This window comes from Agromyces capsici (assembly GCF_058349965.1).
Genome location: NZ_JBYRET010000002.1, coordinates 1 through 226,518, shown reverse-complemented (window position 1 = coordinate 226,518; position 226,518 = coordinate 1). Strand labels below are relative to the sequence as shown.

Annotated in this window: 206 protein-coding genes, 4 tRNA genes, 1 rRNA gene, 3 pseudogenes and 3 riboswitches (1 of these 217 only partly in view); of the genes and pseudogenes, 83 read left to right on the top strand and 131 right to left on the bottom strand. The window is 71.8% G+C overall.

Annotation, left to right across the window (positions count from 1 at the left end):
* Positions 1-767: the 3' portion of a pyridoxal phosphate-dependent aminotransferase gene (locus tag AC3RKB_RS14915; protein ID WP_491437043.1), read on the top strand. 469 nt of this gene lie to the left of the window's left edge; 767 of the gene's 1,236 nt are visible here — the last part of the coding sequence; its start codon lies beyond the left edge, outside the window; its stop codon occupies positions 765-767.
* Here AC3RKB_RS14915 and AC3RKB_RS14910 read toward each other — a convergent pair.
* Entirely contained in the window at positions 733-1,569 is an 837-nt protein-coding gene (locus AC3RKB_RS14910) for a carbon-nitrogen hydrolase family protein (protein WP_491437042.1), read from the bottom strand. The genes AC3RKB_RS14915 and AC3RKB_RS14910 overlap by 35 nt on opposite strands.
* Positions 1,570-1,650: 81 nt before the next feature.
* Between AC3RKB_RS14910 and AC3RKB_RS14905 the strand changes: the two genes are divergently transcribed.
* Positions 1,651-2,799 (top strand): DUF2652 domain-containing protein, encoded by a 1,149-nt coding sequence (locus AC3RKB_RS14905; protein WP_491437041.1) that lies wholly within the window; start codon positions 1,651-1,653, stop codon positions 2,797-2,799.
* Between the two features lie 12 nt (positions 2,800-2,811).
* Here the strand turns inward: AC3RKB_RS14905 and AC3RKB_RS14900 are convergent, their stop codons facing one another.
* The gene (locus AC3RKB_RS14900; protein WP_491437040.1) at positions 2,812-3,300 is read right to left on the bottom strand and encodes a hypothetical protein; all 489 of its coding nucleotides are present in this window, start codon (positions 3,298-3,300) and stop codon (positions 2,812-2,814) included.
* A 185-nt stretch (positions 3,301-3,485) separates the two neighbouring features.
* On the opposite strand from AC3RKB_RS14900, the gene AC3RKB_RS14895 reads away from it, so the two are divergent.
* Positions 3,486-4,058: a cupin domain-containing protein gene (locus AC3RKB_RS14895; protein ID WP_491437039.1), complete on the top strand. Its 573-nt coding sequence runs from the start codon at positions 3,486-3,488 to the stop codon at positions 4,056-4,058.
* Positions 4,059-4,417: 359 nt separating this feature from the next.
* Here the strand turns inward: AC3RKB_RS14895 and AC3RKB_RS14890 are convergent, their stop codons facing one another.
* From AC3RKB_RS14890 to AC3RKB_RS14870, 5 genes are all read right to left on the bottom strand, one after another.
* Positions 4,418-4,672 (bottom strand): hypothetical protein, encoded by a 255-nt coding sequence (locus tag AC3RKB_RS14890; protein ID WP_491437038.1) that lies wholly within the window; start codon positions 4,670-4,672, stop codon positions 4,418-4,420.
* A 245-nt stretch (positions 4,673-4,917) separates the two neighbouring features.
* Positions 4,918-5,097, bottom strand: coding sequence for a hypothetical protein (locus AC3RKB_RS14885; protein ID WP_491437037.1), 180 nt, complete (start codon positions 5,095-5,097; stop codon positions 4,918-4,920).
* On the bottom strand, positions 5,094-5,624 hold the full coding sequence (locus AC3RKB_RS14880; RefSeq protein WP_491437036.1) for a TetR/AcrR family transcriptional regulator: 531 nt from the start codon (positions 5,622-5,624) through the stop codon (positions 5,094-5,096). Before AC3RKB_RS14880 ends, AC3RKB_RS14885 begins: the two co-directional genes overlap by 4 nt.
* Entirely contained in the window at positions 5,552-5,818 is a 267-nt protein-coding gene (locus tag AC3RKB_RS14875) for a LacI family DNA-binding transcriptional regulator (protein WP_491437035.1), read from the bottom strand. The genes AC3RKB_RS14880 and AC3RKB_RS14875 overlap by 73 nt, the downstream gene beginning before the upstream one ends.
* A gap of 270 nt (positions 5,819-6,088) precedes the next feature.
* Positions 6,089-6,165 (bottom strand) — tRNA-Met (locus AC3RKB_RS14870).
* Positions 6,166-7,952: 1,787 nt separating this feature from the next.
* Here AC3RKB_RS14870 and AC3RKB_RS14865 point away from each other — a divergent pair.
* Positions 7,953-8,147, top strand: a complete 195-nt coding sequence (locus AC3RKB_RS14865) for a hypothetical protein (protein WP_491437034.1) — start codon at positions 7,953-7,955, stop codon at positions 8,145-8,147.
* 2,705 nt (positions 8,148-10,852) lie between these two features.
* Here the strand turns inward: AC3RKB_RS14865 and AC3RKB_RS14860 are convergent.
* The 6 genes and pseudogenes from AC3RKB_RS14860 to AC3RKB_RS14835 all read right to left on the bottom strand — a co-directional run.
* Positions 10,853-11,116, bottom strand: a pseudogene (locus AC3RKB_RS14860) (hypothetical protein); the annotation flags it as partial.
* A 180-nt stretch (positions 11,117-11,296) separates the two neighbouring features.
* Complete coding sequence (locus AC3RKB_RS14855; RefSeq protein ID WP_491437033.1) at positions 11,297-15,313, bottom strand: SAV_2336 N-terminal domain-related protein; 4,017 nt, start codon at positions 15,311-15,313, stop codon at positions 11,297-11,299.
* Positions 15,303-16,280, bottom strand: coding sequence for an AAA family ATPase (locus tag AC3RKB_RS14850; RefSeq protein ID WP_491437032.1), 978 nt, complete (start codon positions 16,278-16,280; stop codon positions 15,303-15,305). Before AC3RKB_RS14850 ends, AC3RKB_RS14855 begins: the two co-directional genes overlap by 11 nt.
* Positions 16,273-17,940 (bottom strand): VMAP-C domain-containing protein, encoded by a 1,668-nt coding sequence (locus tag AC3RKB_RS14845; protein ID WP_491437031.1) that lies wholly within the window; start codon positions 17,938-17,940, stop codon positions 16,273-16,275. Before AC3RKB_RS14845 ends, AC3RKB_RS14850 begins: the two co-directional genes overlap by 8 nt.
* A gap of 54 nt (positions 17,941-17,994) precedes the next feature.
* On the bottom strand, positions 17,995-19,620 hold the full coding sequence (locus AC3RKB_RS14840) for a trypsin-like serine peptidase (protein ID WP_491437030.1): 1,626 nt from the start codon (positions 19,618-19,620) through the stop codon (positions 17,995-17,997).
* 573 nt (positions 19,621-20,193) lie between these two features.
* Positions 20,194-21,356: pseudogene (locus AC3RKB_RS14835) on the bottom strand (IS256 family transposase).
* Between the two features lie 236 nt (positions 21,357-21,592).
* Between AC3RKB_RS14835 and AC3RKB_RS14830 the strand changes: the two are divergent.
* A complete protein-coding gene (locus tag AC3RKB_RS14830; RefSeq protein WP_491437029.1) occupies positions 21,593-22,621 on the top strand; it encodes a trypsin-like serine peptidase in 1,029 nt (342 codons plus the stop codon).
* Positions 22,622-22,778: 157 nt separating this feature from the next.
* Here the strand turns inward: AC3RKB_RS14830 and AC3RKB_RS14825 are convergent, their stop codons facing one another.
* From AC3RKB_RS14825 to AC3RKB_RS14805, 5 genes are all read right to left on the bottom strand, one after another.
* Positions 22,779-23,987: a tyrosine-type recombinase/integrase gene (locus AC3RKB_RS14825; RefSeq protein ID WP_491437028.1), complete on the bottom strand. Its 1,209-nt coding sequence runs from the start codon at positions 23,985-23,987 to the stop codon at positions 22,779-22,781.
* A gap of 237 nt (positions 23,988-24,224) precedes the next feature.
* Positions 24,225-24,301: transfer RNA gene (locus AC3RKB_RS14820), tRNA-Met, on the bottom strand.
* Positions 24,302-24,431: 130 nt separating this feature from the next.
* Positions 24,432-25,229, bottom strand: a complete 798-nt coding sequence (locus AC3RKB_RS14815) for a class I SAM-dependent methyltransferase (RefSeq protein WP_491437027.1) — start codon at positions 25,227-25,229, stop codon at positions 24,432-24,434.
* 62 nt (positions 25,230-25,291) lie between these two features.
* Positions 25,292-28,204: a UPF0182 family membrane protein gene (locus AC3RKB_RS14810; RefSeq protein ID WP_491437026.1), complete on the bottom strand. Its 2,913-nt coding sequence runs from the start codon at positions 28,202-28,204 to the stop codon at positions 25,292-25,294.
* A 130-nt stretch (positions 28,205-28,334) separates the two neighbouring features.
* Positions 28,335-29,438, bottom strand: coding sequence for a YlbL family protein (locus AC3RKB_RS14805; RefSeq protein ID WP_491437025.1), 1,104 nt, complete (start codon positions 29,436-29,438; stop codon positions 28,335-28,337).
* Positions 29,439-29,650: 212 nt separating this feature from the next.
* Between AC3RKB_RS14805 and AC3RKB_RS14800 the strand changes: the two genes are divergently transcribed.
* Positions 29,651-31,042, top strand: a complete 1,392-nt coding sequence (locus AC3RKB_RS14800; protein ID WP_491437854.1) for a zinc-dependent metalloprotease — start codon at positions 29,651-29,653, stop codon at positions 31,040-31,042.
* Between the two features lie 790 nt (positions 31,043-31,832).
* Here the strand turns inward: AC3RKB_RS14800 and AC3RKB_RS14795 are convergent.
* Both AC3RKB_RS14795 and nudC read right to left on the bottom strand, forming a co-directional pair.
* Complete coding sequence (locus AC3RKB_RS14795; protein ID WP_491437024.1) at positions 31,833-33,656, bottom strand: ATP-dependent helicase; 1,824 nt, start codon at positions 33,654-33,656, stop codon at positions 31,833-31,835.
* Positions 33,641-34,651, bottom strand: a complete 1,011-nt coding sequence (nudC, locus tag AC3RKB_RS14790; protein WP_491437023.1) for an NAD(+) diphosphatase — start codon at positions 34,649-34,651, stop codon at positions 33,641-33,643. Before nudC ends, AC3RKB_RS14795 begins: the two co-directional genes overlap by 16 nt.
* 85 nt (positions 34,652-34,736) lie before the next feature.
* On the opposite strand from nudC, the gene AC3RKB_RS14785 reads away from it, so the two are divergent.
* Positions 34,737-35,993, top strand: coding sequence for a phosphotransferase (locus AC3RKB_RS14785; protein ID WP_491437022.1), 1,257 nt, complete (start codon positions 34,737-34,739; stop codon positions 35,991-35,993).
* On the opposite strand, the gene AC3RKB_RS14780 is transcribed toward AC3RKB_RS14785, so the two are convergent.
* Together AC3RKB_RS14780 and AC3RKB_RS14775 are read right to left on the bottom strand one after the other, a co-directional pair.
* Positions 35,990-39,340, bottom strand: coding sequence for an ATP-dependent helicase (locus AC3RKB_RS14780; protein ID WP_491437021.1), 3,351 nt, complete (start codon positions 39,338-39,340; stop codon positions 35,990-35,992). The two genes, AC3RKB_RS14785 and AC3RKB_RS14780, sit on opposite strands and share 4 nt — an antisense overlap.
* The gene (locus AC3RKB_RS14775; protein WP_491437020.1) at positions 39,337-42,429 is read right to left on the bottom strand and encodes a PD-(D/E)XK nuclease family protein; all 3,093 of its coding nucleotides are present in this window, start codon (positions 42,427-42,429) and stop codon (positions 39,337-39,339) included. Before AC3RKB_RS14775 ends, AC3RKB_RS14780 begins: the two co-directional genes overlap by 4 nt.
* A gap of 93 nt (positions 42,430-42,522) precedes the next feature.
* Between AC3RKB_RS14775 and AC3RKB_RS14770 the strand changes: the two genes are divergently transcribed.
* Positions 42,523-42,747 (top strand): DUF3107 domain-containing protein, encoded by a 225-nt coding sequence (locus AC3RKB_RS14770; protein ID WP_491437019.1) that lies wholly within the window; start codon positions 42,523-42,525, stop codon positions 42,745-42,747.
* Positions 42,747-43,052, top strand: coding sequence for a hypothetical protein (locus tag AC3RKB_RS14765; protein WP_491437018.1), 306 nt, complete (start codon positions 42,747-42,749; stop codon positions 43,050-43,052). Before AC3RKB_RS14770 ends, AC3RKB_RS14765 begins: the two co-directional genes overlap by 1 nt.
* Positions 43,053-43,108: 56 nt before the next feature.
* Here the strand turns inward: AC3RKB_RS14765 and AC3RKB_RS14760 are convergent, their stop codons facing one another.
* Positions 43,109-43,825, bottom strand: coding sequence for a ferritin-like fold-containing protein (locus AC3RKB_RS14760; protein ID WP_491437017.1), 717 nt, complete (start codon positions 43,823-43,825; stop codon positions 43,109-43,111).
* 159 nt (positions 43,826-43,984) lie between these two features.
* Here AC3RKB_RS14760 and AC3RKB_RS14755 point away from each other — a divergent pair, with 159 nt between their 5' ends.
* A complete protein-coding gene (locus AC3RKB_RS14755) occupies positions 43,985-45,475 on the top strand; it encodes a DEAD/DEAH box helicase (RefSeq protein ID WP_491437016.1) in 1,491 nt (496 codons plus the stop codon).
* A 21-nt stretch (positions 45,476-45,496) separates the two neighbouring features.
* Here the strand turns inward: AC3RKB_RS14755 and AC3RKB_RS14750 are convergent, their stop codons facing one another.
* Positions 45,497-46,387 carry a PHP domain-containing protein gene (locus tag AC3RKB_RS14750; protein WP_491437015.1) on the bottom strand — a complete coding sequence of 297 codons (891 nt, stop codon included), beginning with the start codon at positions 46,385-46,387 and terminating at the stop codon, positions 45,497-45,499.
* A 54-nt stretch (positions 46,388-46,441) separates the two neighbouring features.
* Here AC3RKB_RS14750 and AC3RKB_RS14745 point away from each other — a divergent pair, with 54 nt between their 5' ends.
* Both AC3RKB_RS14745 and AC3RKB_RS14740 read left to right on the top strand, forming a co-directional pair.
* Positions 46,442-47,464 (top strand): endonuclease/exonuclease/phosphatase family protein, encoded by a 1,023-nt coding sequence (locus AC3RKB_RS14745; RefSeq protein ID WP_491437014.1) that lies wholly within the window; start codon positions 46,442-46,444, stop codon positions 47,462-47,464.
* Positions 47,465-47,505: 41 nt separating this feature from the next.
* Entirely contained in the window at positions 47,506-49,089 is a 1,584-nt protein-coding gene (locus AC3RKB_RS14740; RefSeq protein ID WP_491437013.1) for an aminopeptidase P family protein, read from the top strand.
* Between the two features lie 96 nt (positions 49,090-49,185).
* On the opposite strand, the gene AC3RKB_RS14735 is transcribed toward AC3RKB_RS14740, so the two are convergent.
* Positions 49,186-49,899 carry a YflT domain-containing protein gene (locus AC3RKB_RS14735; protein WP_491437012.1) on the bottom strand — a complete coding sequence of 238 codons (714 nt, stop codon included), beginning with the start codon at positions 49,897-49,899 and terminating at the stop codon, positions 49,186-49,188.
* 67 nt (positions 49,900-49,966) lie between these two features.
* Between AC3RKB_RS14735 and AC3RKB_RS14730 the strand changes: the two genes are divergently transcribed.
* Genes AC3RKB_RS14730 through AC3RKB_RS14710 form a run of 5 tightly spaced genes read left to right on the top strand, consistent with a single transcriptional unit; the run spans position 49,967 to position 55,484 of the window.
* Positions 49,967-51,301: a magnesium transporter MgtE N-terminal domain-containing protein gene (locus tag AC3RKB_RS14730; protein ID WP_491437011.1), complete on the top strand. Its 1,335-nt coding sequence runs from the start codon at positions 49,967-49,969 to the stop codon at positions 51,299-51,301.
* Positions 51,288-51,812: a DUF1003 domain-containing protein gene (locus AC3RKB_RS14725; RefSeq protein ID WP_491437010.1), complete on the top strand. Its 525-nt coding sequence runs from the start codon at positions 51,288-51,290 to the stop codon at positions 51,810-51,812. The genes AC3RKB_RS14730 and AC3RKB_RS14725 overlap by 14 nt, the downstream gene beginning before the upstream one ends.
* On the top strand, positions 51,799-52,974 hold the full coding sequence (locus AC3RKB_RS14720; protein WP_491437009.1) for an Mrp/NBP35 family ATP-binding protein: 1,176 nt from the start codon (positions 51,799-51,801) through the stop codon (positions 52,972-52,974). The genes AC3RKB_RS14725 and AC3RKB_RS14720 overlap by 14 nt, the downstream gene beginning before the upstream one ends.
* 5 nt (positions 52,975-52,979) lie before the next feature.
* On the top strand, positions 52,980-53,915 hold the full coding sequence (locus AC3RKB_RS14715) for a hypothetical protein (RefSeq protein WP_491437008.1): 936 nt from the start codon (positions 52,980-52,982) through the stop codon (positions 53,913-53,915).
* A gap of 9 nt (positions 53,916-53,924) precedes the next feature.
* Positions 53,925-55,484, top strand: coding sequence for a succinic semialdehyde dehydrogenase (locus tag AC3RKB_RS14710; protein ID WP_491437007.1), 1,560 nt, complete (start codon positions 53,925-53,927; stop codon positions 55,482-55,484).
* A 39-nt stretch (positions 55,485-55,523) separates the two neighbouring features.
* Here the strand turns inward: AC3RKB_RS14710 and AC3RKB_RS14705 are convergent, their stop codons facing one another.
* A complete protein-coding gene (locus AC3RKB_RS14705) occupies positions 55,524-55,913 on the bottom strand; it encodes a twin-arginine translocase TatA/TatE family subunit (protein ID WP_491437006.1) in 390 nt (129 codons plus the stop codon).
* Positions 55,914-56,002: 89 nt separating this feature from the next.
* Between AC3RKB_RS14705 and AC3RKB_RS14700 the strand changes: the two genes are divergently transcribed.
* Positions 56,003-56,635 (top strand): O-methyltransferase, encoded by a 633-nt coding sequence (locus tag AC3RKB_RS14700; protein ID WP_491437005.1) that lies wholly within the window; start codon positions 56,003-56,005, stop codon positions 56,633-56,635.
* 2 nt (positions 56,636-56,637) lie between these two features.
* Here AC3RKB_RS14700 and AC3RKB_RS14695 read toward each other — a convergent pair whose 3' ends face one another.
* From AC3RKB_RS14695 to dapE, 3 genes are all read right to left on the bottom strand, one after another.
* Positions 56,638-56,811 (bottom strand): DUF3117 domain-containing protein, encoded by a 174-nt coding sequence (locus AC3RKB_RS14695; RefSeq protein ID WP_019179788.1) that lies wholly within the window; start codon positions 56,809-56,811, stop codon positions 56,638-56,640.
* A gap of 124 nt (positions 56,812-56,935) precedes the next feature.
* Positions 56,936-58,171, bottom strand: a complete 1,236-nt coding sequence (locus AC3RKB_RS14690; RefSeq protein WP_491437004.1) for a hypothetical protein — start codon at positions 58,169-58,171, stop codon at positions 56,936-56,938.
* A 10-nt stretch (positions 58,172-58,181) separates the two neighbouring features.
* Positions 58,182-59,294, bottom strand: a complete 1,113-nt coding sequence (dapE, locus tag AC3RKB_RS14685; RefSeq protein ID WP_491437003.1) for a succinyl-diaminopimelate desuccinylase — start codon at positions 59,292-59,294, stop codon at positions 58,182-58,184.
* 89 nt (positions 59,295-59,383) lie between these two features.
* Between dapE and dapD the strand changes: the two genes are divergently transcribed.
* Both dapD and AC3RKB_RS14675 read left to right on the top strand, forming a co-directional pair.
* Positions 59,384-60,346 (top strand): 2,3,4,5-tetrahydropyridine-2,6-dicarboxylate N-succinyltransferase, encoded by a 963-nt coding sequence (dapD, locus tag AC3RKB_RS14680; RefSeq protein ID WP_491437002.1) that lies wholly within the window; start codon positions 59,384-59,386, stop codon positions 60,344-60,346.
* A gap of 105 nt (positions 60,347-60,451) precedes the next feature.
* The gene (locus AC3RKB_RS14675) at positions 60,452-63,031 is read left to right on the top strand and encodes a penicillin acylase family protein (protein ID WP_491437001.1); all 2,580 of its coding nucleotides are present in this window, start codon (positions 60,452-60,454) and stop codon (positions 63,029-63,031) included.
* 22 nt (positions 63,032-63,053) lie between these two features.
* Here AC3RKB_RS14675 and AC3RKB_RS14670 read toward each other — a convergent pair whose 3' ends face one another.
* The gene (locus AC3RKB_RS14670) at positions 63,054-63,491 is read right to left on the bottom strand and encodes an Lrp/AsnC family transcriptional regulator (protein WP_491437000.1); all 438 of its coding nucleotides are present in this window, start codon (positions 63,489-63,491) and stop codon (positions 63,054-63,056) included.
* A gap of 117 nt (positions 63,492-63,608) precedes the next feature.
* Here AC3RKB_RS14670 and ocd point away from each other — a divergent pair, with 117 nt between their 5' ends.
* Together ocd and ctlX are read left to right on the top strand one after the other, a co-directional pair.
* The gene (ocd, locus tag AC3RKB_RS14665; protein ID WP_491436999.1) at positions 63,609-64,637 is read left to right on the top strand and encodes an ornithine cyclodeaminase; all 1,029 of its coding nucleotides are present in this window, start codon (positions 63,609-63,611) and stop codon (positions 64,635-64,637) included.
* A gap of 4 nt (positions 64,638-64,641) precedes the next feature.
* Positions 64,642-65,628, top strand: coding sequence for a citrulline utilization hydrolase CtlX (ctlX, locus tag AC3RKB_RS14660; protein WP_491436998.1), 987 nt, complete (start codon positions 64,642-64,644; stop codon positions 65,626-65,628).
* A gap of 77 nt (positions 65,629-65,705) precedes the next feature.
* Here ctlX and AC3RKB_RS14655 read toward each other — a convergent pair whose 3' ends face one another.
* From AC3RKB_RS14655 to AC3RKB_RS14635, 5 genes are all read right to left on the bottom strand, one after another.
* Positions 65,706-67,019, bottom strand: coding sequence for a citrate synthase (locus AC3RKB_RS14655; protein ID WP_491436997.1), 1,314 nt, complete (start codon positions 67,017-67,019; stop codon positions 65,706-65,708).
* Between the two features lie 142 nt (positions 67,020-67,161).
* Positions 67,162-68,277 (bottom strand): succinyldiaminopimelate transaminase, encoded by a 1,116-nt coding sequence (gene dapC, locus AC3RKB_RS14650; protein ID WP_491436996.1) that lies wholly within the window; start codon positions 68,275-68,277, stop codon positions 67,162-67,164.
* A 2-nt stretch (positions 68,278-68,279) separates the two neighbouring features.
* Complete coding sequence (gene fdxA / locus AC3RKB_RS14645; protein ID WP_067949403.1) at positions 68,280-68,600, bottom strand: ferredoxin; 321 nt, start codon at positions 68,598-68,600, stop codon at positions 68,280-68,282.
* 58 nt (positions 68,601-68,658) lie between these two features.
* A complete protein-coding gene (locus AC3RKB_RS14640; protein ID WP_491436995.1) occupies positions 68,659-69,072 on the bottom strand; it encodes a hypothetical protein in 414 nt (137 codons plus the stop codon).
* Positions 69,069-69,524: a hypothetical protein gene (locus AC3RKB_RS14635; RefSeq protein ID WP_491436994.1), complete on the bottom strand. Its 456-nt coding sequence runs from the start codon at positions 69,522-69,524 to the stop codon at positions 69,069-69,071. Before AC3RKB_RS14635 ends, AC3RKB_RS14640 begins: the two co-directional genes overlap by 4 nt.
* A gap of 87 nt (positions 69,525-69,611) precedes the next feature.
* Between AC3RKB_RS14635 and AC3RKB_RS14630 the strand changes: the two genes are divergently transcribed.
* A complete protein-coding gene (locus AC3RKB_RS14630; RefSeq protein ID WP_491436993.1) occupies positions 69,612-70,424 on the top strand; it encodes an enoyl-CoA hydratase/isomerase family protein in 813 nt (270 codons plus the stop codon).
* A 27-nt stretch (positions 70,425-70,451) separates the two neighbouring features.
* On the opposite strand, the gene AC3RKB_RS14625 is transcribed toward AC3RKB_RS14630, so the two are convergent.
* The 6 genes from AC3RKB_RS14625 to AC3RKB_RS14600 all read right to left on the bottom strand — a co-directional run bounded on the left by AC3RKB_RS14625 (position 70,452) and on the right by AC3RKB_RS14600 (position 78,980).
* Entirely contained in the window at positions 70,452-71,141 is a 690-nt protein-coding gene (locus tag AC3RKB_RS14625; RefSeq protein WP_491436992.1) for a M23 family metallopeptidase, read from the bottom strand.
* Positions 71,142-71,486: 345 nt separating this feature from the next.
* A complete protein-coding gene (typA, locus tag AC3RKB_RS14620; protein WP_491436991.1) occupies positions 71,487-73,391 on the bottom strand; it encodes a translational GTPase TypA in 1,905 nt (634 codons plus the stop codon).
* A gap of 199 nt (positions 73,392-73,590) precedes the next feature.
* On the bottom strand, positions 73,591-75,360 hold the full coding sequence (locus AC3RKB_RS14615) for a dipeptide ABC transporter ATP-binding protein (RefSeq protein WP_491436990.1): 1,770 nt from the start codon (positions 75,358-75,360) through the stop codon (positions 73,591-73,593).
* Entirely contained in the window at positions 75,357-76,310 is a 954-nt protein-coding gene (locus AC3RKB_RS14610; protein ID WP_491436989.1) for an ABC transporter permease, read from the bottom strand. The genes AC3RKB_RS14615 and AC3RKB_RS14610 overlap by 4 nt, the downstream gene beginning before the upstream one ends.
* Complete coding sequence (locus tag AC3RKB_RS14605; protein ID WP_491436988.1) at positions 76,300-77,229, bottom strand: ABC transporter permease; 930 nt, start codon at positions 77,227-77,229, stop codon at positions 76,300-76,302. Before AC3RKB_RS14605 ends, AC3RKB_RS14610 begins: the two co-directional genes overlap by 11 nt.
* Before the next feature lie 185 nt (positions 77,230-77,414).
* Positions 77,415-78,980 (bottom strand): peptide ABC transporter substrate-binding protein, encoded by a 1,566-nt coding sequence (locus AC3RKB_RS14600; RefSeq protein WP_491437853.1) that lies wholly within the window; start codon positions 78,978-78,980, stop codon positions 77,415-77,417.
* A 269-nt stretch (positions 78,981-79,249) separates the two neighbouring features.
* Here AC3RKB_RS14600 and AC3RKB_RS14595 point away from each other — a divergent pair, with 269 nt between their 5' ends.
* Positions 79,250-80,014, top strand: coding sequence for a CPBP family intramembrane glutamic endopeptidase (locus tag AC3RKB_RS14595; RefSeq protein WP_491436987.1), 765 nt, complete (start codon positions 79,250-79,252; stop codon positions 80,012-80,014).
* On the opposite strand, the gene AC3RKB_RS14590 is transcribed toward AC3RKB_RS14595, so the two are convergent.
* The gene (locus AC3RKB_RS14590; RefSeq protein WP_491436986.1) at positions 79,960-80,430 is read right to left on the bottom strand and encodes a hypothetical protein; all 471 of its coding nucleotides are present in this window, start codon (positions 80,428-80,430) and stop codon (positions 79,960-79,962) included. The two genes, AC3RKB_RS14595 and AC3RKB_RS14590, sit on opposite strands and share 55 nt — an antisense overlap.
* 141 nt (positions 80,431-80,571) lie before the next feature.
* On the opposite strand from AC3RKB_RS14590, the gene AC3RKB_RS14585 reads away from it, so the two are divergent.
* Positions 80,572-80,769 carry a hypothetical protein gene (locus AC3RKB_RS14585; protein WP_491436985.1) on the top strand — a complete coding sequence of 66 codons (198 nt, stop codon included), beginning with the start codon at positions 80,572-80,574 and terminating at the stop codon, positions 80,767-80,769.
* 60 nt (positions 80,770-80,829) lie between these two features.
* Here the strand turns inward: AC3RKB_RS14585 and gcvP are convergent, their stop codons facing one another.
* From gcvP to AC3RKB_RS14560, 5 genes are all read right to left on the bottom strand, one after another.
* A complete protein-coding gene (gene gcvP, locus AC3RKB_RS14580; protein WP_491436984.1) occupies positions 80,830-83,727 on the bottom strand; it encodes an aminomethyl-transferring glycine dehydrogenase in 2,898 nt (965 codons plus the stop codon).
* Positions 83,728-83,820: 93 nt separating this feature from the next.
* Positions 83,821-84,192, bottom strand: a complete 372-nt coding sequence (gcvH, locus tag AC3RKB_RS14575; protein WP_491436983.1) for a glycine cleavage system protein GcvH — start codon at positions 84,190-84,192, stop codon at positions 83,821-83,823.
* A 62-nt stretch (positions 84,193-84,254) separates the two neighbouring features.
* Positions 84,255-85,433, bottom strand: a complete 1,179-nt coding sequence (gene gcvT, locus AC3RKB_RS14570; RefSeq protein WP_491436982.1) for a glycine cleavage system aminomethyltransferase GcvT — start codon at positions 85,431-85,433, stop codon at positions 84,255-84,257.
* Between the two features lie 46 nt (positions 85,434-85,479).
* Positions 85,480-85,587, bottom strand: a riboswitch (glycine riboswitch).
* Between the two features lies 1 nt (position 85,588).
* Positions 85,589-85,692, bottom strand: a riboswitch (glycine riboswitch).
* Between the two features lie 47 nt (positions 85,693-85,739).
* Entirely contained in the window at positions 85,740-87,653 is a 1,914-nt protein-coding gene (locus AC3RKB_RS14565; protein ID WP_491436981.1) for a multicopper oxidase family protein, read from the bottom strand.
* A gap of 63 nt (positions 87,654-87,716) precedes the next feature.
* Positions 87,717-88,205 carry a DUF6220 domain-containing protein gene (locus AC3RKB_RS14560; RefSeq protein WP_491436980.1) on the bottom strand — a complete coding sequence of 163 codons (489 nt, stop codon included), beginning with the start codon at positions 88,203-88,205 and terminating at the stop codon, positions 87,717-87,719.
* Positions 88,206-88,402: 197 nt separating this feature from the next.
* Between AC3RKB_RS14560 and AC3RKB_RS14555 the strand changes: the two genes are divergently transcribed.
* The 6 genes from AC3RKB_RS14555 to AC3RKB_RS14530 all read left to right on the top strand — a co-directional run bounded on the left by AC3RKB_RS14555 (position 88,403) and on the right by AC3RKB_RS14530 (position 95,955).
* A complete protein-coding gene (locus AC3RKB_RS14555) occupies positions 88,403-89,155 on the top strand; it encodes an NUDIX hydrolase (protein ID WP_491436979.1) in 753 nt (250 codons plus the stop codon).
* Positions 89,152-90,567: a quinolinate synthase NadA gene (nadA, locus tag AC3RKB_RS14550; protein WP_491436978.1), complete on the top strand. Its 1,416-nt coding sequence runs from the start codon at positions 89,152-89,154 to the stop codon at positions 90,565-90,567. Before AC3RKB_RS14555 ends, nadA begins: the two co-directional genes overlap by 4 nt.
* Position 90,568: 1 nt before the next feature.
* Positions 90,569-92,161 (top strand): L-aspartate oxidase, encoded by a 1,593-nt coding sequence (gene nadB / locus AC3RKB_RS14545; RefSeq protein WP_491436977.1) that lies wholly within the window; start codon positions 90,569-90,571, stop codon positions 92,159-92,161.
* On the top strand, positions 92,161-93,054 hold the full coding sequence (gene nadC, locus AC3RKB_RS14540; protein WP_491436976.1) for a carboxylating nicotinate-nucleotide diphosphorylase: 894 nt from the start codon (positions 92,161-92,163) through the stop codon (positions 93,052-93,054). The genes nadB and nadC overlap by 1 nt, the downstream gene beginning before the upstream one ends.
* Positions 93,051-94,193, top strand: a complete 1,143-nt coding sequence (locus AC3RKB_RS14535; protein ID WP_491436975.1) for a cysteine desulfurase family protein — start codon at positions 93,051-93,053, stop codon at positions 94,191-94,193. Before nadC ends, AC3RKB_RS14535 begins: the two co-directional genes overlap by 4 nt.
* 223 nt (positions 94,194-94,416) lie before the next feature.
* Positions 94,417-95,955, top strand: coding sequence for an MDR family MFS transporter (locus AC3RKB_RS14530; protein ID WP_491436974.1), 1,539 nt, complete (start codon positions 94,417-94,419; stop codon positions 95,953-95,955).
* A gap of 78 nt (positions 95,956-96,033) precedes the next feature.
* Here the strand turns inward: AC3RKB_RS14530 and AC3RKB_RS14525 are convergent, their stop codons facing one another.
* Positions 96,034-97,692, bottom strand: coding sequence for a substrate-binding domain-containing protein (locus AC3RKB_RS14525; RefSeq protein WP_491436973.1), 1,659 nt, complete (start codon positions 97,690-97,692; stop codon positions 96,034-96,036).
* Between the two features lie 244 nt (positions 97,693-97,936).
* On the opposite strand from AC3RKB_RS14525, the gene AC3RKB_RS14520 reads away from it, so the two are divergent.
* Positions 97,937-98,569, top strand: a complete 633-nt coding sequence (locus tag AC3RKB_RS14520) for a phosphoribosyltransferase (RefSeq protein ID WP_491436972.1) — start codon at positions 97,937-97,939, stop codon at positions 98,567-98,569.
* Positions 98,570-98,677: 108 nt separating this feature from the next.
* On the top strand, positions 98,678-99,292 hold the full coding sequence (locus AC3RKB_RS14515; RefSeq protein ID WP_491436971.1) for a hypothetical protein: 615 nt from the start codon (positions 98,678-98,680) through the stop codon (positions 99,290-99,292).
* 6 nt (positions 99,293-99,298) lie between these two features.
* Here the strand turns inward: AC3RKB_RS14515 and AC3RKB_RS14510 are convergent, their stop codons facing one another.
* Both AC3RKB_RS14510 and AC3RKB_RS14505 read right to left on the bottom strand, forming a co-directional pair.
* Complete coding sequence (locus AC3RKB_RS14510) at positions 99,299-100,198, bottom strand: Fpg/Nei family DNA glycosylase (RefSeq protein WP_491436970.1); 900 nt, start codon at positions 100,196-100,198, stop codon at positions 99,299-99,301.
* A 44-nt stretch (positions 100,199-100,242) separates the two neighbouring features.
* Positions 100,243-100,587: a DUF7882 family protein gene (locus AC3RKB_RS14505; RefSeq protein ID WP_491436969.1), complete on the bottom strand. Its 345-nt coding sequence runs from the start codon at positions 100,585-100,587 to the stop codon at positions 100,243-100,245.
* Between the two features lie 217 nt (positions 100,588-100,804).
* Between AC3RKB_RS14505 and AC3RKB_RS14500 the strand changes: the two genes are divergently transcribed.
* Positions 100,805-101,569, top strand: coding sequence for a hypothetical protein (locus AC3RKB_RS14500; protein ID WP_491436968.1), 765 nt, complete (start codon positions 100,805-100,807; stop codon positions 101,567-101,569).
* 42 nt (positions 101,570-101,611) lie between these two features.
* Here AC3RKB_RS14500 and AC3RKB_RS14495 read toward each other — a convergent pair whose 3' ends face one another.
* Complete coding sequence (locus tag AC3RKB_RS14495; RefSeq protein WP_491436967.1) at positions 101,612-102,046, bottom strand: MarR family winged helix-turn-helix transcriptional regulator; 435 nt, start codon at positions 102,044-102,046, stop codon at positions 101,612-101,614.
* 31 nt (positions 102,047-102,077) lie between these two features.
* On the opposite strand from AC3RKB_RS14495, the gene AC3RKB_RS14490 reads away from it, so the two are divergent.
* The 4 genes from AC3RKB_RS14490 to AC3RKB_RS14475 are packed head-to-tail and all read left to right on the top strand — an operon-like array spanning position 102,078 to position 104,240.
* Positions 102,078-102,320, top strand: a complete 243-nt coding sequence (locus AC3RKB_RS14490; protein WP_491436966.1) for a hypothetical protein — start codon at positions 102,078-102,080, stop codon at positions 102,318-102,320.
* Positions 102,321-102,354: 34 nt separating this feature from the next.
* Positions 102,355-102,972 (top strand): hypothetical protein, encoded by a 618-nt coding sequence (locus AC3RKB_RS14485; protein ID WP_491436965.1) that lies wholly within the window; start codon positions 102,355-102,357, stop codon positions 102,970-102,972.
* A 50-nt stretch (positions 102,973-103,022) separates the two neighbouring features.
* Positions 103,023-103,610: a 1-acyl-sn-glycerol-3-phosphate acyltransferase gene (locus AC3RKB_RS14480; RefSeq protein ID WP_491436964.1), complete on the top strand. Its 588-nt coding sequence runs from the start codon at positions 103,023-103,025 to the stop codon at positions 103,608-103,610.
* 42 nt (positions 103,611-103,652) lie between these two features.
* On the top strand, positions 103,653-104,240 hold the full coding sequence (locus tag AC3RKB_RS14475; RefSeq protein WP_491436963.1) for a VOC family protein: 588 nt from the start codon (positions 103,653-103,655) through the stop codon (positions 104,238-104,240).
* 14 nt (positions 104,241-104,254) lie between these two features.
* On the opposite strand, the gene AC3RKB_RS14470 is transcribed toward AC3RKB_RS14475, so the two are convergent.
* The 5 genes from AC3RKB_RS14470 to AC3RKB_RS14450 form a co-directional block, all read right to left on the bottom strand.
* Positions 104,255-104,464: a dodecin gene (locus tag AC3RKB_RS14470; RefSeq protein ID WP_491436962.1), complete on the bottom strand. Its 210-nt coding sequence runs from the start codon at positions 104,462-104,464 to the stop codon at positions 104,255-104,257.
* A gap of 84 nt (positions 104,465-104,548) precedes the next feature.
* Positions 104,549-105,850: a hypothetical protein gene (locus AC3RKB_RS14465; RefSeq protein ID WP_491436961.1), complete on the bottom strand. Its 1,302-nt coding sequence runs from the start codon at positions 105,848-105,850 to the stop codon at positions 104,549-104,551.
* A 76-nt stretch (positions 105,851-105,926) separates the two neighbouring features.
* Positions 105,927-106,505, bottom strand: a complete 579-nt coding sequence (locus AC3RKB_RS14460) for an RNA polymerase sigma factor (RefSeq protein ID WP_491436960.1) — start codon at positions 106,503-106,505, stop codon at positions 105,927-105,929.
* Positions 106,506-106,884: 379 nt separating this feature from the next.
* Positions 106,885-107,310, bottom strand: coding sequence for a type II toxin-antitoxin system VapC family toxin (locus tag AC3RKB_RS14455; RefSeq protein WP_491437852.1), 426 nt, complete (start codon positions 107,308-107,310; stop codon positions 106,885-106,887).
* Between the two features lie 2 nt (positions 107,311-107,312).
* Entirely contained in the window at positions 107,313-107,537 is a 225-nt protein-coding gene (locus AC3RKB_RS14450) for a FitA-like ribbon-helix-helix domain-containing protein (protein ID WP_491436959.1), read from the bottom strand.
* Between the two features lie 423 nt (positions 107,538-107,960).
* On the opposite strand from AC3RKB_RS14450, the gene AC3RKB_RS14445 reads away from it, so the two are divergent.
* Positions 107,961-108,104, top strand: a complete 144-nt coding sequence (locus AC3RKB_RS14445; RefSeq protein ID WP_491436958.1) for a hypothetical protein — start codon at positions 107,961-107,963, stop codon at positions 108,102-108,104.
* 35 nt (positions 108,105-108,139) lie between these two features.
* Here AC3RKB_RS14445 and AC3RKB_RS14440 read toward each other — a convergent pair whose 3' ends face one another.
* The 5 genes from AC3RKB_RS14440 to AC3RKB_RS14420 all read right to left on the bottom strand — a co-directional run bounded on the left by AC3RKB_RS14440 (position 108,140) and on the right by AC3RKB_RS14420 (position 111,525).
* Entirely contained in the window at positions 108,140-108,583 is a 444-nt protein-coding gene (locus tag AC3RKB_RS14440) for a hypothetical protein (RefSeq protein WP_491436957.1), read from the bottom strand.
* An 81-nt stretch (positions 108,584-108,664) separates the two neighbouring features.
* Complete coding sequence (locus tag AC3RKB_RS14435) at positions 108,665-108,967, bottom strand: DUF7668 domain-containing protein (protein ID WP_491436956.1); 303 nt, start codon at positions 108,965-108,967, stop codon at positions 108,665-108,667.
* 93 nt (positions 108,968-109,060) lie between these two features.
* Positions 109,061-109,429: a hypothetical protein gene (locus AC3RKB_RS14430; RefSeq protein WP_491436955.1), complete on the bottom strand. Its 369-nt coding sequence runs from the start codon at positions 109,427-109,429 to the stop codon at positions 109,061-109,063.
* 15 nt (positions 109,430-109,444) lie between these two features.
* Complete coding sequence (ychF, locus tag AC3RKB_RS14425) at positions 109,445-110,515, bottom strand: redox-regulated ATPase YchF (RefSeq protein ID WP_491436954.1); 1,071 nt, start codon at positions 110,513-110,515, stop codon at positions 109,445-109,447.
* Between the two features lie 17 nt (positions 110,516-110,532).
* Positions 110,533-111,525 carry a DMT family transporter gene (locus AC3RKB_RS14420; protein WP_491436953.1) on the bottom strand — a complete coding sequence of 331 codons (993 nt, stop codon included), beginning with the start codon at positions 111,523-111,525 and terminating at the stop codon, positions 110,533-110,535.
* Between the two features lie 45 nt (positions 111,526-111,570).
* On the opposite strand from AC3RKB_RS14420, the gene AC3RKB_RS14415 reads away from it, so the two are divergent.
* The gene (locus AC3RKB_RS14415; RefSeq protein WP_491436952.1) at positions 111,571-113,694 is read left to right on the top strand and encodes a DUF7363 domain-containing protein; all 2,124 of its coding nucleotides are present in this window, start codon (positions 111,571-111,573) and stop codon (positions 113,692-113,694) included.
* Between the two features lie 49 nt (positions 113,695-113,743).
* Positions 113,744-115,927, top strand: coding sequence for a caspase family protein (locus tag AC3RKB_RS14410; RefSeq protein ID WP_491436951.1), 2,184 nt, complete (start codon positions 113,744-113,746; stop codon positions 115,925-115,927).
* Positions 115,928-115,961: 34 nt separating this feature from the next.
* Here the strand turns inward: AC3RKB_RS14410 and AC3RKB_RS14405 are convergent, their stop codons facing one another.
* Positions 115,962-116,756, bottom strand: coding sequence for a class I SAM-dependent methyltransferase (locus AC3RKB_RS14405; protein ID WP_491436950.1), 795 nt, complete (start codon positions 116,754-116,756; stop codon positions 115,962-115,964).
* Positions 116,757-116,878: 122 nt separating this feature from the next.
* On the opposite strand from AC3RKB_RS14405, the gene AC3RKB_RS14400 reads away from it, so the two are divergent.
* Positions 116,879-117,496 (top strand): exonuclease domain-containing protein, encoded by a 618-nt coding sequence (locus AC3RKB_RS14400; protein WP_491436949.1) that lies wholly within the window; start codon positions 116,879-116,881, stop codon positions 117,494-117,496.
* 119 nt (positions 117,497-117,615) lie between these two features.
* Entirely contained in the window at positions 117,616-119,103 is a 1,488-nt protein-coding gene (locus AC3RKB_RS14395) for a DNA recombination protein RmuC (RefSeq protein WP_491436948.1), read from the top strand.
* A gap of 72 nt (positions 119,104-119,175) precedes the next feature.
* Here the strand turns inward: AC3RKB_RS14395 and AC3RKB_RS14390 are convergent, their stop codons facing one another.
* The 8 genes from AC3RKB_RS14390 to AC3RKB_RS14355 form a co-directional block, all read right to left on the bottom strand.
* On the bottom strand, positions 119,176-120,549 hold the full coding sequence (locus tag AC3RKB_RS14390) for an MFS transporter (RefSeq protein ID WP_491436947.1): 1,374 nt from the start codon (positions 120,547-120,549) through the stop codon (positions 119,176-119,178).
* Between the two features lie 57 nt (positions 120,550-120,606).
* Positions 120,607-121,608: a class II fructose-bisphosphatase gene (glpX, locus tag AC3RKB_RS14385; protein ID WP_491436946.1), complete on the bottom strand. Its 1,002-nt coding sequence runs from the start codon at positions 121,606-121,608 to the stop codon at positions 120,607-120,609.
* 187 nt (positions 121,609-121,795) lie between these two features.
* A complete protein-coding gene (locus AC3RKB_RS14380) occupies positions 121,796-123,280 on the bottom strand; it encodes a GntP family transporter (RefSeq protein WP_491436945.1) in 1,485 nt (494 codons plus the stop codon).
* 45 nt (positions 123,281-123,325) lie between these two features.
* Positions 123,326-124,246 (bottom strand): NAD(P)-dependent oxidoreductase, encoded by a 921-nt coding sequence (locus tag AC3RKB_RS14375; RefSeq protein ID WP_491436944.1) that lies wholly within the window; start codon positions 124,244-124,246, stop codon positions 123,326-123,328.
* A 65-nt stretch (positions 124,247-124,311) separates the two neighbouring features.
* Positions 124,312-125,787 (bottom strand): four-carbon acid sugar kinase family protein, encoded by a 1,476-nt coding sequence (locus tag AC3RKB_RS14370; protein ID WP_491436943.1) that lies wholly within the window; start codon positions 125,785-125,787, stop codon positions 124,312-124,314.
* A 46-nt stretch (positions 125,788-125,833) separates the two neighbouring features.
* A complete protein-coding gene (locus tag AC3RKB_RS14365) occupies positions 125,834-126,553 on the bottom strand; it encodes a FadR/GntR family transcriptional regulator (protein ID WP_491436942.1) in 720 nt (239 codons plus the stop codon).
* A 79-nt stretch (positions 126,554-126,632) separates the two neighbouring features.
* A complete protein-coding gene (locus tag AC3RKB_RS14360) occupies positions 126,633-127,292 on the bottom strand; it encodes a hypothetical protein (RefSeq protein ID WP_491436941.1) in 660 nt (219 codons plus the stop codon).
* Between the two features lie 84 nt (positions 127,293-127,376).
* A complete protein-coding gene (locus AC3RKB_RS14355) occupies positions 127,377-128,285 on the bottom strand; it encodes a fructose-bisphosphatase class II (protein ID WP_491436940.1) in 909 nt (302 codons plus the stop codon).
* A gap of 106 nt (positions 128,286-128,391) precedes the next feature.
* Between AC3RKB_RS14355 and fbaA the strand changes: the two genes are divergently transcribed.
* Positions 128,392-129,423, top strand: a complete 1,032-nt coding sequence (gene fbaA / locus AC3RKB_RS14350; RefSeq protein ID WP_491436939.1) for a class II fructose-bisphosphate aldolase — start codon at positions 128,392-128,394, stop codon at positions 129,421-129,423.
* An 8-nt stretch (positions 129,424-129,431) separates the two neighbouring features.
* Complete coding sequence (locus AC3RKB_RS14345; RefSeq protein WP_491436938.1) at positions 129,432-130,049, top strand: DUF6264 family protein; 618 nt, start codon at positions 129,432-129,434, stop codon at positions 130,047-130,049.
* A gap of 52 nt (positions 130,050-130,101) precedes the next feature.
* Here AC3RKB_RS14345 and AC3RKB_RS14340 read toward each other — a convergent pair whose 3' ends face one another.
* Positions 130,102-131,148, bottom strand: a complete 1,047-nt coding sequence (locus tag AC3RKB_RS14340; RefSeq protein ID WP_491437850.1) for a 4-hydroxy-3-methylbut-2-enyl diphosphate reductase — start codon at positions 131,146-131,148, stop codon at positions 130,102-130,104.
* An 85-nt stretch (positions 131,149-131,233) separates the two neighbouring features.
* Here AC3RKB_RS14340 and xseA point away from each other — a divergent pair.
* From xseA to AC3RKB_RS14310, 6 genes and pseudogenes are all read left to right on the top strand, one after another.
* Positions 131,234-132,503, top strand: a pseudogene (gene xseA / locus AC3RKB_RS14335) (exodeoxyribonuclease VII large subunit); the annotation flags it as partial.
* Positions 132,504-132,527: 24 nt separating this feature from the next.
* Positions 132,528-132,728, top strand: a complete 201-nt coding sequence (locus AC3RKB_RS14330) for an exodeoxyribonuclease VII small subunit (protein ID WP_491437849.1) — start codon at positions 132,528-132,530, stop codon at positions 132,726-132,728.
* Positions 132,728-133,369: a DUF4245 domain-containing protein gene (locus AC3RKB_RS14325; protein ID WP_491436937.1), complete on the top strand. Its 642-nt coding sequence runs from the start codon at positions 132,728-132,730 to the stop codon at positions 133,367-133,369. Before AC3RKB_RS14330 ends, AC3RKB_RS14325 begins: the two co-directional genes overlap by 1 nt.
* Positions 133,356-134,036: a carbonic anhydrase gene (locus tag AC3RKB_RS14320; RefSeq protein ID WP_491436936.1), complete on the top strand. Its 681-nt coding sequence runs from the start codon at positions 133,356-133,358 to the stop codon at positions 134,034-134,036. Before AC3RKB_RS14325 ends, AC3RKB_RS14320 begins: the two co-directional genes overlap by 14 nt.
* A gap of 73 nt (positions 134,037-134,109) precedes the next feature.
* The gene (locus tag AC3RKB_RS14315) at positions 134,110-135,525 is read left to right on the top strand and encodes a class II fumarate hydratase (protein WP_491436935.1); all 1,416 of its coding nucleotides are present in this window, start codon (positions 134,110-134,112) and stop codon (positions 135,523-135,525) included.
* Positions 135,526-135,750: 225 nt separating this feature from the next.
* Positions 135,751-136,716 (top strand): hypothetical protein, encoded by a 966-nt coding sequence (locus AC3RKB_RS14310; protein ID WP_491436934.1) that lies wholly within the window; start codon positions 135,751-135,753, stop codon positions 136,714-136,716.
* Positions 136,717-136,781: 65 nt separating this feature from the next.
* Here the strand turns inward: AC3RKB_RS14310 and phoH2 are convergent, their stop codons facing one another.
* The 3 genes from phoH2 to AC3RKB_RS14295 form a co-directional block, all read right to left on the bottom strand.
* A complete protein-coding gene (gene phoH2 / locus AC3RKB_RS14305; RefSeq protein ID WP_491436933.1) occupies positions 136,782-138,167 on the bottom strand; it encodes an RNA 5'-3' helicase PhoH2 in 1,386 nt (461 codons plus the stop codon).
* 202 nt (positions 138,168-138,369) lie between these two features.
* Entirely contained in the window at positions 138,370-139,488 is a 1,119-nt protein-coding gene (locus tag AC3RKB_RS14300; protein WP_491436932.1) for an aminotransferase class V-fold PLP-dependent enzyme, read from the bottom strand.
* 58 nt (positions 139,489-139,546) lie between these two features.
* Positions 139,547-140,332 (bottom strand): isoprenyl transferase, encoded by a 786-nt coding sequence (locus AC3RKB_RS14295; RefSeq protein WP_491436931.1) that lies wholly within the window; start codon positions 140,330-140,332, stop codon positions 139,547-139,549.
* A 73-nt stretch (positions 140,333-140,405) separates the two neighbouring features.
* On the opposite strand from AC3RKB_RS14295, the gene trhA reads away from it, so the two are divergent.
* A complete protein-coding gene (gene trhA / locus AC3RKB_RS14290) occupies positions 140,406-141,203 on the top strand; it encodes a PAQR family membrane homeostasis protein TrhA (protein ID WP_491436930.1) in 798 nt (265 codons plus the stop codon).
* Between the two features lie 19 nt (positions 141,204-141,222).
* On the opposite strand, the gene AC3RKB_RS14285 is transcribed toward trhA, so the two are convergent.
* Positions 141,223-141,492: a hypothetical protein gene (locus tag AC3RKB_RS14285; RefSeq protein WP_491436929.1), complete on the bottom strand. Its 270-nt coding sequence runs from the start codon at positions 141,490-141,492 to the stop codon at positions 141,223-141,225.
* A 72-nt stretch (positions 141,493-141,564) separates the two neighbouring features.
* Here AC3RKB_RS14285 and AC3RKB_RS14280 point away from each other — a divergent pair, with 72 nt between their 5' ends.
* Together AC3RKB_RS14280 and greA are read left to right on the top strand one after the other, a co-directional pair.
* Positions 141,565-142,041 carry a DUF4307 domain-containing protein gene (locus AC3RKB_RS14280; RefSeq protein ID WP_491436928.1) on the top strand — a complete coding sequence of 159 codons (477 nt, stop codon included), beginning with the start codon at positions 141,565-141,567 and terminating at the stop codon, positions 142,039-142,041.
* A gap of 60 nt (positions 142,042-142,101) precedes the next feature.
* Positions 142,102-142,599 carry a transcription elongation factor GreA gene (gene greA, locus AC3RKB_RS14275; RefSeq protein ID WP_491436927.1) on the top strand — a complete coding sequence of 166 codons (498 nt, stop codon included), beginning with the start codon at positions 142,102-142,104 and terminating at the stop codon, positions 142,597-142,599.
* 63 nt (positions 142,600-142,662) lie between these two features.
* Here the strand turns inward: greA and ilvA are convergent, their stop codons facing one another.
* A complete protein-coding gene (gene ilvA / locus AC3RKB_RS14270) occupies positions 142,663-143,958 on the bottom strand; it encodes a threonine ammonia-lyase (protein WP_491436926.1) in 1,296 nt (431 codons plus the stop codon).
* A 1-nt stretch (position 143,959) separates the two neighbouring features.
* Positions 143,960-145,186, bottom strand: a complete 1,227-nt coding sequence (locus AC3RKB_RS14265; protein ID WP_491436925.1) for an AI-2E family transporter — start codon at positions 145,184-145,186, stop codon at positions 143,960-143,962.
* Between the two features lie 71 nt (positions 145,187-145,257).
* On the opposite strand from AC3RKB_RS14265, the gene AC3RKB_RS14260 reads away from it, so the two are divergent.
* Complete coding sequence (locus AC3RKB_RS14260) at positions 145,258-146,466, top strand: winged helix-turn-helix domain-containing protein (RefSeq protein WP_491436924.1); 1,209 nt, start codon at positions 145,258-145,260, stop codon at positions 146,464-146,466.
* 6 nt (positions 146,467-146,472) lie between these two features.
* On the opposite strand, the gene AC3RKB_RS14255 is transcribed toward AC3RKB_RS14260, so the two are convergent.
* Together AC3RKB_RS14255 and AC3RKB_RS14250 are read right to left on the bottom strand one after the other, a co-directional pair.
* Positions 146,473-147,345, bottom strand: a complete 873-nt coding sequence (locus AC3RKB_RS14255; protein ID WP_491436923.1) for a M48 family metalloprotease — start codon at positions 147,343-147,345, stop codon at positions 146,473-146,475.
* A 74-nt stretch (positions 147,346-147,419) separates the two neighbouring features.
* Positions 147,420-147,986, bottom strand: a complete 567-nt coding sequence (locus AC3RKB_RS14250; RefSeq protein WP_491436922.1) for a LemA family protein — start codon at positions 147,984-147,986, stop codon at positions 147,420-147,422.
* A 151-nt stretch (positions 147,987-148,137) separates the two neighbouring features.
* On the opposite strand from AC3RKB_RS14250, the gene AC3RKB_RS14245 reads away from it, so the two are divergent.
* Together AC3RKB_RS14245 and AC3RKB_RS14240 are read left to right on the top strand one after the other, a co-directional pair.
* A complete protein-coding gene (locus AC3RKB_RS14245) occupies positions 148,138-148,929 on the top strand; it encodes an ABC transporter ATP-binding protein (protein ID WP_491436921.1) in 792 nt (263 codons plus the stop codon).
* Positions 148,926-149,660, top strand: a complete 735-nt coding sequence (locus tag AC3RKB_RS14240; protein ID WP_491436920.1) for an ABC transporter permease — start codon at positions 148,926-148,928, stop codon at positions 149,658-149,660. The genes AC3RKB_RS14245 and AC3RKB_RS14240 overlap by 4 nt, the downstream gene beginning before the upstream one ends.
* Here the strand turns inward: AC3RKB_RS14240 and AC3RKB_RS14235 are convergent.
* The 3 genes from AC3RKB_RS14235 to AC3RKB_RS14225 are packed head-to-tail and all read right to left on the bottom strand — an operon-like array spanning position 149,635 to position 152,848.
* Positions 149,635-150,990, bottom strand: a complete 1,356-nt coding sequence (locus tag AC3RKB_RS14235) for a D-arabinono-1,4-lactone oxidase (protein WP_491436919.1) — start codon at positions 150,988-150,990, stop codon at positions 149,635-149,637. The two genes, AC3RKB_RS14240 and AC3RKB_RS14235, sit on opposite strands and share 26 nt — an antisense overlap.
* Positions 150,987-152,249, bottom strand: coding sequence for an alanine racemase (locus AC3RKB_RS14230; protein WP_491436918.1), 1,263 nt, complete (start codon positions 152,247-152,249; stop codon positions 150,987-150,989). The genes AC3RKB_RS14235 and AC3RKB_RS14230 overlap by 4 nt, the downstream gene beginning before the upstream one ends.
* A complete protein-coding gene (locus AC3RKB_RS14225; RefSeq protein ID WP_491436917.1) occupies positions 152,246-152,848 on the bottom strand; it encodes a TetR/AcrR family transcriptional regulator in 603 nt (200 codons plus the stop codon). Before AC3RKB_RS14225 ends, AC3RKB_RS14230 begins: the two co-directional genes overlap by 4 nt.
* Before the next feature lie 113 nt (positions 152,849-152,961).
* On the opposite strand from AC3RKB_RS14225, the gene AC3RKB_RS14220 reads away from it, so the two are divergent.
* Complete coding sequence (locus tag AC3RKB_RS14220; protein ID WP_491436916.1) at positions 152,962-153,888, top strand: Ppx/GppA phosphatase family protein; 927 nt, start codon at positions 152,962-152,964, stop codon at positions 153,886-153,888.
* A gap of 103 nt (positions 153,889-153,991) precedes the next feature.
* Here AC3RKB_RS14220 and AC3RKB_RS14215 read toward each other — a convergent pair.
* The 9 genes from AC3RKB_RS14215 to AC3RKB_RS14175 all read right to left on the bottom strand — a co-directional run bounded on the left by AC3RKB_RS14215 (position 153,992) and on the right by AC3RKB_RS14175 (position 162,920).
* Positions 153,992-154,065 (bottom strand) — tRNA-Leu (locus tag AC3RKB_RS14215).
* Positions 154,066-154,111: 46 nt separating this feature from the next.
* Positions 154,112-155,527 (bottom strand): NAD(P)/FAD-dependent oxidoreductase, encoded by a 1,416-nt coding sequence (locus AC3RKB_RS14210; protein WP_491436915.1) that lies wholly within the window; start codon positions 155,525-155,527, stop codon positions 154,112-154,114.
* A gap of 35 nt (positions 155,528-155,562) precedes the next feature.
* Positions 155,563-156,858, bottom strand: coding sequence for a S8 family serine peptidase (locus AC3RKB_RS14205; protein ID WP_491436914.1), 1,296 nt, complete (start codon positions 156,856-156,858; stop codon positions 155,563-155,565).
* A complete protein-coding gene (locus AC3RKB_RS14200) occupies positions 156,855-157,394 on the bottom strand; it encodes a DUF501 domain-containing protein (RefSeq protein WP_491436913.1) in 540 nt (179 codons plus the stop codon). The genes AC3RKB_RS14205 and AC3RKB_RS14200 overlap by 4 nt, the downstream gene beginning before the upstream one ends.
* On the bottom strand, positions 157,391-158,014 hold the full coding sequence (locus AC3RKB_RS14195) for an FtsB family cell division protein (protein WP_491436912.1): 624 nt from the start codon (positions 158,012-158,014) through the stop codon (positions 157,391-157,393). Before AC3RKB_RS14195 ends, AC3RKB_RS14200 begins: the two co-directional genes overlap by 4 nt.
* A 77-nt stretch (positions 158,015-158,091) precedes the next feature.
* Positions 158,092-159,372 (bottom strand): phosphopyruvate hydratase, encoded by a 1,281-nt coding sequence (gene eno / locus AC3RKB_RS14190; protein ID WP_491436911.1) that lies wholly within the window; start codon positions 159,370-159,372, stop codon positions 158,092-158,094.
* 328 nt (positions 159,373-159,700) lie between these two features.
* Positions 159,701-160,618, bottom strand: a complete 918-nt coding sequence (locus tag AC3RKB_RS14185; RefSeq protein WP_491436910.1) for a hypothetical protein — start codon at positions 160,616-160,618, stop codon at positions 159,701-159,703.
* 383 nt (positions 160,619-161,001) lie between these two features.
* Positions 161,002-162,264 (bottom strand): histidine--tRNA ligase, encoded by a 1,263-nt coding sequence (hisS, locus tag AC3RKB_RS14180; protein WP_491436909.1) that lies wholly within the window; start codon positions 162,262-162,264, stop codon positions 161,002-161,004.
* Between the two features lie 215 nt (positions 162,265-162,479).
* Positions 162,480-162,920, bottom strand: coding sequence for a DUF6841 family protein (locus AC3RKB_RS14175; protein ID WP_491436908.1), 441 nt, complete (start codon positions 162,918-162,920; stop codon positions 162,480-162,482).
* 173 nt (positions 162,921-163,093) lie between these two features.
* Between AC3RKB_RS14175 and AC3RKB_RS14170 the strand changes: the two genes are divergently transcribed.
* Together AC3RKB_RS14170 and AC3RKB_RS14165 are read left to right on the top strand one after the other, a co-directional pair.
* Complete coding sequence (locus AC3RKB_RS14170) at positions 163,094-164,017, top strand: ABC transporter ATP-binding protein (protein ID WP_491436907.1); 924 nt, start codon at positions 163,094-163,096, stop codon at positions 164,015-164,017.
* Complete coding sequence (locus AC3RKB_RS14165; RefSeq protein ID WP_491436906.1) at positions 164,014-165,093, top strand: ABC transporter permease; 1,080 nt, start codon at positions 164,014-164,016, stop codon at positions 165,091-165,093. The genes AC3RKB_RS14170 and AC3RKB_RS14165 overlap by 4 nt, the downstream gene beginning before the upstream one ends.
* A 32-nt stretch (positions 165,094-165,125) precedes the next feature.
* On the opposite strand, the gene AC3RKB_RS14160 is transcribed toward AC3RKB_RS14165, so the two are convergent.
* Positions 165,126-165,734: a nucleoside triphosphate pyrophosphohydrolase gene (locus AC3RKB_RS14160; RefSeq protein WP_491437848.1), complete on the bottom strand. Its 609-nt coding sequence runs from the start codon at positions 165,732-165,734 to the stop codon at positions 165,126-165,128.
* Between the two features lie 273 nt (positions 165,735-166,007).
* On the opposite strand from AC3RKB_RS14160, the gene nhaA reads away from it, so the two are divergent.
* Positions 166,008-167,210 (top strand): Na+/H+ antiporter NhaA, encoded by a 1,203-nt coding sequence (gene nhaA / locus AC3RKB_RS14155; protein WP_491436905.1) that lies wholly within the window; start codon positions 166,008-166,010, stop codon positions 167,208-167,210.
* Positions 167,211-167,250: 40 nt separating this feature from the next.
* On the opposite strand, the gene mfd is transcribed toward nhaA, so the two are convergent.
* Positions 167,251-170,931 carry a transcription-repair coupling factor gene (mfd, locus tag AC3RKB_RS14150; RefSeq protein ID WP_491436904.1) on the bottom strand — a complete coding sequence of 1,227 codons (3,681 nt, stop codon included), beginning with the start codon at positions 170,929-170,931 and terminating at the stop codon, positions 167,251-167,253.
* Between the two features lie 137 nt (positions 170,932-171,068).
* On the opposite strand from mfd, the gene AC3RKB_RS14145 reads away from it, so the two are divergent.
* Positions 171,069-171,776, top strand: a complete 708-nt coding sequence (locus AC3RKB_RS14145; RefSeq protein WP_491436903.1) for an RNase H family protein — start codon at positions 171,069-171,071, stop codon at positions 171,774-171,776.
* Here AC3RKB_RS14145 and AC3RKB_RS14140 read toward each other — a convergent pair.
* The 4 genes from AC3RKB_RS14140 to AC3RKB_RS14125 all read right to left on the bottom strand — a co-directional run bounded on the left by AC3RKB_RS14140 (position 171,744) and on the right by AC3RKB_RS14125 (position 174,128).
* On the bottom strand, positions 171,744-172,145 hold the full coding sequence (locus AC3RKB_RS14140; RefSeq protein ID WP_491436902.1) for a MerR family transcriptional regulator: 402 nt from the start codon (positions 172,143-172,145) through the stop codon (positions 171,744-171,746). The genes AC3RKB_RS14145 and AC3RKB_RS14140 overlap by 33 nt on opposite strands.
* Positions 172,145-172,693 carry a hypothetical protein gene (locus AC3RKB_RS14135; protein WP_491436901.1) on the bottom strand — a complete coding sequence of 183 codons (549 nt, stop codon included), beginning with the start codon at positions 172,691-172,693 and terminating at the stop codon, positions 172,145-172,147. Before AC3RKB_RS14135 ends, AC3RKB_RS14140 begins: the two co-directional genes overlap by 1 nt.
* Before the next feature lie 52 nt (positions 172,694-172,745).
* Positions 172,746-173,330 (bottom strand): aminoacyl-tRNA hydrolase, encoded by a 585-nt coding sequence (pth, locus tag AC3RKB_RS14130; RefSeq protein ID WP_491437847.1) that lies wholly within the window; start codon positions 173,328-173,330, stop codon positions 172,746-172,748.
* Positions 173,331-173,483: 153 nt separating this feature from the next.
* Complete coding sequence (locus AC3RKB_RS14125) at positions 173,484-174,128, bottom strand: 50S ribosomal protein L25/general stress protein Ctc (protein WP_491436900.1); 645 nt, start codon at positions 174,126-174,128, stop codon at positions 173,484-173,486.
* 245 nt (positions 174,129-174,373) lie between these two features.
* Between AC3RKB_RS14125 and AC3RKB_RS14120 the strand changes: the two genes are divergently transcribed.
* The 5 genes from AC3RKB_RS14120 (at position 174,374) to AC3RKB_RS14100 (ending at position 177,792) form a co-directional block, all read left to right on the top strand.
* Positions 174,374-175,093 (top strand): FadR/GntR family transcriptional regulator, encoded by a 720-nt coding sequence (locus AC3RKB_RS14120; RefSeq protein WP_491436899.1) that lies wholly within the window; start codon positions 174,374-174,376, stop codon positions 175,091-175,093.
* 141 nt (positions 175,094-175,234) lie between these two features.
* Positions 175,235-176,704, top strand: a complete 1,470-nt coding sequence (gene gnd / locus AC3RKB_RS14115) for an NADP-dependent phosphogluconate dehydrogenase (RefSeq protein ID WP_491436898.1) — start codon at positions 175,235-175,237, stop codon at positions 176,702-176,704.
* Between the two features lie 35 nt (positions 176,705-176,739).
* A complete protein-coding gene (locus AC3RKB_RS14110; protein WP_491436897.1) occupies positions 176,740-177,093 on the top strand; it encodes a YidH family protein in 354 nt (117 codons plus the stop codon).
* 10 nt (positions 177,094-177,103) lie between these two features.
* A complete protein-coding gene (locus AC3RKB_RS14105; protein WP_491436896.1) occupies positions 177,104-177,445 on the top strand; it encodes a DUF202 domain-containing protein in 342 nt (113 codons plus the stop codon).
* Entirely contained in the window at positions 177,442-177,792 is a 351-nt protein-coding gene (locus tag AC3RKB_RS14100; RefSeq protein WP_491436895.1) for a hypothetical protein, read from the top strand. Before AC3RKB_RS14105 ends, AC3RKB_RS14100 begins: the two co-directional genes overlap by 4 nt.
* Positions 177,793-177,822: 30 nt before the next feature.
* Here the strand turns inward: AC3RKB_RS14100 and AC3RKB_RS14095 are convergent, their stop codons facing one another.
* From AC3RKB_RS14095 to glmU, 3 genes are read right to left on the bottom strand one after another with little or no spacing between them, the layout of a single operon-like run.
* Positions 177,823-179,523, bottom strand: coding sequence for a long-chain-fatty-acid--CoA ligase (locus tag AC3RKB_RS14095; RefSeq protein WP_491436894.1), 1,701 nt, complete (start codon positions 179,521-179,523; stop codon positions 177,823-177,825).
* Between the two features lie 2 nt (positions 179,524-179,525).
* Entirely contained in the window at positions 179,526-180,503 is a 978-nt protein-coding gene (locus tag AC3RKB_RS14090) for a ribose-phosphate diphosphokinase (protein WP_491436893.1), read from the bottom strand.
* Positions 180,504-180,533: 30 nt separating this feature from the next.
* A complete protein-coding gene (gene glmU, locus AC3RKB_RS14085; protein ID WP_491436892.1) occupies positions 180,534-182,003 on the bottom strand; it encodes a bifunctional UDP-N-acetylglucosamine diphosphorylase/glucosamine-1-phosphate N-acetyltransferase GlmU in 1,470 nt (489 codons plus the stop codon).
* 193 nt (positions 182,004-182,196) lie between these two features.
* Between glmU and AC3RKB_RS14080 the strand changes: the two genes are divergently transcribed.
* Positions 182,197-183,246 (top strand): acyltransferase family protein, encoded by a 1,050-nt coding sequence (locus tag AC3RKB_RS14080; protein WP_491436891.1) that lies wholly within the window; start codon positions 182,197-182,199, stop codon positions 183,244-183,246.
* Positions 183,247-183,299: 53 nt separating this feature from the next.
* Here AC3RKB_RS14080 and AC3RKB_RS14075 read toward each other — a convergent pair.
* Positions 183,300-183,371: transfer RNA gene (locus tag AC3RKB_RS14075), tRNA-Gln, on the bottom strand.
* A 98-nt stretch (positions 183,372-183,469) separates the two neighbouring features.
* Here AC3RKB_RS14075 and AC3RKB_RS14070 point away from each other — a divergent pair.
* Together AC3RKB_RS14070 and AC3RKB_RS14065 are read left to right on the top strand one after the other, a co-directional pair.
* Positions 183,470-183,964, top strand: coding sequence for a MarR family winged helix-turn-helix transcriptional regulator (locus AC3RKB_RS14070; protein ID WP_491436890.1), 495 nt, complete (start codon positions 183,470-183,472; stop codon positions 183,962-183,964).
* 85 nt (positions 183,965-184,049) lie between these two features.
* The gene (locus tag AC3RKB_RS14065) at positions 184,050-185,297 is read left to right on the top strand and encodes an MFS transporter (protein WP_491436889.1); all 1,248 of its coding nucleotides are present in this window, start codon (positions 184,050-184,052) and stop codon (positions 185,295-185,297) included.
* A gap of 57 nt (positions 185,298-185,354) precedes the next feature.
* On the opposite strand, the gene AC3RKB_RS14060 is transcribed toward AC3RKB_RS14065, so the two are convergent.
* The 13 genes from AC3RKB_RS14060 to rsmI all read right to left on the bottom strand — a co-directional run bounded on the left by AC3RKB_RS14060 (position 185,355) and on the right by rsmI (position 199,764).
* Entirely contained in the window at positions 185,355-186,014 is a 660-nt protein-coding gene (locus AC3RKB_RS14060; RefSeq protein WP_491436888.1) for a methionine ABC transporter permease, read from the bottom strand.
* Positions 186,014-187,042, bottom strand: a complete 1,029-nt coding sequence (locus AC3RKB_RS14055; RefSeq protein WP_491436887.1) for a methionine ABC transporter ATP-binding protein — start codon at positions 187,040-187,042, stop codon at positions 186,014-186,016. The genes AC3RKB_RS14060 and AC3RKB_RS14055 overlap by 1 nt, the downstream gene beginning before the upstream one ends.
* A 91-nt stretch (positions 187,043-187,133) precedes the next feature.
* Positions 187,134-188,021, bottom strand: coding sequence for a MetQ/NlpA family ABC transporter substrate-binding protein (locus AC3RKB_RS14050; protein WP_491436886.1), 888 nt, complete (start codon positions 188,019-188,021; stop codon positions 187,134-187,136).
* Between the two features lie 191 nt (positions 188,022-188,212).
* Positions 188,213-190,087 (bottom strand): ABC-F family ATP-binding cassette domain-containing protein, encoded by a 1,875-nt coding sequence (locus tag AC3RKB_RS14045; protein ID WP_491436885.1) that lies wholly within the window; start codon positions 190,085-190,087, stop codon positions 188,213-188,215.
* A gap of 61 nt (positions 190,088-190,148) precedes the next feature.
* A complete protein-coding gene (locus tag AC3RKB_RS14040) occupies positions 190,149-191,375 on the bottom strand; it encodes a glycosyltransferase (protein ID WP_491436884.1) in 1,227 nt (408 codons plus the stop codon).
* Positions 191,376-191,388: 13 nt separating this feature from the next.
* Complete coding sequence (locus AC3RKB_RS14035; RefSeq protein ID WP_491436883.1) at positions 191,389-192,348, bottom strand: 4-(cytidine 5'-diphospho)-2-C-methyl-D-erythritol kinase; 960 nt, start codon at positions 192,346-192,348, stop codon at positions 191,389-191,391.
* 10 nt (positions 192,349-192,358) lie between these two features.
* A complete protein-coding gene (locus AC3RKB_RS14030; protein ID WP_491436882.1) occupies positions 192,359-192,913 on the bottom strand; it encodes a hypothetical protein in 555 nt (184 codons plus the stop codon).
* A gap of 40 nt (positions 192,914-192,953) precedes the next feature.
* Positions 192,954-193,853 (bottom strand): 16S rRNA (adenine(1518)-N(6)/adenine(1519)-N(6))-dimethyltransferase RsmA, encoded by a 900-nt coding sequence (rsmA, locus tag AC3RKB_RS14025; protein ID WP_491436881.1) that lies wholly within the window; start codon positions 193,851-193,853, stop codon positions 192,954-192,956.
* A gap of 67 nt (positions 193,854-193,920) precedes the next feature.
* A complete protein-coding gene (locus AC3RKB_RS14020) occupies positions 193,921-194,844 on the bottom strand; it encodes a TatD family hydrolase (protein ID WP_491436880.1) in 924 nt (307 codons plus the stop codon).
* Positions 194,841-196,400, bottom strand: coding sequence for a methionine--tRNA ligase (metG, locus tag AC3RKB_RS14015; protein ID WP_491436879.1), 1,560 nt, complete (start codon positions 196,398-196,400; stop codon positions 194,841-194,843). The genes AC3RKB_RS14020 and metG overlap by 4 nt, the downstream gene beginning before the upstream one ends.
* 100 nt (positions 196,401-196,500) lie before the next feature.
* On the bottom strand, positions 196,501-197,601 hold the full coding sequence (locus tag AC3RKB_RS14010) for an NADP-dependent oxidoreductase (protein ID WP_491436878.1): 1,101 nt from the start codon (positions 197,599-197,601) through the stop codon (positions 196,501-196,503).
* 149 nt (positions 197,602-197,750) lie between these two features.
* Positions 197,751-198,866, bottom strand: coding sequence for an NADP-dependent oxidoreductase (locus AC3RKB_RS14005; protein WP_491436877.1), 1,116 nt, complete (start codon positions 198,864-198,866; stop codon positions 197,751-197,753).
* Between the two features lie 73 nt (positions 198,867-198,939).
* Positions 198,940-199,764: a 16S rRNA (cytidine(1402)-2'-O)-methyltransferase gene (gene rsmI / locus AC3RKB_RS14000; RefSeq protein WP_491436876.1), complete on the bottom strand. Its 825-nt coding sequence runs from the start codon at positions 199,762-199,764 to the stop codon at positions 198,940-198,942.
* Positions 199,765-199,841: 77 nt separating this feature from the next.
* Between rsmI and AC3RKB_RS13995 the strand changes: the two genes are divergently transcribed.
* Positions 199,842-201,587: a dolichyl-phosphate-mannose--protein mannosyltransferase gene (locus AC3RKB_RS13995; protein WP_491436875.1), complete on the top strand. Its 1,746-nt coding sequence runs from the start codon at positions 199,842-199,844 to the stop codon at positions 201,585-201,587.
* A gap of 44 nt (positions 201,588-201,631) precedes the next feature.
* The gene (locus AC3RKB_RS13990) at positions 201,632-202,600 is read left to right on the top strand and encodes a YeiH family protein (RefSeq protein WP_491436874.1); all 969 of its coding nucleotides are present in this window, start codon (positions 201,632-201,634) and stop codon (positions 202,598-202,600) included.
* Here the strand turns inward: AC3RKB_RS13990 and AC3RKB_RS13985 are convergent.
* The 7 genes from AC3RKB_RS13985 to AC3RKB_RS13955 all read right to left on the bottom strand — a co-directional run bounded on the left by AC3RKB_RS13985 (position 202,576) and on the right by AC3RKB_RS13955 (position 207,566).
* The gene (locus AC3RKB_RS13985) at positions 202,576-203,640 is read right to left on the bottom strand and encodes an NAD(P)-dependent alcohol dehydrogenase (protein ID WP_491436873.1); all 1,065 of its coding nucleotides are present in this window, start codon (positions 203,638-203,640) and stop codon (positions 202,576-202,578) included. The genes AC3RKB_RS13990 and AC3RKB_RS13985 overlap by 25 nt on opposite strands.
* Positions 203,637-204,629, bottom strand: coding sequence for an NAD(P)-dependent alcohol dehydrogenase (locus AC3RKB_RS13980; protein ID WP_491436872.1), 993 nt, complete (start codon positions 204,627-204,629; stop codon positions 203,637-203,639). The genes AC3RKB_RS13985 and AC3RKB_RS13980 overlap by 4 nt, the downstream gene beginning before the upstream one ends.
* Positions 204,626-204,853, bottom strand: a complete 228-nt coding sequence (locus tag AC3RKB_RS13975) for a helix-turn-helix transcriptional regulator (RefSeq protein WP_491436871.1) — start codon at positions 204,851-204,853, stop codon at positions 204,626-204,628. The genes AC3RKB_RS13980 and AC3RKB_RS13975 overlap by 4 nt, the downstream gene beginning before the upstream one ends.
* Positions 204,847-205,278, bottom strand: a complete 432-nt coding sequence (locus AC3RKB_RS13970) for a hypothetical protein (protein WP_491436870.1) — start codon at positions 205,276-205,278, stop codon at positions 204,847-204,849. The genes AC3RKB_RS13975 and AC3RKB_RS13970 overlap by 7 nt, the downstream gene beginning before the upstream one ends.
* 146 nt (positions 205,279-205,424) lie before the next feature.
* Complete coding sequence (locus AC3RKB_RS13965; RefSeq protein WP_491436869.1) at positions 205,425-205,754, bottom strand: DMT family transporter; 330 nt, start codon at positions 205,752-205,754, stop codon at positions 205,425-205,427.
* 11 nt (positions 205,755-205,765) lie between these two features.
* Positions 205,766-205,832: riboswitch (guanidine-III (ykkC-III) riboswitch) on the bottom strand.
* A 250-nt stretch (positions 205,833-206,082) separates the two neighbouring features.
* Positions 206,083-207,258, bottom strand: coding sequence for an FAD-dependent oxidoreductase (locus AC3RKB_RS13960; protein ID WP_491436868.1), 1,176 nt, complete (start codon positions 207,256-207,258; stop codon positions 206,083-206,085).
* Positions 207,255-207,566: an antibiotic biosynthesis monooxygenase family protein gene (locus AC3RKB_RS13955; RefSeq protein ID WP_491436867.1), complete on the bottom strand. Its 312-nt coding sequence runs from the start codon at positions 207,564-207,566 to the stop codon at positions 207,255-207,257. Before AC3RKB_RS13955 ends, AC3RKB_RS13960 begins: the two co-directional genes overlap by 4 nt.
* Before the next feature lie 191 nt (positions 207,567-207,757).
* On the opposite strand from AC3RKB_RS13955, the gene AC3RKB_RS13950 reads away from it, so the two are divergent.
* The 4 genes from AC3RKB_RS13950 (at position 207,758) to AC3RKB_RS13935 (ending at position 211,093) form a co-directional block, all read left to right on the top strand.
* Positions 207,758-208,318 (top strand): cysteine hydrolase family protein, encoded by a 561-nt coding sequence (locus AC3RKB_RS13950; protein ID WP_491436866.1) that lies wholly within the window; start codon positions 207,758-207,760, stop codon positions 208,316-208,318.
* A gap of 78 nt (positions 208,319-208,396) precedes the next feature.
* The gene (locus tag AC3RKB_RS13945) at positions 208,397-209,722 is read left to right on the top strand and encodes an O-acetylhomoserine aminocarboxypropyltransferase/cysteine synthase family protein (protein WP_491436865.1); all 1,326 of its coding nucleotides are present in this window, start codon (positions 208,397-208,399) and stop codon (positions 209,720-209,722) included.
* Positions 209,719-210,348, top strand: a complete 630-nt coding sequence (locus AC3RKB_RS13940; RefSeq protein WP_491436864.1) for a CoA-binding protein — start codon at positions 209,719-209,721, stop codon at positions 210,346-210,348. The genes AC3RKB_RS13945 and AC3RKB_RS13940 overlap by 4 nt, the downstream gene beginning before the upstream one ends.
* Before the next feature lie 22 nt (positions 210,349-210,370).
* Positions 210,371-211,093 (top strand): hypothetical protein, encoded by a 723-nt coding sequence (locus AC3RKB_RS13935; protein WP_491436863.1) that lies wholly within the window; start codon positions 210,371-210,373, stop codon positions 211,091-211,093.
* Positions 211,094-211,096: 3 nt separating this feature from the next.
* Here AC3RKB_RS13935 and AC3RKB_RS13930 read toward each other — a convergent pair whose 3' ends face one another.
* The gene (locus AC3RKB_RS13930) at positions 211,097-211,690 is read right to left on the bottom strand and encodes a GNAT family N-acetyltransferase (RefSeq protein ID WP_491436862.1); all 594 of its coding nucleotides are present in this window, start codon (positions 211,688-211,690) and stop codon (positions 211,097-211,099) included.
* A gap of 138 nt (positions 211,691-211,828) precedes the next feature.
* Here AC3RKB_RS13930 and AC3RKB_RS13925 point away from each other — a divergent pair, with 138 nt between their 5' ends.
* The 4 genes from AC3RKB_RS13925 (at position 211,829) to AC3RKB_RS13910 (ending at position 215,038) form a co-directional block, all read left to right on the top strand.
* Positions 211,829-212,356, top strand: coding sequence for a histidine kinase (locus AC3RKB_RS13925; RefSeq protein ID WP_491436861.1), 528 nt, complete (start codon positions 211,829-211,831; stop codon positions 212,354-212,356).
* Positions 212,357-212,382: 26 nt separating this feature from the next.
* Positions 212,383-213,249 (top strand): DUF4097 family beta strand repeat-containing protein, encoded by an 867-nt coding sequence (locus AC3RKB_RS13920; RefSeq protein WP_491436860.1) that lies wholly within the window; start codon positions 212,383-212,385, stop codon positions 213,247-213,249.
* Positions 213,250-213,401: 152 nt separating this feature from the next.
* Positions 213,402-214,241, top strand: coding sequence for an ABC transporter ATP-binding protein (locus AC3RKB_RS13915; protein WP_491436859.1), 840 nt, complete (start codon positions 213,402-213,404; stop codon positions 214,239-214,241).
* Positions 214,241-215,038, top strand: a complete 798-nt coding sequence (locus tag AC3RKB_RS13910; RefSeq protein ID WP_491436858.1) for an ABC transporter permease — start codon at positions 214,241-214,243, stop codon at positions 215,036-215,038. The genes AC3RKB_RS13915 and AC3RKB_RS13910 overlap by 1 nt, the downstream gene beginning before the upstream one ends.
* Before the next feature lie 86 nt (positions 215,039-215,124).
* Here the strand turns inward: AC3RKB_RS13910 and AC3RKB_RS13905 are convergent, their stop codons facing one another.
* Complete coding sequence (locus AC3RKB_RS13905; protein WP_491436857.1) at positions 215,125-216,225, bottom strand: ThuA domain-containing protein; 1,101 nt, start codon at positions 216,223-216,225, stop codon at positions 215,125-215,127.
* A 277-nt stretch (positions 216,226-216,502) separates the two neighbouring features.
* On the opposite strand from AC3RKB_RS13905, the gene AC3RKB_RS13900 reads away from it, so the two are divergent.
* Positions 216,503-217,879: an L-serine ammonia-lyase gene (locus AC3RKB_RS13900; protein WP_491436856.1), complete on the top strand. Its 1,377-nt coding sequence runs from the start codon at positions 216,503-216,505 to the stop codon at positions 217,877-217,879.
* A 105-nt stretch (positions 217,880-217,984) separates the two neighbouring features.
* Positions 217,985-218,176 (top strand): hypothetical protein, encoded by a 192-nt coding sequence (locus AC3RKB_RS13895; RefSeq protein ID WP_491436855.1) that lies wholly within the window; start codon positions 217,985-217,987, stop codon positions 218,174-218,176.
* Positions 218,177-218,245: 69 nt separating this feature from the next.
* Here AC3RKB_RS13895 and AC3RKB_RS13890 read toward each other — a convergent pair whose 3' ends face one another.
* From AC3RKB_RS13890 to AC3RKB_RS13875, 4 genes are all read right to left on the bottom strand, one after another.
* Positions 218,246-218,740: a rhodanese-like domain-containing protein gene (locus AC3RKB_RS13890; protein WP_491436854.1), complete on the bottom strand. Its 495-nt coding sequence runs from the start codon at positions 218,738-218,740 to the stop codon at positions 218,246-218,248.
* A 77-nt stretch (positions 218,741-218,817) separates the two neighbouring features.
* Positions 218,818-220,101, bottom strand: a complete 1,284-nt coding sequence (locus AC3RKB_RS13885) for a M18 family aminopeptidase (RefSeq protein ID WP_491436853.1) — start codon at positions 220,099-220,101, stop codon at positions 218,818-218,820.
* A gap of 116 nt (positions 220,102-220,217) precedes the next feature.
* On the bottom strand, positions 220,218-221,153 hold the full coding sequence (locus tag AC3RKB_RS13880) for a DnaJ domain-containing protein (protein WP_491436852.1): 936 nt from the start codon (positions 221,151-221,153) through the stop codon (positions 220,218-220,220).
* 139 nt (positions 221,154-221,292) lie between these two features.
* Entirely contained in the window at positions 221,293-222,879 is a 1,587-nt protein-coding gene (locus tag AC3RKB_RS13875; protein ID WP_491436851.1) for a DUF7059 domain-containing protein, read from the bottom strand.
* 136 nt (positions 222,880-223,015) lie between these two features.
* Between AC3RKB_RS13875 and AC3RKB_RS13870 the strand changes: the two genes are divergently transcribed.
* Positions 223,016-223,348, top strand: coding sequence for a hypothetical protein (locus AC3RKB_RS13870; RefSeq protein WP_491436850.1), 333 nt, complete (start codon positions 223,016-223,018; stop codon positions 223,346-223,348).
* 31 nt (positions 223,349-223,379) lie between these two features.
* Here AC3RKB_RS13870 and pnuC read toward each other — a convergent pair whose 3' ends face one another.
* The 4 genes from pnuC to rrf all read right to left on the bottom strand — a co-directional run.
* A complete protein-coding gene (gene pnuC / locus AC3RKB_RS13865) occupies positions 223,380-224,054 on the bottom strand; it encodes a nicotinamide riboside transporter PnuC (protein ID WP_491436849.1) in 675 nt (224 codons plus the stop codon).
* Positions 224,051-224,467 carry a DUF3054 domain-containing protein gene (locus tag AC3RKB_RS13860; protein ID WP_491436848.1) on the bottom strand — a complete coding sequence of 139 codons (417 nt, stop codon included), beginning with the start codon at positions 224,465-224,467 and terminating at the stop codon, positions 224,051-224,053. Before AC3RKB_RS13860 ends, pnuC begins: the two co-directional genes overlap by 4 nt.
* Entirely contained in the window at positions 224,464-226,362 is a 1,899-nt protein-coding gene (locus tag AC3RKB_RS13855) for a thioredoxin domain-containing protein (protein WP_491436847.1), read from the bottom strand. Before AC3RKB_RS13855 ends, AC3RKB_RS13860 begins: the two co-directional genes overlap by 4 nt.
* A gap of 83 nt (positions 226,363-226,445) precedes the next feature.
* Positions 226,446-226,518, bottom strand: a 5S ribosomal RNA gene (gene rrf, locus AC3RKB_RS13850); the annotation flags it as partial.

The following is a 226,518-nucleotide window of genomic DNA, read 5'->3' as shown; positions in this document are numbered from 1 at the left end:
TCCGGTTCCCGGACTGGCGGCCCGACCTCGACGAGCTGCGCGCCGCCGTGACCGACCGCACTCGCATCATCCTCGTCAACTCGCCCCACAACCCGACGGGCGCCGTCCTCGACCGCGAGGCGCTCGAGCTGGTCGTCGAGCTCGCGCACCGCCACGACGCGCTCATCGTGACCGACGAGGTGTACGAGCACCTCGTCTTCGACGGCGTGCACACCCCGCTCGCGACCGTGCCGGGCGCGTGGGATCGCACCATCTCGATCTCCTCGGGCGGCAAGACGTTCAACACGACCGGATGGAAGATCGGCTGGGTCACGGGCCCCGCCGACCTGGTCACCGCCGTGCTCGCGGTCAAGCAGTACCTCACGTTCGTCAACGGTGCACCGTTCCAGCCCGCGATCGCCGTCGGACTCGACCTGCCCGACTCGTTCTTCGCCGCCGCGGCCGCCGCACTCGCCGCCAAGCGCGACCTCCTCGTCGCCGGCCTCGACGCGGCGGGCTTCGCGACATCCGTGCCATCCGCCGGCTACTTCGTGGTGGCGGATGCCGCGGCCCTCGGCGAGACGGACGCGCAGGCGTTCTGCCGCGACCTGCCCCGGCGCGCGGGCGTGGTGGGCGTGCCGGTCAGCGCGTTCGTGCACCCGGAGCGGCGGGATGCGGTGCGGAGCCTTGTGCGGTTCGCGTTCTGCAAGCGGCGCGAGGTGCTCGAGGAGGCCTCGTCGCGCCTCGCGGCGCTCAGCCCTGCGCCGGGGGCGCCGTCCGCTCGGTGACCGCGAACCGGCGCAGCGCGAGCGCCGGGTTGAGACGGCGCACCGCGGCGATGCGCTCCGTGGAGAGCCACGCGATCGCGACGTCCTCCTGCTCGCCGACGGTGGCGAGCTCGACGCCCATCGGGTCGACGATCATGCTGTTGCCCGCCCCGACCGGCGGCGCGTGGTCGGCCGCGACGACGTAGGCGGTGTTCTCGAGGGCGCGCGCCGTCGTGAGGGTGCGCCAGTGCGCCTCCTTCAGCGGACCGCGCACCCACTCGGCCGGCATGCAGATCACGTCGGCGCCAGCGTCGACGATGCGGCGGGCGACCTCGGGGAACCGCACGTCGTAGCAGGTCTGCAACCCGAAGCGGATGTCGCCGACCGCGAACGTCTCGGGATCGGCGATGTCGCCGGGGGCCACCCACTCCGACTCGCGCTGCCCGAACGCGTCGTACAGGTGCAGCTTGCGGTACCGGGCGACCACGCCGTCGCCGGGCGCGATCGCGACGACCGTGTTCGCCACGCGCCGCTCCCCCTCGAGCCGCTCGATCATGCCCGCGACGAGGTGCACGTCGAGCCGCGCCGCGAGTTCGGCGAGCGCCGCCGTGAACGGTCCGTCGACGGGCTGCGCCGCGGCGAGCCAGTCCTCGCCGGGCGTCGGCGTGAACCAACTCGAGTACTCGGGGAAGACGACGACGCGCGCCCCGCGGGCGGCCGCTCGCTCCGCCAACCGGCCGATCGAGGCGAGGTTCGCGTCGGCGTCGTCGCCGGGGGCGAACTGCGCCGCGGCGACCGCGAGCTCCGTGCCATCCGTCTGCATGCCCTCAGCCTAGGTCTCGGCGTGGACGTGCGGCGTCGATGCGCCCGGAGTAGATTCGGCGGCGAACCGAGCACGATCACCATGGCGACTGAAGCGGCCTGTCTCCTCATCGCCGACATCTCCGGCTACACCGGCTACCTGTCGGGCGTGGAGCTCGACCACGCCCAGGACATCCTGGCCGACCTGATCTCGACGATCGTCGGCGGCCTGCGTCCGACCTTCCGGCTCGCCAAGCTCGAGGGCGACGCGGCCTTCGCCGTCGCGGTCGGCGAGCAGATCGACGGGTCGATCCTCTTCGACACGATCGAGCAGTGCTACTTCCGGTTCCGGCGGCGGCGCCGCGACATCCGCCAGGCGACCTCATGCCCGTGCAATGCCTGCGTGCACATCCCCGACCTCGACCTGAAGTTCGTCGTGCACCACGGCTCGATCCTGCGGCAACGCGTGGAGGGCAGCGACGAGCTCGTCGGGCCCGACGTCATCCTGGTCCACCGGCTGCTGAAGAACCACGTCGTCGCCTCGACCGGGATCGGGGCCTACGCACTGTTCAGCGAGCAGTGCGTCGACGCGATGGACGTCGACGTGGTCGCACTCGGGCTGCAGCCCGCCGACGAGGCGTACGACATCATCGGGACCGTCACGGTGTGGGTCCACGACCTCGAACGACGCTGGCGCGAGGAGGAGGCCCGGACGCACATTGCGGTCGGCGAGGCGGACGAGCGCCGGCACCTCGAGCTGACGACGTCGGCGCCCCCGCAGGTGGCGTGGGAGTACTTCACGATGCCGGGCCGCCGCCTGGCGTGGCAGCAGGGGCTGACCGCGCTCGACGTCGAGGCCGTGGGCAACCGCCGCGGCGTCGGCACGATCACCCACTGCCAGCACGGCACCGGATCGGTCCTCGAGGAAGTACTCGACTGGCGCCCGTACGAGTCCCTGACGGTCCGTTCCACCATGGCGACGCCGCTCGGTCCCATCCGGCTCCTGACCACGACGGAACTCGAGCCGGCTCCCGACGGCGGGACGATCGTCCGCTACCGGATCGGGTCGCCGCGGACCGCCCGGGAACGGATCATCCTGCGGCTGGTCGCGTCCCGCCTCGACGCCTCGCTCCGGGCGGGCGCGGCTCGCCTCGCGGAGCAACTCGAGGCCGAGCCCGCGGAGCCTCCCGGGGCTGCCGAACCCGCGCTCCCGCAGGTGCGACCGGACGGACCCCTCGCCGGCCTGACGTGACGCCGCCCGCGTTCAGCGGCCCGTTCGTCGGCCGCGCCCCCTCGCAGGCGAGCCGATCATGATGCGGATCAGGATCACGGCCTGCACGACGGCGGCGATCACGGTGCCCACGATCGCGACGACGAACAGCACGCGCGTGAGCAACTCCCAGTCGAATCCGGAGTCGGGGAACGCGAACGGGAACACGTCCCAGAAGCGAACCAGCGTGATCACCGCGATCACGGAGGTGAGGAGATCTCCGGCAGCCCGGATCCAGCGACGGTCGAAGACCAGGTCCACGAGGTTCACGCCCGCGCCCACGATCAGCCCGAGGTTCACGAGCGGGAGCACGTCGACCATGTCCTCGGTGAGGAACGGCACCACCCGCCACGTCGGCCACACGTTCACGAGCAGGAACAGGACGACGTTCACCACGACCGCGACGGCGTAGCCGAACCTTCGCCCGGCAGGGCCGGGTGCCGCCCGCCGCGACGGACCGGGCTGCGGCTGATCGGTGGACATGCCACCAATGCTGGCGGCCCGCGGCGTCAGCGGGACGGGACAAGGTCCCGGGGTCTCGACGCGATCTCGATGTCGTCGCGGCGCCGGGACGTGGAGATGTTCGGCCGGACCTGCCTCTTCCGCGATCAGTACGCCGGGTCGACGATAGGGGTTGACTCCAACGAGCAGATTCAAGGGAGGACCGAATGGATCGGATCTTCGAGGCGGGCGAATACTTCACCGTGCCCGACGGGACCGATGTCAGCGCCTTCCTGAATGGCACCGACGTCACACAGAAGGATCTGCCGTGGGAAGCCCTCGGCGACGTGAGCATCGCATCCGGGCGAATACGGGCGGGCGTTCACTCGTGGGTCCATGTCCATCCGGTCGTCACGCAGGTGACCTATGTCGTCGGCGGACAGCTGACGGTCCGGATGAAGGATGTCGGCGAGCCAGACTTCTACGACAACACGATCACCTCCGGTCAGGCCGTCGTCGCACGACCCGGCACGCTCTTCCAGCTGCGCAACAACGCCGATCTCGACGCGTCCGTGCTCTACATCGTTTCGCCGTCGTACGTCTTCCTCATGACGGGCGAGGACGTCGAGTACGACGATGCGATGCTCGTCACGCGGACCTGGGAGGAGTTGCTCGAACAGGACTACCAGCTGCCGCAGTTGAGCATCGATCTGACTGACGTCTGGGCGAGACGTGACGCCGCGCGCCGATCATTGAAGCTGATGAAGGAACGCAGTGGCGGCCAGAACCAAGCGAAATAGCCGCTCGACATGACTGCAGCCGTGCCGTACAGGATCGCACGGCCCGCGCATGGTCGCGACCGCGAATTGGTCGCTCAGCGGTTCACCCCTCCGCGGCGAGGCGACAGAGCGAAGGCCCGGTCAGAAATTGCTTCTGACCGGGCCTCACTTGGTTGCGGGGGCAGGGTTTGAACCTACGACCTCTGGGAGCTTTCCGGGGGCTTCTCGGGGCTCCGGATCTGTGCGGGAATCCTTGGAATCGCTTGGAGAATCAAGGGAACCGGGTGGCTTCCGGCCGTCAGCCTCTCGGAGTGGATCGGGCTATTCGGAGATCGTTTGCGATGGGTAAATGATGGCCGATCGGAATGCCGACGGGGCGATCAATCGGAGCCTGACGCGAGCCAGAATGGCACGGAGGCCACGGCGATCGCCGCGATCCAGAGCTGGATCGCGATTGGCACGGATCGCCGCACGATGCCGCTGCCGAATCGGGTCACGATGCCCTGCAGCCACACGCGTGTGCGGTCCCGGGCGACGAGGCCGACGACCAGCAGGACCAGGCAGGGTAGGCAGTAGACGACGGTGTAGCCCGCGAACACGGCCAGGCCCTGCCAGACGGGGATGCCGGAATCCACGATGCGTTCGATCGCGATGAAGTATACGGGAACGCGTTCGGCAGGTCCGCCGCGGTGATCAGTACCCCGAACGGCAGCGCGGTGGCCGGCCGGAACCACTCGGGCAGGGTGATCGGGCGTCGCGGGCGGTCGTGCAGCCGACGGATGCCGGCGACGGCGAGCCCCACGGCGGCGGCGCCGAACGCGATGAAGCGCAGCACGGTGAGCACCCCGTCGATCGTGCCGGCTGCGGCGCCGGCGCTGAGTTACAGCACCGAGCCGAGGGCGAACACGGTAAGCGCGGCACCGGTGACGGCGGCCATCGCGGTCAGCCCGGGCCGTTTCGGTGCGGCGAGCAGGATGAGCGTGACGGAGAGGATCGTGGCCGGATTGAAGGAGTCGAGCACGGCCAGCCCGGCGATGCCGAGCAGCAGTGCCGGGCTCACGACCGTTCGGTTGTCGGATCGGCGAGCAGGGCGCGTTCGAGGGCGCCGAACGACTCCGCCGTGCCCGGCGGCTCGAGACCGGCGAGGGCGTTCATCGCCAGCCCGTCACCCACCAGCCGGATGATCCGCGCCCGGACCGGGTCGCCGACCTCCTCGGCGATCATCCGCTCCCACCGCTCCGTCGCCTCCGCGGCCGACGCAAGCGTCTCGACGCCGGGAGCATTCAGCGCGCGGTGCGCGACCGCCATGGCACGGAACAGCTCGAGATCCTCACCCGCCGGAACCGACAGCCGCAACCACGCCGAGGCCGGCGAACCGGATGCCGCGGCCGTCCGCATCGCCGCGTCGACCTCCTCGAGCGCCTGCCGAGCCAACCCGTCGACCAAGGCCGCACGGGTCGGGAAGTGATGGATCAGCCCACCCTTCGACACCCCGGCCGCCTCGGCGATCGCGTTCAACGACGGCACCACGCCGCGCTCGAGGGTGAGCCGCCTGGTCTCGGCGATGATCCGTTCGCGCAGGTCCACGAGGCCATTCTCGCACACCGACCGACCACCCGGTCGGTGCACCGTTCGAGGCTTCGTTCCGCTTGGCACGAAGGATGACGCGCGTCGACCCGAGCCCGCCTCTCAGGCGAGATCGAACGCGCCCCGCTCATGACGTACGACACGGTGCTCTGCGAGACACCGGCACGCTTCGCCACGTCGCTCGCCGTCACCATGGGCCACCTCCGCTGCACATTCCAGAGAACATCGATTCGCATCGATTACCGGCTCGCGGATTCGACGAGAATCTGGCACCGCGGCGCCATGGGTGGCTTCGCGGGCCTACCGCGGATGAGCGGATGATCCGAGAGGCGCCGCAAAGGAGATGCTCGACCTGGAGGCTACGGCTTGCATGCTCAGGTGCCCGATTCATGGAGTTTGTGATGACTACATGCCGATGCATAGAGAAAGACCCGGTCAGAAATTTCTTCTGACCGGGCCTTACTTGGTTGCGGGGGCAGGATTTGAACCTACGACCTCTGGGTTATGAGCCCAGCGAGCTACCGAACTGCTCCACCCCGCGGCACCGACTCCCTTGCGGCAGTCACTCCTCGAATTATCCCTAGTCAGATCGTGTTTTCGCGATCCAGCTGCTTGCGATGGTTCTTCCATTCTAGGCCATGACTCGAGCCCGCTCGATCGGCGTCGAGCCGTCTTGAGACCGTATCGCGCCGAGTTTTCGCCGAGTGATCAAATCCCGTCGGCGCTTCACGGTGTTCGGAAGGAGGATACTGCGAGGGCCAGGGACCCTCTCGCTCGCCCGCTGACTTCTCGTGGTCGAAGGATCGCGCTGTCGTGCTCTTTGAGCTGATCAAGCCTTCGAACTCCACCGTTGAGACCGGCCGGTTAGGGTCGACGACAAGCGCCCTCGTGCTGTGCATGGAGAGCACCAGCTAGACCAGCGGGTAGCCCGCGTTCCGGGACAGAGACGATTTCGTCGGCCGACATACGCGATAGTGCGGGCTCTCCCACGGCGAGCCATACATCGTCGGCGGCCTGACGGAACTCCCGACGGGCGTTGGCAAGCACGGGGGCCAACCGGCTCCGGGCTGCAGCTGCTTTCGCGCGCTCCGGGTCAGGTGTGAGCGGGCGCAGCGAGACAGGTGATCTGCACCCGGACCGAGGAAGTCGTTCAGGCGATTCCGGATCGTGTCCAATGGATCGGCGACCTCTTCGCGGAGCGCGTCTCAAGTTCGATGACCTTGTGGCGGGCCGCGCGCAGGCGCTCGCCGGCTTCAGGCGCCGCTTCGGCGGCCTCCCACGTCACCAGCGCGTCAACGTAGGAGCGGCAGTGGCCGGCCTCCGCCAATTCAACCGCGTCCTCGCGTCGGCCGGCCGCTGCTGCCCCGTAGACGGCTACGAGAGCCAAGGCCCTACCTTTGCGCAGCTCGGCGGCGCGGCCCCGCGGGAGCGCGCTGCGCCCGGCCAACGAATCGCTGATCTCGAGCGCGGCAGCGTGGGCTGTTGCGGAGAGCTCTCAGTCCTGGTGCGCGTGGGCCACGGTTCCCTTGGCCACCTGGAGATCGCGATATAGGCGAGGGTTACGCGCCGGGTCGACGACGCTCAACGCGCGATTGAAGAGGGAGAGCGGGCTTCGGGCAGTCCATTGGCGTCGCCGAAGATTCGGTACCGGCAACCGAGCAGGTGCGCCAAGCCGCCGGCCCATGAGGCCCAATCGTCAGGCATTGTGTCGGAGGGGAAGTCGGCCACGGCTCGCCGATGATGCTCGATGGTTCTCCGCGGACGGTGAGCCGGTAAAGGACGTCATCGTCAGCGTGACGAGCGCGCCCGTGCCTACGCCGGACATCGCGGGCATTACCGGCGCGTCTAACGATTTCATACTGACGGCACCCGCGACAGGCCGGTTGTCGTAACCGCATTATACCCAAGTGGCCTTCAGGAGAGCCGAACGGTTGACGTGAGTGGGAGTCTGGGGATATCACGCTCGAAGTGAGGCCGGGCGACCAGTGGAGTCCGTGCCTTGGGATATCGTGCTTCGGATATCCGTTGAGATTCTCTGAGCCGATGACCCCGCGATAACGGCACTGCGGTTCACTGAGGATACGAAGGAAGAAGGTCGAGTTAAAGCGAATTTGCATGGACTAACCGACCCTGCTGCAGCCGCGATGGATGCAAACCGAGTCACGAACACCCATTCGGTCGCGTATCCGCGGCTCCTTGAAGCGTTCGGTCTTGCAGCCGCTCCCAAGACCATGGATACTGACAGCGCGTGACGCGCACAATGTTCGATGGGACGGCGGTTCGTGTGCGCACGGTGCTGGGGGCGCGATGGTGAGCAGGAGCGCGCGTATGCCGCTGCTGACCGACCTCTGGATCGTCGGATGGGCAGTGTTCATTCGCGATTGGCGAGTCGTCGCGTTCCACGAGGCTGGCGGCCCGACGACGGCGCCGGGCGAATTTGACCACCAAAGGGAATCCCGACATACAGCAACGCTGGCGAATTTTGCTCTATGCTGGCGGGTCGGCAAGAGCTGGACGAATTAGGACTGGCGTGATGTCAGATTCGCAGGAGGGCGCCGGCCCGACATTACTGAATGTGTTGAGATTGGTGTTCAGTAGTGATGGGATCGAGGCCGCTGCGTCGATCCGCGCCTTCCTGCAGGCGTCGCCTGGTTGGGACCGGGTCGAGCCGGAACTTCCGGTGGGGCCACAAACATTTCGCGAGCTACTTGAGGCCGTCAGTGCGGCGTTGAGTCGTTTCGGCCTCATCACTGATCTGCTGTTCGATCGGTTGGGCGATCACACCCCGGCGGCACGGGGCGAAATTGAAGCCGCTCGCAGATCGCTTCTCCACCCGGAGCACCTACCGCCATCATGGAGAGCGGTAGGGCCAATCGGCGGCGCCATAGAAGCCCTCGCTGCGGATCCGACGAATGCGAGCCGACTCCTCTGCTCTGATTCTGTGCATTTCAACAGGTCTGAGCCGAGCCGAGGCGGGCTATTCCGGAGTATTGACCGGGGTGCGACGTGGAACGAATTGGGGCGCGCCGGTACCGACGATCGCAGCCGCACTCACTGCATCACGTTCGACCCTCATCACCCCGGCCATATCTGGCTGGGCGCCGACGACGGACTCTGGCACTCCGACAACAACGGAGACTCGTGGCACCGTGACACGGAAACAGAGAACGAGGTGCCGATCTGGCAGGTGAAGTGTCATCCATTGGTGGAGGATGCCCGCGTCGTCGCCACGGGACGCGTTTGGGACGTCATCGCGGGTGCGACCACCGTCGCATCCGGAACATCGGAGGGATCGGACGCCCGGCAGGCGCAGCGCGCGGACGGTCGAGTCCCGGGTTGGTTCCAATTCTTCGAGCCTGAATTGAGCCGATGGCTTTCGGTCGAGCTCGAAGAGCCACAGACGGCTGCGGCGTTCGCGCCACGAGATTGGCGCCGCGTCTGGGTCGCAGCAGGTCATCGGTTGTTCCGTTCCGACGATGCATTCTGGACGTTCAAGACGATGGCCAGTCCCGGCAAGGAGACCGTCCGCGACATTGCTTGTGACGCGGAGGACAGCAATCTCTTGCTGGTGGGCACCGACGATGGACTTTATCGCTCGATCGACGGCGGCGAGACGTTCCAAGCTCGTTGGCTGGGCGGAGCAGTCCGCCATCTGTTCGCGCAGGGACCTGAGTGGATCGCGGCGACGGCTAACGGTCCAATTCGGTCACGGGATCGTGGCGAGACGTGGACAAACCTGGGCTCGGGTTTTCCCTGGCAGAGATGCTGGTCAATAGCACGTGCGAGTGACGGCACTGTGTATGCAGGGGCCGACGGCACTGGCGTCTTTCGCCTGGATCGCGGGTCTGATGTTTGGCTCCCGCGCAGCACGGGACTGGTTCGAATGCCATCTGGCCGGCCAGCCATGCCCGCGGCGCAGGTTTGGGCGACCATAAGTCCCTTTGCTATGCACACCACTCGCGACGGTGGCGAAACGTGGCACATCGCTGGTATCGGCGGACAGGCAATCGCTGCTGGAGACCCGGGGTTGCGTCAGATGGCTGTCGGTGCAGGAGACGGCACGGTACGGCTGACGAAAGACGGCGGGCGAACATGGGATGCAACGCGACCTGAGGAGGCAGGATTCAGGGGAATATTCTGGCTCCGCATTGACCAGGGCGGCGTCTGGGCGCGCACACAGTCGGGTTGGCTCTGCCGCTTGGAGTCCGACCTCTCTTGGACACGCGATGTCCCGGCGGATCTAGCGGTAAGCTCGGCGTGGCCCAATCGGCTTTCAGGTCCCGGTATCACCGACGTCGTCGTGTCGACGGATGGCAGATGGGTGGCAATCGCAGCGGACGGGCGATTGTGGGAGCGCGCCAGCCCGTCTGACGCCTGGAACCGTCAGCAGAGTGACATGTCTCCAGTCGATGCTGTGATTGGCACTTGGCGCCTTGCGTCGACGTCGCTCGGCTGGTTCGCGTGGAAATACGAGGGCGGCCTTTACCACTGCTGGAGACTCGGAGATTCATGGGAACGCGTGCGATTGCCGCAGGGTCACGGCGCGATTGGCGGCCTCTGCGGTGATCCTCGGGGCATCCCTGCGGTCTGGGCAACCGCGCTTGACGGAGCGCTCTTCTCAACCATTTCCGTAGGCTCGGAGACCGTTTGGACGTCCCACGCGGGTGGATGGCCCAAGGGAACGTGCGCGTTCCTCGACCCTCTCCCGGACCCGCCCAGGCTCCTAGGCTCGGGACCAGGTGGGGTCTACTCCTACCCTGGGCGCGGGCACACGCTCGAATGGCCAGTTGGTGCGCCAGAGGGGCCGCCCAGCCACTGAATAGGCCAACGCAAGCCGGTTGAATCGATCCGAACCGGGCGACAAGCGGGCAGGTGCCTGATAGGAGAAGTCCGCCGAGTGAGTCCCCCTGTAAGTCTCGAAGTGACTGGCCTGGGCTGGCTGGCAGAGTTGGTGCTGGCGCTCCTGCCCGATCGTGACTCTTGAGTCGCCTGCCTCCGTAGTCGCGGTGTGCCTTTGCCGGGATTTGTCCGATCGAGCCGGAAGCCGGCGCCGACCCGGCCGATTTCGATGGCTTGATCAGAAGCATGCCCCACCGTTGCCGCGGTCGTGGCCCATTACAGGACTGCCTCGGAGTGACCCTCGCCCGGGCCGACGCCGACTCTTGGCGATGCCATCCAGTGGAAGGATCACTGTCACCATGACCATCGTCGTAAGACGTACGCCTGTGTCATCGTCGTGATTCGGCCTGGGTTTCGTTCCGATCGGTTTCCCTGCCCGGCGGTCGCCGCCAGGCCTGGTTCTTGGTCAGCGTAACAGGCGTGCTCGACCTCCAGCGGGGTGCGCAGGTCGATCTCTCCGTGCAACCGCAGTTGCTCCACCACCAGACGTACTCGAGGTTGGCGAGTTCGACCTGCTCGACGATGCGCCAGGTTCCGCGGCGGCGGATCACCTCGGTCTTGAACAGGCCAATCACGGTCTCGGCGAGGGCGTTGAAGCTCCTATGGTTGTCAACTCCTGATCTCGCCGGTTGTCGGGTTCGCTTTGACGAAGTGGTAGACCTCGCGGATCGCGTAGCGTTTGAGGCAGCGGATGATGTCGCCTTGCTCCTGCCTTCAGAAGTGCGGCGGGCAACGTAGGCGATGGTCGGCTCGTGGAACCGCATCCTGAGGCGTCACCCACTCGCTACGCGGAAGCCGATCGAAGCCTTGGGGCCTGCGTAGATAATGGTCTGATAACAGCACCACAACTCGAGGGGAGCGGAGGCAAGGAAACCCCCTCCACACACCGTGACATTTGGGGTATCTCCCGGTCGGGCTGGGTTCACGGACGAGGTCCACTCTCTCGTGTTGCCCACGGTGTCGGCAACGCCATACGGGCTATCGCCTGCGGGCGAGTGTGCCCATACAGGGGCTGTCTTCCGGCGAGCGTATTGAACGCGGCTGCTATCGAATTCGTCCCCCCAGGGGAACCGGCGGCCGTCGGTACCCCGGGCAGCCTTCTCCCACTCCAGTGCCGACGGCAGCCGGTAGGCGAGGCCCGTCGAGTCGGAAAGCCAGGAGAGGTACCGCTGCACAGCCGCCCAGCTCACCCATACGACGGGATGATCCGCCAACTCGGGGGGCGGAGTCTTCGCTTCCCAGTAGCGCGGCGCGTAGCCACCCCCCTTGGCCACGAATGCTGCCCACTGTTGGTTGGTCACTGGAAACCGACCGATGCTGAACTCTGGGAGGTCAACCGTTCCGGTTGCAAGCGTCGGAATTCGCCGCGCGTCGTAGTCGCCGGACCCGCGCGCTTCCTCCACCTGTTCGGCCGTGGGGCCGCGTAGAAACGGTCCTGCGTCAATCTGGACCATCTCGAAAAAGCTGTCTGACTGGACACCCGAAGTCGAAGAGGCGCCTACGCTCGACTCACCGCCGGGGATGATAATGAGGCGCTGGAGGTCGGACCCCTCGACGGTGACCCCTCCCCATGTGCCTTCGTCCGCTTGCTTTCGTTCGATCTCGGAAGCGAGCTTCTCCTGTGCAACCTGCGCCTCGGCCAGTACCGCAAGCGGGGCTGAGTCCTTCAGTACCTGGGTGAACTCGTCCCAGGTGTCCAGTCCGGCTCGATCCTCGGGGGCGATCATCAGAGCTGCTCGCAACCTGTCGCCGCTCACTGGCGGCGTGCCGCGCAGTTCATCGATCGCCCAGGGGATCGTCGAGAACCGAGGATGACCCGCGGGCCAGCGGACGAGCATCCACGGGGCCGAGTTGGGCCCGGTGGTCGGAATCAGGCCGCCTGAACTCTCGGCAGTGACGCGCCCGGCCGACTTGTCCTGCGCGGCGGCGAACACACCACTTGGATGGATGCTTGCCAGCCACCGGACCATGTCGCGGAGGCTGACAGCCGACGGAGCCGATGCATCGCCCACGCTGAGAAGCGGCTCGCCGCGGGTACTGACTGCCGTTCCGTTGACGAGCAGGAACAGGGGTTTGCCGTTCTCGGCGCGCAGGGAGGCAAATGGTTCGAGAGCAGCGATCGCCAGGGTCGTCCCGGGCGCGCGGATTACTCGGACGTCAGCCCCGTCGACGGCGGCGCCGCTCGAGTCCGTCAACCATTGGATGATGCCGTCCAGCTGCTTCGACGCCTCGGGGTCGGTGCCGAGGTCGACCACGATGGCGCCACCGAACACGGCCGACGGGGAGTCCACGGCCTCGGCGTGCGAAGGCGGTGTGAACGAGATTGTCAGCGACGGGTCCCCAAAATGCTGAAACGCGAGGACGGTTTCCGCGAGCGACGACCTCTCGCTGACAAGCTCAGCCCGCACTCGCGTCAACGCTTCGGATGTCGTCGAGCCGTCAGCGAGATGTCCGTAGAACCGTTCCGCAACCCGACGCGCCTCCCGGGCATTCACGGACCAGATCGGTGCGACCACGGCGCGGGCGCCTCCCTCGAGGAGTCGTGTCACGAAGGCAGCTGTGACGCCCACGCTCAGGAACACCAGCGGCCCTCGGGTGAGATCGAAGCTTTCCATCAAAGCGACCGTGGCGTGGATCACCTGTGGTCCGCTCGCTGTCTCCGGTGCGACCTCCTCCGAGGCGTAGACCGTTCGCACGGCGAACGCCTGGGACAGTTCATGGGCTTCTTCCTCGCGGGCGCCGGCAAGCGTCTTGCTCCGGCGCGGGGGAAGCACGACAACGAAGTCGTCGGCGACAACATTGCCCTTGTGCAGGCTCGCCCATCCCGGTGGGCGCACCGTGACCGGCGACCGCGAGCCGACGTTCGATTGCCATCCGACAGATCTCGGTTCGAGAGGCAGCATGTGCCACGGGACGTCGAGGAGGTCGGTGAGGACGATCAGCGCCCCGTCCGGCGAGCGTGCGACGTCGGAGAGCGCCGGCCTTAATCGCGCCGGCATAGCCCGGTGCAGTGCATGAGCGAGCCCGGTGGCCCGTTCGACGAACTGTCCGGGACCCCGAGCGTCGCCGAGCTGCACCGCCAGACTTCGGATGCCGCGGGTCGGTTCCGTCAGCTCTACGACGAGTTCCCCGTGGTCGCGGTACTCCCAACGCAAGACGTCGTCACCGTCCGAATGCGTCGAGGTGACGGAAACGACCAGCGCGCCCGCTGGTTCGGGCGACGTAGCCTCCACGCCGAACGGCCCATCGACGTCACGGGGGTTCGGCCGCGGCATAGGCGCGCGCTGCGACAGTCTGAGCCGATCCGCAAGGGCCTTGGCGGCCACGACGTCGAACCCCGCTGGTTGACCCGCTGCGAGCGCCGTCTCGACGTCGCCATACACCACGGCTAGGGGCGAGTGCTGGCCGCGCGCTTCGAAGTAGGGAGTCACCGCGAGCCACACCAGGAGTGCGTCTGATGGCGTCAGCTCGTCCCGAAGCAAGGCCTGGGCCATCGAGTGGAACTCCACTCGATCCCCGCTGCTGCGCAGAACGCCCATCGCAAACAGCTCGGCGAGGTCGGACAGCTCGGCCTCCGGCATGAGCTTCTCCATGATGATGCGTGCGACATCCATCGACGCATCGATCGCCGAGAGCAGCACGCCGAGTCGACGCGCCCTGGGCGAGAGACCTGTGTTGAGCAGCTCGCGGACCGTCGCCGAGTCTGGCTCGGATGCATCGGACGTGGATGCCGCACCCGAGGCTTCGACAGGAATCACATCGACGACCGCTCCTGTCTTCGCCACGATCAGACGCGCCCACTCTCCCAAGCCGGCCGCCGACAAGGGAACGACGGGAACGACTTCCTCGATTCGATCACCGGCCGCCCACCACGGCTGATCGAAGCTGAGCTTGGCGCTCGGTGCCGCGGCGGAATGCGCTCGCGCGGGGAACAGTCCGGTACCGACATGCGTGCGGGCAGCGGCGTGGGGAGGGAGCAGTTGAAGGATGGCCGTCGGCGACCACCGCCCCCACCATCGGAGGGCCTTCCAGATAGGCTCCTCGGCCCACATCGCCGCCGCGCCGTCGGTCAGCACCAGCAGAAGCCGGCGCGCGGAGTGGTCGGCGAGCTCATTGACGCCGAGGAGGACCCCAGCCGCACTCCGGATGCGCAGCCGCCCGTTCTCAGAGTCGATCGTCCAGCGTCCGACATGGCGGAAGGCCCCGGAACGTTCGAGCAGATCAGCGAACGCGTCGGCGGTGTCCTTCCACACCGAAACAGTCGGGCTGCCGTCGAACACGACGGCGATGTCGAGCCACGGTTCCTTCTCCCGCCGCAGAATCGGCACGAGAACGCCCGTATCAGAGTACTGCTCGATCGTTGCGATGACGTCGAGCTCTCGGCGCCGACCCGAACGCTGCCGCTTCTTGAGCGGTCGCAGCGCACGTTCGAACTCGCCACGTCGCGGCAGCGCGAAACGATGCGGCGCGACGATCGCAACCCCGGCTGCCGCGTCGGCATTCACATTTGCGGCAGGGACGATGCGCGGGGTGCCCTCGGCAAGTTTCGTCTGCGGCGCGCGCGGCCGTCGCTGAGGATCCGATTTCGGAGCAGCAACGGCAGGCGCTGGAGCGTCGGTTGCCGGTTCCTGCTCGGAGGATGCAGGCAATTCCTCCTCGTGCAACTCTGTGCCGGAGACCCCCAGTCGCTGGGCAAGCCAGACGATGTCGGCGATGTCCTGCCATTCCGTGAGGACGCCCGCCTGCCGTAGGGCCGATGTCAGCCGGTGAATCGATCGCTCATGGTTCATCACTAAGTCCCTCGGCCGTGTCGCTCCTGAGCTCCTTGAGGATGAGTTTGACGATGTGCTCACGATCTTCGGCATCTCGCGCCGCACCTGTGACGAGGTAGACGGCGTTCATGAGCTGATCGGTCGCAAGATGAGCTGGACTCTGTTCTCTGAGTTTCACGTACTCGTCGATCTGCGTGCCGATGACCGTGCTGTACTCATTGAACTTCTTGGGGTCGTTCAGGTGCGCCTGGATGATGGCGGTGAGCTCATCGGGCGTGGGGTCCGGCATCCTCAATCGGATGCAGCGACGCAGGAAGGCAGCGGGAAAGTCGCGCTCGCCGTTGCTCGTGAGCACCACGAACGGGAATTCGGTGCACTGCACCTTGCCGTCGACGATCTCGTAGTCGTCCTCGTCATCGAGGTATCCGCGAACGGCGACCGATACGCGCTTCAGCCGGGCCAATTCAGGGATCTCGAACTCGCCACGCTCGAATGTGTTGAGGAGATCGTTCGGCAGGTCGATGTCGCTCTTGTCGATCTCATCGATGAGCAAGGCCCGCGGACGCCCACGCGCGACGAGGGCCGTTCCGAGCGGGCCGAGGCGCAGGAAGTCCGAGATCGGCGGCGGCTCGGAGCCCTTCTCCTGCAGACCATGCGCATGAAGGCGTCCGATCGCGTCATAACGGTACAGCGCGTCGGCAAGAGTGCTGGAGGAGGTGACATGCCACTCGAGCACGGGCCCTAGCATGAGTTCCCGAGCGACCGAGTCGATGAGCGAAGACTTGCCCGATCCGGCATTGCCCGTCAGCAGCAGTGGCCGTCGCAGATGCAACGCGGCATTGACAGCCTCGACGACTCTGCGGGTCGCTTTGAAAGGTCGGCCGGACAGCGAGCGTTTCGCGGAGAAGTCACGCCACGGGGGCCCGGCCGGGATGTCGATTTCATTCGGGCTCCCTGAACCGCTGTAGACCGTCCAGTTATCCATAGGACTCCTTAGCTTGGGATTGTAGAAGCGTGCGCTCGGTAGGCAGCCTGACCTTGTCGTCCCAGATCACCCGCAGGGAGTACCCCGTTGTCGCCTGCAACTCCGATCGCTCGAGCATGAGGCGTTCGGGAAGGTCTCCAAGACCCCTCTGAATGAACCGCTCGACTCTGCTCATGGCGGTCACTGGGTCGTGCGGCTCATCGTCGGACCAGAAGATGAACGGCACGCCGGCGAGGATCGCGGCATTGAGCGCGTCGCGGGAATCAACGCCCGTGGTGATCGAAAACGCTGGCTCCAGCACAATGCAGGAGTACCTTTTCGCCCCGGAATCGATGGTCAGCGACTGCGGGCCGATCCACTCGATCTTGGGAACTTCGGTGTCGAAGGATGCCCGGATCGACGCCAGCCGTTGCGCCCACCGTTCTCGAGTCGTGGGTCTCCGGGCATAGATGCGATCTGCACTGTGCAGCACGACAGGATATTCCGACTGCAGGGTGAACTCGCCCTCATCCCACGGATCGAACTTCCACTTCTCGGGCTGCCATGCGAAGCGCTCCCGCTGAAGGATGATGCCGATCGAGACATTCGTGCTCTCGAAGCGGGCGAGTACGGGTTCCATGGCGGCTTTAATGCCTTCCGGGCTCGGCGGGCACGGCACATGCTCGCACTGCTCCCACCTTCCGGCCCCGGTTTCGGTGTTCTCCACCCATCGATAAACGATGAGCTTGCATTCCTGCTCCGCAGTGCCTTGCCGCACGAATCGAAGGTCGAACACCAGATATTCCCGCGGCGGTGGAGGTACCACCCGCGCACCCGCTCTCGTCCGCTGGGTTTCATCGTCGTTGAGCTCGCCAGCGAACCAGCTGTCGAGGCTGGCCCCGGTGAGGGACTCAAGACTTGCGACGAAGCGATAGAGCGGTCCGTTCTCCTGACCGCGCTCGGTCTCGAGCGCGAGGCGATCGAGCGTCGGCAGCAGCCCACGCACCACAAAGCTCTCCGCGTCCTTGGCATCCGACGCGCGGTACGCGATCCTCATCTGTGCGAGCAGCGCATCGCGGAAGGCATATCCGGGCTCGGCGATCCTCGATTGATGGTCGAAGCAGGTGCGCACAAGCTGGGCCGCGGCCCTCTGTGTGTCGCTCCGCGCACGAGTTTCCAGGTCAGCCACCAAGGCCTCGCCGGCGCCCGACGCGAAGGCACGCTTGGACTCGCGCGCGCCCGGCACTCCAAAATCAGGCGCAGCAGCCGCCGCCTGGGCGACGGCCGTGATCAGTGCATCGAGCTGCGAACGCTGGAAGTGCTTCTCGTTGCTGGCCCCGCCATCGAGGCTCGTCAGATAGGGACTTTGGGACTCCACCCCGGCCTGGCTGTCGCACGCCGCCATGAGCGCCTGGATCCGGCCTTGTACGAGCGTGAAGTTCTTGTCGTCGCGCGCCGCCTCTGCGAATGCCCTCAGCTTGCCCTGCTTGGCAACGGTCTCCAGCACGTCGGGCCAAACGTCGTCGACGCGTCCCTCCCACTCGATGCCGGTGGTCGAGACGCCGATGCTCTCAACGAAGTGCTCCATCGGCCTCTTCTCGCGGAAGCCGATCGATGCGATCTCCAGCAGCTCCTTGGCGCGTGGGTCGCCCAGCCTGAATGGCTCAGTCCAAAAAGACATGGCTTACCCCAGTCCCACCCAGCGCAGCAGGGCCCCTTTGGCGGGCGTCATCCATCACTCAAGTCCCAGTTCAGCCAGCTCGCTCCGACCCGCCAGCTGCGCACGCAGCTCGGTGACTATACCGGACACCGGGATTCCTTGGTTGAAGCCGCTCGCCTGCTGATCGAACTCGCCGGGTGTCGAGGTTGGGCCGGCGCCGTGGTGCAGGGCGACGACCCGCCAGTCCCGGTTGAAGACCGGCGATCCCGACGAGCCGCCTTCGGTGTTCGTCTCGTACCGCACCCGATTTTCGTGTTTGGTCACTCGGGCGTGCGCCGGGCTCGCGTACGACAGCTGGGCGGGTCTGCCCTGCGGGTGGCCAAGGATCAGGATCGGTTCCGCGTCGGCGAAGTCGTATGCACCGCCATCAAGGGCGTACCAGCCACGTGCCTGCGCGGCATCCACCACGGGGTCAGCCCCGATGGTCTGGGATCCAACCGGCTCGCGGAGTCGGACGATCGCAAAGTCCCAGTATCCGTCTGGCGGCCCGTCTGGACCGAGCTCGACGGAACGTGCGGCGAACTCGCTGTGAGCGACGAGCCAATCCTCGGCGAACGGCACCGCACGCCCCTTCTCGGGTTCAGCGTCGCGCCCGTTCGACTTGTGGTCGAATCTCGCCACGGCCCCGTGTGCGCCCGCCGCGACCACGTGCCAGTTCGTCAGAAGCAATTGCGGACTGATCAGGAAGCCGGTGCCTTTGGCTTTGCCGCCGATCTCGATCCGAGCGGTGCGGGCCTCGGCCTCCACGAGCCGCAACCGGAATACCGCGGGATCTGCAAATCCAGCCGCGGCATTGATGATCTTCTCCAGGCCAGGCGCGGCGAGGGGCTCGGCGGTCTCGGCGTCGGCCCGCCACACTTCGACGCTCGGAGGCAGCAGTGCCATAGTTGCGAGAGAGGGCTTCCGATGAAGGGCGGCGGCCTGGATCGTCGCCTCGTGACCGGCGATGGTCGCGCTGAGTCCTGGATGGATCGCCGCCTGGCCGGGATCCCCGAGTACCTCCGCGAGCAACTGCGGCAGGCGATCCGCCTGTCGCGCCTCTTCGAGGATCTCGCGGATCAGGAATCGGACCTGCGCCATCTGGTTAAGGTGGGCGGGATTGAGCCCTGCGTTCACTGCTAACGAGAGCGCCGCCATATTGAACGGATAGCCGGCGATGAGCAGCTCCTCGACCGAACGTGTGTCCTGACGTGTGAAGTCGAGCGGAAAGTCCTCGAACCACGGTCGTCCGTTCGCTGCGGCGACCGGGCTGTAAGGAACGGGATCTGAGGCAGGCGATGCCTGCGGGTTGCCGCCGCCCTGGATCACTGCCTGCGGATCGGCTCCCTGAGCCTCCGCCGCCGCCTCCGCATCGCATTCCGCGAGCAGCGCCTGGATCCGCCCGTGCGCGAATGTGAAATTCACGTCCTCGAGCGCAGCAAGCATGAACTGCCTCAGCCTCCCCTCTTTGGCGACGGCGTCCAGCGCGTCGGGCCAGACTTCGCTGACGGGTCCTTCCCACTCGATGCTTAGGACAGAGACGCCGATGCGCTCGATGAAGTCCTGCATCGACCGCTTCGCGCCGATTCCGGCGGAAGTGATCGCCAGCAACTCCTTGGCGCGCGGATCACTCAGACGGAACGGCTCGTTGTAGAACGACATCGTTCACCCCGCTTCCCGGATGGTCGGCCGCGTGCCGACGTATTCGATCCGGCGGCCGCGCACGCGCTCTAGTTCGATCCGCACCATAAGCCCCCCTCATGGTGAGGTCCTCCCCAGAATGGCGGGCATCGGATGGCGCGTCAATGCGGCGCTCTTACAAATGAGAGGGACGGGCGCTGCGGGGTCTCGGGATGGGGTAAGGGCGGAGGCCTCTCCAGGATGGGAAATTTCCTGCGCTGGCCATGCGTGATGTGACCTCGGGGTGATTCACGCCACCTTCGCGGCCGCGGATCTGACGAGACTGTGTCAGCTCGACGAGTTCGGCGACGAGGCGCTAGGGGCCCATCCTCCCAACAAGGGCGGCTCTGCAATGCCGGGCTATGTGTAGCGCGACGAGCGGTGGAGGGGGCGCCTCGATCTCAACGGACCAGCGACCAGCCGCTTTGAGGGAGCAGCCAAACGCTCAGTAGTTTGCCCTCGGCCGAACATCCGCACACGGACGATCACATGGCGCCTGTCGTTTCGGTCAAGTCCCTGGTGGTGGTGTAGCGCGGTGTCCTTCGATGTGGGTGGTTAGGCGCTGAGTTCGAGCATGGTGTCGGCGTTCACCTCGCTCCCGGTGTCGGGGAGGAGGGTGAGGCGGCTTCGGGCGAGGATTGCCAGTCCGAGGTAGCGGCGCCCTTCGGCCCATTCGTCGGTCTACTCGGCAAGGACCGCGCCGACGAGTCGGACGATCGCGTCGCGGTTGGGGAAGATGCCGACGCTGTCGGTGCGGCGTCGGACCTCGCGGTTCAGGCGCTCGTTCGGGTTGCTTGACCAGATCTGTGACCAGAGGCCCTCGGGGAACCCGGTGAAGGCGAGGATGTCGGCGCGGGCGGCATCGAGGTGCTCGAACACGGCGGGGAGCTTGCCGTCGACGTAGTCCAGAAGCCGGTCGAACTGGGCGTGCACGGCGTCGGCGTCGGGTTGGTCGTAGACCGAGTGCAGCATCGCCTTGACCGCTGGCCACATGCTCTTCGGCGTCACGGACATCAGGTTGGCCGCGTAATGGGTGCGGCATCGTTGCCAGCTGGCGCCGGGCAGGTTCGCCGCGATCGCGTCCTTCAACCCCTGGTGGGCGTCGCTGGTGACCAGCCGCACGCCGGTCAGGCCGCGGGCGACGAGGTCGGCGAAGAACGTGTTCCACGCCGACCCGGTCTCTGATGTGGCGACCCGCAGGCCGAGGACCTCGCGGCGGCCGTCGGCGTTGACGCCGGTCGCGATGAGCACGACGGCGTTGATCACCCGGCCGTCTTCGCGGACATTCATCGTCAGCGCGTCCGCGGCGACGAACGTGAATGGGCCCGCGTCACCGAGGGGCCGGTGGCGGAACTGGTCGACGTGCTCGTCCAGGTCGGCGGCCATCCGCGACACCTGCGACTTCGACAGGGAGTGGATGCCGAGGGTCTTGACGAGCTTGTCCATCCGGCGGGTGGACACGCCGGCGAGGTAGCAGTCGGCGACAACGGTGATCATGGCGGACTCGGCCCGCTTGCGGGTCTCGAGCAACCACTCCGGGAAGTACGTCCCGGTGCGCAGCTTCGGGATCGCGATGTCGATCGTGCCGACCCATGGTCTGCAGCAGGTGCGCATCAGATCCGGGGACGCATCCGTGAGGGCTTCGCCGAGCAGGCCGGCAGGCCGGCAGGCCGGCAGGCCGGCAGGCCGGCAGGGTCGAGAATATGAGGTGCGGTCATCGTGATTGATTCCGTTCGAGTGGGTTGTAGGAGATTCCTCGAAGGATCACACGGTGGCCGCGCTCACGTCAGTAGCGACGAGCTCGATCACCGGTGCGCTACACCACTATGCGGGACTCAACTGTCGTTTCTCGTAGCGGCGCATGAGAGAATGCCTACTGCCACGATTGCTGAGCCGGGTCGCGATCGACCACTCAGATCGAGCAATCTTGCATGTCCCATGGGACTGGAGCCTCATGACGTCCTTCCTCGATCGACCGCCTCCGCTCGACTTCTCCGATCCAGCAGTGCGTGAACTCTTGGGTCTGCTCACGGCGAGTTACCAGAGCAAGCAACCCGTTCGTTACTTTCTGGCGCTCGCGAACGTCGATGCTTCGGAATTCGACTGGGATCAGCCAATGAAATGGGTGTGGCGTGACATTCTCGGGCGTACTTTCCAGCAAGCGAAGCTGAAAGCCCTCCTGCACTCAATCAAGGATCAAGGCGATTACGCCGTCGCCGAGCGAATCGACGAACTGCTCGCGCCATCTCCCATTGTTGCTCCCCCCGCTCCCCTCGAGCCAACGGAATGGCACGGTTTCGAGGACATAGGCCAGAAGAAGATTCTCGCGGCGGAAGCGACTAACCTCGACATCGGATTCTTGCGCCGTGGACTGGAGCTAAGCACTGGCGTCTGCCGATTGCGCGTCGCGCTGTCGAGCGCAGAATATTACGCAACTGCGTTCCGTATCAATGCGAATAGTGTCCTCACCAACCATCACGTGCTCTTTGACCGCATCGGAGCCAATCCGCGGGCAACAGCGGTCGAGGCGTGGTTCGGCTACGAGCGCTCGTCCGACGGGACCCAGGAGAGCCCGACCATACTGTCCGGCGATCCCGAAAGCATCGTCGGTGACCCAATCCATGACTGGGCGGTGATCAAGCTGGACGGACAGATACCCGAGACAGCAGCCACAATTGGGCTTACCGGCTCGGGCGCAGTCCGACCGGGCGACCGCGTCCATGTCATCCAGCATCCCCACGGAGCGTCGAAGACGATCGGGATGCTCCAGAACGTCCGTTTCGTTGGAGACGATGTCGTGCAGTACCTGACGGGTACGGAGAGCGCAGCGTCTGGCTCACCGGTATTCAATGAACGATGGGAACTCGTCGCACTCCAACATGCGTGGTCCGAGGTGAAGGCGGACGGGTTCTACGAGATTCGCAGCGAGGCACAGCGGATCGAGCGGGTCGTCGAGGGTTTGAAAGCCGCGGGACTGGCGTAGCCCGAAGCTACCGCTGTGCTTCCCAGACCGAACATCGAGCGCGACACGTAGGGCCGCATCGGCCATCCCACCGAACCTCACGGCTCGGGGCCGCGCTTCCCCTGCTGTGGCCGTGACGAATGCAGGCGGGAAAAGCCCGCACGACTTTACCGCGGGGTCATGAGCGGCGTGCAGTGGTGAGCTGCAATCGCGGGGCCAAGTCCTGCAGATAGAGCGCCGGCGATGCGATCGGCTTCGGCGCCTCGGGCTCGATGTAGTGCTTCTTGGCGACCTCGGGACCATTCCCGAGGACATCCGCGACCGTCTCCACATCGGTTGCGCGCGCGATGACCGTTCCCGCGGTGCGCCGGAAGGTGTGTGGGGTGACTTTGAGGTAGGAGAGGCCGGCGACGTCAAGCATCTTTCTCAGCGTGCGCCGCACGTTGTTCGGGGCAAGCGGTGTTCCGACCCGGGTGTGGAAGAGCAGCTGGTCACCGTCGGCATCGTGCAGGTGGGCGAGCCGTCGGCGAAGCACCTCTGCCGTGAAGTCTGGAACCTGCAGCGTGCGGTGCGAAGACGATGTCTTCGCGTGATCCTGCCGATACACACCGCGACCCTTGATCACCACGAGCGTCCCGGCCACGGTGACCTGCATCGGCGAAACGGTGTCGTCGACGTCGCGTTTGCGAAGCGCGAGCGCTTCACCGATTCGATCGCTGGTCCCGAGCATCACCTCGATGACGTCACGCACCTGGCCGTCGGGACGCGGGCCGCTCACCGACAGCCCGCTGCGCCATGACGCGACGGCCTGACGGACCAGCTGCAGCTCGTCCAAGCTCAAGGCGACCGGTTTGCTGACTGGCTGGTTGAGTCGCGCGGTGCCCACGACCGGATTCCGATGCAGCGCCTCGTGTCGGAGTGCGTAGCCGAACATGAGATTGAGCACGACTCGGCTGTGCCGAGGCGCGTACGAGACGAGCAATTGGCGTTTCAGGAACTGGTCCACTCGGCCGCTGGTGACTTCGCGCAGGCGGAAGGTCTTGAACGTCGGCAGGACGAGGCTGTTCAGCTCCCGGCGATAGAGATCCTTCGTTCCTGCCGCGAGGTCTGAGCGAACTCGGACATCCTCCATCCACGCCTCGGCGAGTTCGGCGACAGTGCTCTCCGGCGATAGGGCGACCCCGAATCCGGTCGCGGTATTGCGCCGTCGAAGCTTCAGTCGCAGGCTCTGCTTGGCCTGCTTCGCCGTCACTGCGGTAGCGGTTACCTTCCGGACCATCCCATCGCCGTCGCGGTACAGGGCTTCCGCTCGCACAGTGCCACTGCTCGTGCGCGTCGTGCTGATGTCGCCGTACGTTCCGATCTCGAGGCGGCCGCGGCCGCTCAACGGAGGGCGCCTTCGACCAGATCGGCAGCGTGATCGTGTGCTTCCATCCCTTCGACCCACGCCTGCACCTCCGAGAGCCGGTACCGCAACTCGCGGCCCACACGGAACCCCCGAGGCGCACCTCACGGAGAGAAAGAAAAATCCGGCGCAGCGTGGCGCTGCGCCGGATTTGTGCCGAGTCAGTCATTCTCAATTCCCTTTGTAGGGACCGAGAAACCGAATCTGACCGGGTCTTCTTGGTTGCGGGGGCAGGATTTGAACCTACGACCTCTGGGTTATGAGCCCAGCGAGCTACCGAACTGCTCCACCCCGCGGCACAAGAGATAACACTAGCACGGGGATCAAGGGCCGTCGAATCGAGCGGGGCGCCCGGGCGTGGCGGCGGGTCTCGACACGCCCGCTCCGCGCCTGCTCGAGCGACGGGGAACGCGGCTGCGCCTCTCCTCAACCCGCAGAGGGCCGGGACGCCACGAGCTCGTACGACAGGGGAAGCCACTGCTGCGACGGCCAGCCGTACATCCCGTCGCCCTTCGGCACCGTGACCGGGAAGAGCTGCCACGGCACCTCGAAGTGCTCCCTGAGGTCGTCGAGCGCGAGGCCGGCATCGCGGAGGGCGCCGAGGACCTCGCTGAGCGGATGCATCCACTCGAAGGTCTTCGCGTGCTGCAGCTGCGCCTCGGGGTCGGCGTAGTCGCTCGGGTCGTCGAACTCGATCACCTCGGTCGACGTGTAGGGGTAGGCGAAGGTCGGCAGGCCGCCCGCTCCCCCGTCGCCGTCGAACACGAACGCGGCCGGATGCCCGTCGGCGAAGTAGAGCCGCCCGCCGGGCTTGAGCAACCAGGCGATGATGCGGGCCCACTCCGCGACATCCGGAAGCCAGCCGATCGTGCCCCACGTGGTGAACACGAGGTCGAACGATTCGGGTTCGGGCAACCGGTGCCGCGCGTCGTACACGTTCGCCTCGACGAAGCGTGCACGCTGGGCGAGGCCGAGCTCCTGCGCCATCCGCCGCGCCTCCTCGACCGCCGGCCGCGAGAAGTCGAGCCCCACGGCGGTGGCGCCCGCGATGACGAGCGACAGGGTGTCGGAGCCGAAGTGGCACTGCAGGTGCAGCACCCGCACGCCGTCGAGGCCATCGGGGAAGACGCGCCCGACGCCGGCCGCCGCGATCGGGTCGAGCTGGCTCCCGCCGGCGCGAAGGCGCGCACGGTCGTAGAACGGCGAGGCGACGTGCACCGGCACGCGCTCGTCCCAGTTCGCCCGGTTGCCCTCGAGCCAGTCGCCGCCGGTGAGCTCGACGCCCGTCAGCCCTCGGACGGCGCCTCGGTCGCCGGCGGCTCGGTGGCCGGCGTCTCGGACGCGGCCCCCTGGTCGGCGAGCACGATGAGCTCCGAGATGATCTCGGCGAGCTCGGCGTCGGCCTGGCCGTATGCCGCCCAGTCGCCCTCCTGGAGCGCCTGCTGCTTGTCCTCGAGGACCTGGCGGGCCCGGTTCAGCAGCGCCTGCAGTTCGGTGTCCTCGGTCGCCGGCTGGTCGGTGCCCTCCTCCGGAGTGGTGCCCGGCTCGGTCGGCTGGACCTCCTCGTCGCCCGCCGCCGCGCCCGAGTCGCCGCCGAACAGCACGTTGAGGGCTTCGTCGAGCGTGTCCTGGAACGCGATCTGGTCGCCGAACGCGACGAGCACCTTCTGCAGCACCGGATAGCTCGTCTCACCCGTCGAGCGGACGTACACCGGCTGCACGTAGAGCAGGCCTCCGCCGACGGGCACCGTGAGCAGATTGCCGTTGATCACGTCGGACTGGCCCTGCTTCAGCAGGTTCAGCGACTGCGACACGGTCGGATCGGAGTTGAAGGTGTTCTGCACCTGGCCTGGGCCGGGCACGTTGTCGTCCTCGGGCAGGGCGAGCAACCTGAGCTTGCCGTAGCCCTCGGCACGCTCGCCGTCCTCGGAGCCGGCGTTCGAGTCGACCGCCAGGTAGCCGCGCAGCACGTTGCGACTCGCCGACCCGCGCGCCTCGGGGATGAAGGTCGAGTAGATCGAGTACGTCGGCACCTCTTGCCCGGGCATCTGCATGGTCAGGTAGTACGGCGGCTGGAGCAGCGTGCTCGCCTGGCCCTGCGTCGGGTCGAGCGGCGTGGTCCACGCGTCCTCGCGCGAGTAGAACGCGTCGGCCTCGGTGACGTGGTATCGGCCGAGCACGGCGCGCTGCATCTTGAACAGGTCGGCCGGGTAGCGCACGTGGCTCATCAGCTCGCCCGACATCTCGCTCATCGGCTCGATGGCGGACGGGAAGACCTTCTGCCACGTCTCGAGGATCGGGTCCTCGGTGTCCCACGCGTAGAGCGTCACCGAGCCGTCGTACGCGTCGACGGTCGCCTTCACCGAGTTGCGGATGTAGTTGACCTCGTCGAAGGCGAGCGGCTGCTGCACGCCCTCGCTGTCGGAGATCGCCTCGCTGTAGCTGACCTTGTTCGAGTACGGGTACTGGTCGGAGAGCGTGTAGCCGTCGACGATCCACACGATGCGGCCGTCGACCACCGAGGGGTACGTGTCGCTGTCGAGCGTGAGGAACGGCGCAACCTTCTGCACGCGCTCGATCGGCGACCGGTCGTAGAGGATCTGGGAGTCGTTGCTCACCTGGTCGGAGAGGAAGATCTGCTCGGACTGGAACTTCAGCGCGTACACGAGCTTGGTGAAGATGTTGTCGAGCTGCGGCCCGCCGTCGCCGGCGAACGTGGTCTGCTGCGGCTCGCCCTCGCCTCCGGCGGGGAAGTCGAGCTCGATCGGCTGCTCGCCCTCGGGCGCGCCGACGATGGAGTAGTCGGGCGAGTTCTCGCCGAAGTACACGCGCGGCTCGAACTCGGGCAGCGTGCCGGTCGACGGGATGCCCGACTGGATGAACACCGGCTGGCCGTCGCTCGACCGCTGGTTGCCCGCGGCCGCCACGAGTCCGTAGCCGTGCGTGTAGACGAGGTGGCTGTTGAACCAGGTCTGCGCGTCGCCCAGGCCCTCGAGGTTCAGGTCGCGGATGGCGACGACCGTGTCCTGCGTCGCACCGTCGATCTCGTACCGGTCGACGTCGAGCGTCTCGGGGAACTGGTAGTACTGGCGGAACTGCTCGAGCTGGCGGAAGGCCGGGCTGATCACCGCGGGATCCATCAGGCGGATGCTCGCCGTGGTCGCGGCGTCCTCGCGGAGCGCGCCGGGCTCGGCGTCGGTCTTCGCCTCGTAGGGGGTCTCCTCGATGTCGGCGACGCCGAACGCCTCGCGCGTCAGCTCGATGTTCCGCTCGATGTACGGCGCCTCGAGCGCTCGCGCGCTCGGGTCGACCTGGAAGCGCTGCACGACCCACGGGTAGAGCGAGCCGATGAGCAGGCTCGACACGATGAGCAGCACGGCACCGATGAGGGGCAGGCGCCAACGGCCGAGGATCGCGGTGATGAGGAAGAGCACCGCCACGACCGCCGCGATGACGGCGAGGATCTGCCGACCGGGGATGGTCGCGTTCACGTCGGTGTACGACGCGCCGGTGATCAGCGAACCCGCCTCGGTCACGGTGGCGTACTGGTCGAGCCAGATGCTGACGGCCTGCAGGAGAAGGTACAGGCCCGCGGTGATCGCGATCTGGATGCGCGCGGCCTTCGAGATGACGACCTCGCGACCGCTGACGCGGATGGCGCCGTAGAGGTAGTTGGTGGCGATGACGAGCAGGCCCGACAGCAGCACCACGGCGGAGGCGAAGCCCACGATCGAGCGGTAGAACGGCAGCTCGAACACGTAGAAGCCGACGTCGAGGCCGAACTGCGGGTCGTTCGTGCCGAAGGGCGTGCGGTTCAGCCACACGAGCACCGAATCCCAGCGGCTCGCGGTGGAGACACCCGCGAAGATGCCGAGCACGATCGGGATGCCGTACATCGCCAGCCGGCGCAGCGGCTCGAAGATCTCCTGGTAGCGATCGAGCTGCGAGTTGAGCTTCGCGTAGACGGGGCGCGTGCGGTACGCGACCTGGATCGAGATCCAGACGGGCAGCGCCATCGCGGCGAAGCCGATGAGGAAGAGGACGATCCGGGCGATCCACTCGGTCGCGAGGACCTCGACGAACCCGAGCTGCTGGTACCAGAGCACGTCGGCGTAGATGCCGGCGAACACGAAGAAGGCGACGACGAGCGCGCCGACGATGCCGATCGTGATCGCGATCGGCGCGCGACGGCGCGGCATCCTCGGTTCCTGCGGCTGTGCTGTGGACACTCTCGGCCTCATTCGGGGTCGGGGCGGGGTCGAGTATCCATCCTATGGTCGGCATACGTGCAAAGGCTGCGGGCCCGCTGGGCACCGGATAACGCTCAGGTCACGCCGCGCAGCGGGCGAAGGACGCCATTTCGCCGCCCTCGGCGGCGGTCTCCACGATGGTGCGCGCCTCCTCGAGCGTGGTCACCGCGAACACGTCGAGCCCGTCGGGCACGTTGCCGGCCACCTCGTCGCAGTTCGCCTGCGGCGCCAGGAACAGGTCGGCGCCGTCGTCGTGGGCGGCCCAGAGCTTCTGGCGGATGCCGCCGATGCCGCCGACCGCGCCATCCGAGTCGATCGTGCCGGTGCCGGCCACCTGGTCGCCGCCGGTCATCGCGCCGGGCGTGAGCTTGTCGACGATGCCGAGCGCGAACATCATGCCGGCGCTCGGCCCGCCGACGTCATCGAGCCGGATCTGCACGTCGATCGGGAAGTCGTAGCGCATGCGCACCCCCACCCCGAGCACCGCCTGCCCGCCGACCGCCTCAGGGGTCGCCTCGAGCACGAGCGTCTCGCCGTCGCGGAGCACCTCGAGCTGCGCGGGAGTCTCGGTGCCGTGCTCGCCGAGCGCGGTGCGCAGCTCGTCGACCGAGTGCACCTCGACGCCGTCGACCGCGACGATGACGTCGTCCTCCTCGAGCACCCCCTCGGCGGGCGTGCCCTCGCCGACGCCGAGCACGACGACCTCGCGCGGGAACTCGTAGCCGAGCTCGACGAGCGCCGCGGCGATCGCGTCCTGCTGCGAGTCGACCATCTGCGCCGTGTTCTGGGCGTTCCGGTCGTCCTCGCTGAGCCCCGGTGGGTAGACCGCCTCGAGCGGCACGACGGCGCGGCGCGGATCGAACCACGCGGCCGCGACATCCAGCCAACCCGGCGTCGCACCCGGACGGCCGACCGCGGCGACCGTCAGGAGATCGAGCGACCCCTCGGTGGCGTGCGTCTCCTCGTCGGGGATCTCGATCAGCGGGATCTCCTCGCCGTCGACCTCGGTCGTGCCCAGCGTGTCGTAGATCGGCCCGGGCTGCTGGATCACGTACGGCGACGGGAGCAGGGCGAAGACGAGGCCGATGACGACGGCGATGCAGACCGCGGCCCATCCGATCCGCTCGCGCCGCGATCGCGGGCTCGCAGGCGCCCCACCCGACCCGGGCCCGAACAGCGACATGCGCCGACATCCTTTCCGTGGGCGCCGCATGGCGACCCCACCGGGGCCGGCGCTGTTCGCGACGGGCGGACACCCGGAAGGTCAGCCTAGGCCATTTCCCGGGAAGGAAGCGGGGCGGCGGCGGTAGCGTGGAATGCCGAACGAGGGAGGTGGCCCGAGTGGCCGAAGGCGACGAGGAACGCGACCGGAACCCCGAGGACGAGTTCCGCGACATGCTCCGCGAGCTGCTGTCCGGGTCGGGCGGCATCGACCCGTCGAAGCTCGCCGACGCGGCCGGCCTGCCGAGCGATCCGGCGAGCCTCGCGGCGATCTTCAGCCAGCTGCAGCAGGCCATGCAGCGGTCCGAGGACGAGGGCATCGACTGGTCGCTCGCGCTCAGGCAGGCCGAGCAGCGGGCGTCGGCCGGCCAGCGCCAGGTCGAGCCCGCCGAGGCCGAGCGGCTCGACGCCGCATTCGACCTCGCAGCGCTCTGGCTCGACGAGGTGGTGGATGTCACGGCCCTGCCGGGCACGCCCGAGCTGCTGACGCGGCGCTCGTGGGCCGCGGCCACGCTGCCGATCTGGTCGCAGCTTGCCGAGCCCGTCGCGCTCAGCATCGCCGACTCGCTCACCCGGGTGATGAGCGAGCAGGCGCCCGAGGAGCTGCGCTCCATGATCCAGGGCGCGAGCCGGATGATGCGGGGCATCGGCGGCGCCATGTTCGCCATGCAGCTCGGGCAGGTCGTCGGCCAGCTCTCGACCGAGGTCGTCTCCGGCGGCGACGTCGGCCTGCCGCTCCTGGAGGACGGCCGCGCCGCGCTGCTGCCGCAGAACGTCGCCGAGTTCGGCGAGGGCCTCGACATCCCGAACGACCAGGTCGAGCTGTACCTCGCCGTGCGCGAGCTCGCGCACGCCCGGCTGTTCCGGCACGCCCGGTGGCTGCGGTTGCACCTGATCACCGCGATCACCGCGTTCGCGCGGGGCATCGACGTCGACGTCGAGCGGCTGGAAGAGCTGGCCGAGGGCTTCGACCCGTCGAACACCGACGAACTGCGCGACGCGGTCGCCAACGGCGCACTCCTCCGCCCGAAGAGCCCCGAGCAGGAGGCGGCGCTCGCCCGGCTCGAGACCATGCTCGCGCTCGTCGAGGGCTGGGTCGACGTGGTGACGGCGGATGCCACGGCCCGCCTGCCGAAGTCCGACTCCGTCGCCGAGACCATCCGCCGCCGCCGCGCGACCGGCGGACCGGCCGAGTCCGCACTCGCGACGCTGGTCGGGCTCGAGCTGCGGCCGCGCCGGATGCGGGATGCCGCGGCGATGTGGCGGGCCGTCACCGAGGCCGTGGGCGTCTCCGCACGCGACGCACTGTGGACGCATCCCGACCTGCTGCCGACTGCGACCGACCTCGACGACCCGGCGCCGCTCGCGGCCCGGCTCGCGGCCGGCGGCCAGGCCGGCGGCGAGGCCGACGCCGAGTTCGACGAGGCGCTCGAGGCGCTCCTCCGCGGCGAGCTTTCCGACGAGGGGGGCGCAGCGGGCGATGACGAGGAGAGCGCAGCGCGCGATGACGAGGAGAGCGCAGCGGGCGATGACGAGGAGGGCGCGCCCGGCGACGAGCGGGCCTGACCGCCCGCGCTCCGGGCCCCCTGTGGAGGGAGCCCGACGTGCTCCGCCGGCCTGCGGCATGCTTCCGGCATGACGCCGCGACTGGATCCCGCACTCCCCTTGGTCTGGCGCTCGCCGCGCGAACTGCAGCTCGGCGGGGCACGGCCGACGGCCGTGCTCGTCGACCCCGGGCCGGCCGAACTCGGCCTGCTCCGCGCGCTGTCCTCGGGCGCGTCCGTGTCCACGCTCCGGACGATCGGCACGGGGCTCGGTGCGAGCGAGGCCGAGGTCGACGCGCTGCTCGAGCGGCTCGAACCGGCGTTCCTGCCCTACGCCGGGCACGAGGCCGAGCCTGACCGCCAGGCCGTGGTCGCGATCGGCGGCGACGGCGCGGCGATCGCCCCGCTCGTCCGCCTCGTCGCCCGGATGGGTCACCGCGCCGTCGACGCCGACGCGATCGACCCGCGCGACGCCGACATCGGGGTCCTCATCGGCGCCTGGGTGATCGCCCCGGGGGCGCACCTGCCGTGGCTGGCCGCCGACGTGCCGCACCTGGCGGTGGTCTCCGACGAGCGCGGATGGGAGGTCGGCCCGCTCGTGCGGCCCGGGGCGGGTCCGTGCCTGCGGTGCGTCCACCTCGCGCGGCGCGACGCGGATGCCGCGTGGCCCGCGATCGCGGCCCAGCTCGCCGCGGCTCAGGCCCCACCCCGATCGGCCCGGGCCGAGCACGAGGCGCTCGCGCTCGCGGCATCCGTCGTCGACGACCTCGTGCGGAACGGACGGAGCGAGCTCGACGCCGCGACCGTCGTGTTCAGCGACGCGACGGGCTCGCCGCGACCCCGATCCCACCCGATCGAGGCGCATCCGGAGTGCGGATGTCGAGCTCTCGGAGGAACCGCGACGGCTCCCGTTCGCCTCGATGCGCGGCGGCCCGGCCGGCCCAGCTCAAGGTCAGCCGACGCCGTGCCCGCGTGAGGCCCACGTACAGCAGCCGGCGTTCCTCGTCGACGGCCTCGAGCCCGGTCGCGTAGGCGATCGGCAGCATGCCCTCGGTGAGGCCGACGAGGTGCACCTCGTCCCATTCGAGGCCCTTCGCGGAGTGCAGCGTCGCGAGCGTCACCGCGGCGATCGCCGGCTCGTGCTGCGCCTCGGCGCGGGCCCGGAGGTCGTCGGCGAACGCGCGGAGCGTCGTGCCCGCGGGCAGGTCGTCGACGAGCCGGGCGATCGCGTTGAGCGACTCCCACCTGGCGCGCACGGCGCCCGGACCGGCCGGCGGCTCGATCGACCAGCCGAGCGAGCGGAGCACGTCGCTGACGGTCTTGAAGATCGGCTCGTCGCGCAGCACGAGGGCCTCGGCCCGGATCGCGTGCACGGCCTGCTTCACCTCGGGCTGGTCGAAGAACCGCTGCGCGCCCCGCACCCGCGTCGGCACGCCGACCTCGCCGAGCGCCTGCTCGAGCAGCGCCGACTGCGAGTTCACCCTCAGCAGCACGGCGACCGACTCCGCCGGCACGCCCGCGTCGAGCCGGTCGCGGATCCGGGCGGCGACGCCCCGCGCCTCGGCGAGCTCGTCGGAGTACGCGACCACCTCGGGGACGAGGTCGTGCGGCGCCTGGGCGCCGGCCGGCCGCGCGCGCGGCGCGTCGGCGCCGCCGATCGCGGGGTCGCCGCCGTCGGGCGCCCACGCGACGAGGCGGAGCGCGCCCGGCCGACCGCGCATCAGGCGGTTCGCGACCTCGACGATCTCGGGCGTCGACCGGTAGTTGCGTTCGAGCCGGACCAGCGTGGCATCCGGAAACCGCCGCTCGAAGCCGAGCAGGTACTCGGCCGACGCGCCCGCGAACGAGTAGATGGTCTGGCTCGCGTCACCGACCACGCACAGCTCGTCGCGCCCGCCGAGCCACAGGTCGAGCAGCTGCTGCTGCGCCGGCGAGACGTCCTGGTACTCGTCGACGACGAAGTGCCGGTACCCCTCGCGGACCTGCATCGCGACCGCGGGCTCGGACTCGATCATGCCCGCCGTGGCGAGCAGCACGTCCTCGAAGTCGATCATGCGACGCTCGTCCTTGAGCGTCTCGTACGCCTCGACCAGCGCGAGCAGCTGCTCGGCGTCGAGCGTGCCCGGCGCACCGCGGCTCGCGACGCGCGCACGGAACTCGTCCATCGAGAGGCCCGTGACCTTGCGCACCTCGATCGCGGCCGCGACATCCCGCAGCGTCGCGGTGTCGACCTTCAGCCGGCAGCGTTCGGCAGCCAGCCCCAGCAGCCGGCCCTTGAACTCGAGCACCCGCGGGGCCGGGCCGCCGACCACGATCGGCCAGAAGTGGTTCAGCTGCGCCAGCGCGGCCGCGTGGAACGTGCGCGCCGGCACGGCGCCCGCGCCGAGTGCGCGGAGCCGCGCCCGGAGCTCGGCGGCCGCGCGGTTGGTGAACGTGAGCGCCATGACGCGCGCCGGATCGTACGCGCCCGTCGCGACGCCGTAGGCGATGCGGTGCGTGATCGCGCGGGTCTTGCCCGTGCCCGCGCCTGCGAGCACGCACACGGGTCCGTTCAGCGCCTCCGCCGCGATGCGCTGCTCGTCGTCGAGCGCGGCGAGCAGCGGGTCGGTCGTCGGCGTCGTCACGAGGTCGACCACGGCACGGACGACTCGAGCGGCCCGCCGTACCACCGCTCGAGCATCCAGCGCGCGATCGACGTCTCGCCGGGAAGCGCCATGCGTCCGAGCGCGGCCGTGAGCTCGTCGCGGTCGAACCAGCGCAGCTCGAGGATCTCCTCGCCGTCGGGCACCGCGGTCACCGGGGCGCCGTCGGCCACACGCGCGCGGAACGCGCACATCAGGCTCGCGGGGAACGGCCACGGCTGCGACCCGAGGTACTCGACGCGGTCGACCGCGAGCCCGGCCTCCTCCGCGATCTCGCGCACCACCGCCGCCTCGAGCGACTCCCCCGGCTCGACGAAGCCGGCGAGCACCGAGAAGCGGTCCTGCTGCCACATCGCGTTCGAGCCGAGCAGCACGCGGTCGTCGTCGTCGGTCACGATCACGATCACGGCCGGGTCGGTCCTGGGGAACCGCAGGCGGTCCTCGGCGAGGCACCGCCGCGCCCACCCCGACGTCACGACCTCGGTCGGACTGCCGCAGCTCGCACAGAACGCGTGCGTCGCGTGCCAGTTCGCGAGCGCGACGGCCTCGATCGCGAGCCCGGCGTCGCGGTCGTCGAGCGCGGTGGCGACCGTGCGGAGCCCCGCCCAGCGGTCGTCGGGCGCGAGCGCGGCGGCATCGGCGTCGGCGAGCACCCACGCCTCGATGGGACTTCCCGCCGGCAGTCGATCGCCGGCGTCGCCGGCACCCGGGTCGAGCGTCCGGCCGAGGTAGCAGCGCAGGACCGGCTGGGGCAGGGTCGACGGATGGCGCAGGCCGAGCGCCCGCGAGGTGTCGCCGTCACCGTCGCCGCCGCCTGCGCCGGCGCCGAGCAGCACCCGGCCGTCGCGCACCACGAGCACGCGCGCGTTCGGGTCGGCGTCGAACGCGTCCTGCCGCTCGAGCGAGGCGCGGCTCGCCGCATCGCGGTCGAGGTGCTCGCGTGCGAGCGGCGGCGCGTCGACCGCGAGCGGCGCGTCGGGTTCGAGCACGGTGCACCTCTCGCTTGCGGCCGGAGTCGTCGGGAAGGCGTGGCGGTCGCCGGGCAGGCGGGAACACCTGCTTAGGCTGTGTGCCATGGCCAGACCCCCACTCACTCTAGCCGCGTTGGCCACGGCCGCGGTGGCCGGACTCGAGGTGCGGGCGGCCCGGGCGCACACCCGCGGTGCGGGCGGCGCGTTCGACGCCGTCGAGCTCCATTCGACCGACGGGCGACGCCTGCTGATCCGCGCGCCGCGGTCGCAGAGCGCCGAATCCGAGCAGTCCGCCGACCTGGTCGCGCTGCGCGCGCTCACACCCGGCATCCGCTCGCGGCTGCCGTTCGCGGTGCCCGAGTTCGTCGGACAGGCGCCGATCGGCCCGACCCGCGCGGTCGTGACCGAGTTCATCCCCGGCGCCGTCCGATCGGCCGACGAGCTGACCGCGAATCCGGCCCTCGCGGCCGCGATCGGCCGCGCGATCGCGGCGATCCACTCGCTCCCGCCGGGCTTCGTCGGCGAGGCCGGCCTGCCCCGGCGCACTGCGGCCGAGGCGCGCGAGTCGGTCGTCGCGGTGATCGACCGCGCCGCCGACACCGGTCGGCTTCCCGCCGCGCTCGTGCGCCGGTGGGAGGAGGCCACCGACGACGAGACGCTCTGGCGGTTCGTGCCCACCGTCGTGAACGGGCAGCTCGGCGCCGACTCGTTCCTCGTGGAGGGCGACCACGTGTCGGGGATCGTCGGCTGGTCCGGGCTCGCGCACGACGACCCCGCGCGCGACCTGCACTGGGTGCTCACATCCACGGGCGCCGCCGCCGAGGAGTCGCTGACGGCGTACGTGACCGCGCGATCGGGCGGCGCCGACGCCGAGCTCGCGCGCCGGGCCCTGCTCTACGCCGAGCTCGAGCTCGCGCGCTGGCTGATGCACGGCGTCGACACCCATGACGACGCCGTCATCGACGACGCGGTCGCCCTGCTCGACGGCCTGGTCGCGAGCGTGCACGACCGGTCGTCCGAGTCGCTGACCAGCGACACCGGGCCGATCCTCGCGGTCGCCGACGTGGAGCGGCTGCTCGATGAGACGCCCCGCGACGTCCGCGCCCGCGAGGCCGGGTCGACCATGCTGACCGACAGCTACGACGTCGAGGAACTCCGGCGCCACCTCGACGGCGATGGAACCGACCGCGACGCGGGGACCGGCCCGGGCTCCCGGACCGGCACGGGCTCCGCGCCCCACGTCGCCGATCCGCCCGGCGCCCCGCCGATGGACGCGACCGCGCCGATCCCGCTGGACCTCAGCGACTGGGGCGACGCCGACCCGCCCGCGGCGGGCGACGCGCGCGGCCGCACGGCCTAGGGCTCGGCGATCGCGGTCCGCACCGTGTCGGGCACGGCCGCCGGCGTCGGCGAGGGCGCCGGCTCGATCGGGCGGGCGGCGACGCCGGCCCACGCGCGGCGGATCTCCTCCTCGCCGTAGAGCCGGTCGGGATGCAGCACGCGGTCGTCCTCGACGTAGTAGAAGACGGCGTCGATCGCGGCCGCCGGCACGCCGGCCCAGCGCGCATAGGCGAGCCGGTAGAGGGCGAGCTGGGTCTGCCGCAGCTCCAATTCACGGGCATCACGTGGCGCCGCCCCGGTCTTCCAGTCGACGACCTGGTAGCGGATGCCGCTGCGCCCCGACTCCGACTCGGGCTCCACCTCGTACACCGCGTCGATCTTGCAGACGAAGACGTGCTCGTCGAGCGGCAGGTGCAGCTCGAGCTCGACGGCGACGGGTCGCCGGTCGGCCCACTCCGACGCGGCGAAGATCGCGCGCAGTCGCTCCAGGCGCGCCTCCACAGGATCGTCGGGTCGGCCGGAGCCGTGGTCGACCAGGTCGTCGGCGGGATCGAACGCGAGGTCGAGCGCGTCGAGGTCGGCGGAGGCCGCGTCGACCGCGGGGCCGCCGCCGACGCCCGGCCCGCCGCCCGAGCGCTGCTCGACCCACGCGTGGAAGAGCGTGCCGATGCGCGTCGCGCGGTACGGGCGTTGCGGCATGGGCCGCGCGAGCTCGGCGGCGACCGCGTCGGGGTCGTCGACGTAGTCCTTGAACCGCGACGCCGGCACTCGGGTCGGCACGGCCCCGCCCCGCCGCTCGCCCCGTCGGCGGCGCTCCTCGAGCAGCATCCGGATGTCATCGGCCAACGCCGGCCCGATGCCGACGCCGCTCGGCCCGGCGGCGGCCTCGCGCACCGCATCGGCCGCGCGCACGATCGCCGGCCGGCGCACGCCCAGCGGATCGAGCGGCCACGTCACGCGCGACGACTCGGCCGCGCGCGGGTTCTCGGGCTCCTCGGGCGCGCTCGGCAACGCGGCGGGATCGACGACGCCCGCCATGACCAGCTCGCGCAGGAACGTGCTCGGCGAACGGGGCGACTTCTGCGTCGCCCACCACGATCCGGCCAGCAGCAACTCGGACCGCGCGCGGGTGACACCCACATAGGCGAGTCGGCGTTCCTCCTCGGCGTGGCGCTCACGGTTCTCGGCCGAGTACGCGCGGACGGACTCGTCGAACTCGGCCTGGCTCTGGACGCCGCGCCACACCAGCTCGGGGATCTCGTCGCGGTCGCCCCGGAACTCGTCGGGGAGCATCCCGAACGCGAGCCAGCCCTTGCCGCTCCTGGGCTTGGACGGCAGCTCGTCGTCGACCAGGCGCGGGATCGCGACGACGTCCCACTCGAGCCCCTTCGAGCCGTGGATCGAGAGGACCTGCACGGCACCGGGTTCTGGGTCATCCTGGCGCGGGCTCAGCCGGTCGCGCTGCTCGGCCTCGGTCAGCCAGCCGAGGAACGCCCCCAGCGTCGGGTGCTCGGCGGTGTCGACGAACCCGGCGACGAGGTCGCCGAACGTCTCGAGGCTCGCGGAACCGAGCGGCTGGGCCGGATTCGCGGCGACCTCGATGTCGAGCAGGAGTTCCTGCTCGACGAGCGTGACGAAGTCGACCAGCCCGAGACCGGCCCGGCGACGGAGGGACTGGAGTTGCGCGCCCGCGCGACGGAGCCGAGCGAGCCCCTCGGGCGTGAACCCGCCGAGGGCCCGGTGGTCGTCGGGCGCGGTGAGCAGGAAGTCGAGCGCGTCGACGATCGACGGCGACTCGTCGGGGGCGATCGAGCTGCGGAGGCCCTGCCGCACCTCGTCGGCGAGGCGCCTCGTACCGAGGTCGCGCTCGGCGAGCCAGCGCGCGAGACCTCCGAGCGCGGCGAGGTCGGCCGTGCCGATGCGCCAGCGGGCGCCGCCGAGGAGTCGCAGCAGCTCGGAGCCCGCGGTCGGGTCGTGCACGACGCGAAGGGCGCAGACGAGGTCGGCGATCACGGGCTGGTCGAGCAGGCCGGCCATCCCGAGCACGTGCACGGGCACGCCCCGTTCGCGGAGCGCGGCCGCGAAGAGATCGACGTGGGTGAAGGTGCGGCACAGGAGTGCGCCCGTGCGCCCGCCCGGGCGCATTCGGTCGGCGAACCAGCCGGCGAGGGCCGCGGCCTCGTCGTCGATGGTCTCGTGCCACGACACGTCGATGCGGCCCGGCCCGGCGAAGGGCGACGGCCGGAGCGGCGCCTTCGGGATTCCGGCGTCGAGTGGGGCGATGAGCGCGTTGGCCGCCTCGAGCACGACGACGGGGTTGCGCCAGCTCGTGGACAGGTCGTACGCGGCCGCCGAACCCGACGGGGCGAAGTCGGCCCCGAACCGGGCGAGGTTCGCCGCACTCGCGCCGCGCCATCCGTAGATCGACTGGTCGGGGTCGCCGACCGCCATGACCGGGTGCCCGCCGAAGAGCGTCGCGAGCAGCCGGGTCTGCACGACGCTCGTGTCCTGGTACTCGTCGAGCAGCACGGTCGCGTACCGCTCCCGGTGCGCGTCGACCACCTCGGGGTGGGCGGTGCAGATCTGCAGCGCGAGCGCGACCTGGTCGGAGAACTCGACGACGCCCCGGCGCAGCTTCGCCTCGGCGTAGGCGTCGGCGAGGTCGAGCAGCGGAGGGAGCGCGTCGACGACCCCCAGGGCCGAGACGAAGCTCTCGAACGGCGTGCGCTTGCGCGGCGCCTCGATGGGCAGGTCGGCCATCGCCAGGAACTCGCGCGCGAACGCGCGGACGTCGCGGCTGTCGGTGACGTTCTCGGCGAGCGCGCGGCTGAGGCCGAGGACCGCGCCCGTCACGCGGTCGAGGGACGCGTCGAGCTCGACGAGCCGCTCGTCGGCGGACGCGGCGACGATGCTCCGGGCGAGCTGCCAGGCGGCGGCCTCGCCGAGGATCGCCGCGTCGGGCTCGCGGCCGATGCGGAGGGCGTGCTCGCGGTAGATCGCTCCCGCGAACGCGTTGTACGTGAACACCGCGGCGGACTCGAGGGGATCGAGCCGGAGGTCGGCGATGCCCTCGGCCACGAGTTGCGCGACACGTTCGCGCACCCGCTCGGCGAGCTCGCCCGCGGCCTTGCGCGTGAAGGTGAGGCCGAGGACCTCGGGCACGTCGACGAGCCCGTTGGCGAGCAGCCACACCACGCGGTTGGCCATGGTCTCGGTCTTGCCGCTGCCCGCCCCGGCGACCACGATGCTCTGCCCGCGCGGGTCGGCCTCGATCACGGCGCGCTGCTCGGGCGTCGGTTCGTGCAGCCCGAGGCGCCGCGCGATCTCGTCGGCGCCGATGCGACGCCGCTCGCCGGCCTGGCTCATGCCGACACCGCCGGCACCAGGTGCACGCGGTACTGCCAGTCGCCGAACCGCGAGCCGTGCGGCAGCTCGACGGGCGACTCGAACGTCGCGCCCGCCATGACGCGGCCGACCTCGTCGAGTCGCTCGCGGAAGGCGGCCTCGGCCTCGTCGTCGAAGGGCTGCTGGGCGCGCTCGGTGTAGAGGCGCCCGCCGACCGGCCGGGCGACGTACACGAGCTTCGCTCCCCCGAGCCGGCCCCCGTTCGGCAGCACGCCCGCGCGTGCGGCGAGCTGGTAGGCCGCGAGCTGCGGATGCGCCGCGGTCTGCGCGGCCGTCGGCGGCGTGCGCCCCGTCTTCAGGTCGACGATCACGGTGGTGCCGTCGGGCGAGGCCTCGACGCGGTCGATGGTGCCCGTGATGCGGATGCGCCCGCTCACGAGCGTGAAGCGGCCCTCGGCGCCGAGGACGACCACGCCGTCGTCGGCGGCGTTGCGGAGGTAGTCGGCGGCCCCCTCGGTCATCCGCCGTGCGCCACGACGCTCGCGCTCGGCCACCCAGCCCGCATCGAACCGGAGATCGCGCCAACGGCGTTCGACCGACGCCCACAGCGTCTCGACGTCGAGGTCGCCCTCGCTCGCGGCGGCCTCCTCGACGACGGCGTGCACGATCGTGCCGATCGAAGCGGCGAGGCCCGACGGCGGCTGCGCGACCTGATCGACGAACCAACCGAGCGGCGACTCCTCGACGCGGTCGATCTGCGACGGCGAGACGGCGACGAGCGCCTCGGGGTCGCCCTCGAGGTCGACGAGCGGCGCGGTGGTCGTCGGCTCGGCGAGGCCGTACCACTCGTCGGGGTGCGCCCCCGCGATGCCGTGCTCGGCCAGCAGCGCGAGCGCCGCCGCCGCCTCGCGGTCACCGGTCGCCGCGTCGCGGCGGAGCGCCCCGACGAGGCCGCGGAGGTGCAGCGGCCGCCGCCGCCGCGCCGACGGCCCGTCGGGCGCGAACCCCATGAGCACCGACGGCTGCTCGTCGTCGGTCGCCGTGCACGCGAGCACGACCTGGCGGCACGCGCGCGAGATCGCGAGCGCGAACAGGCGCAGCTCGTCGCCGCGGACGGCCACGCGGACCGCGGCGGCGCTCTCGGGCTCGGGCTGCGGCGCGCCGGCGCGCATCGCCGCGACCGCCGCGGCCAGGCCGCCGGCGTGGAGCAGGGTGCCGCGCGGCCGGAGGTTGGGCCACACGCCGTCCTGCAGGCCCGCGACGACCACGACGTCGAACTCGCGGCCGATGAGCGCCGGCGGCGTTGCGAGCACGACGGCTCCGGCACCGCGCTCGGGTGCGAGCGAGTCCTCGGGCAGCGCGTTCTGGAGCATCTCGTCGACGAACCGCCGCGCCGGCGCACCGGGTTCGCGTTCGACGAAGCGGCGGGCCGCCGCGAACAGCGCGACGACCGCATCGAGCGAGCGATTCGCCTCGTCGGCGAGGACGCCGCTGCCCGCGGCCTGCGCGGCCCACTCGGCCTCGAGGCCGCTGTCGTGCCAGAGCAGCCAGAGCAGTTCCTCGACCGTGGCGCCGCGCGCGGCCGAACGCCGCGCGGCGTCGAGCAGCGCCGCCAGCCGCCCGGCGCGGCGACCGGGCGCGGCATCGATCGTGGCGAACCCGCCGGGCGCCCCGAGCGCCTCGGCGAGCAGCTCGTCGGCGCTGCGGACGCCGCCGCCCGCCAGCTCCTCGTGGCGGAGCGCGAGCCGGAGCCGACGGAGCCCGACGCGGTCGAGCCGACCGAGCGGGCCGGTGAGCAGCGCGGTCGCCGACTCTGCCGAGAGCGGCTCGATGCCGAGCACGCAGGCGGCCGCGGCGAGCAGCGCCGCGGAGCCCGGCGCGTCGCGGAGCGCACTGCGCGCCGCACCGCCCGAGACGGGCACGTCGGCCGCGGCGAGCGCCCGCGCGAACGCGGGGATCTCGGCGCCCGACCGCACGACGACCGCCATCGCCGGCCACGGAACCCCGTCGAGCAGGTGGCGCTCGCGGAGCAGCGCGGCGACCTGGGCCCCCTCGGCGGCGGGCGACGGTGCCTCGATGCCGAGGACGGGCTCGAGCGGGTCGTCGTCGTGCTCGAGCGCGTGGGCCGCGGCGCGATGCGTGCCGCCGAGGGCCGTGCCGATGTGGTTGGCGACCTGGGCGAGCATCGCACGGTGCGCGGGCCGCCCGCGGTGCACGACCGGCAGCTCGACGCGGCGGACCTCCCGACCACCGAGCGCGCGCGAGAGCGACCCGAGGAGGTCGGCCCGGCCCCCGCGGAAGCCGTTGCTCGCCACGTCGGGGTCGCCGAACGCGACGATGTCGACGCCCCGCCCCGCGAACGCGCCGAGCAGCGCCGCGCCCGCCTCGGTCGCCTCCTGCGCGTCGTCGACCACGATGAGCCGCAGGCCGGCGAGCAGTCCGAGCGCGGCGTCGTCGCGAGGGTCGTCGAGGCTGCCGCGCACGATCGCCGCGGCGAACGCGCCGAGCTCGGCCGAGTCGAACTGGGTGGGGCGCAACTGCTCCTTCACCTCGGCGTACTCGGCGAGGAACCGCGCGGCGGCGACCCACTCGGGCCGGCCCGCCCGGACGCCGAGGTCCTCGAGCTCGGCAGGAGCGACGCCCTGCTCGACCGCGCGCATCATGAGGTCGCGCAGTTCGGAGCGGAACCCGCGCAGCGCGCGCACCTCCTCGGGCAGCGCCTCAGGCCACTCGGGCCCGCCACCGTCGAGCGCCTGCGCTTCGAGGAGCTCTCCGATGACCTGGTCGTGCTCGGCGCCGGTGAGCAGCGTCACGGCACGCCCCGTGCGAGCGCGGACGAGGTCGTACGCCACGGCGCTCGCGGTCCGCGCCAGCGCACCTCGCGTGGTGACCCCGAGACGCACCGCGAGGGCGTCGCGCAGGCTCGCCGCGGTGCGTCGCGTGGCGGCGAGCACGAGCACCTCGGACGGGTCGAGGCCCGCGTCGACCCGCTCGGCGACGAGCTCGATCGCGAGCCGGGTCTTGCCCGTGCCGGGTGCCCCGAAGACCGCCGCGTGCCCGTCGCCCACCAGGTCGGAGACGGAGCGGACGGAGGTCGCATCGAGGTGCATGCCGCCCACGGTATCCGTGTCCGCCGACAGTGAACGCGACGGGCCCGGACCCGCGCGTGTCGTAGGGTGGCGTCAACGACAGAAAGGCGTGCAGTGGACCTTCGCATCGGCATCCAGAACTCCCCCCGCGAGCTCGGCTTCGAGACCTCGCAGACGGCGGCGGAGGTCGAGCAGGCCGTCTCCGCAGCCCTGTCCGGCCAGTCGCCGGTGCTGCGCCTCACCGACAGCAAGGGCAACGTCTACGTGGTGCCCGCAGCGGCGCTCGCGTACGTCGAGATCGGCACCGAGGAGGCCCGCCGGATCGGGTTCGTCGGCTGATGGAGCTCCTCTTCGTCACGCTCGGCGGCGCGATCCTCGGCCTCGCGGCGCGCTACGCGATCCCCCGGCGCCGCACGCACGGCGTGGTCCTCGTGCCGGCCGTCGGCGCCGCCGCCGCCGCGGTCGCGTGGGTGGCGCTGACCTGGCTCGGCCTCGCGTGGGACGGCGGGTGGATCTGGGTGATCTCGCTCGTCGCCTCGGGCGCGGCGGCCGCCGGCACGGCCCTCGTCATCGGCCCGCGTCGCGAGCGGCAGGACGCCGAGGCGTTCGCCCGCCTCGCGAAGTTCGGCCTCTCGCACGGCTGACGCGGCCGAGGCCCGCATACGGGCGCGGGCGCGGCCGGACGCCGCCGACGATCGCCTCAGGCCGTGAGGCCGAGCGCGTCCATCCGGCGCGTGTGCGCCGCGATGAGCTCGGTGAACACCGGCTCGACGTCGGCGCCGAGCGCACCGGTCGATTCCGACGCGCGCAGCGCCGAGTGGGCGATCAGCAGTGTGTCGCCGACCAGGCTCCGCCCCCACAGCGCGAGGCGGTCGCCGAGCGTCATGTCGGCGGCGATCGCCTGCTCGAGCTCGCGGACGACGACCTCGTCGGCGCCCTGCTCGCCGAGGATGGCGCGCACGCGTGCGCCGAGCTCGGAGGGGAGCCCCTCCGACAGCCGCGCGAAGTAGTCGTCGAGCATGCCCGACGTGATGTGGATGCCGAGCAGCAGCTCGGTCCAGTCCGCACCCGAGGTCGCCTGCCGGAACCGGTCGGTGGCGGGCGCGAACGGCGCCATGACCTCGGCGGGTTCGGCGTCGAGCCGGCGCAGCTCGGCGATCAGGTCGTGGTGCTTGCGCAGCGCGACGCCCGCAGCGGCGCTCAGGCCCTCCTTCGCGCCGAGGTCGGGCGCGGTGGCGACCGCCTTTGCGAGGCTCTCGAAGAACTCGAGCTGGATGTACGCGGCCTGGCCGAGGAAGGCCACCGGGTCGGGCACGATCTCGGTGAAGTCGATGCGGGTGAGCTCGGTGGGTGCGACGCGAGGGCGCATCCTCGGCGCCTCGGGCCGCGGCAGGCGCGGCTTGGACCAGTTCACCACGCTCGCCAGCATAGAGGTCCCGCCCCGCGGAGGTTCATTTCCGGGCCTTCCCAGCCCGCTCGGATAGGGTGGTGGGGCACGCGGGCGATGGAACCGCGGCCGTGCGCCTGTCGATCGGAACAGGGCGCACCCCTTTCCGCATCACGACAGGTAGAACACGTGACCACTTTCACCGAACTCGGCATCGCGCCCGACATCGTCGAGGCTCTCGCCGGGAAGGGCATCAACGATGCCTTCCCCATCCAGGAGCAGACCATCCCCCTGGCCCTCACCGGCCAGGACATCATCGGCCAGGCCAAGACCGGCACGGGCAAGACCTTCGGGTTCGGCCTTCCGCTGATCCAGCGCCTCGGCGACGACCCCGAGCCGGGCGTGAAGGCGCTCGTCGTGGTGCCGACCCGCGAGCTGTGCGTGCAGGTCACCGAGGACCTCGAGCTCGCGACGTCCAACCGCCCCACCTCGATCGTGTCGATCTACGGCGGCAAAGCGTACGAGGGCCAGATCGAGCAGCTGAAGGCGGGCGCGCAGATCGTCGTCGGCACGCCCGGTCGCCTCCTCGACCTGGCGAGCCAGCGGCTGCTGTCGCTGAAGAACGTGACCGAGATGGTCCTCGACGAGGCCGACAAGATGCTCGACCTCGGCTTCCTCGCCGACATCGAGAAGCTCTTCTCGCAGACCCCGGCGAACCGCCACACCATGCTCTTCTCGGCGACCATGCCCGGCCCGATCGTGGCGCTCGCACGTCGCTTCATGTCGAAGCCCATCCACATCCGCGCGACCGACCCCGACGAGGGCCTGACCCAGGCGAACATCAAGCACCTCGTCTACCGCGCGCACTCCCTCGACAAGGACGAGGTGATCGCCCGCATCCTGCAGTCGGAGGGTCGCGGCAAGACCATCATCTTCACGCGCACCAAGCGTGCCGCCGCGAAGCTCGTCGAGGAGCTCAACGACCGCGGCTTCAACGCCGCGGCCGTGCACGGCGACCTCAACCAGGACCAGCGCGAGCGCGCGATGGCCGCGTTCAAGGCCGGCAAGAAGGACGTCTTGATCGCCACGGATGTCGCGGCGCGCGGCATCGACGTCGACGACGTGACGCACGTCATCAACCACACCATCCCCGACGACGACAAGACGTACCTGCACCGCGCAGGCCGCACCGGCCGTGCCGGCAAGACCGGCATCGCGGTGACCTTCGTCGACTGGGACGACCTGCACAAGTGGGCCCTCATCAACCGGGCGCTCGAGTTCGGGCAGCCCGAGCCGACCGAGACGTACTCGTCGAGCCCGCACCTCTACACCGACCTCGACATCCCGGCGGGCACCAAGGGGCGCCTGACGCCGGCGCCGAGCGCGCCGCCCACGCGGTCGAGCACCGCGGGCCGGCGTGAGGGCGAGGCGGCGACGGATGACGCCTCCCGCCCGCCCCGCTCGCGTTCGCGCCGCCGCACCCGGGCGGGTGAGCCGGTCGCCGAGGGCGCCGCGGCGGCTGAGTCGACCTCGTCCGCCTCGGCCGCCGCCGAGGTGAAGGAGCCGGGCGCCGGCACGCACGACGGCAAGGGCCCCGAGCACCACGACGGCAACGCCGCGCCGCGCCGTCGTCGCCGGCGCCGCGGTCCGCGCACCGGCGGCGCCGCGCCGATCGCGTAGCGATCCGGCGGTCCCCGCGGCTTATCGAGCCGCGGGCTCGCCCGCGCGGGGCACGACGGGCCGCGTGCCCGTCGCCTCGGCGACGATCCGCTCGACCACGTCGGGCTCGGTCAGGTGCTCGCCCAGCCGGTTCGGCTTGCCGAGCCCGTGGTAGTCGCTCGATCCGGTGACGGCGAGGCCGTACCTCGCGGCGAGCGCCCGAAGGCGCGGCCTCGACGCCGCGGTGTTCTCGGGATGGTCGACCTCGAGCCCGAACAGCCCGGCGTCGACGAAGCGACGCAGGCGTTCGTCGGTGATGACCTCCTCCGCGCCGCGCGTTCCGGGGTGCGCGAGCACGGGCACGCCGCCGGCGGCGCGGATGAGCCGGATGCCGCTGAGCGGATCGGGCGCGTAGTGCGGTTGGGCGTAGCCGGTCCGCCAGTGCAGGATGCCCGCGAACGCCTCGGACCGGGTGGCCGCGTGGCCGCGTGCGACGAGCGCGTCGGCGATGTGCGGGCGACCGATCGTGGCGCCGTCGTTGGTCTGGGCGAGCACGTCGTCCCAGGTGAGGTCGTAGTCGGCCGAGATGCGGCGCACGATCTTCTCCGCGCGCGACATCCGCGACTCGCGGATCCGCGCGGTCTCCGCGAGGAGCCCCTCGTCGCGAGGGTCCACCAGGTAGGCCAGCACGTGCACGCTCGCGAACTGCACGCGCGTCGACAGCTCCATGCCGGGGATGAGCACGACCCCGCGGGCCAGGGCCGCCTCGGTGGCCTCGGCCCATCCGGCCGTCGAGTCGTGGTCGGTGATGGCGATCGCCTCGAGCCCCGCGCGGAAGGCAGCCTCGACGAGCTCCGCGGGGGTGTCCGTGCCGTCGGAGACCGTGGAGTGCGTGTGCAGGTCGGCTGCGACGTGGACCGGGGCATCGGCCATGCCCCCATCGTAGGCGCGGCGGACCCGCCCGTCGGCGCGGCTAGGCTGGGCTGAATGCTCCCCCGCATCCTCGGCTGGGCGATCGCGCTCGGCACCGCAGCCGTCCTGGCTGTGCTGCTCTGGCCCCAGGCGTTCGGCCTGCAGAACCAGTGGATCGCCGCGCACGTCGTCGCGCTGCGCGCCGCCGCGGCCGTGTGCGCCGCCGCGACCGCCGCGGTGTTCGGCATCCTCGCGCTGACCGGCGCGTCACGGCGGTTCGGCGCGGCGATGGCGGCGATCCTCGTCGCGTTCGCGGTCGGCAATGCCGGCATCCTCGCCGTGCGCGGGTTCGGCTCCGGCGCGCAGCCCGCGGCTGCGGCATCCGAGTCGGTCACCGTGCTCTCCTGGAACACGCTCGGCGAGGTGCCCGACGCGACGACGATCGCCGAGCTCGCGCTCGCCGAGGAGGCCGACGTGGTCGTGCTCCCCGAGACCACCGCACCGCTCGGCGAAGAGGTCGCGATCGAGATGCGCGAGGGCGGGCGGCCGATGTGGGTGCACACCCAGTTCTTCGACGAGATCGCCAAGGCCCGTTCCACGACGCTGCTCATCTCCCCCGAGCTCGGCGACTACCAGGTGGTCAACGAGCCGTGGCCCGGCCCGCCCGGCAACACGAACACGCTGCCGAGCGTGGTGGCCGAACCCGTCGGCGGCGAGGGCCCGCGCATCGTCGCGGTGCACGCGGTCGCACCCATCCGCTGGGAGCTGCGCAACTGGCGCAGCGACCTCGACTGGCTGGCCGAGCAGTGCTCGGACGCCGACGTCATCCTGGCCGGCGACTTCAACGCCACGCTCGACCACTTCGCCGGGCGCGGCGTCGACGGCGGCGACCTCGGGCGGTGCACGGATGCCGCGGCGCAGGCCGGTTCGGCGGCGGTGGGCACCTGGCCGACCCGCCTTCCCGCCCTGCTCGGCAGCCCTATCGACCACGTCCTCACGACGTCCGGATGGCGCGTCGAGGCGTTCCGCGTGATCGAGGAGCTCGACGGCGCGGGCAGCGACCACCGCCCGATCGTGGCGACGCTCGTGCGCGACTGAGCGCCGAGCCGCGCCATCCGCTCGGTGCCAGAATGGGACACATGACGAACACCGGCGACGCCACCGCGACGGCCCACGAGGCCCGCCCCACCGACGAACTGCCCGCTGAGGAGTCCGACGCCAGGAACGCGAACCGTTCCACGACGCCCGAGTCCGAGGGCTTCAAGGCGTTCATCTTCGGGGGCTGGGCCGAGCGAGACGAGCCGCTGCCGGCTCCGCGCGCGCAGGCCGCGTACGCCGCCGCGCGTCGTGAACGCGTGTCGGCCGCGTTCCCCGGGCAGCGGCTGATCATCCCGGCCGGCGACATGAAGCAGCGCGCGAACGACACCGACTATCCGTTCCGGGCGCACTCGGCGTTCGCGCACCTGACCGGATGGGGTTCCGACTCCGAGCCCGGCGCGGTGCTCGTGATGGAGCCCACCGGCCACTCGGGTCACGAGGCGACCGTGTACTTCCGCGAGCGCGCCGGCCGCGACTCCGAGGAGTTCTACGCCAACGCCGCGATCGGCGAGTTCTGGATCGGCCCGCGCCCCTCGCTCGCGCACGTCGCCGCCGACCTGCAGGTCGCGACGAAGGACCTCGCCGCGTTCGGCCGCGTGACCGACGCGGTCGACACGGCCACGCTCGTGCTGCGCGAGGCCGACGCCGCGATCACCGAGCGCGTCGACCACGGCCGCCTGCGTTACGCGGCGGAGGCCGCGCTGTCGACCAACGCGTCCGACGCGCCGTTCAGCCTCGAGGTGAACGCCGAGCACGAGCCCGACGGCGAGCTCGCGCGCGTCGTCTCCGAGTTGCGGCTCGTGAAGGACGAGTACGAGGTCGCCGAGATGCGCGCCGCGGTCGACGCGACCGAGCGCGGCTTCGCCGAGGTACTCGCCGAGTTGCCGCGCATCACGAGCGAGGTGCGCGGCGAGCGCGTCATCGAGGGCGTCTTCGCCACCCGCGCGCGCCTCGAGGGCAACGACGTCGGCTACGGCTCGATCGCCGCGGCGGGCCCGCACGCGACCATCCTGCACTGGACCCGCAACGACGGCCCGGTCGTGCCGGGCGACCTGGTGCTGCTCGACGCCGGCGTCGAGCGCGATAGCTACTACACGGCCGACATCACGCGCACGTTCCCCGTGAACGGCACGTTCTCGCCGGTGCAGCGCCAGGTGTACGAGGCCGTGCTCGAGGCGGCGGATGCCGCGTTCCGGGTCGTGAAGCCCGGCGCGATCTTCCGCGAGATCCACGCCGCCGCGATGGCCGTCATCGCCCGGAAGACCGCCGAGTGGGGCTTCCTGCCGGTCTCCGCCGAGGAGTCGCTGCAGCCCGAGAACCAGTTCCACCGCCGGTACATGGTGCACGGCACGAGCCACCACCTCGGCCTCGACGTGCACGACTGCGCCCAGGCGCGCCGTGCGATGTACATGGACGGCGTGCTCGAGCCGGGCATGGTGTTCACGATCGAGCCGGGCCTCTACTTCCAGCCCGACGACCTGACCGTGCCCGAGGAGTTCCGCGGCATCGGCGTGCGCATCGAGGACGACATCCTCGTCACCGCCGACGGCGCCGAGAACCTCTCGGCGGGCATCCCGCGCACGGCCGACGAGGTCGAGGCGTGGGTGCGCGGCGCCCGAGGCTGACGCCCTGACGGCCGCTGCGCCACTTCCGCAACCTGCGCGCCGGCCGAACTGGTGCACGGGCCGCGGATGTGGCGCAGCGCAGGCGCGGCGGAGGCGTCAGGCGCCGTCGGCCTCGCGCCGCTCGCGCGCGGCCCGCCGCGCGGCATCCTGCGCCTCGCCGTAGGTGAGCGGACGGGAGTCGTCGACCGGCCGGGGCTCGGCCGGAGGCACGTCGTCGGACGGCGGGGCGGGGGCCGCGGGCTCGGCGGGGCGCTCGGCCGGCCGCTCGGCGGGCGGGGTCGTGACGACGGGGGCCGCGACGGGCGACGGCGGCGCCGCGGCATCCGTCACGCCCAGCACCTCGCGGGCCCGCGCGACGTGCGCGGGCTCGGCGATCACCGCGTAGCGCGTTGCGAGCACCTGCATGACCGACGTGAAGTCGCGGCGGCGGCGGTTGATCGAGTACGAGACGACGCTGAAGATCATGCCGAAGCCGGCGCCGATGAGGATCGCGGCGCCGAGGATGCCGAGCGAGGTGCCCGACGGCGAGAAGATGAACAGCAGCAGGCCGAGGAACGTGCCGAACCAGGCGCCCGACAGCGCGCCGGCGCCCGCCGCTCGGCCCCAGCTGAGGGTGCCCGTGATGCGCTCCACGCTCGTGAGGTCGTGACCGACGATCGAGAGCTCCTTCACCGGGAACTCGGCCTTCGCGAGCCGGTCGACGGCCGCCTGCGCCTCCTGGTAGGTCTCGTAGCTCGCGACCGTCTCCCCCTTGGGCAGTGTCGGGAAGGCGCGGCCGATGCGACCGCCGAACGGGCTCTGCGTGCTCACCGGGCCATTCTCCCATGGTGGTCGGCGCTCCCGCCGGAAGCGCAGGGCTCGGGGGTAAGTTGGAGGCGTGAGCGCCACGAGAGTCTTCGTCGCCCGACTCGCCGGGTGCCCCGTCTTCGACCCCGCGGGCGACCGCGTGGGCCGGGTCCGCGACGTGCTCGTCGTGTATCGCAAGAGCGACCCTCCGCGCGTCGTGGGGCTGATCGTCGAGATCCCCGGCAAGCGCCGCGTGTTCGTCTCGATCGGCCGCGTGACCTCGATCGGCGGCGGCCAGATCATCACGACCGGGTTGATCAACCTGCGCCGCTTCGAGCAGCGCGGCGGCGAGGTGCGCGTGATCGCCGAGATGCTCGGCCGCAAGGTCGCGTTCAACGACGGCTCGGGCACGGCGACGGTCGAGGATGTCGCGATCGAGGAGCGCGAGCCGGGCGAGTGGGAGGTCGACCAGCTCTTCGTGCGCCGGCCCAAGACGAGCGCGTCGCCGTTCGCGAAGGGACCCTCGGCGTACGTGACGTGGCGAGAGGTGCGCGAGACGACCGCCGCGGGCGAGGCGCAGTCGGCCGAGCAGCTCATCGCGACGTACTCCGAGCTCAAGCCGGCCGACCTCGCGAGCACGCTGCTCGACCTGCCGCCGCAGCGCCGCCAGGAGGTGGCCGAGGAGCTGCCCGACGACCGGCTCGCCGACGTGCTCGAGGAGATGTCCGAGTCCGACCAGGTCGAGATCCTCGCCAAGCTCGGCGACGATCGCGCGGCCGACGTGCTCGACCACATGCAGCCCGACGACGCGGCCGACCTCATCGCGCAGCTGCCTGAGGATCGGGGCGAGCACCTCCTCGAGCTCATGGAGCCCGAGGAGGCCGAGGACGTCCGCTTCCTGCTGTCGTACGGTCCCGACACCGCGGGCGGCCTCATGACGACCGAGCCGATCATCGTGTCGGCCGATGCCACGGTGGCCGAGGGCCTCGCCCTCATCCGCCGTCACGACCTGCCGCCCGCGCTCGGCGCCGCGGTGTGCGTGACCCTGCCGCCGTACGAACCGCCGACGGGCCGCTTCCTCGGCATCGTGCACTTCCAGCGGATGCTGCGGTACCCGCCGCACGAGCGCCTCGGCTCGCTCATCGACCAGGGGCTCGAACCGGTGCGCGCCGACACCTCGGCCGCCGAGGTCAGCCGCATCCTCGCCAGCTACGACCTCGTGTCGGTGCCCGTCGTCGACGAGAAGCACCGGCTCGTCGGCGTCGTCACGATCGACGACGTACTCGACTACCTGCTGCCCGATGACTGGCGAAGTCATCCCGACGCCGAGTCGGAGGTGACCAGACGCGCGTCCGCCCGCGCCCAGCTCGCCACCGGCAGCATCCCGATCGCACCCGGAAGGAGGGCAGGAGATGGCACGCGCTGACGCCGACGACCGTCGGTTCGACACCCCGAAGGGGCTTCGCCGATCTCCGTCGCCCATCCGCCTCTCGGGCGACCGCGACCGGTTCGGCCGGTTCACCGAGTGGGTCGCGCGCGCGATGGGCACACCGGGCTTCCTCGTCGGGCTCACGGTGTTCGCGCTCGGATGGATGGCCTGGAACACGTTCGCGCCCGAACCGTGGCGGTTCGATTCCATCGTGATCGGGTTCACCGCGCTGACGCTCGTGCTCTCGCTGCAGGCCTCGTACGCCGCCCCGCTGATCCTGCTCGCGCAGAACCGGCAGGACGACCGCGACCGCGTGCAGATCGAGCAGGACCGCCAGCGCGCCGAGCGCAACCTCGCCGACACCGAGTACCTGGCCCGCGAGGTCGTAGCGCTGCGGCTCGCCGTGCGCGACCTCGCGTCGAAGGAGTTCATCCGCCAGGAGCTGCGCCAGTTGCTCGATGAGCTCGACCGGCGCGACGAGGAGGAGTCGTCGCATGCCGCGCCCTGAGGCGGCCGACGTCGAGCGCGCCGTGCGGGCCGCGCTCGAGGGCGTGATCGATCCCGAGATCCGCAGGCCGATCACCGAGCTCGACATGGTCGAGCGCGTGGTCGCGACCGGGTCGGGCGTCGAGGTCGGCATCCGGCTCACGATCGTGGGGTGCCCGGCGTCCGACCGCATCGAGCGCGACGTGCGCCAGGCGGCCGAGCAGGTCGTCGGCGCCGGCAACGCGGTCGTCGAGCTCGGCGTGATGACGCCCGAGCAGCGGGCCGCGCTCACCGAACGGCTCCGCGGCGGCCGGGCCGCGCGCGGGAACCCGTTCGGGCCGGGCACACTCACACGCGTCATCGCGGTCACCAGCGGCAAAGGCGGCGTCGGCAAGTCGACGCTCACGGCGAACCTCGCGGTCGCGCTCGCCGCCCGCGGCCTCTCGGTCGGGCTCGTCGACGCCGACGTGCACGGCTTCTCCATCCCCGGCCTGCTCGGCCTGGTCGACGAGCACGGCACGGCGGTGCGTCCGACCCGCGTCGACGACATGATCCTCCCGCCCGTCTCGCACGGCGTGAAGGTGATCTCGATCGGCATGTTCGTCGAGCCGGCCGAGCCCGGCGGTCGCGGCTCGTCCGTCGCCGTCGCCTGGCGGGGGCCGATGCTGCACCGCACGCTGCAGCAGTTCCTCACCGACGTCTACTTCGGCGACCTCGACGTGCTGCTCGTCGACCTGCCGCCCGGCACCGGCGACGTCGCGATCTCGCTCGGCCAGCTGCTGCCGAACGCCGAGGTGGTCGTCGTCACGACCCCGCAGCCCGCGGCCGCCGACGTCGCCGAGCGGTCGGGTCGCGTCGCGCGGCAGACCGGGCAGCGCGTGGTCGGCGTGATCGAGAACATGGCGGCGTTCGCCCAGCCCGACGGGTCGCTCGTCGACCTGTTCGGCTCGGGCGGCGGCGACGAGGTCGCCCGCCGGCTGTCGGCGGGTGCCGACGAGCCCGTGCCACTGCTCGCGAGCGTGCCGCTCAGCGTCGCGCTCCGCCGGGGCGGCGACGACGGGCTGCCCGTGGTGCTCGCCGAGCCCGACGACCCCGCCGCCCGCGCGATCGAACAGGCCGCCGCGACGCTGGCCGCCCGACCGCGTTCGCTCTCGGGCCGGCGCCTCGACGTGTCGGTGCGGTGATCCGGATGCCGCGAGCCGACCGGTCACGTCGACGACTCGCGGTCGCATGCGTCGCCGTCGCCGCCACCATCGCCGGGCTCGCGGGGCTCGCCGGGTGCGCGCCGCGCGCCGCCGAGCCCGATCCGGAGGAGGGCCCCGGCCTGCCCGCGGGCCTCGCCGTCTCGGTGCAGCAGGGCCGGCTCGACGTGCCGCAGGGCCGGCTCGTGGTGCACCTCGAGAACACCGGCGAGCCCGTGACGGTCACCGCGCTCGAGGTCCGCTCGCCCGCGCTCGAGCCCGGCATGCGGCGCGACGACGACCCGTTCGAGCTCGCCGCCGACGACGCGATCGACGTGCGCCTCGACCTCACTCCGAGCGTCTGCGACGGCGACCCCGGCGCGATCGAGGTCGCCCTCAGTCTCCGCACCGCCGACGGCGCGCAGCGATCGGGATCGCTCACCCCCGACGACCCGTTCGGCACGATGGCCCGCATCGCCGATGCCGACTGCCTCGCCGAGTCGGTCGCCGCGGTCGCGGCGATCACGATGCCCGAGCGGCTGCGCAGCGAGGGGTCGGGGCCGGCCCGCCGGGCGTGGATCGACGTGCGCGTGGAGCCCGTGACATCCGCTCGACCGGCTCAGGACGGGGCCGGCACGGGAACGCTGCGGATCGACGGCGTCTCGGCGACCACGCTGCTCAGCGCCGAGGACGGCCTCGACTGGCCCCTCGACCTCGAGGTGGCCGCCGGCGACGCGCCGACCACGATCGAGCTCGCCGTGCGACCGGCCCGCTGCGACGCGCACGCGCTCGCCGACGACAAGCGCGGCACGATCCTGCCGTTCGCCGTGGCGACCGACGACGGCCGGGAGGGCCGGCTCGAGCTGCCCGCGGGCGACGCGCTGAAGGCCGACCTGTACGCCTACTACGCCGAGCGGTGCGGTCTCTCGGGGCCCGCCGCCTAGACTGGCCGCGTGTCCAACGCCGCCACCCGAACGTCGGTCCCCTCCTCCTACGACACCCTCCTCGACGACCTCGTCGCCTCGAGCGGGCGCACGGTCCCCATACCGACCCCGTCGACCGGCGAGACCCTGGTCGACCTGCCCCGTTCCACCGCCGACGACGTGCGCGGCGCCGTCTCCCGGGCGCGACTCGCGCAGCTCGCCTGGGCCCGCGCCGGGTTCGCGGCGCGCCGGCGCATCCTCCTCCGCGCACACGACCTCCTGCTCGACCGCCGCGAGCACCTGCAGGACCTCACGCAGCTCGAGAGCGGCAAGATGCGCGGGCAGGCCTTCGAGGAGGTCTACCAGGCGGCGGGCGTGACCAGGTGGCACGCGTTCTCGGCGCAGCGCGTGCTCCGCGGCGGGCGTCGGCGGCCGGGCATCCCCCTGGTGTTCTCGACCCGGGTCCGATACCGGCCGAAGGGCGTCGTCGGCGTCGTCACGCCGTGGAACTACGCCGTCAGCCTCACGGCGATGGACGTCGTGCCGGCCCTCGCCGCGGGGTGCGCCGTGGTGCAGAAGGCCGACGACCAGACCGCGCTGTCGATCCTGGCGGTGCGGCGCGCCTTCGTCGATGCGGGGCTTCCGGAGGCCGTGTGGTCGGTCGTCGCCGGCGAGCCCGACGAGGTGGGCGAGGCGCTCACCGACGAGGTCGACTACATCTGCTTCACCGGGTCGACGCGGACCGGCCGCCGCATCGCCGAGAAGGCGGCGCGCCGCCTGGTCGGCGCCTCGCTGGAGCTGGGCGGCAAGAACGCGCTCATCGTCCTCGACGACGTCGAGCCCGCCGCGGCGGCGAAGGATGCCGCGAACGCGTGCTTCTCGGCGATGGGGCAGCTCTGCGTGTCGGTCGAGCGCATCTACGTCGACCGGCGCATCGCCTCCGAGTTCACCGACGCGCTCGTGGCGCGCCTGTCAGAACCGGCGATCGGCTCGGCGCTCGACTACGAGTCCGACTTCGGCAGCCTCGCGACCGCGTCGCAGCTCGAGCGCGTGAAGGCCCACCTCGACGACGCGCTGGCCAAGGGCGCGAAGGTGCTCGTCGGCGGCCGCCACCGACCCGACCTCGGACCGTGGGCGTTCGAGCCGACCGTCCTGACGGACGTCACGCCCGACATGCAGGTCGTCTCCGAGGAGACCTTCGGCGCGATCGCGAGCCTCACCGTGGTCGACGGCGAGACCGAGGCGGTGCTCGTCGCGAACGAGTCCGAGTACGGCCTGAACGCATCGGTGCTGGCCGGGTCCACGCGACGCGGCCTGCGCATCGCCGAGCTGCTCGATGCCGGCAGCGTCAACGTGAACGAGGGCTACCGCGGCAGCTTCAGCTCGGTCGACGCACCGCAGGGCGGGCTGAAGCAGTCGGGGATCGGCCGCCGCAACGGAAGCGAGGGCCTCATGCGCTTCGTCGATCCGGTGACGGTGTCGGTGAACCGCCGGGTCATCCCGCTCCCGCACACGGGCCGGGAGTGGGAACGACTCGTGCCCCTGCTCCTGCTCGTCGCGCGCACGCTGCGCGCGGTCAGGCGCGCCTGACCGCCGCGCCGCCGCCGCCGCCGCCGCGACCGGCTCCGGCTACGTCGCCTCGGAGTCGAACGGCGCAGCCTCGCCGATCGCGAGCGCGTCGCGCTTGCGCTTGCGCTGCAGGTAGGCCGAGTTCTCGTTCACCGCGGCTCGCGCGACGACGGGCTTGGCCGGCTCGGCGAACGGGTCGACCTCGGTCAGCGCCTCGCGGATGATGCGACGCGGGTCGTACTGACGGGGGTCGAGCTTGCGCCAGTCGACGTCCTCGAAGTCGGGCCCCATCTCTTCACGCACGCGCGACTTCGCACCGTTCGCCATGTCGCGCATCGACCGCACGAACTTGCCCAGTTGCGCGGCGTAGTGCGGCAGCCGCTCCGGCCCCAGCAGGAACACGGCGATCACCCCGATGATGAGGAGTTTGTCGAAGGTGAGGCCGCCCATGCGTCAAGGATAGCGGCGGCGAGGCGTGTCGGGCGCCCGCGGGCGGACCCCTAGGCTTGGGGCTCGACAGAATCCCCGGGAGCCGCCACGTGTCCGAACACGACTTGAACTGGAAGTACGTCGACGAGTGCGTCGTCGAGTCGGAATCGATCGCGAAGGCCCGCCAGCAGTCCCTCGAGCTCGGCGTCGACCCCGTGTCGCCGGCCGTCGGCGCACAGCTGGCGGTGATCGCCGCCGCGAGCGACGCCCGCGCGATCATCGAGGTGGGCACGGGCGTCGGGGTGTCCGGGTTGTGGATGCTGCAGTCGGCGCGTTCGGCGCACCTGACCTCGATCGACACCGAGACCGAGTACCAGCAGCACGCGCGCGAGCACTTCGCCGAGGCCGGCATCGCCCCGGCGCGCGTGCGCCTGATCGCCGGACGCGCGAGCGAGGTGCTGCCCCGCATGAACGAGCGGTCCTACGACGTCGTCTTCGTCGACGCGGACGCCCCGTCGGTCATCGAGTACGTGGAGCACGGCCTGCGCCTGGCCAAGCCGGGCGGCAGCGTGCTCGTGGCTCGCGCCCTGTGGAAGGGGAGGGTGGCCGACCCGGCGCGGCGCGACGAGGCGGCGACGGCGTTCCGCGGGCTCATCTCGGAACTCGCGGCCTCCACTGCCGTCGTCACCGCCATCTCGCCGGCCGGGGACGGCCTGCTTCAGATCGTGAAGCTGGGCGCCTGACCTCAGGCTGCGTTCACGACGCCGCCGAGGACGTCGTAGAGCTCCTTGGCCTCAGCGTCGTTCACCGAGACGACGAGGCGGCCGCCACCCTCGAGGGGCACGCGCACGATGATGAGTCGCCCCTCCTTCACCGCCTCCATAGGTCCGTCTCCAGTGCGTGGCTTCATGGCCGCCATTGAGCTACCCCTTTCGTGGCTGAATCTCCATTATCTCGTATCGGACCGTCGGACGGCTCCGACGCGGCCGCCCTGTGGACGGCTCGGGCAAGCGTTCACCGCCGTGACACCGCCGGTTCGGGCGTCACGGCGGCGTCCAGTCGTAGCCGTCGATCCGCCACGCGATGAGCAACCAGCCGAACTGCAGCGCGAGCGAGGCGACGACCAGGCCGCCGCGCCACCACGGCGACCGTGGCACTGCGAGCGCACCCGCGAGCGGGAACATCGGCGCGAGGATGCGGAACGTGCTCGACTGCGGGAAGAACACCGCGAGCAGGTAGAGCGCGTAGCTGCCGAGCCACAGGCGGATGTCGACGCCCAGCCGCTTCACCCACGGCGAGACGAGCACGAGCGCGAACCCGACGATGAGCGCGATGGGGACGATCGTGCCCATGGGCTGGCCGAGCCACCAGTCGCCCGACTGGAACCACGGCGTGAACGGCACGAGCTCGACGTAGCCGATGTAGGCCGAGCGCCAGGCGAGCTCGGTGTCGGTGTACGCGCTCGGCACGCCCGTGGCCGCCCAGGCGATCGCGGGCCAGGCGAGCCCGGCGACGCCGGCGACGACGGCGACGGATGCCGCGGCCACGCGTTCGCGCGCGGGGAACGGGTCGCGCTCCCGCGTGACCCAGCGCACGATCCAGTGCAGTCCCAGGGTGAGCGCGAAGGCGAGCGCGCCGGGGCGCGTGAACGCCCAGACGACGACGACCGGCACGAGCCATCCGTACCGCCGGTCGACGAGCAGGAGCAGCGCGAGGGCGAGCCACAGGAAGCCGAGCGACTCGGCGTAGCCGAACTGCATGATGGGCGCCACGGGGGCGACGCAGAACAGCACGACCGCGAACATCGCCTGGTCGGGTTCGAGGAACCGCGACATGAGCCGGTGGAAGACGAGGGCCGCGCCGAGTCCGGCGACGAGCGCCACGACGACCGAGGCGAGCTCCCACGACACGCCGACGACCGTGAGCAGCCGCGCGACGCCGGGGAACACGGGCAGGAACGCCCACGCGTTCTCGGCGACGTGCCCGTCCTCGGTCAGCGGGAGCTCGGTCGGATACCCGGCCGCGGCGATGAACCCGTACCAGCGGGCGTCCCAGATGCCCGCGAACTCGAGGTAGCCGGGCTGTGCGCCGGTCCAGCCGTTCGGCCCCTGCTCGCGCGCGAGGTACAGCACGAACGCGGTCGTCACGATCCGCGCCGCCACGTAGACGAGGGTGACGCGTGCCCACCGCGGCAGCAGGCGCCACAGCACGCGCGGCGAGTGGCGGCTGCGGCGGTACGGGTCGGGCTCCCGCTCCTCGGCGGCCTCGTGCACGCTCACGCCGGTGCGCTCAGCTCTGGGCGCCGGTGAGCCAGCTCCGCAGGGCGCGCTCGCACCTGACGATCTCGTCGCAGTCGACCCGTTCGTCGTCGGCGTGCGCGAGCAGCGGGTCGCCCGGGCCGAAGTTGATCGCGGGGATGCCGAGCGCGCTGAAGCGCGCGACATCCGTCCAGCCGTACTTCGGTCGCGCCTCGGCGCCGACCGCCCGCACGAACTGGCGGGCCAGCGGGTCGTCGAGGCCCGGCCTGGCGCCCTCGGCCGAGTCGGTGATCTCGACCTCGTACTCGGGGAACAGGTCGCGCACGTGGGCGGCGGCCTGCTCGACCGACCGGCTCGGCGCGAAGCGGTAGTTCAGCGTCAGCACCGCTTCGTCGGGGATCACGTTGCCCGCGACGCCGCCATGCACGAGCACCGCGCTGAGGCCCTCCCGGTAGTCGAGGCCGTCGACCGTGACGGTCTCGGCCTCGTACGCGGCGAGCCGCTCGAGCGCGCCCGCGAGCTTGTGGATGGCGTTGTCGCCGACCCAGCTGCGCGCGGAGTGCGCGCGGCGCCCGCGCGTGCGCAGCTCGGCGCGCAGCGTGCCGTTGCAGCCGCCCTCGACCTCGGCCCGCGTCGGCTCGCCGAGGATCGCGAAGTCGCCCTCGAACAGCTCGGGGTGCACGCGCAGCACGCGCCCGAGCCCGTTGAGGCCGGCCGCGACCTCCTCGTGGTCGTACCACATCCACGTGACGTCGACCGCGGGGTCGACGAGATCGTGCGCGAGCTTGAGCTGCACCGCGACGCCGCCCTTCATGTCGACCGTGCCGCGCCCCCACAGGATGCGCCGGCCGTCAGCCTCCTCGAGCGTCGTCGGCAGGTTGTCGTTGATCGGCACCGTGTCGAGGTGGCCCGCGATGATCACCCGGCGCTCTCGCCCGAGGTTCGTGCGGGCGATGATCGTGTCGCCGTCGCGGACGATCTCGAGGTGCACCGCCTCGGCGAGCGCGTCGACGATCAGGTCGGCGAGCAGGCCCTCGTCGCCCGAGACGCTCGGGATGTCGCAGATCGCCTGCGTGATCGCGACGACGTCGGCGGACAGGTCGAGTGCTGCGGGTGCGGCAGCGGGCGCGGCGGGTTCGGCCATGCGTCGAGTCTACGGGCGGGCGGATGTAGCGCCCCGGCGCCGCACGTCACGCGCCGACCCCGCACCATCCGGCTCGGTACCCTTGGAGCATGCCCGCAGACTCGCCGAACACGACCGCGCCCACCGCCGCCTGGGGCGACGGACTCGCCACGATCGCCGCCGACGGCACGGTGCTCGACACGTGGTATCCCGCGCCGCAGCTCGGCGAGCTGCCCGATCCCGCGCCGGCCGCATGGGAGCCGCCCGCGGGCACCCTCGGGCCCGACGAGCGGCGCGGCGTGCGCGTGGAGGCGGTGCGCGTCGCCATCCGCCTCGACGATGCCCCCGCCGGCACGTCCGACGCGTACCTGCGCCTGCACCTGCTCTCGCACCTGCTCGTGCGCCCCAACTCGATCAACCTCGACGGCGTCTTCGGCCACCTGCCGAACGTGGCGTGGACCAACGCCGGGCCCGTGCACCCCGACGACCTCGACCGGCTCCGGCCCGTGCTGCAGCGCGCGGGCATCCACGTGACCGGACTCGACAAGTTCCCGCGGCTGCTCGACTACGTGATCCCCGAGCGCGTGCGGATCGCCGACGCGTCGCGCGTGCGCCTCGGCGCGCACCTCGCGCCCGGCACGACGGTCATGCACGAGGGCTTCGTGAACTTCAACGCCGGCACGCTCGGCACCTCGATGGTCGAGGGCCGCATCTCGCAGGGCGTCGTCGTCGGCGACGGCAGCGACATCGGCGGCGGCGCCTCCATCATGGGCACGCTCTCGGGGGGCGGCACGCAGCGCGTCGCCATCGGCGAGCGCGCGCTCCTCGGCGCGAACTCGGGCATCGGCATCTCGATCGGCGACGACTCGGTCGTCGAGGCCGGCCTCTACGTGACGGCCGGCACGAAGGTCGCCGTGATCGGCGCTGCGGGCGAGCGCGACCGCATCGTCAAGGCCGTCGAGCTATCCGGGCAGCCGAACCTGCTGTTCCGCCGCAACTCGCTCGACGGGCGCGTCGAGGTGCTCTCGCGGACCGGCGAGGGCGTCGTGCTGAACACCGCACTGCACGCCTGAGCGGCGCCCCGCCGCGGCATCCGTCGTCGCCCCCCGGGAGAGGTACAGTGATCACCCGAGGTGGCCGACGACGACCGCCCGGCTGCGCCGACACGAAGGAGTGACGTGGGAACCGACGCCCCGAGGACCCGACGCCATCGCTGGGGGAAGTTCCTCGTGGGCCTGCTCGTCACGGTGCTCGTGCTGGGTGTCGCGGCGGCCGGGTTCGGCTGGTGGACGGTGCACCGCTCCTTCCCGACCACGACCGGCCGGATCGAGGTGCCGGGCCTCTCCGGCGCGGTGACGGTCTACCGCGACGAGGTGGGAATCCCGCAGCTGGTCGCCGAGACCGACCACGACCTGTTCTTCGCGCAGGGCTACGTGCACGCGCAGGACCGCTTCTGGGAGATGGACTTCCGCCGGCACGTCACCGCCGGGCGGCTGGCCGAGCTCTTCGGCGAGTCGCAGGTCGCGACCGACGCGTTCGTGCGCACGCTCGACTGGCGCGGCGTCGCCGAGGCCGAGTACGAGCTGCTCGACGAGCGCTCGCGCGCCTACTACGACGCGTACGCCGACGGCGTGAACGCCTACCTCGGCGAGCGCGGCGGCGCCGACCTCTCGCTCGAGTACGCCGTGCTCGCCCTGCAGAACCCCGGGTACGAGCCCGAGCCCTGGAGCCCGGTCGACTCGATCGCCTGGCTCAAGGCGATGGCGTGGGACCTCCGCTCCAACCTCGGCGACGAGATCGACCGTGCGCTGCTGAGCGCCGAGCTGCCGCCCGAGGAGGTCCAGCGGCTGCACCCCGACTTCCCGTTCTCGGCGAAGCCGACCATCGTCGACGGGCTGGCGTCCGCGTCGGCGGCGCCCGCCTCGGCCGGGTCCCCGGCGCCGCTGGCGGCGGAGCCCGCCGCGCTCGAGGAGGGTCACGTCGAGGCGCTCGCGTCGCTCGCCTCGGCCGTCGACGGGCTGCCCGAGCTGCTCGGCCCGGAGGGCGGGGACCTCGGCTCCAACTCGTGGGTGGTCTCGGGTGCGCTCACCGAGTCGGGCAAGCCCCTGCTCGCCAACGATCCGCACCTCGGGCCGGCCATGCCGTCGATCTGGGTGCAGATGGGCCTGCACTGCGCCGAGCCGACCGACGACTGCCGGTACGACGTTGCCGGGTACGGCTTCTCGGGCCTGCCGGGCATCATCATCGGCCACAACCGGACCATCGCGTGGGGCTTCACGAACCTCGGGCCGGATGTCGCCGATCTCTACCTCGAGCGCATCGTCGACGACTCCTACGAGCTCGACGGCACCCTGCGACCGTTGACGCTGCGCGAGGAGGTGATCGACGTCGCCGGCGGCGACCCCGTCACCGTGACCGTGCGCTCGACCGACCGCGGACCGCTCGTGAGCATCGACCCCGACTCGAACTACGGCCGGATCGCCGCGGAGTACGCGCCCAGCGTCGACAGCGGGGGCGACGCGCCCGAGGGCGCGGAACTCGCGGTGTCGCTGCAGTGGACCGCGCTCACGCCGGGGACCACGCCGAGCTCGATCTTCGCCATGAACCGCGCCGCCGACTGGGCCGAGTTCCAGTCCGCGGCCGAGCTCTTCGACGTGCCGGCGCAGAACCTCGTGTACGCCGACGTCAACGGCAACATCGGCTACCAGGCGCCGGGCGCCATCCCGATCCGCAAGGCGGGTGACGGCACCCTGCCGCTGCCCGGCTGGACGAGCGAGAACGGCTGGTCGGGCATGGTGCCCTTCGCCGCGCTGCCCTCCGTGCTCAATCCCGCCCGCGGCTACGTCGTCACGGCGAACAACGCGGTCGACGACCAGGGGCCGACGCTGACGCGCGACTGGGACCTCGGGTACCGCGCCGAGGGCATCGAGCGGCGGATCCTCGAGCTCACGGCCGATGGCGGCAAGCTCACCGCCGACGACATGACCGGTATCCAGCTCGACACGCAGGACGCCAATGCGCAGACGCTGCTGCCGGTGATCGCCGAGCTCGAACTCGACGGCGACGCCGCGCGGGGCGCGCAGCTCCTCGCGGAATGGGATGCGTCGGCCGACGCCGACAGCGCGCAGGCGGCGTACTTCGCGGTGTTCTGGCGCACGCTCCTCGACCGCATGTTCGGCGACCTCCCCGAGTCGACCCGCCCGCAGGGTGGCGACCGCTGGTTCGCCGTCGTCGGCTCGCTCCTCGGGCAGCCCGAGGACGCATGGTGGTCCGACGACGACGCGGGCGCGACCGGTCGCGACGCCGTGATCGCGGCGTCGCTCGCGGCCGCTTGGGACGAGGCATCCGCTCGCATGGGCGACGACCCCGCCGGCTGGCGCTGGGGCCGCCTGCACACGCTGAGCCTGAAGAACCAGAGCTTCGGGAAGTCGGGCATCGGGCCCATCGAGTGGCTGTTCAACCGCGGGCCGTACGAGACGGGCGGCGGCTCGTCGATCGTCAACGCGATCGGCTGGGATGCGAGCATCGGGTACGAGGTCGACTGGGTGCCCTCGATGCGGATGGTCGTCGACCTCGGCGACCTCGACGCGTCGACGTGGGTCAACCTGACGGGCGCCTCGGGCCACGCGTTCCACCCGCACTACGACGACCAGGCGCCGCTGTGGCAGGAGGGCGAGGCGCGCGCCTGGCCGTTCACCCGCGAGGCGGTGCGCGACTCCGCGAAGGACACGCTCGTGCTGCGTCCGGCCGCGGGCTGAGCCGGCCGAGGCCGCCGCCTGCTCAGCGCAGCACGGAACTGAGCAGCAGGCTCGTCTCGCTGTTCACGACGCCCTCGATCGAGCGGATGCGGCCGAGCACCCGGTCGAACTCGCCGAGCGTCTCGGTGCGCAGCTCGGCGACGAGGTCCCAGCCGCCGTTCGTCGTGTGCAGGGCGATGATCTCGGGGAAGCCGCGGAGCCGCCGGATCACGTCGTCGGTGCTCCGCCCCTCGACCTCGATGAACGACACCGCGTGGATCGCCAGCGGGTCGGCCTCGTCGCGCACGCGCACCGAGAACCCGATGATGGTGCCGGATGCCACGAGCCGGTCGATCCGCCCCGTGACGGTGGCACGGGCGACGCCGAGGCGGCGCGCGAGGTCGGCCACCGGCGCCCGGCCGTCCTCGCGCAGGAGCGCGAGGAGGCGTCGGTCGAGGTCGTCGAGCTGGTCCACGTGCATATCGTACAGCCCGGGTGAGCAGAGTGTTCATCTCGGTGGCATTCCGTGCGCACTCAGGCCATTGCCCTTGCAGATCGACGGAATCTACGCTTGAGGGACAACTGGAAAGGAACGTGAATGACGAGCTTCGTCGACGTACGCAACATGGTCGGCTGGGTCGCCAGCACCGGGCCTGAGCGCATCATCGCCGGCATCCTCGAGTACCTCGAGGAGGACTTCGCCCGCTGGGAGAGCTTCGACAAGACCCCGCGGGTCGCCAGCCACACGCCGTTCGGCGTGATCGAGCTCATGCCCACGAGCGATCACGAGTCCTATGCGTTCAAGTACGTCAACGGCCACCCCTCGAACCCGGCGCGGGGCTACCAGACCGTGACCGCGTTCGGCGTGCTCGCCGACGTGCACAACGGGTACCCGACGTTCCTCGCCGAGATGACCGTCCTCACCGCCCTGCGCACCGCCGCGACGAGCGCCTTCGCCGCGAAGCTGCTCGCGCGTCCCGACTCCCGCGTCATGGCCATGATCGGCACCGGCAGCCAGGCTGAGTTCCAGGCGCTCGCCTTCCGGACCGCCCTCGGCATCACCCGGCTCCGCGTCTACGACGTCGACCCCGACGCGATCGCGAAGTTCGTGCGCAACACCCTGCCCCTCGGCTTCGAGATCGAGGTCGCCGGCAGTGCCGCCGAGGCGCTCCACGGCGCCGATGTCGTGACGACCTGCACCGCCGACAAGGCGCGCGCCACCGTCGTCGCCGACGAGTGGGTGCGCCCGGGCATGCACCTCAACGCGATCGGCGGCGACTGCCCCGGCAAGACCGAGCTCGACCCCGCCATCCTCGACCGCGCGGGGGTCTTCGTCGAGTACACGCCGCAGACCCGCATCGAAGGCGAGATCCAGGCCAAGGCCCCCGACTTCCCCGTCACCGAGCTGTGGGAGGTGCTCGCCGGCCGCGCCGCCGGGCGCACCCGCGCCGACCAGGTCACGCTGTTCGACTCGGTCGGGTTCGCGATCGAGGACTTCTCGGCGCTGCGCTACGTGCGCGACCAGGTCGCGGGCACGCGCTACGAGCAGCGCATCGATCTCGTCGCCGACCCCGAGGACCCGAAGGACCTCTTCGGGCTCGTCGGCGCGTTCTCGCCGGTGGGCTGAGCGGATGTCGGTGCAGTCGCCCTCCGCGGTCGTCATGGTACGACCGCACCACTTCGCCCCCAACCCGCACACGCTCGCCGACAACGGCTTCCAGCCCAGCGCCGACGGCCTAGACCCCGATCGGATCGCCGCGGCCGCCTACGACGAGGTGTCGCGCGCCGCGGCCGCGCTCGAGGCGGCCGGCGTGACCGTGCACCTCTTCGAGGACGAGTCGGTGCACCGGCCCGACAGCGTGTTCCCGAACAACTGGATCTCGACGCACTCGGGCGGCCACATCGCGCTGTACCCGATGTACACGCCGAACCGGCGCACCGAGCGGCGCAGCGACATCGTCGAGCTGCTGAAGACGACCTACCGCGTCCAGGACGTGATCGACTACTCGGGCCTCGAGTACGACGACGTGTTCCTCGAGGGCACGGGGGCCATGGTCCTCGACCACGAGCTGCGCATCGCGTATGCGGCCCGGTCGAACCGCGCCGACCCGATCGCGCTCGAGCGGTTCTGCACGAACTTCGGCTACGAGCCCATGGTGTTCGACGCGGTCGACGGGCGCGGCGTCGCGGTGTACCACACCAACGTCGTCCTGACCATCGCGACGGAGTTCGCCCTCGTCGCGGCCGACATGCTCGTCTCCCCGGTGCGTCGCGACGAGGTGCTCGATCGGCTGTCGGCCCGAGGACGGCGCGACGTCATCGCGCTCTCGAACCGGCAGATCGACGAGTTCGCGGGCAACGCGCTCGAGCTGTGGGGCACCGACGGGCGCGTGCTCGCTCTGTCGCAGCGCGCATACGACGCGCTCACCGAAGACCAGCGCGACCGCATCGCGCGGACCGCGCGGCTGCTCCCCCTCGACGTGCCGACGATCGAGCTCGCGGGCGGCTCCGTCCGCTGCATGCTCGCCGGCGTCCACCTCGATCCGCGACCCGGGCTCGTCGAGCGCCGCGGCACGCCGGTCGACGACGCCGCCGCCGGCGAGGTCGCGGCGCTCTGAGCCGACCCGAGCCGACCCGCGCGCCGACACGCGAACGGCCCCGCTCCTCGTGGAGCGGGGCCGTTCGCGACGGGGCCTCAGCGGCTCGGGTAGTGCCGTTCGACCGACCCGGTGTACAGCTGCTGGGGGCGGCCGATCTTGGTCTGCGGGTCGAGATTCATCTCGCGCCAGTGCGCGATCCAGCCGGGAAGCCGGCCGATCGCGAAGAGCACGGTGAACATGCGCGTGGGGAAGCCCATCGCCTTGTAGATGACGCCGGTGTAGAAGTCGACGTTCGGGTAGAGGCGGCGCTGCTTGAAGTACTCGTCCTCGAGGGCGAACTGCTCGAGCTCCTTGGCGATGTCGAGCAGCGGGTCGTTCACGCCGAGGCCCTCGAGCACCGCGTCGGCGCTGGTCTTGACGATCTTCGCGCGCGGGTCGTAGTTCTTGTAGACCCGGTGGCCGAAGCCCATGAGCTTGACGCCGTCCTCCTTGCGCTTGACGCGCTCGACGAACTTCGCGACGCCCTCGCCCGAGTCGCGGATCTGCGCGAGCATCTGGAGCACGGCCTCGTTCGCGCCGCCGTGCAGCGGGCCCGAGAGCGCCTGGATGCCGGCCGAGATCGACGCGTAGAGGTTCGCGCCCGTGGAGCCGACGAGCCGCACGGTCGAGGTCGACGCGTTCTGCTCGTGGTCCTCGTGGAGGATCAGCAGGCGGTCGAGCGCCTTGGCGAGCGTGGGCTCGATCGTGTACGGCTCGGCCATGTTGCCGAAGTTCAGGCGCAGGAAGTTCTCGACGAAGTTCAGCGAGTTGTCGGGGTAGAGGAACGCCTGGCCGATGCTCTTCTTGTGCGCGTACGCCGCGATCACGGGCAGCTTCGCGAGGAGCCGGATGGTGGTGAGCTCCACGTGGTCGAGGTCGTGCGGGTCGGACGAGTCCTCGTAGTACGTCGAGAGCGCGGCGACCGCGCTCGAGAGCACGGCCATGGGGTGCGCGGTGTGCGGCAGCGCCGAGAAGAAGCGCTTGAGGTCTTCGTGGAGGAGCGTGTGGCGACGGATCTTCTCGTCGAACTCGCCGAGCTGGTCGGGCGTCGGCAGCTCGCCGTAGATCAGCAGCCAGGCGACCTCGAGGTAGGTGGAGTGCTCGGCGAGCTGCTCGATCGGGTAGCCGCGGTAGCGGAGGATGCCCTGCTCGCCGTCGATGTAGGTGATCGACGACCGCGTCGACGAGGTGTTCACGAAGCCGTAGTCGAGTGCGGTCAGGCCGGTCTGACGGGTGAGGGTCGACAGGTCGATGCTCGAGTTGCCCTGCGAGGCCCGGTGGATGGGGAACTCGGCGGTGCCGCCCGGGAAGGCCAGCGTCGCGGTGTCGGGGCGGTCGGCCCCGGCCGCTTCGTTCACGACGTTGCTCACGGCGTCTCCTGTGATCGTCACTTTCGCGGTCCCCTGCTCTCCGGCCGGGCGTCGGTCGGCGCGCGCGGCCCGAATACAGCCTAGACGTGCCGACGGCACACTGTCGCATCCGCCAACAGACGCGACCATCGGTTGGCGGATGTCACAACACGGCCGTCGCGCGGAGGCGCGCTGCGGCCGAGGCGATCCGTTCGTCGGGCGCCGTGAGCGACAGCCGCACGTGCTGCGGGAAGTGCGTTCCGTAGAAATGGCCCGGTCCGGCGAGGATTCCGAGGTCGGCGAGGCGCTGGATGGACTCCCACGCGTCGCGCCCCTCGGTGGCCCAGAGATACAGCCCCGCCTCGCTGTGGTCGACGCGGAATCCGGCGTCCTCGAGGGCCGGCTTCAGCAGCGCCCGGCGCGCGCGATAGCGCTCCTTCTGCTCGGCGACGTGGGCGTCGTCGCCGAGCGCGACGGTCATCGCGGCCTGCAGCGGTGCCGGGACCATGAGGCCGGCGTGCTTGCGCGCGGTCGTGAGCCGGGCGATCGACTCACGGCATCCGGCGACGAACGCGGCGCGGTACCCCGCCATGTTGGACTGCTTCGAGAGCGAGTAGATGGCGAGGACGTGCGTCGTGTCGCCGTCGGTCACGCGCGGGTCGAGGATGCTCGGCACCGCGCCGTCTTCCCACGGGGACTCCCAGCCGAGCTCGGCGTAGCACTCGTCGCCCACGATCACCGCGCCGAGCTCGCGCGCCCGCGCGACCGCGCGCCGGAGCTCGTCGATGCCGAGCACGCGCCCGTCGGGGTTGCCCGGCGAGTTGAGCCACACCAGCCGGGTGCGCTCGGGCCAGGCGTCGGGGTCGTCGGATGCCACGGCCGTCGCCCCGGCGAAGACCGCGCCCATCTCATAGGTCGGGTAGGCCGCCCGCGGGTGCACCACCCGGTCGCCCTCCCCCACGCCGAGGAAGAACGGCAGCAGGGCGACGAGCTCCTTCGAGCCGATGGTCGGCAGCACCGAATCGGTGTCGAGCCCCGTGACGCCGCGGCGACGCGCGAACCACTCGACGATCGCGCGGCGCAGCGCGGTCGTGCCGATCGTGGTCGGGTAGCTGTGCGCATCGGTCGCCGCGGTCAGGGCATCACGGACGAGCTTCGGCGTCGGGTCGACGGGCGAGCCGATCGAGAGGTCGACGATGCCGTCGCGGTGCGCGATGGCCCGGTCGCGATACGGGACCATGAGGTCCCAGGGGTACTCGGGCAGCGCGCCGAGCGCCATGCTCAGTGGCCCTGGGGTGGGAGCGCCGCGACGAGCGGGTGGTCCTTGGCGATCACGCCGACCTTCGCCGCGCCGCCGGGCGAGCCGATGTCGTCGAAGAACTCGACGTTGGCCTTGTAGTAGTCGGCCCACTCGTCGGGCAGGTCGTCTTCGTAGTAGATCGCCTCGACCGGGCACACCGGCTCGCAGGCGCCGCAGTCGACGCACTCGTCGGGATGGATGTAAAGCGAGCGCTCACCCTCGTAGATGCAGTCGACGGGGCACTCGTCGATGCAGGCTCGGTCTTTCACATCGACGCACGGCAGGGCGATGACGTAGGTCACGGTGGGTCGCTGTCCCTTCGATGAGGCTCTGGACTGCCAGTCTACGCGCGCGGCACGCTCATGCCGCGCGTGCGGCACTTCGTGACGGCAGCGACGGCCACGCGACGACGAGCACCGCGATGAGCGCAGGCCCGACCGCCCAGATCGTGCCGATGGGGCCGCTCGCCACGAGCACGGATCCGCCCGGCCCGGGAAGGGAGAGCACACCGACCGCCGCGACCACGCCGGCGGCCGCGGCCGCCGAGGCCGCCCGGCCCCCTGCGACCATGCGGATGCCGACGAGCAGTGCCGCAACGCCGACCAGTGCCAGCGCGAGGCCCCACGGGATGCTCACCTCGCCGACCTGGACGGCGTGACGGTGGCCGACCGTGCCCAGGACGCCGTAGACCAGCCCGACGACGAACGCGATGGCGAGCGTGCCGATCCGCGAGCCGAGCGACGGCGCGTCGCCGCGCGCGGCCGCACCGCTCACTGCGGTGCCGGGGTGACCGTGTAGGTCACCGTCGTGCCGTCGCCGGCGAGGATCACGAGGTGCCGGCCGTCGGTGTAGACCGACCCGCCGCCGGCATCGCCCGAGAGCGTGGCATCCTCGCCGAATCCGGCACCGGTCAGCGCCGACTTCGCGTCGGCGAGCGGGTCGGCGGAGTCGGAGGTGAGGACGACGACCCAGCCCTCGGTGCCCTCGCCCGCGCCGCCCGCGAGCTCGATGGTGCCGTCGATGACCGGCACGGAGGCCGGGAAGTCGGCGGGCAGGTCGCCGCCGAGCTCCACGTCGCCGCCGGTGGCCCCCTCGACCGCGTCCTCGACGCCCTGGTTGACCAGGTCTTCGACGGGGTTGCCGACGCAGCCCGTGAGGAGGGCGGTCGCGACGGCGGCGACCGAGAGCAGGGCGACGGCGCGGCCGCGCAGGCGGGGAGCAGGCATGCCCGCGAGTCTAGCGGCGGGACCTGCGGTCGACCATGGCGTAGCGTGGTCGCGAGCGCGGCGCAGCGCCGCGGGGAGGAGAGCCGGATGACCGAGCAGCCCGTGACCGACACCGCCCGGCCGCCCGTCCGCATCGAGCGCGACGGCGTCGTGGCGACGGTCGTGATCGATCGGCCGAGGGCGCTCAACGCACTCTCCCCCGAGGTGCTGCGCGCGGTCGCGGAGGCGTTCGACGCACTCGCTGCCGAGGGCGACGCCGTGCGCGGCGTGATCCTGGTCGGCGCGGGCGGCCGCGCATTCGTCGCGGGCGCCGACATCCGCTCGCTCGCGGAGCTCACCCCGGAGGAGGGCGCCGAGGCCGCCCGGCTGGGCCACCGCGTCGCGGCGACGATCGAGGCGTTCCCGGCACCCGTGATCGCGTGCGTCGACGGCTTCGCCCTCGGGGGCGGGCTCGAGCTGGCGCTCGCGTGCGACCTGATCTACGCGACCGAGGGCTCGGCCTTCGGCCAGCCCGAGGTGCACCTCGGGCTCATCCCAGGTTTCGGGGGCACGGTCCGCCTCCCCCGCGTCGTGGGCCTGCCGCTCGCGAAGGAGCTCATCTTCACCGGACGCCGGATCGACGCGGGCGAAGCGGATGCGGCCGGGCTCGTCGCCCGGCGCTTCCCCGACCGAGACGCGCTGCTCGAGGGCGCGCGCAACACGATCGCCGAGGTCGCGCAGAACGCGTGGACCGCGGTCGCCCTCGCCAAGCGCGTCCTGGTGCAGGCGGCGGGGACCCCCACGGCGACCGCGAGCGAGTTCGAGGTCGTCGGCTTCGAGGACGCCTTCCGGACCGACGACATGCGCGAGGGCGTGGCCGCCTTCATCGAGAAGCGCGAACCGCGCTTCAGCGGCAGCTGAAGCGCGGTTCGCCGCTCAGCTGCCGGCTCAGCCGGTGACGTGCGACTGCAGCCAGCCGAGCCCGTCGAAACGAACCCCGTCGGCGCCGTACATCTCGAGGTGCAGGTGCGGACCGGTCGACTGCCCGGTGGAGCCGACCGCCCCGATGGTCTGTCCGGCGCTGACGCGCTGGCCGACCGAGACCTGGAGCGAGCCGTACTGCTGGTGCGCGTACAGCGACGTGACCAGCTCACCGCCGATGTTGTGCTGGATCTCGACGTAGACGCCGAGCCCGCCACCGGACTCGGTCGCCGTGATCACGACGCCGTCGGCGATGGAGACGATCGGCGCCCCGGCGCCGGGGTTGAAGTCGATGCCGTCGTGCACGCTCGAGCAGCCGGAGCACGGCGCGCTGCGCGGGCCGAAGCCGTCGCTGATCCGCGACGGATCGACGGGCCAGACCACGCGGGGCGTCTCGATGAGGGACACCTCGCCGACGCCGGCGACGCTCGACTCGATGGGCGGCGGTGCCGCCTCGACCGACCACGCTTCGGCGTCGATCGCCGCGAGCGCGACCTCGGAGCCGACGTCGAGGGTCTGCGACCGGACGTTCAGGGTGTCCTCGGCGGGCGCGTACACGGAGGCGCGGACCTCGGTGTCGGTCGCGTTCACCGCGAGCGCCGGGACGCTCGTGGCGAGCAGGATGCCGCCGACGAACGTCATCGCCCCGAGCGACATCGCGGACCGGGCCTTGGCGGGCGTGCGGCGCGAGCGGCGTTCAGCCGCCCTCGCGACTCGGCGGTCGCCCTGGGCGACGGATGCTCGGGCGGCGTCGTCCTGGGCGGTGCGGGAACGGCGGGGGCCCGGTGCGCGCAGCGTGGGGCGTGAGGCCGCGCGGCGGCCATGCGTGGGGAAGGTCATATGTGGGGGAAGTGGGGGTTCGGTGGTAACGGTTTCGTAACAACTGATGGCGTTTCGAATGAACCCGACACACCTTACGCGCCGATTTCTGAGAACTTCATCAATCGGCCACCCCACGACGGATGCCACGGCAGGCCGCCGAGGCCTCCGCCGCCGTCCGCGCTACGCCTGCTTCTTCAGGCGCGACGCCGCCCGGGCCCGCGCCGTGGCGTCGAGCTCGACCTTGCGGATGCGCACCTTCTCGGGCGTCACCTCGACGCACTCGTCCTCGCGCGCGAACTCCAGGCACTCCTCGAGCGTGAGCTGGCGCGACGGGGTCATGGACTCGAAGGTGTCGGCCGTCGACGAACGCATGTTCGTCAGCTTCTTCTCCTTCGTGATGTTCACGTCCATGTCGTCGTTGCGCGAGTTCTCGCCGATCACCATGCCCTCGTAGACCTCCTCGGTGGGGTTCACGAAGAAGGTCATGCGCTCCTGGAGCGCGATGATGGCGAACGGCGTGACCACGCCGGCACGGTCGGCCACGATGGAGCCGTTGTTGCGCGTCGTGATGACCCCGGCCCACTCGTCGTAGCCGTGCGAGATCGCGTTCGCAATGCCGGTGCCGCGCGTGATGGTGAGGAACTCGGTGCGGAATCCGATGAGCCCGCGGCTCGGCACGATGAACTCCATGCGCACCCAGCCCGTGCCGTGGTTGGCCATGTTGTCCATGCGGCCCTTGCGCGCCGCGAGCAGCTGCGTGATCGCGCCGAGGTACTCCTCGGGTGCGTCGATCGTGAGGTGCTCGTAGGGCTCCTGGACCTTGCCGTCGACGGTCTTCGTGACCACCTGCGGCTTGCCGACGGTCAACTCGAAACCCTCGCGGCGCATCTGCTCGACGAGGATCGCGAGGGCGAGCTCGCCGCGGCCCTGCACCTCCCATGCGTCGGGGCGCCCGATGTCGAGCACCTTGAGCGAGACGTTGCCCACGAGCTCGCGGTCGAGGCGGTCCTTGACCATCCGGGCGGTGAGCTTGTGGCCCTTCACCTTGCCGACGATCGGCGAGGTGTTCGTGCCGATCGTCATCGAGATCGCGGGGTCGTCGACGTGGATCGCAGGCAGCGGGCGCACGTCCTCCGGGTCGGCGAGCGTCTCGCCGATCGTGATGTCCTCGATGCCGGCGACCGCGATGATGTCACCGGGGCCCGCCTCCTCGGCGGGGTGGCGCTCGAGCGCCTTCGTCTTCAGCAGCTCGGTGATGCGCACGTTGGAGTGCGACCCGTCGTGTCGCACCCAGGCGACCGTCTGGCCCTTGCGAATGGTGCCGTTGAACACGCGCAGCAGCGCGAGGCGGCCGAGGAACGGCGACGCGTCGAGGTTCGTGACCCACGCCTGCAGGGGGGCCTCGTCGTCGTAGGTCGGCGCCGGCACGTGCTGCAGGATCGCCTCGAACAGGGGCTCGAGGTCCTCGGAGTCGGGCAGCTGGCCGTTCTCGGGCTTCTGGTGCGACGCGCGGCCGGCCTTGCCCGAGGCGTACACGACGGGCACGTCGAGGATGGCGTCGAGGTCGAGGTCGGGCACGTCGTCGGCCATGTCGGACGCGAGTCCGAGCAGGAGGTCCTGGCTCTCGGCGACGACCTCGTCGATGCGCGCGTCGGGCCGGTCGGTCTTGTTGACGAGCAGGATCACGGGCAGCCGGGCCTCGAGCGCCTTGCGGAGCACGAAGCGGGTCTGCGGGAGCGGGCCCTCGGACGCGTCGACGAGCAGCACGACGCCGTCGACCATGGAGAGGCCGCGCTCGACCTCGCCGCCGAAGTCGGCGTGCCCGGGCGTGTCGATCACGTTGATGGTGACGGGGCCGGAGGTCGCGTGCGCACCGTTGTACTCCACCGCGGTGTTCTTCGCGAGGATCGTGATGCCCTTCTCGCGCTCGAGCTCGTTCGAGTCCATCGCGCGCTCGTCGACGTGCGCGTGCTCGGCGAAGGAGTGGGTCTGCTTGAGCATGGCGTCGACGAGCGTCGTCTTGCCGTGGTCGACGTGGGCGACGATCGCGACGTTGCGCAGGTCGTTGCGGGTGGCCTTGGCCATGGTGGGTCCTCGCGGGGCCGCCGGTCGCCGTGGGCACCGGGGCGCGGTTCGGCAGCGCGGGAGGCGCTGGATGGGAGTCGGTGGAGCGCGATGGGCCGTGACGACGGCTCGCGCCCGACAAGCCTACCCTGTCCGGGTGAACGCCGAACGCCCGGCATCCGTCGAGGATGCCGGGCGCCCGGTGTCGGACCGCTCCGCGCTAGGCGCCGAGCTTGAGGTTCGCGCCCGGGATGGCCGCGAGCAGGTCCTTGGTGTACTGCTCCGTGGGGTGGTCGAAGACCTCGTCGGTGGTCGCCGCTTCGACGATCCGCCCCTTCTGCATCACGCACACGTGGTCGGCGATGACGCGCACGACCGCGAGGTCGTGGGTGATGAAGAGGTAGGTGAGGCCGAGCTCGGACTGCAGGTCGGCGAGCAGGCGCAGGATCTGCGCCTGCACGAGCACGTCGAGCGCCGACACGGCCTCGTCGAGCACCACGATCTCGGGCTTGAGGGCGAGCGCGCGTGCGATCGCGATCCGCTGGCGCTGACCGCCCGAGAGCTCGTTCGGGTAGCGGCCGGTCAGGGTCCGCGGGAGCGAGACCTGGTCGAGCAGCTCGAGCACGCGCTGCCGGCGCGACGCCTTGTCGCCGATCTTGTGCGTGAAGAGCGGCTCGGCGATCGTGTTGCCGATGTTGCGGAGCGGGTTCAGCGAGCCGTACGGGTCCTGGAATACCGGCTGCATGCGGCTGCGGAGGTTGAAGAGCTCCTTGCCGGTGAGGCTGGCCAGGTCCTTGCCGCCGACGACGATCTTGCCGCTCGTGGCATCCTCGAGCTTGAGGAGCATCTTCGCCACGGTCGACTTGCCCGAGCCCGACTCGCCGACGAGCGCCATGGTGGTGCCCTTCGGGATCTGGAACGACACGCTGTCGACGGCCTTGAAATCGCCCGACCCTCGGATCTTGAAGACCTTGGTCAGGTCTTCGACGACGATCGCCGGGGGCTGATCCGCCGCCGCCTCGAGCACCTCGTGGCGCGCCTCGGCCGTGGCGATCAGGTCGATCGTGTCGCCCGCCGCATGCTCGGCGTCCTCCGACATCGATGCCTCGGCCGCGGCGACGCTGCCCGATGCCTGGATCCGCCGCGAGGCGAGGCTCGGTGCCGCGGCGACGAGTCGCTGCGTGTACGGGTGCTGCGGGTTCTGGAGGATCTCGAGGGACGGACCCGACTCGACGACCTTGCCCTTGTACATGACGACGAGCTGCTCGGCACGTTCGGCGGCGAGGCCGAGGTCGTGCGTGATGAACAGCAGCGTCGTACCGAGCTCGCGCGTGAGCGACTCGAGGTGGTCGAGGATCACGCGCTGCACGGTCACGTCGAGCGCCGAGGTCGGCTCATCGGCGATCAGCAGCTGCGGGTCGGCCGCGAGTCCCATTCCGATGAGCACGCGCTGGCGCATGCCGCCCGAGAACTGGTGCGGGAACTGCTTCAGCCGTCGGTCGGCGTCGTGCAGGCCCGCCTGCTTCAGCACCTCGATCGCGCGGGCCTTGACCTCCTTGCGGCCGGTGGCGATGCCGTTGGCCTTGATCGCCTCCTCGACCTGGAAGCCGATGGACCACACGGGGTTCAGGTTCGACATCGGGTCCTGCGGCACGAAGCCGATCTTGCGGCCGCGGATGCCCTCCATCTCCTTCTTCGACGCCGAGGAGATCTCCTCGCCGTCGAGGATGATCTTGCCGCCGGCGACGTGGCCGGTGCCCGGGAGCAGGTTGATGATGGCGTGCGCCGTCGTCGACTTGCCCGAGCCCGACTCGCCCACGATCGCCAGGGTCTGACCGCGGTAGAGGGTGATGTTCACGCCGTCGACGGCGGTGACCGTGCCGTCCTGGGTGGTGAAGGCGACCTCGAGGTCCTTGATCTCGAGGAGCGGACGCTCCTCGCCTGCCGGGGTGGTGTGCTGCACGTCGCTTCCGTTCACGGTGCTGGTCATCGCCGGGCCCTCGCCTTCGGGTCGAGCGCGTCGCGGACGACCTCGCCGAGCATGATGAAGCTCAGCACGGTCACCGACAGGGCGATGGAGGGAAGGATCAGCGTCTGCGGGGCCGTCCGGATATCGGTCTGCGCCTGGCTGATGTCATTGCCCCACGACATGGTCGACGACGGCAGTCCGACGCCGAGGAACGAGAGCGTCGCCTCGGCGACGATCGCCGAGGCGAGCGAGATCGTCGTGATGACGATGACGGGCGCGATCGAGTTCGGCAGCACGTGACGGAGCAGGATGCGGAACGGCGAGACGCCGACGGCCGTGGCCGCCATGACGAAGTCGGAGTTCTTCACCCTGAGGATCTCGGCTCTCAGGACTCGGGCGGTCGCAGGCCACGCGAAGATGCCGATGGCCAGCGAGATCACCCACACGTTCGCGTACTGCGAGAGCACCGACATGATGACCACGGCCGCGAGGATGTAGGGGATCGAGAAGAAGATGTCGCCGAGTCGGGAGAGCACCGAGTCGATCCAGCCGCCGTAGAAACCCGCCAGACCGCCGAAGATGATCCCGAGGATGGCGACGAGCGCGGTCACGATGATGCCGACCGAGAGCGAGGTCGACGTGCCGTGGATGATGCGCGAGTAGATGTCGCAGCCCTGCTTGGTGAAGCCGAGCGGGTGGCCGGGCTGCGGGCCGCCGTTGCTGTTGGACAGCTGGCAGTCGTTGTTCGGCGGGACCTGGGTGAACCAGCCCGGGAACAGCGCGACGATCACGACGATCAGGATCAGCACCATCGAGATCCAGAACATCGGGCGCTTGCGCACGTCGTGCCAGGCGTCGGACCAGAGGTTCGAGGGCTTGCCCTCGGCCTTGACGGTGTCGATCGCGACGAGCGGCGTCTCTTCGAGCGGCGCGACGAAGTGCGCCTGCGTGGGTCGGGTGTTACTTGGCATAGCGGATCCTCGGGTCGAGAACGGCGTACAGCAGATCCACCAGCAGGTTCACCACGAGGTAGATCAGCACCATGACGGTCACGAACGAGACGACGGTGGGCCCCTCGCCTCGAATGATCGCCTGGTAGAGGGTGCGGCCGACGCCGGGCACGTTGAAGATGCCCTCCGTGACCGTCGCGCCGACCATCAGCACGCCGAAGTCGACGGCGAGATAGGTGACGACGGGGATGAGCGAGTTGCGCAGGATGTGCACGGGAACGATGCGCTTGCGCGACAGGCCCTTGCTCGCGGCGGTGCGAACGAAGTCCTGCGTGTCCGTCTCGATGACCGACGCCCTCGTCAGTCGGACGATCTGCGCGAAGCTGGCCGTCGCGAGCACCATCGCCGGCAGGATCAGGTCCTCCCATGGAGCCCCGACGCCGACCGTGGCACGGAACCACCCGAGTTGGATGGCGAAGATGTACTGGGCCACGAAGGCGACCACGAAGATGGGCAGCGAGATGAAGATGAGGCTCACGACGAGGGCGCTCGCGTCGAAGATGCCTCCCTTGCGCAGTCCCGAGATGAGGCCGACGAGGATGCCGCCGACCATGAGGAAGAGCGTCGAGAGCAGCGCGAGGCGAAGGGTCACCGGGAAGGTCTGGGCGAGGATCTCGGAGACCGGCTGGCCCGTGAAGGTGACGCCGAGGTCGCCGCGGAAGATGCCGGCGAGGAAGAGCAGGTACTGGACGATGAACGGCTGGTCCAGGTGGTAGCGCTCACGCAACTGCTCGACGACCGCCGGCGGCGGCGTCTTCTCGCCGAAGAGCGCGATGATCGGGTCGCCGGGCATGGCGAAGACCATGAAGTAGATCAGGAAGGTGGTGCCGAGCAGTACAGGGATCGCCTGGAGCAGTCGGCGCACGATATAGCCGGCCATCGATCAGGCCCGCCCGTTCGTGATTGTTGACATGTTGAAGAAACCTCACCGTTTGCGAGTTCGTCCACACGATGCTACGCCGATCGGCCGTGCATCGGGGACACGTGGGAGTGGGGCGGCAGTCGCAAGGACTGCCGCCCCACGGGCGCCTCAGAGTCTAACCCCGAGGCGCCCCGGAACGAGAATTACTCGCTCTTGGTGACCTGGTGCAGGATCGGCCAGGTGTCCCAGCCGAACTCCACGTTGTCGACCTGCTCGCCCCATGCGCCCATGGCGTTGGTGTACCAGAGCGGGATGACGGGGAGGTCCTCGAAGAGGATCTCCTGGGCCTGCTGGAACTTCGCGATGCCCTCCTCGACCTCGGTCGCCGAAGCGCCCTCGTCGAGCAGCGTGTCGAACTCGGGGTTCGAGTAGTCGCCGTCGTTCGAACCCGCGTCGGTGCCGTACAGCGGCCCGAGGCCGTTGAACATCGACGGGTAGTCGAACTGCCAGCCGGTACGGAACGGCGTCTGGATGGTGCGCTCGGTGACCGACGTGCGGAGCTCCGCGAACGTCGGAACCGGAGCACCGGCCGCCTCGATGCCGAGGTTGTTCTTCAGCTGGTTGGCAACCGCGTCGACCCAGCCCTGGTTGGGGCCGTCGGCGTTGTAGGCCAGCTCGAAGGTGCCCGACCACGGGGCGATCGCGTCAGCCTGCGCCCAGAGTTCCTTGGCGAGCTCGGGGTCGAACTCGAGCACCTCGGAGCCCGGGATCTCGTCGGAGTAGCCGTCGATGACCGGCGAGGTGAAGTCCGTGGCCGGGGTGCGCGTGCCGTTGAAGATCACGTCGGTGATCTCGGCGCGGTCGATGGCGTGCGAGACGGCCTTGCGTCGCAGGTTGCCCTCCTCGCCGCTCCAGTGCGTGAGACGCTCCGGAATCGTGATGGTGGCGTTCGCCGCTCCGGGCTGGTTCACCGAACGACCCTCGAACTCGGTCTCGAACGTCTGCAGCGCGCTGTCGGGGATGTCCTGGAGGATGTCGAGGTTGCCGCCCTGCAGGTCGGCGTACGCAGCGTCGGTGCTCGCGTACAGGATCATGTCGATCCCGCCGTTCTGCGCCTCGCGCGGGCCCTCGTAGTCCTCGTTCTTGACGAGGTCGATGCGCTCGTTGTGCGCCCACGCGCCCTCGCCGTCGAGCATGTACGGGCCGTTGCCGATCGGGTTCTCGCCGAACGCCTCGATGTCCTCCCACGCCGACTCGGGCACCGGGAAGTACGCCGTGTAGCCGAGACGCAGCGGGAAGTCGGACTCGGGCTGCTTGAGCTTGACCGTGAAGGTGGTCTCGTCGACGACCTCGAGGCCCGACAGCTCCTCGACGTTCTCGTCGTAGCTGAAGCCCTCGATCGACTCGAAGAAGTAGCTCGAGAGCTGCGCGTTGTCGAGCGCGGCACCGTAGTTCCACGCCGTGACGAAGGACTCGGCGTTGACGGGGTCGCCGTTCGTGAAGGTCAGGCCCTCGCGGATCTTGATCGTGTAGGTCTGCGCGTCCTCGGTCTCGATCGACTCGGCGACGTCGTTGACGACGGAACCGTCGGCCTCGTACGCCACCAGACCGGCGAAGACGTTCTGGATGACCAGACCGCCGCCGACCTCGTTGGTGTTGGTCGGGACCAGCGGGTTCTGGGGCTCGGTGTTGTTCACCGTGATGACGGCGGACGAGGAGCCCTCAGGGGCGGCGGGCTCAGAGCCGGTCGAGCATCCGGCCAGCGTCATGACGCCGGCCGCTGCAAGAGCAACGGCGGCAACGCCGAATCTCTTGATGTTCAATGTTCCTCCTGTGAGATGAGCGCACGCTCGCGCGATTTCGTGGTCGAGCGAGGGGGCGCTGGTAGGTGAATCGAGACTATAAGCGGGTTCGAGCCGAACAAACTTCATCTCGGAACCGTTACCGAGGCGCAACCTACGACCGGGTACGTGCGCATATGAGCAGACGGGGAACGCACGAATCTTGCGTCTTGGCGGCCCCATGCGAGGATTGCCGCATGTCCTCGGTACGACGCCTGCGCATCGAGGTCGCGATCGTACTGGCCCTCTCCCTGGGCGCCTCCGCCGTCTACTCCATCGTCTCGATCATCGGGCGCCTCACCGACGAGCGTCCGCTCGGGCAGCAGAGCGCCGCGCTCAACCAGTCGCGTTCCGCGCGGGAGTGGCTCGACTTCACCTACCAGTTCCTCGACGTGGTCTTCGGCGTGGCCGTCGTCGCGCTCGTGCTGTACCTGTTGTGGCTACCCGGCAGGGACCCGTTCCGGCGGATCGGGCTGGACTTCACGCGACCCGGGCGGGATGCGGCATCCGGCCTGCTGCTCGCCGCCGCGATCGGCGTGCCCGGGCTCGCGCTCTACGCGGCCGGCCGGGCGCTCGGCTTCACGGTCGCGGTGGTGCCGCAGCCGCTCGACGCGCACTGGTGGACGATCCCGATCCTCGTGCTCGCGGCGCTGAAGGCCGCGCTGGTCGAGGAGGTCATCGCGGTCGGCTACCTCTTCACGCGCCTCCGCGAACTCGGCGTCGGCCCGTGGGCGACCATCCTCTCGAGTGCGCTGCTCCGCGGCACGTACCACCTCTACCAGGGCTTCGGCGCGTTCGTCGGCAACGCCGTCATGGGCGTCGTGTTCGGCTGGGCCTACACGCGATGGGGTCGCACGATGCCGCTCGTCATCGCGCACTGGATCCTCGACATCGTGTCGTTCGTCGGCTACCCGCTCGCCGTGGGCCTCTGGCCCGCGCTCTTCGCGCCGCCCGCGAGCTGAGGCCCGACGCGCTCGACGGGCCGGGTCGACGGATGGCGCGGCCGCGGCGCCTCGACGACGTGCCGGCCGTGCGCGAGCGCGACCACGGTCGCGGGCATCGGCGGCAGCGCCTCCTCGGGCGGCTCGACGCGCAGGTCGGAGTCGGCCGCGCGGATGCGCGCGCCGTCGATCCAGCTCCGCCGGCTCGGCGTGCAGACGGGCGAGAACGCCTCGATGCCCGTGAGACCGCCGGACATGCGGAGATCGCTCATCGCGTCGGCGCGGCGGAGCGCCTCGGCCAGGGCGGGATTCCGGCGCTCGACGAGCCCGGCCCGGTGCTGCAGGCCGTGGGAAGCCGATCCGGCGAGCGTGCAGCCCACCATCACGCCGACGAAGGCGACCGTCGCGAACGCGGCGACGAGATCCACCGAGATCATGCGCGCACCCCCTAGTGCGAGAGAACCTCAGTGTACTCCCGGGCCCCTCGGGCGGGGTGGCCCGGATCCGGCCGATCGCACATCTCGCGAGCATGGATCCCGGCCGTCAGGGGGACGGCCGGACACCGGGAGACGACCACCATGGACCTCGCACACGCCATCGCCGCGGGCGGCCTCGCCGCTCGCGCCACCGACCGCCGCCACCGTGCCGACGAGACGGAGATCTCCGAGGCCCGGCAGCGCGCCGTAGCCCGACGCACGGCGGCCGTGGAGGCGACCACGCGCGTCGAGTACCGCGAGCGCGGACGTCACGCGGCGCCGCGACCCGCGCACGCCTGACGCCCGCGAGCCGGCGTCAGGCGTCGCCCGCCCCACGGGCGCCCGCCCGGCGCACGTCCGCTACGCGAACGCCTCGATCGGCGGGCAGGCGCACACGAGGTTGCGATCGCCGTACGCCTGGTCGATGCGGCGCACGGGCGCCCAGTACTTGTTGCGCACGAGCGAGTGCACCGGGTAGACGGCCTGCTCGCGCGTGTACGGGTGCGTCCACTCCCCCGCGATGACCGACTCGGCCGTGTGCGGCGCGTTGCGCAGCGGGTTGTCGTCGGCGGGCCACTCGCCGCGGCCGACGGCGTCGGCCTCGGCCTTGATGGCGATCATCGCCTCGACGAACCGGTCGAGCTCGGCGAGGTCCTCGGACTCGGTCGGCTCGACCATGAGGGTGCCCGCGACGGGGAACGACATGGTCGGCGCGTGGAAGCCGTAGTCGATGAGGCGCTTGGCGACGTCGTCGACGCTCACCCCGGTCTCGGCCGTGAGCGGGCGCAGGTCGAGGATGCACTCGTGCGCGACCAGCCCGTTCTCTCCGGTGTAGAGCACCGGGAAGTGGTCGCGCAGGCGCGCGGCGACGTAGTTGGCCGCGAGCACCGCGGTCGCCGTGGCCTGCTTGAGCCCCTCGGCGCCCATCATGCGCACGTACGCCCACGAGATCGGCAGGATCGACGGGCTGCCGTACGGCGCCGCCGAGACGGGGCCGCCGCCGTGCTCGACGCCGCCCGCGTGGTCGGCGCGCTGCGCCATCGGGTGGCCGGGCAGGTGCGGCGCGAGGTGCGCCTTGGCGGCGACCGGGCCGACGCCGGGGCCGCCGCCGCCGTGCGGGATGCAGAACGTCTTGTGCAGGTTCAGGTGCGACACGTCGCCGCCCACGTCGCCGAAGCGGGCGAAGCCGAGCAGCGCGTTGAGGTTCGCGCCGTCGATGTACACCTGGCCGCCGGCGTCGTGCACGGCCTGCGTGATGTCCTTCACGTCGTGCTCGTACACGCCGTGCGTCGACGGGTAGGTGATCATGAGCGCCGCGATGTGCTCGGCGTGGTCGGCGATCTTCGCACGCAGGTCGCCGAGGTCGACGTTGCCGAGCTCGTCGCACGCGACGACGACGACCCGCATGCCCGCGAGCACCGCGGAGGCCGCGTTCGTGCCGTGCGCGCTCGAGGGGATGAGACAGACGTCGCGCTCCGCGTCGCCGTTGGCGAGGTGGTAGCCCCGGATCGCGAGCAGGCCCGCGAGCTCGCCCTGGCTGCCCGCGTTCGGCTGCAGCGACACGGTGTCGTAGCCGGTGACCTCGGCGAGCCATCCCTCGAGCTGCTCGATCAGGCCGAGCGAGCCGACCACGTCGGCCTCGGGCGCGAAGGGGTGCAGGTTCGCGAACTCGGGCCAGGTCACGGCCTGCATCTCGGTCGCGGCATTGAGCTTCATGGTGCACGAGCCGAGCGGGATCATGCCGCGGTCGAGCGCGTAGTCGCGGTCGGCCAGGGTCTTCAGGTACCGCATCATCTGCGTCTCGGAGTGGTGCGAGTTGAACACCGGGTGCTCGAGGTACGACGACGAGCGGCGCAGCCCCTCGGGCAGGCTCGCGGGCAGCTCGCGCAGCGAGGGCGCCACCTTCGTGCGCTCGGGGAAGCCGAACGCCTCCACCACGAGCGACAGCTCGGCGGCCGTCGTGGTCTCGTCGACCGCGACGTGCACGGTCGCCTCGTCGGCCTCCCAGAGGTTGAGGCCGAGCTCGCGCCCGCGCGCGACGACGTTCGCGGCCAGGCCGGGCACGTGCACGTGGATGGTGTCGAAGTACGCGTCGTGGGCCAGCGTCAGGCCGAATCCGGTGAGCGCGTCGGCGAGGGCCTTCGCCTTCGCGGCCGTCGAGACCGCGATGTGCCGGATGCCGCGCGGCCCGTGGTACACGGCGTACATCGACGCCATCACGGCGAGGAGCACCTGGGCGGTGCAGATGTTCGAGGTCGCCTTCTCGCGCCGGATGTGCTGCTCGCGCGCCTGCAGGCTGAGCCGGTACGCGGGGTGGCCCGCGGCATCCTGCGACACGCCCACGAGGCGCCCCGGAAGCTGCCGCTCGAGGCCCTTGCGCACTGCCATGTAGCCGGCGTGCGGGCCGCCGAAGCCCATCGGCACGCCGAAGCGCTGGGAGGTGCCGACCGCGACGTCGGCCCCCAGCTCGCCGGGGCTGGTGAGCAGCGCCATCGCGAGCAGGTCGGCGGCGACGACCGCGAGCGCGCCCTGCTCCTTCGACGCGGCGATGAGGCGCGACGGGTTCCACACGCGCCCCGACGCGCCGGGATACTGCACGAACATGCCGAAGTGCTCGCCGAGCGCCGCGACATCCGTCGTCTCGTCGAGGTCGGCGACGACCAGCTCGATGCCGACCGCGCTCGCGCGCGACTCCAGCAGCGCGAGCGTCTGCGGCAGCGCGTCGGCGTCGACCACGAACCGGTTCGTGCGGTTCTTCGACGCCCGGCGCGCGAGCAGCATGCCCTCGACGACCGCGGTGCCCTCGTCGAGCATCGACCCGTTGGCGGTGTCGAGCCCGGTGAGGTCGGCGACCATCGTCTGGAAGTTGATGATCGCCTCGAGCCGGCCCTGCGAGATCTCGGGCTGGTACGGCGTGTACGCCGTGTACCAGCTCGGGTTCTCGAGCACGTTCCGCTGGATCACGGCGGGCGTGATCGTGCCCGAGTAGCCGAGCCCGATCATCGACGTGCGCACGATGTTCGCATCGGCGAGCGCGCGCAGCTCGGCGAGCGCGTCGCGTTCGGTCGCGGCGGGCGGGATCACCGAGTCGACGACCTCGTGCATGCGGATCGCGGTCGGCACCGCGGCATCCATGAGCCCGTCGAGCGAGTCGTAGCCGAGCGCTGCGAGCATCCACTCGTGGTCGCGCGGGGTGGTGCCGATGTGACGGCGCCCGAAGGCGTCGACGTCGAAGGCCGGGGAGGTGCTGGCGGTCATCGTCTTCCTAATCGTTTCGCTGGTCGAGGTGCGGGCGCGGCCCGCGTCTCGTCTTCGCTGGTCGAGGAGCGGGCTCAGCCCGCGTCTCGAGACCTACTCGCCCGTGAGGGCGCGGTACTCGTCGTGGCTGAGGAGCGTCGGCAGCGACGCGGTGGTCACCTTGATGAGCCATCCCTCGCCGAACGGGTCGCTGTTGACCAGTTCGGGCGAGTCGACGACGGCCTGGTTCGACTCGACGACCTCGCCGTCGACGGGCGCGAACAGCTCGCCCACCGACTTGGTCGACTCGATCTCGCCGACGACGGTGCCGGCGGTGATCGCCGTGCCCGCGGAGGGCAGGTCGACGTAGACGACGTCACCCAGCTTCTCGGCGGCGTAGTCGGTGATGCCGATGGTGACGGTCTCGCCCTCGACCTTCACCCACTCGTGCTCGGCGGTGTACTGGAGTTCGGCCTGGTCGGTCATGGGGTGCTCCTCTGGTGTCGTGTGGTGGTGCTCGTGCGGTGCGGGTCGGTGCCGGCCGGCGGTCAGGCGCCGCGCTTGTAGAACGGCAGTGCGGTGACGGATGCCGCGACGCAGGTGCCCCGGACGTCGACGAACAGCGGGGTACCGGGTTCGGCCAGCTCGGGCGCGACGAACGCCATCGCCACGGGGTGGCCGAGCGTGGGCGAGAGCGCACCGGAGGTGATCTCGCCGACCTCCCGGGCGTCGTCGCCGTCGCCGTCGAACACCGCGTAGCCGGCGCGCGGCGCGCGACGGCCCTCGCCGGTGAGCCCGACGAGCACGCGCGCGCCCTCGGCGGGACCCTCCTCGATCGCGGCGCGTCCGACGAAGTCGCCCTCCTTGGCGAGCGCGACGACGCGGCCGAGGCCGGCCTGGACCGGCAGGATGTCGCGGCCCAGCTCGTGGCCGTAGAGCGGCATGCCCGCCTCGAGGCGCAGCGTGTCGCGGCTCGCGAGTCCGCACGGCACGACGCGCGGCCCGCCGGTCTCGCGGAGCGCATCCCAGAGGCGCCGCGCGCGGTCGGGCGCGAGGTAGAGCTCGAAGCCGTCCTCGCCGGTGTAGCCGGTGCGCGCGACGAGCACGGGCTCGCCGTCCCAGGTCGCCGGCACGGCGCGGTAGTACTTCAGCGCGGCGACCGCCGCCGCGAAGTCCTCGCCGTCGTTGCCGGGTCCGTCGATGCCGAAGCCCTCGGTCTGCTGGAGCACCTCGAGCGCGTCGGGGCCCTGCAGCGCGATCAGCGCGATGTCGTCGGACTCGTCGAACACCTCGGTCTCGAAGGGCGCGGTGCGGCTGCGCAGCTCCTCCGCGACGACCTCGCGGTTCGAGGCGTTCGCGACGACCATGTAGCGGTCGGCGCCGGTGCGGTAGACGACGAGGTCGTCGATGACGCCGCCGTCGCGCGCGAGCAGCAGCGAGTACTTCGCCTGCCCCTCGGCGATGGCCGACAGCTTGCCGGCGAGCGCGTAGTCGAGGGCGTCGGATGCCTCGGGCCCGACGACCACGATCTCGCCCATGTGCGAGAGGTCGAAGAGTCCGGCATGCTGCCGCACGGCGTGGTGCTCGGCGAGGTCGCTGGAGTAGCGGACCGGCATCTGCCAGCCGGCGAAGTCGGTGAAGGAGGCGCCCGCGGAACGGTGGACCTCGTCGAGGGGACTGCGTCGCTCGGTGGCGTCGGGGTTGGTGGTGCCGGTTGCGTCGGTCACGAGTTCTCCAGGATCGCGCGGATGGCGCGGCGGTGCGCCGCTCGAGAACTCCCCCTCTGTCATGGGCCTGAGAGCTTCGCATCGCGCCCGTGGGGAGCTGTGCTTTCACCTTCGGCGGGATGGCGCGTGCGCGCCATCCGCTTTCCAGAGTCGGCCTCGTCATCGCGGTGATGCGACCTGAGAGATTGGCGGGGAGGCTTGCTCCTTCGGTGCCGGCGCGCCCCGGTGAGGGGACTGCCGGCTCTCCCGCGATGCGTCGATGGCCCGGTGTGCGGTTGTAGGGCCGATCCTAGCCGACGCGGGCGCTCATTCGGGGCGGTTCCCGTGGGCGTCGTGCTCGAACGGGGTCGCGACGCCGCGGTACGCGAGCGTCATCATCATGCCCGCGGCGGCGTGGGACAGGTCGTGGCAGTGGTCCATCCAGATGCCGGGGTTGTCGGCGACGAGCGCGAGCTCCCACACCTCGCCCGGGCGCACGTCGACCGTGTCGAGCCAGAGCGGCGCCCCGGTGGCGGGCGCGCCGTCGCGCGAGAGCACGAGCACGTGGTGCCCGTGCACGTGCATGGGATGCACGTCGAAGCCGCGGTTGGCGACCGTGATCTTCACGACGTCGCCCTCGTCGACCTCGATGGGCGCGATGTGCGGGAACACCTCGCCGTTCACGGTGTAGGCGTACGACGGCGCGCCGCCGACGAAGCGCGGCATGCGGTCGAGCACGAGCTCGCCCTCGGCGGTGAACGCGCCGAGGTCGGGTGCCGCCGCGTCGCCGTAGGCGAGGAGGTCGAGTTCGGGCACGTCGATCACCTCGCGCGGCAGGCCGGGCGCCCCAGCGCCCGGCGGGGCGATGACGACGACGGATGCCGCGGACAGGTCGGTCTCGAAGCGCACCCCGCCGGCCGGCACGGTGAACACGAGGTCGGCGCGGGCCCCGGCGCCGAGCCGCACGGAGCGGCGCTCGACGGGCTCGCCGCCGGCAACGTCGCGCCCGTCGACCGCGGCGATGCGGAACGGCGCCCCGGCGACCGTGACCCGGATCGGCGTCTGCTCGGTGTTCGCGACGCGAAGCCGCACCTGCTCGCCCTCGGCCGCCTCGAACTCCTGCGGCCCGTCGGTTGGGCCCACCACGACCTCGCCGCCGATGCGGTGCACGGGCAGTGCGAGGTCGACCGTCTCGTCGATACCGGCGGCCGGCTCGACCACGAGCATGCCGTAGAGCCCGCGGCGCACGCCCTCCGAGGCCGCCTGGTGGGTGTGGTACCAGTACGTGCCCGGGTCGTCGGCGACGAACCGGTACGTGAACCGTTCGCCGGGTGCGACGGCGTCCTGCGTGACGCCGGCCACGCCGTCCTCGCCGTTCGGCACGTCGACGCCGTGCCAGTGGAGGGTCACGCCGTCGACGATGTCGCGGTTCGCGAGCGAGACCTCGACGAGCTCGCCCTGCGTCACGCGGAGCTCGGGACCGGTGACGGCGTCGCCGCCGAAGCCCCAGGCCTCGACCGTCTCGCCCGAGGCGAGCGTCACGTCGTGGCGCGCGGCGGTCAGCTCGATCGAGCGGGCCTCGCCGGGCGCGTCATCCGGGGTGCGCAGGTCGGCGACCGACACCGAGGCTCCCGTGCCGCCCGGATCGCCGCCGCCGTGGGCGTGCGCGCCGGTCGCCTCGATGCGGGGCGCCGCCGTGTCGGAGAGCCACGACCATCCGAGGCCGGCGACGAGGAGCAGGGCGAGCAGGCCGGCGAAGCCGGCGACGGCCCGTCGGCCGCGGCGGGCCAGGAGCACCCACGTGAGGCCGGTCGCGAGCAGCACCGCGACGGCGAGCACGAGCGTCGCGACCGGCTGCGGCGGAAAGCCGACCAGCCAGGTGGCCACGGCCGCGGCGGCCATCGCGTACCCGCCGCCGAGCATCGCCGTGCGGGCCACGGGGCTCCGGATGCCGCGAAGCCACCACGCGAGACCGAGGATCCCGGCCGCGAGGCCCACGACCTGGAACGGCAGGCCGACGACGACCTTCTCGCCGGCGAACCACCAGCCGCGGCCCGCGAGCACCGCCGTCAGGATCGCGGCGACGACGATCGCGAGCGCACCGCCCGCGGCGAGCGCCACGACGGTCCGCCGTTCGCGGCGGGCGGGCTCCGACCCGGCGGTGAACGCGGCCGCGAGCCACAGCCCGGCCCCGGCGAGCGCCGCCGCCGACTGCAGCAAGAGGAGGGCCGCAGTACTCATCGGGCCCTCCTCGAGTGCCGTGGGTGTCGGTTCGGATGCAGTCGTGCCGCCGGGTGCGGCGGCTCAGGCGCTCGGCACGCCGGCGGTGACGTCGTCGGCGCCGGGTGAGGCCGCCTCGGCCGCCCGAGCCGGTGCGCCGCCCTCGCGGTCGAGCCGGCGGGCGCGCACGACCAGCAGCACGCCGAGCAGCAGGATCGCCGCACCGTTCACGGCGTGGAGCGAGAGGAACAGGGTCGCGGCGAGGGGCGGGTCGGCGTGGCTCGACTCGTCGAGGCCGAAGATCACGCCGGTCAGGATGAAGAGCACGGTCTGGAAGAGGATCAGCACGAGCGGCAGGACGCTCAGCCAGATCGTGCGCTTGCCGGCGCGGGCGAGCGCCGCGGTGACGATGAGCAGCAGCGCGAGGATCGGCAGCACGATGCGGCCGTTGGTGCCATGCCAGGCGAACAGCTCGTCCTCGGGGTTCGAGAACACGCCGACGGCGGCGAAGTAGAGCTGCAGGATCACCGAGGCGGTGAACAGGATCGTGACGACCAGGAAGAGCTTGCGCATGGCGGGCTCGCTTTCTGTGATTCGGAGGATCGGCTCCGATCGATGGTCCCGATGGCGCGTCGCCGCGACATCCGGGGCAGCACTGGACTCGTGCTCTGTGACGTCACGGAATTCGCGTTCGTGTCATGGTGACTGTAAGCTGTGCTGCAGTGACTTAGAGTCGAGATGACTCTCAGGGCGACGAGAGGGGCGAACGGATGCCGCAGCACGACGCGCAGGCGCGACTGGCCGTCTCCACGGTCATCTTCGCCATCTCGCCCGAGGCCGACGGCGACGGCGCCGTGCGTCCGAGCCTGCGCATCCCGCTCGTCCGGCGCCTGCGCGAACCCGGCCTCGGCCGCTGGGCGCTTCCGGGCGGCTGGCTCCCCGTCGACGAGTCGCTCGCCGGCGCCGCGGCGCGCACCCTCGGCGAGACCACGGGCCTCGCCCCGCGCTACCTCGAGCAGCTCTACACGTTCGGCGAACCCGACCGCTCCCCCGGCGAGCGCATCGTCTCGGTCGTGTACTGGGCGCTCGTGCACTCCGACGAGGTCGAGCGCGCCGTCTCCGACGAGAACGTGCGCTGGTTCGACGAGGACGACCTGCCCGAGCTCGCCTTCGACCACGCCGCGATCATCGACTACGCGCTCACGCGGCTGCGAACCAAGCTCGAGTACTCGCGCATCGCCCACGCCCTGCTGCCCGCGAGGTTCACGATGGCCGAGTTGCGGGGCGTGCACGAGGCGGTGCTCCGCCGCCGGCTCGACCCGGCGAACTTCCGCCGCACGATGGAGGCCGCAGGCGTCCTCGTCGACACCGGCGAGCGCCTCTCCGGCACGCGGCACCGCCCGCCGGCCCTGTACCGCTTCGATCCCGCCCACTCCCCCGCGGCGCCGCCCTCACCGGCGCCTGCGGTGCCCGCCACCACGGAACCTCGACCCGGCACCGACAGCAAGGACACCCCGGAATGAGCACCACCCTGCCCGCCACCACGCCCGCCGCGACCGACGCCATGCGCGTCGCGGCATCCGTCGACCGCACCATCCGGCTCATCACGACCGGATCGGCGGCGGGCTCGACCTGCACCCCCGAACTCGCGAAGGGTCCCTGGGAGTTCGACCGCGGGCCGATCGGGTACGGCCCGGGCTCGTCGATGGGCGACGTGATCCCGACGGGCTCGCCGCGTCAGGGCGCGCTGCCCGAGGAGTACCGCCGGGCGTCCGACGCCGAGCTCGACGAGCGCATCCGCGCCGCGAAGGCGACGCTCGGCGACCGAGTGGTCGTGCTCGGCCACTTCTACCAGCGCAACGAGGTCGTGCAGCACGCCGACTTCACGGGCGATTCGTTCCAGCTCGCGAACGCGGCGAAGACCCGGCCCGACGCCGAGGCGATCGTGTTCTGCGGCGTGCACTTCATGGCCGAGACGGCCGACATGCTCTCGCGCCCCGACCAGGCCGTGATCCTGCCCAACCTCGCCGCCGGCTGCTCGATGGCCGACATGGCCGACACCTCGAGCGTCGAGGAGTGCTGGGAGCAGCTCGAGGAGGTCTACGGCGACCTGACCGCGGTCGACGCGTCCGGCCGCGTGCCGGTGATCCCCGTCACCTACATGAACTCGTCGGCCGCCCTCAAGGGCTTCGTCGGCCGCAACGGCGGCATCGTCTGCACGTCCTCGAACGCGACGACCGTGCTCGAGTGGGCGTTCGAGCGCGGGCAGCGCGTGCTGTTCTTCCCCGACCAGCACCTCGGCCGCAACACCGCGAAGGCCATGGGCGTGCCGCTCGAGGCGATGCCGATGTGGAATCCGCGCAAGCCGCTCGGCGGCAGCACCGCGTCCGAGCTGGCCGACGCGCGCGTCATCCTCTGGCACGGCTTCTGCTCGGTGCACAAGCGCTTCACGGTCGACCAGATCGAGCGGGCGCGGGCCGAGTACCCGGGCGTGCAGGTCATCGTGCACCCCGAGTGCCCGATGCCGGTCGTCGATGCCGCGGATGCCGCGGGCTCGACCGACTTCATCGTCAAGGCAATCCAGGCCGCGCCCGCCGGCTCGACGTTCGCGATCGGCACCGAGATCAACCTCGTGCAGCGTCTCGCCGCCGAGCACCCCGAGCACACCATCTTCTGCCTCGACCCGGTCGTGTGCCCGTGCTCGACGATGTACCGCATCCACCCGGGCTACCTCGCGTGGGTGCTCGAGGAGCTCGTCGCCGGCCGCGTGGTGAACCGCATCGAGGTCGCCGACGACGTCGCCGAGCCGGCACGCGTGGCGCTCGAGCGCATGCTCGCGGCGAAGCCGCCGGCCTCGGTGCCCGTGCCTTCGGGGTCGACGATCGCGGCGGCGAGCGGCGCGGCGGATGTCGCGAGCGCGCGCTTCGGAGCCTGACATGATCCGCGTGCTCGTCGTCGGCTCCGGCATCGCCGGGCTGTGGACGGCGATCCGGGCCGCCGAGGCCGGCTGCGAGGTCACCGTGGTGACGAAGGCCGCGCTCGGGGAGGGCGCGACGCCGTGGGCGCAGGGCGGCATCGCCGCGGCGATCTTCGCGGGCGACGCGCCCGCGCGCCACGCCGCCGACACGATCGCCGCCGGTGCCGGGCTGAGCGAGCCCGCCGCGGTGCGCGTGCTCACCGACGACGGGCCCGCACGAATCCGCGACCTGATCCGCTTCGGCGTCGCGTTCGACCGCGACGAGTCCGGGATCGCGCGCGGACTCGAGGCGGCGCACTCGCGGGCGCGCATCCTGCACGCGGGCGGTGACCGCACGGGCGCGGCGATCCAGGCTGCGCTCGTCGAGACGATCGGTCGGCGCGGCGTGCGCGCGCTCGAGCACACCGCGCTCGTCGACCTGGTCGTCGAGGGCGGGCGCGTCGTCGGGATCCGCGTCGTCCCGGGCGACCGGGCCGACGGCGACGCGCGCGAGCTGCGCGCCGACGCGGTCGTGCTCGCCACCGGCGGCGCGGGATGCCTCTACCGGCATACGACCAACCCCGACGTCTCGACCGGCGACGGCGTGGCCGCGGCGGCACGGGCGGGCGCCGAGGTCGCCGACCTCGAGTTCGTGCAGTTCCATCCGACCGCGCTCGCCGTGCCGGGCACGCCGCTGATCTCGGAGGCCGTGCGCGGCGAGGGCGCCGTGCTGCGCGACGCCTCGGGCCGCCGGTTCCTGCTCGACGTCGACCCGCGGGCCGAGCTCGCGCCGCGCGACGTCGTCGCGCGCGCGGTGTGGCGGCGGATGGCCGAGCAGGACGGCGTCCCGGTCGTGATCGACGCGACGCACCTCGGCGCCGAGCGGCTCGCGGCCCGCTTCCCCGGCATCGATGCCGCGTGCCGCGCCGCGGGCTTCGACTGGGCGCGCGAACCAGTGCCCGTCGTGCCCGCCGCGCACTACGCCATGGGCGGCGTCGTGACCGACCTCGCCGGCCGCACGAGCCTGCCGGGCCTCTGGGCCGTCGGCGAGGTCGCCCGCACGGGCGTGCACGGCGCGAACCGCCTGGCGTCGAACTCGCTGCTCGAGGGCGCGGTGTTCGCCGAGCGCGCTGCGCGCGACGTCGCGCGCGCGACATCCGCCCCCGCCCCCGCGTCCGCCCCCGCGTCCGCTCCTCGGCCGGTACAGAACGGCGGAGATACGGTCCGGCGCGCCGCTGTCCGCACCGGGTTCGACGGGGTGTCGGATCGGACATCCGCAGAACCGGACGAGAGTGGGCGCCGGCTCGTCGAGCGGGCCGCGCTGCAGCAGCTGATGTGGGACCACGTGGGGCTCGAGCGCGACGAGGCCGGGCTCGCCGCGGCATCCGCTCGCCTCACCGGATGGCGTGCGCCCGAGCCCGTCGACCGGCGCAGCGCAGAGGACCGCAACCTGCTCGAGCTCGCGAAGCTCACCGTGGCGGCCGCGCGAGCTCGCACCGAGAGCGTCGGCGCGCACACGCGGCGCGACGCGACCCCCGCGCCCGCCGCCGTCCGCGAACGAGAGGCCGCCTGATGACCGAACCCCGCGAGATCGAGCGCATCGTGCTCATGGCGCTCGACGAGGACGCGCCGTGGGGCGACCTGACGGGCGAGACGCTCATCCCCGAGGCGGCGACCGCGACGGCCGAGCTCGTCGCGCGCGAGCCGGGCGTGTTCAGCGGCGCGCGCGTCGTCGAGGCGGCGTTCCGACTCGTCGATCCGGCGATCGCGGTCGAGGTGCTCGCCGCCGACGGCGACCCCTTCGCCGCGGGCGACGTGCTCGCGCGCGTGCAGGGCCCGGCCCGCGGCATCCTGCGCGCCGAGCGCGTCGCGCTCAACCTGGTGCAGCGGATGTCGGGCGTCGCGACGCTCACGGCCCGGTACGTCGACGCGGTCGCGGGCACCCGTGCGCGCATCGTCGACACGCGCAAGACCACGCCCGGCCTGCGCAGCCTCGAACGGCAGGCGGTGCGAGACGGCGGCGGCCGCAACCACCGGCGCTCGCTCTCCGACGCGATCATGGCCAAGGACAACCACCTCGCGGTGCTCACGGCGGGCGGCGCCGACCTCGCCACGGCGCTGCGCGAGGCGCGCGAACGGATGCCCCACACCGCCCACCTCGAGGTCGAGGTCGACCGCGTCGACCAGATCGCGCCGGTGCTCGCCGGCGGCGCCGACACGATCATGCTCGACAACTTCACGGTCGACGCGCTGCGCGCCGGCGTCGAGCTCATCGGGGGCCGCGCGATCGTCGAGGCGTCGGGCGGCGTGAACCTCGACACGGTCGGCGCGATCGCGGCGACCGGCGTCGACGTCATCTCGGTCGGCGCGCTCACGCACTCGGCACGGGCGCTCGACCTCGGGCTCGACGTCGTGATCGAGCCGCCGGATGGCACGACCGCCACCGCGTCGCTGGGGTCCCGGTGATCTTCGCCGATCACGCCGCCACCACGCCCGTGCGCCGCGAGGCGCTCGAGGCGATGTGGCCGTACCTGACGGGCGCGTTCGGCAACCCGTCGAGCCGTCACGGCATCGGCGAGGAGGCGGCGCGCGCCCTGGCGTGGGCGCGCGAGGAGGTCGCCGCGGTGGTCGGCGCCCGCCCGGGCGACGTGGTGTTCACCTCGGGCGGCACCGAGGCCGACAACCTCGCGGTGAAGGGGCTCGCACTCGCGAACCCGCGCGGCCGGCACGTCGTCGTCTCCCCCGTGGAGCACGAGGCCGTGCTCGAGGCCGCCGATGCGCTCGGCCGCCTGCACGGATTCGAGGTCGACCGGGTCGCGGTGGATGCCACGGGCATGGTCACGGCCGATGCGCTCGCCCGTGCCCTCCGCTCCGACACGACGCTGGTCTCGGTGCAGCTCGCGAACAACGAGGTGGGCACCGTGAACCCGATCGCCGACCTCGCGCGCGTCGCCCATGCCGCAGGGGCGCTCATGCACACCGACGCCGTGCAGGCCGCCGGGTGGCTGCCGCTGTCGATCGACGCGCTCGGCGTCGACGCGATGTCGCTCGCGGGCCACAAGGTCGGCGCGCCGAAGGGAACCGGCGCACTCGTCGTGCGGGGGCGGCTGCCGATCGAGCCCGTGCTGCACGGCGGCGGGCAGGAGCGCGGCCGGCGGTCGGGCACCGAGAACGTGGCCGGCGCGGTGGCGTTCGCGACGGCGCTGCGGCTCGCCGAGGCCGAGCGGGCGGATGCCGCGGCGCACGTCGCCGCGCTCACGGCACGGTTCCGCGAGCTCGTCTCGGCCGCCGTTCCCGAAGCCGTGCCGACCGGGCACCCCGTCGACCGGCTGCCGGGCACGGTGTCGTACGTGTTCCCCGGCACGAGCGGTGAGGCCGTGCTGCTCGAGCTCGAACGCCGCGACGTCGTCGTGTCGAGCGGATCGGCGTGCGCCGCCGGCAGCGACGAGCCGTCGCACGTGCTCACCGCGATGGGGTTCCCGCCCGAGCTCGCGCAGACGGCGGTGCGGTTCTCGTTCGGCTCCGGCACCGTCGCGGCCGACGTCGAGACCGCGGCGGCCGCGCTCGCGCAGGCCGTGTCGGCGGTGCGCGGTATCGTCCCCTGACGCGGGGGCGTGGCCGAGGGCTCGCCCGAAGTCGATGCATGGGCATACGTCGGCCGGAACGGGAATAGCGCGCACGCGCGTCCGGTTCCGGTACTCGTCGCCGATCGTGCCGCCGCATCGACGACCGCTCATCCGTCGGCAGACCGACGCGATCCCGCCACGAGACCGACACGACGAAGACGACGCAGACGAAGACGACGAACGAACGAGCAAGGACGCGCACGTGACCGAACGCACCGCACCAGGCACCGACTCCATCCGAATCCCCGACGAGACCGACGACACCGCGTTCGATGCGCAGGTGGTCGCCACGCGGCCCGCGCACGGCGCGCGCAACACCCGCGTGATCTGGCTCCTGCTCGCCGCCACGTTCGTCGTGTTCCTCAACGAGACGATCATGAGCGTCGCGATCCCGCACCTCGTCGTCGACCTCGACATCACGCTCTCGGCGGCGCAGTGGCTCACCACGGCGTTCATGCTGACCATGGCCGTCGTGATCCCGATCACGGGCTTCCTCCTCCAGCGCTTCCCGACCCGGCCGATCTTCGGCGCCGCGATGACCCTCTTCTCGGCGGGCACGCTCCTGGCCGCGCTCGCTCCCGGCTTCGAGGTGCTCCTCGGTGCGCGCATCGTGCAGGCGACGGGCACGGCGATCATGATGCCGCTGCTCATGACCTCGCTCATGACGCTCGTCGCGCCGTCCGACCGCGGTCGCTTCATGGGTCGCGTGTCGATCGTGATGTCGGTCGCCCCCGCCATCGGCCCGGCGCTCTCCGGGCTCATCCTGAGCTACTTCGGCTGGCGGTACATGTTCTGGTTCGTGCTGCCGTTCGCGGTGGTGATGCTCCTCATCGGCCTGCGACGTGTCGAGAACATCGGCGAGACCCGCGTGTTCCCGATCGACGCCGTGTCGGTCGTGCTCTCCGCGATCGGCTTCGGCGGCCTGGTCTACGGGCTGAGCCTCGTCGGCGGCGTGGTCAGCGGCCGCGCCGTGGGCGACGCGACGGCCATGTGGATCGCCCTGGCCGCCGGCGCGCTCGGCATCACGGCGTTCATCGTCCGCCAGCTGCTGCTCCAGCAACACGACCGCGCGCTGCTCGACCTGCGAACCTTCCGCACCCGCAACTTCACCGTCTCGATCGCGATGATGGCCGTGATGATGGCGGCGCTGTTCGGCACCATCATCCTGCTGCCGATCTACCTTCAGGATGTCGCGGGCCTCGAGCCGCTCGCCACCGGACTGCTCGTGCTGCCCGGCGGTCTCGTGATGGGCCTGCTCGGACCGACCGTCGGGCGGCTGTACGACCGATTCGGCCCCACGCCGCTGCTCGTCCCGGGCAGCATCGTCGTGAGCGCGGTGCTGTGGTCGCTGACGCTCGTGACCGAGTCGACGCCGCCGTGGATGATCCTCATCGCGCACGTGGCGCTGTCGACGGCGCTCGCCTTCATGTTCACGCCGCTGTTCACGAGCGCGCTCGGCTCCGTCGAGCCGCACCTGTACTCGCACGCCTCGGCGACGGTGGGCACGCTGCAGCAGGTCGCCGGCGCCGCCGGGACCGCGCTGTTCATCACCGTGATGACGGCGACCGCGGCGTCCGCGCAAACCGCTGGGGCGGCCGAGATCGCCGCGCAGGCCGCCGGCGTCCGCAACGCGTTCCTGGTCGGCGCGATCCTGTCGCTGTTCGCGGTCGTCGGCGCGACGCTCGTGCGTCGGCCCGCCGACATGACGCAGGGCGCGGCCGAGGGGTCGCCGGCGCACTGAGCACCGCCTCGAGGGCCGGCCGACGCTGCGGCGTCGGCCGGCCCTCGACCGTTCAGCGGTCGGGGCGGGGGCTGCCGCTCAGCCGCAGTTCGGGCGGCAGGTGCGCTGCGAGAGGGCGTCGACGAGCACGGTGCCCAGGTCTTCGGGCTTGGACGCCGAGTACGCGGCGCCCTTGGTCGCGGCGGCGATCTGCTGCATCGCGCCGAGGTCGGTGTCGGGCCCGAAGCCGATCATGATGACGGCGACCGGCTTCGCCGGGTCGTCGATCTTCTTCAGCTCGCCGAGCAGCTGGTCGAGGTTGAGGCCGTTCTCGTCCTCGTTCCGGCCGTCGGTGATGACGAGCACCGAGTTGACCTTGTCGGGGTCGTAGTTCTCGCGCACGCGCTTGACCGCGTCGAGCGTCGTGTCGTACAGCCCCGTCGCGCCCCCCAGCCGTCCCGGCAGCGAGCCGATGATCTGCTGGATGGCCTGGTTGTGACCCGAATCGGCGAGCGGTGCGATGGGCGCGAGGTCCTCGTAGTCGAGGGCGCCGTTGCGCGCCGTCGAGAAGATCCAGACGCCGAGCTCGACCTCGCCCGAGAACTTCGACATCGCGCCGACCGCCGCCTGCTGGAAGATGTCGATGCGGCGGAGGCCGTTCTCGGCGGGCTCCTCCATCGACCCCGACACGTCGATCACGGCGAGCATGCGCGAGCGCAGGGTGAGCACGGCCCACGAGCGGAGGATCTCGATCTGCGCGGCGTGGTCGAGTTCGGTCTGCGCGCGCGGCGCGGTCCCGGCGACGCCGGGTGCGTCGAGCTCTCCGGTGCCGTCGGGCGCGCGGAAGCCCGCCTCGGCGAAGTGGTCGGTCGCCTTCTCCAGCGCGGCCTCGAACGCGTCGAGCCCCTCGGCGGGGACGTCGCCCAGGCGCACGAACGGGTAGTCGAGCGCGACCGTGCCCTCGGAGGGATAGGCGGCCACGAGCGGCTCCGCGGAGGTGTCGCGGTTGTGCTCGACGACGCGCGACTCGCTCGTGAGCACGACGGTCGGCTGCGTCGTCGAGGTGAGCGTGGCCATCGCCGCGTCGGCGGAGGCCGGGATCGACTTGCCGAGCGCGATCATGGCCCCCGCGAACTGGCGGGGGTCGTCCGGCGAGGACTGCCCGCGGAGCGCGAACAGGCTCGCGAGGCTCGCCGCGGAGGCCTCGGGGTCGGGCAGGAGGGCCGGGATCTGGCCGGCGAGCACGCGCGCCCAGCTCACCGGCTCCTTCGCGAGTTCCTGGGCGTCGCCCGCGGGCGCGGCGAACACGACGGGCGACGTCGCGATCGACCCGCCGACGGTGAGCTCGGGCTCGCCGAGGCCGAGCGAGGTGGCGGTCGTCTCGGTGCGCTCGATCCACACGGACGAGTCCGGGATCCACGCGTCGGCCTCGAGCGTGCCCGCGGCGAGCGCCGCGGTCGTATCGGCCGAGTCCTGCGCGCGGACGTCGAGTTCGACGCAGTGCTTGGGGCTCGCGGCGAAGTCGTCGGCCAGCTCGATCACGGCGTTGGCGATCGACGGGTCGGCGATGACCACGATCGGCTCGACGGTCTCGCACGCCGGCTCGTCGGCCGAGGCGAAGATCGGGTTGAGGTGTCCGCCGACCCAGAGGTACACGCCGGAGGCGACCAGGCCGATCACGGCGACTCCAGCGGCGATGGACAGGATGAACCTGCGGCTCGGCAACTTCGCTCGAGCCGCGACGCTGTGACGTCCCACGGGTTACTCCAAGGCGGCCGGCAACGTCGGGGCGGTGCCGATCCCAATCTGAACGGGATCCCCCGTTCAGGGGGAAGGGTGCTGACAGTGTACGCAGAAGATGAGCGTTCGGCGAACTGGCGCACCCCGTGTCCATGATGCTTTCCGGCTGGTCGCGGGCGGGTTAGGGTCGGCTCATGGACCCGATCCGGGTGCCCGGCGTTCTCGCACCGTCCGGTCGACGTCGATTCGAACGGACGCTCCGGTGAGCCGCTTCGCGAACCGGCGCGAGGCCGGTCGACGGCTCGCCGAGCTGCTCGGCGACCGCGCGTCACCGGTCGTGCTCGGCCTGCCCCGGGGCGGCGTTCCGGTCGCCGACGAGGTCGCCCGCGCGCTCGGCGCCCCGCTCGACGTGCTCGTGGTGCGCAAGCTGGGCCTGCCGCATCAGCCCGAGGTCGCGATGGGCGCGATCGGCGAGGAGGGCGCCGAGGTCGTGAACGACGACGTCGTCGGGCTCGGCCGAGTCTCGCAGTCGGAGTTCGCCGCGGTCGAGCGGCGCGAACGCGCGGAACTCGAGGCGCGCGTCCGGCGGTTCCGCGGCGGGCGCCCGCCGCTGCCGCTGGCCGGACGGACCGTCATCATCGTCGACGACGGGGTGGCCACGGGTGCGACGGCGCGCGTGGCCTGTCGCGTGGCGCGGGCGCGGGGCGCCTCCCGCATCGTGCTGGCCGTACCGGTCGGCGCCCCGGACGCCCTCGCGACGATTCCCGAGGCCGACGAGATCGTCGCGGTGAGCGAGCCGCGGAACTTCATGGCGGTCGGCATGCACTACGTCGACTTCCGCCAGACCGAGGACGCCGAAGTGACCCGCATCCTCGATGCGGCGCACAGCGCCTAAGCACAGGCGCGCCACCCGCGCAACCCCGTACCGGCGGGCCTGCCACTGGGGTTGAGTGTCGGTGATCGCGCTCCGATCCCCTGCGGCGCGCGGAAAGGGCGGACCACCGTGGACACGAGCACCATCATCTGGATCATCGTCGGCGTGATCGCGCTGATCGCGCTGGTCGCCGTCATCGCCTGGGTCGCGACCTCCGGCCGACGTCGTGAGGCGCAGCTCGAGTCGCAGCGTCGGGACGCCGAGGAGCTCCGCGAGAAGGCGGCGGCGACCGATGCCGCGGCACGCGAGCGCGAGGTGAAGGCGATGCAGGCCGATGCCGCGGCCCGCCAGGCCCAGGCCGACGCCGCAGCGGCCCAGCTCGAGGCCGAGCGGCTCGAGAGCGCCGGCCGCGAGCACCGCACCGACGCCGAGCGCCTGCGCGCCGAGCAGGCCGAGCAGGCACGGCGCGCGGCAGCGGTCGATCCCGACGCGAACGCGCCGGCCGACGCGCGTACCCCCGTCGACGGGGGGCGCGAGTCCGAGGCTGCGGTGCCACGGACGACGGAGGCGCCTCGATCCGAGGCCGCGGCGCACCCGGCGACCGACGAGCACGGCAACCCGCTCACCCACCCCGCTGCGCCCGACGAGCCGGTCGCCACGCCGGTCCGCGGCCCGGTCGACGAGCACGGCAACGCGGTCGACACCCAGCACGGCGACGCGCCGCGGCACTCGCGCGGCGTCTGAGGTCGCCTACTTCAGCAGTCGGGATCGCACCCGGTCGGCGAGCGGCTTCCCGCCCGTCTGGCACGTGGGGCAGTACTGGAAGGTCGAGTCGTGGAACTCGACCTGGCGGATCGTGTCGCCGCAGACCGGGCACGCCTGCCCGGTGCGACCGTGCACGCGCAGCCGACGCCGCTTGGCATCCTTCAGCTCGGCGGCGGGCTTGCCGGACGCCTCGTCGAGCGCGTCGCGGAGCGTGTCGCGCATCGCGGCGTAAAGACGCGACACCTCGTCGGGGTCGAGCGTGGCGGCGAGCTTGTACGGCGACATGCGAGCGGCGTGCAGGATCTCGTCGGAGTAGGCGTTCCCGATCCCGGCGAGCACGGACTGGTCGCGCAGCAGGCCCTTCAGCTGGGTGCGACGGCCGGCGAGGATGCCGGCGAAGTCCTGCTCGGTGAACGTTTCGGTCATCGGGTCGGGCCCGAGCCGCGCGATGCCCGGTACGTCGGCCGGGTCGCGGACGACGTACACCGCGAGCGACTTCTTCGTGCCGGCCTCGGTGAGGTCGAAGCCGGCGCCGTCGTCGAGTCGAACGCGGAGCGCGATCGGAGACTTGCCGGGGCGCAGCACGGTGGCGGGCACCTCGTCGTACCAGCGCAGCCAGCCCGCTCGCGCGAGGTGGAACGCCAGGTGCACCGGCGGATCGTCGGCCGGCGCGGTGCGCGCGGCCTCGGCTGCGCCGAACTCGAGGTCGAGGAACTTGCCGAAGCGCCGGACCGCGCTGATCGGCCTCCCCTCGATCGCGTGCAGCGGCGGATCGAACGTCTTCAGCGCAGCGATCGCGGCCACGCGCGCCGAGGTGACGGCGCGGCCGAGCGCGCGCTCGCGAAGGAACCCGGCGAGCGCCTCGACCTCGGGCATCTCGGGCACGGGCTCATCGTGCCATCCGCCGCCGACATCCGCACCCGGATTTCTCAGCTCCCGCCGGCCGACGCGCCATCCATCGCCTCGTCGTCGATCGCCCGCAGCGCCTCGACGAGCTCGAGTCGGATCTGCAGCCCCTGCACGGAGTTCGCGGCCATCATCAGCCGGTTCATCCAGCGGCGGTCGAGGCGGCGGTCCTCGTCGAGGTCGTAGCGGATCACGATCGGCATCGTCGGGTTCACGAGCACCTCGTCGTGGCCGCCGTCCGGGCCGGTCCAGCCGACGAGGATCGGTTCGTGCACGCGCAGCTTGGCGATGATGACCGCCTGCACGTGGGCGAGCACGTCGTCGGGCAGGTCGATGCAGGCGAGTCGGCCGAGGTCGAGTGTTCCCATGGCAGGGTCCTTCCAGGCGCGGGGGGAGTGCCGGGGCGGCACGGGCCAGGCCGTCGGCCATCCCGGACGAACCGGGATCCGCGGTCGAACTCGCGCGGCGGCCGACGGCCTGTCGCGGGCTTCGGGGACCCGCGCTGACAGTTCTAGGCGCGCCTCCGGATTCCGGGGAGGGACTTGACATGGAGCAGCGGACCGTGCACCGCCCTATGATCGCGCTGTGGAACTGAACTTCGCCCGGAGCGTGCTCCGCCTCGACCCGGCCCTCCCGCTCACTCCCGAGCTGATCGAGCGGGCCTACGCGCACGAGGCTTGGGAGCGCCATCCGTCGCGCTACCCCGAGGGCGAGGCCAAGCAGGCGGCCCAGGACTGGGCGGGAACGCTGGCGGAGGCGCGCGCGTCGCTGCTCGAGGCGGCGACGACGACGACTGCGCCGACGCCGGGGACGACGGATGGCGCGTCCGCCCCGGTCGCGCGCCGCGGGCTCTCGCGCGGGGCGATCATCGGGATCGTTGCGGGCGGACTGGCGCTCGTCGCCGTCCTCGTCGTGGCGGGCGTGGTCGCGTTCCAGTTGGCCCGGCAGTTCGGCGAGCAGCTGGCCGCGCCGCCCGCCGTCGAGGAGGGCCTGCCCGGTGACGACGCGACGGCCGAGTCGTCCGACCCGGACGTCGAGCGCCTCGAGGCGAGCGAGACGTTCTTCACCTTCCCGGCCGCGATCGAGTTCTACTCCGACGGCCGGTACGGCGACCTCTGCGGGCTCGAGTACGTCGAGGGCTGCTGGGAGTCGGCGCTGTTCACCGAGGCGGACTGCGCCGCGCTCGAGATCGAACTCGGGTTCGCCAACGACATCGATGCGCCCCGTCCCGAGGAGACCCGCAGCGTGAGCGAGGCGGATGTCGTCGCCGGCGAGGCGACGCCTGTCGTGTTCGGCAACGACTCGTACGACTACGGCTGGGTGGAGAACGTCCGCTGCACGTCGTCCTGACCCGGCTGGGGCCGATCACGCCCGCGCCCCATCCGGGCGGCGTCAGTTCACGCGATGGGCGGCGTCGAGCAGCGAGGTGAGCTCGTCGCGCAGGCGCTCGAGCCGCTCGACCGAGTAGCCGAGCCGCGCGACGACCTCGCCCGGCACCGCGAGCGCACGCTCGCGCAGCGCGACGCCCTCGTCGGTGAGCGCGATGTCGACCGCTCGCTCGTCGCTCGCGCTTCGCGAGCGCGTGACGAACCCGGCCGCCTCGAGGCGTCCGATCAGCGGGCTCACGGTCGCCGGTTCGAGGTAGAGCCGCGCCGCGATCTCGCGGAGACGCAGGGGGCTGTGCTCCCAGAGTGCGAGCAGCACGAGGTACTGCGGATGCGTGAGGCCGAGCGGGTCGAGCGACGGACGGTACAGCCGCACGACCTCGCGGCTGGTGGCGGCGAGGGCGAAGCAGAGCTGCCGGTCGAGTTCGAGCGGATCGGTCATGCTCCAAGAATAGCGAGTACACTAATCATTCGTGCACGAAGAAAAACTGCCGAATCCGTGGAAGGGCGTCCCCGGCTTCTGGGCGCGCGTCAACCAACTCCTCTACCCCGTCGCGGGTCCGGCGCAGGTCGGCATCGGCCGACCCGAGGCGCCCTACCAGCCGCCCGCCGACCCCGCCTGCCCGCTGTGCGGCGCGCCGATGGCCGAGCACCGCATCGACCGCGGCGACGCGACGACGCCCACGCACCTGCACTGCCCCGTGCCTGCGGCCTGAAACCGCGCTAGCCTGAGCGCGAGTGGAGGTGCCGATGCCGCTCGCACTGGAAGCCGGTACCGCGACCGTCAGCGGGATCGTCGTGCCGATCCTCGTCACGGTGCTCACCGTCGCGGGCGCCCTCATCGCGCCCCGGCTCAACGCCTCGGCCGACGACCTCAAGCGCGCCGAGCAGCTCACGAACGTGCTCGACGGCATGGCCGACTCGCCCGACCGCGACCTCGTGCGGCAGGTCCGCGACGACCACGCCGCATCGTGGGCGCTCCGCGAGGCTGCGCCGACGTTCCCGAGCCTGCGCACCGCGGGACTCGCCGCCTACTATTCGGGCATCCTGGTGCTCATCGTCAGCGCGATCCAGCTCATCCTCATGCCGGGTTACCAGTGGTGGTTCTGGGCCTGGTACCTCCTCGGAGCGGCACTGCTCGCCGTCGGCGGCATCCTCGGGCACCGGCGCTCGATGCGACGACGGGCATGGATGAGCGCGGAGCGCGGCCGACGGGGCCTGCGCCCGCCGGTCGGGTCCCGCCTGTTCCGCGCGGTCGCGAGCGACCCCGAGCGGCAGCGGTACCGCGAGACGCTCGACACCGACTGGCGCCAGAGCGCCGGCGACGCGACATCCGACGCCCGCCGCGCCCCGGAATCCCGGGACTGACTGGCCAACGCATGCCGCGACCGACATGGGTTCTGGCATAGGGTTGCCGGATGCTCCGACAGCTCGTCTCCCGCATCTACTGGGCCTGCAGCAGGTGGACCCTCGCGGGCGAGCCCGCACCCGGCCGTCCCTCGGTGCTGATCGGGGCGCCGCACACGTCGAACTGGGACTTCGTGCTGATGCTCGGCATCGCCTGGCGGTACGGGATCGACATCCGCTGGCTCGGCAAGGCCAGCCTGTTCGCCGGCTGGCGCGGCCCGATCATGCGTCGCCTCGGCGGGATCCCGGTCGACCGTTCCGACCCGAGCCGCGTCGTCGCCGAGGTCGTCGCGCGCATCCGGTCAGGCGAGGTGTTCGGGCTCGTGGTCACCCCCGATGGCACGCGGGGCGCGAACGAGTACTGGAAGTCGGGCTTCTACCGCATCGCCCGCGAGACCGGGATGCCGGTGACCCTCGGGTTCGTCGACCGCACGACGATGACCACGGGGCTGGGCCCGACGTTCGAGCTCACCGGCGACGTCGCCGCCGACATGGATCGCATCCGTGCGTTCTACGCCGACAAGTCGGGCCTGCGCCCGGAGCTGCGCACCGAGCCGCGGCTCCGCGACGAGAGCGCCGGCGGGGCCGCTGCGGCCTGATGCGCCGCCCCGCCGTAGGATGGCAGCGGAGAGGAGCGGACGATGTCCGATCCGGTCGGCGACATCCTCGGGGACTACCGCGCGTTCGTCGCGCAGCAGCGTGACCGCCTGCTCGCCCGCGGCATCGACATCTCGCCGTACGAGCTGGGCCACCTCGCCTACCGCGTGCCGGAGTGGGACCAGTACGTCCACGTGCGCACCCTGCTCGAACGGCACTCCACCGCCAACATGGAGGGCATCTGGAACGGGCGGCCGATGTCCATGCTCCTCCTCGCCGAGCCGCTCCAGGTCCTCGACGGCAAGGAGATCCCCCTCATCGAACTCATCCCGCCCGTGCACCAGCGCGTCTACAAGATGGGCATGGAGCACTTCGGCGTCGTCGTCGGCGACGAGGTCGACGCGTTCTCGCGCACGCATCGAGAGGTGCTGACCGGCCAGCAGTTCCAGAACCGGTGGAACGAGCCGTACTACGTCCTGTTCGAGGACTTCACGCATGTGAAGTTCCACCAGCGCCCGCTGCGCGAGGTGATCGAACTGCAGGGCGGCACGTTCGACGGCATCCGCCACGTCGAGGGCTGGGTCCCGCAGCGGCTGGTCACGGCGACCGGCCCGAACCCGCTGCCGCGGTGAGCCGGGCGCGCTTGCTAGTCCTCGAGCCGGAACCCGACCTTGAGCGTGACCTGGAAGTGCGCGACGTTGCCCTCGTCGACGTGGCCGCGCGTCGAGACCACCTCGAACCAGTCCACGTTCCTCAGGGTGGAGGTCGCTCGCGCGATGGCGTTCCGGATGGCGGCATCCGTGCCGTCGGGAGAGGTCCCGACGATCTCGGTGACGCGGTAGACGTGATCGTGCATGGTGCGTGCTCCTCACTCCCGCGCCATCGCGAGATGCCTCGACCCTAGTCAGCGGGACCCCGGCCGCAACAGGCCCCCGTCTCGCTACCGCGCGTCGAAGTCGAGCTCGTCGTCGGCGACCGCGATGACCGACCACGTGCCGCCGTCGACATCCGTGAACTCGTAGGCCGGCACGACGAGCACGCTGCCGTCGGGCTGCCACTGGCTCGCGAGGCCGAGGCGGGCCTCGACGATCTCGACGTCGGCGACCGGCCAGGCCACGACGCTGCCGGGGCTCGGCGCGGCGGGCGGCTCGGTCGGCGGCACCCACTCCTCGGTCGTGACGGCGGCGTCGCGCATCGCGATCGGCAGCGCGGTCATCTGCGCCCCGAACCGCGGATCGGAGAGTCGCTCGAACGCCTCCTGCTCGCTGACGATCTGGTACTCGCCGAGGGCGATCAGCTCGGCGAGCGCCCCCGAGGCGCTCACCATCCCGTCGTTCGAGAGCTCGACGGTCCATGCCTGGTCGATGCGCTGGCCGTCGACAACCGGCCAGGCCTGCGCCGACCGGGTGACGGCTCCGTCCCAGGTCTCGGAGGTGAACTCGTAGCCGGCGGGGTCACGACCCGTCGACGCGAGCAGCGAGCGCAGCGCGTCGACGGCCGCCTGCTCGCTCGGGAGGTCGCCGGTCGGCTCGCACGTCTCGGCGCCGTCGGCGCACTGCCACGGGTTGATCCGCGGGTCGGAGAACCAGAATCCCAACGTGCCGTCGAGCGACACCCCGAGCGTCGGGCCGCTGCCGTCCTGCGGCCCCACGGTCCACGAGCCGTTCTCGAGCACGGGCGTGCCCGCGACGCCCAGCGCCGCGGCGAGCGCCGCGATGGTGTCGGCGTCGGATGCCGCGCGCGCATCGAACCCGTAGGTCGCCGCCGAGCCCGCCGACGTGGAGAGCCCCGACGCATGGAACGAGTTCCGACCGGCGCCGTACGGGTAGATCATGCCGCCGACGCCGGGCGTCGACATCTTGAGGTCGCCGGTCGAGGGCTCGGGCATGCCCTGCTCGGTCACGCCGGCGTCCGCGCCGGTGGCCAGCGAGATGGGCGGCGCCGCACCGCCCGCGAGGTTCGTGGCGCCCCCGGTCGTCGACCCGAGGCCGTACGCGACGGCGCCGACGACGACGAGCGAGGCGGCGACCGCCGCGATCTGCGGCCACACGGGCCGCCGGCGAGCGCGTTCCGATTCGAGGTCGGCGACCGGTGCGGCGTCCTCGGCGGCGGCCGGCGTCTCGGCGGGGGCGGCGGCCCGCGCGACGACGCCGTCGGCGAAGCCCTCGCGCGGCTCGAGGCCGGCCGCGGGGTCGGCGGCGCGCAGTCGTTCCAGCGGGTCGCGCTGCTCGTCGTCGTTCATGTCGATCACCCTCCGTGGCATCCGGTCTCATCACGCATATGTGCCGTGACCCCGGGACCTTGCAGCCGGACTCGGATCAGAACGACATCCGCTCGCCCCACGCCTCGCGGAGTCGCTTGCGCGCACGTGAGAGCGCGGCATCCGCCCCCGACCGCGAGATGCCGAGCACGGCGGCGAGCTCCTCGCCGTCGAGACCCTCCCAGGCGTGCAGGAGCAGGATGCGGCGGTCGCGCTCGCCGACGCTCATGAGCGCGCCGCGCAGCTCGGCGTCGAAGAGCGCGCTGAGCTCGGGGTCCTCGTCGATGCGCAGCTCGGCTCGCTCGGGCACCTCGTCGACGGGCAGGTCGACGAGCTTGCGCCGGTGGTTGGCGAGCGTGAAGCCGGCGGTCCGGTACAGCCACGGCAGCACGGCCTCGCGGGGCACGTCGTCGCGCCGCCGCCACGCGGTCGCGAACACGTCGGCCGCGAGATCCTCGGCGTCCTGGCGGGGGCCGCGCCGAGCGAAGTACCGCACGAGCGCGGTCGAATGCTCGCGGACGACGCCGGTGAACCACGCCAGGGCGTCGTCGCTCACCGCCGGCGGCTCGGCCTGGTCGGGCATCGGCACCTCTCGGGTCGTGTCGGCATCGGTGACGTCCGTGCTCGCGTTGCTCACGTCCTGCTTGTGTCGCGACTGGGGCGAGTCTTGCACGCGGTGGGCCGATCCGCCGCGAATCGAGGAGTGACACGCGCGTCCCCTACGATCTCGCTGTCGACCCGAACACCGCGCGCCGTGTGCTGCGCCTCGACCCCCTCTTGACCCAGGCGACGTGGCGAATCGCGGAGGCCGGCGAGCCGGTGGACGTCGTGTTCGGCCACGACGCCTACGGATACGGCTGGATCAGCCAGGTGGCGTGCATGAGCTGAGGGCAGGAAACGGCCCCAGACAGCCTGAAAGGCCCTGGCGTCTGTCGACTCGTCGGGGCCTTTCTATGCCGGAGCGTCCTCCGGTGGTGAAGACGATCATACGCCGGTCGGCGCGCAATGCAAGCGGTTCATGACATTTCCTCGCCATCTTGCTCCCACGGGTTCACCAGGTCGAGGCCGAGCCCGTCGAAGTCGGCGGTGTTGCGAGTCGCGAGACGCGCGCCTGCGACGACGCAGATGGCGGCGATCATCCCGTCCTCCACGCTGAGCGGGCGACCTGCTGCCCGCCGCGTCGACTGCAGCCGCGCGTAGGCGCGAGCCGCCCGATCGTCGTAGGGCACCACGCTTCCGCTGTGCGACTCGACGATCCGCTCGATCGCCGTGATCAGCCCGTCCCTCCGTCGACCGGGAGCAAGCCGCCCGGCACCGTCGAGAAGCTCGCCGACGCTCACCGCGGTGATCGCGGTCGGCTCATCGAGTCGCCTCAGCCAGTCGATCACGCCCGGATCCGGCGATGCCCGGATCGGCTCGGAGAGGACGTTCGTGTCGAGCACGATCACAGGTCGATCTCCCGGGGCGCGCTCCGAGCCGGCGCGGGCAATTGGACGCCGCCGTACTCGACTGCCAGCCCGAGCCAATCCTTCACGAAGTCGACCGGGCCGACGGCGGTCGTCAGGATCGCCCGCACCTCCGCCTCCATCGAGCGCCCGTGCGCCGCAGCGCGCTCGCGCAGGCGCTGCTGGACGGCATCATCGAGGTTTCGCACCGTGATCGTGCCCATCACACCATCCTCCAGATCTGCTAGCAATGCTAGCAACGTCGGACGACGGCCGACGAGCCGAATGATCCGTGCATGACCTCACCGCTGCACGCCACCGGCGCTCCCGTGGCACCCGTCGAGACCCGACGAACATCCTCTCGATCGTCGCGATCGTGGCCCGCTCCATGGCGCCCATCCCCGGAACTGATCGGGGTCGAATGAGCAGGCACCTTCGCGCGCCCTGGGCGTAGGCTCCGAGCAGGCGGGCGGGCACCCGCAGAAGGATGTGACGACGTGGCCATCAAGGTGATCATCGAGATGTAGGCCCGACCGGGTGAGCGGGACGAGCTCAAGCGCCTGCTCGACGACATCATCGCCGTCCAGGGTCGGAACCGCCCCGGCTACCTGGGCAGCACGCGCTACGAGGTGGTCGACGACCCCGACATGCTCGTCGAGATCGCGGACTGGGACTCGGTCGAGGCACGGATGGCGCACCTGGAGAAGGCCATGGCGACCGGGGTCTTCGAACCTCTGGCGCAGCACATGGCCGAACCGTTCCGCGTGACGGTGATCAGCCCGCTCGGTTGAGCGTCCGAGATCGCGTCGCCGCCTGCGTTCCCGGATTACTCCTCGGCGAACGTCGCGTCCGGCCCGTAGAGATGGTCGCGAACGACGGGCTCGTGGACGAGCACATGGTCGACCACCTGCCAGAAGTCGCCCAGCAGCGGATGCGCGAGCGCGTCATCCCGCGACAACCGGGTGCCGAACATCTCGGAGTCCGGCCATGCGGCAGCGGCCGGGACCAAGGACGCGGCCGGCTCGATCTGCCCGTCCACGGGGCCGACGCGACATCCGAAGCTGACCCGGTCCGACGGGTCCTCACCCCAGGTCGGCGAGAACACCACATCGAGCCAGACTTCGTGACCGTCATGGTGCGTGCACGAGGCGAAGCTCACTGCGTGTGCATCGCCGTCCCGCTTCACGAAGCTCGTGACACGGGTCATCGGCCGACTGCAGTGATCGCACGTGCTCTCGACGACCTTCGACCCCGGCTCGATCTCGAGCACCGGTGAGCTCATCGCGCCCACCCGCACGTCGTCGAACCGGAAACCGCCCGATTCCGTCGCGGATCGACCTCTCCCGACGAGCTACAGTACGTGCACATCGGTCAACCTCGCGATTCCCTCGATGTCGATCTCGAACTCCGCCGACAGGTCACTCGGCGACTCCGAGCGCGTCCAGAGCGGGACGGCCCCGAAGCAGGAACCGTCCGGTCGGGCGCCGAACTGGGTCCATGGATGGTCCCAGATCGACTCCGGCTGGAGAACGAGCTGAGCTCCGGATCCGCCGTACTCGCGCACCCACACCATGAACTCGGGCCGCTCGCCTGACACCAGAGCATCCAGCTCGCGCCTCACGGCGGGGCGGAACTCGGGCGGGATTCCGGGCATGGACCGAGGGTATGCCACCGTCCGACGACCCGACTCGCCGAACCGCCGACCGCGACTAGACGTTGAAGCGGAACTCCACGACGTACCCGTCCACTACTTGCCCCACGGCCCCACTCGATCTCGTCCGAATGAGATGAGGCGGTCGAAGAAGCCCCGCGAGATTCCTTCGCGCGCCACCTCCAGTATCGCCTCCACAATCAGGTCGATTTGTTGAGACTCGCTCCCCTCCATCGGCTCCATGTCGAAGAGAATGAACCGCCCCGCGTGGATGTCGAAGGACCAGTCATATGCGGCGAGCAACACTAGCCGCGCGCCGTCAGGGTTTCGAGGGGTGAAGGTCGCGACTGTCCCGTGGAAACCTGCACCGTCGCGAATCTCGACAGAGGTCGCAGGGTACTTCGCCGTGACCCGCTCAGCCACGGCGACTGCCAACGCTCTCCCCCGATCGCCCTCGTCAATCACGGTTCTCCCAGATACCTAACTGTGACGGAACTCAACCACGTCGCCGTCCTGCATGACGTAGTCCTTGCCCTCCATGCGGGCCTTGCCCTTGGCGCGGGCCTCGGCGACCGAACCGGTCTCGACGAGGTCGTCGAACGAGATGACCTCGGCCTTGATGAAGCCCTTCTCGAAGTCGGTGTGGATGACCCCGGCGGCCTGCGGGGCCTTCCAGCCCTTGCGGATCGTCCAGGCGCGCGACTCCTTGGGGCCGGCTGTGAGGTAGGTCTGCAGGCCGAGCGTGTCGAAGCCGACGCGCGCGAGCTGGTCGAGGCCCGACTCGTCCTGCCCGGTCGACGCGAGCAGCTCGGCCGCGTCGTCGGGGTCGAGGTCGATGAGCTCGGACTCAATCTTCGCGTCGAGGAACACGGCCTCGGCGGGGGCGACCAGCGCGGCGAGCTCGGCCTTCTTCGCGGTATCCGTCAGCACCGCCTCGTCGACGTTGAAGACGTAGATGAAGGGCTTCGCGGTGAGCAGCCCGAGCTCGGCGATGGGCGCGATGTCGACCTTCGACGCCGACAGGGGCGTGCCCCGCTGCAGCTCCTCCTGCGCCTCCTTCGCGGCGGCGAGGACCGAGGGGTCGAGCTTCTTGCCCTTGACCTCCTTCTCGTAGCGCGTGATGGCGCGCTCGAGGGTCTCGAGGTCGGCGAGGATCAGCTCGGCGTTGATCGTCTCCATGTCGTTCTTCGGATCGACGACGCCCTCGACGTGCACGACGTCGGAGTCCTCGAAGCCGCGGACGACCTGCGCGATCGCGTCGGCCTCGCGGATGTTCGCGAGGAACTTGTTGCCGAGCCCCTCGCCCTCCGAGGCGCCCTTCACGATGCCGGCGATGTCGACGAACGACACGGCCGCGGGCAGGATGCGCTCGGACCCGAAGATCTTCGCGAGCGTCTCGAGCCGCGGGTCGGGCAGGTTCACCACGCCGACGTTGGGCTCGATCGTCGCGAAGGGGTAGTTCGCCGCGAGCACCGTGTTCTTGGTGAGGGCGTTGAAGAGGGTCGACTTGCCGACGTTGGGGAGGCCGACGATTCCGATGGTGAGTGCCACGGGCGTCCATCGTACCGTCAGGCGGGTCGCGGCACCTGACCGTCGAGCTTCGCACGACGCTGGTGGAGCGTCAGGTAGACCCCTGCGACGACGAGCGCACCGCCGACGAGGGCGGGCGGCTCGAGTGTCGCACCGAACGCGAGCGCGATCGCGACCGTGAACACCGGCAGCAGGTTGAGGAAGATGCCCGCGCGTGCGGGACCGACCTTCGACGCGCCGATGTTCCAGAAGGCGTACCCCGCCATGGAGGGGAAGATCACGATGTAGGCGAGCCCGAGCGCGCCGCCCGCGCTCGAGGGCAGCGACACGCCCGTGACGGCGATCACGGGCAGCATCGTCACGACGGCGAACACGCCCTGCACGGCGGTCGCCGTGATGGGCGGCGTCGCCAGGCGCCGGGAGATGAGCGAGTACACGGTCCACGCGACCACGGAGGCGAGCACGAGCAGGTCGCCGGCGCCGAACCCCTGCTCCAGGAGCAGTCCGAGGTCGCCGCCGGTGAGCACGATCGTCACGCCGGCGAACGCGACGACGAGGCCCAGGACCTGCACGCGACTGAGCTGCTCGCGCAGGAAGATCGTCGCGCCGAGCGCGATCGTCGCCGGGTTGACGGCGCTGATGACCGCCGCGCTGACGGCACCCGTGAGGCCGAGCGCGGCGTACAGGAGCAGCGTGTAGCCCGTCAGGCCGAGGGCCGACTGGAGCAGGTGCATCCGCCACTCGCGCAGCGCCGCGCGCCAGTCCGGGCGCTCGATGAGCCAGGCGAGCGCGATCAGCGGCAGGAACGCGAACGCCCAGCGGAAGAACGTGAGCGAGATCGGCGTGATCTCACGCGTCACCAGCTCGCCGACGACGTAGTTGCCGGCCCAGAACAGGTTGGCGAGCGCCAGGAAGAGGTAGACCCGGCCGCGCTTCACCGGTCCAGCGTACGTGCTGCATCGGTCACCGCCGACGGCATCGGTGCGCACCCTGATGCGCAGCGGGCCGTCCAGGCGTAGCGTCCGTTCCATGGGCCGCACCCTGGGCCCGCTCGGTCGACCCTGGGAGGGCAACGGATGCTGCAGGCAGGACGCGTGGTCGCCGAGATCACGCCGCCCGCGACGCTCGTGAATGCGGACGCGCCGCTGCCGTCGACGATGCCGCCCATCGGCATGACGGAGGTGCTCGCCGACGTCGTCGCGGTGCCCGACCCCGACTCGGGCGCGTTCGGGTTCCCGCGCCTGCGGGTGGCGGTGCGGTCGACGGATGCCTCGCGGCTCGCCGTGTTCCTGTCGCTGCCCGACGGGTCGGCGGCGGTCGTCCCGTTCCAGCCGGTGGCCGACGGTGCGACGTTCGAGATCACGATCCCCGAGCCCGGAACCCGGATCGTGGTGCTCGAGTTCGCGACGGCGGATGACGCGGCGATGTTCGCGCACGCATTCGAGCTGTCGGGCGTCCCTGGTCCCGGCTTCGGCGGCGGCGAGGAGCTGCCCCAGGCGGAGCCGCCCGGCTTGGAACTGCCGCAGGCGGAGCCGCCCGGCCTGGAGATGCCGCAGATGGAGCCGCCCGGCGGGGCGCCGGGCGACGTGGTGACGCGCGGACCCGTCGAGGTGCCGCCGATCGCACCCGTGCCGCCGGCGCCCGCCCCGCCCATGCCCGTGCCCGAGGCGCCGGCACCGCGGGTGCCCGCCCAGATCCAGGCCGAGATGAAGCCGATCGTCGCGGCCGGCGCCTCGACGACGCTCCTCGTGCGGCTCAGCCGGGGCGCGATCGAGGCCTCCCCCGACGTGGTCGAGGATCGCGCCGACATCCCGGTCGTCGCGGAACGTCCCGTGACGGTCACCGTCGTTCCGCGCGGATTCCGCTTCCCGCTCGGCGCGCTGCGGACCCGCTCGCTCCGGCTCCCCTCGTCGGGTGCGGCCGAGGCGCGCTTCAAGCTCATCGCCGTCGATCGCGGCCCGGCCGAGGTGTCGGTCATCATCCGGCAGGATTCGGAGCTGCCGCTCGCGACGCTCCGGCTCACGGTCGAGGTCGTCGGCTCCCACGACCACGACCAGGCGGGCGTGGCGCGAGTCGCGGCATCCGTCACCGACCCCGACCCCGCGGTCGCCGCGCTGCCGACGATCCGGCTCGACGAGGAGCTCGTCGGCGGTCGCTCCACGCTGCACGCGGCGGTCTCCGTCGGCGGCGAGACGCACCGGTTCCGCGTGAAGGTCGGCGACAAGGCGCGCTTCGTGCGCAACGTCGACGCGTCCATCGCCGGGCTGCGCGCAGAGCTGGCCGACCTGCCGGCGTCCGAACGCGCCGAGGTGTCCGACCGCCGGCTCCGCCGGATCGGAGCGGCCCTCGCCGGCCAGCTCCTCGACACGCGCGCACGCGAGCTGCTGTGGGCGCACCGCGACGAGCTCGACGGCCTCGTGGTGCAGACGACCGGCGAGGTCGACCTGCCGTGGGAGCTGCTCCTGGTGCACGAACCCGGGCGCGAGCCATCCGCCGGCGATCGCTTCATCGCCGAGTACGGCGCGACGCGCTGGGTGTACGACACCGCGCACCCCACCGCCATCCGCGTGCGCCGCAGTCGCGCCCGATACCTCTGCCCCGAGTACTCGACCCCGGCGCTCGCACTCGCGCGGACGGCCGGTGAGGGCGAGGTCGTGCACCGCCGGTTCGGGGCCATCGCGGTCGAACCCGATGCCGCCGACGGGCTCGCGGCCCTCATGTCGGGCGGCTTCGACCTGCTGCACTTCGCCGGGCACGGCCGCTGGGCGAGCGGCGCGGAGCGACACCAGGAGCTGCTCCTCGGCGGGTACCGCGACGACGACGCCACGCCGACCGGCCGGTACACCGACGCCGACGCGCGCCGCGACCTGCTGCATCGGCCCGCCTCCGAGGCGCTCGGCCCGATCGTCGTGCTCAACGCGTGCGACGTCGGGCGACTCCCGTCGGGCACGCCGGGCCTGGGCGGGTTCGCCGAGGCGTTCCTGCGGGGCGGCGCCGCCGCGTTCGTCGGATGCGGCTGGTCGGTCGGCGACGAACCCGCGAGCCGCTTCGTCGAGGCGTTCTACGACGAACTCGCCGACGGATCGACGATCTCGCGCGCGGCGCGGGCCGGGCGGGCGGCAGCGAGCGCCGCGGGCGACGCGTCGGCGCTCGCGTACGCGGTGTACGCGCACCCCGACGCGCGCGTGCGCGTGGAGTGACGAGAGGCGCGACCGCGACGGAGCGGATCGCGCAGAAGGGGGAAGGGCCATGACCACCACCGAGACCAGGGCCGCGTCGACGCTGAGCCCCGCGCGGCTCGCCGCGCTCCGCCCCCACGTCGTCAACCTGCAGGACGGGCGCCTCGCCGCGCGCGGCGCGCGAGCACCGAAGACCGTCGGCGAGTACCGCTCGACCGAGGCCGACGTGCGGGAGATCTTCCGCACGCATCTCCCGGCCTTCATCGAGGAGCACCGGCCCGGTCCCGTCCCGATCGTGCTGTGGGCGCACGGCGGCCTCGTCGACAAGGACGCGGGCTTCGCGATCGCCGAGCAGCAGGTCGACTGGTGGAAGCGCAACGGCGTCTACCCCATCCACTTCGTGTGGGAGACCGGCATCTGGTCGGCCGTCGGGGACTCGCTCTCCCGATGGGCGAGCGGCGGGCGCCGCGGATGGCTCGACGACGCGCGCGACAACTTCATCGAGGTCGCGGCACGGCTGCTCGGCGGCCCCGGGATCTGGAACGACATGAAGGTCGACGCGGCCGCGGCCTCCGCTGCCGACGGCGGCGCCCGCGTGGTCGCCGGGGAGCTCGGCCGGTTCGTCGCGGCGAACCCCAACACGGTTTCGGTGCACGCGGTCGGCCACAGCGCCGGCTCGATCTTCCACTCGCACTTCCTGCCGGTCGCGCTCGACGAGGGCGTGCCGCGGTTCGAGACGGTGTCGTTCCTCGCCCCAGCGGTGCGGATCGACACGTTCACCGAGAAGCTGCTGGACCGGGCGAAGGATGGCGCGATCGAGCGCCTCGCGGTCTTCAACATGGACGACGAGACCGAACAGGCCGACACGTGCGTGGGGCTCTACGGCAAGTCGCTGCTGTACCTCGTGTCGCGTTCGTTCGAGTCCTCGAAGGACACGCCGATCCTCGGCCTCGAGAAGGACATCGCCCGGACCCGTGCCGTCGCCGCGTTCATCACCCGGCCGCCCGCGACGGACGGCGAGCTCGTGCTCGCGCCGCGCGACCGCGGACCGAGGTCGGGTAGCGGGAGCCGCTCGCACGGCGGCTTCGACAACGACATCGCCACCATGGACAGCGTGCTGCGGCGCGTCACGGGCCGGGCCGACGTCGACTCATTCGGCACGGTCGCGGGCTCCCGCGAGATCCTCCTCCCCGAGTCGGTCGTCGACGACCCCGCCGCGACGAGCCGCGCGGGCCGCTCGAACCGGCGCGCGCTCTGCATCGGCATCGACGACTACCCGACGCCGCGCGACCGGCTGCGCGGCTGCGTCGCCGACGCGACGATGTGGCGCGAGGCATTCGAGGCGCGCGAGTTCGACGTCACCTCGCTCACCAACGAGCAGGCCACCCGCGAGGCGATCCTCACCGCCATCCTCGACCTGGTGAGCGAGGCCGCCCCCGGCGACGTGCTCGCGGTCCAGTACTCGGGCCACGGCACGACCGCGCCCGACCTCGACGGCGACGAGACCGCCGGCGAGGAGAACGAGGACGAGGCCCTCTGCCCGGTCGACTTCCGCGACGGCGCGCTGATCCTCGACGACGACCTCGCCCGCATCTGGGAGGTGATCCCGAGCGGCGTGAGCCTGACCCTGTTCTTCGACTGCTGCCACTCGGGCGAGGCCAACCGCGCGCCCGCGGAAGGACTGCCCGACGACGCGCTCGCCCGCTGGGTGGACCTCGACGAGGCGGCCGTCGCGGCGTTCCGTCGCCGACGGGGCACCGAGGCCGCGACGCCCGAGCGCGCCGAGGCGCTGCAGGCCGTGCGCGCCGCCGAGCGTCGGACCCGGACCGCCCGGCGGTCGCCGCGCACAGGCCGCGAGTTCCTGTTCAGCGCCTGCCGCTCGACCGAGGTCGCGTGGGAGTCGGCCGGCCACGGCGACTTCACGCGTATCGCCGCACCGCTGCTGGCCGCGCCGACCTCGGCCGGCCTGCGCAACCGCGAGTTCCACCATGCGGTGCTCGAGGCCTTCGGCGACCAGCGCCGGCAGACACCCGAGATCCACGGCAGCGACGTCCTCGCCGGGCGCGTGCTGCTCGGGCCGGCGCGGCGCAGCAAGGAGGCCGAGCCCGAACCGGGGTCGGACGCGGCGGGACCGGGATCGGCCGCGGCGGGGCCGGCCACCCTGCGGCCGAGCACACCGTCCGCGGCGGCGGACCGGCGCACGGCCGCGGTGGCGGCGCTGCTGCGCGCCGTCGCCGACGTGCTGGAGGCGTGACCCCGCCGGAACGGGCGCACACCGCGTCGGCGGATCAGGCGAGGCGGGCCCGGAAGCAGCGCGTCACGTACGGGATCGCGAGCTCCTCGGCGCCCGCCACGTCGGGGTGCGCGGCCAGCAGGGTCTCGAGCGCGGCGATCACGGACCGCTGCTCGGCCGGCGGCGCGGTGATGAAGTAGCTGCGCGAACGCACCAGGTCCAGGAACCTCGCGCGCGACATCCGCTCGACCCAGTCGACCCGGCGCTCCTCGATCGGCCCGAACGGCCGGCCGACCCGCACGTAGTCCTCGAACGCCGCCGACGCGTCGTGACGCTCGTGCATGATCGCCCCGGCCTCGCGGAGCCAGGCCACCGACGTGTCGCGGGTGTTCCACACGATGCCGAGCGTGCCGCCGGGGCGGAGCACCCGCGCGATCTCGGGCACGGCGCGTTCGCGCTGGAACCAGTGCCACGCCTGACCGGCGACCACGGCGTCGACCGAGGCGTCCTCGACCGGGATGTCCTCGGCGGTGCCGAGGATGCGCGGCACGCCCGGCACGCGCACCTCCAGTTCCTCGAGCATCTCCTCGACCGGGTCGACCGCGAGCACGTCGAGGTCGAGCGCGACGAGCGCCTCGGTGAGCTTGCCGGTGCCGGCGCCGAGGTCGAGCACGCGTCGCGCGTCGCCGACGAGCCACGCGACCGTCTCGACGGGGTACCCGGGCCGGGCGGCGCCGTAGACGGATGCCGCGGCACCGAAGGAGCGCGCCGAGCGAACGGTCTCGGGGTCGGACGGGTCCTTCACGAGGGCGCCGCGCTCAGGCGCGGGCTCGTGCTGCGGCTGCTCCACGGTGCCATTCCACGCCCGCGCCGTGTCATCCGTCAACCGCCCTCGGTCGGATCGGGCCGCGGATCGCCGACGCGCGGGGCGACGCGCCCGGCCGTGTCGGCGCCGCGTGCGACGATCCACCCGTGCCAGTGAGCTTCACCGCGATCGACTTCGAGACCGCCAACGCCTCCGCCGCCTCGGCATGCTCCGTCGGACTCGTGAAGGTCGTCGACGGCCGGGTGGTCGAGCGCGAGCACCGGTACATCCGGCCTCCGTTCCCGCACGACGAGTTCTCGGAGTGGAACGTGCGCATCCACGGCATCACTCGCGACATGGTCGCCGGTGCCGACGGCTGGGAGGTGCACCTGCCGTTCCTGCGCGAGTTCGCGGGCGCCGACTGGCTGGTGGCGCACAACGCCGGCTTCGACATGGGCGTGATCGTGAAGACCACCGAGGCGCACGGCCTCGCGGTGCCCGACTTCCGCTACCTCTGCAGCCTGCAGGTCGCACGGCGCACCTACCACCTCGACTCGTACCGGCTGCCCTCCGCGGCCATGGCGGCGGGCTTCGAGGACTTCTCGCACCACGACGCGCTGGCCGACGCCGAGGCGTGCGCCGCGATCGTCGTGCACGCGGCGAAGCGGCACGAGGCCGACGACCTCGAGCGGCTCGCGCACCTCACGCGCGTACGGGTCGGCGCCATCGGGGCGGCGGCGGCGCGGGAGCAGGCCGCCTCGCACGGGCCGATGGCGCTGCAGTAATCCGCCGCTGCGCCACGTGTGCGCCGTCTGCGCCAGCCGGGGTGGCGCGCAGCCCGCCGAAGTGGCGCAACGCGCGGTGCCTGTCCGCGGATGTCGGGGGCCGCTGCCACACTGACGGCATGGATCTCCTGCTGCTCGTCATCGGCCTCCTCGTCGGCGCCGCGCTCGGCGCGCTCGTCACGCACCTCGTGGCGTCGCGGCGCACGACCGAGGCCGGCGTGCCGGTCGAAGACCCGGCGCTCGTCGAGGCGCGTCATGAGCGGGCGCTCCTCGAGCTCCGCGCGGCGGCCGAGTCCGAGCGTGCGGCCGTGCTCGCCGAGCAGCACCAGGTGCAGGCGACGCTCCGCGCCGAGCTCGCGGCCGCCGACGCCGCGGCGGCGGGCCTGCGCGAGCAGCTCGAGCACCAGGTCCGCCAGCAGCGCGAGGCGCTCGAGCAGCAGCGCCTCGACCAGGCCGAGCGCAGCGAGCGCGAGCGTCGCGAGAGCGCCGTCCTGCAGGCGCTGAGCCCCGTGCGCGAGACGCTCGCGACCATGCAGCGCAAGGTCTCCGAGCTCGAGCAGCAGCGCAGCGAGCAGTACGGGTCGATCGCCGAGCAGCTCAAGCGCGCGCAGCTCTCCGACGCCGAGCTGCGCGCCACGACCGAGTCGCTCGCGAGCGCGCTCCGCAACAACAGCACCCGCGGGGTGTGGGGCGAGACGCAGCTGCGCCGGGTCGTCGAGGCGGCCGGGCTGATCAAGCACGTCGACTTCGGCGAGCAGCACCAGATCGCCACCGACCAGGGCCGGGGGCGCCCCGACCTCGTGGTGTACCTGCCGGGCGGCAAGTTCATCCCCCTCGACTCGAAGGTGCCGCTCGAGCACTACCTCGAGGCCTCGGCGATCCCCGAGACCGCGATCGGCGAGGAGGGCGCACGCCGCAAGTCGCTGATCGAGAAGCACGTGCGGGCCATGCGCTCGCACATCGATGCGCTGGGCAAGAAGGGCTACTGGCAGGGTCTCGAGTCGCCCGAGTTCGTCATCGCGTTCATCCCGAACGAGTCGCTGCTCTCGGCGGCGCTCGAGGCCGACGCGGGCCTGCTGAACTACGCGTTCGAACGCCGCGTCGCCCTCGCCTCGCCCGTCAACCTGTTCGCGGTGCTCAAGACCATCGACTACGCGTGGCAGCAGCAGGCGGTCTCCGACGAGGCGAAGAAGCTCTTCGACCTCGGCAACACGCTCTACCAGCGCATCGGCGTGCTCGCCGGCCACGCCGACTCGCTCCGCAAGGCGATCGAGCGCACCGTCGACAGCTACAACAAGTTCGCCAGCTCCCTCGAGTCGCGCGTGCTCGTGACGGCGCGCCAGTTCCCCGGCATCAACGAGACCAAGCTCTCGCTCGTCGCCGAGCCCACGCCGATCCACGAGTCGCCGCGCCGACTGTCATCGCCCGAACTGACCGACGACGTCGCCGCGCGTCCGCTCAGCCCGCGCACGGACGACGCGCCCGTGGTCGACCCGGCCGCCGGCGAGCTCGACGCGAACTCCGACCACGAGGCCGTCGAGCTCCCGATCGACGCGGCGTTCGACGGCGCCGACCTCGACGAGCACATCCGCACCGCGTCGTCCTAGCGCTGCGTGCCTCGCGTCGCGCGTCCCGCGTCCCGCGCGTAGCCACCGTCGCGCGTAGCGGGCGGGCCTCCGTCACGCGGTCTCGTTCGGCCGTTCTCGCGGCGGGTGCGGCTCGTCGACCGGAGCGGCGAACCCGGCCGCCGCCTCGGCGCCCGTCGTCTGGGTCGCATCCATGGCGCCGTCGTCGAGCGGATGCGCGAGCTCGTCGGCACCGAGTCGTGCTGCGGCGAGCGTGATCACCGCGAGCAGCGGCGGCACGAGCCCCGCGATGAGGAACGCCGGGGCGAGGCCCAGCCATTCGCCCACTGGGCCGGCGACCGCCATCGACAGCGGCATGAGCGCGAGCGACACGAAGAAGTCGAGGCTCGACACGCGGCCGAGCATCGCGGGCGGAACGCGACGCTGCAGCAGGGTGCCCCACACGACCTGCGCGGCGTCGAACAGGAAGCCGACGATGAACGTCGCGACCACCATGACCCACAGCCACGGCGTGACGCCGATGACGGCGAGCGGCACGCACCCGAACCCCCACGCGAGGATCATGAGCGTGAGGTAACGCCGCGGCAGCCGGAACGACGCCACGAGCAGCGAGCCCGCCGCACCGCCGAGTCCGAACGCGGCGAGCACCAGCGCGAACTCCCCCGCACCGCCGCCGGCCTGGTCGCGCACCGCGAACGGGATCAGCACCTCGATCGGACCGATGACGACCAGCACGAGCAGGATCGAGAACGCGAGGGTCGCGAACAGCCACCGCGTTCGCAGCAGGTACGCGAACCCGTCGCGGAGATCGACGAACATCTGCCGCACCGGGTGCGTCTGCTCCGCCTCGAGGTCGCGTCGCACCGCCGTCGTGCGCATCAGTCCGAGCCCGACGATCGCGACGACCTGCAGGGCGGCGACGACGAGGAAGGCCAGCCACGGCGCCTGCACCGCGATCAGCATGCTCGCGAGCGCCGGCCCGGCCGCGTTCTGGGCGACCGGTCGCAGCACGCCCTCGACGCCGTTCGCGGCGAGCAGCTGCTCGGCCGGCAGGAGCGCCGGCAGCCAGGCGGAGTACGCGGGATAGAAGAAGCCGTCGGCGACGCCGAGCACGAACGAGAGCACGGCGAGATGCCACACCTCGATCGCATCCGACGCGGCGAGCAGCCCCGCGATCGCGAACACCACGGAGCGCACCGCCTCGACGACGAGGAGGATGCGGCGCTGCGGCACCCGGTCGGCGACCACGCCGCCGACGAGCACCGCCGCGACGAGCCCGAGGCTCGCGCCGACCGCCACGATCGACAGGTCGATGGGCGAGCCGCCGAGCTCGATCACCTGCCAGGCGGCCGCGACGATCCAGGCGCCCGCCGACAGGAGCGACGCGGCAAGCGCCACCACGAGCAGGCGATACTGCGCGTCGCCGAACGGGCGCAGGGCCCGCGGCAGCCGCGTCTCGGAGCTCACCCGGCCAGTCTGGGCCATCCGACCGGCATCGGGCGAGCGGTTCCGCTCAGCGCAGGGTCAGCGGTCGCCTTCGTCGAGCCACTTCTCGACGAGGTGGTCGGCGATCACGCGACGGATGGTGCCCGACCGGCCGCGCAGCACGATGGACTCGGTGCGGATGATCGGGCCCTTCTTGCGCACGCCGTCGACGAGCTCGCCGTCGGTCACGCCCGTGGCGACGAAGAACGTGTTGTCGCTGCGCACCAGGTCGTCGAGCTCGTACACCTGGTCGCAGTCCAGCCCGGCGGCCTCGCCGCGGGCGCGCTCGGCGTCGTCCTTCGGGGCGAGGCGGCCCTGCATGAACCCGCCGAGCGCCTTGATCGCGCACGCCGTGGTGATGCCCTCGGGGCTGCCGCCGATGCCCACGCACATGTCGATCCGCGACTCGTACCGGGCCGCGTTGATGCCGCCCGCGACGTCGCCGTCGGAGATCAGCCGGGTGCCCGCGCCGGCCGCACGGATGTCGGCGATCAGCTGCTCGTGACGAGGCCGGTTCAGTACCGCGACCCGCAGCTCGCCGACGTCCTTGCCCTTCGCCTTCGCGAGCGCGCGCAGGTTGTCGCCGATCGGCTTGCGGATGTCGACGACGCCGATGCCCGCGGCATCCGTCACGATCTTGTCCATGTAGAAGACGGATGACGCGTCGAGCATCGTGCCGCGGTCGGCGACCGCGATCACCGACAGCGCATTCTGCCGCCCGGCGGCGGTCAGCGAGGTGCCGTCGATCGGATCGACCGCGATGTCGCACGCCGGGCCGCGCCCGTTGCCGACCTTCTCGCCGTTGAAGAGCATGGGCGCCTCGTCCTTCTCGCCCTCGCCGATCACCACGACGCCCTCGAAGTTGACCGTGCCCAGGAACGCGCGCATCGCGTCGACCGCGGCGCCGTCGGCGGCGAGCTTGTCACCCCGCCCGATCCAGGGGTACGAGCGGATGGCGGCCGCCTCGGTGGCACGCACCAGCTCGAGCGCGATGTTGCGATCGGGGTGCAGGTAGAGGCTTTCGGTGTCGGTGCTCACCATCGAGGTGTCCTCCAGAAGTTCGTGGGATCGGTTCGAGCCTACTGACGGCCACCGGCGGGAGCAGCCCAATGACGGCGTTACGGCGTGAAAGTTCGGGGATTCTTAACCATGGGCGACGACGGAAGGATGCCGGGAGGCGTTGCGTGCGGCGCGGCCTCCCGGCATCCTTCGCTGATGGCGTGTCGGCTCAGACCCCGACGGCGCTGACGATGCTCCACACGACGGCGACCAGCACGAAGCCGGCGATGCCGAGGGTGGTCGTGAGCAGCGTCCAGCTACGGAGGCCGTCGCGGACCGAGAGCCCGAGGTAGCGCGTGACGACCCAGAAGCCCGAGTCGTTCACGTGCGAGAGGCCGAGCGCGCCGAAGGCGATCGCGAGCGCGAGCAGCGCGACCTGCACGGTCGAGTAGCCGCCCTCGGTGATGCTCGCCGCGAGCAGGCCCGCAGTGGTGAGGATCGCAACGGTGGCCGAGCCCTGCGCGGCGCGCAGCGCGAGCGAGACGAGGAACGCCAGCACGAGCAGCGGCAGGCCGGTCGCGAGCAGCGTCTCGGAGAGCGCGGTGCCGATGCCCGACTCGGTGAGGATCTTGGCGAACGAGCCGCCGGCGCCGGTGACCAGGATGACCACCGCGGCCGGGCCGAGCGCCGACTCGAAGACCTCGGCGAGGTGCGCGGCGCTCCAGCCGCGGCGCGTGCCGAGCAGGTAGCCGGCGAGCAGCACGGTGACGAGCAGGGCGAAGATGGGCGCGCCGATGAAGCCGAGCACGTCGCGCACCGGGTCGCCGGCGGGCAGCACGGTCGCACCGACCGTGCCGAGGCCGATCATGATGAGCGGGGTGACGATGAGGCCCACGATCATGCCCGCGCTCGGCGGAGCCTCGGTGCGCGTGAGCAGGGCGGTCGCGCCGGTGGGAGCGAGGCCGCGGCCCGAGCGGCCGGTGCCGCCGGAGCCGCCCGCGCCGTTGCCGCCGCGCTCGGCGCCGAAGGCGTGGAACGCCTCGGCCGTCGCCGGCAGCATCGGGTAGTCGCGGCGGTTCAGCCACTTCGACATGAAGTGCGAGAGCACGCCCAGCGGGATGGTGATCGCGAGGCCGATGAGGGTGATCCAGCCGAGGTCGGCGCCGAGCAGCGCGGCGCCGCCGACGATGCCGGGGTGCGGGGGGATCGAGACGTGCACGGCGAGCATGATGCCCGCGATCGGCAGGCCGAACTTGACCGGGTCGACGTCGGCGAGCTTGGCGAAGCCGTAGATGATCGGCACGAGCACGATGAACCCGACGTCGAAGAACACCGGGATGGCGAGCACGAGCGCCGCGGCGGTGAGCGCGCCCGCGATGCGCTTGGGTCCGAGGATCTTCGTGAAGCGGCCGGCGAGGCTCTCCGCGCCGCCGGAGAGCTCGATGATCTTGCCGAGCATCGCGCCGAGCGCGACGAGGATCGCGACCGAGCCGAGCGTGCCGCCCATTCCGGCGATGATCGCCGGGATGATGCCGAGCTGCTCGGGCTGGTCGTCGGTCGCCGGGATCGTGGCGAGCGGCAGGCCGGCCGCGAGCCCGACGAGCACGCTGACGATGAGCAGCGCGAGGAAGGCGTGGACCTTGAACCTGATGATGAGCAGCAGGAGGAGGCCGATGCCTCCCGCCGCGATGGCCAGCAGGGCGATCGTCGACATGATGTCTCCTTTGACGTTGAGGGTAGTCGGGTGGGATGGGAGGGGTCAGCGGGTGCGGCGCTCCGGCGCGACCGCGCGGACGACCGCGGAGTCGTCGGCGGCGCCGAGTCCCTGGGCCTGGCCGATGAGGTAGAGCTGCTCGGCGGCGGATGCCACGGGGGTGGCCAGGCCAGCGGCGCGGGCGGCCTTGCCGACGATGCCCATGTCCTTGACGAAGATGTCGAGGCGGCTCAGCACCTCGGCGCCGTCCTCGTCGTAGGCCTGCAGCACGCGCGGGCCGCGATTGCCGAGCATGAAGGAGCCGGCGGCGCCGGCCTGGAGCGCATCGAGGGTCTTCTCGAGGTCGAGCCCGAGCGCATCGGCCAGCGCCAGCGCCTCGGCGGCCGCGGCGATGTGCACACCGCAGAGGAGCTGGTTCACGGTCTTCAGCGCCTGGCCGTCGCCCGGCTTGTCGCCGACGACGGTGAGCGTGGAGGCGAGCAGCTCGAGCACGGGTCGGGCCTTCTCGAGCGCAGCCGGCGCGGCGCCGACGACGATGAGCAGGTCGCCGTCGCCGGCGCGGACCGGGCCGCCCGACAGCGGCGCGTCGACGAGGTCGACGCCGTGGGCGGCGAGCCGGTCGACGACGGCGGGGATGCCGTCGGTGCCGACGGTGCTCGTGAGGATCACGACGGCACCGGGTGCGAGCGCCTCGGCGATGCCGGTGCCCGCGGCGAAGAGCACGTCGTCGAGCTGGGCGGCGTCGCGCACGGCGAGCAGCACGGCGTCAGCGCCGGCGACGGCCTCGCGGGCCGATCCGAACGGGGTGACGCCGGCGGCGGCGGCGAGCTCGAGGCGGGGCTCGGCGATGTCGAAGCCGTGGACGGCGAGTCCGGTGGTCAGGCGCGTGGCCATGGGCAGGCCCATGGCGCCGAGGCCGAGCACGGCGACGGTGGCCGAGCGGGTGGCGGTTGCGGTGGCGGTCATGTCGATCTTCCTTGGTCGAGGGTCGGGGGTTCGAGGTTGTCGGGGGCCGTTGTCCGACGGCGGCTTCAGGCGGCGCTGAGCACGTCGACGACGTCGGCGAGCGAGTCGTCGTCGCCGACGTTGCCGGCGAAGACGATGTAGGGGATGCCGGCGGCGGGGCCGTCCGCGGGCTCCCAGAGCGAGACGATGCCGGGCAGCATCGGCCCGCGGACGGTGGCGTGGCGGATGCCGAGGCCATGCGCGGCGACGTCGCTCGAGGTGATGCCGCCCTTCGCGATGACGTAGCGCGGGGCGCGGAGCGCGAGCGTGCGCTGCACGACGTCGACGACGGCGGCCGAGACGCGCCGCGAGATGTCGAGGCTCTCGTCGGGGTCGTCGGTCTTCACGAGGGTGCGGCTCGTGTGCACGATCACGTCGCCCGTCTCGAGCGCGGCGGCGATCCCGGCGGCGACGTCGGCGAGGTGCGCGTCGGCGCCCTCGGGCGCGATGATGCGGTCGACGTCGAGCTCGAATGTGACGGCGCCCGGGCGCTCGCGACGCAGCGCGGCCAGCTGCCGCGAGGTGAGGCCGACGTGCGAGCCCACGACGACGAGGCCGCCGGCGGTCGCGGGCGGCCGCTCGCCGAAGATCTCGGGTGCGGTGAGCGGATGGCGCTGCTGCTGCCCGATGCGGGCCCGCACGAACGGCGGGCCGACGCGGTAGAGGAAGTGCTTGCCGGCGCGCTCGGCCAGTTCGAGCCCCAGGGCAAGCAGCCGAAGGTCGTCCTCGGTCACGGCGTCGGCGACGACGGGCCGGCGGGCGGATGCCGCGGCGAGCGCCTCGGCGACGGCCTCGGCACCGGCGCGGATGACGCCGAGGTCGAGCACGATGACGTCCTCGGCGCGGTGGCGGCCGCCGGTCTTCTCCTCGACCCAGCGCGCGAGCTCGGACTCGGCGTAGCCGAACGTGGAGTCGCGCGCGAACTCGGTCTCGGCGACCGGGGTGAGCGTGCTGGCGCCGCGCATGTAGTGCACGCCGCCGATCGTGACGCGCCCGGCATCGGGGAACGCGGGCACGATCACCACGCCGTCGACCTCGCCCGCACCGGCGGCCGCGAGCTCGTCGGCGATCACGTCGGTCTCGAGCGGGAAGTGCCCGCGGAGCGTCGAGTCGCCGCGGCTGACGAACCCGAGCGGCCGACCGGATGCCGCGGCGAGCGCGTTGCGCACGACCTGGCGGTTGCGCTCGGCCGTCGCGGCGGGGTCGAGGCTTCGCGTGTTGGTGAGGACGTAGACGGCCGGGGCGTCCTGCGCGATGGCCCAGGCGAGGTCGGCGACCTCCCAGCTGGTGAGCACGGGCAGGCCGGCGACGGACTGGGTGCCGGTGGGGTCGTCGTCCAGGACGACGAGCGTGCGGGGCGCTGCGGCGACTGCCTCGGCGACGCGTGCGGCGGGCACCTCGACGGGGGCCGGGAAGGCCGCGAGCAGGTCGCGTTCGTTCACGGTGGCTACTCCTTCGTATCCGCAGACCGGCTCATCCGCCCGTCTGCTATCTGCTGTCATACAGGTTAGCGCGCGAAGAGCGGATGTCAAGTGCCGGCGGATCAGGTCAGGCCGATGCGTCGGCGCGCGCGTCGAGCACGTAGTGCCGGAGGTCGTCCATCGTCTGGTCCATGTGCCGATCCATGGCGCGCCGGGCGGTCTCGGCCTCGCCCGTGCGGAGCGCCTCGAGCACCGAGGCGTGCTCCTCGATCGCGTGCGCCTGGATGTCGGGCACGCGCGAGGTCTGGGCGCGCCGCTCCGCGAGCACGCGCGTGAGCGGCTCGAACAGCACGCGCAGGAACACGTTGCCGCTCGCGCGGAGGATGACGTCATGGAACGCGAGGTCGGCGCGCACGAACGCGTCGACGTCGTCGCGCGCGCTCGACTCGCGCATCTCCTCGACGTACGTCGCGAGCTGCGCGAGGTCGTCGTCGCTCCGGCGGGTCGCCGCGAGCGCCGCCGCACCGGTCTCGAGCATCCGACGCACCTCGATGAGCTGCACCGCCACGTCGTCGTCGCGGCCGCCCGCCGAGGTGATGCGCAGCACCGCATCGAGCGAGACCCACTCGCCCACCGGCTGCACGTAGCTGCCTCGGCCGTTCTCGACGCGGATGACGCCCTGCGCCTGCAGCGTCTTGATCGCCTCGCGCACCGTGATTCGGCTGACATCGTGGATCGCGCCGAGCTCGGCCTCGCTCGGCAGGGCGTCGCCGGGCGCGAGGTCGCCGCGCACGATGTCGTCGAGGACGGCATCGGCGACGGTGGCGACGAGCGACTTGCGCGGCATGCGACTCCGATCAGCTGGCTGCTCTCCGACAGGTTAGCTTCCAGACTAGCTTCGGAACGCCTCCGCCGACCCGAGGCGACTATGCCGTCCCGGCGGACCCTCGCTCGGCTTCCTCGATCGCCGCCGGCCCGGACGCGCTTCGTGCGCCCAGCACGACGGCCAGTATGCCGAGAACCAGAATGACGCCGGGGATCACCACCGGAAGCGCGAAGATGATCTCCAGACTGACCACTTCGTAGTACCAGGTCGTTGCACCGTAGAAGAACTGGAAGACCTCCGCGAGTTCCGTCAGCGTCGCCACGGTGAATGCCCAGAGGGGGACCTGTCGCCAGACGGGCGGAAGCACCCGAGCACGGAGGATCGCGATGACCGCCACGAGACCGGACACGAACGCGACCAGTTGCACGAGGAAGAACAGGGCGATCCCGGGCACCGGCCCACCCGGTACGAAGGAGAACGCGACGATGAGCAGCCACGGAGCGATCGCGAAGGTGATCAGCGACGCGACCCCGACCGGCCGTCGCGCGACGATGCTGCCGGCTCGCCCGACCCCCAGCGCGAACACCGTGAGCGCCGCCGCGAAGAGTACCGCCGCCACCCACACCGTGGGGACGGCGCCCACGCCGGAGTACAGCGCGCGCAGGACCTCCGTGACGCCGCATGCGATGAGGAGCCCACCCCCGGTGAAGAGGGTTGCCCGGAGCGCACGGCCCGATTCGGGTGAGTCCGGAGGTGACATGGCGAGATGATAGCGGCCGGCACGCCCGGTGCCGCGGATGTGCCGGGCGACGCGCCGCCGACATGCCGGGCGGCGCGAACGCCCTCAGTCACAGAACGCGTCCGAGAGGGCGACGCGCCACGACTGCCCCGGCTCCAGCCGGGCATCCGAACCGAGGTCGCACGGAGTCACCGCGGTGAGAAACACGGCGACGCGGTCGCCGCAGAGTTCGTCGAATCCATGGACCCGGCCGAGCGGGACGCCGTCCGCGGCGAGCCGTTCGGACTCCACCGCCGACTGGGGCGCCAGCCTGGCCTGCATCCATCCCCCGAGGGCACGCACGGCCGCGGCCGTGAGCACGCCCTCGGGCGCCCCGCCGATGCCGATCACCAGGTCGAGGCTGCCGTCGCCTCGCGCGGCGCGAAGGCATCGCTCGACGTCGCCGTGGACGAATCGCTCCACCAGTGCACCGGTCGCCTCAGCAGCATCCGCCACCGCCGCATTCCGGGGTCGGTCCTGGATCGCGACCCGCACCTGCCCGACGGGAACACCGCGGTGCTTCGAGATCCGCGCGATCGCCTCGCGCACCGGCGCGTCGATTTCGAGCCCCGGCACGTGCGAGACGAGCTTGGCCATGTAGTGCGCGTGCCCGATGTCGAGGAACGCGCCGCGCGGCGCGACGGCCATGATCGCCATCGCGCCGGGGAGCCCGGCCGCGGCGAGGCTCGTGCCGTCCACGGGGTCGACCGCGATGTCGATCGCCGGGCCCACGCCCGTGCCGAACCGCTCCCCCAGGTGCAGCATCGGCGCGTCGTCCTTCTCGCCCTCGCCGACCACGACTCGGCCGTCGGCCGCGATCGTGGCGAGCGCCGCGCGCATCGCCGCGACCGCGGCGCCGTCCACGGCGTCGCGATCCCCGCTCCCGACGAGCGGCACGGCCGCGAGGGCCGCCAGGCGTGTCGCCTCCGCGAGTCCGACGGCGAGCGGATGGTCATCGAGCGGCAGAGCAGGCACGGGTCCATCGTGCCCGATCGCGTCCGCGACATCCGCCCCCACCTGAGGCTCGCTCGACACGTCGCTAGACTCGTGCGCAACCCACGACTTTTCGAAGGAGCAAGGTATGCCCATCGCAACCCCCGAGCAGTACGCGCAGATGCTCGACACCGCCAAGGCCCAGGGCTTCGCGTTCCCGGCGTTCAACGTGTCGAGCTCGCAGACCCTCAACGCGGTGCTGCAGGGCCTCGCCGAGGCCGGCTCCGACGGCATCATCCAGGTCACCACGGGCGGCGCCGACTACTTCGCCGGCCACACCGTCAAGGCCCGCGCGGCCGGTGCGCTCGCGTTCGCGAAGTTCGCGCACGAGGTCGCCAAGTCCTACCCGATCACGGTCGCGCTGCACACCGACCACTGCCCGAAGGACGCGCTCGACGGCTTCGTCTACCCGCTCATCGCCGCCTCCGAGGAGGAGGTCAAGGCGGGCCGCAACCCGATCTTCCAGTCGCACATGTGGGACGGCTCGGCCGTGCCGCTCGACGAGAACCTCGAGATCGCGAAGGACATCCTGCCCAAGCTCCGCAACATCAACGCGATCCTCGAGGTCGAGATCGGCGTCGTCGGCGGCGAGGAGGACGGCGTCAAGCACGAGGGCTCGAACGAGGCGCTCTACACGACCCTGAACGACGCGATCGCGGCGGTCGAGGCGCTCGGTCTCGGCGAGCAGGGCCGCTACATGGCCGCCCTCACGTTCGGCAACGTGCACGGCGTCTACGCGCCCGGCAACGTCAAGCTCCGCCCGTCACTCCTCAAGGAGATCCAGGACGGCCTCGCGGCCAAGTACGGCACCGGCGAGAAGCCGCTCGACCTGGTCTTCCACGGCGGCTCGGGCTCGACCGACGCCGAGATCGCCGAGGCGGTCGCCAACGGCGTCGTGAAGATGAACATCGACACCGACACGCAGTACGCGTTCACGCGCTCGATCGCCGGCTACATGTTCCAGAACTACGACGGCGTGCTGAAGGTCGACGGCTCGGTCGGCAACAAGAAGCAGTACGACCCGCGCGCGTGGGGCAAGGTCGCCGAGACGGCGATGGCCGTTCGCGTCGGCGAGTCGACCCGCCAGCTCGGCTCGGCCGGCAAGTCGATCACGGCGTAGGGCACCGGATGTCGCAGGACGAGGCCGCTCGGAACGGGACGCAGGGGCCGGCCGACGGTGCCGCGCCGCCGCCGCGCGACGAGCGGCCTCGCCCGCGCTACGGCGAGTACGCGCCCGAGGGCTGGTCGTGGCAGCCGCCGGCCGACGAGCGGGCGGATGCTGCGGCATCCGCCCCGCACCCGGCACCGCCGCCCGCAGCCCCGCCCGCGCCTGCGCCGCCGCAGGCACCGGCGACCGCGGACACCGCGGCCGCCCCGCGCACCGTCGATCGCTTCTTCACGATCCTGCTGCTCGCGATCGGCGCGGTCGGCGCGTGGAACACCTCGGTGAGCCTGCAGCAGTTGCCGGCCGCCATCCAGACCGTGTACTCGCAGCAGGGCGTCGGCACCTACACGCCGCAGGAGTGGCTGCCGACCCTCGCGACGGTCGGCTCGGTCGTCATGCTCGGGCTCTACGCGGCCGTGCTGGGCTGGGCGATCGCGCGCATGCGCGCACGCAAGCCGGCGTTCTGGGTGCCGCTCGTGGGCGGGGCCGTCGCGATCGTCGCCACGATCGTCATCACCTCGATCGTCTTCCTCACCGACCCGACGTTCGTCTCGTACGTCGAGCAGATCTCGGGCGTCTGAACCGTCGCGTCGACGCGGTGCCGCAGCGCCGCTCGGGCGCGCGCGGCGCCGCTCAGGCCTGGGCTGCGGCGCGGTTCCGGCCGCCGAGCGCCCGCTGTTCGCGGTTGCCCTGCAGGTCCTTGCGGAGCTCCTTGGGCAGGGAGAACATCAGGTCCTCCTCGGCCGTCTTGACCTCGGCGACCTCGCCGTACCCGGCGTCGGCGAGCTCGAGCAGGACCTCCTTGACGAGGCCCTCGGGCACCGACGCGCCGCTCGTGACGCCGACCGTCTCGGCGCCCTCGAGCCACTCCTGCTGGATCTCGGTCGAGTAGTCGACCCGGTAGGCGCGCTTCGCGCCGTACTCGAGCGCGACCTCGACGAGGCGCACGCTGTTCGACGAGTTCGCCGAGCCGACGACGATGACGACGTCGGCGTCGCGGGCGACCTTCTTGATGGCGACCTGGCGGTTCTGGGTGGCGTAGCAGATGTCGTCGGAGGGCGGGTCCTGCAGATTCGGGAACCGCTCGCGCAGGCGCCGCACGGTCTCCATCGTCTCGTCGACCGACAGGGTGGTCTGCGAGAGCCACACGACCTTGTCGGGGTCGCGCACCTCGATGTTCGGCACGTCGTCGGGGCTGTTGACGAGCGTGACGTGGTCGGGCGCCTCGCCTGCGGTGCCCTCGACCTCCTCGTGGCCCTCGTGGCCGATGAGCAGGATCTCGAAGTCGTCGCGCGCGAAGCGCACGGCCTCGCGGTGCACCTTCGTCACGAGCGGGCAGGTCGCGTCGATCGCATGCAGGCCGCGCTCGGCCGCCGAATTGACCACGGCGGGCGAGACCCCGTGCGCGCTGAAGACGACGTGGGCGCCCTCGGGCACCTCGTCGACCTCCTCGACGAAGATCGCGCCCTGCTTCTCGAGCTCGGTCACCACGTGGATGTTGTGAACGATCTGCTTGCGCACGTAGACCGGCGCGCCGTAGTGCTCGAGCGCCTTCTCGACCGCGATCACGGCGCGGTCGACGCCCGCGCAGTAGCCGCGTGGCGCCGCCAGCAGCACCTTCTTGGGTCCTTGCACCGGGATATCCTTGAGCCGGCCGCGCACGCTCGGGATCCGAGGCATGCCGAGGTCGATTCGCGGGGCATCCGTCAAGCTCGTCACGGGTGCCATCCTACGCGGGCGCAGATGGCGAGCGGCTGGGAGGCGTATGGCCGAGGGCCCCACGACCCGCGAGACCCCGTGGTCCGTCTCGATGCTCTCGGGCAAGCTCAAGGAGTACCTCGACCGGCTCGGCACGGTGTGGATCGAGGGTGAGATCACCCAGTGGGGCGTGTCGGCCGGCAACGTCTACGGCAAGCTGAGGGACCTCGAGGCCGACGCCACGGTCTCGTTCTCGATCTGGTCGTCGACGCGTGCGAAGCTCACCGAGCAGTTCAAGGCGGGCGACCACGTGGTGGCGCTCGTCAAGCCCAACTGGTGGGTCAAGGGCGGCTCGCTCACCATGCAGGTGTTCGACGTGCGCCACGTCGGGCTCGGCGACCTGCTCGAGCGGCTCGAGCGGCTGCGCGCCCAGCTCGCCGCCGAGGGCCTGTTCGAGGCCGCGCGCAAGCGCCCGTTGCCGTTCCTGCCGCAGGTCGTCGGCCTCGTCACCGGCAAGGACAGCGACGCCGAGAAGGACGTGCTGCGCAACGCCCGCCTCCGCTGGCCCGCCGTCGAGTTCCGCACGGCGTACGCGGCCGTGCAGGGCGACCGGTGCGCGATCGAGGTGGTCCGCGCCATCCGGCGCCTCGATGCCGACCCCGAGGTCGAGGTCATCATCGTCGCCCGCGGCGGCGGCGACTTCCAGAACCTGCTGGGCTTCAGCGACGAGCGCGTCGTGCGGGCCGCGGCGGCAGCATCCACCCCCATCGTCAGCGCGATCGGGCACGAGGCCGACCGCCCGCTGCTCGACGAGGTCGCCGACCTCCGGGCGTCGACGCCGACGGATGCCGCGAAGCGCGTGGTCCCCGATGTCGCCGAGGAGCTCATCCGCGTCGAGCAGGCGCGCGCCCGCGTCCGCATGCGGGTGACCACGCTCGTGACGCACGAGATCGACCGGATCGGGCACCTGCGCACCCGGCCCGCACTGGCCGACTCCACCTGGATCGTCGACCGCCGCGCCGAGGAGGTCACGCGCTGGGTCGCGCGCGGGGCCGAGCTCGCCGAGCGCGCGATCGAGCGCGCCGCCGTGCGCACCGCGGAGCTCCGCTCGCAGCTTCGCGCCCTCTCGCCGCTCGCGACGCTGCAGCGCGGGTACGCGATCGTGCAGCGCGAGCACGACGGCGTGCTGACCCGGCCCGACCAGGCGCCCGAGGGCACCGCGCTGCGCATCACGCTCGCCGAGGGCCGTCTCGCGGCGACATCTCGGGGTGCTGTCGGCGACGCCGAATAGAATGCCCTCCATGCCCACCACTCCCCCGGATGTCGCCGAGCTCAGCTACGAGCAGGCCCGCGACGAGCTCGTGCGCGTCGTCGCCGAGCTTGAGCAGGGTTCGGCCACGCTCGAGCAGTCGCTCGCGCTCTGGGAACGCGGCGAGGCGCTCGCCCAGCGCTGCGAGGAGTGGCTGCTCGGCGCCAGGGCCCGACTCGACGCGGCGCGCGCCGGGGCCGCCGGCGCCGCGGCGTCCACCACCGCCACCGCCACCGACGGCGGCGAGGGCTGATGGCCCGTCGCGAACCCCGGGTCGTCGCCGAGCTCGGCCGCCCCGAGACGCCCGAGGAGACCGCGCAGCGCAAGGCCGACGACGCCCTCAAGCGCCGTCAGCGGCAGACGGTCAAGAACCTCATCGGCTCGCTCGTCGCGAGCCTCGCGGTCGTCGCCGTGATCGTCCTGATCGTGCCGCGCAGCGACACCCCGATCGAGCGCGACGTCGACGTGGCCTCCGTCGCGGCTCAGGCGCAGGTCGGGATCGAGCCCGAACTCGCGGTGCCCGAGCTGCCCGAGGGCTGGCGCTCGAACGATGCGTCGCTGCGGTCGCGCGAGGCCGACGGCGTCACCGCGTGGTACGCGGGCTACCTCACGCCGAGCGACGAGTACGCCGGCATGTACCAGGGCCTCGGAGCGAACCCCACGTGGACCGCCGACCTGCTCGCGAACACCGCGGCCACCGGCGTCGTCACGATCGACGGCGTCGAGTGGACCGTCTACGACAACCGCGAATCCGACGCCGACGTCGGCAACGCCCGCTACGGCCTCGTCACCGAGGCGGGCGAGAGCACGTTCGTGCTCATCGGCACCGCCGACCCCGAGGAGTTCGAGACCCTGGCCCGGGCGATCGTCCCGGCCATCGATGCGCAGCGCTGAGAGAGGAGCGGCCGTGAGCCACCCCGTCCCCGCACGACCGACCACCCCCGCCGAGACCTGGCGCGAGCTCCGCGCCGGCAACGCCCGGTTCATCGCCGGCACTCCGCAGCATCCGCGGCAGGATGTCGAGCGCCGCACCGAACTCGCCGGCCAGCAGCGCCCGCTCGTGGCGATCTTCGGCTGCAGCGACTCGCGCCTCGCGGCCGAGATCATCTTCGACGTCGGCCTCGGCGACGCCTTCGTGGTGCGCAACGCCGGGCAGGTCATCTCCGAGGACGTGATCGGCTCCCTCGAGTACGCGGTCGGCGTGCTGGGCGTGCCGCTCATCCTCGTGCTCGGCCACGACCACTGCGGGGCCGTGCGCGCCGCGATCGACACGCAGGGCGCCGAGCCCGACCCGCTTCCCGCGCATATCGCGTCGCTCGTCGAGCGCATCGTGCCCGCGGTGCGGCGCGTCGCGGGCACCGACCAGGGACCCATCGAGCCCGACGCGATCGACGCCGGGTTCGTCGGCCGGGAGCACCTGCGCGACACCGTGGCCGAGCTGCTCGACCGCTCCGAGGTGATCAGCGACGCGATCGCAGCGGGTACGCTGGCTGTCGTCGGCGCGAACTACCGCCTGCTCGAGGGCCGCGCCGAGACCGACATCGCAGTCGGTCGCATCTGAGGCCGACGGCGGCATCCGCCCGCTGCACGCCCTGTGCCGGAACGACGCCGCCGAGATCGAAGGGGAACACACCGTGGTGGACAACGCCGCCGACTACCGGATCGAACACGACACGATGGGCGAGGTGCGGGTCCCCGCGTCGGCGCTGTACCGCGCGCAGACGCAGCGCGCCGTCGAGAACTTCCCCATCTCGGGCAAGGGGCTCGAGCCCGCGCAGGTCGCGGCGCTCGCGCGCATCAAGAAGTCCGCGGCGCTCGCCAACGCCCGCCTCGGCGTGCTCGACAGCCAGGTGGCGCAGGCGATCGCCGACGCCGCCGACGACGTCATCGACGGCCGCGTGGGCTTCGCCGAGCACTTCCCGGTCGACGTCTACCAGACCGGCTCGGGCACGTCCTCGAACATGAACATGAACGAGGTGCTCGCGACGCTCGCGACCGAGAAGCTCGGCAGCCCGGTGCACCCGAACGACCACGTCAACGCGTCGCAGTCCTCGAACGACGTGTTCCCGACCTCGGTGCACATCGCCGTCACGGCCGCGCTCATCGACGACCTCATCCCCTCGCTCGACCACCTCGCGGTCGCGCTCGAGGCGAAGGCCGAGGCGTGGGCCGGCATCGTCAAGGCCGGCCGCACGCACCTCATGGACGCCACGCCCGTGACGCTCGGCCAGGAGTTCGGCGGCTACGCCCGGCAGGTCCGCCTCGGCATCGAGCGCGTGCAGTCGGCCCTCCCGCGTGTCGCCGAGGTCCCGCTCGGCGGCACCGCGGTCGGCACCGGCATCAACACCCCGGCCGGCTTCCCGCAGCTGGTCATCGAGCTGCTCCAGCAGGAGACCGAGCTGCCGATCACCGAGGCGGCCGACCACTTCGAGGCGCAGGCGAACCGCGACGGCCTCGTCGAGGCGTCGGGCGCGCTGCGCACCATCGCGGTGAGCCTCACCAAGATCTGCAACGACCTGCGCTGGATGGGCTCGGGCCCCAACACGGGCCTCGGCGAGCTGTACATCCCCGACCTGCAGCCCGGCTCCTCGATCATGCCGGGCAAGGTCAACCCGGTCGTGCCCGAGGCGGTCCTCATGGTCGCCTCGCGCGTGGTCGGCAACGACGCCACGATCGCCTGGGCCGGCGCCTCGGGCTCGTTCGAGCTCAACGTGCAGATCCCCGTCATGGGCACGGCGCTGCTCGAATCGATCCGCCTGCTCGCCAACTCGGTGCGCGTGCTCGCCGACAAGACCGTCGACGGCCTGCAGGCCAACGAGGAGCGCACCTCTGCGCTCGCGGGCATGTCGCCCTCGATCGTGACGCCGCTGAACAAGATCATCGGCTACGAGGCCGCCGCGAAGATCGCCAAGCACTCGGTCGCCAAGGGCATCACGGTCCGCGAGGCCGTGATCGACCTCGGCCACGTCGAGCGGGGCGACCTCACCGAGGCCCAGCTCGACGAGGCGCTGCACCTGCTCTCGATGACGCGGCCGCCGCAGGCGAAGTAGCAGCCGGCCTCCCTCGATCCTCCGCGCGGCGCGCCCGGGCGTCGACCTTTCAACGCGCGACGGTCAAGGCTGGTGAACGCGCGTCATCGTCGCGCGAGTTCGTCGCAGATGCGGGAGCCGGAGCTTCGATCCAACAGCAGAATTCGGGATCACCGGCGTTCGAATGCACACCGCTTTCGGTGACGCGGCGCGGGAGAGTATGCTCCCGACGCAAAGGGTGTCCTGTTGAACGAATCGCGGCAGTCTGTTCATCCGCTCATGCCGGCCCTTCAAGCATGCGCGTCAGTGTTCGGCGCGTTGCTCGTGTTCTATTTGATGCTCGATGCGGCGAGATGGTGGGAAACCGACGAGGATTTGAGTGAGGGATACTCGCTGTGGGCGGGGGCGATCTCGATCTCAATCGTCATCTGGTTCTTCATTCTGATTGCCGGGGTGCGAGCGAACGGAGCTGCGGGCAGGCTCGATCGGTCGAGCCGGTGGCGGGTATTCGCTTCCTTGCTTCTCCTCGGGGTGCTCGCATGGGCGGTCACCCGGTTCCTTGCGTTGATGGGTCGGGGAGACGGCACGTCGGAGTGGAGCGATCCGTTTCGCACGCTCGTCTCAGTCGTCACGGCGCTTGCTTTCATATCGGCGAGCCCGTGGTTGTTGCTCGTATGGACTACCCATGGGCGACTTGGCGAACTCCGCATGACGATCTCTCGCATCATCACCCCGAGGCCCGATGACGAATTCGACCCGCGCATAGTCGATGCACGCCGCGTGCGCTCGGCAATCGGCGAATTAGACGCCATTTGGCGAACGGTGGAGCGGTCGAGCCTCGCCATTGCCCTCCTCCTCTCGACCGTTGTCGTCGACACGGCATTTCTCAGGATGGCTCGAATAGCCGCCGGAACCTCGCCCGATGACTTTCCCGGCTGGACCGTCGTCGGATATGGGGCGTTCTTCGCACTCGTGCTCGTCCTCATTCTCACTCCGGTCCTCATCGGGTGGCGTGAGGACGGGATGCGCTTGGTCGAGAAGGCGCTGGGGGAACCGCGCTCCGGCGTTCCGAGTCCGTCCCAGCGCGAAGCCCGCGCGAGGTTGCTCATGCGAATCGGGCTTGATCGACCGACCTTCCTGCGGCCGATCACGCTCTTGAGTGTCCTCGCACCGTTCCTTACTGGATTCGTCACCTCACTGATCCCGGCATGAGGCCTCGATCGGTCGCCGCCCGGCGAGGCCCAGGCTGATGCCCGTTCGCCGACGTCGTGCCGGTGCTACGCCAGCTCGGTGCCGTCGAGCATCTCCGAGACGAGCGCCGCGATCGCCGAGCGCTCCGAGCGGGTGAGCGTGATGTGCGCGAAGAGCGGATGCCCCTTCAGCGTCTCGATCACGCTCGCGACGCCGTCGTGCCGGCCGACGCGCAGGTTGTCGCGCTGGGCGACGTCGTGGGTGAGCACCACGCGCGAGTTCTGCCCGATGCGGCTGAGGACCGTGAGCAGCACGTTGCGCTCGAGCGACTGCGCCTCGTCGACGATCACGAAGGCGTCGTGCAGCGACCGGCCGCGGATGTGCGTGAGCGGCAGCACCTCGAGTATGCCCCGGTCGACGACCTCGTCGAGCACGTTGTCGGAGACGACCGAGCCGAGCGTGTCGAAGACGGCCTGGCCCCACGGGTTCATCTTCTCGCCCTGGTCGCCGGGAAGGTAGCCGAGTTCCTGACCGCCGACCGCGTACAGCGGGCGGAACACCATGATCTTCTTGTGCTGCTGCCGCTCGAGCACCGCCTCGAGCCCGGCGCAGAGCGCGAGCGCCGACTTGCCGGTGCCGGCGCGACCGCCGAGCGAGAGGATCCCGATCTCGGGGTCGAGCAGCAGGTCGATCGCGAGACGCTGCTCGGCCGAGCGGCCGTGCACGCCGAACAGCTCACGGTCGCCGCGCACGAGCTTCACCTCGCCGGGTCCGACGATACGACCGAGTGCGGAGCCCCGCTCCGAGTGGATGACGAGGCCGGTGTTGATCGGCATCCCCTCCACCTCGCTCGTCTGCATCGCCTCGTGCTCGTAGAGCTTGGCCATGTCGTTCGACCCCAGGGAGAGCTCGGCCATGCCCGTCCAGCCCGGGTCGTGGGCGAGCTCGGCGCGGTATTCCTGGGCGTCGATGCCGATCGAGGCGGCCTTCACGCGCAGCGGGAGGTCCTTCGAGACGATGGTGACCGCGACGCCGTCGTGCGCGAGGTTGGCGGCGCACGCGAGGATGCGCGAGTCGTTGTCGCCCAACTGCAGGCCGCTCGGCAGCACCGACTGGCTCGAGTGGTTGAGCTCGACGCGCAACGATCCGCCGTCGCCGACGGGGATCGGGAAGTCGAGGCGTTCGTGCTCGACACGGAGGTCGTCGAGGATGCGCAGCGCCTTGCGCGCGAAGAAGCCGATCTCGGGGTCGTTGCGCTTCGACTCGAGTTCGGTGATGACCACCACGGGCAGCACCACGGGGTGCTCGGCGAAGCGGAACAGGGCGCGCGGGTCGGAGAGCAGCACCGACGTGTCGAGCACGTACGTGCGTTCGGCCTGCGCGGCGCCCCCGGGCGTCGCGTCGGCGGGCCGCGTGCGGCGCGCTTCCGACTCGACCGGACCGAGGGGCTTGGTGGGTTCGACAGAGGTCACGACCGCTCCTGCCCCGAGCTCTCGCTCGGCTCTCGCGCCGGCGGGCGATCCCTCCACGAGCGGTTCACGAGCCGACTCGACCGGGCGACTTGCCCGATGCCTCGACGGTACGTCCGACCACCGACGAACGGGCAAGCGACACGCGGCGCGACATCCGCTGTTCACATATCGTGGACGATCGGCTCACCGCCCGCCCGGTCAGTCAGTACGTGGCGGCGGTGTTGAACGACACGAACGCGCCGCGCAGCATCTCGACGGTGTCCTCCGACAGCACGGCGTGCACGCTGAGGCGCACCGTGCCGAGCCGGGTGGTCGCCGTGACGCCGTGGTTGTGCAGCGACGCCGTGAGGACCGTGACGTGCTCGGGCTCGGGCTCGAGCACGACGATGCCGGCGCGCTCCCGCTCGTCGCGCGACGAGGCGACCGGCATCGCGAACTCGTCGGCCAGGTCGATGACCCGGCTGACGTTCTCGGCGATGCGGGCGTTGACCTCGGGCACGCCGACCGCGGCGAGCTCCTCGAGGGCCGCCGCGAAGCGGGCCTGCGCCATGGGGTCGGGGTTCGACACGCGGTACGCTCGCGCGCCCGCGGCGGGCGGCGGCACCTCGTCCCACACCTCGTCGTCCTCGGTGCCGGTGTAGCCCGAGAACACGGGCGTGAGACGCTCGAGGGCCCGCGGCGAGAGCGCCATGACGCCCGTGCCCCAGCCCGCCCGGCACCACTTCTGCCCTCCCGTGACGACCACGTCGGCGAGCTCCCACGGTGCGTCGACGATCCCGAAGCCCTGGATGGCGTCGACGATGAGCAGCCGGTCTCCGATGACCTGCCGGACCCCCTCGAGGTCGCACAGGTAGCCGGTGCGGCTGTCGACGAGGCTGACCGCGACGGCGGCCACATTGGCCTCGAGCTGCTCGCGGATCCGGCCCGGCGTGACCTTGCCGTGGTCGGTCTCGAGCCAGGCCGGCTGCACCGAGTGCAGGGCCTCGTTGGCGCGCACCGCGGCGATCGGCACGCTCGGGAACTCCCCCGGCGAGAGCAGCACGGTGCCGGTGAGCCCGAACATGGCGTGCATGAGCCCGGTCGACGTGTTCGGGATCGACACGATGCGCTCGGCGGGCGTGCCCGTCAGGGCCGAGGCCGCGGCGCGGAGCCGCGCGTCCTGTTCGCCGAAGGCCTCCAGGCTGCCGTGCCGGGCCCGTTCGAGCACCTGCGTGAACGCCAGTGCCTCCTCGGCGGCGACTCGGGCGAGCGGCCCGACCCGCGCGTAGTCGAGGTAGCCGGGTTCCTCGCCGAAGCCGGCCGCGTAGTCGTCGATGGTCACCTGGGTGCGACCCCCTCTCGGAGCCATACTGGCAGACGGGGGACGGATGGCCGGCCGATCAGCCGCCGAACCGCCGATGCCGCATGGTGTAGTCGCGGATGGCGCGCAGCAGGTCGACCTCGCGCAGGTCGGGCCCGAGCGCCTCGACGAAGTAGAACTCGCTGTGCGCGGCCTGCCAGAGCATGAAGTCGCTGAGCCGCTGCTCGCCCGACGTGCGGATGACGAGGTCGGGGTCGGGCTGTCCGCCCGTGTACAGGTGCTCGCCGATCAGCTCGGGCGTCAGGCGCTCCGCCAGGTCTTCCAGGCTGCGCCCCTCGGCGTGGTGGGACGCGACGATCGAGCGCATCGCATCGGTGATCTCCTTGCGGCCGCCGTAGCCGACCGCGAGGTTCACGTGCAGGCCCGTCTTGCCGGCGGTGCGCTGCTCCGCGGCATCCAGCGCAGCGACCAGCGGCTCCGGGAGCCCGGCGTCGGAGCCGACGTGCTGCACGCGCCAGTCGCGGTAGTGGCTGAGCTCCTCGGCCAGGTCGGCGATGATCTCGATGAGGTCGGCGAGCTCCTCGGTCGTACGGTTGACGAGGTTGTCGCTCGAGAGCAGGTAGAGCGTCACGACCCGGATGCCGAGCTCGTCGCACCACTCGAGGAACTCGCGCATCTTCGCGGCGCCCGCCCGGTGGCCATGCGCGGCGGAGTCGTAGCCGAGCTGCTTGGCCCACCGCCGATTGCCGTCGATGATCATCGCGACGTGGTGCGGGAGCTCGGCCTGGTCGAGCTCGCGCTTGAGCCGCTTCTGGTAGAGCCGGTAGAGGAGGCCGCGACCGGAGTGATGATCGCCTGTCTGCACGCGACTACGCTACCCCCGCCCGAGGGCGACGGCTCACAGCAAGCCGTGATGCAGGCGGCCCTACGCTTGGCCCATGAGCGCCCAAGAGCCCGAGGATGTCGCCGAGCACCTCCATCGCCCGGCCTCCGAGCTCGACGAGGCCGACGCGGCCGTCGCCCTCGACGAGCGCCGCGGACCCGAACTGCCCAACGTCCCATTCATCGACGCGTCGACCGAGCATCCGGCCGAGCTGCGGCCGACCTGGCGCGGCTGGATCCACGCGGGAACGTTCCCGCTCACGATCGCCGCGGGCATCGTGCTGATCACGCTCGCCGAGGGCCCGTGGGCGAAGTGGGCGTCGGCGGTGTTCACGCTCACGTCCATGCTGCTGTTCGGCAACTCCGCGTTGTACCACCGGTTCGACTGGAAGCCGCGCACGAAGGTGATCCTCAAGCGCATCGACCACGCGAACATCTTCCTGCTCATCGCGGGCACGTACACGCCGTTGGCGCTGCTCGCGCTCCCGCCCGACAAGGGGTTCGTGCTGCTCGCGATCGTGTGGGGCGGCGCACTGATCGGCATCGGGTTCCGCGTGTTCTGGATCACCGCGCCCCGGTGGCTGTACGTGCCGCTCTACCTCCTGCTCGGCTGGGCGGCCGTCATGTACCTCGGCGACCTGCTCGCGGTGAGCGTGGCGATGATGGTGCTCGTGATCGTCGGCGGCATCCTGTACACGATCGGCGCGGTCGTCTACGGCATCAAGAAGCCGAACCCGTGGCCCGGCCACTTCGGCTTCCACGAGATCTTCCACGTGTGCACCGTGCTGGCGTTCATGTGCCACTGGACGGCGACGCTGATCATCGCGATCGAGCCCGCCTTCCACGCGGGCTGAGCCGGCTCGCCCCCAGGCGCTACTCGGGCTTGGCGGGCGGGGTGTCGGATGCCGCGGCATCCGTCGGCCCGTTCGCCTCGCGCTCCTCGGCCTCGATGCGGTCGCGCGCCTCGGCACGGTAGTTCACGCGGCGGATGCGGCGCACCATGTCGAGCACGAGCAGCACGACCACGGCCATGATGATGAACGTGATGACGAAGCCCTCGACGCCGGGCGTGACGTCGTTCGGGTCGAACTCCTCTTCCGCGGCCACGGCGATGAGGGACGTGACGGCGGGCACGACGAGCATCGGATTCCCTTCAGGGGGCGGGGTTAGGCTGGATGCCAAGCCTAGACGATCGAGCCGGGAAGGAGCCGGGCGGTGCCCCCACGTGAGTCCGCGGATGCCGCGGCCGAGGACGCCGTGCTCGACGGCACCCCCGCGACCGACCCCGCCGGACCCGCGGCATCCGGTCTGGCCGACCGGTACGGCCGCACGCCCACGCGGCGGCGCCGCGAGCGGCTGCTGCTCGTCGGCGCGGCGATCGCGTTCGCCGTCGTGCTCGTGGCCTGGGTCGCGTGGGCCGGGCTCGACGGCAGCCGTCCGCAGGTGCAGGCCACCGACCTCGGGCACCGGCTGCTCGACGACCGCTCGGTCGAGGTCACCTGGCGGCTCTCCGTGCCCGAGGGCAACGAGACCGCCTGCATCGTGCAGGCGTTCAACGAGGACTTCACGGTCGTCGGCTGGAAGGTGGTCGAGATCCCCGCGTCCGACCGGCCGCTGCGCACCTTCACCGAGCGTGTGCGCACCGCACAGGAGGCCAACACCGGTTTGGTCCAGGGCTGCTGGCTGATCTAGAATGGGAAATTCGCTCCGGCAGATGCTGGGGCGTCACGTATATCCACGGGAGTGTGCACCATGGCGCAGGACGCCACCGCGACGACCACCTGGCTGACCCAGGAGGCCTACGATCGGCTCGCAGGCGAGCTCGCGCACCTCTCCACCACCGGCCGCGAGGAGATCGCGAAGCGCATCGAGGCCGCGCGTGAGGAGGGCGACCTCAAGGAGAACGGCGGGTACCACGCCGCGAAGGACGAGCAGGGCAAGCAGGAGGCCCGCATCCGCCAGCTCACCGAGCTGCTGCGCACCGCCGAGGTCGGCGAGGCGCCCCGCTCGAGCGGCGTCGTCGAGTCCGGCACCGTCATCACCGCGATCGTCGCGGGCGACGAGGAGCGCTTCCTCATCGGCAGCCGCGAGATCGCCGGCGACTCCGAGCTCGACGTCTTCAGCGAGCAGTCGCCCCTGGGCGCCGCGATCCTCGGCCTGAAGGTCGGCGAGAAGACCAGCTACACCGCCCCCAACGGCCGCGAGATCGCGGTCGAGGTCACGGGCGTGGAGACCTGGGGCGGGCAGTGATCCGCAGCTCGGCGACCCGCTGAGCCCCCATCGCGAACGGCCCCTCCTCGGAGGGGCCGTTCGTCATTCCTCGATGATCTCGGGCTCGTAGCCCGCGCGACGCAGCACCTCGACGACCTCGTCGCGGTGCGCCGGGCCGCGCGTCTCGACCGAGAGCTGCAGCGCGACCTCGGAGATCTGCATGCCCGCGCCGTGGCGGGTGTGCAGCACCTCGACGACGTTCGCCTTGGCCTCGGCGAGCAGCTCGGCGATGCGCGCGAGCTGGCCGGGCCGGTCGGGCAGGCCGATCCGCAGCGTGAGGTAGCGATCGGAGGCCGCGAGGCCGTGCGCGATCACGCGCTGCATGAGCAGCGGGTCGATGTTTCCGCCCGACAGCAGCACCACGATCGGCCCCTCGGAGCGCACCTTGCCGGTCATCAGCGCGGCGACGCCGACCGCGCCCGCCGGCTCGACGACGAGCTTCGCACGCTCGAGCAGCACGAGCAGGGCGCGCGCGATGTCGTCCTCGGTGACGGTGACGATCTCGTCGATCGTCTCGCGGATGATCGCGAAGTTGAGCTCCCCCGGGCGGTACACGGCGATGCCGTCGGCGATGGTCGGCACGACCGGCACCGACGTCGGCTCGCCGGCGGAGAGCGACGGTGGGTACGGCGAGGCGTTCTCGGCCTGGACGCCGATGACGCGCACGGTCGTGCCGAGCTGCGCGGCTCGGAGCTTGGCCGCGCTCGCGACGCCGGCCGCGAGGCCACCGCCGCCGATCGGGACGACGATGGTCGCGACATCCGGGACCTGCTCGAGGATCTCGAGCCCCAGCGTGCCCTGGCCGGCGACGACGTCGGGGTGGTCGAACGGCGGGATGATGGTCGCACCGGTCTCGGCGGCGAACGCCGCCGCGGCGTCGAGCGTCTCGCCGATCGAGTCGCCGCGCAGCACCACGTCGGCGCCGTACGCGCGCGTGGCCTCGAGCTTGGGCAGCGCGACGCCGACGGGCATGAAGATCGTGGCGTGGATGCCGAGCTCGCGCGCGGCGTACGCGACGCCCTGCGCGTGGTTGCCGGCCGACGCGGCCACGACGCCGCGCGCCCGCTCGTCGGGCGGGAGCGCCGACATCCGGTTGTACGCGCCGCGGAGCTTGTACGAGCCCGTGCGCTGCAGGTTCTCGCACTTGAGGTGCACCGGCACGCCCTCGAGCCGGCCGAGGAACCGGGAGGTCTCCATGGGCGTGCGCCGGGCGATCTCGGCGACCGTGCGCTGCGCGCGCTCGAACGTGGCGAGGTCTGGTCCGGGCCAGGCGGCCTCGGGCGTGGGCGCCGGGACCGAGGCGGAGGCGTCTAGTCGAGCGTCGAGGGCGTGGTTCATGTCACCGTCCGTATCCGGGGCGCTGCGGTACCGTGCGCCAGAGCGGGGAATGGGTCTCGGCCGGCGAAGGAGGCTCGGCCTGCTTCCACGTGCCGCCTGAGATGTAGAGGATCATGACGTTCCCGACCGCCGCGATCGGGACCGCGAACAGCGCGCCGGGGATGCCGGCCAGCAGCGAGCCGGTCGTGACGGCGATCACGACGCCGAGCGGGTGGACCTTGACGGCCGTCCCCATGATGAGCGGCTGCAGGATGTGGCCCTCGACCTGCTGCACGAGCAGCACCACGCCGAGCATCGCCAGCGCGATGCCCCAGCCGTTGTAGACCAGCGCGACGAACACGGCGAGCGCACCGGTGACGACCGCGCCGACGATCGGCACGAACGAGCCGAGGAAGACCAGGATCGCGATGGGGATCGCGAGGGGCACGCCGAGCAGCAGGGCGCCGAGGCCGATCCCGACCGCGTCGATCGAGGCGACGAGGATCTGCACCTTCACGAAGTTCTCGAGCGTGGCCCAGCCCGAGCGGCCGGCGCCATCGATCGCGGCGCGCGCGCGGCGCGGGAATATGCCGACGATCCAGTACCAGATGTGGCGGCCGTCGATCAGGATGAACAGGGTCGCGAACAGGGCGAGCAGGAGACCCGCGAGGAAGTGCCCGATCGACGAGCTGACGGACAGCGCGCCCGTCACGAGCACGCCGCTGTCCTGCTGCACGGAGTCGACCACCTGCTGCACGAGCGCATCGAACTGCTCGGGCGTGACGTGCAGCGGGCCCTCGAGCAGCCAGGCGCGGAAGTCCTCCCACGCGACCACGGTCTGCGCGGCGAGGTCGCCCGAACCGCGGACGATCTGCGAGATGCCGAGCGTGAGCAGGCCCCCCACGCCGAGGATCGTGGCGAGCATCGCGACGGTGATCGCGAGCCACTTGGGCCAGCGGTGCCGCTGCAGGAACTGCGAGAACGGCACGAGCAGCGCGGAGAGCAGCACCGCGACGAGCACCGGGACGAGCACGTAGCGCAGCTGGATGATCAGGAAGATCACGACGGCGAGCACACCGCCGACCAGCAGCAGCCGCCACGACCAGGCGGCGGCGACGCGCATGGGGTAGGGCACGGATGCCGCGGCGTCGCGGGCCGGCTCGCCGGCGCCCTGCTGCGGCTGCGGCGTGCGGGCGGCGCGGCGTGCGCGCTGCCGTCGCACGCGCGAGGCCCCGTTCCCCTCGGTCACCGTCCCAGTCTAGGCGGGGCGGCGGACGGGTTCCGCCGGATGTCGGCGCCCCCCGTTAGGGTCGGACCATCATGGTCGACAGCGTCAGTCCCGCCCTCGCACGCCGCATCGCCCTCGCCGCCCAGGGCTTCGGCCGCCCGACCGTCGCCGCCCCGGGCACGCGCCAGCTCGCCGGGCTGGTCGATCGGCTCGCGGTGCTGCAGATCGATTCGGTCAACGTGTTCGAGCGCAGCCACTACCTGCCCGCGTTCAGTCGGCTCGGCGCGTACGACCGCGGCCTGCTCGACCGACTCACGACCGGGCGCCGCGGGCGGATGGTCGAATCGTGGGCGCACCAAGCCGCGTTCATCCCCCGCGAACTGTGGCCGTTCTTCGAGTTCCGCCGCGAGGAGTACCGGCGCAAGGGCAGCCAGTGGGGCGGATGGCTCGTCGAGAACCGCCCGCTCGGCGACTGGCTCCGCGCCGAGCTCGCCGCCAACGGCCCGATGCGCGCGAGCGAGATCGAGCACGATGCCAATGAGCGCCGCGGGTCGTGGTGGGGCTGGTCCGACGTGAAGCGCACGCTCGAGTGGATGTTCCTCGTCGGCGAGGTCGTGTGCGTCGAGCGCGTCCGGTTCGAGCGCGTCTACGCGCTGCCCGAGCAGGCGCTCCCGGCCGAGTTGCTCGAGGCGCCGATCCCCGAGGTCGATGCGGTGCGCGAGCTCGTGCGGCGCGCGTCGGTCGCCCTCGGCATCGCCACCGAGGCCGACCTCGCCGATTACTGGCGAATGAAGCGTGCACCCGTGCGCGTCGCGATCCGCGACCTCGAGGAGGCCGGCGAGCTGCTGCCGGTCGAGGTGCCCGGCTGGGTCACCGGCGCCCGCGCCACCCCGACCTGGGTGCATCGCGACGCCCGGCGCCCCCGGCGGATCGACGCCGCGGCGGTGCTGTCGCCGTTCGACCCGGTCGTGTGGTTCCGCCCGCGCACCGAGCGGCTGTTCGACTTCCACTACCGCATCGAGATCTACACGCCGGAGCCCGACCGCAAGTTCGGGTACTACTCGCTGCCCGTGCTCGTCGACGACGATGTCGTCGGCCGCGTCGATCTCAAGAGCGACCGCAAGGCCAAGGTGCTCCGGGTGCAGTCGGCGTGGATCGAGCACGGCGCGCCCGATGAGACGGCGGCACGACTGCATCCCGTCCTCGCGGAGGCGGCGGCGTGGCAGGGCCTCGACGACATCGAGGTCGTCGGCCGGGGCGACCTCGCCCCAGCGCTCAGGGCCGAGCTCGCCGCCGCGTGAGGCGGCCTAGAAGCTGCGGCCCATCTCGGTCAGGCGCCGTACGCGCTCGCCGATCGGCGGGTGGGTCGCGAAGAGCCGGTCGATCACGCCGGGCTTGAGCGGATCGGCGATCCAGAGGTGCGCCATCGACGTGTTCTGCCGTTGCATGGGCCGGCCGTACTGCTCGAGCTTGAGCAGCGCGCGGGCGAGCGCGTCGGGGTGCCGGGTGGTCATCGCGCCCGTGGCATCCGCGAGATACTCGCGCTGGCGCGACACGGCGAGTTGCACCATGCTCGCGACGAGGGGCGCGACGAGCATCGCGACGAGCCCGAAGACCAGCACGATGGGGTTGTTGTTATTGCCCCGCCCGAAGAACGTCATGCGCAGGAACAGGTCGGAGATGAACCCGATCGCGACGACCAGGCCGAACACGATCATCGACAGCCGGATGTCGTAGTTGCGGACGTGCCCGAGCTCGTGGGCCATGACGCCCTCGAGTTCGGAGTCGTCCATGATCTCGAGGAGGCCCGTCGTCGCGGCGACGACCGCGTGCTGCGGGTCGCGGCCCGTCGCGAACGCGTTCGGCGCCGGATCGGAGATGACGAACACCCGCGGCATGGGCGTGCCGGTCGTGATCGACAGGTTCTCGACGGTTCGCCAGAGCCGCGGATGGTCGGACACGCTGCGGATCTCGACCGCGCCCGACATCGACAGCGCCTGCCGATCGGCGGTGTAGTACTGGAACAGCGCGTACCCGGTCGCGATCACCAGGGTCACCACGACGATCGTGAGGTCGCCGTAGATCACCGAGGCCAGGTAGCCCAGGCCGCCGACGATGACGAGGAAGAGCAGGATCGTGAAGACGGTGTTGCGCTTGTTCCGGGCGATCGCTCGGTACATCTATTGGCCTTGGGTTTCGATACGCGGCACGCTGCGCGCGCTGCTACTCAACCTTGATGCGTGCTTCGCGCGCATCAAAACTGCACGCGGGGCGGTTCGGAGATCGCCGCCGCCTCCGTGACCTCGAAGAACTCGCGCTCGTGGAAGCCCAGGCTCCGCACGAACAGCGTGTTCGGGAACACCTTGATCTTGGTGTTCAGCTCGCGCACGCCGCCGTTGTAGAACCGGCGCGACGCCTGGATCTTGTCCTCGGTGTCGACGAGCTCGCCCTGCAGCTGCAGGAAGTTCTGGCTCGCCTGCAGCTGCGGGTACGCCTCGGCGACCGCGAAGATCGACTTCAGCGCCTGCTGCATGTGGTTCTCGGCGACGCCCGCCTCAGCGGGCCCGTGTGCGGAGAGCGTCTCGGCGCGCGCCTTGGTGACGTTCTCGAACACCGCCTTCTCGTGCGCCGCATAGCCCTTCACCGCCTCGATGAGGTTCGGGATCAGGTCGGCCCGCCGCTTCAACTGCACGGTGATGTCGCTCCACGCCTCGTCGACGCGCACGTTGAGCGTGACGAGCGAGTTGTACGTCGCCCACAGGTAGATGCCGATCCCCAGGACGAGGACGATGACGATGATGAGCGGGATCAGCCATTCCATGGCGCGGACTCCTGGGTGTCGCGATGATCGGTGTACCCCGATCCTATCCATCGGATGGGGATTCGCTCCGAGTTCCCACCGGACTCCGAGCCAGCCGACGCGCCGGCCCGGGCGTAGGCTCGGGCTGTCGGGCTTCGGGAGGAGATCGGCCATGGTGAATCACGCGGATGCGGCGGCACCCGCCATCGTCGTCCACGACCTCCACGTGCGCCGGATGCGCACCCCCGTGCTGCACGGGCTCTCGCTCGCGGTGCCGCGTGGCCGCATCGTGGGCCTCCTCGGCCCCAGCGGCAGCGGCAAGACGACCCTGATGCGCTCGATCGTGGGCGTGCAGGTCGTCGACTCCGGCAGCATCCGGGTCCTCGGCATCCCTGCCGGCTCCCGGGCGCTCCGGCGCCGCGTCGCGTACGTGACCCAGCAGGCGAGCGTCTACGACGACCTGACGGTGCGGCAGAACCTCCGGTACTTCGCGCGGATCCTCGGCGCCGCGCCGTCCGACGTCGACCGGGCGATCGAGCGCACCGAGCTCGGCCCATACGAACGACGGCTGGCCGGCGACCTCTCGGGCGGGCAACGCGGGCGGGTCTCACTCGCGGCGGCGCTGCTCGGCGAGCCCGAGGTGCTCGTGCTCGACGAACCGACCGTGGGGCTCGACCCGGTGCTCCGGGTGCAGCTGTGGGGACTCTTCCACGAACTCGCGGCGGCCGGTGCGACGCTGCTCGTCTCGAGCCACGTGATGGACGAGGCGAAGCGCTGCGACCGGCTCCTGCTCATGCGCGAGGGCGAGCTGCTCGCCGACGACACGGTCGAGGGGGTCCTCGCCTACACGGGCACCCACGACATGGAGGCCGCGTTCCTCGAGCTCATCGCCCGCGGCGTGCCCGACCTGCAGCCGCACGGCCGGCATGCCCGTCCCGAATCCGGCACGGAGGCGCCGCGATGAACCCCGGACGCACGCTCGCCACCGCCGGCCGTGCGCTCGGCCAGATCCGCCACGACCACCGCACGATCGCGCTGCTGCTCGTCGTGCCGAGCCTGCTCATCGGGCTCGTGGCGTGGATCTTCACCGACACCGACGTGTTCGCGACCATCGGCCCGGCCATGATCGCACTGTTCCCGTTCATCGTGATGTTCCTCGTCACGAGCATCGCCACGCTGCGCGAGCGGCGAAGCGGCACACTCGAGCGGCTGTTCTCGATGCCGATGGGCAAGGGCGACTTCATCCTCGGCTATGCGCTCGCGTTCGGCCTGCTCGCGATCTTCCAGACCGCCATCGCGGTCTCCTATGCCGTGTTCGTGTGCGGCCTCGAGATCGAGGGCAGCATCTGGCTGCTGTTCGCGGTCGCGGTCGCCGACGCGCTGCTCGGCACGTCGCTCGGCCTCCTCGCGAGCGCGTTCGCGCGGACCGAGTTCCAGGTCGTGCAGTTCATGCCGCTCCTGCTGTTCCCGCAGATCCTGCTCGGCGGCATCTTCATCCCGCGCGACCAGCTGCCCGAGGGGCTCGAGGCGATCAGCGACTGGCTGCCGCTGAGCTACGCGATCGACGCGCTCACCGCGGTCGCCGCCGACTCGGAGGATGCCGCGTGGATCTGGGCGCGAATTCTCGCGATCTGCGCCTGGATCGTGGGCTCGATCGTGGTGGGGTCGATCACGCTGCGCCGGAGGACCCCGTGACGGGGGCGTCCGCCCGAACCCTGCCGAGCACCCGCTCGAGGTACGGGTTCGCGAATCGTCCCTCGGGGTCGAGCTCGTCGCGCACGCGCAGGAAGTCGTCGAACCGGGGGTAGGCCGCGCGCAGGGAGTCGGCCGACTGCGTGTGCATCTTGCCCCAGTGCGGGCGCCCGCCGTACCCGCGCATGATCGCCTCGACGGCCGCGAAGTACTCGGTCGGATCCTCGCGGAAGTACCGGTGCACGGCGAGGTAGCCGCTGTCGCGGCCGTAGGCCGTCGAGAGCCAGGTGTCGTCGGATGCCGCGGCGCGCACCTCGATCGGGAAGCTGATCCGCCACCGCTTCCGTTCGATCAGGTCGCGCACCTCGCGGACCGCGTCGGGGATCCCGTCGAGCGGGATCGCGTACTCCATCTCGCGGAAGCGCACGGAGCGGTGGCTCGTGAACACCGCGGGCGCGAGGTCGACGACGTCGCGCCGGCCCGTGAACCGCTCCGCCAGCCGGGCCAGCGGCGGCGTCACGGCGGGCACGACGCGCCCGAGCGCGCACATGCCGCGGTAGACGCCGTTGGCGAGCAGCTCGTCCTCGATCCACCGCGAGGCGCGGCCGAGCGGGCGCCGGTGCGCGTCGCCCGGCAGGCGCGTGTTCGTCTTCGTGAGCGCCGTCGCCGTGTGCGGGAACCAGTAGAACTCGAAGTGGTCGGCGCCGCGCACGCGCTCGAGCCAGGAGTCGAGCACGTCGCCGAGGTCCTCCGTCTGCTCGACCGCGTGCAGGGCGAACTGCGGCACGAGCTGCAGCGTCACGTCGACGAGCACGCCGAGCGCCCCGAGCCCGACGCGCACGGCCGGCAGGAGCTCGGGCCGCTCGGCCTCGCTCACCCGGACCACCTCGCCGGTCCCGGCCACGAGCGTCGCGGCGACCACCTGGTTCGCCAGCCCGCCGAAGGCCAGGCCCGTGCCGTGCGTGCCCGTCGAGATCGCGCCCGAGATGGTCTGGCGGTCGATGTCGCCCATGTTCGGCATGGCGAGGCCGTGCGGCTCGAGCAGGTGAGCCAGCCGATGCAGCGGGGTGCCGGCGCCGACCGTCACCCGGCCGGTCGCGACATCCTCGTCGATCACCCCGGAGAGGTCGCCGAGGTCGAGCTGCACGTCGGGCGCGACCGCGATGCCCGTGAAGCTGTGGCCCGAGCCGACGGGCTTCACGCGCAGGCCGGATGCCACGGCTGCCTGCACCGCGCGCTGGACGGCTCCCGCGTCGGCCGGCCGTTCGACCCGGTAGGGCCGCACCGCCTCGGTCCTCGCCCAGTTGCACCACATCGCGCCCGTCGCCGTCATAGGAAGGCCTTCCCCTCGCCTCGATAGGTGGGCACGGTCGCGACGACCGCGTCGTCGTCGACCACCGTGAACTCGTTCAGGTGCTCCGCGAGCTCGCCTGACTTGGCGTGCCGGAACCAGACCCGGTCTCCCGGCCGGAGGCGCGATGCGGCGCCGCCTTCGACGGGCGTCTGCACCTCGCCCGCGGCCTCGCGCGGCACCATCCGGAGCCCCTGCGGCCACACGGGCCGCGGCAACCGGTCGGCGCCCGGCGGCCCGGATGCCACCCACCCGCCGCCCAGGATCGCCGCGTGCCGCTCGCTCGGCGAGCGCACCACGTCGAGTGCGAACGCGGCGGCCGGGGCGGGCGCGAAGTGCGCGTACGCGTCGAACAGGTGCCCCGCGAACAGGCCGGAACCCGCCGCGACCTCGGTCACCGACCGGTCCGCGGCCGTGGCCTCGAGCGAGCCCGTTCCCCCGCCGTTGACGAACTCGAGCTCGGCGTGCCGCCGCACCTCGGCGACCGCGGCGGCGCGGCGCTCGACGAGCTCGGGCATCGACTGCGACTGCATCCACCGGTTCACGGCGCCGCCGAGCGGGCGGCCCGGCGGCCGGTTCGGGATGCCCGCGATCTGCGCCTCGTAGGCCATGATCCCGACGAGTCGGAACCCCGCGCGACCGGCGACGTAGGCGGCCAGCGCGCCCGCATCCGCCGGGTGGTGCACGGGCGATCGACGCACGCCGAGGTGGCCGAGCAGCGGCGCCTGCCACGACGCGTCGAGTTCGAGGCACACGCGGACCTCCTCGCGCGAGCCCGGCGGACGCACCGCGTCGACCAGGTCGAGCTGGGCCGGCGAGTCGACCATGATCGTGATGCGCCGGGCGAGGTCGGGGTCGGTGACGAGCCGGCGGATGGCGCCCGCCTCTGCCGTCGGATAGCCGACGACGAGGTCGTCGAGCGTGGGCAGGCTCTCGGCGAGCCAGATCGCCTCCGCGAGCGTGTACGCGAGCACGCCGCGGTAGCCGGGGAGGCGGAGCAGCGCGTCGACGACCTCCCGCACGCGGATCGACTTCGTCGCGATCCGGATGGGCGTGCCGCCTGCGCGCCGCGTCAGGTCGGCGGCGTTGGCGCGGAGGGCTCCGAGGTGCAGGACGCCCACCGGTGCGTCGAGGTGCCGGGTGGCATCGGTGAGCGCAGGCCAGTGGCCGCCGGGATCGGCCCAGGTCGATCCATCCGTCGACACCGGGGCACCGCCTCGGAGATCCAGTACGACGGTCATGGGGCCTCGGCCATTCTCGAGAGAGCGTCGGCGGCCGCACGCGCGGCCGCCCGTGCGGCGGCGTCGTCGTGGTGCACGAGCCAGGTCAGCGTGATCCCGTCGGTGAACGCAACCAGCACGCCGGCGGCCTCGGCGACGGGTGCGCGCCAGGTCGCGCCCGCCCGTTCCGCGGCCGTCGCGAGCGCGTGCTCGGCCAGCTCGGCGTAGCGACGGTACTGGGCGACGGCGAGCGGATGGCGCTCGGGCGAGCGCAGCGCGTACTGCGTGAGCTCGAGCATCGCCTGCTCGTGCTCGGGGTCGGCCGCGAGGTGGTCGAGGTAGCGCAGCAGGCCGCTCTCGAGGATGCTCCTGAGGCTGCCGTCGCCGTCGATGCCGGGATCGGGCAGCACCGCCTGCTGCTCGCTCGCCACGACGGCGGCGATGAGCTCGTCGAGGAACGCCTCGCGGGACTCGAACGCGTAGTGGAAGCTCGCCAGCGACATGCCGGCCTCGGCCACGATGGCTCGCGTGGTCGCGTGCGCGAGCCCCTCGCGGGCGATCAGCCGCAGGCCCGCGTCGATGAGCGCGGCGCGGCGCTCGGCGGCGGGGATGCGGGGCACGGCGCTCCCCTCTCGACTCGACGTCGTCGCCGGCTGGAACTGGGACGATCGTCCCAGTCGCACCAGTATGCACGCGGCGCGCACGGTGCACCAGCACCCACTACGCTCGCACCATGCGCCTCGGGGTTCTCGACGTCGGTTCCAACACCGTGCACCTGCTCGTGGTCGACGCCCATCCGGGCGCGCGCCCGATCCCGATGGCCTCGCACAAGTCGGTCCTGCGGCTCATGCGCTACCTCGACGACGACGGGGCCATCAGCGAGGCCGGCGTCGAGGCCATCCTCGAGGCCGTGCGCGAGGCGGCCGAGGTGGCCCGCGAATCGGGCATCGACGAGCTGCTCGCGTTCGCGACCTCCGCCATCCGCGAGGCCGCGAACGGCGCCGAGGTGCTCGCCCTGATCGAGGAGGCCGCGGGCATCCACCTCGACGTGCTGAGCGGCGCCGACGAGGCGCGCATCACCTTCCTCGCGGTGCGCCGGTGGTACGGCTGGTCGGCCGGCCGCGTGCTGCTCTTCGACATCGGCGGCGGCTCGCTCGAGATCGCGCACGGCGGCGACGAGGTGCCGGATGTCGCGCGCTCCGTGCCGCTCGGTGCCGGCCGCTCGACCATCGAGTACCTGCCCGACGACCCGCCCACCGACGAACAGGTCGCACGGCTGCGAAAGCACGCCCGCAGCGTGCTCGAGGATGCGCTCGACGAGATCGGCGGCATCCCCGAGTCCGACCACGTCGTCGGGTCGTCGAAGACCATCCGCTCGCTCGCCAAGCTGGCGGGCAGCACGGAAGAGGGCGTGGGGGCCGAGGAGCGCAGCATCCTGAAGCTCTCGCAGCTCGACGACTGGATCCCGCGCCTCGCCCGCATCCCCGCCGACGCCCGCCCGAACCTGCCCGGCATCACGGCCGACCGCACGTTCCAGATCGTCGCGGGCGCCGTGGTGCTCTCCGAGACGATGCGCGCGTTCAAGGCGAAGGTGCTCGAGGTCTCGCCCTGGGCCCTCCGCGAGGGGCTCATCCTGCGGCGCCTCGACCGCATGGAGTGAGCGCCGCCCGGGCGCCCGGGGCGGCGGTCAGCCGAGCACACCTCGTGACCGGCCTCGTCGCGACATCCGAGTGATCTCATGGGTCTGAGAGGTTCCGGAACGGTGCTCCCGCTGGGATTCGAACCCAGACTGGGGCGGGTTTAAGCCGCCTGCCTCTGCCGATTGGGCTACGGGAGCCGCGATGCCGGCCCGAAGGCCGGCACCGCGTCACAGCATAGGGCGACTACTTCGCCGCGACGGCCTTCGCGGGCGTCTTCTTCGCCGGGACCGCCTTGGCGTCGGCCTTGGCCGGTGCCGGCGGTGCGGCGACCTCGGCCGCGGGCTTGGGCCGGGCGGCGAACTGCTCGAACACGGCGCGCGGCTGCTGGACCGCGGCGAGCGAGACGATGTCGCGACGGAGCCAGAAGTTGTTCCACCAGCCCCAGAACACGCGGAACTTGCGCTCCCACGTCGGCATCGCGAGGCCGTGGTACCCACGGTGCGCGAACCACGCCAGGAGGCCGGTGATCGCGATCTTGCCCGACTGGAACGCGCCCGAGCCGATGCCGAGGCCCGCGACCGCGCCGAGGTTCTTGTGGAAGTACTCGCGCGGCTCCTCGCCCCGCAGCACCGCGACGATGTTCTTCGCCAGGAGCTTGCCCTGGCGAACCGCGTGCTGCGCGTTCGGCACGCAGTACCCGCCGACGCCGCCGCCCGTGAGGTCGGGCACCGCGGCGATGTCGCCGGCCGCCCACGCGTCGGGAACGAACTCGTCCTCGTCGCCCACGCGGAGGTCGGCGCGCGTCGTGATGCGACCGCGCTCCTCGACGGGCAGGTCGCTCGTGCGCACGATCTGCGGGTTCGCCATGACGCCGGCGGTCCAGACGATGAGGTCGGACTCGAAGGTCTCGCCCGTCGACAGCTCGATGCGGCCGTCGACCGCGCTCGTGAGCTGCGTGTCGAGGTGGATCTCGGCGCCGCGCTGGGCGAGGTGCTTGATGACCCAGTGGCTCGTCGGCAGCGACACCTCGGGCATGATGCGGCCCATCGCCTCGATGAGGTGGAAGTGCGTGTCGTCGAAGCTGAGCTGCGGGTAGTACTTCAGCAGCGCGCTCGCGAACGAGCGCAGCTCGGCGAACACCTCGATGCCGGCGAAGCCTCCGCCGACGACGACGAACGTGAGCAGGCGGTCGCGCTCGGGGCCCGCCGGCAGGTTCGCGGCCTTGTCGAAGTTGGTGAGCACGCGGTCGCGGATGGCGACGGCCTCCTCGACCGTCTTCAGGCCGATCGCGTTGTCGGCGATGCCCGGGATCGGGAACGTGCGCGACACCGCGCCGCCCGTGACGACGACGACGTCGTAGTCGAACTGCCACGGCTCGCCGATCTCGGGCGTGATGGTCGCGGTCTTCGACGCGTGGTCGATGCCGGTGACCTTCGCCGTGACGACGGTGGTCTTCTTCAGGTGGCGGCGCAGCGCCACGACCGAGTGACGCGGCTCGATCGAGCCCGCGGCGACCTCGGGGAGGAACGGCTGGTAGGTCATGTACGGCAGCGGGTCGACGACCGTCACCTCGGCCTCGCCGGGTCGCAGCCACTTCTCGAGCTTCCACGCCGTGTAGAAGCCTGCGTAGCCGCCACCGACGATGAGAATCTTGGGCACGGTGAATGGACTCCTTGGATCTGTGATGACTGCGGTCAGCGCGAGCCGGTGCGCGAAGTCCGCCTGATATGCCGAGTGGCGCCGATGCCCAACAGCGCTGCTAGCGTACCAAATCCCGCGACGAGCGAGAGCGGGACCGTGATATACGCGAGCGTCCACGCGGTCGGCAGGAGCGTCTTCGCGCTGTCGCCGCGTGGCGGCGGCGGGTCGGCGATCGGCACGATCTGCTGCGACTCGTCGGTGCCTCCACCGTCGTCCTCGGGCAGGTCGGCCCGCCGATGCACGCGGATCCAGTCCTCCAGGCTGCCCAGCGGATTGGCCTCGACGGCGTCGACGTCGGCCGTGAGTGCCGCGACCGGGTCGATGATGCCGTACCCGTAGAGCGGGCTCGGCACCTCCTCTCCCTTGGGATCGGCGGTCCGAATGAGTCGATTGATGACGTTCGCGGCATCCAGCTCGGGGTACTCGGACCGGACGAGGGCCACCAGTCCCGACACCAGCGGCGCGGCGGCGCTCGTACCCGACCACTGCACGTAGCTGCCGTCGGGCAGCACGCCGACGAGGTCCTCGCTCGGCGCGGACACCGCGATCGTGATGCCCTGCGAGCTCGCGTCGAAGCTCGCGTTCTGCTCGCGGTCCACGCCCGCGACGGCGAGCACTCCGGGAACCGTCGCCGGCGCACCCACCTCGCTCGTGCCCGAGCCGCGGTTGCCGGCCGCGGCGACCACGACGACGTCGTTCTCGAACGCGTACCGGAACGCGTCATCCCAGCTCTCGGGCCAGTCGCGCGTGTTGCGCGTGAGCGACATGTTGATGACGTCGGCCCCGTTGTCGACCGACCAGCGCACCGCCTCGGCGATCTGCTCGTCGTTCGTCTTGTCGGAGCCGGTGTCCTGTCCGAAGGCGACGGACACGGTGAGCAGGTCGGCCTCGGGCGCCACGCCGATCACGCCGTTGCCCTCCCCCGTGCCGCGACCGGCCAGCAGCGACGCGACCATGGTGCCGTGCTCGCGCTCCTCGCCGACGGGCGTCTGGCCGTCGGGCGAGCCCAGCCCCGACACATCCGTACCGCCCACCACGACGCCCTCGAGCTCGGCGACCTCGCCGTTCACGCCCGTGTCGATCACCGCGACGGTGACGCCCTCGCCCCGCGAGGTGGTCCACGCCGTCGTGAAGCCGTAGTCGTTCAGCCAGTACTCGAGGTCGCGCACCGTGTCGGCGTGCGCGGGCGAGGTCCCGGCGACCGCGAGCGCGGCGCCCAGCACGACCGCGGCCGCCGCGCGCCACCGGGTGCGGCGACGCGAAGCGGAACGGGGGTGCTCGCGAGTCACGCGGACTCCGCGGCGTCGAGATCGTCGACACCGTAGTCGGGGCAGCGGCACACGTCGGGCGACCAGCTCGAGCGCTCGAGCGCGAGGTCGCCGATGGGGTTCACGCCCGGCCCGGCGGCGAGCGCGTGCCCGGCGAGGGCGTGCAGGCACTTCACGCGCGTGGGCATGCCGCCGGCCGAGATGCCGGCGATCTCGGCGACCACGGCGATCGACTCGCGGTCGGCGAGGTACTGCTCGTGGGCGGCCCGGTACGCGGCCCGCAGCTCGGGGTCGCCCTGGAGCAGCTCGGTGAACTCCACCATGAGCTGCGCGGCCTCGAGGAACGACATCGTCGCCGTGGCGACCGGGTGCGTGAGGTAGTAGAAGGTGGGGAACGGCGTGCCGTCGGACAGCCGCGGCGCGGTCGACACCACGGTCGGCGCGCCGCAGACGCAGCGGGCGGCGATGCCGACGACATCGCGCGCGGGGCGGCCGAGCTGCGCCGAGACGATGCGGATGTCGCGCTCGGAGACCGGTTCGAACGGCGGACGGGTCATCGGGTCCCCTCGTCGGTGGGCGTGTCGGCTGGTGCGGACGGATCGGCGGAGCCGTCGGCGGCCGGCGCGAGCCCGGCCGTCATCATCGAGCGGAGCATGGTCTGCATCCAGTCTCCGCGGAGTTCGGTGACCTCGGCGGACACGGACCGGTCGAGCGAGGCGCCGGATGGCGCGGTGCGGTCGTCGATGACGAGGTAGCTCACCTCGCCGGGGCGTACGTAGTAGAGCCGCTCGCGCGCCTGCGTGACGATGAACGTCTCGTCGTTCCATCGCTCGCGCTCTTCGGCGAGCTCGGCGACGGCGGCCTCCTGGCGGGCGACCTCGGCCTTGAGCTCGGCGATCTGCTGCCGCTGGTCCGCGTACTCGGCGATGCTCGGCGCGAGCACCACGACGGCGAGCACGAGCACGCCCATCATGATGATCGAGAAGCCCGAGAAGCGGATGCCGGAGAGCCAGCTCGACGCGACCTGGCGGACGGACTGCCGGGGCCGGCGCGCCGAGGCGGACGTCGGCTCGGGCGAGGACGTCTCGGCCGCTTTCGGTGCGCGCGTCCGGGGCGGCGCCGGAGTCGTGGACGCCTTCGACGATGCCGGGCGCGCGGGACGACGTGCGGCGTTCATCGTCCTCCTCAACCTCACCGGGAAACGACCGACGGGGGCGGCCGCAGGCCACCCCCGTCGAGCGTCTCTCGGACGCGTTACGCCGTGAAGCGCGGGAACGCCGTGCGGCCCGCGTACACCGCGGCCTCGCCGAGCTCTTCTTCGATCCTCAGAAGCTGATTGTACTTGGCGACCCGCTCGGACCGGGCGGGCGCGCCCGTCTTGATCTGGCCGCAGTCGGTCGCGACCGCGAGGTCGGCGATCGTGGTGTCCTCGGTCTCGCCGGAGCGGTGCGAGAGCACGGCGGTGTAGCCGGCGCGCTGCGCGAGGCTGACCGCGTCGAGCGTCTCGGTCAGCGTGCCGATCTGGTTGACCTTCACGAGGATCGAGTTGCCGACCTGCCGGCCGATGCCGTCGGCCAGGCGCGTGGGGTTGGTGACGAACAGGTCGTCGCCGACGAGCTGGAGCTTCGTGCCGAGCGTCGAGGTGAGCTCGGCCCAGCCGTCCCAGTCGTCCTCGGCCAGCGGGTCCTCGATCGAGATCAGCGGGTAGGCGGCGGCGAGCTCGCTGTAGTACGCGTTCATGTCGGCCGCACTGCGGTCCTTGCCCTCGAAGCGGTACACGCCGTTCTCGAAGAACTCGGTGGCTGCGACATCCAGGCCCAGCGCGATGTCGGAGCCGAGCGTGAAGCCGGCCTTGCCGATCGCCTCGGCGATCAGGTCGAGCGCGGCGCGGTTGTTCGCGAGGTCGGGCGCGAAGCCGCCCTCGTCGCCGAGGCCGGTCGAGAGGCCCTTCGACTTCAGCAGGCTCTTCAGCGCGTGGTAGGTCTCGACGCCCCAGCGGAGGCCCTCGGAGTACGTCTCGGCGCCGATCGGCAGCACCATGAACTCCTGGATGTCGACGCCGGTGTCGGCGTGCGCGCCGCCGTTGATGATGTTCATCATCGGCACGGGCAGCACGTGCGCGTTGGGTCCGCCGAGGTAGCGGAACAGCGGCAGGTCGGCCGAGTCGGCCGCGGCCTTGGCCACCGCGAGGCTCACGCCGAGGATCGCGTTGGCGCCGAGGCGACCCTTGTTGTCGGTGCCGTCGGCGTCCTTCAGCGCCTGGTCGACGACGCGCTGGTCGCTCGCGTCGAGGTCCTCGATCGCCGGCCCGAGCTCGTCGAGCACGGCGTCGACGGCCTTCTGCACGCCCTTGCCGAGGTAGCGGTCGTTGTCGCCGTCGCGCAGCTCGTACGCCTCGAACGCGCCGGTCGAGGCACCCGAGGGCACCGCGGCCCGCGAGACGGTGCCGTCGTCGAGCAGGACCTCGACCTCGACGGTGGGGTTGCCGCGCGAATCCAGGATCTCCCGTGCGCCGACAGCTTCGATGAATGCCACAGTGAACTCCTCTGTGATGGGGGTGTGCGTGGACGACTCCGTCGTGGCCCGCAGGACAGTCTAGGACCCCGCTTCCGAGCCCGTCTCACGTATGTCGTCGTCGCGCACGGCGGTGTCCCGGCTCGCCGGGCAATCCGCACCCCGACGCGGCACATACCCCCACCCGGAATCGAGAAGTCGCGGATTGCACGTTCGGCGGACCATCCGCGACTTCTCGCCGGCCGGGGCCGGTGCAACCACCCCATGCTCGCGGCACCAGCTGATCGAGAAGTCGCGGATGGCGCGTTCGGCGGAACATCCGTGACGGTTCGACCGCGCCGAGCATCGCTCAGCCGGTGTCACCCCCGTCGAGCACGCGCCGGACCCCGTCGAGGAACGCGCTTCGGTTCGACGAGAGGTCCTCCGCGGTCACCTCGATGACGCGCCATCCGGCCGTGGCGAGGTCGCGGCGGCGACGCACATCCGCCTGCCACCCCCGGCGATCGGTCCGGTGGGTGTCGCCGAGGTACTCGAAGGCGATGCGTCGCTCGGGGTACGCCAGGTCGGGATGCACCGTCGCGCCGGTCGCGAGCCGCACCGGCCGGTTCGGCACCGGCTCGGGCAGTCCCGCGTCGACGAGCGTGAGCCGCAGATGCGTCTCCTTCCGGGACTCGGCGCCGACGCGGATCCGCGGGAGCGCCTCGGCGATGGTCGCCGAACCCCGGCGGGCACCCCACCGCTCTGCGGCCGCGCGCAACTCGTGGAGCGTCGCGAGCGCTGCGGCGCGCACCTCGCCGCGACGCGCGCCCGTGACGATCGCGTCGCCGACGGCGACGAGGTCGTACACCGTGAACGCATTCCCGAGCTGGCACCAGACGTCCGCCGGCGCGACGGTCGGCAAGCCGTCGTGGAGCACGACCGTCGGGGCGACGGATGCCACGTGGCCGGCCACCCCTCGGCCGCGCGCGCGGGTCTTGCCGGGCGGCGCGAGCACGTGCACCACACTCGACCGCTCGGGCAGGGGCAGTCGAAGCAACGCGGCCGCCGTCTGGTGGCTGAACGCCTCGCCCGGCCGGAGCAGCGGTTCGTACGCCCGGCAGCGGCCGAGCGCGTCGTCCAGGTCGAGCGCGACCGAGCGCATGGCGGTGAACGGTCGCTGCAGGTCGGACGCCCGGAGTCGGCCTCGCGTCGTGCCATGGAATAGCTCATCGCGGACGCGGAAGGCCGCACCGGACAGGTGCGGTGCGAGCGGCGCACGTCGTGTCATCCGCCCACCATGCACGGAGACGCCGACGCGTCGGCGCCACTCTCCACAGGTGCGAGCGTCGGCGCCTCGGGGCGGCGCCCACGCTGCGATCGAGAAGTCGCGGATGGCTCGTTCCGCACGCCATCCGCGACCTCTCGACCGCTGGGCGCAGGCGCAGCGCCGGGACTACCCGCGCACGGAAACCGAGAAGTCGCGGATGGCTCGCCCCACCCGCCATCCGCGACTTCTCGACCGCTGGGCATGGGCACGCGCGGCCTCGACTGCCCGCGGAAGCAAACCGAAACGTCGCGGATGGCTCGTCCCGCGCGCCATCCGCGCCTTCTCGACCGCCAGGCACGGGTGCGCGCGGGCCCGCGGGCGCGCGGGCGCGCGGGGGTGCGGCGCTACTCGGCGAGGTCGCGGAACGCGAGGGACGTGGCATCCGTCGTCTCGGCCGTGACCGTCGCCCACGCGTCGAAGCCGTCGGCGGTCACGCGCTCGAGCAGCCCGCGCAGGTTCTTCGCCCGACGCTCGAAGCGCACGCGCATCCCGGATGCCACGAGCTCGTGCTTGAGGCCCAGCAGCTCGGCGGGCGCGACCTCGGGATCGTACACGAGCACGACCGAGCGCGGCCGCCCCTCGTCGCGCACGGCGAGCAGGTCGACGATGCGCTCGAACCCGATCGAGAACCCGCACGCCGGCACCTCCTGCCCGAGGAAGCGCCCGATCATGTGGTCGTAGCGGCCGCCGCCGCCGAGCGAGTAGCCGTGGTCGGGGTGCGCGATCTCGAAGATCGTGCCGGTGTAGTAGCCCATGCCGCGCACGAGCGTGGGGTCGAAGTCGATGCCGGTGCCGGGCACCGCGTCGCGCAGGGCGATGAGGTCGCGGTAGGCGTCCTGGTCGAGCCATGCGGGCACCGCACCGGCGCCGTCGAGCAGCGACCAGTCGGCCGCGGCGAGCGCGCACAGCTCGTCGGCGACGCCCGGCCGGTCGACGCCGAGGGTCGCGAGCTCGGCGGCGACTCCGTCGGGTCCGATCTTGTCGAGCTTGTCGATCGTGATGAGCGCGCGCTCGCGCAGCTCCTCGGGCACGCCCCAGGAGCCGAGGATGGCGGCGAGGATCCGCCGGTCGTTGAGCCGGATCCGGCACCCCTCGAGCCCCAGCGCGTCGAGCGCCGAGACCGTCGCGGTGAGCAGCTCGAGCTCGGCGAGCGGGCCCGCCTCGCCGATGATGTCGATGTCGCACTGCACGAACTGGCGGTAGCGCCCCTTCTGCGGGCGCTCGGCGCGCCAGACCGGGGCGATCTGGATGGCGCGGAACACCGGCGGCAGCGCGGCGCGGTGGGTCGCGTAGAAGCGGGCCAGCGGCACCGTGAGGTCGTAGCGCAGGCCGAGGTCGGCGAGCGAGAGGGCGTCGCCGGATGCCGCGGCCGCCGCGAGGTCGTCGTGCGTGATGCCGCGCTTCATGACCGCGAACGCGAGCTTCTCGTTGTCGCCGCCGAGGCCGGCGTGCAAGCGCGACGAGTCCTCCATGACCGGCGTCTCGATCTCGTCGAAGCCGTGCGTCGCGTACACCCCGCGGATCAACGAGAGCGCGTGCTCGCGGCGGGCCTTCTCAGCGGGCAGGAAGTCGCGCATGCCGCGCGGGGGCGTGACGGTCTGGGCCATGCGCTCCATTCTTCCAGCAGCGGATGGCGCGTCCCGCACCGGCCGCGGGCGGCGGCGGTGCGCCGCCGGCGCGTGCCGTACCCGGACGCGGACGCCGTCGCCTGCGCGCCGCCGCCGCGCCACTTGCGGGCGCTCCGCGCCATTTCGGTCGGTGCAGAGGCCGCCGAAGTGGCGCAGAGCGCGGTCGCGGGCGGGCGGGCGCGCCCGCGCGCCGGTCAGCGCGGCATGTCGAGGCCCTTGCGGTGCATGAGCTCCGCGAGCCGCTCGGCGTCGTCGATACCGAGCGCGAAGCGCACGGTCAGCTCGCCCGAGTCGCCCTCCTGCACGTAGTACTCGTAGTCGCTCCGCGACATCCGCTCGCCCTCGGCGTCGAGGAAGTGCCACCGGACGCGCGCCCGCGTGATCCGGTCGGTGAGCGGCACCTCCTCCAGCACGTCGAACTCGACGCCCGCGAGTCCGAGCCGCCGGTACAGCGGGTAGGACTGCTCGAGTCCCTCGGCGACCTCGTCCTCGGTGTCGAGCGAGCCGGCGAACGCGTCGGCGAGCATGGCGCGGGGCGGGCCCCACATCGCGGCGGCGGTGCGCGCGTCGAACGCTTCGAGCGCGGCGCCGTATCGGGCGAAGAACTCGTGCAGCTTCCGGGATTCGATGGCCATGCGCGCAGGTTACGCCCGCGTGCCGGGGGCGTCACGGGCCTTGCGACCCGTGCGGTCGCCATCCGATCGATGCGGACGGAGTTCTCCACATCCGGGCGATCCCCGATCACCCGGGTCGTTCGCGTCGCTAGGCTCGCGTCTCGTCGGCACGATGCCGACCCGAGGGAGGTCGGATGGCCGGCATCGAGGTGTCCGGGGTCGCGCGCGCGTTCGGCGACGTGCACGCCGTGCGCGAGGCGAGCTTCACGGTGGAGCCCGGCCACGTCGCCGGCCTCATCGGCCCGAACGGCGCGGGCAAGACCACGCTGCTGCTCATCCTCGCCACGCTGCTGCGACCCGACGCCGGCACCATCCGAGTCGCCGGCTTCGATCCGGTGGAGGACCCGCGAGAGGTCCGGGCCCGCACCGGCTGGATGCCCGACCTGCTCGGCTCGTGGGCCTCGCTGACCGTGCGCGAGGCGCTCGTCGCGAGCGCCCGGCTGTACGGCCTGGCGAAGGATGCCGCCCCGGCCCGCGCCGCCGAGCTGATCGAGCTCGTCGACCTCGCCGAGCTGGCCGACCGGCCCACGCGCGTGCTGTCGCGCGGTCAGAAGCAGCGTCTGAGCCTCGCCCGCGCGCTCGTGCACGACCCCGAGGTGCTCCTGCTCGACGAGCCCGCGTCGGGCCTCGACCCCGTCGCGCGCGCGTCGCTGCGCGCGCTCGTGCGCCGGCTCGCCTCCGAGGGTCGCACCATCCTGGTGTCGAGCCATGTGCTCGCCGAGCTCGAGGAGATGGCCGACCAGGCGGTCTACCTCGCGGGCGGCGTGACCGCGGCCGCCGACGACGTCGCACGCGCCGAGCGCACGGCGCGCGACTGGCGCATCAGATCGCTCGACGCCGAACGGCTGCGGGTGGCGCTGGATGCCGCGGGCTGGGGCGAGGCGAGCCGCGTCGACAACCTCGGGGCGATTGTGCCGGTGACGTCCGAGGCCGACGCCGCTCAGCTGCTCGCGCACCTCGTGGGCTCGGGCGTGCCCGTCTCGTCGTTCGCCCCCGCGGTCGGCGACCTCGAGCACGTGTTCCTCGATCTCAGCCGCAACGGGGAGGACCGCGCGTGACGGGGTTCCTGCAGGGTCTCTGGCTCGTCGTGACGCTCGACCTGCGCCAGCGCGTGCGGACGGTCGCCTGGTACGTGCTGCTCGGCGTGTTCGTGGTGCTCGTCCTCGCGGTCACCGTGCTCCTGGTCCTCGCGACGAACGCGTGGGACGACGGCGGCGGCGGCGTGTTCTCGACGATCGTGTTCTTCGTGCTGCTGCTCGGCACGCTCGTCTCCCCCGCGCTCAGCGCCAACGCGATCAACGGCGAGCGCGACGCGGGCACGCTCGCGACGACGCAGGTCACGCTCGTGACGACGACGCAGATCGTGCTCGGCAAGTGGCTCGCCGCGTGGGTCACCTCGCTCGCGTTCCTCGCGGCGGCGCTGCCGTTCCTCGTGTTCGCGGTCGCGCTCGGCGAGGTGCCCGCGACCACGATCGTGGTCTCGACGCTCGTCACGGCGCTCGAGCTCGGCGTCGTCGCGGCGATCGGCGTGGGCCTGTCGGGCGTGCTCACGCGTCCGCTGTTCTCCGTCGCGGTGACCTACCTCGTCGTCGCGGCACTCTCCATCGGCACGCTCATCGCGTTCGGGCTCGGCGGCGCGTCGGTCCAGTCCGAGGTGCGCGCGACGAACACGTACGTCGACTGGTCGACGGTCGACGCCGACGGCGTGCCGGCGGGCCAGGATCCGGCCTGCCTGCCGCCGCAGGTCACGACCTACCCCGTGCCGCGGTTCGACTACGTCTGGGGCTTCCTCGCCGCGAACCCGTACGTGGTGGTGGCCGACGCCGCGCCGGGCAGCTTCGACGAGTACGGCAGCCCGAACGACCTGTTCGGCTGGATCGCGGTCGGCGTGCGCACCGCGCAGCACGCACCCGACCTCGAGACCGAGTTCGACGAGTGCGCGGGCTGGACGCCCACCGGGGCGACCTACCCCGCCGACTCCGAGACGCCGAAGGAGATCTACGACCGCTCGGTGCCCTCGTGGTTCGTCGGCCTCGGCATTCATCTGCTGCTCGCCGGCGCCGCGCTCGCCTGGGCCGTGCGGCGCACGCGGACGCCCGCGCACCGGCTGCCGCGCGGCAGCCGTATCGCCTGAGCCGGGCGGTGCGACGCGCTGTCGCGCGCGGATCAGGCCTCCGCGGCCCGCACGTCGTCCTGCAGCGAGCGGATGGCGCCGCGCAGCGCGCGCTCGGCATCGAGGCCCTGCGCCCGGGCCGAGGCGACGAGCGCGAGGAGCGTGTCGCCGAGCTCGGCCTCGGTCGACGGCGCGTGCGCGCCATCCGTCGCCTCGCGCGTCACGCCGACCTTCTCGGCCTTGCCGAGCAGCTTCTGCGCGAGCGCGAGTGCGGGCATGCCCTGCGGCACGCCGTCGAGCACGCTCGTGCGGTGCGGCTTCTCGCTCGCCTTGAGGTCGTCCCAGAACGCGACGACGTCGGCGGCGGTCTCGGCCTCCCGGTCGCCGAAGACGTGCGGATGGCGCGCCACCATCTTCGCGGTCATGTGCCGGGCCACGTCGTCGATGTCGTAGTCCTCGCCAGGGGTGTGCGCGGCGAGGTCGGCGTGGAACAGCACCTGGTAGAGCACGTCGCCGAGCTCCTCGATCATCTCCTCGCGGCTGCCCGACTCGATCGCGTCGATGAGCTCCCAGCACTCCTCGACGAGGTACTGCACGAGCGATTCGTGGGTCTGGTCGGCGTCCCACGGGCACCCGCCGGGGCCGCGGAGCCGGCCGACCATGGCGACGAGCTCGAGGAGCCCGTCGCCCGGCGTGGAGGCGGATGCCGCGGCATCCGTCGCACCATGGACCCGCCCGCCCGCTCCATGCCCGGCTCGCGACATGACCCCACCGCCTCTCGCCCGGGTCGGCCGCCGACCCGGTCCTGCGAGCCTAACCGCGCCGCCCGATAGGGTGGAGGCCAGGAGTGCCGGGAAGTCTGGTCGGCCGACGCGTTCGCGTCGTCGTCGTTCCGCGCGGTTCCATCCGCCGCCCCCGACTCGTCAGAGGTGCCCATGAACTTCCTCCGCTCCGAGCGCGTCTCCGCGTCGCTCCTGCTCGCCGCCGCCGTCCTCGGCCTGCTGCTCGCGAACCTCGCGACCGGTCCGGCGCTCCTCGACCTCAAGCACCTGCACCTCGCGGTGCCGTTCACGTCGCTCGACCTCTCGGTCGGCCACTGGATCAGCGATGGGCTCCTCGCGATCTTCTTCTTCATCGTCGCGGTCGAGCTGCGTCGCGAACTGGTCATCGGCGAGCTCAACGGATTCTCCAAGGCCGCACTCCCGGCGGTCGCGGCGATCGGGGGGGTCGTGGTGCCCGCGCTCGTCTTCCTCGCGTTCGCGGGCACCGGGCCGACCAACGACGGCTGGCCCGTGCCGACGGCGACCGACATCGCGTTCGCGCTCGGCGTGCTGGCCATGTTCGGCCGGTTCATCCCGACGCGCGTGCGGGTCTTCCTGCTCGCGCTCGCGGTGCTCGACGACCTCATCGCCATCCTGATCATCGCGTTCTTCTTCACCTCCGACGCCGACCTGACCTACCTCGGCTTCGCGGCGATCGCGGTCACGCTGTTCGGGATGACGAGCCGGCTGCTGCGGCCGCGCTCGCCCTACGTGCTCGCGCGGCGCGCGCCGTGGCCGATCGTCGTGGTGCTGTGCGCGCTCGGCGCAGTCGCGTGGAGCTTCGTGTACCTCTCGGGCGTGCATGCGACGATCGCGGGCGTGATGCTCGGGCTCGTCATGTCGCGTCGCCCGGCGGGCCGCGCGGTGCACGCACTCGAGCCGTGGTCGAATGCGGTCATCCTCCCGCTGTTCGCGTTCTCCGCGGCACTCGTCGCCATTCCGCAGGTGCGGCCGAGCGAGCTCGACCCGGCGTTCTGGGGCATCCTCGTGGGCCTGCCGGTGGGCAAGATCGTCGGGATCACGCTGATCGGCGGGCTGGCCACGATGGTCGTGCATCGCCGGACGGGCACGACGCCGCTCACCTGGTCGGACATCGCGACGGTGGGCGCGCTCGGCGGCATCGGGTTCACGGTGTCGCTGCTCATGAACGAGCTCGCGTTCCGCGAGTTCCCGGACGTGGTCGACCAGGGCACGGTCGCGGTGCTGCTCGGTTCGGGCGTCGCGGTGGTGCTCTCGGCGATCGTCGTCAGCCTGAAGTCGCGCGCCTACAGGGCGCAGGGCGCGGCGCAGGGCGTGGGCGGCGCGCTCTCGCGCTGAGCGCGGCGTGCGCCGCCGCCGGCCCCGCTCCCGGCGCGGCTCAGCCCGCGGTCGCCGCGGCCGCGCCGTCGGTCGCCGGCTGCTCGACCGGGAAGATCACGCCGATGAGGTTCGACACCCACTCGATGAGGTCGGCGTCGCCCGGCGCCTCGCCGCCCGGGGTCGGGAACGGCACGAGGATCACGTCGTTCTGGGGGAACAGCTTGGCGCCCGGGTACATGCGCTCGAGTCGGACGCGGCGCGAGTCGGGCAGCCGGGCGGGCGCGATGCGCAGCTTCGACCCGGTCGCAATGACGTCGGAGAGCCCGGCGAGTTGCGCCTTCCGGCGCAGGCGCGAGATCGCCACGAGGTGCTCGACGGCCTCGGGCGGCTCGCCGTAGCGGTCGACGAGCTCCTCGACCACCAGGTCGATCTGCCCCTCCTTCGCGGCGGGGCCGCTCGCCGCGGAGAGCTTCTGGTACGCCTCGAGGCGCAGCCGCTCGGAGTCCACGTACTCCTCGGGGATGTGCGCGTCGACGGGCAGCTCGAGCCGGAGCTCGGTCTGGCCCTCGGCGACCTCGCCCCGGAACGCGTTGACGGCCTCGCCGATCATGCGCAAGTACAGGTCGAAGCCGACGCCCGCGATGTGGCCCGCCTGCTCGGCGCCGAGGAGGTTGCCCGCGCCGCGGATCTCGAGGTCTTTCAGGGCGATCTGCATGCCGCCGCCGAGCTCGTTGTTGGCCGAGATGGTCTCGAGCCGGTCGTGGGCGGTCTCGCTGAGCGGCTTCGCGGGGTCGTAGAGGAAGTACGCGTAGGCGCGCTCGCGGCCGCGGCCGACGCGCCCGCGGAGCTGGTGCAGCTGCGAGAGCCCGTACTTGTCGGCCCGGTCGATGATGATCGTGTTCGCGTTGGAGATGTCGAGGCCGGTCTCGATGATGGTCGTCGAGACGAGCACGTCGAACTTGCGCTCCCAGAAGTCGACCACGATCTGCTCGAGCACGTGCTCGTTGAGCTGGCCGTGGGCGACGGCGATGCGCGCCTCGGGCACGAGCTCGGCGAGCTGGGCCGCCACCCGGTTGATCGACGAGACCCGGTTGTGCACGAAGAACACCTGGCCCTCGCGGAGCATCTCGCGACGGATGGCGGCGGCGACCTGCTGGTCGGAGTACGGGCCGACGAACGTGAGGATCGGGTGGCGGTCCTCGGGCGGTGTCGCGAGCGTGGACATCTCGCGGATGCCGGTGACCGCCATCTCGAGCGTGCGCGGGATCGGCGTCGCACTCATCGCCAGGATGTCGACGTTGGTCTTGAGCTTCTTCAGCTGGTCCTTGTGCTCGACGCCGAAGCGCTGCTCCTCGTCGATGATCATGAGACCCAGGTCCTTGAAGCGCACCTTCTCGGTCAGGATGCGGTGGGTACCGATGACCATGTCGACCGTGCCGTCGGCCAGGCCCGCGAGGGTCTCGCGCGCCTCCTTGTCGGTCTGGAAGCGCGAGAGCGCGCGGACGTGCACAGGGAACCCGGCGAAGCGCTCCGAGAACGTCTCGAGGTGCTGCTTGACGAGGAGCGTCGTCGGCACGAGCATCGCGACCTGCTTGCCGTCCTGGATGGCCTTGAAGGCGGCACGCACGGCGACCTCGGTCTTGCCGAAGCCGACGTCGCCCGCGAGCAGGCGATCCATGGGGATCGGCCGCTGCATGTCGGCCTTGACCTCGTCGATGGTCTGGAGCTGGTCGGGCGTCTCGGCGTACGGGAACGCCTCCTCGAGCTCGTGCTGCCACGGGGTGTCGGCTCCGAACGCGTGGCCCTTGGCGGCCATGCGCGCGGAGTAGAGCTTCACGAGTTCGACCGCGATGTCGCGGACGGCCTTGCGGGCACGGCTCTTGGCCTGCGCCCAGTCGCTGCCGCCCATCTTCGACAGGCTGGGCGCCTCGCCGCCGACGTAGCGCGAGAGCAGGTCGAGCTGGTCCATGGGCACGTAGAGCCGGTCGCCCGCCTGCCCGCGCTTGGACGGCGCGTACTCGAGCACGACGTACTCGCGCACCGCGGTCGGCGCCTGCTTGATGCCGGCGGTGCGGCTGGGCCCGGTGGGTCGCGTGCCGGTGGCGACCTCGCGCTGCACGAGCTCGACGAAGCGGCCGATGCCGTGCGTGGAGTGCACGACGTGGTCGCCGGGCTTGAGCTGCAGCGGGTCGACCACGTTGCGGCGTCGGCTCGCGAGCTTCTTGCCCTGCCGGGCGTCGTACCCGGCGGAACGACCGTAGAACTCGGCCTCGGCGATGAGGCCGAGCTTGGCCTCGGGCACCTCGAAGCCCGCCGACGCCTGCGCCTGCACGAGGAACGCCACGCCCGGCTCGAGCTCGTCGGGCACCGCGTCGACGAGCCGGCCCGCGAGCCCGTGCTCGGCGAGCACGTCGCGCGCGCGTTCGACGAGGCCGTGCCCGGCGGCGGCGACGACGAGGCTCCATCCGTCGCGGAGTCGCTCGGCGACGTGCTCGACCGCGCCCTCGACGTTGCCTTGGAAGCTCGGCACGCTCGCCGCGGCGATGCGCACGTACGCGGCGTCCGATCCGCCGGGGGTCTCGCCGATCTCCTCGGCGGCGTCGCCCTGGTCGAAGCTCGACAGGGTCCACCACACACGCTGCGGGTCGGGCTCGCCCGGCGCGCTGAAGAGCGCCGACTCGCGCAGCCCGCGGAGGGTGAGGAAGTCGCCCGCGGCGAGGTCGATCGGCGCGGCCGCGCCCGCCGTCGCCGCGTTCCACGCCGCGGCGAGGAACTCGCGGTTCGTCTCGCCGAGGCTCACCGCCCGCGAGGCGACGCGTTCGGGCGCGAGCACGGCGACGGCCGCTCCCTCGGGCAGGTAGCTCGTCATGGGCACGAGCCGCTCGAGCAGGGCGGGCGCGAGCGACTCCATCCCCTCGACCGGGATCCCCTCGGCGATCCTCTCGAGCATGCCCGACAGGCTGGGGAACTCGTGCACCATCTCGCGCGCCCGCTGGCGCACCGACTCGGTGAGCAGCAGTTCGCGGCTCGGCGCCAGCGAGACGCGCTCGACGCGATCGGGAAGCGAGCGCTGGTCGGCCACCGAGAACGCCCGGACCTCCTCGACCTCGTCGCCGAAGAAGTCGACGCGCACCGGGTGATCGGCGGTGGGCGGGAAGACGTCGAGGATGCCGCCGCGCATCGCGAACTCGCCGCGCCGCGACACCATGTCGACGCGCGCGTAGGCGAGGTCGACGAGGCGGGACGAGAGGCTCGGCAGGTCGTACCCGCGACCGCCGGCGACGAGCTCGATGGGCTCGAGGTCGCCGAGGTTGTCGGCGACGGGCTGCAGCGCCGCGCGCACCGAGGCGACGACGACGAGCGGATGGCGCGAGCCCGCCTCGTCGGCGGCCCACTCGCGCAACCGTCGCAGCGCGTGCAGTCGTCGCCCGACCGTCTCGGCCGACGGGCTCAGCCGCTCGTGCGGCAGCGTCTCCCACGCGGGGAACTCGAGGATCTCGGCGCCCTCGAGGTACGGCTCGAGCGATGCGCGCAGCGCCTCGCCCTCGCGGCTGGTCGCCGTGATCGCCAGGAGCGCAGGAGCTCGTCCCGCCGCGGCGCGGCGCTGGAGCAGGGCCGCGAGCAGCGGAGCGTCGAGGCCCGCGGGTGCCGAGAAGTCGGCGTTCCGCTCGGCCTCCGCGAGGGCTCGGTCGATCGTGGAGGCGCGCGAAAGCGCCGTGTTCAAGCCCTGCAGGATCACCGGAGCAGTCTACGCGCGCGCCCTGACATCGCCCCCGGCGCCGGCATCGCCCGGTCGGCGTCCACGCGAGGTCGGGGGCCGCCGATAGCATTGTGCGCGCCGCCACGACCGGCCACTGCCCGACCGGAAGGACCCGCATGATCATCGCCGCCGCCGACGGCTCCGCGCTCGGCAACCCCGGGCCCGCCGGATGGGCCTGGTACGTCGACGACTCGTGCTGGGCGGCCGGCGGCTGGCCGCACGGCACCAACAACATGGGTGAGCTCACGGCCGTGCTCGAGCTCTTCCGCGCGACGGCGCACCTCGATGAGGAGTTGCTCGTGCAGTGCGACAGCCAGTACGTGATCAACGCGCTGACCAAATGGATGCCGAACTGGAAGCGCAAGGGCTGGCGCAAGGCCGACGGCTCCCCCGTGCTGAACCTCGAGCTCATGCAGGCGCTCGACGAGGTGCTGCAGGGCCGTCGCTACCGCTTCGAATGGGTGCGCGGCCACGTCGGCCACCCCATGAACGAGGCGGCCGACGAGCGGGCGCGAGCGGTCGCGACCGCGTACCAGAAGGGTCGCGACATCCCGGCCGGGCCCGGCTGGAGCGGCGCGTGCGAACCCGCGGTCGACGCGCTGGTCTCGCCGGCCCTGCCCTCGCCCGACCAGGCCGAACCGCCGGTGGGCCCGCTCGGCGAGATCACCGAGGAGGCCGAGCCGTCGCTCTTCGCACTCGCCGAGGACGCGGCGCAGTGGCACACGCTCACGCTCGAGCTCTCGGCCGACGAGCACGACCGGCTCATCGCACGGGCGCGCGCCGAGGGCACCTCACCCGAGGAGCTCCTCCGCGGGCTCATCTGAGCCGAGCGCGTCGATCACGGGGCATTCCCCCGCCCGCGGCGGCCGGTCGACGAGTGAGACGAGGGCCGCTCGCACCCGCAGCAGGTCGTCGACGCGACGATCGAGGTCGGCCAGGCGCTCGAGCACGAACCCGTCGACCGGCGGTGGGCCGCCTCGGTCGGAGAGTTCGAGGAACCCCGCGATCTCCGACAGCGTGAATCCCAGTGCCTTGGCCCGGCCGATGAATCGCACGCGCGCCGCCGTCGCCTCGGGGTAGCGCCGGTATCCGGCGGGGCTGCGGTCGGGCTCGGCGATCAGGCCGCGGCGCTCGTAGAACCGGATGGTGCTGACCGGCACGCGCGCCGTGGCCGCGAGGTCGGACGTGTGCATCAGGCCCGGGCCGGAACCGGCTCCGGAGTCGCGGCCGGAGCGCGCCGGGCTCGCCGATCCGCCAGCAGACCCGCCCCCTGCAGCATCGCCCACACCACCTCCAGCACGAGGAACACCGCGATCACGGCGCTCGCTCCGGAGGCCAGGGCGACGATCATCCATGCCGAGAACGCTACGCGCCCGATGAGGGTGTCGATCGCGATCAGCGACGGCACCGGGTGGAGGATCCGCGCGATGGCCCACATGGTCACGGCCGTGCCGGCCATGTTCACGAACATCATCTGGGCCGGCCCGAAGTCGGGGAGCTGGGCCCCGGGCGCGCCGAGCGAGGTGTGCAGCCAGCGCTGCAGGTCGAGCATGATCACCGCGGTCCAGGGGGTCGCGAACGCGACCGTGACGACGAGGTCGTAGATCGCCCCGGCTCGCCCGAAGCGCACCGGGGTGCGGGCCGAGCCGAGGGCCGGGAGCGAGGTGCGGCGTGCACCGATCGCGGGGGCAGGGGCAGGGGCAGGAGCAGGAGCAGGGGCGAGCGTCTTCGAGAGGTCCATGCCGTCATCGTGGACCCTGCACCGTGGTGCAGGGTCAAGTCGCCGATCCGGGTCAGGCCGGCGAGTGGAACCGCTGCTGCGCCGCCACGAGGCCGTCGGAGACGACCGCTTCGACGGCGTCCGCGGCATCCGAGAGCAGGTTCGGCACCGCCTCGCGCTCGGACCCGGCGAAGTCGCGCAGCACGTAGTCCGCGGCATCCATCCGGCCCGGGGGCCGGCCGATTCCCACGCGCACGCGCGTGAAGTCGGGTGAGCCGGCGGCCTTCTGGATGTCGCGCAGGCCGTTGTGCCCGCCGTGACCGCCGCCGCGCTTGAGCCGCACGGTGTCGAACGGGATGTCGAGCTCGTCGTGCACGACGATGAGCCGGTCGACGCCGAGCGAGTAGAACTTCAGCAGCGCCGAGACCGGACCGCCGGAGGTGTTCATGTAGCTGTTGGGCTTGGCGAGCACGAGCTTGGGCCGACCCGGGCCGAGGAAGCCCTCGGCGACACGCGAGGGCGTCTTGTGGCTCTTGAACGTCGCGCCGATGCGCGAGGCGAGCTCGTCGGCGACCATCTGGCCGACGTTGTGGCGGTTGCCGGCGTACTGCGCGCCGGGGTTGCCGAGGCCGACCACGAGCCAGGTGTTGTCGGACACGGCCTCGTCCTTCCGGCGGTTGAGGAGGCGGTCGAAGAGGTTCACGGATGCCTCCGGAGCAGGGGATGTCGGGAACGGCGGAGGGCCCGCGGCCCCGCGATCCGAGCGTACCCGGATGCGGCGCCGCGGGCCCTCGCGACGAAGCTGGGTCGGCTACTCGGCCGACTCGCCCTCGGCGGCCTCGGCGGGAGCCTCGGCGGCCTCACCCTCGGCGCCCTCAGCGGCCTCGGCCTCGGCGGCCTCCTCGCCCAGGTCGACCTTCTGCGGCACGTGCACGTTGATCACGAGCGTCTCGGGGTCGCTGAGCAGCGCGGCGCCCTTGGGCAGCTCGACGTCGCTGGCGAACAGCTTGGTGCCGTCCTCGAGGCCCTCGACGCTGACGAGGACGTTTTCGGGGATGTGGGTCGCCTCGACCTCGAGCGAGAGGGTCGTCGCGTCGAGGTCGGCGATGGTGCCCGAGGCGGGCTCGCCCTCGACGTGCACGGGGACCTCGACCTGGACCTTCTCGCCGCGCTTGACGACGATGAGGTCGAGGTGCTCGATGACCTGGTGCACCGGGTCCTTCTGCACGTCCTTCACGAGCGCGAGCTCGGTCTTGCTGCCGATCTGGAGCTCGAGCACGGCGTTGGCCTTGCGGACGAGCAGCAGGATCTGGTGGCCCGGCAGCGTGAGGTGGCGGGGGTCGGTGCCGTGGCCGTAGAGCACGGCGGGGATCTTGCCGGCGGCGCGGATCTTGCGGGCCGCGCCCTTGCCGAACGACTCGCGCGTCTCGGCGACGACCTTGTTGTCTTCGTCCATGATGATGGCTCCTTGCGGGCTCGCGGCCCAGGGTATGGGTGTCTGTCTTCAACTCGAACGCATGCGCGTGAGGAACAGCCGTGAAGCTCGCTTCCACCGCGTCGATCACGGATGCCGCGGCCGGGCGGACCCGGCCTCCGGCGGCATCCCTCGCCGAAGTTCAATCGCCCAGTCTACCGGATGACGCAGCCGACCACCGACCGGGATGCCGCGGCCGCACCGAGCCGCGCCGTTATCCTCGACCCATGAGCTCCCGCCTGCACGACCTGGCCGTCGAGCATCTGGGCACGCGGATCGTCTCGGGCGAGCTCGCGCCCGGCACGGTGCTGCGCACCGACGCGCTCGAGGACGACCTGCGCGTCTCGCGGTCGGTCGTGCGCGAGGCCGTGCGCGTGGCGCAGTCGCTCGGGCTCGTCGAGACCGTCAAGCGCGTCGGCATCCGCGTGCTGCCGGTGAGCTCGTGGACCCTCTTCGACCCGTCGGTGATCCGCTGGCGCCTCGAGTCCGAGCAGAAGGGCGCGCAACTGCGCTCGCTCACCGAGCTGCGCACCGCCGTCGAACCGGTGGCGGCCGAGCTCGCCGCACGCTTCGCGCCGCCGGCGCTCGCGAGCGAGCTCATGCGCATCGCCGCCGCGATGCGGACCGCCGGCCGCGCGGGCGACGCCGACGCGTTCCTCGAGCTCGACGTCGAGTTCCATCGCACGGTGCTGCGCGCCTCGGGCAACGAGATGTTCGCGGCGCTCGGCGACGCCGTCGGCGAGGTGCTGCGCGGCCGCACCTCGAGCGGGCTCATGCCGACGCGGCCCAGCGAGGACGCGATGCAGTGGCACGTCGACGTGGCCGACGCCATCCTCGCCGGCCGGGCCGACGCGGCGCGCGAGGCGATGCTGCGGGTGCTCGGCCGCACGGCCGACGACGTGGAACGCACGTGGCGCGACCTTCCGCGGGCCCTGCCGGCGACGTGACCGAGCAGGCACACCGTCACACCGCGCCATCCGATTTATAAATCATACTTATTCGGTGCCATACTGATTGACGTCTGATTCTTGATCGGCACCCGACTGCTAGCGTGGTGCCGGAAACCGCACCGACGCAGGAGCACGAGCATGCCCGAGAGCACCACCCCCGCCAGCGCCAACATCGGAGTCGTCGGCCTCGCCGTCATGGGCTCGAACCTGGCCCGCAACCTCGCCAGCCGCGAGGGCAACACCGTCGCGGTCTTCAACCGCTCCCCCGAGCGCACCCGCACGCTGACCACCGAGCACCCCGAGGCCGGGTTCGTCGCCTCCGAGGGCTACGACGAGTTCGTCGCCTCGCTCGCCAAGCCCCGCACCGCGATCATCATGGTGCAAGCGGGCAAGGGCACCGACGCCGTCATCTCCGAGCTCGTCTCGCGCTTCGAGCCGGGCGACATCATCGTCGACGGCGGCAACGCGAACTTCCACGACACCATCCGTCGTGAGGCCGAGATCGCGCCGACCGGCATCCACTTCGTCGGCGCCGGCATCTCGGGCGGCGAGGAGGGCGCGCTCAACGGCCCCTCGATCATGCCCGGCGGCTCTGCCGAGTCGTACGAGACGCTCGGCCCGATCCTCGCCTCGATCGCCGCGGTCGCCGAGGGCGAGCCGTGCGTGACCCACGTCGGCACCGACGGCGCCGGCCACTTCGTCAAGATGGTGCACAACGGCATCGAGTACGCCGACATGCAGCTCATCGCCGAGGCGTACGACCTCATCCGCCAGGGCACCGGCAAGAGCCCGGCCGAGATCGCCGACATCTTCGCCGAGTGGAACACCGGCGAGCTCGAGAGCTACCTCATCGAGATCACGGCCGAGGTGCTGCGCCAGACGGATACTGCGACCGGCCTGCCGCTCGTCGACGTCATCCTCGACGAGGCCGGCGCCAAGGGCACGGGCGCCTGGACGGTGCAGAACGCCCTCGACCTCGGCGTCCCCGTGTCGGGCATCGCCGAGGCCGTGTTCGCGCGCAGCCTGTCGTCGAAGCGCGCCCAGCGCGAGGCGTCGGCCGACCTGCCCGGCCCCTCGGGCGACTGGACGGTCGCCGACGCCGACGCCGACGCCTTCGTCGAGGATGTGCGCCGCGCCCTCTACGCGTCGAAGATCATCGCCTACTCGCAGGGCTTCGACGAGATCGTCGCGGGCGCCGAGCAGTTCGGCTGGGACGTGCACAAGGGCGACATCGCGAAGATCTGGCGCGCGGGCTGCATCATCCGCGCCCGGTTCCTCAACCGCATCGCCGAGGCGTACGCCGACCAGCCCGGCCTCGTCGCACTCGTGACCGCGCCGTACTTCCGCGACGCCGTCGCGGGCGCGCAAGAGAGCTGGCGCCGCGTCGTGCAGGTCGCCGCGGGCGCGGGCATCCCGACGCCGGCGTTCTCGTCGTCGCTCGCGTACTACGACGGCCTCCGCGCCGACCGCCTGCCGGCCGCGCTCGTGCAGGGCCAGCGCGACTTCTTCGGCGCCCACACCTACAAGCGCGTCGACAAGCCGGGCGTGTTCCACACGCTGTGGTCGGGCGACCGGTCGGAGATCGAGACCACGCCCTCGTCGCACTGAGCCGACGCACCGGGCGCGCGGGCGAGGAACAGGTCATGGGCAGGCCGTCGTGGCAGGAGGAGGGGCAGGACCCCGACTACCGCTTCACGCTCGCGAACGAGCGGACGTTCCTCGCCTGGATCCGCACCGCGCTCGCGCTGCTCGCGGGCGGCGTGCTGCTGCACCAGTTCGCGACCGGCCTCGAGCCGCGCGTCGTGCTCGTCGTCATCGCCGTCGGGCTCGGCGTCGTCTCGACCGCACTCAGCGTCATCGCGTACACGCGGTGGCGCGCGAACGAGATCGCGATGCGGCACGGACGGCCCCTGCCGTACGGCTGGGCGCTGCCCGTGCTCGCCGCGACGAGCCTCGTCACCGCGGCGGTGCTCACCGTCGTGCTGATCCTCTCCTGAGGCCTCCCCCGTGCCCGCGCACCGCATTCCCGCGAACGGCGACCCCGGGCTGCAGCCCGAGCGCACCGCGCTCGCGTGGGGCCGCACCTCGCTCGCCATCGCGGTGAACGCGCTGCTCGCCGTCCGATCCGGGCTCGTGCTCGGCGAGGCCTCGCTGATCGCGATCGGGGCGGTGCTCTTCGCCGCCGCGGGCGCGACGGTCGCGGTCGGCGCGATCAGGCGCCGCCAACTCTCAGGCGATATCCTGACCATCACGCCGCCGCGCTGGGCGCTGCCCGGTGTCGCCGCCGCCACCGTGGTCGCGAGCCTCGCCGGCGTCGCGTCCGTGCTCGTCGAGGGAGGGAGCCGATGACCGACTGGCATCCCGAGTTCGAGGAGGACTCCCGCCCGCTCCGCACCGAGCGCCGCCGGCGGATGCTGCGCGTCGTCGTGCTCGTCGCGCTCGTCGCGATGCTCCTCCCGCTCGTGCTCTCCGCGATCGGGGTCGCGCGGTCCGCGGCCGAGCGGGCCTGCGCGATCTACGCCAACGCGTACGACCTGGGCGCCGCGTCGGGGGTCGCCTTCGACGTGTTCGCGCAGGGCGGTCCCGGATGGCTCTGCTTCGCGCACCCGTCGGGCGCCGGCCACGACACGCTCCTGGGCAACCTCGGGCTCATGCCCGCGGCGCCGCGGTTCACCGAGCCGGGGCGCCCGACGTAGTCGGCGGCGTCCGTCGCCGACGGCGGCCGCTCACTCGGCGAGCAGTCGCTCCTTGACCTGGCGCCGGATGACCTTGCCGATGAGCGAGCGGGGCAGGTCGTCGACCTGCACCACGCGCTTCGGCACCTTGTACGCCGTGAGGCGCTCGCGCGCGAGCGACCGGATCGACTCCGCGTCGAGCGAGGCACCCGGCCGTAGGACGACCGCGACGACGACCTGCTCGCCCGTGCGCTCGTCGGGCAGGCCCACGACGGCGCAGTCCTCGACGTCGGGATGGTGGCGGATCGCCTCCTCGACCTCGCTCGGCGCGACGTTGAAGCCGCCCGTGATGATGAGCTCCTTGATGCGGTCGACGATGCGCACGAAGCCGTCTGCGTCGATCGTGACGATGTCGCCCGTGCGGAACCACGGCGCGCCGCCCGCGGGGTCGTCGACGAAGACCGCCGCGGTTTCCTCGGGCTTGTGCCAGTACCCCTGGAACACCTGCGGGCCGCGCACGACGAGCTCGCCGCGCTCCCCGGCCGGCACGTCCTGGGTGGGGTGGTCGGGGTCGACGACGCGGCACTCGGTGTCGGGCAGCGGGAGGCCGACGGTGCCGGCGCGCCGGGTCGGCGCGACGGGGTTGGCCATGAGCACGGGCGAGCACTCCGACAGGCCGTAGCCCTCGACGAGGTACCCGCCGGTCTGCGCCTCCCACGGCTCGACGACGTCGGGCGAGAGCGGCATGGCCCCCGAGATGGCGATGCGGATGCCGCGGAGCGAGACGCCCTGCTCCACCGCGGCCTTCGTGAGCCGCTCGTAGATGGGCGGCACCGCGGGCAGGAAGGTCGGCGGGCGCTTCTTCACGACCTTCAGCACCAGGTCGGGATCGAAGCGCGGGAACAGCACGAGCCGCGCCCCCATGCTCATCGCGAACGTGAGGCACAGCGTGAGCCCGTACGCGTGGAACATCGGCAGGACGGCGTACACGACCGAGGTGCCGCGCTCGATCTCGGGCACCCAGGCGCGGGCCTGCGCGGCGTTCGCGAGCAGGTTCTGGTGCGTGAGCGTCGCGCCCTTCGGGTTGCCGGTCGTGCCGCTCGTGTACTGGATCAGTGCGACGTCGCCGACGTCGGGTGCGCGCAGGTGGGGTGCGATGCGGTCGGATGACACGAGCTCGCGCCACGTCACGGTGTCGTGCACCGACGTGGTGAGCGCCTCGCGCGCCTCGCGCGCCTTCGCGATCGGCAGCCGCAGCGCGGCCCGCGTCGCGAACGGCATCGCACGGGTGAGGTCGACCGAGACGATGTGGCGCATGGCCAGGTCGTCGGGGAAGTCCTGGATGGTGCCGACGACCTTGTCCCACGCGATGACCACGCGTGCGCCGTGGTCCTCGAACTGGTGTCGCAGCTCGCGCGGCGTGTAGAGCGGGTTGTGCTCGACGACGATCGCGCCGAGGCGCAGCACCGCGTAGAACGCGACGACGTGCTGCGGGCAGTTCGGCAGCACGATGCCGACCGGGTCGCCCTGCTGCACGCCGAGGCGACGCAGGCCCTCGGCTGCCCGTTCGACCTGCTCGAGCATCTCGGCGTAGGTCGTGACCCGGCCGAAGAACTCCAGCGCCGGCCGGTCGGGGTACTCGGCCGCGGAGGCCTCGATCAGGTCGAACAGCGACCCCCCGGGCGCCGGGAGCTCATGCGGCACGCCCGGCGCGTAGCTCGCGAACCACGGTCGCTCCGCGGCATCCGTCATGCTCAGGCCGCCCCGTCGAACATGCTCGTGACCGAGCCGTCGTCGAAGACCTCGTGGATGGCGCGCGCCAGCAGCGGCGCGATGGGCAGCACCGTGAGGCGGTCCCAGCGCTTCTCGATCGGCACCGGGAGCGTGTCGGTGACCACGACCCGGTCGATGAAGTCGGACTGCAGGATCTCGACAGCGGGGTTCGAGAACACCGCGTGGGTCGCCGCGACGACCACGCCGGTGGCGCCGTTCTTCTTCAGGGCCTCGGCCGCCTTCACGATGGTGCGACCGGTGTCGATGAGGTCGTCGACGAGGAGGCACACGCGACCCTCGACGGTGCCGACGATCTCGTGCACCGAGACCTGGTTCGGCACGAGCGGGTCGCGACGCTTGTGGATGATGGCGAGCGGCGCGCCGAGCTTGTCGGACCAGATGTCGGCCACGCGCACGCGCCCCATGTCGGGCGAGACCACGGTGAGCGTCGAGGGGTCGAGCAGCGTGCGGAAGTGCTCGAGCAGCACCGGCATCGCGAACAGGTGGTCGACCGGGCCGTCGAAGAAGCCCTGGATCTGGGCGGCGTGCAGGTCGACCGACATGATGCGGTCGGCGCCGGCGGCCTTGTAGAGGTCGGCGACGAGGCGCGCCGAGATCGGCTCGCGGCCGCGGCCCTTCTTGTCCTGACGGGCGTAGGGGTAGAACGGCGAGACCACCGTGATGCGCTTGGCGGAGGCCCGCTTGAGGGCGTCGACCATGATGAGCTGCTCCATCAGCCACTCGTTGATGGGCGCCGCGTGCGACTGGATCACGAACGCGTCGGTGCCGCGCACGCTCTCGTCGAAGCGGGCGTAGAGCTCGCCGTTGGCGAAGGTGCGCGCGTCGGTGGGCATCAGCTCGGTGCCGAGCTCCACCGCGATCTGCTCGGCGAGCTCGGGGTGCGCGCGCCCGGAGACGAGCACGAGGCGCTTCGATCCGGTGGTCTCGATTCCCGACATGTGTGCTGTCCTTCCCACCGGCCCGTGCCCCTAGTGTTCGTCTCGCTCGTCGGCGTCCGGCGCGGATCGCTCCGCCTCCGCCGCCTGCGCCGCGGTCGCGGCCTCGGCCGCCGAGGTGCCCGCGCGGTGCGTGAGGACCCAGCCGTCGAGGTTGCGCTGCGGCGCGACGTTCACGGCGAGCGCACCGGCGGGGACGTCCTTGCGGACGACCGTGCCGGCGCCCGTGTAGGCGCCGTCCCCAATCGTAACGGGCGCGACGAACACGCCGTGCGATCCGGTGCGCACGTGGGAGCCGATCGTCGTGCGGTGCTTGTTCACGCCGTCGTAGTTCGCGGTGATCGATCCGGCGCCGATGTTCGAGCCGATGCCGACCTCGGTGTCGCCCACGTAGGAGAGGTGCGGCACCTTGCTGCCCGCCCCGATGTGCACGTTCTTCGTCTCGACGAACGTGCCGATCTTGCCGTCGGCGTCGAGCACGGTGCCGGGCCGCAGGTAGGCGAACGGGCCGACCGAGGCGCCGGGACCGACGACGGCGAGCGTGGCATCCGTGCGCTTGACCTCGGCGTTCGCACCGACCTCGCAGTCGACGAGCGTGGTGTCGGGCCCGACGATTGCGCCGGTCGCGATCGCGGTCGCGCCCTTCAGCTGGGTGCCGGGGCGGATGGTGACGTCGGGCTCGATCCGGACGGCCAGGTCGATCCAGGTCGTCGCCGGGTCCTCGATCGTGACGCCGCCCAGCTGCCAGCCGCGCACGATGAGCGCGTTCAGGCGCGCGGCCGCCTCGGAGAGCTGCGCGCGGTCGTTGATGCCCGCGACGAGCCACGCTTCCGAGACCGGGCGGGCCTTCACCTCGGAGCCCGCGGCGCGGAGGTGCTCGATCACGTCGGTGAGATACTTCTCGCCCTGCGAGTTCTCGAGCGTGAGGTTCGCGAGCTGGTCGCGGAGGGCGTTGACGCCGAAGGCGTAGATCCCCGCGTTGACCTCGTCGATCGCGAGCTCCTCCTCGGTGGCGTCCTTCTGCTCGACGATGCGGTCGAACGCGCCGTCGGCGGCGCGCACGATGCGGCCGTACCCGGTCGGGTCGTCGTAGCGCGCCGAGAGCACCGACGCGGCGAGCCCGTCGGCCCGGTGCCGGTCGAGCAGCTCGGTGAGCGTCGAGGCATTGAGCAGGGGCACGTCGCCGTTCAGCACGAGCACGTCGCCGGAGAATTCGGCGGGGAGCGCCTCGACGGCCTGCTCGACGGCGCGACCCGTGCCCGGGACCTCGTCCTGGTCGACGATGACGGTGCCGGGCAGCTCGGTCTCGATCGCCTGCGCCACGAGGTCGCGCCCGTGGCGCACCACCGCGACCACGTGCGCCGCGTCGAGCGCACGCGCCGTCGCGAGCACGTGCGCGATGATGGGCGCGCCGGCGAGCGGGTGCAGGATCTTCGGGGTGGCCGACTTCATGCGCGTGCCCTGGCCCGCGGCGAGCACGATGATCGCGAGGTTGTTGTCCATGCTCCGCCACCAGGATTCGAACCTGCCGGCATCGCGAGGGACACCGGACCCAGATCGGCGGACTGTACCCGTTCCCTCCCCGGCGGGGTCGGTTCGGAGACAGCAACCATCTTCACATGCGACGAGCTGCGCATCATGACGGCGACCGTCTGCGAGCGCGGTGCACGGTCTGCATGCGTGTAGGCTCACGCGCATGCCCGAGGACCGCGAAGCCGTCGCGTCGACGCGCGGGCACGGCGATCGGCACTCCGGCGATCCGGTACCCGCGACGGTGACGGCGACCATCGACCCGACCGGCCGTCGGTATTGGATGGACGCCCTGCGGGGCGCAGCAGTGCTCCTCGTCGCACTGTGGCATGCGTTCTCGATCCCGTACCCCACTGTTCCGACCGGCATCGACTGGGCGTTCGACGTCCTCTCGGTCTACCGGATCCCCATGCTGATGTTCCTGTCCGGGCTCCTTCTCGACCAGTCGCTGTCGAAACCGGTGCCCGTCTTCGCTGCGGGCAAGCTGCGGCGCATCGCCTGGCCGCTCCTGGTCTGGTCGGTCGTCCTCCTGCTGATCGGGTGGGGGTCTGCCGACGCCACAAGCCCCGGATTCTGGCTCGGTGAGGACTCCCATCTCTGGTACCTCGGCGTGCTGCTCGTCTGCTATGCGATCGGGCTCGTGACGAAGTGGATCCACCCCGGCCTCCTCCTGCTCGCCGGAATCCCGGCGATGGAGCTCGTCCACACCGAGAACTGGTTGATCAACAGCACCCTCTGGTTCGGCCTCTACTTCTTCGCCGGCGCCGCACTGTCGCGGTGGCTCGGATGGTGGCTCCGTCGTGGGCCTCTGCTCCCCGCCCTCGGAGTGCTGGCCGCATCCGCCTGGGCCGTGTACTCGGCGACGGTCCACGGCTACGCGCCTGTCGCGCACTGGCGGCCGTTCCTGTTCTCGGTCGTGGGTGTCGTCGGCCTCGTGTGGTTCGCGTCGCGGATGCGGCGCGTGGGATGGCTCGAGTGGGTCGGCCGGCGATCGATCGCGTTCTACACCGCGCATGTGCCGCTCATCTGGCTCGTGACGCTCGCGTTCGGAGCAGTCCTCCCGGCGCCGGCGACGTACACGCTCGTCGTGCTGGTGATGGGCGTCGGCTGCTGGCTGCTGGCGCGATACCTCGTCGGCACCGTGCTCTTCGAGTTCCCGCGCCTCAGGCGTCGGCGGGCGCCGGAATCGGAACCGGCTCCGAACGCTGATCGGTGAATCGCGGTCGCTCCCCGGGACCCGGGCGCTTCGGTGGCGTCATATGTCGTCGGCTCCGCCACCAGGATTCGAACCTGGTCCTCACAGCTCCAAAGGCTGTCGTGCTGCCGTTACACCATGGCGGACCGCGCCGGCGGGGTGGGCCGAGCGCCTACCAAGTCTGCCACGCGCCATCCGCCGGCTCTGAACGGGGATGCCGCGGAGCCGATGCGATACTGGCGGCATGACGGCGGACGCGGACGAGGTGGACCGGATCGTCGACGACTGGGAACGCGAGCGGCCCGACCTCGACTTCGCACCGCTGCAGGTCTTCTCCCGGGTGGGGCGGCTCTCGAAGCTGCTCGACCGCGCGCGCAAGCAGGCGTTCGAGCGCTCCGAGCTGGAGTCGTGGGAGTTCGACGTCCTTTCGGCGCTGCGCCGCGCAGGTGCGCCGTTCCGGTTGCCGCCGAAGGCGCTGCTCGCGCAGACGCTCGTCTCGAGCGGCACGATGACCAACCGCATCGACCGGCTCGTCGCACGTGGCCTCGTGACCCGGCAGACCGACCCGCACGACGGTCGCGGCATCCTCGTGGAGATGACGCCCGCCGGCGTGACCCGCGTCGACGCCGCGATCACGCGGCTCGTCGACGCCGAGGCCGAGCTGCTCGCGGGCCTGCCGCCGGCCGAGCAGCGACGGCTCGCGGCGCTGCTGAGGAAGCTCTCGCTCGGGTTCGCCTGACACGTCGCACGAATCGGGAATACCCCCCAGGGGTATCTGGTTGTCTGGTTGCAGAGAACGCACCACAGCCGACCGAGGAGTCATCATGCGCCTGTTCGCGATCCGTGACTATCGTCACCTGTTCACCGCCCAGGTGATCGCACTGTTCGGCACCGGACTGGCGACCGTGGCGCTGGGCCTGCTCGCCTACGAGCTCGCCGGCCGCGATGCCGCCGCCGTCCTCGCCACGGCGCTGACGATCAAGATGGTCATGTACGTCCTCATCGCCCCGCTGGCCGCGGCCTACGCGGATCGCCTTCCGCGACGGATGTTCCTGACCCTGCTCGACGTGGTCCGGGCGGCCGTGGTGCTCGCGCTGCCGTTCGTCACCGAGATCTGGCACATCTACGTCCTGATCGGCGTCCTGCAGGCCGCATCGGCGGCATTCACGCCGACGTTCCAGGCCGTCATCCCCGACATCGTGACGACGGAATCCGACTACACCCGCGCCCTGTCCGCCTCCCAGGTCGCCTACACCATGGAGAGCCTGCTGAGCCCGGTGCTCGCCGCCGTCGCCCTGACCTTCATGGCCTTCGACTGGCTGTTCGTCGGCACGTCGATCGCCTTCGTCGCGTCGGCCGCCCTGGTGCTCTCGACGCGCGTGCCCAACGCACGGCCGAGCCGCCACACCAGGATCTGGCAGCGGCTGTCGTCGGGGATCAGGACGTTCGCCACCACCCCCCGCCTCCGCGGCGTGGTGGCGCTGAACCTCGTGGTCGCCGCCGCCGGGTCCATCGTGATCGTCAGCACGGTCAACTACGTCCGGGACGAGCTCGGCGGTACGCAGGCCGACGTGGCCTGGATGTTCGCAGCGTCCGGCGGGGGCACGCTCCTGGTCGCGCTCGCCCTGCCTCGCGTGCTCGACCGCATGGCCGAGCGCACGGTGATGATGTCAGGAGCGGCGGTGCTGCTCGTCGGAGTGATCGCCGCGATCTCGATGATCGCCACCGGGATCGCCGCGTGGCCGGTCACCGCGGCCGTCTGGGCGACCATCGGCGCGGGGATGGCGCTGGTCGTCACCCCGACCGGCCGGGTGATCCGCGCGTCGTCGTCGCCGGCCGACCTGCCCGCCGCGTTCGCCGCCCAGTTCTCGCTGTCGCACCTCGCCTGGCTCCTGACCTACCCCATCGCCGGGTGGGTCGGCACGCACTCCGGATTCGGGCTCGCCTGGTCGATCCTCGCGGGCCTCGCCGTGATCGGCGCCGTGACGGCACTCGCGCTGTGGCGGCGACCGGCAGCCCGTCCGATCTTCGTCGAGCGGGACCGCATCGCGGTCGGCGTCGGGGCCGCCTGAGCACCGATGGGGCGGATGCCACGTGTGCGACGCGTCGCCGTGGCATCCGCCCGTGCCCTACCGGCGCAGCACCTTGCGCGCGAGCCAGTTGCCGAGGTACTGCACGACCTGCACGAACACCACGATGAGCAGCACCGCCGCCCAGGTGACGACCGGCTCGAACTGCCGGTAGCCGTAGAGCTGCGCGAAGTAGCCGAGGCCGCCGCCGCCGATGAGGCCGGCCATGGCCGACATGTCGATCACCGCGATCACGATGAACGTGTAGCCGAGGATCAGCGGTCCGAGCGCCTCGGGCACGACGACCGTGCCGAGGATCCGCCACGGGCCGGCCCCCATCGACCGCGCCGCCTCGATGACGCCGGGGCGCACCGTGATGAGGTTCTGCTCCACGATGCGGCCGATCGCGAACGAGGCCGCGAGCGAGAGCGCGAAGATCGCGGCATCCGTGCCGATGCCCGTGCCGATCACCGCGCGCGTCACCGGCTGCACCGCGGCGATGAAGATGATGAACGGGATGGGTCGGAAGAAGTTGATGACGACGTTCAGGGTGTTGTTCACGACCGCGTTGGGAAGCAGTCCGCCGCGGCGCGTGACGTAGAGGCCCGTGCCGAGCAGGAACCCGCCCGCACCGCCGAACAGCATCGTGAGCGCGACCATGTAGAAGGTCTCGGCGGCGGCCGTCCAGAACTCGGGCGCGAGCTCGATGAGCGTGTCCATCAGCGGGCCTCCGTCACGTCGGCGTGCGTCGAGATCGTGGCGATCGCACGGTCGATCGCGGCATCCTCGCCCCGGATCGCCAGGGTGAGGTGGCCGAAGGCACGGCCGCGGATGTCGTTGATGCCGCCGTAGACGAGCTCGAACTCGAGCCCGGCTGCGGCGAGGTCGACGAACACCTGCGCCTGCGACGCGTCGCCGTCGCGGAACGAGCACGTGACGATGCGGCCCTCGTGTCGCTCGCGCAGCACCGCGAGCTCGGCCGGCGACGGGATGCCCTTGACGACCGTGCCGACGAACTTCTGCGACGACGGATGGTGCGGGCTCGAGAACACGTCGAACACGTCGCCGTGCTCGATGACCCGGCCGCGGTCCATCACGGCGACCTTGGTCGCGATCGACTGGATGACGTCCATCTCGTGCGTGATGACGATGATCGTGACGCCCTGCTCCTGGTTGACGCGCTTGAGGAGCGCCAGCACCTCCTGCGTCGTCTCGGGGTCGAGCGCGCTCGTCGCCTCGTCGGCGAGGAGGATGCGCGGGCGCGTCGCGAGCGCGCGGGCGATGCCCACGCGCTGCTTCTGCCCGCCCGAGAGCTGGTCGGGGTGCGCCGAGGCCTTGTCGGCGAGCCCGACGAACTCGAGCAGCTCGTCGACCCGGGACCGGATGTCGGCCTGCTTCCAGCCCGCGACCTTGAGCGGGTAGGCGACGTTGCCGCGCACCGTCTTCGCGTCGAACAGGTTGAACTGCTGGAAGATCATGCCGATCCCGAGGCGGATGCCGCGCAGCTCCCGCTCGGCGAGCCCCGTGATCTCGCGGCCGTCGATGCGGATCGAGCCGCTCGTCGCGGGCTCGAGCGCGTTCACGAGGCGCACCAGCGTCGACTTGCCGGCGCCCGAGTAGCCGATGATGCCGTAGACGTCGCCCGCCTCGATGTCGAGCGAGACGTCGTCGACGGCGGACACCGCCGCCGACTTCCGGTCGGCTGCGGGGTAGGACTTGGTGACGTGCTCGAGGGTCACGAGCGCCATGGGATTCCTCCTCCACGCACGCGTCGGCGGGTGGCGGGGCCCGTTCGGGGCGCCCGCCACCCGCTGGCGTGCACGATCGATGCGTGCGTGACTAGCCCTGTGCCCGGGTGTCGTCCTCGACGTCGGCGAGCGACGCCTCGAGGTCGGCGACGGGCGTGGTGAGCGGTACGGCCGTGTCGCCCGAGGACTCGAGCAGCCCGGCCTGCACCTCGGGGTCGGTCTGGAAGATCTCGACGAGCTTGAGGTAGGTCTCGTCGTCCTTGTCGTCGTCGCGCGCGGCGAAGATGTTCACGTACGGCAGCGCGTTCGGGTCGGACGGGTCGTCCTTCGCGATCGCGTCGGCGAACGTGAGCCCCGCGTCCTCGACGAAGTCGTTGTTGATGACGGCGGCCGCGACATCCGGCAGGCTCGTCGGGGTCAGCGACGCCTCGAGGGGCGTGACCTTCACCTTGGAGTTCGCCTCGTCGATGTCGGCCACCGTCGAGAAGATCGAACCGCCGTCCTTCAGCTCGATGAGTCCCGCCGACTGGAGCACGAGGAGCGCCCGCGCGAGGTTCGAGGGGTCGTCGGGCACCGCGACGGTCTCGCCGGCCTCGATGTCGTCGACCGTGTCGTACTTGGTCGAGTACAGGCCCAGCGGGTAGATCGCGGTCGCGCCGATCGGCGTGAGGTCCTCGTCGGCCGAGACGTTGTAGTCGGCGAGGTAGACGATGTGCTGGAACTGGTTGAGGTCGAGCTCGCCCTCGGTGAGCGCGGGGTTCGGCTGCGCGTAGTCGGCGAAGTCGACCAGCTCGATCTCGATGCCGGCCTCGGCGGCGGCCTCCTCGAAGGCGGGCCACTGCGGGTCTGACTTGCCGACGACGCCGATGCGGACGACGTCATCGCCCTCGGCGCCCGCGCCCGCGGCGCAGGCCGAGAGGCCGATGACGAGCGGGGCGGCGGCGAGCGCGGCGAGGATCTTGGTTCGGGTGCTGGGCATGGCGGTGCGTTCCTTTCACGTGGGCGCGCGCGAACGATCGCCGGGTGTGGCGTGGTGGAGACGGCATGGCTCCGCCATCCGAGGATGCGGTGGGGGCGTCGATGCCGCGATCGCGGGCGCACTTCCACGTTAGGCGAAGGATCTGCGCGCTATTGACCACCCGGTCATCGAGCGTCACAGATCCTGCGTGATCAGCCTTCGATCTGTTCGGATACTTCGAGCCAGCGCGTCTCGAGGTCGGCCACGGTGGCCTCGAGCCCGCTCAGCTCGTCGCCGAGCACGCCGAGGCCCACGTAATCGGACTGGTCGTGGCGCGCGAGCTTCTCGTGCTGCTCGGCGATCTGCGCCTGCAGCTTCTCGAGGCGCCGGTCGATCGAGGCGAGCTCCTTCTCGGCGGCGCGGCGGTCGGCGCCGGTGAGCGCCGCGACGACCGGCTGCGCCGCAACCGGCACGGCCGGGCGGGCCGCGACTCCGGAACCCAGCTGCTGCTGCTTCCGCAGCTCGAGGTACTGGTCGACGCCGCGCGGGAGGTCGCGCAGGTGCCCGTCGAGGATCGCGACCTGCCGGTCGGTCACGCGCTCGACGAGATACCGGTCGTGGCTGACGACGAGCAGCGTGCCGGGCCACGCGTCGAGCAGGTCCTCGATGGCGGCGAGCATGTCGGTGTCGAGGTCGTTCGTGGGCTCGTCGAGGATCAGCACGTTCGGCTCCTGCAGCAGGATCAGCAGGAGCTGCAGGCGCCGCTTCTGGCCGCCCGAGAGGTCCTTGACGGGCGTCGCGAGCTGCTGGTTGGTGAACCCGAGCCGTTCGAGCAGTTGGCCCGGCGAGAGCTCGACCGCCTTCGATCCGGAGCCGAACACGTAGCTCGTCTTCTGCGCGGCGACCACCGCGCTCACGCGCTCGTCGGCCCAGTCGTCGAGCTCGGCGAGCTCCTGGCTGAGCACCGCGATCTTCACGGTCGTGCCGCGCTTGACCCGCCCGGTCGTCGGCTGCACCTCGCCCGTCACGAGCTTCAGCAGCGTCGACTTGCCGGCGCCGTTCACGCCGAGGATGCCGGTCCGCTCCCCCGGCGCGATCCGCCACTCGAGCTGGTGCAGCACCGTCCTCACCGCTGGTTGAGGAGCGCCCGGCGAAGCCGGACGCGTCTCGAAACCGCCGGGCGCGCCATCCGTCACGGGATACTCGACCGTCACGTCGAGCAGGTCGACCACGTCCTTGCCGAGCCGCGACACCGCGAGGCGGTTGAGCTCGACCGGGTTGCGCACCGGCGGCTCGTTCTCGATGAGCTGGTTGGCCGCGTCGATCCGGAACTTGGGCTTCGACGTGCGCGCGGGCGCGCCGCGGCGGAGCCACGCGAGCTCCTTGCGCATGAGGTTCTGGCGCTTGGCCTCGGATGCCGCGGCCATCCGGTCGCGTTCGACGCGCTGCAGCACGTACGCCGCATAGCCGCCCTCGAACGGCTCGACGATGCCGTCGTGCACCTCCCACGTGGCCGTGCACACCTCGTCGAGGAACCAGCGGTCGTGCGTGACGACCACGAGCGCACCGTCGTTCGCCGCCCAGCGGCCCTTCACGTGCCCGGCGAGCCAGGCGATGCCCTCCACGTCGAGGTGGTTCGTGGGCTCGTCGAGGAAGAGCACGTCCCAGTCGCCGATGAGGAGGGCCGCGAGCGCGACCCGGCGGCGCTGGCCGCCCGAGAGGTCGCCGACGCGGCCGTGCCACGGCACGTCGGCGAGCAGGCCCGCGATGACGTCGCGCACCTTCGTGTCGCCGGCCCACACGTGCTCCTCGATGCCGCCCACCACGGCCTCGGCGACCGTCATGGCCGGGTCGACGGTGTCGGCCTGGTCGAGCATGCCGATGCGGACGCCGCGGCGCACCGTCACGCGCCCGCCATCGGGTTCGAGCCGCCCCGACAGCAGCTTCAGCAGCGTCGACTTGCCGTCGCCGTTGCGGCCCACGATGCCGATGCGGTCGCCCTCGTCGATGCCGAGGGTGACCTTGTCGAAGACCACCTTGGTGGGGAACTCGAGGTGCAGGGCTTCAGCCCCGAGCAGATGCGCCATATCCGTCCCAGCGTACCGGGGGGGGGCACGCCGGCGGGCTGCCCGGCCGGGGGCTCCGCCCCTACGCCGCGATCGAGCGCTCGATGATCCGCGCGCTCGCCCGGGCGCCGTCCTCGCCCTCGTACGCGCGACGGATGCGATCCGCGGCCATCCGGAACGCCGGATCGTCGAGCAGGCGCGTGACCGCGTCGGCGAGCGCCGGCGTCCTCGCCTGCTTCGGCGCGAGCGCGATCGCGTTCCCCTGCGCCACGCAGACGTCCACGTTCCAGACCTGCTCGGGCTGCAGTCCCATGCCGACGAACGGGATACCCGCGGCGCACGCGGCCTGCACGGTGCCCTGTCCGCCGTGCAGCACGGCGACGTCGACGAGCCCGCCGAGCCGGTGCGTCGGCAGGAGCCCCGTGACGTGCACGTTCGGTGGCAGCACGTCGCCCGGCCGCACGTAGTGCCGGATCGGCGCGATGACGTTCACCGGCAGCCGGCCCAGCCGGTCCGCCGCCGCCAGTGCGAGCTCCCTGCCGGCCGACGACCCCAGCCCGAGGTAGACGAGCGGGTCGTCGCGTCGGGCGAGCTCGATGACGAGGTCGGGGATCGGCAGGTCGAGGCGAGCGAAGATCGGGCCGACGCGTTCGTAGCCGTCGGGCAGCGTGTACCCCTCGAGCTCCCACGGCATGACGGTCAGCAGGTTCCGATCGGCCTCCAGCAGCGACACCACGGTCCGGAGCGGCCGCACGCCGTTCGCCCGTGCGACGCGCGAGAAGGCGCGTGGCGCGAGCGGCGCATGGGTGTACGCCCAGCGGAGTGCGCCCGTCGCCATCCGATCGAGCGCTCCGGCTCCGCGGCCGGACCCGCGGACGAGGCCCAGTCGCCGGGTCTGCTCGACGTGGGGCCGCGTCAGGGCGAAGGGGACGGCGTAGAACAGGGGCACGTGCTCGGCGCGGGCCGAGATCATCGAGGTCGCGTTCGTGCCGATGACGACCGCCGCGGCGTCGACCGCGCGGATGAGTGCACGCTCGGCATCGACGCGCGCGCCGACGAGTTCGTCGGTGAACGGGCTGCGGAGCGTTCGGCCCTGGTCGAATCGCAGTGCCTGCTCGCGTTCGGCAGCGGTCATCGCCGGTGCGGCCGCGCGGTAGTCGAAGCCGGCGTCGGTGATGAGCTGCGCGAAGTCCTCCTCGTACCCCATGAACACCGGGGTGTGCCGCGGGTCGAGCGCGCGGGCGACCTCGATCATGCGCGTCACCTCGGCGAGGTTGAACGTGACGGGACAGAACACGATCGCGGCCATGACGCCGGCGCCGTCAGCGCGTGAGGACGCGGGCGCCGTGCACCGGCCCGTGCACGCGCACCGCGGTGAGCCGCGCCGCGGAGAGCGCGACCTGCAGCTCGATCGCCGAGTCGGCGTCGTCGACGAGGAATGCGACGGTCGGCCCGGAGCCGGAGATGAGTCCGGCCAGCGCACCGTTGTCCTCGCCGAGCTGGAGGATGCCCGCGAGGCCCGGCGCGAGCGCCAGCGCGGCCGACTGGAGGTCGTTGTGCAGCGCGGGGGCGAGCCGCCGCGCGTCGCCGGCGCGCAGGGCCTGCAGCACGGCCGTGTCGACCGTGGGCGAGTCGAGCGCGACGGCCGCGCCGTGCGCGTGGTCGCGCCATGCCGGGTCCTGACCCGCGTCGCGCCGGCGGTCGAGCTCGCGGTACACCGCGGGCGTCGAGAGCCCGAACTCGGCGACGGCGAGCACCCAGTGGAACGACCCGGTCGCCAGCGCCGGGCTGAGCCGGTCGCCGCGGCCGGTGCCGATCGCAGTGCCGCCCGAGAGCGCGAACGGCACGTCGGCGCCCAGCGACGCCGCGAGCGCGTGCAGCTCCTCCTTCGGAAGCGCCGTGCCCCAGAGCGCATCGCACGCGACGAGGGTCGCTGCGGCATCGGCGGACCCGCCGCCCATGCCGCCGGCGATGGGCACGTGCTTGTCGATCTCGAGGCGCACGCCGCCGGGAACGCCCGCGTGGCGGGCGAGCAGCTTCGCCGCGCGGATCGCGAGGTTCGAGGCATCCGTCGGCAGCAGCGACGTGTCGACCGAACCCGAGAACGCGACGGAGAACTCGTCGTCGGGCCAGGCGCGCACGTCTTCATAGAGCGACACCGCCTGGTAGGCGGTCGCGACGTCATGGTAGCCGTCGGCGTCGAGCGCGCCGACGCGCATGAAGACGTTGATCTTGCCGGGCGCCCGGACGTGCACCGCCTCGTCGGTCGCCGCGAACGTCATGCGATCAACGCTAGGGCATGCGCTCGTCGACCCGCGCCAGCCACTCGCGCATCGCGGCCTTGACATCGGCGATGCGCGAGCCGTCGGGCATGCGACCCCACGTGAGCGAGATCGAGGCCCGCCCCTCGTCGCGCGGGCTCGACCCGGCGAGCAGGAACTCGCCGCCGTCGAGGTGGAACCGCGCGGTCGGATGCCGCGCCGAGGTGTTGCGCGCGAGCGGCTGGACGCCGGTCTCGGCGGCCACCACGTCGGCGAGCGCCTCGAGCGCGGCGACGGGCTCGAGCCCGACGGTGCGCGACACGCTCGCCTCGAACGTGCCGTCCTGTCGCTGCCCGGGGTCGCGGATGCCGCGCGCCTGCTCGTACGCGACGGTCACGTGCTGCGACCACCACGGGTCGACGCCCTGGTCGGCGACGAGCCACGCGGCCGTCTCGGCGTGCCGCCAGCCCGAGGCGCCGGCGTCGTCGAGGATGGCGAACCACTCCTCGCGCGACTTCCCGGTGGCGTCCTGGACCGAGCGCTCGCCCGCGGCGTCACGGGAGGATCCGATGCTGCCGTCCGTCATGCCCACACCGTACTCCCGGTCGCGGGCGCGACCGCAAGGCCTAGTCGGCGACGGATGCCGCGGCGCGCGCGATCCGCAGGAAGTCGTCGACGGTGAGCTGCTCGCCGCGGGCCTGCGGGTCGACGCCCGCGCGCACGAGCACGTCGCTCGCGGCCGCGGCCGACCCGCCGAACTTCGCGGAGAGCGACTGCCGCAGCATCTTGCGCCGCTGCTGGAACGCGGCGTCGACGAGCTCGAACACCGCGACGCGCTCGGCGTCGGTGCCGGGCGGGTCGCCGGGCGCGCCGTCGCGATCGAAGCCGACGAGCACGGAGTCGACGTTCGGCACCGGCCAGAACACCATCCGCGAGACCTGGCCGGCGATGCGCCAGCGCCCGTACCAGGCGGCCTTGACGCTCGGGCCGCCGTACACCTTCGAGCCCGGATCGGCCGCGAGCCGGTGCCCGACCTCGGCCTGCACCATGACGATGCCCGACTGCAGCGACGGGAACCGCTCGAGCAGGTGCAGCAGCACGGGCACCGACACGTTGTACGGCAGGTTCGCGACGAGCCGCACGGGTTCGCCGGGCAGTTCCTCGACGCGGAGGGCGTCGTCGTGCACGACCGTGAGCCGCGTGCCGGGCTGCATGACCTTCACGGTGTGCGGCAGTTGCGCGGCGAGCCGTCCGTCGATCTCGACGGCGATGACGTCGGCGCCGGCCTCGAGCAGGCCGAGCGTGAGCGAGCCGAGCCCGGGTCCGATCTCGAGCACGGTCTCGCCGCGCTCGACCCCGGCGGCCTGCACGATGCGGCGCACGGTGTTGGCGTCGTGCACGAAGTTCTGGCCGAGCTTCTTGGTGGGCGTCACGCCCAGCAGCTCGGCGAGGTCGCGGATCTCGGCGGGTCCGAGCAGGCGCGGCGTGCGGTCGACGCCGTCGGCCTCGTGCCGATGCGCGTTCACGCCCTGCTCCCCCGCACGGTCTCGATGGTGCGGCAGGTCGGGCGGGCCGTCGTCGCGGCGCGCCGCGTCACGGCGAACCCGCGGTGCCGGATGTCGCGAGGCCCTCGTTCCACGACCCATATGCTCGCACCGAGTTCTCGGCCACTTGCGCGCACAGCTCGTCGAGGTCGGCGTCGAGCACGTCGGCCATGAACCGCATGGTGTGCGGCACGAGGTACGGCGCGTTCGGCCGGCCGCGCAGCGGCACCGGCGTGAGGTACGGCGCGTCGGTCTCGACGAGGATGCGCTCGCGCGGCACGACGCGCAGCGCCTCGCGCAGGTTCTCGGCGTTCTTGAACGTGAGGTTGCCGGCGAACGAGCAGTACCACCCCGCCTCGCCCGCGAGGCGGGCGAGCTCCTCGCCGCCGGAGAAGCAGTGGAAGATCGTCGTCTCGGGCGCGCCGACACGGCGCAGCGTCGCGACGACCTCGTCGTGCGCGTCTCGGTCGTGGATCTGCAGCGCGACCTCATGCCGTTTGGCGATCTCGATGTGCGCCTCGAACGAGCGGAACTGCGCATCGCGCCCGTCGTCGCCGGTGCGGTAGAAGTCGAGTCCGGTCTCGCCGACGGCGCGCACGCGCGGCTGCCCGGCGAGCTCGTCGATCACGGCGAGCGCCGCGTCGAGCTCCCCGCGCGCCGCGAGCCCGGGCGCCTCGTTCGGGTGCAGGGCCACGGCCGCGAGCAGGCGCGGCTCGCGTGCGGCGAGCTCGGCCGACCAGCGGCTGGTCGCGACATCCGTGCCGACCTGCACCGCGCCGGCGACGCCGACGGATGCCGCGCGCTCGAGGTGCTCGTGCGCGGTCAGCGGGAGGGCACCGTCGGCGATCTCGAGGTGCGTGTGGTTGTCGTAGACGGCGACGCGGAGCGGCTCGGGCAGCGGCGGGTACTCGGCCGCGCGACCCCCGTCGGACCGCGTGCGGAGGTGGGCCGCGCCATCCGCGCCAGAGGTCACTCAGCCACCTCGACGCGCGGGAACAACGGCTCGAGCGCCGACACCCGCGTGCCGAGCGGCCACTCGTACGCGAGGTCGATGCGCTGGTCGTCGACCGCGCCCTCGGCGCCGAGCGCCGACCACAGCTTCGCCGTCGCCTTCGGCAGCACCGGCGAGAGCAGCACCGCGAGGGTGCCGAGGCCGTGGTACGCCGTCGCGAGCACCGTCTCGAGGCGCTCCCGCTGGTGCGGGTCCTTCGCGAGGGCCCACGGCTCCTCGACCGTGAGGTACCCGTTGAGGGCGTCGACGAGCGTCCACGCCGACGCGATGGCCTCGTGGATCTGCAGGCGCTGGATCGCCGACCACGCGCCATCCGTCGCCGCGCGCTCGATCCGCACGATCTCGCGGTCGGCGGCGCTCTGCTCGGCGCCGGCGGGCACCTCGCCGTCGCAGTAGCGGCCGATCATCGCGATGACCCGCGACGCGAGGTTGCCGAATCCGTTGGCGAGCTCGGCCTGGTAGCGCGCGGCCAGATCTTCCCACGAGAACGAGCCGTCCTGGCCGAAGTGGATCGCCGAGAGGAAGTAGAACCGGAACGCGTCGGAGCCGAACGTGTCGGTGATCTGCGCGGGCGCGATGCCGGTGAGCTTGGACTTCGACATCTTCTCGCCGCCGACGAGCAGCCAGCCGTGGCCGAACACGCCCGTGGGCACCTCGAGGCCCGCGGCGATGAGCATGGCCGGCCAGATCACCGCGTGGAAGCGGAGGATGTCCTTGCCGACGAGGTGCTGGGCGGGCCAGCGACGGGCGAACTGCTCGTCGTCCTGGCCGTAGCCGACGGCGGTGATGTAGTTCAGCAGCGCGTCGAACCACACGTAGACGACGTGCGACTCGTCCCACGGCACCTTCACGCCCCAGTCGAACGTGGAGCGCGAGATCGACAGGTCGGCGAGCCCCGAGCGCACGAAGCTCATGACCTCGTTGCGCGCCGACTCGGGCTGCACGAAGTCGGGGCGCGACTCGTAGAGGTCGAGCAGCTTCTGCTGGAACGCCGACATGCGGAAGAAGTAGTTCTTCTCGTGCAGCAACTCGACCGGCTTCGAATGGATGGCGCAGACGAGCTGCCCCTCGTACTCGCCCGTGCCGTCGACCAGCTCGGAGGGCTGCTTGTACTCCTCGCAGCCGACGCAGTAGTAGCCCTCGTACTCGCCCGTGTAGATGTGGCCGTCGTCGTACAGCTTCTGCAGGAACTTCTGGACGTTGGCCTCGTGGCGCTCGTCGGTCGTGCGGATGAAGTCGTCGTTGGCGATGTCGACCGTGTCGAGCAGCGGCTTCCACGCCTCGGCGACGAGCTTGTCGGCCCACTCCTTGGGGCTCACGCCGTTGGCGGTCGCGGTGCGGAGGATCTTCTGGCCGTGCTCGTCGGTTCCGGTGAGCATCCACGTGTCGCGCCCCGCCTGCCGGTTGTACCGCGCGAGCACGTCGGCGGCGACCTCGGTGTAGGCGTGCCCGATGTGGGGCACGTCGTTGACGTAGAAGATGGGCGTGGTGATGTAGAACGAGGAGGCGTCGGCCATGCGGACAATCCTACGGGCGGCGCTCGGCGCGTAACGCCGGGGGGATGCCGCGGGCTCGGGCCGCCCGCCGGGCGTCTCCGCCGGGCGCCGGACGCACGCGTCAGCGCATCGACGGTGCCGCGGCGGCGACCGTCGGCGTCGGGCCCGTGCGCAGCTGCCGCGCCCGGCCGTCGCCGATGACCGGCGGCAGCACGCCCTCGACGTTCAGCCGCTCGTGCGGCGTGGGCACGCCGATCGTGACGTCCTGCTGCTTGAGGCGCGCGGGCTTGACCTTCTGCCCTTTGTACTCGACCAGCTTCATGCCGATCACGATCTTGCCGGCGGAGTCGCGCTGGTCGAGCTGACGGTAGGCGTCGCCGATCTCGTCGAGCGAGAAGACGTCGGCGATCGGCAGGCGGACCTGCCGGTCGGCGACGAGCTGCGCGATGCGTCCGAGTGCGATCGTGTCGCCGGCGTACAGCTTCACGGCGTCGTGGTCCTCGACGGCGGCCCAGTCGGTCGTGGTGAAGACGCGGGTCGGCGGCACGCCGAGTGCCGCGGCCTCGTCGGCCTGGCCCCCGAGGAAGTCGAGGAACGCGGTCACCGGCGCGCCGGACACCTCGCGGACGCGCTCGGCCAAGTCCGGGCCGTAGCCGATCGGGATGATGCCGAACTGCCGGATGAAGTCGAAGCGCTCCTCGGCGGTCGTGCCGACCACGACGGCCCCGCGGGCCTTGGCGAGCTGCGCGGCGAGGCAGCCGATGCCGCCCGCGGCGGCGGTGATGACCACGACGTCGCCGCGCCCGAGGTTGAGGCCCTCGACCGCGCCGAGCGCGGTCGTGCCGGCGACGTAGAGCGAGCCCGCGATCTCCCACGACAGCGAGATCGGCTTGGGCAGCAGCTGCGCCTCCGGCACCACGAGGTGGGTGGCCTGGGCGCCGCGCGCGACATACCCCATGACCTCCGCACCGCGCCGGAAGCGCGTGACGCCGGGCCCCACCTCGGAGACGACGCCCGCGAACTCCCGCCCCTGCCCGGAGGGGAACTCGACGGGCCATCGCCCGGGGTTCGTCCCCAGCCGCACGGCGGACTCCACGGGCGAGATGCCCGCGGCGTAGACCTCGACGAGGACCTCCCCCGCCTCCGGCCGGGGCACCGGGATCTCCTGGATCTCGAGCACCTCCGGCCCGCCGAATGCACTGAACCGCACTGCCTGTGCCATCACGCCACCCCCTGGACTCCGCTGTCGGGGTCATCGTGCGCGCGGGGCGTGTGAGCGGCATGGGAACCACCTGTGATTCTCATGCACGTGCATGGAATTGCAGCGTCGGCCGACGCGACGGACGCGCCCGACGGGGGGACCGCGTCGGCTCAGGACTCGCCGTCGACGGAGCCCCGTGCCTTGGCACGCTCGCGCTCCTCCCGCTCCGCGCGATGCCGGGCGCGGACGCGGCCGTCGCCGATGACCGGCGGAACCGACTCCTCCACGTCGATGTGCCCGTGCGGCGTCGGAACGCCGAGCGTGACGTCCTGCTCCTTCAGCTCGGGCTCGTGCACGCGCTGCTGCCCGTACTGCACCACGCGGAAGCCGAGCACGATCTTGCCGGGCGCGTCGCGCCGGTCGAGCGCACGATAGGCGTCGGCGACCCGCTCGACGGGGAACACGTCGGCGATCGGCAGCCGCACGCGGTGCGCCGCGATGAGCTCGGTCACCCGCCGCAGCGCGACGAGGTCCCCGGGTTCGACCGCGCCGATCCCGTGCTCCTCGACCGCCGCCCGGTCGAGGACGGTGACGATGCGCGACGTCGGCACGCCGAGCGCGATGGCGTCCGGCGCCTGACCCCCGAGGAAGTCGAGGAACGCCGTGACCGGGGCGCTCGTGCGCTCCCGCACGCGCTCGGCGAGGCCCGCGCCGTAGGCGAGCGGGATCATCCCGTACTGGGCGAGGAAGTCCAGCCGCCCCTCCGCGCTCGTGCCGACCACGGTCGCGCCCCGCAGCAGGGCGAACTGCGCCGCGAGGCACCCCACGCCGCCGGCCGCCGCGGTGACCACGACGACGTCGTGGGCGCCGAGCGCCAGCCCCTCGACCGCGGACCAGGCCATCGTGCCCGCCGTGTACAGCGAGCCCGCGACCTCCCACGGCACCTCCACGGGCTTGCGCATGAGCTGCCGCGCGGGCACGACCACGTGCGACGCCTGCGCACCCTCGTCGACATAGCCCATCACGGCATCGCCACGCGAGAACGCGTCGACGCCCGGGCCGACGGCCGCGACGACGCCGGCGAGATCGCGGCCCTGGCCGCGCGGGAAGGCCGCCGGCGCGCCCGTCTCCGCCTCGCCGCGCCGGACGAGGCTCTCCATGGGATTCAGGCCGGTGGCGAAGACCTCGACGAGGACCTCGCCCTCGCCTGGCTCGGGCGTCGGAACCTCCTCGACGGCGAGCACATCCGGATCCCCGAACCGGTGATACCTGATCGCGTGGACCATGTCGCACCTCCCCGTGCGCCTGGTTCGATTCTCCTCCCCCAGAGGGCGGATCGCGAGGGTCGGACGCGACGGATCAGCCGCGACGCGCGCCGAGCGCCGCCTCGTACAGGTCGCGCTTGCCGAGCCCGGTCTCGGCGGCCACGATCCCGGCCGCGTCCTTGAGCCGGGTGCCGGATGCCGCGAGCTCGAGCACCCTCGCCACTGCCACGTTCGCGTCGGCCGGGGCCGGCTCACCGGCGCCGCCGACCACGATGCAGATCTCGCCCCGCACGCCGGCGGCGGCCCACTCCGCGAGCTCGCCGATCGGCCCGCGGCGGACCTCCTCGTGCAGCTTCGTGAGCTCGCGGCAGACCGCCGCGGGGCGGTCGGCGCCGAACGCCTCGGCGAGCGCGGAGAGGCTCGCGGCCAGCCGCGACGGGGCCTCGAAGAAGACGAGCGTGCGGCGGTCGCCCGCGAGCTCGGCGAGTCGTCGCATCCGCTCGCCCTGCTTGCGCGGCAGGAACCCCTCGAACGCGAACCGGTCGGTCGGCAGCCCCGACACGGCGAGCGCCGTGACCACGGCGCTCGGGCCGGGGATCGCGGTGACGTCGACGCCGGCCTCGACCGCGGCCTGCACGAGCGGGAAGCCCGGGTCGGAGACGGTGGGCATGCCCGCGTCGCTCAGCACGAGCACATCGCCCTCGCGCGCGAGCTCGACGAGGTCGGCCGCGCGGGCGCGCTCGTTGTGCTCGTGCAATGCGATGAGCCGCGGCCGGTTCGCGATGCCGAGCGCGGCGAGCAGCCGCTGGGTGACCCGCGTGTCCTCGGAGGCCACCACCTCGGCCTCTTCGAGCACCTGCCGCAGCCGCGTCGAGGCGTCGCCGAGGTTGCCGATGGGCGTCGCCGCGAGGATGATCACCGGTCCAGTCTGGCGCACGGATGGCGCGGGGCGCGCGGGGCGCGGATCATGCGCGGCGCGCGGCTACAGTGGGGCGCATGGGTGTGAACGGCGGGAGCGCGGACGCGCCTGCCGCCCGCACCGGCGGACCCGACGCGCCCGACGCGCCTGACGCGGCGGACGCACCCGCGGCCCCGACCACCCCCGCGGTCCCGGCCGCACCCGCGACGTCGGCCGCTCCCACGGAGGCCACCGGCCCGGTCCCGGTCACGCCCGCCGAACCCCGGGGCAGCCGGCTGGACGCCTGGTGGTCGCGCCGCATGTCCACCCCGCTCCGGCGAACCCTCTGGTACTGGGGCGGACCCATCGCGGTGACGCTGCTCGCCGCCATCCTTCGGTTCTGGAACCTCGGGCACCCCCACGCGCTCGTGTTCGACGAGACGTACTACGTGAAGGATGCGTGGACGCTCCAGCACCTCGGCTACGAATCGACCTGGCCCGAGGGCGCGAACGAGGACTTCGTGCGCGGCGACGCCGACGTGTACTCCACCGATCCCTCGTACGTCGTGCACCCGCCGCTCGGCAAGTGGATGATCGGGCTCGGCATGGCGCTGTTCGGCGCCGACAGCGCGGTGTGGTGGCGCGCCTCGACGGCGCTCGCCGGCACGATCGCGGTGTTCGCGCTGACGATGGTCGGTCGCCTGCTGTTCCGCTCGACGCTCGTCGCGGTGATCCTCGGCCTGCTGTTCGCGATCGACGGCAACGCGATCGTGATGAGCCGGGTCGCGCTGCTCGACAACTGGGTCATGCTGTTCTGCCTGCTCGGGTTCTGGTTCGTGCTGCTCGACCGCTCGCGCACCGCCGAACGCATGGCCGCCCGACTCGACGCGGCGCGCGCGGCGGGCCGCGATCCCTACGCGGGTCCCGTGATCTGGGCGCGCCCGTGGGTGGTCGCTGCGGGTGTCGCGTTCGGCGCGGCCACCGCGGTGAAGTGGTCGGGCCTGTACTTCATCGCCGTCATCGGCGTGTACCTCGTGCTCGTCGACGCGCTGTCGCGGCGACGGCTCGGCCTGCCGTTCTGGATCACCGGCGCCGTGCTCAAGCAGGCGCCGGCGACCTTCCTCCTGTTCGTGCCGATCGCGGCCGTCGTGTACCTCGGCTCGTGGACGGGCTGGCTCGTGACCGACGGCGGCTACTACCGGCACTGGGCCGACGATCCGGGCAACGCGGCGACGGGAGCCTGGGCCTGGGTCCCACACTCGCTGCAGAGCCTCTGGCACTACCACGAGGCGGCGTACGGGTACCACGTCGGCGTGCGCGCGACCCATCCGTGGCAGGCGAACCCGTTCACGTGGCCGCTCATGCTGCGACCGACGAACATGTACTTCGCGAGCACCGCCGACGGGTCGGGCGGGTGCGGCGCACAGGAGTGCTGGTCGTCGATCATCGGCATCGCGAACCCCCTGATCTGGTGGGCGGCGACGTTCGCGGCGCTGTACGTGGCGTACCGGTTCGCGCGCTACCGGGAGTGGCAGTCGGGCGCGATCCTCGTGGGCATCGCGGCCGGGTACCTCCCGTGGCTGCTGTACGCCGAGCGCACGGTGTTCCACTTCTACACGATCGCGTACGAGCCGTACGTGCTGCTCGCGCTCGGCGCCGTGATCGCGCTGGTGCTCGGCCGGCCAGACGACCCGCGGTGGCGACGCGTGCGCGGGCTGGCGACAGTGGGCGTCTTCCTCGCGTTCGCGGTGGGCGTCTCCGTGTTCTTCTGGCCGCTGTGGACCGCGATCCCGGTCACGCCCGACTTCAGGCAGCTGCACTTCTGGCTGCCGGGATGGGGATGAGCCCTCCCGGGGCAGGCGAGCCTGGACCCCGGTGGGGCGGGCGGATGGCGGGACTCGCCGTCGCGGCGGTGGCGGCGGGCCTCGCGTGGCTCGTGCACCTCGCCGTGCCCGCGGTGCCGCTCCTGACCGTCGCGGTCGCGGCGGGCATCGTCGCCGCGCAGGTCCCGCGCACGCGGGAGGCCCTCGACGGCGTGCTGCGACCCGGCCTGGCCGTCGCGTCGCGCACGCTGCTGCGCGCCGGGATCGTGCTGCTCGGGCTGAAGCTCAGCCTGGTCGACATCGCCGGGCTCGGCTGGGTCGGCATCGCCACGACGGTCGGCGTCGTCGTGCTCGCGTTCGCCGGCACCTGGGCGCTCGGCCGCTCGCTCGGCCTGCCCGGGCGCGAACCGCTCCTCGTCGCGAGCGGCTTCGCGATCTGCGGGGCGTCGGCGATCGGCGCCATGGCGGCCGCGACCCGCGCCCGCGACGAGGAGCAGGCGCATCCGGTGGCCCTCGTGACGCTGTGCGGCACGCTCGCGATCGCGGTGCTGCCCGCGCTGTGGCATCCGCTCGGCCTGACCGACACGGGCTTCGGGCACTGGGTGGGCGCGGGCGTGCACGACGTGGGCCAGGTCGTCGCGACCGCGCAGGTCGCGGGCTCGGCCGCGCTCGCGGTGGCGGTCGTGGTGAAGCTCACGCGCGTGCTGATGCTCGCCCCCATGGTCGCGATCGCGGCGGCGATCGAACGACGACGGTCGACGGATGCCGCGGGCCCGCGCCCCGCGATCGTGCCGCTGTTCATCGCGGGCTTCGTGGCCGCGGTGCTCGTCCGCACGTTCCTCGACGTCCCCGAGCCGGTGCTCGTCGCGGCCGACGTGGTTCAGACGACGCTGCTCGCGACGGCGCTCTTCGCGCTCGGCGCCTCGGTGCGCGTGGCCGCGCTGCTGCACACCGGATGGCGTGCGGCCGCGGTCGGCCTCGCGTCGTGGGTGCTCGTCGCGGCGCTCGCCTACGGCGCGGTGCTCGTCGCCTGATCGGCCTCGTCGGCCTCGTCGGCCTCGGTCGCCTCGGTCGCGTCGCGGGGCGCCGCCGGCGGGTGCGGCCGATCGAGGACGCGGAGCGCGAGCTTGCCGCGCACGGCCCCGGATTCGAGGAGCGCGAGCGCCTCTGCCGCGCGGTCGATCGGCAGCACGCGGTCGACCACTGGGCGCAGCGTGCCGGCCTCGGCGAGGCGGCGGAGCTCGTCGAGGTCGTCGCCGTCGCGGCGCGCCGCGAGAGGGCGGAGCCGCCGGCGCGTGAACAGGTCGAGCAGCGATGCACGGGCGATGCGGCCGAGCGGGCCGAGCAGGCGCGGACCGCCGCCGGAGGAAAGCACGAGCGTGCCGCGCGGCGTGAGGATGCGGCGCAGCGCGCCGATCGGCCGGTCGCCGATCAGGTCGAACACGACGTCGTACCGTTCGCGCTGCTCGGTCACGTCGGTCGTGCGGTAGTCGATCACGTGCGTCGCGCCGGCCGCGCGCACGTGATCGGCCTTCGCGGCGCGCGCGACACCCGTGACCTCCGCGCCGAGACCCGCCGCAAGCTGCACGGCGAACGTGCCGACCCCGCCGGACGCGCCGATCACGAGCACGCGGTCGCCCGCGTGGGTGTTCGCGAGCCGCAGCCCCTGCAGCGCGGTCGTGCCCGAGACGGGGATCACGGCGGCGTGCTCGTCGTCGAGGTTCGCCGGCGCGCGGCGCACGTGCGGCGCGTCGACCACGACCACCTCGGCGAAGCCGCCCTGGTCGGACTCGGTGAACACGCGGTCGCCGACGGCGAGCGCGTCGACCTCGGAGCCGACCGCGATCACGGTGCCGACCACGTCGCGGCCGATCACGGGCCGGCGCGGCCTGCGCCGCCCGAACGCGGCGCGCAGGATGAGCGGCTCGCCGCGCATGATCCGCACGTCGCCCGCGTGCACCCCCGCGGCGTGCACGCGGATCGCGACGTCGCGCGGCCCGGGCGCCGGTTCGGGCACCTCCGCGACGCGCAGGACCTCGGGTCCGCCGTAGCCGCCTTGGACGATCGCCTTCATGATCCCGCTCCTGTCTCGGTCGACGGCGTCACGATGACGCTGCCGCGCTTGTGTCCGGTGTCGACGATCGCGTAGGCGTCGGCGATGCGCTCCATGGGCAGCACGCGGTCGATCGCGGGCCGGATCACGCCGGCCGCGGCGAGTGCCGCGAGCTCCTCGAGGTCGGGTCGCTTCGCTTCGTCGCGACGGAGGCCGGTGAACATGATCACGGCGCGCTTCCGGCCGAGCCGTGAGGTGAGCTGCTGCAGCATGATCGCCCACGACGGCACGGTGGTCAGGTAGACGCCGCCGTCGACGAGCGCACCGCGTGCGTGCCGGAACGTGCTCTTGCCGGCGGCGTCGAAGACGACGTCGTACCTCTCGCCGGTGCGCATCGCGTCGACGCGCGTGCGGTCGACCACGTGCTGCGCGCCGAGCGCGCGGACGTGCTCGACATGCTCGGCCGAGCAGGAGCCGGTGACCTCGGCGCCGAGGTGCCGGGCGAGTTGCACCGCGGCGCTGCCGACGCTGCCGGCCGCCCCGGTGATCAGCACGCGCGTGCCGGGGCCGACGTGCCCGCCGTCGCGCAGGAAGGGCAACGCGGTCATGGCGCCGTCGCAGAGGGCCGCGGCATCCGCCATCGACACCCCGTCGGGCAGGCGCACGACCGCGCCCGCCTCGGGCACGACCACGAACTCGGCGTGCGCGCCGGCTGCGGCGCCGGTCGCGCCGAACACTCGGTCTCCGACCGCGAACCGGGACGTGCCCGGGCCGACGGCATCGACGACGCCCGCGAAGTCGGAGCCGAAGATCGGCTGCCGCGGCCGCCGGAGCCCGTACGCGAGCCGCGCGAACCAGGGGCTCCCGCTGCGCCCGGCGCCGTCTGAGGACCCGACCGACGCGGCGAGCACGCGGACGCGCAGTTCCCCCGGTCCGGGCTCGGGCAGCGGCCGCGTGCCCACGACGGCGACCTCGGGCGGACCGTACCGCTCCGCGAGTGCGACCCTCATGATGCCTCCTCCTCGGGGTACTGGAACACGTCGTCGAGCGCCACCCCGAAGACGCGTGCGATCTGGAACGCCATCTCGAGCGACGGCGAGTACCGCCCCTGCTCGATGGCGATGACGGTCTGGCGCGTGACCCCGAGGCGCTGCGCGAGCTCGGCCTGGGTCATCTCGCCGTGGCGGAAGCGCAGCGAGCGGATGTCGTTCGTCACGCGCGTCGGCTTCACCACGTCGGCACCCCCCGGCGGTAGGCGACGAGTCGCGTGATGCTCTCGAGCAGGGCGGAGAGCACGAAGCACAGGTAGACGACGTTCGCGATCCAGAACCAGTCGGCCTCGAGCATCGAGAGCACGAGCGCCCCCAGCGCACCGATCACGACGAACGAGCCGCCGACTCGAGTGCCGAGCCGGTCGATCTCCCTATCGCGGACGTCGCCCTTCGTGCTCTCGCTCGGGAACACGATCTCGACGAGGATCCGGCCGACGATCGCGGCGACGATCGCGCCGCCGATGGTCCAGAGCATGGGCGTGACGTAGTCGACCTGCTCAACGGCGACGCCGCCCGCGAGCTGCGGCAGCACGAGCGACAGGTACACCGCGTAGCCGGCGACGGCCACCGCGAGGTAGACCCACGTGCCCTTCTCCTCGTACGACATGCGACCTCCCGTGTGAAGAATGTTTGACATGCTCAGTGTCAACCATTCCCGACACCATGTCAAGCATTCTTTACAGTACGCACGCTCGTGAGGGTTGAGGAGCGACGGCGCAGCCGCCGCGTCTCGAAACCCGGCACCCCGAAGGACTAGTGCCCCGCGCCGCCGTCAACGAGCTTGAGTCCCACGACGCAGCCCACGAGGCCCGCGATCAGCGCGAGGCGCGCCCACGAGACATCCGTCTCACCCGTCACCATGGCCCAGATCACCGTGAGCGCCGCGCCGATGCCGACCCACACCGCGTAGGCGGTGCCGACCGGGATGCCGCGCATCGCCCACGCGAGTCCGCCCATCGAGACGACGAGCGCGACGCCGAACACGACCGACGGCCAGAGCTTGGTGAACCCCTCGGACTTGCCGAGGGCGGTAGCCCATACGGCCTCGAGCACACCGGAGAGGATGAGGACGATCCACGACATGACGGCACTCCTTCGGCCAGTCTTGTCGCGTTCCGGGTACTGGATTCCCTCGTCCGGGGCCGCCCTCCGGCGACCTGCTCCCACGCTAGCAACCCGGCCTGATCACCCCCTGTGCAGGCGGCCCGCCGCGCCCGCCCGCCGCCGCGCACCGAGCGCCCACCCCTCCCACGGTTCACAGGAGAATCTTCTGTCTACAGGACGGAATCCGCCCGCTGATCCCCCCTGCAGATCGTTGCTTCTCCTGTAAACCGAGTGGAGGTGAAGCAACGGGGAGCGCGGCGAGCCCCGGCGACGTCCGCGTCAGCGGTCGGTGGCAGCGGCGAGGGCGTCAGCGGCCGGCGAGGCCGGTCGGCGAGCCGGGCGTCGGCGCGATCGCGCGGTCGGCGCGGAACAGCTCGGGCGCGGGCGCCGTGCCGTCGGCGAGGTCGGCGAGGATCCGGCCGACCACGGGCGTGAACTTGAAGCCGTGCCCCGAGAATCCTGCGCCGACCACGATCGGCCCGAGGCGGTCGAGCACGAAGTGCTCGTCGGGCGTGGTCGTGTACGTGCAGCTGATCGGCGTCACCGCGTCGGCGTCGACACCCGGCAGCCAGTCGCGCGAGTAGCGCTGCAGGTCGGCCAACTGGTCGGCGACGGGCAGGAAGTCGCGCGCGTCGGGGTCGACGACGGGGCCGACGCCGTGCCATCCGGCCTTCACGCCCTCGCCCGGCGTGAGCATGCCGTACACGGGCGAGCGCCAGTAGTCGTAGCCGTCGGCCGCGGCGCCCGGGAAGTGGTTGTAGCTCGGCCATGCGACGGACTCCTCGCGCACCGCGAAGTGCGCGGGCTGCTCCTGCGTGACCACGAGCCGCGGCAGCGCGAGGCCGCCGACGAGCTTCGTGGTCCACGCGCCGAGCGTGACCACGGCGCTGCGCGCCTCGAACACCTCCTCGGCGCCGGCATCGGTGACGGATGCCACGCGCACGCGCGCGTCGCCGAGCACCTCGATGCGCGTGGCCCGGGTGCGGTGCCGCACGTCGGCTCCGGACGCCGCGGCCGTCGCGTGCAGTGCCGCGATCGTGGCATCCGCGTTGACCCGCCCGGCCTGCTCGTTGAACAGCACGCGCGTGTCGAAGCGGATGCCGGGCCAGCGCCGCGCGGCCTCCTCGACGGGCAGGAACTCGGCCGGGATGCCGACGGCGGTCAGCGCCGCGTGCACGGCGTCGAACTGCGGCGCCGGACCGTGGTTGGCGACCCCGACGAGCTCGAGCAGCGACGCGCCGGACTCGGCCTCGAGCTCGCGCCACAGCGGCAACGCCTCGACGAGCATGCGCACGTACGCGGGGTCGGCGTAGCCGACGTTGAAGTTGCGCGACGCGCCGTGCGAGGCGCCGTTGCGGTGACCGGGCACGTACCGTTCGAGCAATGCCACCTCGCGGCCGCGGCGAGCGAGCTGCCACGCGGTCGCCGCGCCCATGGCGCCGCCGCCGACGACGACGGTCTCGACCTCGGTCACCTCGCTCATCGCGCGCCTCCCGTCACTGCGACGACCTCGCGGAAGTGCTCGACCACCGGGAACGGCTCGTAGAACCCGTGCAGCAGCTCGCGCCACCGCTGGTACTCGGCGGAGCCGCGGAAACCGGGGTCGTGGTCCTCGAGCCGCTCCCAGTGCACGAGCAGCAGGTACTCGTTCGGCGTCTCGACCGAGCGCGAGAGCGTGAGGTCGACGAAGCCGGGCATCGAGGCGATGATCGCCTTCGCCTCCGCGAACACGGCCTCGAACTCGGCCTCGCGGCCGGCGACGACGGGCAGGACGGCGTGCTCCAGGATCACCCGCCCCACGCTACCCGCCGCCTGCACCCCGCACGCCCGACTGTTTCCGTTCGTCGCGAGCGCGCCCCGTCCAACGGCCGCACTCGCGTCGAACGGAAACGCTCGAGCTGCAAACGACCTTGGCAGGCTCTCGTGGAGGAACGGCAGGCCATGCCGGGGCGCGGCCGACCGGCGCGCGTCACCATGGACGCATGGACTTCGACGACACCGCCGCCCTCATCGTGATCGACGTGCAGCAGGGCTTCGACGACCCGCGCTGGGGCGAGCGCAACAACCCCGACGCCGAGGCGAACATCGGGCGACTGATGCAGGCATGGGCGGATGCCTCGCGGCCGATCGTGCTCGTCCGGCACGACTCGCGCGAGCCCGGCTCTCCGCTCGCACCGGACGCCCCCGGCAACGCACTGAAGCCCGTCGTCGCCGGCGCCCCGCACGACCTGTTCGTCACCAAGCACGTCAACTCGGCGTTCTACGGCGAGCCCGACCTGCACGCGTGGCTCGGCGAGCGGGGCGTCCGCCAGCTCGTCGTCTGCGGCATCCAGACGAACCAGTGCGTCGAGACGACCGCCCGCATGGCCGGCAACCTCGGCTACGAGGTGACGCTGCCGATCGACGCGACGCACACGTTCGACATGGAGGGCCCCGGTGGCCTGCGCCTCACGGCCGCCGAGCTCGCCCGCGCGACCGCCGTGAACCTCGACGGCGGCGGGTTCGCCCGCGTCGTCGCGACCGACGACGTGCTCGGAGCGTAGGCGCCGGCGCCGCGCCATCCGTTGCCCTTCGTTACGGCGACGGGCGGATGGCGCGACCGGTGCGGGTAGCGTGAGCCCATGGCAGACCGCGAATACGGCTTCAAGACCCGCGCCATCCACGCGGGCAACATCCCCGACGCCGAGACGGGGGCCCGCGCGCTGCCGATCTACCAGTCGAGCGCGTTCGTCTTCGACGACACCGCCGACGCGGCCGCGCGCTTCGCGCTGCAGAAGTACGGCAACATCTACTCGCGCCTGGCGAACCCGACGGTCGCGTCGTTCGAGGAGCGCGTCGCGAGCCTCGAGGGCGGCCTCGGCGCGGTCGCGACGGCGAGCGGCCTCGCGGCGCAGTACATCACCTTCGCGAGCCTCGTCGGCACGGGCGACCACATCGTCGCGTCGGCGAACCTGTACGGCGGTTCGATCACCCAGCTGGATGTCACGCTCCGCCGCTTCGGCGTCGAGACGACGTTCGTCCGCTCCTCCGACCCGGCCGACTACGCACCGGCGATCACCGAGCGCACGAAGGCGATCTTCGTCGAGACGATCGCGAACCCGTCGGGCGAGATCGCCGACCTCGAGGGCCTCGCCGACGTGGCGCACGCGCACGGCATCCCGCTCATCGTCGACTCGACGATCGCGACGCCGTACCTCAACCGCCCGATCGAGTGGGGCGCCGACATCGTCACGCACTCGGCGACGAAGTTCCTCGGTGGCCACGGCACCACCCTGGGCGGTGTCGTCGTCGAGTCGGGCCGGTTCCACTGGCACTCCGAGAAGTTCCCGCTGTTCGGCCAGCCCGTGCCGAGCTACGGCGGCCTCGAGTGGTCGGGCAACTTCGGCGAGTACGCGTTCCTCACGCGCCTGCGGGCCGAGCAGCTGCGCGACATCGGGCCCGCCCTCGCACCGCACAGCGCGTTCCTGCTCGCGCAGGGCGTCGAGACGCTGCCCTACCGCATCCAGGCCCACGTCGACAACGCGCGCGTCGTGGCCGAGTGGCTCGCCGACGACCCGCGCGTCGAGCGCGTGTTCTGGGCGGGCCTGCCCGATCACGCCCACTTCGAGCGCGCCGCGAAGTACCTGCCGAAGGGCCCAGGCTCGGTGTTCAGCTTCGAGGTGAAGGGCGGCCGCGCGGTCGGCCAGAAGCTCATCGAGTCGGTGAACCTGGCCAGCCACCTCGCCAACATCGGCGACGCCAAGACCCTGATCATCCATCCCGCGTCGACCACGCACGCGCAGCTCACCGACCAGCAGCTCGTCGACGCGGGCGTGCTGCCGGGGGTGGTGCGCCTCTCGGTCGGCATCGAGGATGTGGAGGACATCATCGCCGACCTCGACCAGGCGCTCGCTGCGGCGACGCAGGGCCTGACGCTGGCCGGCGCGACGATCGGAGCAGACCGATGAGCACGACGATCGACACGACCTCCGCGTCGGCTCCCGAGGCCGGGACGACGGATGCTGCGGCGGGCGACGTCGAGACCGTCCGTCTCGTCAACGGCCTCTCGTGCGACCTGCCGGCCGACTCGCCGCTCGCGAAGCTCCTGAAGTCGCAGCGCACCTGGATCGGGCCCGACGCGAAGCAGCGGCTGCGCATCCTGAACGCCGCGAAGTCGGTCGCGATCGTCGGCGCCTCGCCGAAGCCACAGCGCTCGAGCTTCTTCGTCGGCACGTACCTGCAGCAGTCGAGCGACTACCGGCTCTACTTCGTGAACCCGATGGAGACCGAGATCCTCGGCCAGCCCGCCTACGCGAGCCTGAAGGACCTGCCCGAGGTGCCCGACGTGGTCGTGGTGTTCCGCCGCGGCAGCGACATCCCGAAGGTCGTCGACGAGGTCGTCGCCGCGGGCGCGAAGACGATCTGGGTGCAGCTCGGCATCTGGAACGAGGAGGCCGCGTACTACGGCGAGGAGCAGGGCCTCACGGTGGTCATGGACCGCTGCATCAAGGTCGAGCACGCCCGCTTCCACGGCGGGCTGCACCTGCTCGGCTTCGACACCGGCCAGATCACGAGCCGTCGCGGCGGGCGGTGAGCTTCCGGCGAAGCCGCGGCCCATGGCTGGAACGACGACCGCTGCGCGGTTCGCCCGGGTCTCGGGCACGGCTGGAGCGCTGGCCGGGCTCGGTGCGATCGTCGGGCTGCTCCTCGCTCGCGCCGTGCTCGATCCCGGACGGACCACCGCCCAGCCGCCCTCGCCGCTGACCTCGTCATCGCTGTCGTCGTCGCTGGTGCTCACCGACGGCACGTCGGTCCGCCTGGCGAGCTACGTGGCGATGGCCGCCGTCGTCCTGCTCGTGGTGTTCTCGATCCAGCTGTCGACGCGTCTGGGGCCGCGGAGCGGAGCCCGACCGGCGTCGTCGGTCTTCGTCGTCGTCGTGGGCGCGATGATCGCGACCTTGCTGGCCGTCGAGTGGGGCCTCGCGCTAGCCCTCGGCGAGGTGGCCCTCACCCGTGACCTCGACGACGCGTTGATGTCGTACTTCGTGTGGGGCTGGTGGCAGGGCCAGCTCAGCGGAGTGCTCTTCCTCTGCCTGATGGTCGTCGTGGCCGTCTCCGGGCTCCACGGGATCGTCGCCCCTCGGCTCGCGCGGTGGTCGTCGCTGGCGCTGGCCGGTGCACTCGCGATCGTCACCGTGCAGGGCCTCGGCGGTCTCGGACTGCTTGCCGGAGGCGCCTGGGTCGCGGGCCTGTCGATCGCGATGGCGATCGAGCGCGCCGTCGGCCCCGCCGGTGGCGACGCCGACGCCGACACCGGTGCGGCGTCCGCAGACGGCTGAGGCTCAGGCCGCCGACGAGCCGGAGGCCGGGTCCACGTCGCGCCCGTACGCCATGAGCAGGAAGCTCCTGCCGCTCGGGAGCTCGACGAGGTACTCGCGCTCCGGCAGGCGCGCGAACCCGAGCCGCTCGTAGAGCCGCTGCGCCGACCGCATCTCGGGTCCCGTGTTGAGCACGACCCGCCGGATGCCGCGGCTCGCCGCGAGCGCCAGGACGTGCCGCACGAGCACCTCGCCCACGCCGCGGCCGCGTGCCCCGGCCGAGACGCCGAGGAACCGGAAGTCGAGTTCGTCGTCGTCGCGCGCGACGGCCGACATGCGTCGACCGCGACGCGGGGTCGAGACCGTTCCGAGCAGCGCGCCGGTCGCGACATCGGCCGCCACCCACACCTCGTGCTCACGGGCACGCTCGGGGATGGCCTCGATCTCGGCGAGGTACTCGGCGCTCAGTAGGAAGTCACCGGCGTAGGCCTGCCGGGCGAGCGAGCCGACGGCGGCATGCTCGTCGTCGCGCACGAGGCGCACCTCGATCTCGCCGCGTGTCGGGGTCGGCGCGGGAGGGGCAACGGGAATCGTCGTGGTCGGGTCGAGCGGAGACATCCGATCCAGCCTACGGGCCGCCGCCTCGGGAACAGCCGAGTGCTCGGGATCGCGCTGATGTCAACCTGACACCATATGTGACACCATTCGCGCATCCGTGGCGTTGACATGACACCACTGTGGTGTCACACTGGTGTCATGGACCTCACGAGATACGTCGACGACCTCCACCGCCACCTCGCCGTGGCGGCCGAAGCCGGCGGTGCGGATGCGCGCGACCTCGCACAGCGCCTCACGGCGCCGCTCGACTCCGCCGCCCGCCTCGTGCTGCTCGAGGCGCTCTCCGACGCGGCGAACGAGATCACCTCCGAGCTCGCCCCGGGCTCGGTCGACGTGCGCCTCCGCGGGCGCGACCCCGAGTTCGTCGTGAGCGCACCCACGGCCGCGACCTTCGAGCCCGCGTCGCGCAGCGCCGCGACCCCCGAGCCCGAGCCCGCCGCCGTGGCGTACGTCGCCGACGACGCCGCGACCAGCCGCACCACGCTCCGCCTCCCCGATCAGCTGAAGGCCCAGGTCGAGCAGGCGGCCGCCCGCGACGGCGTCTCCGTGAACACCTGGCTCGTGCGCGCGATCGCCGCCGCCGTGGAGCCCGCCCCGTCGCGGCGCCCAAACGAGACCCGCTCGGCCGACGGCGACGCGAACCGCGTCACCGGCTGGGTCCGCTGAACACCGATCATCATCGAGGAGTCGACATGACCACCTTCCAGACCCCGAATCCCGTCGTCGTCGACGTCGACCTGGGATGGGGCGACCTCCACGTCGTCGCCTCCGACCGCGCCGACACCGTCGTCGAGGTCCGGCCCGCGAACCCGGAGAAGTCCGGCGACGTGAAGACCGCGGCCGAGGCCAGGGTCGAGCTCGTCGGCGACGTGCTCACCGTGCGCACGACGAAGGGCTGGCTCCACTACACCCCGTTCGGCGGCGCCGGGCAGGTCGACGTCACGATCGAGCTGCCCGAGGGCTCCGAGGTGCGCGGCGCCACCGGAGCCGGTCGCCTCCTGGCCGAGGGCGTGCTCGGTGCCGTCGCGTATCGCAGCGGTGCCGGCGACATCCGGGTCGACGAGGCCGCCCGCGTCACCGCTCGCACCTCATCGGGCGCGATCATCATCGACCGGGCGAGCGGCACCGTCGAGCTCACCTCGACCGCCGGCAGCGTCCGCATCCGCGAGCTCTCGGGCGAGGCGCTGATCAAGAACCCGAACGGCTCCACGACGATCGGCGAGGTCACCGGCACGCTGGTCGTGCAGGGCGCCCACGGCGACGTCACGGTCGCGAACGCCCGCGGCTCCGTCACGGCGAAGAGCAGCTACGGCAACCTCCTCGTCGAGCGCATCGACGGCGGCCGCGTGCAGCTCGAGGCCGGCTACGGCGGCGTCGAGGTGGGCATCGCCGAGGGCACGGCCGCCTGGCTCGACGTCTCGAGCCAGCACGGCGCGGTCCGCAACCTGCTCCAGCCGTCCGACGCGCCCGGCGCCGACGAGAACACGGTCGAGCTCCACGCGCGCACGAGCTGGGGCGACATCCTGATCCGCCGACCGAGCTCGACCCCGGCCCGCTAGCCCGCCGGCCACCCACGCGCTCCACCGCACGACCCGCCGGACGCACCGCGTCCGACGTCGGGGTGGTCGAGTGCGCCCGGAAACACCACGAACACCCGCACCATCGCGACGCACGCGGTGCGCCGCACTCCAGAACAGGAACGGAGATACAGATGACCACCGAGCAGACCCAGGCACCTGCCATCCGCGTGCAGGGCTTGGAGAAGTCCTACACGAAGAACGTGCCGGTGCTGCGCGGCGTCGACTTCGACGTCGCGCGCGGCAGCATCTTCGCCCTCCTCGGCTCCAATGGGGCAGGCAAGACCACCGTCGTGAACATCCTGTCCACGCTGCTCCGCGCCGACGCCGGCTCGGCCGCCGTGAACGGCTTCGACGTCGCCGAACAGGGAGCGGAGGTCCGCGCGTCGATCAGCCTCACCGGGCAGTTCGCCGCGGTCGACGAGGTCCTCACCGGACGCGAGAACCTCGTGCTCGTCGCCCGGCTGCGGCACCTCCCGGCTCCCGGCCGGATCGCCGACGACCTGCTCGCACGCTTCGCGCTGACCGACGCGGGAAGCCGCAAGGTGGCCGAGTACTCGGGCGGCATGCGCCGCCGTCTCGACATCGCGATGAGCCTGATCGGCGACCCGCCGGTCATCTTCCTCGACGAGCCGACGACGGGGCTCGACCCGCAGGCGCGCATCGAGGTCTGGCAGTCCGTCACGCAGCTGGCCGCGAACGGCACCACGGTGCTCCTCACGACGCAGTACCTCGAGGAGGCCGAGCACCTCGCCGACCGGATCGCGATCCTGCACCGCGGGCGGATCCTCGTGAACGGGACCCTCGACGAGCTGCAGCGGCTGCTGCCGCCGGCGACGGTCGAGTACGTCGAGAAGCAGCCCACCCTCGAGGAGATCTTCCTCACCCTCGTAGGCGACGACGAGACCGACGCCGACGCCGACGCGGCCGCGGCGACGGCCGCCACGACCGCCACGACTCGAAAGGAACGATGATGACCACCGCCACCGCCACCGCCACGCTGCCGACGACCACGCACTTCTTCGGCGACACCGCCGTGCTCACCGGCCGGTCCCTCCGGCACATCACGCGCAGCCTCGACACGATCATCACGACCGCGATCATGCCGATCGCCTTCATGCTGCTGTTCGTGTTCGTGTTCGGCGGCGCGATCGACACCGGCTCCGACACCCCGTACGTCGACTACCTGCTGCCCGGCATCCTGCTCATCACGGTCGCGTCGGGGGTGTCGTACACGGCGTACCGGCTGTTCCTGGACCTGCAGGGCGGGATCTTCCAGCGGTTCCAGTCCATGCCGATCGCCCGGTCGAGCGTGCTGTGGGCGCACGTGCTGACCTCGCTCGTCGCGAACGTCGTGTCGCTCGCGATCGTCGTGGGCGTCGCCTTCCTCATGGGCTTCCGGACCGGCGCCGACCTGCTCGCCTGGCTCGCCGTCGCCGGGATCATGGTGCTGTTCACGTTGGCGCTGACCTGGCTCGCCGTGATCCCGGGCCTCACCGCGAAGTCGGTCGACGGCGCGAGCGCGTTCTCGTACCCGCTCATCTTCCTGCCGTTCATCAGCTCGGCGTTCGTGCCGACCGAGAGCATGCCCGGTCCGGTCCGCGTCTTCGCGGAGTACCAGCCGGTCACCGCGATCGTCGACGCCATCCGCGCCCTGTTCACCGGCCAGCCGGTCGGCTCCGACATCTGGGTCGCCCTCGCCTGGCTGGTGGGCATCCTCGTGGTCGCGTACGGGCTCGCGATGCTGGCCTACCGCCGCAAGATCTCGTGACCGGATGACCCGGCTCGCCGACGAGCGACGGGGCGGGTCGCACGAGGAATCGTGCGGCCCGCCCCGTCTGCGTCGGCGTCGTCGCGTCAGGAGACGAGCGCCTCCTGCCACTCGATGAGGTCGTCGATCTTCGCGACCAGCTCATCGTCCTGCAGGCCGTGCGCCTTGCCCTTCGCCTGGACGAGCACCGCGATCGCGCCGGCGTGGTCGCCCGCGTCCGCGGCGAGCTCCGCTGCATCGAGGTAGGCCGTGACATCGCCGCCGAGCTGGTCGACGCGGTTGGAGCCGTCCTCGAGGCCGCCGACGATGCCGTCGACCTCGTTGAAGGTCACGCAGTCGCCGCCGCCCGAGACGACGCCCGCCGTCCACTCGATGCCCCCGAGGATGTGCTCGAGGAAGAGCGGGTCGGACCACGCGGCATCCACGTGCCCGGCGCCCTCGTACCACGAGCGGCCGCCCTCGAAGTTGTGGCACCACGCGATCGGGTGGTCCTCGCCCATGCGCCCGTTGCCGGGGTTGTAGGTCGACTCGTCGAGCGTGATGAGCACGTGCACGTCCTCACGCGGGTTGGTCGTGAAGTTGTACCACTCGTCGAACCGCACCCATTCGGTGGGCAGCATCGTCGTCGACGGATGCCCCGGGCTCTCGACGCGCATGGTCGCGGTCTGCTGCGCGGGGTGGTTGCGGAAGCGCGCGCTGCCGCCCGTGAGCTCGCTGTACCAGGGCACGGTGTGCATCGAGTCGGTCGCGGCGTGGAGGCCCACGTAGCCGCCCCCGCCGCGGATGTAGCCCTGGAACGCCGCGAGCTCGGTGTCGTTCAGCAGGCGCGGGCGGTTGGGGTCGAGGTTGTTCGTCGCGTCGACCGGCGAGGCGAAGATGATGGTGGCGTACTTCGACAGGTCGGCGGCGCTGGTGAACGGCGAGCTCGACAGGGTGAGGGCCGGCTGCCCCGGGGAGTTGCCCTGCGGCGGATCCCAGACGTCGACGCTGAAGCCGTGCTCCTCGCCGAGCGCGATGATCGCGTTCGTGGTGTCGTCGATGTGCGAGTGCCGGAATCCGAGCGTCTCGCCGACGACGAGCACCTCGTACTCGTCGGCGGCGTGGGCGGGGAACGCGGCGATCCCCAGGCTGAGCGTGACCCCCGCGGCGCAGAGGCCGGTGATCGCGCGTCGGACGTGGTGCTTCATGGTCGTTTCTCCTCTTCGAGCCGAACCGTTCCGATGCCGCCGGCAACAGGCGTCAATATGTTGCACGCTGCGACATATCTGCAGCTCCGAGGCTATTGCCCCCTTCTGGGGGATGTCAATGTCTGGCCGTCATTACCTATGCGTGATTCGTCGTCTTATGCCGTTCACGCGTCGTAAGTCCAAACGCGCAGTATTTCCGCGACCGCACGAGCGTCGAACGCACGATTCTTCGACGCACCGGCGGATCCGTGCGCGTGCTGCGACGTACCCTTGGTTCGTGACAGCGTTCGTCTCAGCCCTCGATCTGTTCTCGATCGGGATCGGGCCCTCGAGCTCCCACACGGTGGGGCCGATGCGGGCGGCCCGGGCCTTCGTCGAGGGCCTGGCCGACGACGGGCGACTCGACGCCGTCCGTCGCGTCACCTGCTCCCTCTACGGCTCGCTCGGCGCGACCGGGCTCGGCCACGGCACGCCCGACGCCGTCGTCGCGGGGCTCGCCGGCCTGACGCCGAACGACTGCGACCCCGACGACGTCCGCGGCGCCTGGACGCGGCTGGGCACGGTCGGCGCCGACGTGCGTCTCGCCGGCCGCCACGCCGTGACGATGACCCAGTCCGACATCTCCCTCGAACCGCGCACGCGGCTCCCCGGCCACCCCAACGCGATGACGCTGCAGGCGTGGGGCGACGACGACGCGCTGCCGATCGCGGAGGAGACGTACTACTCCGTCGGCGGCGGCTTCATCCGCCGCGAGGGCGACGCACCCGAGCAGGCCGAGGCCCTGCGCCATCCGCTGCCCTACTCGAACGCCGCAGAGCTGCTCGCACTGTGCGACGAGCACGAGGTCAACTTCTGCGACGTCGCGTGGCGCAACGAGATCGCCGTGCACGGCGAGGCGGGCATCGTCACCGGCCTCGACGCGATCTGGGCCGCGATGGCCGAGTGCGTCGAGCACGGCCTGCACACCGAGGGCACGCTGCCCGGCATCCTCAAGGTCAAGCGACGCGCGCCCGAGGTGCGCCGCCGGCTCGAGGAGTACGACCGCGACGAACACGTGCGCGACACCTCGACAGAGTGGCTGCACGCGTTCGCGCTCGCGGTCAACGAGGAGAACGCGTCGGGCGGCCGCGTCGTCACGGCGCCGACGAATGGCGCCGCCGGCATCATCCCCGCCGTCGGCCACTACTACCTGCGGTTCGTGCCCGGCGCCGACCAGGAGGGCATCCGCCGCTACCTGCTCACGGCGGCCGCGATCGCGAGCCTCGTGAAGAAGAACGCGTCGATCTCTGGGGCCGAGGGCGGCTGCCAGGCCGAGGTCGGCTCGGCGTGCGCGATGGCCGCGGGCGCCCTGTGCGCCGTGCTCGGCGGCACGCCGCGCCAGATCGAGAACGCCGCCGAGATCGCCATGGAGCACCACCTCGGCCTCACCTGCGATCCCGTCGCGGGACTCGTGCAGGTGCCGTGCATCGAGCGCAACGCGATCGCCGCGTCGACCGCAGTCTCGGCCGCGCGACTCGCGCTCCACGGCGACGGCACGCACGTCGTCTCGCTCGACACGGTCATCGAGACCATGCGCCAGACCGGCCTCGACATGATGACCAAGTACAAGGAGACGAGCGAGGGCGGCCTCGCGGTCAACGTCATCGAGTGCTGAACCCGGGGCCGGGCCGAGCATCGACCGCCCCGGCGAGTGCGAGCCGGCCGTGTCCCCCGATTTGGTCCCTACTGCCGGATGGCACGTCTCTGGCAAGGTAGCCGGGTGGACCCGAACATCGACCCCAACGTTCTGGGCGGCATGAGCGCCGCCGTACTCATCATCGGCTCGCTCATCTACCTCGCCGTCATCGCGCTCAGCCTGTGGATCGGCTACCTGATCATCAAGGCCGCGGTGCGCAACGGCCTGCGCGACCACACGCTCTGGCTCGAGTCGCGGCGGGGCCCGCTGCGCTGAGCGGATGTCGCGGCGCCCGCGTCCGCGCGGGCGCGCTGTCCCCCGATCCTCCCGCTCGCGCTCGCGTCGTCAGCAGGCGCACTCGATCGGCGCCGCGTCGCTCGCGACGTTCGTGAGCGTGTCGACCGGATGCCGTTCGCGGCCCGAGTCGCGCTCGACCTCGAACCCCTCCCGCGCCCAGTACTCGAACCCGCCGAGCATCTCCTTGACGGGGTGGCCGAGGGTCGCGAACGCGAGCGCCGCGCGTGTCGCGCCGTTGCAGCCCGGGCCCCAGCAGTAGACGACGACGGGCGTGCCCGGTGCGATCCGCCGCGCGGCCTCCTCGGCGATCCGCCGTCCGGGCAGGTGCACGGCGCCCGGGATCCGACCGGTCGCCCACGCAGCCTCGCTGCGGGTGTCGACGAGCACGAAGCCCGGTTCGGGCGAGGCGAGCGCCGTCGCGACGTCGGAGACATCGGTCTCGAAGCCGAGCCGGGCGCGGAAGTGGCGCACGGCATCCTCGGGCGCGGCGACATGGTCGAAGAGCGTCGAGTTAGCGGCGGGTGCGGGGATCGTCGTGGTCATGCCCTCGATGTTCGCATCCGCGCGCGGCACGCCGCGGTGCGGATCCCGACGCCGATGCGCGAGATCCTGCCGAACCGTCAGGCGCCAGAGAAGAACGCCGCGACCGCCGCACCGAGCGCGCGGAGGTCGTCGACGTGCGCGAGCTCGCGCGCCGAGTGCATCGACAGCAGGGGCGGCCCGACGTCGACCGTGCGGATGCCGAGCCGGGTCGCCGTGAGCGGGCCGATCGTCGAACCGCACGGGATCGCGTTGTTCGACACGAACGGCTGGGTCGGCACGCCGGCCGCGCGGCAGGCCGCCGCCCAGCGCGCCGAGCCCGCGGCATCCGTCGCATACCGCTGGTTGGCGTTGAGCTTCAGCAGCGGGCCGCCGCCGAGCACCGGCCGGTTCACGGGGTCGTGCCGCTCGGGATAGTTGGGGTGCACGGCGTGGCCCGCGTCGCTCGAGACGTGCCACGAGGCCGCGAACGCACGGCGGCGTTCCTCGACGCCGGCGCCGAGGCCCGCGCCGATGCGCGTGAGCACGTCGTCGAGGAACGGCCCGCTCGCGCCCGAGCGCGACTCGGATCCGAGTTCCTCGTGGTCGAACGCAGCGAGCACGCTGACGTGCTCCGCGTCGGCGGTCGCCGCGAGCAGCGCGGTGAGGCCCGCGTGCACCGAGGTCAGGTTGTCCATGCGGCCCGACGCGAGGAACACGTCGCCGCGGCCGAAGCGCGCCGGCGCCGCAGCGTCGGCGACGTGCACGTCGTACCCGGCGACCTCGTCGGGGTCGACGCTCGCGAGCCCGGCGAGGTGGGCGACCACGTCGGCCGGCTCGGGGCCGCCCTCGACGCCCCAGATGGGCTGCACGTGGCGCTGCTTGTCGAGCGTGAGCCCGTCGGTGTTCACGCCGCGGTCGAGGTGGACCGCGAGCTGCGGGATGCGCAGCAGCGGCCCGGTGGCGACGAGGTGCGTCGCGCCATCCGTCGTGACGAGGCGGCCCGCGAGCCGCAGCTCGCGGTCGAGCCACGAGTTGAGCAGCGGACCGCCGTAGACCTCGACGTTCGCCTGCGAGAGTCCCGCCGCGGCGCTCGACGGGTTGGGCTTGAGCTTGAAGGAGGGCGAGTCGGTGTGCGCGCCGAGGATCCGGAACGGGGTCACGGGCCCGGCACCCTCGGGCTCCACCCACGCGATCACGGCGCCGTCGCGCACGACCACGCGACGGCCGGGGCCGGTCGGCCAGGCGTCGCCCTCGTCGAGGCGGTCGAACCCTGCCGCCTCGAGGCGTCGCGCGACCTCCTCGGCGGCGTGGTACGACGACGGCGATGCCGTCACGAACGCGGTGAAGTCCTCGATGTACGCGTCGACGTCAGGGATGCCCATCCCACCATCCTCGCGCATCGGCGGAGGCTCGCCCGCCGCCGGCTCGGCCGCACTGGCTCGGCGCTCGCCCGGCTGCCCGTCGGCCCACGGGCCCGCCGACCCGCCGACCCGCCGACTCAGGCGAAGCGCACGGTCGCCTGCAGACGCGAGCGCACCTCCATGACCTCGGCCCCGCCGAGCTGCGGCGATCCGGGGATGCCCTCGCGCACGGCGCTCGCCAGCCGCGAGCGGCGCACGAGCGCGATCACGGCGCCGCGCACCGTGCCGCCGACCTCGAGGGGCACGGCCGCGTCCTCGTCGGGCACCACGACCACGAGCGCCGTCGGCTTCACGCGCGCCGCGCGCCCGATCTCCTTCGCGCGCGCCGCGAGCGCCCGGATCGGCCGTTCGCCGGCGAGCGCCTCGCCGATGAGCTCGCCGCGCTTGAGCGCGACCGGGCCGCCCCAGTCCTCGGACTGGATCGCGATCAGCCCCGTGGGGCCGAGCACGAGGTGGTCGAGCTTGGGCGGCAGGCCGGGCCCCGCCGCATCCGTCGCGAGGTCGTGCCAGACGGTGTACGCGATGCCGAGGGTCGCGAGCGCCCGGGCCGTGTGCTCCTCGGCGAGCGCGTCGGCGAGCACATGGCGGATGTCGCGCGGCGCGCTCCGCACGAGCGCGGCGTCGTACGGGTCCGCCAGCGTGACGCCGCGACCCGCCCACTCGCGGATGAGCGCGAGGTACCGCTCGCGCGACAGGCCGCCCGGGTGGCCATAGGAGCGTGCGAGCGGCCGGGAGTCGCGCCGGGGCCGCGGAGCGGCGGGCGCCCACGGTTCGTGCGGTGCGTCCGACGGCGCGACGGTGCGGATGCCGCGGTCGAACGCGGCCCGCGCCTCCGGGGTGCCGACGAGCTCCCAGGCCGCCTGGACGGCGTGGAACCTGATCGCGTCCCCGCCGGTGTCGGGGTGGGCGTGGCGCAGCGCGCGCCGGTACGCGAGGCGGAGAGCCGCGGCATCCGCGTCGGAGGGCACGCCGAGCACCTCGTAGGGCGACTCGGAGAGGGGGCTGTCGGGCATGGGCTCGCTTTCGGTGCGAGCACGAGGATACCGCCGCGCGCCGCGAGGTCGCCCCGAACGCGCGCCCGACCCGCGCGGTCGGCGCTGCGGTCGCGTCTGCGGTCAGCGGCGGCGAGCGGATGTCGCGGCGAGCCGCCGCTCAGTCGTCGGCGGGTCGCAGCATCCCGCCCGCGACGAGCTCGCGCACGGCCGCGGAGAGCTCGTCCCAGAGCTCGGCCGGGTCGGCCTCGAGCAGTTGTGCGATCGCGTCGGAGAGCACCCCGAGCGGCAGCTCGCCGTCGGCGGCGCCGACGAGCGCGGCGAGGGCGGTGCCCGCGTCGACGACCCGGCCGAACCCGCCGCCCTGCCGGAGGAGGATGACGGTGGGCTGCTCGGCGCCCGGCCAGTGGTGGCGTTCCTCGGTGACATCCGGGGCCACCGCGACGCGGAGGTCGCGCAGCGCGGCGTCGTCGAGCGCCGCGAGCCGGTCGGAGCCTGCGAGGCACTCGGCGAGGTGCGATCCGAGCCCGCCGGGCGTCTCGCCGAGCGGCCCGTGCAGGCGTTCGGCACGGGCCATCCGGGGCTCGTCGCCCTCGGCGGGCCGGCGCAGCAGCACGTAGCCGAAGCCGACCGACTCGACGCCGCGCTCGGCGAAGTCGTCGAGCCAGGCGCGGTGGAGCGCCTCGAACTCGGCGGTCCCGGGCCGCGTGCCGCCGTCGCGGATCCACGTCTCGGCGTACTCGCTCGGATCCTGCCGCTCGCGTTCGACGATCCAGTACTCGAGACCGGATGCCGCGGCCCAGCCGGTCACGCGTTCGAGCCCGTCGTCGAGCTCGCCGGGCTCGGCCGCGCGCCGATACTCCCAGTTGCCGAGCAGCTGGGCGATGCCGCCGGGCGCGAGGTGCGCTGCGGCGCCGCGGACCACGGCCTCGACGATGCCGTCGCCGACGAGGCCGCCGTCGCGGTACTCGTAGGCGGGCACGCCATCGCGTCGGGGCGTGATCACGAACGGCGGGTTCGACACGATCCGGTCGACGCGCGCGCCCGCGATGGGGTCGTACAGGCTGCCGGATCGGAACTCGATCCGGTCGAGCCCGTTGAGTCGTGCGTTGAGCCGCGCGTACCGCAGCGCCCGTTCGGAGATGTCGGTGGCGACGACCCGGTCGCTGAACCGGGCGGCGTGCATGGCCTGGATGCCGCAGCCGGTGCCGAGGTCGAACGTCGTGCGGGCGTGCCGCTGGAGCAGCAGCCCGCTCAACGTCGTGGACGCGCCGCCGACCCCGAGCACGTGCTCCTCGGGCAGCGCCCCGCCCGTGGCGAGCTCGCCGAGGTCGGAGGCGATCCACCACTCCCCCTCGCCGACCGCGTCGGCGAACGCGTACGGCCGGAGGTCGGCACGCGGTCGGGCCCTGTCGCCGTCGTTCCCATCGAGTTCCACGAGTCCGAGCGCGACGACACCGTCGAGGCCCAGCGCCGGCAACGCGGCCGCGAGGTCGGCGGATGGCACGGGCACGCCGAGCACGAAGCAGCGCACCAGCGTCGCGAGCGGCCGGTCGGCCACGTCGGCCCGGTCGAGCGCGCGCAGCGCCGGCACGCGGTGGCCGCGCCGGAGCGCGGCGCCCGGGTGCGTCGACTCCGCGGCGGCACCGCGCTCCCAGGCGGCGTCGATCGCGGCGACCGAGAAGCGTGCGGACGCCAGATCGGCCGCGAGGGCGTCGACCTTCGCCTCATCGATCACGGGATCCACCCCACCATTCAACCAGCGTCGTGCGTTCGTCACCCCGATGTCATCTCGCGTCCATCCCGGGACGTCCGGCGTAACCCGGTCGACACACGCGCCGCGTAGCGTCGGTTACCATCGGACGAGCGAGGGGAGGTCGCAGATGGCGGAGTCGTCGACCCTGGAACGCCTGCGGCAGGACGCACGCGACGAGCTCGCTGCGCTCATCGAGCTGCGGTGCCGCCTCGGCGAGGACCCCTGGGCGTTCCTGCCCGAGCTTCCGTCCGTCGACGAGCAGGTCGTCGCGACGCTCCGCGAGGAGCGCCTCCACTCCGAGCGGTGGAGCCCCGCGCGAGCGCGCGCGTACCACCCGGCCGCACGGCGCGGCGAGGTCGCCCGGTTCGAGTTCGAGGTGCTCCGCGAGATCGCGCTCGACCACCCCGAGCTGAGCTCCGCCGTGTGGAGCATGCTCGACCGGGTGCCGACCACCTGGTGACCGACCGCCCCATCGGCCTGGTCGGGAGGATTCAGCCTGTGACCGGCGCGGGCGCGGCATCCGCTCGTCGCTGCACCCGCACCCACGTGATGAACCCGACGATCGTGAACGCCCCGTAGAACAGGTAGAGCAGCGCCGACGCGTAATAGCCGGCGCTGACGAGCAGGGGGACGCCGACGATGTCGACCGCGACCCAGATCAGCCAGAACTCGGTCCAGCCGCGCGCCATGCCCCAGGTCGCGAGCAACGAGCCGACGAAGATCCACGCGTCGGCCCACACCGGCTCGAACGAGCCGAGGGCGCGGAAGATCGGCGTCAGGACGAGCGTGCCGCCGACGAGCACCACGACGAGCAGCGCGCGCTCGCGCCCGCTCGCCCAGTGCGGCGTGACGGCCGCATGCTCCCGGCCGAGCCGACGGTTGCGCGACCACTGCACCCACCCGTAGATCGACACCGCGATGAACATCAGTTGCCGGCCCGCCTGTCCGAGCAGGTTCACCGGGTTCGGTGTCTGGAACACGGCGCCGAGGAAGACCGTGAACAGGAGCACGTTGCCGATGATGCCCACCGGCCACGCCCACACCTTGCGGCGCATGCCGCCGACCGCCGACGCGAGCCCGAACGCGTTGCCCACGATCTCGCGCCACAGGATGACCTGGTCGCCGATCACGAGCTGCGCGTCGAACAGCCACTCGATCGGATTCATCGCGCTCCCGCCGGGGTGCGGCGGCGCGCGCGCAGCGCGACGACGATCGCGGCGATCGCGCGCCAGCCGATCAGGAACAGCGCGAGCGTGATCGCCGCGACGACCACGAACGCGGGCGCCGTGCCCTGACCGGTCACCACCCGGAGCACCATGCCGACGACGAGCGCACCGGCCCACACGGCGACGCCGGTCGGCCAGACGGCGGCCGGGCGCCGCCAGGCGAACGAGGCGACCCAGCCCGTCGCCGCACCGACGAGGAACGGCCACGCCGTGCCCCACACGCCGGCGACGTCGAGCGCCTCGGCGTGGCTGCTGCGCCCCGCGATGGCGAACGCGACGACGAGGAGCGCGTCGAGGATCACGGCGCCCACCACGACCGAGGTTCCGACGATCCGGGGCGGGGGTGCGCTCATGCGTCCATCGTATGGCGGAGCTCGGCGGCGGTGCCGACCGGCAACGCGCACACGAAGGCGCGACAGCGGTAGGCGGCGGCGTGTCCGCTCCGCGCGGACCGGCCCGCGAAGAGCTCGAAGCCGGCGTCGGCGAAGGCTCCGGCCTGCCGCTCGGTCACGACGGTCGACACGGATGCCGCGTGGCGGCGGCTCGCGCGCACGAGCTCATCCTCGTCGGGGCCGGGCGCACCGTCGCCGGGCCGGTCGGGCACGACCGTGACGAGCTGCACGAGCGGCGCGGCGAGCCGCGCCATGAGCTCGAGCGACCCGCCGAACGCGATGGGCCGTTCGACGGCGATCCCGGCGACCGCGCGCATCGCCCGCTCGGCGAGTTCGAGGTAGTGCTCGCCGGCCCCGAGCGCGTACAGCCGCCACGCGGCGTCCGCGCACGCGGTGGTACCGGATGGCGTCGCGCCCTCGGCCGGATCGTCGGGAAGCGCGAGTCCGCGCGCCTCGAGCACCGGGTCCGCACCGCCCGGGGCCCGGAAGGGCGCCGCGTCGGCCGAGGCGCCCCCCGGCGCCGCGTCGGCCGCCGCGTCGATGAGGTCGCGCGCGGCCACGGCATAGCGGGCCTCGCCCGTCGCCGCCGCGAGCCGCAGGAGCCCGCCGGCGAACATGCCCGTGTCCTCGAGCGTCGCGCGAGCCGTCGACGCGACCCCGCCGAGCGACGCACGGATCAGTACTCCGTCCTCCCGTACGTGCGTCGCGAGCAGCAGGTCGGCCGCACGCCTGGCGGAGTCGACGGCCCGATCGTCACCGAGCACGTAGCCTGCGTGCGCGAGCGCGCCGATCGCGAGGCCGTTCCATCCGAGGAGCACCTTCTCGTCGAGGGCCGGCGGAACGAGCGACGCCCGGTCGGCAGCCGTCCGCCGGTAGTACCCCCCTTCGCTGCGTTCGCCGTCGATGAGGCTCTCCGAGTCCTGCGCGCTGGCGAATCCGCCGCCGGGCAGTCGCATGCGTTCGTCGAGGAACGCGATGAGTCCACGCGCGATCGGCTCCGCGGGTCGGGTCGGCGCCTCGCCGGTCGTGAGCTCGGCGGCGACCGAGAGCAGCAGCGCGTTGTCGGTGAGCATGCGCTCGTAGTGGGGTTCGCTCCAGTCGGCGCGCGTCGCGTAGCGGAAGAAGCCGCCCTCGACCGCGTCGCGGAGCGGCGACTCGCCCATGGCGGCGAGCGTCCGCCCTGCGAGGGCGCGCCCGTCGGGGCCGGCCTGCGCCAGGAAGCCGAGCACGGGGGCGACGGGGAACTTGGGCGCGCCGCCGAAGCCGCCGTGCACCCGGTCCTCGTCGGCGGCCAGCCGCTGCACGGCCTTCTCGAGTTCCGCCGACCCGGGCAGGTCGCCGGCCGTGCGGGCAACGGATGCCGCGGTCAGGGCTTCGCCGACGGCCTCCGCCGTCCGGTCGAGGTCGCCGCGTCGTTCCCGCCACGCCTCGTCGACCGCGACGAGGACCTCGCGGAACGCGGGCACGCCGTGCACCGGTCGGGGCGGGAAGTAGGTGCCGGCGTAGAACGCCCGCCCGTCGGGCCTGGCGAACACGGTGAGCGGCCAGCCGAGCTCGCGCGTGAAGGCGGAGGCCGCGGCCAGGTAGCTCGCGTCGACGGCGGGGTGCTCCTCGCGGTCGACCTTGACGGCGACGAAGCGATCGGCGAGGTACGCGGCGATCTCGGGGTCGCTGAAGCTCTCGCGGGCCATGACGTGGCACCAGTGGCAGGTGGCGTACCCGATGGAGACGAGCACGGGAACGTCGCGGCGCCGTGCCTCGGCGAACGCCTCCTCGCCCCACGGGTACCAGTCCACGGGGTTGTCGGCGTGCGCGCGGAGGTACGGACTCAGCGCTGCGGCGAGTCGATTGCCCATCGCTCCAGACTAGGCGCGAGCGCGGGATCGCGGCTTAAATGCAGAAGAGCCGCCCAACTCTGGGCGGCTCTTCTGTGAAGAATGTCCGGCGGTGTCCTACTCTCCCACAGGGTCGCCCCTGCAGTACCATCGGCGCTGCGAGTCTTAGCTTCCGGG

Coding starts and splice junctions, on each gene's coding strand:
- AC3RKB_RS14910 (WP_491437042.1), bottom strand. CDS start 1,569: ATGCAGACGGATGGCACGGAGCTCGCGGTCGCCGCGGCGCAGTTCGCC.
- AC3RKB_RS14905 (WP_491437041.1), top strand. CDS start 1,651: ATGGCGACTGAAGCGGCCTGTCTCCTCATCGCCGACATCTCCGGCTAC.
- AC3RKB_RS14900 (WP_491437040.1), bottom strand. CDS start 3,300: ATGTCCACCGATCAGCCGCAGCCCGGTCCGTCGCGGCGGGCGGCACCC.
- AC3RKB_RS14895 (WP_491437039.1), top strand. CDS start 3,486: ATGGATCGGATCTTCGAGGCGGGCGAATACTTCACCGTGCCCGACGGG.
- AC3RKB_RS14875 (WP_491437035.1), bottom strand. CDS start 5,818: ATGGTGACGGCGAGCGACGTGGCGAAGCGTGCCGGTGTCTCGCAGAGC.
- AC3RKB_RS14865 (WP_491437034.1), top strand. CDS start 7,953: ATGCCGCTGCTGACCGACCTCTGGATCGTCGGATGGGCAGTGTTCATT.
- AC3RKB_RS14855 (WP_491437033.1), bottom strand. CDS start 15,313: ATGAACCATGAGCGATCGATTCACCGGCTGACATCGGCCCTACGGCAG.
- AC3RKB_RS14850 (WP_491437032.1), bottom strand. CDS start 16,280: ATGGATAACTGGACGGTCTACAGCGGTTCAGGGAGCCCGAATGAAATC.
- AC3RKB_RS14845 (WP_491437031.1), bottom strand. CDS start 17,940: ATGTCTTTTTGGACTGAGCCATTCAGGCTGGGCGACCCACGCGCCAAG.
- AC3RKB_RS14840 (WP_491437030.1), bottom strand. CDS start 19,620: ATGTCGTTCTACAACGAGCCGTTCCGTCTGAGTGATCCGCGCGCCAAG.
- AC3RKB_RS14830 (WP_491437029.1), top strand. CDS start 21,593: ATGACGTCCTTCCTCGATCGACCGCCTCCGCTCGACTTCTCCGATCCA.
- AC3RKB_RS14810 (WP_491437026.1), bottom strand. CDS start 28,204: ATGCCGCGCCGTCGCGCGCCGATCGCGATCACGATCGGCATCGTCGGC.
- AC3RKB_RS14805 (WP_491437025.1), bottom strand. CDS start 29,438: ATGTCGCTGTTCGGGCCCGGGTCGGGTGGGGCGCCTGCGAGCCCGCGA.
- AC3RKB_RS14800 (WP_491437854.1), top strand. CDS start 29,651: ATGCTCCGCGAGCTGCTGTCCGGGTCGGGCGGCATCGACCCGTCGAAG.
- AC3RKB_RS14785 (WP_491437022.1), top strand. CDS start 34,737: ATGGCCAGACCCCCACTCACTCTAGCCGCGTTGGCCACGGCCGCGGTG.
- AC3RKB_RS14780 (WP_491437021.1), bottom strand. CDS start 39,340: ATGAGCCAGGCCGGCGAGCGGCGTCGCATCGGCGCCGACGAGATCGCG.
- AC3RKB_RS14775 (WP_491437020.1), bottom strand. CDS start 42,429: ATGCACCTCGATGCGACCTCCGTCCGCTCCGTCTCCGACCTGGTGGGC.
- AC3RKB_RS14765 (WP_491437018.1), top strand. CDS start 42,747: ATGGAGCTCCTCTTCGTCACGCTCGGCGGCGCGATCCTCGGCCTCGCG.
- AC3RKB_RS14750 (WP_491437015.1), bottom strand. CDS start 46,387: ATGGCCGATGCCCCGGTCCACGTCGCAGCCGACCTGCACACGCACTCC.
- AC3RKB_RS14745 (WP_491437014.1), top strand. CDS start 46,442: ATGCTCCCCCGCATCCTCGGCTGGGCGATCGCGCTCGGCACCGCAGCC.
- AC3RKB_RS14740 (WP_491437013.1), top strand. CDS start 47,506: ATGACGAACACCGGCGACGCCACCGCGACGGCCCACGAGGCCCGCCCC.
- AC3RKB_RS14725 (WP_491437010.1), top strand. CDS start 51,288: ATGGCACGCGCTGACGCCGACGACCGTCGGTTCGACACCCCGAAGGGG.
- AC3RKB_RS14720 (WP_491437009.1), top strand. CDS start 51,799: ATGCCGCGCCCTGAGGCGGCCGACGTCGAGCGCGCCGTGCGGGCCGCG.
- AC3RKB_RS14715 (WP_491437008.1), top strand. CDS start 52,980: ATGCCGCGAGCCGACCGGTCACGTCGACGACTCGCGGTCGCATGCGTC.
- AC3RKB_RS14705 (WP_491437006.1), bottom strand. CDS start 55,913: ATGGGCGGCCTCACCTTCGACAAACTCCTCATCATCGGGGTGATCGCC.
- AC3RKB_RS14695 (WP_019179788.1), bottom strand. CDS start 56,811: ATGGCGGCCATGAAGCCACGCACTGGAGACGGACCTATGGAGGCGGTG.
- dapE (WP_491437003.1), bottom strand. CDS start 59,294: ATGGCCGAACCCGCCGCGCCCGCTGCCGCACCCGCAGCACTCGACCTG.
- dapD (WP_491437002.1), top strand. CDS start 59,384: ATGCCCGCAGACTCGCCGAACACGACCGCGCCCACCGCCGCCTGGGGC.
- AC3RKB_RS14670 (WP_491437000.1), bottom strand. CDS start 63,491: ATGCACGTGGACCAGCTCGACGACCTCGACCGACGCCTCCTCGCGCTC.
- ocd (WP_491436999.1), top strand. CDS start 63,609: ATGACGAGCTTCGTCGACGTACGCAACATGGTCGGCTGGGTCGCCAGC.
- ctlX (WP_491436998.1), top strand. CDS start 64,642: ATGTCGGTGCAGTCGCCCTCCGCGGTCGTCATGGTACGACCGCACCAC.
- dapC (WP_491436996.1), bottom strand. CDS start 68,277: ATGGCGCTCGGCGCGCTGCCCGAGTACCCCTGGGACCTCATGGTCCCG.
- AC3RKB_RS14635 (WP_491436994.1), bottom strand. CDS start 69,524: ATGCCTGCTCCCCGCCTGCGCGGCCGCGCCGTCGCCCTGCTCTCGGTC.
- AC3RKB_RS14630 (WP_491436993.1), top strand. CDS start 69,612: ATGACCGAGCAGCCCGTGACCGACACCGCCCGGCCGCCCGTCCGCATC.
- AC3RKB_RS14625 (WP_491436992.1), bottom strand. CDS start 71,141: ATGTCGCTCGGGGCGATGACGTTCGTCGGCGGCATCCTGCTCGCCACG.
- typA (WP_491436991.1), bottom strand. CDS start 73,391: ATGGCCAAGGCCACCCGCAACGACCTGCGCAACGTCGCGATCGTCGCC.
- AC3RKB_RS14615 (WP_491436990.1), bottom strand. CDS start 75,360: ATGACCAGCACCGTGAACGGAAGCGACGTGCAGCACACCACCCCGGCA.
- AC3RKB_RS14610 (WP_491436989.1), bottom strand. CDS start 76,310: ATGCCAAGTAACACCCGACCCACGCAGGCGCACTTCGTCGCGCCGCTC.
- AC3RKB_RS14605 (WP_491436988.1), bottom strand. CDS start 77,229: ATGGCCGGCTATATCGTGCGCCGACTGCTCCAGGCGATCCCTGTACTG.
- AC3RKB_RS14600 (WP_491437853.1), bottom strand. CDS start 78,980: ATGACGCTGGCCGGATGCTCGACCGGCTCTGAGCCCGCCGCCCCTGAG.
- AC3RKB_RS14595 (WP_491436987.1), top strand. CDS start 79,250: ATGTCCTCGGTACGACGCCTGCGCATCGAGGTCGCGATCGTACTGGCC.
- AC3RKB_RS14590 (WP_491436986.1), bottom strand. CDS start 80,430: ATGATCTCGGTGGATCTCGTCGCCGCGTTCGCGACGGTCGCCTTCGTC.
- AC3RKB_RS14585 (WP_491436985.1), top strand. CDS start 80,572: ATGGACCTCGCACACGCCATCGCCGCGGGCGGCCTCGCCGCTCGCGCC.
- gcvP (WP_491436984.1), bottom strand. CDS start 83,727: ATGACCGCCAGCACCTCCCCGGCCTTCGACGTCGACGCCTTCGGGCGC.
- gcvH (WP_491436983.1), bottom strand. CDS start 84,192: ATGACCGACCAGGCCGAACTCCAGTACACCGCCGAGCACGAGTGGGTG.
- AC3RKB_RS14565 (WP_491436981.1), bottom strand. CDS start 87,653: ATGAGTACTGCGGCCCTCCTCTTGCTGCAGTCGGCGGCGGCGCTCGCC.
- AC3RKB_RS14560 (WP_491436980.1), bottom strand. CDS start 88,205: ATGCGCAAGCTCTTCCTGGTCGTCACGATCCTGTTCACCGCCTCGGTG.
- AC3RKB_RS14555 (WP_491436979.1), top strand. CDS start 88,403: ATGCCGCAGCACGACGCGCAGGCGCGACTGGCCGTCTCCACGGTCATC.
- nadA (WP_491436978.1), top strand. CDS start 89,152: ATGAGCACCACCCTGCCCGCCACCACGCCCGCCGCGACCGACGCCATG.
- nadB (WP_491436977.1), top strand. CDS start 90,569: ATGATCCGCGTGCTCGTCGTCGGCTCCGGCATCGCCGGGCTGTGGACG.
- nadC (WP_491436976.1), top strand. CDS start 92,161: ATGACCGAACCCCGCGAGATCGAGCGCATCGTGCTCATGGCGCTCGAC.
- AC3RKB_RS14505 (WP_491436969.1), bottom strand. CDS start 100,587: ATGGGAACACTCGACCTCGGCCGACTCGCCTGCATCGACCTGCCCGAC.
- AC3RKB_RS14495 (WP_491436967.1), bottom strand. CDS start 102,046: ATGACCGATCCGCTCGAACTCGACCGGCAGCTCTGCTTCGCCCTCGCC.
- AC3RKB_RS14485 (WP_491436965.1), top strand. CDS start 102,355: ATGCCGCTCGCACTGGAAGCCGGTACCGCGACCGTCAGCGGGATCGTC.
- AC3RKB_RS14480 (WP_491436964.1), top strand. CDS start 103,023: ATGCTCCGACAGCTCGTCTCCCGCATCTACTGGGCCTGCAGCAGGTGG.
- AC3RKB_RS14475 (WP_491436963.1), top strand. CDS start 103,653: ATGTCCGATCCGGTCGGCGACATCCTCGGGGACTACCGCGCGTTCGTC.
- AC3RKB_RS14470 (WP_491436962.1), bottom strand. CDS start 104,464: ATGCACGATCACGTCTACCGCGTCACCGAGATCGTCGGGACCTCTCCC.
- AC3RKB_RS14465 (WP_491436961.1), bottom strand. CDS start 105,850: ATGAACGACGACGAGCAGCGCGACCCGCTGGAACGACTGCGCGCCGCC.
- AC3RKB_RS14450 (WP_491436959.1), bottom strand. CDS start 107,537: ATGGGCACGATCACGGTGCGAAACCTCGATGATGCCGTCCAGCAGCGC.
- AC3RKB_RS14445 (WP_491436958.1), top strand. CDS start 107,961: ATGCTCGTCGAGATCGCGGACTGGGACTCGGTCGAGGCACGGATGGCG.
- AC3RKB_RS14435 (WP_491436956.1), bottom strand. CDS start 108,967: ATGCCCGGAATCCCGCCCGAGTTCCGCCCCGCCGTGAGGCGCGAGCTG.
- AC3RKB_RS14420 (WP_491436953.1), bottom strand. CDS start 111,525: ATGGAACGGACGCTACGCCTGGACGGCCCGCTGCGCATCAGGGTGCGC.
- AC3RKB_RS14415 (WP_491436952.1), top strand. CDS start 111,571: ATGCTGCAGGCAGGACGCGTGGTCGCCGAGATCACGCCGCCCGCGACG.
- AC3RKB_RS14410 (WP_491436951.1), top strand. CDS start 113,744: ATGACCACCACCGAGACCAGGGCCGCGTCGACGCTGAGCCCCGCGCGG.
- AC3RKB_RS14395 (WP_491436948.1), top strand. CDS start 117,616: ATGGATCTCCTGCTGCTCGTCATCGGCCTCCTCGTCGGCGCCGCGCTC.
- glpX (WP_491436946.1), bottom strand. CDS start 121,608: ATGGTGAGCACCGACACCGAAAGCCTCTACCTGCACCCCGATCGCAAC.
- AC3RKB_RS14380 (WP_491436945.1), bottom strand. CDS start 123,280: ATGTCGACGATCGCCCTGCTGGCCATCGCGGCGGGAGGCATCGGCCTC.
- AC3RKB_RS14375 (WP_491436944.1), bottom strand. CDS start 124,246: ATGACCGCCACCGCAACCGCCACCCGCTCGGCCACCGTCGCCGTGCTC.
- AC3RKB_RS14370 (WP_491436943.1), bottom strand. CDS start 125,787: ATGACAGCAGATAGCAGACGGGCGGATGAGCCGGTCTGCGGATACGAA.
- AC3RKB_RS14365 (WP_491436942.1), bottom strand. CDS start 126,553: ATGCCGCGCAAGTCGCTCGTCGCCACCGTCGCCGATGCCGTCCTCGAC.
- AC3RKB_RS14360 (WP_491436941.1), bottom strand. CDS start 127,292: ATGTCACCTCCGGACTCACCCGAATCGGGCCGTGCGCTCCGGGCAACC.
- fbaA (WP_491436939.1), top strand. CDS start 128,392: ATGCCCATCGCAACCCCCGAGCAGTACGCGCAGATGCTCGACACCGCC.
- AC3RKB_RS14345 (WP_491436938.1), top strand. CDS start 129,432: ATGTCGCAGGACGAGGCCGCTCGGAACGGGACGCAGGGGCCGGCCGAC.
- AC3RKB_RS14340 (WP_491437850.1), bottom strand. CDS start 131,148: ATGCCTCGGATCCCGAGCGTGCGCGGCCGGCTCAAGGATATCCCGGTG.
- AC3RKB_RS14325 (WP_491436937.1), top strand. CDS start 132,728: ATGGCCCGTCGCGAACCCCGGGTCGTCGCCGAGCTCGGCCGCCCCGAG.
- AC3RKB_RS14320 (WP_491436936.1), top strand. CDS start 133,356: ATGCGCAGCGCTGAGAGAGGAGCGGCCGTGAGCCACCCCGTCCCCGCA.
- trhA (WP_491436930.1), top strand. CDS start 140,406: ATGAGCGCCCAAGAGCCCGAGGATGTCGCCGAGCACCTCCATCGCCCG.
- AC3RKB_RS14285 (WP_491436929.1), bottom strand. CDS start 141,492: ATGCTCGTCGTGCCCGCCGTCACGTCCCTCATCGCCGTGGCCGCGGAA.
- greA (WP_491436927.1), top strand. CDS start 142,102: ATGGCGCAGGACGCCACCGCGACGACCACCTGGCTGACCCAGGAGGCC.
- ilvA (WP_491436926.1), bottom strand. CDS start 143,958: ATGAACCACGCCCTCGACGCTCGACTAGACGCCTCCGCCTCGGTCCCG.
- AC3RKB_RS14260 (WP_491436924.1), top strand. CDS start 145,258: ATGGTCGACAGCGTCAGTCCCGCCCTCGCACGCCGCATCGCCCTCGCC.
- AC3RKB_RS14255 (WP_491436923.1), bottom strand. CDS start 147,345: ATGTACCGAGCGATCGCCCGGAACAAGCGCAACACCGTCTTCACGATC.
- AC3RKB_RS14250 (WP_491436922.1), bottom strand. CDS start 147,986: ATGGAATGGCTGATCCCGCTCATCATCGTCATCGTCCTCGTCCTGGGG.
- AC3RKB_RS14245 (WP_491436921.1), top strand. CDS start 148,138: ATGGTGAATCACGCGGATGCGGCGGCACCCGCCATCGTCGTCCACGAC.
- AC3RKB_RS14240 (WP_491436920.1), top strand. CDS start 148,926: ATGAACCCCGGACGCACGCTCGCCACCGCCGGCCGTGCGCTCGGCCAG.
- AC3RKB_RS14235 (WP_491436919.1), bottom strand. CDS start 150,990: ATGACGGCGACGGGCGCGATGTGGTGCAACTGGGCGAGGACCGAGGCG.
- AC3RKB_RS14230 (WP_491436918.1), bottom strand. CDS start 152,249: ATGACCGTCGTACTGGATCTCCGAGGCGGTGCCCCGGTGTCGACGGAT.
- AC3RKB_RS14220 (WP_491436916.1), top strand. CDS start 152,962: ATGCGCCTCGGGGTTCTCGACGTCGGTTCCAACACCGTGCACCTGCTC.
- AC3RKB_RS14200 (WP_491436913.1), bottom strand. CDS start 157,394: ATGACCCGTCCGCCGTTCGAACCGGTCTCCGAGCGCGACATCCGCATC.
- AC3RKB_RS14195 (WP_491436912.1), bottom strand. CDS start 158,014: ATGAACGCCGCACGTCGTCCCGCGCGCCCGGCATCGTCGAAGGCGTCC.
- AC3RKB_RS14185 (WP_491436910.1), bottom strand. CDS start 160,618: ATGACACGACGTGCGCCGCTCGCACCGCACCTGTCCGGTGCGGCCTTC.
- hisS (WP_491436909.1), bottom strand. CDS start 162,264: ATGGCCCAGACCGTCACGCCCCCGCGCGGCATGCGCGACTTCCTGCCC.
- AC3RKB_RS14175 (WP_491436908.1), bottom strand. CDS start 162,920: ATGGCCATCGAATCCCGGAAGCTGCACGAGTTCTTCGCCCGATACGGC.
- AC3RKB_RS14170 (WP_491436907.1), top strand. CDS start 163,094: ATGGCCGGCATCGAGGTGTCCGGGGTCGCGCGCGCGTTCGGCGACGTG.
- AC3RKB_RS14160 (WP_491437848.1), bottom strand. CDS start 165,734: ATGGTCGGCCGGCTCCGCGGCCCCGGCGGGTGCCCGTGGGACGCCGAC.
- nhaA (WP_491436905.1), top strand. CDS start 166,008: ATGAACTTCCTCCGCTCCGAGCGCGTCTCCGCGTCGCTCCTGCTCGCC.
- AC3RKB_RS14145 (WP_491436903.1), top strand. CDS start 171,069: ATGATCATCGCCGCCGCCGACGGCTCCGCGCTCGGCAACCCCGGGCCC.
- AC3RKB_RS14140 (WP_491436902.1), bottom strand. CDS start 172,145: ATGCACACGTCCGACCTCGCGGCCACGGCGCGCGTGCCGGTCAGCACC.
- AC3RKB_RS14135 (WP_491436901.1), bottom strand. CDS start 172,693: ATGGACCTCTCGAAGACGCTCGCCCCTGCTCCTGCTCCTGCCCCTGCC.
- AC3RKB_RS14125 (WP_491436900.1), bottom strand. CDS start 174,128: ATGGACGAAGACAACAAGGTCGTCGCCGAGACGCGCGAGTCGTTCGGC.
- AC3RKB_RS14120 (WP_491436899.1), top strand. CDS start 174,374: ATGAGCTCCCGCCTGCACGACCTGGCCGTCGAGCATCTGGGCACGCGG.
- gnd (WP_491436898.1), top strand. CDS start 175,235: ATGCCCGAGAGCACCACCCCCGCCAGCGCCAACATCGGAGTCGTCGGC.
- AC3RKB_RS14110 (WP_491436897.1), top strand. CDS start 176,740: ATGGGCAGGCCGTCGTGGCAGGAGGAGGGGCAGGACCCCGACTACCGC.
- AC3RKB_RS14100 (WP_491436895.1), top strand. CDS start 177,442: ATGACCGACTGGCATCCCGAGTTCGAGGAGGACTCCCGCCCGCTCCGC.
- AC3RKB_RS14095 (WP_491436894.1), bottom strand. CDS start 179,523: ATGACGGATGCCGCGGAGCGACCGTGGTTCGCGAGCTACGCGCCGGGC.
- AC3RKB_RS14090 (WP_491436893.1), bottom strand. CDS start 180,503: ATGTCGGGAATCGAGACCACCGGATCGAAGCGCCTCGTGCTCGTCTCC.
- glmU (WP_491436892.1), bottom strand. CDS start 182,003: ATGGACAACAACCTCGCGATCATCGTGCTCGCCGCGGGCCAGGGCACG.
- AC3RKB_RS14080 (WP_491436891.1), top strand. CDS start 182,197: ATGCCCGAGGACCGCGAAGCCGTCGCGTCGACGCGCGGGCACGGCGAT.
- AC3RKB_RS14070 (WP_491436890.1), top strand. CDS start 183,470: ATGACGGCGGACGCGGACGAGGTGGACCGGATCGTCGACGACTGGGAA.
- AC3RKB_RS14065 (WP_491436889.1), top strand. CDS start 184,050: ATGCGCCTGTTCGCGATCCGTGACTATCGTCACCTGTTCACCGCCCAG.
- AC3RKB_RS14060 (WP_491436888.1), bottom strand. CDS start 186,014: ATGGACACGCTCATCGAGCTCGCGCCCGAGTTCTGGACGGCCGCCGCC.
- AC3RKB_RS14055 (WP_491436887.1), bottom strand. CDS start 187,042: ATGGCGCTCGTGACCCTCGAGCACGTCACCAAGTCCTACCCCGCAGCC.
- AC3RKB_RS14050 (WP_491436886.1), bottom strand. CDS start 188,021: ATGCCCAGCACCCGAACCAAGATCCTCGCCGCGCTCGCCGCCGCCCCG.
- AC3RKB_RS14045 (WP_491436885.1), bottom strand. CDS start 190,087: ATGGCGCATCTGCTCGGGGCTGAAGCCCTGCACCTCGAGTTCCCCACC.
- AC3RKB_RS14040 (WP_491436884.1), bottom strand. CDS start 191,375: ATGGCCGCGATCGTGTTCTGTCCCGTCACGTTCAACCTCGCCGAGGTG.
- AC3RKB_RS14035 (WP_491436883.1), bottom strand. CDS start 192,348: ATGACGTTCGCGGCGACCGACGAGGCGGTGCACGTCCGGGCGCCCGGC.
- AC3RKB_RS14030 (WP_491436882.1), bottom strand. CDS start 192,913: ATGACGGACGGCAGCATCGGATCCTCCCGTGACGCCGCGGGCGAGCGC.
- metG (WP_491436879.1), bottom strand. CDS start 196,400: ATGGCCGACGCCTCCTCGTTCTACATCACCACGCCCATCTTCTACGTC.
- AC3RKB_RS14010 (WP_491436878.1), bottom strand. CDS start 197,601: ATGGCACAGGCAGTGCGGTTCAGTGCATTCGGCGGGCCGGAGGTGCTC.
- AC3RKB_RS14005 (WP_491436877.1), bottom strand. CDS start 198,866: ATGGTCCACGCGATCAGGTATCACCGGTTCGGGGATCCGGATGTGCTC.
- AC3RKB_RS13995 (WP_491436875.1), top strand. CDS start 199,842: ATGGGTGTGAACGGCGGGAGCGCGGACGCGCCTGCCGCCCGCACCGGC.
- AC3RKB_RS13990 (WP_491436874.1), top strand. CDS start 201,632: ATGGCGGGACTCGCCGTCGCGGCGGTGGCGGCGGGCCTCGCGTGGCTC.
- AC3RKB_RS13985 (WP_491436873.1), bottom strand. CDS start 203,640: ATGAAGGCGATCGTCCAAGGCGGCTACGGCGGACCCGAGGTCCTGCGC.
- AC3RKB_RS13980 (WP_491436872.1), bottom strand. CDS start 204,629: ATGAGGGTCGCACTCGCGGAGCGGTACGGTCCGCCCGAGGTCGCCGTC.
- AC3RKB_RS13970 (WP_491436870.1), bottom strand. CDS start 205,278: ATGTCGTACGAGGAGAAGGGCACGTGGGTCTACCTCGCGGTGGCCGTC.
- AC3RKB_RS13965 (WP_491436869.1), bottom strand. CDS start 205,754: ATGTCGTGGATCGTCCTCATCCTCTCCGGTGTGCTCGAGGCCGTATGG.
- AC3RKB_RS13960 (WP_491436868.1), bottom strand. CDS start 207,258: ATGAGCGAGGTGACCGAGGTCGAGACCGTCGTCGTCGGCGGCGGCGCC.
- AC3RKB_RS13950 (WP_491436866.1), top strand. CDS start 207,758: ATGGACTTCGACGACACCGCCGCCCTCATCGTGATCGACGTGCAGCAG.
- AC3RKB_RS13945 (WP_491436865.1), top strand. CDS start 208,397: ATGGCAGACCGCGAATACGGCTTCAAGACCCGCGCCATCCACGCGGGC.
- AC3RKB_RS13940 (WP_491436864.1), top strand. CDS start 209,719: ATGAGCACGACGATCGACACGACCTCCGCGTCGGCTCCCGAGGCCGGG.
- AC3RKB_RS13935 (WP_491436863.1), top strand. CDS start 210,371: ATGGCTGGAACGACGACCGCTGCGCGGTTCGCCCGGGTCTCGGGCACG.
- AC3RKB_RS13930 (WP_491436862.1), bottom strand. CDS start 211,690: ATGTCTCCGCTCGACCCGACCACGACGATTCCCGTTGCCCCTCCCGCG.
- AC3RKB_RS13925 (WP_491436861.1), top strand. CDS start 211,829: ATGGACCTCACGAGATACGTCGACGACCTCCACCGCCACCTCGCCGTG.
- AC3RKB_RS13920 (WP_491436860.1), top strand. CDS start 212,383: ATGACCACCTTCCAGACCCCGAATCCCGTCGTCGTCGACGTCGACCTG.
- AC3RKB_RS13915 (WP_491436859.1), top strand. CDS start 213,402: ATGACCACCGAGCAGACCCAGGCACCTGCCATCCGCGTGCAGGGCTTG.
- AC3RKB_RS13910 (WP_491436858.1), top strand. CDS start 214,241: ATGACCACCGCCACCGCCACCGCCACGCTGCCGACGACCACGCACTTC.
- AC3RKB_RS13905 (WP_491436857.1), bottom strand. CDS start 216,225: ATGAAGCACCACGTCCGACGCGCGATCACCGGCCTCTGCGCCGCGGGG.
- AC3RKB_RS13890 (WP_491436854.1), bottom strand. CDS start 218,740: ATGACCACGACGATCCCCGCACCCGCCGCTAACTCGACGCTCTTCGAC.
- AC3RKB_RS13885 (WP_491436853.1), bottom strand. CDS start 220,101: ATGGGCATCCCTGACGTCGACGCGTACATCGAGGACTTCACCGCGTTC.
- AC3RKB_RS13880 (WP_491436852.1), bottom strand. CDS start 221,153: ATGCCCGACAGCCCCCTCTCCGAGTCGCCCTACGAGGTGCTCGGCGTG.
- AC3RKB_RS13870 (WP_491436850.1), top strand. CDS start 223,016: ATGGCGGAGTCGTCGACCCTGGAACGCCTGCGGCAGGACGCACGCGAC.
- pnuC (WP_491436849.1), bottom strand. CDS start 224,054: ATGAATCCGATCGAGTGGCTGTTCGACGCGCAGCTCGTGATCGGCGAC.
- AC3RKB_RS13860 (WP_491436848.1), bottom strand. CDS start 224,467: ATGAGCGCACCCCCGCCCCGGATCGTCGGAACCTCGGTCGTGGTGGGC.
- AC3RKB_RS13855 (WP_491436847.1), bottom strand. CDS start 226,362: ATGGGCAATCGACTCGCCGCAGCGCTGAGTCCGTACCTCCGCGCGCAC.